This is a genomic window from Pedobacter hiemivivus, from assembly GCF_005144565.1.
GTDB lineage: Bacteria > Bacteroidota > Bacteroidia > Sphingobacteriales > Sphingobacteriaceae > Pedobacter > Pedobacter hiemivivus.
Window position 1 is genome coordinate 57672 of sequence record NZ_SWDX01000005.1, and the last position, 230686, is coordinate 288357.

167 protein-coding genes, 6 tRNA genes and 1 riboswitch (2 of these 174 only partly in view) are annotated in these 230686 nt (G+C 39.5%); of the genes, 76 read left to right on the plus strand and 97 right to left on the minus strand.

Annotation, left to right across the window (positions count from 1 at the left end):
* From gcvP to FBD94_RS13515, 3 genes are all read left to right on the plus strand, one after another.
* Positions 1–2609, plus strand: partial view of an aminomethyl-transferring glycine dehydrogenase gene (gcvP, locus tag FBD94_RS13505; protein WP_136880565.1) — the 3' portion only. Its footprint begins 268 nt before the window's first position; 2609 of the gene's 2877 nt are visible here — the last part of the coding sequence; its start codon lies beyond the left edge, outside the window; its stop codon occupies positions 2607–2609.
* A 74-nt stretch (positions 2610–2683) separates the two neighbouring features.
* Positions 2684–3277: a YceI family protein gene (locus tag FBD94_RS13510; protein WP_131611407.1), complete on the plus strand. Its 594-nt coding sequence runs from the start codon at positions 2684–2686 to the stop codon at positions 3275–3277.
* 142 nt (positions 3278–3419) lie between these two features.
* Complete coding sequence (locus FBD94_RS13515; protein WP_131611409.1) at positions 3420–3815, plus strand: response regulator; 396 nt, start codon at positions 3420–3422, stop codon at positions 3813–3815.
* 6 nt (positions 3816–3821) lie between these two features.
* Here FBD94_RS13515 and FBD94_RS13520 read toward each other — a convergent pair whose 3' ends face one another.
* Positions 3822–4586, minus strand: coding sequence for an MBL fold metallo-hydrolase (locus FBD94_RS13520; RefSeq protein ID WP_131611411.1), 765 nt, complete (start codon positions 4584–4586; stop codon positions 3822–3824).
* Between the two features lie 142 nt (positions 4587–4728).
* On the opposite strand from FBD94_RS13520, the gene recJ reads away from it, so the two are divergent.
* From recJ to FBD94_RS13540, 4 genes are all read left to right on the plus strand, one after another.
* Positions 4729–6435, plus strand: coding sequence for a single-stranded-DNA-specific exonuclease RecJ (gene recJ / locus FBD94_RS13525; protein WP_136880566.1), 1707 nt, complete (start codon positions 4729–4731; stop codon positions 6433–6435).
* 9 nt (positions 6436–6444) lie between these two features.
* Complete coding sequence (gene lptB, locus FBD94_RS13530) at positions 6445–7179, plus strand: LPS export ABC transporter ATP-binding protein (protein WP_136880567.1); 735 nt, start codon at positions 6445–6447, stop codon at positions 7177–7179.
* Between the two features lie 21 nt (positions 7180–7200).
* Positions 7201–8709 (plus strand): GH3 auxin-responsive promoter family protein, encoded by a 1509-nt coding sequence (locus tag FBD94_RS13535; protein ID WP_131611418.1) that lies wholly within the window; start codon positions 7201–7203, stop codon positions 8707–8709.
* Between the two features lie 88 nt (positions 8710–8797).
* Positions 8798–9226 carry a CBS domain-containing protein gene (locus FBD94_RS13540; protein WP_136880568.1) on the plus strand — a complete coding sequence of 143 codons (429 nt, stop codon included), beginning with the start codon at positions 8798–8800 and terminating at the stop codon, positions 9224–9226.
* A 155-nt stretch (positions 9227–9381) separates the two neighbouring features.
* On the opposite strand, the gene FBD94_RS13545 is transcribed toward FBD94_RS13540, so the two are convergent.
* Complete coding sequence (locus tag FBD94_RS13545; RefSeq protein WP_136880569.1) at positions 9382–11427, minus strand: M13 family metallopeptidase; 2046 nt, start codon at positions 11425–11427, stop codon at positions 9382–9384.
* 48 nt (positions 11428–11475) lie between these two features.
* The gene (locus FBD94_RS13550) at positions 11476–11934 is read right to left on the minus strand and encodes a GyrI-like domain-containing protein (RefSeq protein ID WP_131611424.1); all 459 of its coding nucleotides are present in this window, start codon (positions 11932–11934) and stop codon (positions 11476–11478) included.
* A 120-nt stretch (positions 11935–12054) separates the two neighbouring features.
* Between FBD94_RS13550 and FBD94_RS13555 the strand changes: the two genes are divergently transcribed.
* The 5 genes from FBD94_RS13555 to FBD94_RS13575 all read left to right on the plus strand — a co-directional run bounded on the left by FBD94_RS13555 (position 12055) and on the right by FBD94_RS13575 (position 18112).
* Complete coding sequence (locus FBD94_RS13555) at positions 12055–12663, plus strand: RNA polymerase sigma factor (protein ID WP_131611426.1); 609 nt, start codon at positions 12055–12057, stop codon at positions 12661–12663.
* A gap of 69 nt (positions 12664–12732) precedes the next feature.
* A complete protein-coding gene (locus FBD94_RS13560) occupies positions 12733–13722 on the plus strand; it encodes a FecR family protein (protein WP_131611428.1) in 990 nt (329 codons plus the stop codon).
* 42 nt (positions 13723–13764) lie between these two features.
* Positions 13765–16410, plus strand: coding sequence for a TonB-dependent receptor (locus FBD94_RS13565; RefSeq protein ID WP_136880570.1), 2646 nt, complete (start codon positions 13765–13767; stop codon positions 16408–16410).
* A gap of 3 nt (positions 16411–16413) precedes the next feature.
* Positions 16414–17211: a DUF4249 family protein gene (locus tag FBD94_RS13570; protein WP_131611432.1), complete on the plus strand. Its 798-nt coding sequence runs from the start codon at positions 16414–16416 to the stop codon at positions 17209–17211.
* 10 nt (positions 17212–17221) lie between these two features.
* Positions 17222–18112 (plus strand): sterol desaturase family protein, encoded by an 891-nt coding sequence (locus tag FBD94_RS13575; RefSeq protein WP_136880571.1) that lies wholly within the window; start codon positions 17222–17224, stop codon positions 18110–18112.
* On the opposite strand, the gene FBD94_RS13580 is transcribed toward FBD94_RS13575, so the two are convergent.
* The 6 genes from FBD94_RS13580 to FBD94_RS13605 form a co-directional block, all read right to left on the minus strand.
* Complete coding sequence (locus FBD94_RS13580; protein ID WP_131611436.1) at positions 18109–19122, minus strand: zinc-binding dehydrogenase; 1014 nt, start codon at positions 19120–19122, stop codon at positions 18109–18111. The two genes, FBD94_RS13575 and FBD94_RS13580, sit on opposite strands and share 4 nt — an antisense overlap.
* Before the next feature lie 18 nt (positions 19123–19140).
* Complete coding sequence (locus FBD94_RS13585) at positions 19141–20037, minus strand: pirin family protein (RefSeq protein ID WP_136880572.1); 897 nt, start codon at positions 20035–20037, stop codon at positions 19141–19143.
* Positions 20038–20079: 42 nt separating this feature from the next.
* A complete protein-coding gene (locus tag FBD94_RS13590) occupies positions 20080–21438 on the minus strand; it encodes a hypothetical protein (protein ID WP_136880573.1) in 1359 nt (452 codons plus the stop codon).
* The gene (locus FBD94_RS13595; RefSeq protein ID WP_136880574.1) at positions 21419–23272 is read right to left on the minus strand and encodes a hypothetical protein; all 1854 of its coding nucleotides are present in this window, start codon (positions 23270–23272) and stop codon (positions 21419–21421) included. The genes FBD94_RS13590 and FBD94_RS13595 overlap by 20 nt, the downstream gene beginning before the upstream one ends.
* A 25-nt stretch (positions 23273–23297) precedes the next feature.
* A complete protein-coding gene (locus FBD94_RS13600) occupies positions 23298–23972 on the minus strand; it encodes a hypothetical protein (protein WP_225874810.1) in 675 nt (224 codons plus the stop codon).
* A 71-nt stretch (positions 23973–24043) separates the two neighbouring features.
* On the minus strand, positions 24044–24940 hold the full coding sequence (locus FBD94_RS13605) for a DUF3078 domain-containing protein (protein ID WP_136880575.1): 897 nt from the start codon (positions 24938–24940) through the stop codon (positions 24044–24046).
* Positions 24941–25277: 337 nt separating this feature from the next.
* On the opposite strand from FBD94_RS13605, the gene FBD94_RS26595 reads away from it, so the two are divergent.
* Together FBD94_RS26595 and FBD94_RS13610 are read left to right on the plus strand one after the other, a co-directional pair.
* Positions 25278–25622 carry a lycopene cyclase domain-containing protein gene (locus tag FBD94_RS26595; protein WP_394347791.1) on the plus strand — a complete coding sequence of 115 codons (345 nt, stop codon included), beginning with the start codon at positions 25278–25280 and terminating at the stop codon, positions 25620–25622.
* A complete protein-coding gene (locus FBD94_RS13610) occupies positions 25615–25854 on the plus strand; it encodes a cytochrome b5 domain-containing protein (protein WP_131611448.1) in 240 nt (79 codons plus the stop codon). The genes FBD94_RS26595 and FBD94_RS13610 overlap by 8 nt, the downstream gene beginning before the upstream one ends.
* A gap of 61 nt (positions 25855–25915) precedes the next feature.
* On the opposite strand, the gene FBD94_RS13615 is transcribed toward FBD94_RS13610, so the two are convergent.
* Positions 25916–26836, minus strand: a complete 921-nt coding sequence (locus tag FBD94_RS13615) for a PfkB family carbohydrate kinase (protein ID WP_136880576.1) — start codon at positions 26834–26836, stop codon at positions 25916–25918.
* Positions 26837–26977: 141 nt separating this feature from the next.
* On the opposite strand from FBD94_RS13615, the gene FBD94_RS13620 reads away from it, so the two are divergent.
* A tRNA-Asn gene (locus FBD94_RS13620) sits at positions 26978–27054 on the plus strand.
* A 505-nt stretch (positions 27055–27559) separates the two neighbouring features.
* On the opposite strand, the gene FBD94_RS13625 is transcribed toward FBD94_RS13620, so the two are convergent.
* The gene (locus FBD94_RS13625; RefSeq protein WP_136880577.1) at positions 27560–28084 is read right to left on the minus strand and encodes a sigma-70 family RNA polymerase sigma factor; all 525 of its coding nucleotides are present in this window, start codon (positions 28082–28084) and stop codon (positions 27560–27562) included.
* 134 nt (positions 28085–28218) lie between these two features.
* Here FBD94_RS13625 and FBD94_RS13630 point away from each other — a divergent pair, with 134 nt between their 5' ends.
* The 4 genes from FBD94_RS13630 (at position 28219) to FBD94_RS13645 (ending at position 30108) form a co-directional block, all read left to right on the plus strand.
* Positions 28219–28743 (plus strand): CHRD domain-containing protein, encoded by a 525-nt coding sequence (locus FBD94_RS13630; RefSeq protein WP_169472304.1) that lies wholly within the window; start codon positions 28219–28221, stop codon positions 28741–28743.
* A 219-nt stretch (positions 28744–28962) separates the two neighbouring features.
* A tRNA-Asn gene (locus tag FBD94_RS13635) sits at positions 28963–29039 on the plus strand.
* 190 nt (positions 29040–29229) lie between these two features.
* The gene (locus FBD94_RS13640) at positions 29230–29469 is read left to right on the plus strand and encodes a hypothetical protein (protein ID WP_136880579.1); all 240 of its coding nucleotides are present in this window, start codon (positions 29230–29232) and stop codon (positions 29467–29469) included.
* A gap of 3 nt (positions 29470–29472) precedes the next feature.
* Positions 29473–30108, plus strand: a complete 636-nt coding sequence (locus FBD94_RS13645) for a zeta toxin family protein (RefSeq protein ID WP_136880580.1) — start codon at positions 29473–29475, stop codon at positions 30106–30108.
* Positions 30109–30587: 479 nt separating this feature from the next.
* On the opposite strand, the gene FBD94_RS26450 is transcribed toward FBD94_RS13645, so the two are convergent.
* Both FBD94_RS26450 and FBD94_RS13655 read right to left on the minus strand, forming a co-directional pair.
* Positions 30588–30875, minus strand: coding sequence for a transposase (locus FBD94_RS26450; protein WP_262710991.1), 288 nt, complete (start codon positions 30873–30875; stop codon positions 30588–30590).
* Positions 30872–32071, minus strand: coding sequence for a transposase (locus tag FBD94_RS13655; protein ID WP_136880582.1), 1200 nt, complete (start codon positions 32069–32071; stop codon positions 30872–30874). Before FBD94_RS13655 ends, FBD94_RS26450 begins: the two co-directional genes overlap by 4 nt.
* Positions 32072–32306: 235 nt before the next feature.
* On the opposite strand from FBD94_RS13655, the gene FBD94_RS13660 reads away from it, so the two are divergent.
* From FBD94_RS13660 to FBD94_RS13680, 5 genes are all read left to right on the plus strand, one after another.
* Positions 32307–32582, plus strand: coding sequence for a hypothetical protein (locus FBD94_RS13660; protein WP_136880583.1), 276 nt, complete (start codon positions 32307–32309; stop codon positions 32580–32582).
* 162 nt (positions 32583–32744) lie between these two features.
* The gene (locus tag FBD94_RS13665; protein ID WP_136880584.1) at positions 32745–33362 is read left to right on the plus strand and encodes a sigma-70 family RNA polymerase sigma factor; all 618 of its coding nucleotides are present in this window, start codon (positions 32745–32747) and stop codon (positions 33360–33362) included.
* A 59-nt stretch (positions 33363–33421) separates the two neighbouring features.
* Complete coding sequence (locus FBD94_RS13670; protein WP_136880585.1) at positions 33422–34381, plus strand: FecR family protein; 960 nt, start codon at positions 33422–33424, stop codon at positions 34379–34381.
* Positions 34382–34602: 221 nt separating this feature from the next.
* Positions 34603–37815: a TonB-dependent receptor gene (locus tag FBD94_RS13675; protein ID WP_169472306.1), complete on the plus strand. Its 3213-nt coding sequence runs from the start codon at positions 34603–34605 to the stop codon at positions 37813–37815.
* A 9-nt stretch (positions 37816–37824) separates the two neighbouring features.
* The gene (locus FBD94_RS13680) at positions 37825–38910 is read left to right on the plus strand and encodes a hypothetical protein (RefSeq protein WP_136880587.1); all 1086 of its coding nucleotides are present in this window, start codon (positions 37825–37827) and stop codon (positions 38908–38910) included.
* A gap of 73 nt (positions 38911–38983) precedes the next feature.
* On the opposite strand, the gene FBD94_RS13685 is transcribed toward FBD94_RS13680, so the two are convergent.
* From FBD94_RS13685 to murB, 8 genes are all read right to left on the minus strand, one after another.
* Entirely contained in the window at positions 38984–39316 is a 333-nt protein-coding gene (locus tag FBD94_RS13685) for a DMT family transporter (RefSeq protein WP_136880588.1), read from the minus strand.
* Between the two features lie 100 nt (positions 39317–39416).
* Positions 39417–41339, minus strand: a complete 1923-nt coding sequence (locus FBD94_RS13690) for an LTA synthase family protein (protein WP_136880589.1) — start codon at positions 41337–41339, stop codon at positions 39417–39419.
* A 9-nt stretch (positions 41340–41348) separates the two neighbouring features.
* Positions 41349–42125 carry a phosphatase PAP2 family protein gene (locus FBD94_RS13695; RefSeq protein ID WP_235884464.1) on the minus strand — a complete coding sequence of 259 codons (777 nt, stop codon included), beginning with the start codon at positions 42123–42125 and terminating at the stop codon, positions 41349–41351.
* A gap of 57 nt (positions 42126–42182) precedes the next feature.
* Positions 42183–44585, minus strand: a complete 2403-nt coding sequence (locus FBD94_RS13700; protein ID WP_136880590.1) for an outer membrane beta-barrel family protein — start codon at positions 44583–44585, stop codon at positions 42183–42185.
* 72 nt (positions 44586–44657) lie between these two features.
* A complete protein-coding gene (locus FBD94_RS13705; RefSeq protein WP_136880591.1) occupies positions 44658–45938 on the minus strand; it encodes a sensor histidine kinase in 1281 nt (426 codons plus the stop codon).
* A complete protein-coding gene (locus FBD94_RS13710; protein WP_136880592.1) occupies positions 45935–46609 on the minus strand; it encodes a response regulator transcription factor in 675 nt (224 codons plus the stop codon). Before FBD94_RS13710 ends, FBD94_RS13705 begins: the two co-directional genes overlap by 4 nt.
* A gap of 102 nt (positions 46610–46711) precedes the next feature.
* Positions 46712–47242 (minus strand): RNA polymerase sigma factor, encoded by a 531-nt coding sequence (locus tag FBD94_RS13715; RefSeq protein WP_131612936.1) that lies wholly within the window; start codon positions 47240–47242, stop codon positions 46712–46714.
* 170 nt (positions 47243–47412) lie between these two features.
* The gene (gene murB / locus FBD94_RS13720) at positions 47413–48429 is read right to left on the minus strand and encodes a UDP-N-acetylmuramate dehydrogenase (RefSeq protein WP_136880593.1); all 1017 of its coding nucleotides are present in this window, start codon (positions 48427–48429) and stop codon (positions 47413–47415) included.
* 153 nt (positions 48430–48582) lie between these two features.
* Between murB and FBD94_RS13725 the strand changes: the two genes are divergently transcribed.
* The 5 genes from FBD94_RS13725 to FBD94_RS13745 all read left to right on the plus strand — a co-directional run bounded on the left by FBD94_RS13725 (position 48583) and on the right by FBD94_RS13745 (position 55531).
* The gene (locus FBD94_RS13725) at positions 48583–49194 is read left to right on the plus strand and encodes a TetR/AcrR family transcriptional regulator (protein WP_131612938.1); all 612 of its coding nucleotides are present in this window, start codon (positions 48583–48585) and stop codon (positions 49192–49194) included.
* Positions 49195–49308: 114 nt separating this feature from the next.
* Entirely contained in the window at positions 49309–49920 is a 612-nt protein-coding gene (locus FBD94_RS13730; protein ID WP_131612939.1) for a TetR/AcrR family transcriptional regulator, read from the plus strand.
* A gap of 7 nt (positions 49921–49927) precedes the next feature.
* Entirely contained in the window at positions 49928–51268 is a 1341-nt protein-coding gene (locus FBD94_RS13735; RefSeq protein WP_136880594.1) for a TolC family protein, read from the plus strand.
* Entirely contained in the window at positions 51268–52332 is a 1065-nt protein-coding gene (locus tag FBD94_RS13740) for an efflux RND transporter periplasmic adaptor subunit (protein WP_136880595.1), read from the plus strand. The genes FBD94_RS13735 and FBD94_RS13740 overlap by 1 nt, the downstream gene beginning before the upstream one ends.
* Positions 52333–52339: 7 nt before the next feature.
* Positions 52340–55531: an efflux RND transporter permease subunit gene (locus FBD94_RS13745; RefSeq protein WP_131612942.1), complete on the plus strand. Its 3192-nt coding sequence runs from the start codon at positions 52340–52342 to the stop codon at positions 55529–55531.
* A 182-nt stretch (positions 55532–55713) separates the two neighbouring features.
* Here FBD94_RS13745 and FBD94_RS13750 read toward each other — a convergent pair whose 3' ends face one another.
* The 6 genes from FBD94_RS13750 to FBD94_RS13775 form a co-directional block, all read right to left on the minus strand.
* On the minus strand, positions 55714–57192 hold the full coding sequence (locus FBD94_RS13750; RefSeq protein WP_136880596.1) for an alpha-L-fucosidase: 1479 nt from the start codon (positions 57190–57192) through the stop codon (positions 55714–55716).
* 62 nt (positions 57193–57254) lie between these two features.
* Entirely contained in the window at positions 57255–58415 is a 1161-nt protein-coding gene (locus FBD94_RS13755; protein WP_136880597.1) for a glycoside hydrolase family 76 protein, read from the minus strand.
* Between the two features lie 55 nt (positions 58416–58470).
* On the minus strand, positions 58471–59586 hold the full coding sequence (locus FBD94_RS13760) for a SusE domain-containing protein (RefSeq protein ID WP_136880598.1): 1116 nt from the start codon (positions 59584–59586) through the stop codon (positions 58471–58473).
* 19 nt (positions 59587–59605) lie between these two features.
* On the minus strand, positions 59606–61240 hold the full coding sequence (locus FBD94_RS13765; protein WP_136880599.1) for a RagB/SusD family nutrient uptake outer membrane protein: 1635 nt from the start codon (positions 61238–61240) through the stop codon (positions 59606–59608).
* Positions 61241–61263: 23 nt separating this feature from the next.
* The gene (locus FBD94_RS13770; protein WP_136880600.1) at positions 61264–64596 is read right to left on the minus strand and encodes a TonB-dependent receptor; all 3333 of its coding nucleotides are present in this window, start codon (positions 64594–64596) and stop codon (positions 61264–61266) included.
* A gap of 197 nt (positions 64597–64793) precedes the next feature.
* Positions 64794–65924, minus strand: a complete 1131-nt coding sequence (locus FBD94_RS13775) for a FecR family protein (RefSeq protein WP_169472307.1) — start codon at positions 65922–65924, stop codon at positions 64794–64796.
* A 132-nt stretch (positions 65925–66056) separates the two neighbouring features.
* Between FBD94_RS13775 and FBD94_RS13780 the strand changes: the two genes are divergently transcribed.
* Positions 66057–66635, plus strand: a complete 579-nt coding sequence (locus FBD94_RS13780) for an RNA polymerase sigma factor (RefSeq protein WP_136880602.1) — start codon at positions 66057–66059, stop codon at positions 66633–66635.
* Positions 66636–66795: 160 nt separating this feature from the next.
* Here FBD94_RS13780 and lpdA read toward each other — a convergent pair whose 3' ends face one another.
* On the minus strand, positions 66796–68199 hold the full coding sequence (gene lpdA, locus FBD94_RS13785) for a dihydrolipoyl dehydrogenase (protein WP_136880603.1): 1404 nt from the start codon (positions 68197–68199) through the stop codon (positions 66796–66798).
* Between the two features lie 99 nt (positions 68200–68298).
* On the opposite strand from lpdA, the gene FBD94_RS13790 reads away from it, so the two are divergent.
* Together FBD94_RS13790 and FBD94_RS13795 are read left to right on the plus strand one after the other, a co-directional pair.
* On the plus strand, positions 68299–70176 hold the full coding sequence (locus FBD94_RS13790; RefSeq protein WP_136880604.1) for a CocE/NonD family hydrolase: 1878 nt from the start codon (positions 68299–68301) through the stop codon (positions 70174–70176).
* 6 nt (positions 70177–70182) lie between these two features.
* A complete protein-coding gene (locus tag FBD94_RS13795) occupies positions 70183–71841 on the plus strand; it encodes a M1 family metallopeptidase (RefSeq protein ID WP_136880605.1) in 1659 nt (552 codons plus the stop codon).
* Here the strand turns inward: FBD94_RS13795 and FBD94_RS13800 are convergent.
* From FBD94_RS13800 to FBD94_RS13825, 6 genes are all read right to left on the minus strand, one after another.
* Positions 71838–72539: a DUF2490 domain-containing protein gene (locus FBD94_RS13800; RefSeq protein WP_136880606.1), complete on the minus strand. Its 702-nt coding sequence runs from the start codon at positions 72537–72539 to the stop codon at positions 71838–71840. The genes FBD94_RS13795 and FBD94_RS13800 overlap by 4 nt on opposite strands.
* Positions 72540–72677: 138 nt before the next feature.
* Positions 72678–73568 (minus strand): hypothetical protein, encoded by an 891-nt coding sequence (locus tag FBD94_RS13805; RefSeq protein WP_136880607.1) that lies wholly within the window; start codon positions 73566–73568, stop codon positions 72678–72680.
* A 115-nt stretch (positions 73569–73683) separates the two neighbouring features.
* Positions 73684–74907, minus strand: coding sequence for a 2-oxoglutarate dehydrogenase complex dihydrolipoyllysine-residue succinyltransferase (gene odhB, locus FBD94_RS13810; protein ID WP_136880608.1), 1224 nt, complete (start codon positions 74905–74907; stop codon positions 73684–73686).
* Positions 74908–74928: 21 nt separating this feature from the next.
* Positions 74929–77724: a 2-oxoglutarate dehydrogenase E1 component gene (locus tag FBD94_RS13815; protein ID WP_136880609.1), complete on the minus strand. Its 2796-nt coding sequence runs from the start codon at positions 77722–77724 to the stop codon at positions 74929–74931.
* Between the two features lie 65 nt (positions 77725–77789).
* Positions 77790–78668 carry a MerR family transcriptional regulator gene (locus FBD94_RS13820; RefSeq protein WP_225874861.1) on the minus strand — a complete coding sequence of 293 codons (879 nt, stop codon included), beginning with the start codon at positions 78666–78668 and terminating at the stop codon, positions 77790–77792.
* 85 nt (positions 78669–78753) lie between these two features.
* The gene (locus tag FBD94_RS13825; RefSeq protein ID WP_136880611.1) at positions 78754–80046 is read right to left on the minus strand and encodes a DASH family cryptochrome; all 1293 of its coding nucleotides are present in this window, start codon (positions 80044–80046) and stop codon (positions 78754–78756) included.
* Between the two features lie 255 nt (positions 80047–80301).
* Here FBD94_RS13825 and FBD94_RS13830 point away from each other — a divergent pair, with 255 nt between their 5' ends.
* Together FBD94_RS13830 and FBD94_RS13835 are read left to right on the plus strand one after the other, a co-directional pair.
* Positions 80302–81210, plus strand: coding sequence for a TIGR01777 family oxidoreductase (locus FBD94_RS13830; RefSeq protein ID WP_131612864.1), 909 nt, complete (start codon positions 80302–80304; stop codon positions 81208–81210).
* Positions 81211–81218: 8 nt separating this feature from the next.
* Positions 81219–82523, plus strand: a complete 1305-nt coding sequence (locus tag FBD94_RS13835; RefSeq protein WP_136880612.1) for a cryptochrome/photolyase family protein — start codon at positions 81219–81221, stop codon at positions 82521–82523.
* Positions 82524–82527: 4 nt separating this feature from the next.
* Here FBD94_RS13835 and FBD94_RS13840 read toward each other — a convergent pair whose 3' ends face one another.
* The 15 genes from FBD94_RS13840 to FBD94_RS13910 all read right to left on the minus strand — a co-directional run bounded on the left by FBD94_RS13840 (position 82528) and on the right by FBD94_RS13910 (position 103406).
* Positions 82528–83427 (minus strand): FKBP-type peptidyl-prolyl cis-trans isomerase, encoded by a 900-nt coding sequence (locus FBD94_RS13840; RefSeq protein ID WP_136880613.1) that lies wholly within the window; start codon positions 83425–83427, stop codon positions 82528–82530.
* Complete coding sequence (locus FBD94_RS13845) at positions 83424–83918, minus strand: FKBP-type peptidyl-prolyl cis-trans isomerase (protein WP_136880614.1); 495 nt, start codon at positions 83916–83918, stop codon at positions 83424–83426. Before FBD94_RS13845 ends, FBD94_RS13840 begins: the two co-directional genes overlap by 4 nt.
* 147 nt (positions 83919–84065) lie before the next feature.
* Positions 84066–85856 carry an acyl-CoA dehydrogenase family protein gene (locus FBD94_RS13850; protein WP_136880615.1) on the minus strand — a complete coding sequence of 597 codons (1791 nt, stop codon included), beginning with the start codon at positions 85854–85856 and terminating at the stop codon, positions 84066–84068.
* Between the two features lie 11 nt (positions 85857–85867).
* Positions 85868–87046, minus strand: coding sequence for an acetyl-CoA C-acyltransferase (locus tag FBD94_RS13855; protein WP_136880616.1), 1179 nt, complete (start codon positions 87044–87046; stop codon positions 85868–85870).
* Between the two features lie 23 nt (positions 87047–87069).
* Positions 87070–89430 (minus strand): 3-hydroxyacyl-CoA dehydrogenase/enoyl-CoA hydratase family protein, encoded by a 2361-nt coding sequence (locus FBD94_RS13860; RefSeq protein ID WP_205945891.1) that lies wholly within the window; start codon positions 89428–89430, stop codon positions 87070–87072.
* A complete protein-coding gene (locus FBD94_RS13865; protein WP_136880618.1) occupies positions 89411–89869 on the minus strand; it encodes a MarR family winged helix-turn-helix transcriptional regulator in 459 nt (152 codons plus the stop codon). Before FBD94_RS13865 ends, FBD94_RS13860 begins: the two co-directional genes overlap by 20 nt.
* A 150-nt stretch (positions 89870–90019) precedes the next feature.
* Complete coding sequence (pdeM, locus tag FBD94_RS13870) at positions 90020–90658, minus strand: ligase-associated DNA damage response endonuclease PdeM (RefSeq protein ID WP_136880619.1); 639 nt, start codon at positions 90656–90658, stop codon at positions 90020–90022.
* Positions 90648–93197: a ligase-associated DNA damage response DEXH box helicase gene (locus tag FBD94_RS13875; RefSeq protein ID WP_136880620.1), complete on the minus strand. Its 2550-nt coding sequence runs from the start codon at positions 93195–93197 to the stop codon at positions 90648–90650. The genes pdeM and FBD94_RS13875 overlap by 11 nt, the downstream gene beginning before the upstream one ends.
* Before the next feature lie 35 nt (positions 93198–93232).
* Entirely contained in the window at positions 93233–94837 is a 1605-nt protein-coding gene (locus FBD94_RS13880) for an ATP-dependent DNA ligase (protein ID WP_136880621.1), read from the minus strand.
* Complete coding sequence (locus FBD94_RS13885) at positions 94838–95842, minus strand: ligase-associated DNA damage response exonuclease (protein ID WP_235884465.1); 1005 nt, start codon at positions 95840–95842, stop codon at positions 94838–94840.
* A 159-nt stretch (positions 95843–96001) separates the two neighbouring features.
* Positions 96002–97327, minus strand: coding sequence for a DUF6089 family protein (locus FBD94_RS13890; protein ID WP_136880623.1), 1326 nt, complete (start codon positions 97325–97327; stop codon positions 96002–96004).
* 128 nt (positions 97328–97455) lie between these two features.
* A complete protein-coding gene (gene ggt / locus FBD94_RS13895; RefSeq protein WP_136880624.1) occupies positions 97456–99171 on the minus strand; it encodes a gamma-glutamyltransferase in 1716 nt (571 codons plus the stop codon).
* The gene (locus FBD94_RS13900; protein ID WP_136880625.1) at positions 99149–100921 is read right to left on the minus strand and encodes an AMP-dependent synthetase/ligase; all 1773 of its coding nucleotides are present in this window, start codon (positions 100919–100921) and stop codon (positions 99149–99151) included. Before FBD94_RS13900 ends, ggt begins: the two co-directional genes overlap by 23 nt.
* Positions 100922–101574: 653 nt before the next feature.
* Complete coding sequence (locus tag FBD94_RS13905; protein WP_235884467.1) at positions 101575–102357, minus strand: copper homeostasis protein CutC; 783 nt, start codon at positions 102355–102357, stop codon at positions 101575–101577.
* A 17-nt stretch (positions 102358–102374) separates the two neighbouring features.
* A complete protein-coding gene (locus tag FBD94_RS13910) occupies positions 102375–103406 on the minus strand; it encodes a N(4)-(beta-N-acetylglucosaminyl)-L-asparaginase (RefSeq protein WP_136880626.1) in 1032 nt (343 codons plus the stop codon).
* 149 nt (positions 103407–103555) lie between these two features.
* Here FBD94_RS13910 and FBD94_RS13915 point away from each other — a divergent pair, with 149 nt between their 5' ends.
* Complete coding sequence (locus tag FBD94_RS13915; RefSeq protein ID WP_131611075.1) at positions 103556–104032, plus strand: hypothetical protein; 477 nt, start codon at positions 103556–103558, stop codon at positions 104030–104032.
* Positions 104033–104118: 86 nt separating this feature from the next.
* Here FBD94_RS13915 and FBD94_RS13920 read toward each other — a convergent pair whose 3' ends face one another.
* Entirely contained in the window at positions 104119–104493 is a 375-nt protein-coding gene (locus FBD94_RS13920; RefSeq protein ID WP_131611076.1) for a hypothetical protein, read from the minus strand.
* Between the two features lie 470 nt (positions 104494–104963).
* Positions 104964–106751: a M61 family metallopeptidase gene (locus FBD94_RS13925; protein WP_235884469.1), complete on the minus strand. Its 1788-nt coding sequence runs from the start codon at positions 106749–106751 to the stop codon at positions 104964–104966.
* 309 nt (positions 106752–107060) lie between these two features.
* Here FBD94_RS13925 and FBD94_RS13930 point away from each other — a divergent pair, with 309 nt between their 5' ends.
* The 4 genes from FBD94_RS13930 to FBD94_RS13945 are packed head-to-tail and all read left to right on the plus strand — an operon-like array spanning position 107061 to position 113459.
* The gene (locus FBD94_RS13930; RefSeq protein WP_131611077.1) at positions 107061–108158 is read left to right on the plus strand and encodes an efflux RND transporter periplasmic adaptor subunit; all 1098 of its coding nucleotides are present in this window, start codon (positions 107061–107063) and stop codon (positions 108156–108158) included.
* On the plus strand, positions 108155–111259 hold the full coding sequence (locus FBD94_RS13935; RefSeq protein WP_136880627.1) for an efflux RND transporter permease subunit: 3105 nt from the start codon (positions 108155–108157) through the stop codon (positions 111257–111259). The genes FBD94_RS13930 and FBD94_RS13935 overlap by 4 nt, the downstream gene beginning before the upstream one ends.
* Positions 111246–112586 carry a TolC family protein gene (locus FBD94_RS13940; RefSeq protein WP_235884471.1) on the plus strand — a complete coding sequence of 447 codons (1341 nt, stop codon included), beginning with the start codon at positions 111246–111248 and terminating at the stop codon, positions 112584–112586. Before FBD94_RS13935 ends, FBD94_RS13940 begins: the two co-directional genes overlap by 14 nt.
* Positions 112587–112604: 18 nt before the next feature.
* On the plus strand, positions 112605–113459 hold the full coding sequence (locus FBD94_RS13945) for an N-acetylglucosamine kinase (RefSeq protein ID WP_136880628.1): 855 nt from the start codon (positions 112605–112607) through the stop codon (positions 113457–113459).
* Here FBD94_RS13945 and FBD94_RS13950 read toward each other — a convergent pair.
* The 4 genes from FBD94_RS13950 to FBD94_RS13965 all read right to left on the minus strand — a co-directional run bounded on the left by FBD94_RS13950 (position 113449) and on the right by FBD94_RS13965 (position 117872).
* A complete protein-coding gene (locus tag FBD94_RS13950; protein WP_131611080.1) occupies positions 113449–113628 on the minus strand; it encodes a PID-CTERM protein-sorting domain-containing protein in 180 nt (59 codons plus the stop codon). The two genes, FBD94_RS13945 and FBD94_RS13950, sit on opposite strands and share 11 nt — an antisense overlap.
* A gap of 5 nt (positions 113629–113633) precedes the next feature.
* Positions 113634–116783 carry a LamG-like jellyroll fold domain-containing protein gene (locus FBD94_RS13955; RefSeq protein WP_136880629.1) on the minus strand — a complete coding sequence of 1050 codons (3150 nt, stop codon included), beginning with the start codon at positions 116781–116783 and terminating at the stop codon, positions 113634–113636.
* Positions 116784–116977: 194 nt separating this feature from the next.
* Positions 116978–117496: a GAF domain-containing protein gene (locus FBD94_RS13960; protein ID WP_225874794.1), complete on the minus strand. Its 519-nt coding sequence runs from the start codon at positions 117494–117496 to the stop codon at positions 116978–116980.
* Between the two features lie 187 nt (positions 117497–117683).
* Positions 117684–117872, minus strand: coding sequence for a hypothetical protein (locus FBD94_RS13965; protein WP_136880630.1), 189 nt, complete (start codon positions 117870–117872; stop codon positions 117684–117686).
* A gap of 92 nt (positions 117873–117964) precedes the next feature.
* On the opposite strand from FBD94_RS13965, the gene FBD94_RS13970 reads away from it, so the two are divergent.
* Complete coding sequence (locus FBD94_RS13970) at positions 117965–118975, plus strand: PorP/SprF family type IX secretion system membrane protein (protein ID WP_136880631.1); 1011 nt, start codon at positions 117965–117967, stop codon at positions 118973–118975.
* 22 nt (positions 118976–118997) lie between these two features.
* Here FBD94_RS13970 and FBD94_RS13975 read toward each other — a convergent pair whose 3' ends face one another.
* From FBD94_RS13975 to FBD94_RS13990, 4 genes are all read right to left on the minus strand, one after another.
* Entirely contained in the window at positions 118998–122594 is a 3597-nt protein-coding gene (locus FBD94_RS13975; RefSeq protein WP_136880632.1) for a T9SS type B sorting domain-containing protein, read from the minus strand.
* 146 nt (positions 122595–122740) lie between these two features.
* The gene (locus FBD94_RS13980) at positions 122741–124735 is read right to left on the minus strand and encodes an OmpA family protein (RefSeq protein ID WP_235884472.1); all 1995 of its coding nucleotides are present in this window, start codon (positions 124733–124735) and stop codon (positions 122741–122743) included.
* Between the two features lie 40 nt (positions 124736–124775).
* Positions 124776–125771, minus strand: coding sequence for a PorP/SprF family type IX secretion system membrane protein (locus FBD94_RS13985; protein ID WP_235884474.1), 996 nt, complete (start codon positions 125769–125771; stop codon positions 124776–124778).
* Positions 125772–125806: 35 nt separating this feature from the next.
* Positions 125807–135196 carry an Ig-like domain-containing protein gene (locus FBD94_RS13990; RefSeq protein ID WP_136880635.1) on the minus strand — a complete coding sequence of 3130 codons (9390 nt, stop codon included), beginning with the start codon at positions 135194–135196 and terminating at the stop codon, positions 125807–125809.
* A gap of 303 nt (positions 135197–135499) precedes the next feature.
* Here FBD94_RS13990 and FBD94_RS13995 point away from each other — a divergent pair, with 303 nt between their 5' ends.
* The gene (locus FBD94_RS13995) at positions 135500–138046 is read left to right on the plus strand and encodes an NACHT domain-containing protein (protein ID WP_205945885.1); all 2547 of its coding nucleotides are present in this window, start codon (positions 135500–135502) and stop codon (positions 138044–138046) included.
* Positions 138047–138139: 93 nt separating this feature from the next.
* On the opposite strand, the gene FBD94_RS14000 is transcribed toward FBD94_RS13995, so the two are convergent.
* The 3 genes from FBD94_RS14000 to FBD94_RS14010 form a co-directional block, all read right to left on the minus strand.
* Positions 138140–139735 (minus strand): S8 family peptidase, encoded by a 1596-nt coding sequence (locus FBD94_RS14000; RefSeq protein WP_136880636.1) that lies wholly within the window; start codon positions 139733–139735, stop codon positions 138140–138142.
* Positions 139736–139874: 139 nt separating this feature from the next.
* Positions 139875–140312: an RrF2 family transcriptional regulator gene (locus FBD94_RS14005; RefSeq protein WP_090782695.1), complete on the minus strand. Its 438-nt coding sequence runs from the start codon at positions 140310–140312 to the stop codon at positions 139875–139877.
* A gap of 52 nt (positions 140313–140364) precedes the next feature.
* Entirely contained in the window at positions 140365–140781 is a 417-nt protein-coding gene (locus FBD94_RS14010; protein WP_131611090.1) for a hypothetical protein, read from the minus strand.
* Between the two features lie 531 nt (positions 140782–141312).
* On the opposite strand from FBD94_RS14010, the gene FBD94_RS14015 reads away from it, so the two are divergent.
* Positions 141313–141624: a hypothetical protein gene (locus tag FBD94_RS14015; protein ID WP_131611091.1), complete on the plus strand. Its 312-nt coding sequence runs from the start codon at positions 141313–141315 to the stop codon at positions 141622–141624.
* 95 nt (positions 141625–141719) lie between these two features.
* Positions 141720–143048 (plus strand): sigma-54-dependent transcriptional regulator, encoded by a 1329-nt coding sequence (locus tag FBD94_RS14020; protein WP_136880637.1) that lies wholly within the window; start codon positions 141720–141722, stop codon positions 143046–143048.
* Between the two features lie 3 nt (positions 143049–143051).
* Here FBD94_RS14020 and FBD94_RS14025 read toward each other — a convergent pair whose 3' ends face one another.
* Positions 143052–145553 carry a hybrid sensor histidine kinase/response regulator gene (locus FBD94_RS14025; protein WP_136880638.1) on the minus strand — a complete coding sequence of 834 codons (2502 nt, stop codon included), beginning with the start codon at positions 145551–145553 and terminating at the stop codon, positions 143052–143054.
* Between the two features lie 51 nt (positions 145554–145604).
* Entirely contained in the window at positions 145605–146738 is a 1134-nt protein-coding gene (locus FBD94_RS14030) for a patatin-like phospholipase family protein (RefSeq protein WP_225874797.1), read from the minus strand.
* Between the two features lie 48 nt (positions 146739–146786).
* On the opposite strand from FBD94_RS14030, the gene FBD94_RS14035 reads away from it, so the two are divergent.
* Positions 146787–149780, plus strand: coding sequence for a glycosyl hydrolase family 28-related protein (locus tag FBD94_RS14035; protein ID WP_136880639.1), 2994 nt, complete (start codon positions 146787–146789; stop codon positions 149778–149780).
* On the opposite strand, the gene FBD94_RS14040 is transcribed toward FBD94_RS14035, so the two are convergent.
* Positions 149760–150653 carry a LysR substrate-binding domain-containing protein gene (locus FBD94_RS14040; RefSeq protein ID WP_136880640.1) on the minus strand — a complete coding sequence of 298 codons (894 nt, stop codon included), beginning with the start codon at positions 150651–150653 and terminating at the stop codon, positions 149760–149762. The two genes, FBD94_RS14035 and FBD94_RS14040, sit on opposite strands and share 21 nt — an antisense overlap.
* Before the next feature lie 114 nt (positions 150654–150767).
* On the opposite strand from FBD94_RS14040, the gene FBD94_RS14045 reads away from it, so the two are divergent.
* The gene (locus tag FBD94_RS14045; protein ID WP_136880641.1) at positions 150768–151994 is read left to right on the plus strand and encodes an MFS transporter; all 1227 of its coding nucleotides are present in this window, start codon (positions 150768–150770) and stop codon (positions 151992–151994) included.
* 81 nt (positions 151995–152075) lie between these two features.
* Here the strand turns inward: FBD94_RS14045 and FBD94_RS14050 are convergent, their stop codons facing one another.
* The 11 genes from FBD94_RS14050 to FBD94_RS14100 all read right to left on the minus strand — a co-directional run bounded on the left by FBD94_RS14050 (position 152076) and on the right by FBD94_RS14100 (position 172177).
* Positions 152076–154331, minus strand: a complete 2256-nt coding sequence (locus FBD94_RS14050) for a T9SS type B sorting domain-containing protein (RefSeq protein WP_169472308.1) — start codon at positions 154329–154331, stop codon at positions 152076–152078.
* A 133-nt stretch (positions 154332–154464) separates the two neighbouring features.
* Positions 154465–154950 carry a hypothetical protein gene (locus FBD94_RS14055; RefSeq protein WP_131611098.1) on the minus strand — a complete coding sequence of 162 codons (486 nt, stop codon included), beginning with the start codon at positions 154948–154950 and terminating at the stop codon, positions 154465–154467.
* Positions 154951–155527: 577 nt separating this feature from the next.
* Positions 155528–156604, minus strand: a complete 1077-nt coding sequence (locus FBD94_RS14060) for a TlpA disulfide reductase family protein (RefSeq protein ID WP_136880643.1) — start codon at positions 156602–156604, stop codon at positions 155528–155530.
* A 3-nt stretch (positions 156605–156607) separates the two neighbouring features.
* A complete protein-coding gene (locus FBD94_RS14065) occupies positions 156608–158044 on the minus strand; it encodes a RagB/SusD family nutrient uptake outer membrane protein (protein ID WP_136880644.1) in 1437 nt (478 codons plus the stop codon).
* A gap of 60 nt (positions 158045–158104) precedes the next feature.
* Positions 158105–161560 (minus strand): TonB-dependent receptor, encoded by a 3456-nt coding sequence (locus tag FBD94_RS14070; RefSeq protein ID WP_235884477.1) that lies wholly within the window; start codon positions 161558–161560, stop codon positions 158105–158107.
* Positions 161561–161890: 330 nt separating this feature from the next.
* On the minus strand, positions 161891–163117 hold the full coding sequence (locus tag FBD94_RS14075) for a FecR family protein (protein ID WP_136880645.1): 1227 nt from the start codon (positions 163115–163117) through the stop codon (positions 161891–161893).
* 99 nt (positions 163118–163216) lie between these two features.
* On the minus strand, positions 163217–163816 hold the full coding sequence (locus tag FBD94_RS14080; protein WP_136880646.1) for an RNA polymerase sigma factor: 600 nt from the start codon (positions 163814–163816) through the stop codon (positions 163217–163219).
* A gap of 87 nt (positions 163817–163903) precedes the next feature.
* Complete coding sequence (locus FBD94_RS14085) at positions 163904–164626, minus strand: aspartyl/asparaginyl beta-hydroxylase domain-containing protein (protein ID WP_136880647.1); 723 nt, start codon at positions 164624–164626, stop codon at positions 163904–163906.
* A gap of 144 nt (positions 164627–164770) precedes the next feature.
* On the minus strand, positions 164771–170557 hold the full coding sequence (locus FBD94_RS14090) for an MBG domain-containing protein (protein ID WP_169472309.1): 5787 nt from the start codon (positions 170555–170557) through the stop codon (positions 164771–164773).
* A gap of 86 nt (positions 170558–170643) precedes the next feature.
* Positions 170644–171201 carry a phage tail protein gene (locus tag FBD94_RS14095; RefSeq protein WP_136880649.1) on the minus strand — a complete coding sequence of 186 codons (558 nt, stop codon included), beginning with the start codon at positions 171199–171201 and terminating at the stop codon, positions 170644–170646.
* 37 nt (positions 171202–171238) lie between these two features.
* A complete protein-coding gene (locus FBD94_RS14100; protein ID WP_136880650.1) occupies positions 171239–172177 on the minus strand; it encodes a methionyl-tRNA formyltransferase in 939 nt (312 codons plus the stop codon).
* 127 nt (positions 172178–172304) lie between these two features.
* On the opposite strand from FBD94_RS14100, the gene FBD94_RS14105 reads away from it, so the two are divergent.
* Positions 172305–173249: a bifunctional UDP-sugar hydrolase/5'-nucleotidase gene (locus FBD94_RS14105; RefSeq protein WP_136880651.1), complete on the plus strand. Its 945-nt coding sequence runs from the start codon at positions 172305–172307 to the stop codon at positions 173247–173249.
* Here the strand turns inward: FBD94_RS14105 and cysC are convergent.
* The 7 genes from cysC to FBD94_RS14140 form a co-directional block, all read right to left on the minus strand.
* On the minus strand, positions 173233–173769 hold the full coding sequence (gene cysC / locus FBD94_RS14110; RefSeq protein WP_136880652.1) for an adenylyl-sulfate kinase: 537 nt from the start codon (positions 173767–173769) through the stop codon (positions 173233–173235). The two genes, FBD94_RS14105 and cysC, sit on opposite strands and share 17 nt — an antisense overlap.
* Positions 173770–174723: a phytanoyl-CoA dioxygenase family protein gene (locus FBD94_RS14115; RefSeq protein WP_136880653.1), complete on the minus strand. Its 954-nt coding sequence runs from the start codon at positions 174721–174723 to the stop codon at positions 173770–173772.
* Between the two features lie 29 nt (positions 174724–174752).
* On the minus strand, positions 174753–175703 hold the full coding sequence (locus FBD94_RS14120) for a hypothetical protein (RefSeq protein ID WP_136880654.1): 951 nt from the start codon (positions 175701–175703) through the stop codon (positions 174753–174755).
* 201 nt (positions 175704–175904) lie between these two features.
* Positions 175905–175976 (minus strand) — tRNA-Glu (locus FBD94_RS14125).
* A gap of 41 nt (positions 175977–176017) precedes the next feature.
* Positions 176018–176093, minus strand: a tRNA-Met gene (locus tag FBD94_RS14130).
* Between the two features lie 73 nt (positions 176094–176166).
* Positions 176167–176238, minus strand: a tRNA-Glu gene (locus FBD94_RS14135).
* Between the two features lie 40 nt (positions 176239–176278).
* Positions 176279–176354, minus strand: a tRNA-Met gene (locus FBD94_RS14140).
* A gap of 111 nt (positions 176355–176465) precedes the next feature.
* On the opposite strand from FBD94_RS14140, the gene era reads away from it, so the two are divergent.
* Together era and der are read left to right on the plus strand one after the other, a co-directional pair.
* Positions 176466–177353 carry a GTPase Era gene (gene era / locus FBD94_RS14145; protein ID WP_131611111.1) on the plus strand — a complete coding sequence of 296 codons (888 nt, stop codon included), beginning with the start codon at positions 176466–176468 and terminating at the stop codon, positions 177351–177353.
* A gap of 84 nt (positions 177354–177437) precedes the next feature.
* Positions 177438–178739 (plus strand): ribosome biogenesis GTPase Der, encoded by a 1302-nt coding sequence (gene der / locus FBD94_RS14150; protein ID WP_136880655.1) that lies wholly within the window; start codon positions 177438–177440, stop codon positions 178737–178739.
* An 8-nt stretch (positions 178740–178747) separates the two neighbouring features.
* On the opposite strand, the gene FBD94_RS14155 is transcribed toward der, so the two are convergent.
* Positions 178748–180328, minus strand: a complete 1581-nt coding sequence (locus tag FBD94_RS14155) for a S41 family peptidase (protein ID WP_136880656.1) — start codon at positions 180326–180328, stop codon at positions 178748–178750.
* 263 nt (positions 180329–180591) lie between these two features.
* Here FBD94_RS14155 and murQ point away from each other — a divergent pair, with 263 nt between their 5' ends.
* From murQ to FBD94_RS14190, 7 genes are all read left to right on the plus strand, one after another.
* Positions 180592–181410, plus strand: a complete 819-nt coding sequence (gene murQ / locus FBD94_RS14160; protein ID WP_136880657.1) for an N-acetylmuramic acid 6-phosphate etherase — start codon at positions 180592–180594, stop codon at positions 181408–181410.
* A 14-nt stretch (positions 181411–181424) separates the two neighbouring features.
* Positions 181425–181997: a hypothetical protein gene (locus tag FBD94_RS14165; protein WP_136880658.1), complete on the plus strand. Its 573-nt coding sequence runs from the start codon at positions 181425–181427 to the stop codon at positions 181995–181997.
* Between the two features lie 48 nt (positions 181998–182045).
* Positions 182046–182798, plus strand: a complete 753-nt coding sequence (locus FBD94_RS14170; RefSeq protein ID WP_136880659.1) for a Bax inhibitor-1/YccA family protein — start codon at positions 182046–182048, stop codon at positions 182796–182798.
* 185 nt (positions 182799–182983) lie between these two features.
* A complete protein-coding gene (locus FBD94_RS14175; RefSeq protein ID WP_136880660.1) occupies positions 182984–183643 on the plus strand; it encodes a hypothetical protein in 660 nt (219 codons plus the stop codon).
* A 118-nt stretch (positions 183644–183761) separates the two neighbouring features.
* Positions 183762–183871: riboswitch (SAM riboswitch) on the plus strand.
* A 117-nt stretch (positions 183872–183988) separates the two neighbouring features.
* Positions 183989–187648, plus strand: a complete 3660-nt coding sequence (gene metH / locus FBD94_RS14180; RefSeq protein WP_136880661.1) for a methionine synthase — start codon at positions 183989–183991, stop codon at positions 187646–187648.
* An 81-nt stretch (positions 187649–187729) separates the two neighbouring features.
* Positions 187730–188686: a methylenetetrahydrofolate reductase [NAD(P)H] gene (metF, locus tag FBD94_RS14185; protein ID WP_136880662.1), complete on the plus strand. Its 957-nt coding sequence runs from the start codon at positions 187730–187732 to the stop codon at positions 188684–188686.
* Between the two features lie 144 nt (positions 188687–188830).
* A complete protein-coding gene (locus FBD94_RS14190; RefSeq protein ID WP_131611120.1) occupies positions 188831–189265 on the plus strand; it encodes an META domain-containing protein in 435 nt (144 codons plus the stop codon).
* On the opposite strand, the gene thrC is transcribed toward FBD94_RS14190, so the two are convergent.
* Genes thrC through thrA form a run of 3 tightly spaced genes read right to left on the minus strand, consistent with a single transcriptional unit; the run spans position 189252 to position 193968 of the window.
* Positions 189252–190562 (minus strand): threonine synthase, encoded by a 1311-nt coding sequence (gene thrC, locus FBD94_RS14195; RefSeq protein WP_136880663.1) that lies wholly within the window; start codon positions 190560–190562, stop codon positions 189252–189254. The two genes, FBD94_RS14190 and thrC, sit on opposite strands and share 14 nt — an antisense overlap.
* A 16-nt stretch (positions 190563–190578) precedes the next feature.
* Positions 190579–191514 carry a homoserine kinase gene (locus FBD94_RS14200; RefSeq protein WP_131611122.1) on the minus strand — a complete coding sequence of 312 codons (936 nt, stop codon included), beginning with the start codon at positions 191512–191514 and terminating at the stop codon, positions 190579–190581.
* A gap of 6 nt (positions 191515–191520) precedes the next feature.
* A complete protein-coding gene (gene thrA, locus FBD94_RS14205) occupies positions 191521–193968 on the minus strand; it encodes a bifunctional aspartate kinase/homoserine dehydrogenase I (protein ID WP_136880664.1) in 2448 nt (815 codons plus the stop codon).
* A gap of 293 nt (positions 193969–194261) precedes the next feature.
* Between thrA and rsgA the strand changes: the two genes are divergently transcribed.
* The 3 genes from rsgA to FBD94_RS14220 are packed head-to-tail and all read left to right on the plus strand — an operon-like array spanning position 194262 to position 195966.
* Positions 194262–195182 carry a ribosome small subunit-dependent GTPase A gene (rsgA, locus tag FBD94_RS14210; protein ID WP_136880665.1) on the plus strand — a complete coding sequence of 307 codons (921 nt, stop codon included), beginning with the start codon at positions 194262–194264 and terminating at the stop codon, positions 195180–195182.
* Positions 195183–195185: 3 nt separating this feature from the next.
* The gene (dtd, locus tag FBD94_RS14215; RefSeq protein WP_131611125.1) at positions 195186–195638 is read left to right on the plus strand and encodes a D-aminoacyl-tRNA deacylase; all 453 of its coding nucleotides are present in this window, start codon (positions 195186–195188) and stop codon (positions 195636–195638) included.
* A 1-nt stretch (position 195639) separates the two neighbouring features.
* Complete coding sequence (locus FBD94_RS14220; RefSeq protein ID WP_131611126.1) at positions 195640–195966, plus strand: nucleotide pyrophosphohydrolase; 327 nt, start codon at positions 195640–195642, stop codon at positions 195964–195966.
* Positions 195967–196027: 61 nt separating this feature from the next.
* Here the strand turns inward: FBD94_RS14220 and FBD94_RS14225 are convergent, their stop codons facing one another.
* The 4 genes from FBD94_RS14225 to rsmA form a co-directional block, all read right to left on the minus strand.
* Positions 196028–196420, minus strand: a complete 393-nt coding sequence (locus tag FBD94_RS14225; protein WP_131608283.1) for an HIT family protein — start codon at positions 196418–196420, stop codon at positions 196028–196030.
* Positions 196421–196430: 10 nt separating this feature from the next.
* A complete protein-coding gene (gene greA / locus FBD94_RS14230; RefSeq protein WP_090785267.1) occupies positions 196431–196904 on the minus strand; it encodes a transcription elongation factor GreA in 474 nt (157 codons plus the stop codon).
* Between the two features lie 158 nt (positions 196905–197062).
* Positions 197063–197986 (minus strand): 2-hydroxyacid dehydrogenase, encoded by a 924-nt coding sequence (locus FBD94_RS14235; RefSeq protein ID WP_131608282.1) that lies wholly within the window; start codon positions 197984–197986, stop codon positions 197063–197065.
* A 37-nt stretch (positions 197987–198023) separates the two neighbouring features.
* Entirely contained in the window at positions 198024–198806 is a 783-nt protein-coding gene (gene rsmA / locus FBD94_RS14240; protein WP_131608281.1) for a 16S rRNA (adenine(1518)-N(6)/adenine(1519)-N(6))-dimethyltransferase RsmA, read from the minus strand.
* Positions 198807–198905: 99 nt separating this feature from the next.
* Between rsmA and pdxA the strand changes: the two genes are divergently transcribed.
* From pdxA to FBD94_RS14290, 10 genes are all read left to right on the plus strand, one after another.
* Positions 198906–199985, plus strand: coding sequence for a 4-hydroxythreonine-4-phosphate dehydrogenase PdxA (gene pdxA / locus FBD94_RS14245; protein ID WP_131608280.1), 1080 nt, complete (start codon positions 198906–198908; stop codon positions 199983–199985).
* Between the two features lie 59 nt (positions 199986–200044).
* Positions 200045–200578 carry a YceD family protein gene (locus tag FBD94_RS14250; protein WP_136880666.1) on the plus strand — a complete coding sequence of 178 codons (534 nt, stop codon included), beginning with the start codon at positions 200045–200047 and terminating at the stop codon, positions 200576–200578.
* 21 nt (positions 200579–200599) lie between these two features.
* Positions 200600–200791, plus strand: coding sequence for a 50S ribosomal protein L32 (gene rpmF / locus FBD94_RS14255; RefSeq protein ID WP_084288924.1), 192 nt, complete (start codon positions 200600–200602; stop codon positions 200789–200791).
* 99 nt (positions 200792–200890) lie between these two features.
* Positions 200891–201829 carry a phosphate acyltransferase PlsX gene (gene plsX, locus FBD94_RS14260; protein ID WP_131608278.1) on the plus strand — a complete coding sequence of 313 codons (939 nt, stop codon included), beginning with the start codon at positions 200891–200893 and terminating at the stop codon, positions 201827–201829.
* A 12-nt stretch (positions 201830–201841) separates the two neighbouring features.
* Complete coding sequence (locus FBD94_RS14265; RefSeq protein ID WP_131608277.1) at positions 201842–202831, plus strand: beta-ketoacyl-ACP synthase III; 990 nt, start codon at positions 201842–201844, stop codon at positions 202829–202831.
* Positions 202832–202903: 72 nt separating this feature from the next.
* The gene (gene accB, locus FBD94_RS14270; RefSeq protein WP_136880667.1) at positions 202904–203371 is read left to right on the plus strand and encodes an acetyl-CoA carboxylase biotin carboxyl carrier protein; all 468 of its coding nucleotides are present in this window, start codon (positions 202904–202906) and stop codon (positions 203369–203371) included.
* A gap of 21 nt (positions 203372–203392) precedes the next feature.
* On the plus strand, positions 203393–204733 hold the full coding sequence (accC, locus tag FBD94_RS14275) for an acetyl-CoA carboxylase biotin carboxylase subunit (RefSeq protein WP_131608275.1): 1341 nt from the start codon (positions 203393–203395) through the stop codon (positions 204731–204733).
* Between the two features lie 82 nt (positions 204734–204815).
* A complete protein-coding gene (tatC, locus tag FBD94_RS14280; RefSeq protein ID WP_136880668.1) occupies positions 204816–205709 on the plus strand; it encodes a twin-arginine translocase subunit TatC in 894 nt (297 codons plus the stop codon).
* Positions 205710–205744: 35 nt separating this feature from the next.
* Complete coding sequence (gene rpiB, locus FBD94_RS14285; protein ID WP_136880669.1) at positions 205745–206185, plus strand: ribose 5-phosphate isomerase B; 441 nt, start codon at positions 205745–205747, stop codon at positions 206183–206185.
* Positions 206186–206197: 12 nt separating this feature from the next.
* Complete coding sequence (locus FBD94_RS14290) at positions 206198–207784, plus strand: M28 family peptidase (protein WP_136880670.1); 1587 nt, start codon at positions 206198–206200, stop codon at positions 207782–207784.
* 45 nt (positions 207785–207829) lie between these two features.
* Here the strand turns inward: FBD94_RS14290 and FBD94_RS14295 are convergent, their stop codons facing one another.
* From FBD94_RS14295 to FBD94_RS14315, 5 genes are all read right to left on the minus strand, one after another.
* Positions 207830–209488 carry a hypothetical protein gene (locus tag FBD94_RS14295; RefSeq protein ID WP_136880671.1) on the minus strand — a complete coding sequence of 553 codons (1659 nt, stop codon included), beginning with the start codon at positions 209486–209488 and terminating at the stop codon, positions 207830–207832.
* Between the two features lie 163 nt (positions 209489–209651).
* Positions 209652–210737 carry a hypothetical protein gene (locus FBD94_RS14300; RefSeq protein WP_136880672.1) on the minus strand — a complete coding sequence of 362 codons (1086 nt, stop codon included), beginning with the start codon at positions 210735–210737 and terminating at the stop codon, positions 209652–209654.
* Positions 210738–210739: 2 nt separating this feature from the next.
* A complete protein-coding gene (locus FBD94_RS14305) occupies positions 210740–211303 on the minus strand; it encodes a fasciclin domain-containing protein (RefSeq protein WP_165503561.1) in 564 nt (187 codons plus the stop codon).
* A 218-nt stretch (positions 211304–211521) separates the two neighbouring features.
* On the minus strand, positions 211522–213096 hold the full coding sequence (locus FBD94_RS14310; RefSeq protein ID WP_136880673.1) for a RagB/SusD family nutrient uptake outer membrane protein: 1575 nt from the start codon (positions 213094–213096) through the stop codon (positions 211522–211524).
* Positions 213097–213105: 9 nt separating this feature from the next.
* Positions 213106–216237, minus strand: coding sequence for a SusC/RagA family TonB-linked outer membrane protein (locus FBD94_RS14315; protein ID WP_136880674.1), 3132 nt, complete (start codon positions 216235–216237; stop codon positions 213106–213108).
* 412 nt (positions 216238–216649) lie between these two features.
* Here FBD94_RS14315 and FBD94_RS14320 point away from each other — a divergent pair, with 412 nt between their 5' ends.
* From FBD94_RS14320 to FBD94_RS14355, 8 genes are all read left to right on the plus strand, one after another.
* Positions 216650–217198, plus strand: a complete 549-nt coding sequence (locus FBD94_RS14320) for an RNA polymerase sigma-70 factor (protein WP_169472310.1) — start codon at positions 216650–216652, stop codon at positions 217196–217198.
* Positions 217199–217267: 69 nt separating this feature from the next.
* Positions 217268–218440 (plus strand): FecR family protein, encoded by a 1173-nt coding sequence (locus FBD94_RS14325; RefSeq protein ID WP_136880676.1) that lies wholly within the window; start codon positions 217268–217270, stop codon positions 218438–218440.
* Positions 218441–218677: 237 nt separating this feature from the next.
* Positions 218678–221881 (plus strand): SusC/RagA family TonB-linked outer membrane protein, encoded by a 3204-nt coding sequence (locus FBD94_RS14330; protein ID WP_169472311.1) that lies wholly within the window; start codon positions 218678–218680, stop codon positions 221879–221881.
* A gap of 11 nt (positions 221882–221892) precedes the next feature.
* Positions 221893–223332, plus strand: coding sequence for a RagB/SusD family nutrient uptake outer membrane protein (locus FBD94_RS14335; protein WP_131608263.1), 1440 nt, complete (start codon positions 221893–221895; stop codon positions 223330–223332).
* A gap of 8 nt (positions 223333–223340) precedes the next feature.
* Positions 223341–223808 (plus strand): hypothetical protein, encoded by a 468-nt coding sequence (locus tag FBD94_RS14340; protein ID WP_131608262.1) that lies wholly within the window; start codon positions 223341–223343, stop codon positions 223806–223808.
* Between the two features lie 11 nt (positions 223809–223819).
* Positions 223820–226639, plus strand: a complete 2820-nt coding sequence (locus tag FBD94_RS14345; RefSeq protein WP_131608261.1) for a M16 family metallopeptidase — start codon at positions 223820–223822, stop codon at positions 226637–226639.
* 5 nt (positions 226640–226644) lie between these two features.
* A complete protein-coding gene (locus FBD94_RS14350) occupies positions 226645–228399 on the plus strand; it encodes a hypothetical protein (protein ID WP_131608260.1) in 1755 nt (584 codons plus the stop codon).
* Positions 228400–228459: 60 nt separating this feature from the next.
* The gene (locus FBD94_RS14355) at positions 228460–230022 is read left to right on the plus strand and encodes a calcineurin-like phosphoesterase C-terminal domain-containing protein (RefSeq protein WP_136880678.1); all 1563 of its coding nucleotides are present in this window, start codon (positions 228460–228462) and stop codon (positions 230020–230022) included.
* Between the two features lie 54 nt (positions 230023–230076).
* On the opposite strand, the gene FBD94_RS14360 is transcribed toward FBD94_RS14355, so the two are convergent.
* Positions 230077–230686, minus strand: the end of a protein-coding gene (locus FBD94_RS14360) for a DEAD/DEAH box helicase (RefSeq protein WP_235884480.1). Its footprint extends 2771 nt past the window's final position; the window shows 610 of its 3381 coding nt (coding positions 2772–3381); its start codon lies off the right edge, out of view; its stop codon occupies positions 230077–230079.

Consider the following 230686-nt stretch of genomic DNA (forward strand, 5'->3'; position numbering starts at 1 on the left):
TCACTCCAGGTGTCATTTTGCGTAATGTAATGGAAAATCCAGGATGGTATACACAGTATACGCCATACCAGGCTGAGATTGCACAAGGCCGTTTACAGGCCTTGTTAAACTTCCAGACTACGGTGATTGACCTTACCGGAATGGAAATTGCAAACGCATCTCTTTTAGATGAAGGTACTGCTGCTGCTGAAGCTATGTTTATGCAATACAGTCTGCGTAAAAATCAAGGGGCTACAAAATTCTTTGTTTCTGAATTGTTGTTCCCTCAAACTATAGATATTCTAAAAACCCGTGCTAATCCTTATGGCATCGAGTTGGTAATCGGTGATCACCAATCATTTGAACTTAGCGATGAGTTCTTTGGTGCCATCATCCAATATCCTGCTGGTAATGGTGAGGTATTTGATTATACCGGCTTTGCACAAAAAGCACATGATAAAAACGTTAAAGTTACTGTTGTAGCTGATCTATTAAGTCTTACTTTGTTAACTCCTCCGGGAGAATGGGGTGCTGATGTTGTAGTGGGTACTTCACAACGTTTTGGTGTACCGATGGGCTTTGGTGGTCCACATGCAGCCTTCTTTGCGACTAAAGACGAGTACAAACGTTCTATCCCAGGCCGTATTATTGGTGTAACGATAGATAGCAACAACAATTACGCTTTGCGTATGGCTTTACAAACTAGAGAGCAGCATATCCGCAGAGATAAAGCAACCTCTAACATTTGTACTGCACAAGCTTTATTAGCCATTATGGCTGGTTTTTATGCTGTTTACCACGGACCTAAAGGCTTAAAACTAATTGCTGAGCGTACACATGGACTGGCTGTTACCCTAGCTAAATCACTAGAAAAATTAGGTTATAAACAACTTAACAAAGCATATTTCGATACAATCCAATTAGATCTGGGTGATCTTGCTGGCTCTATCCACAGCGAATGCTTAAACAATGAAATCAACCTGCATTACAATGGCAGTATTGTTACCATTGCTTTGGATGAAACTACTTCGGCTGAAGACATTCAATTGTTAACCAAAATATTTGCAAAAGTAAAAGGCGTTGCTGCTGATACAGTAGAAATGGATGATCAAAACGTGGAGACCGTAATTCCTGCGGCCTTACAACGTACATCTGATTACTTAACGCACCCAATATTCAACACGCATCGTTCAGAACATGAAATGTTGCGTTACATCAAATCTTTAGAAGCTAAAGATCTTTCACTTTGCCATTCCATGATTGCTTTGGGTTCATGTACCATGAAACTAAATGCAACTACAGAAATGATCCCAGTTACCTGGCCAGAGTTTGGTAAAATACACCCGTTTGCACCAGCAGACCAGGTTTTAGGTTATTATACGGTCTTTAATGAATTGGATAAATGGTTAAGCGAAATTACCGGTTTTGCCGCAATGAGTTTACAACCAAATTCAGGAGCACAAGGTGAATATGCAGGTTTAATGGTGATCAGAGCTTACCACAATGATCGTGGTGATGCACACCGTAACATTGCCTTAATTCCTTCATCGGCGCATGGTACTAATCCAGCTTCTGCTGCTATGGCAGGAATGAAGATTATCATTGTTAAATCATTAGAAAACGGAAACATTGATGTTGCTGATTTAAAAGCTAAAGCTGAAGAACATGCAGCAAACCTTTCTTGTTTAATGGTAACTTACCCTTCTACACATGGTGTATTTGAGGAAAGCATTATAGACATCTGTAACATCATCCATCAGAATGGTGGACAGGTTTATATGGATGGTGCAAACATGAACGCTCAGGTTGGCTTAACTAGCCCAGGTAACATTGGCGCTGATGTTTGTCACTTAAACTTACATAAAACATTCTGTATCCCTCACGGTGGTGGCGGTCCAGGTATGGGGCCAATTGGTGTAGCAAAACACCTTGTTCCTTATTTACCAGGACATGCTGTGGTAAACATTGACAATGGAAAATCTATTCATGCTGTATCCTCTGCACCATGGGGTTCAGCGTCTATCTTAATCATTTCTCATGCTTATATTGCTATGATGGGTGCAGATGGCTTAGCCAATGCTACCAGATATGCCATATTAAATGCGAACTATATGAAAGCGCGTTTAGAGCAACATTACCCAGTATTATATTCTGGAGCTAATGGACGTTGTGCGCACGAAATGATCCTGGATTGCAGGGGCTTTAAAAACTACGGAATTGAAGTGGTTGACATTGCTAAACGCTTAATGGATTATGGTTTCCATGCGCCAACTGTATCTTTCCCTGTGGCTGGAACCTTAATGATTGAGCCAACAGAGAGCGAGCCTAAGCATGAGCTTGATCGTTTCTGTGATGCTTTAATTGCCATCAGAAAAGAAATTTCATCGGTTGAGCAAGGTGACCTGGACAAAGTAGACAATCCTTTAAAAAATGCACCACATACAGCAGCTGTAGTTACAGGGGATGAGTGGAACCATGATTATAGCAGACAAACAGCAGCATTTCCGTTGCCTTATGTAGCAGCTTACAAATTCTGGCCATCTGTGGGTAGAGTTAACGATTCATTTGGAGACAGATCTCTGGTTTGTGCATGTCCGCCAATTGAAAGCTATATGGAAGAACAAGTATAATTAGTTTTTCATCGGCTAAACCTTTTGATATATTTACTTTCTAACTATATCAAAAGGTTTAAAAACGTAAAACAATGAAAATAAAACTCAGCTCGGTAGCATTACTTGTATTAGTAATCATTTCATCGGCTTTTATAGCCCCTGTATTAAAACCTGTTACTTATAAAGTTGATGTAGAGAAATCTTCACTAACCTGGACAGGTAAAAAATTAACTGGCAGTCATAATGGAACAATCGATCTTCTGTCAGGAAGCCTTCAATTTGACGGAAAAAAACTAGCAGGCGGAAATTTCGTGATCAATATGACTACCATAAAAGATGCTGATAAAAGTGCCAATCTGGAAAAACACTTAAAAGCCGATGATTTTTTTGGTGTAGATAAATTCCCTACCACTACTTTTGTGATTAAAAAAATTACTGCAGGAACTGGAAATATTGTAAACGTAACCGGAGATTTAACAATTAAAGATGTTACAAATTCAATTACTTTCCCTGCTCTTATCGCCTGGAATGCTGATGGTTCAGTAAGCGCTACTGCGGATAAGATTACGATTGACCGTACAAAATATGGCATTAAATTTAGGTCTAAAGGTATGTTTCCTGATATAGGTGACAAAATGATCTATGATGATTTTGATCTTTCCATAAAACTAATAGCCACGAAATAAGTTCTCTAGCGAAATAAAAAAGCCATTATTAGTAATGGCTTTTTTTTATGATAAAATAAATGTTTGCTACATAAACAATTTACATACATATTTCATAACTTTATAGGAACACCAACTTTGTGGCAAGGGGCCAATCAACTTTATGATGGATAATAAAATTAACCTTCTCGTTATTGATGACGATGACATTAACATCTTTATCATCAAAAAGATAGTTGAAAAGACGGGCTATAATGTCAATATGGTAGCCAAAGCAAATGGCCTCTTAGCTATTGAACATTTAAAAGCTACATTTGGTCATACCGACTTTCCGCAACTTATTCTTATTGACATTAACATGCCGGTATTGAATGGTTGGGAGTTTCTGGATGCCTATGAAGCCCTAAACGTGACCAAAAAAGTAGATATGTATATGCTTTCTTCTTCGGTATACGAGAATGATATAGAGAAAGCAAAAACCTATGCAAAGGTGAAAGGGTTTATTTCTAAACCCTTATCTATAGAAAGATTAATTGAACTTTTTAAGTTACTGGCTTAGCCCAGACTACGAAATCTTAAACTGTCCGTCTGTTAGGCTAACATAACCTGTGGCTCTGCTTTTTCCGTGATAAAACAGGCAATTCCAGTTTTCGGCAGCAGCCCTTATTCCAAACTCTTCCCTTAATTCCATCGCTTTCCGTCCGTCAAAGTCGTACTTAGCGATAAATTTCCTTAACAGTTCTTCAGGTTCAGGCAATACATCCCCACCAAAAAACACCTTATCAACTCCATCATCCAGTAAGTAAACCTGATGAAAAGGAGTATGAGCTCCAGTCAATTCGTAACTAATCTCATCCGTTAACTGTCCAGAACCTTCGATAAAAGTAAGCTGCGCATTACGTTGAAGAAATTCGAATATCTCTGTCTTGTAAGAGGAAGACTTATTGGTAAAGGCGCTCTCCCATTCGCCACGTTGAATAACATAATTTGCATGCGGAAAGCTCAACTCTATCTTACCTCCAAGGTGATGAATCATGCCTCCAGAATGGTCAAAATGTAAATGAGACATCAGTACCATGTCCACGTCTTCGGGATCAAACCCCGCTTTTTTAATGTTCTCATGCAAAATCAATTGTCCCTTATCATTACTATACCCAAGCCCGGTATCAAATAGGATCAATGAATTATTTAATTTTACCAGAAAGGGCTGCACATGAATAAACAAAGATGCGGGACGACTTTTAGGATCATCTGTCTCCGGATTAAAAGGGACAAATTTCTTATCCGCAGCAACAGAATAAGAACCTTCATATAAAGTGAAAACTTGCAATGGCGTAGTTATTTTAAGCAGAAATTAAATGATATATTTACGAATCATTGCAAAGATATGGAACCTGCATGAACTTCCTGTTCACAAATGACAACTATACGGTCATGCAAAATTCATAACGATTGATAAACAAACAAATACAATGAAGAAAAGATGGGTGCAGGCTATCCAAGGAAATCCTGAAACAACAGACTTGCTTGCACAAAAATTAAATATAGATAAGAGCTTAGCACAAATTTTGGTACAAAGAGGCATCTCATCCTTCGATGATGCCCGCGAATACTTCAGACCTGAGCTAGCCAAACTGCACGATCCTTTTTTAATGAAGGATATGGACAAGGCTATTGAGCGGATAGATACCGCGCTAAGCAAAGACGAGAAAATACTGATTTATGGTGATTATGATGTTGATGGAACAACTTCTGTAGCCCTGGCATTTAGTTTTTTTAACCAGTTTACAGATCGCATCGCTTATTACATCCCCGACCGACATAAAGAAGGCTATGGAATTTCTACTACAGGTATAGATTACGCAAAGACCGAAGGGTTTAGTTTAATTATTGCTCTTGACTGTGGGATAAAATCGACAGATAAAATCGCTTATGCAAATACCTTAGGTATAGATTTTATCATTTGCGACCACCATTTACCTGGTGATGAACTACCTGAAGCTATAGCCATTCTGGACCCTAAGCGTAAAGATTGCCCCTACCCTTTTAAAGAACTAGCCGGTTGCGGTATTGGCTTTAAATTGGCACAGGCTTATTGCATCACACATCAATTACCAGCAACGCAATACGAAAGATATATTGACCTGGTGATGGTGAGTATTGCCGCTGATATTGTTCCTGTAGAAGACGAAAACCGGATATTGGCCTACCATGGATTGATTAAGCTAAATACAGCCCCATGTATGGGCTTAAAGGCATTGATGGACATATCAGGCAAGAACAAGGATTATACACTTACTGATGTGGTGTTTACCCTTGCTCCCCGCATCAACGCTGCCGGAAGAATGGACCATGCAAATCAAGCCGTTAAAATGTTGTTGTGTACCGAAGACAATCTGGCCCTAGAGCAAAGCTTACTTATCAATTTACAAAATACAGATCGTAAAACATCAGATCAGAGCATTACTGCCGAAGCTTTGGCTTTAATTGGCGAGTGTGAGATCCTGGTGGGTAAAAAAACAACTGTTGTATATCACGAAAGCTGGAATAAAGGAGTAATTGGGATCGTTGCTTCGAGACTGACAGAAACCTATTATCGCCCTACTGTTGTGCTCACAAAATCAAATGGCTTATTAACCGGCTCTGCCCGTTCTGTAGCAGGATTTGATTTATATGAGGCCTTATTGGGCTGTGTGGATCTGCTGGTGCAATTTGGGGGGCATAAATTTGCCGCTGGCTTAACCATGAAACCAGAGCATATTGAAACTTTTGCAGATCGCTTTGAAGAGATTGTAAAAGCTACAATTACGGATGACCTGCTTTGTCCTGAAATAAAGATTGACAATGAAATTCGGCTTTCGCAAATAGATGGAAAGTTTCAGCGTATTATTGCGCAAATGGCCCCATTTGGCCCGCATAATCCGGCGCCTATATTTGTGACAAATGACGTAACTTTTGTAGGACGCCCATTTGTGGTAGGCACAAAACATTTAAAATTAACCATAAAACAACAAAATTCCCCTATTTTTGAATGTATCGGATTTGGGATGGCAGAAGAATTTGAACCTTTGCTACAACCAAACCAACCATTTTCCGTTTGTTATACAATTGAAGAGAATGTTTGGAAGGACCAAAAACGCTTACAGTTAAATATTAAAGGAATAAAAATCAATAATTAATATATATAAATGATATTAAGAGCTGAGCATCTAATAAAAAAATATAAGCAGCGTACCGTTGTTAACGACGTTTCGTTTAGTGTGAGCCAGGGAGAAATTGTTGGTCTGCTCGGACCAAATGGAGCAGGGAAAACAACATCATTTTATATGATTGTTGGCTTGATTAAGCCTAATGAAGGCACAATTTTTTTAGATGACGAAGACATTACCAGCGACCCAATGTACCGCAGGGCGCAAAAAGGAATTGGTTATTTGGCTCAGGAAGCCTCCGTATTCAGGAAATTATCTGTAGAAGATAACATCATGGCCATTTTAGAGATGACCCAATTGAATAAGGAAGAACGTCATGAGCGACTAGAAGAGCTAATCAGTGAGTTTAGCTTACATAAGGTGCGTAAAAATAGAGGCGATCTACTTTCGGGCGGAGAAAGAAGGAGAACAGAAATCGCAAGGGCACTTGCTGCAAACCCCAACTTTATCCTCTTAGATGAGCCTTTTGCCGGTGTCGATCCCATTGCAGTTGAGGAGATCCAGACGATTGTAGCTAAACTCAAACAAAAAAATATAGGAATATTGATTACAGACCATAATGTTCAGGAAACTTTGTCTATTACCGATAGGGCTTACTTACTTTTTGAAGGTAAAATCCTCGAATCAGGCACGCCAGAGGTCCTTGCTGCCAATGAAATGGTAAGAAGGGTGTACCTGGGTTCTAATTTCGTGCTTCGTAAAAAAAACCTTTAATCCTTATTCAAAATCCAACGCATGGCAATTGTAAATTCAATTTTCACCTGGTATATGAAAAAGCGAGTTCATCAGATCGAGCTTTTTATGAAGTACCCACATGATGTACAGGAAGAATGGTTTCATAAACTGATTTCCAGTGCGGAGTATACTGAATGGGGGTTAAAATACGATTACCAATCAATCCTTAGCCCGCAGCAATTTAAAGAAAGAGTACCCATACAAAACTATGATACCCTAAAGCCTTACATTGAACGTATGCTTAAGGGGGAACAAAATATTCTCTGGCCTTCGGAGATTAAATGGTTTGCCAAATCATCAGGCACAACCAGCGACAGAAGTAAATTTATCCCAGTATCTGAAGAATCTTTGCAGGAATGCCATTTTAAAGGCGGAAAGGACATGTTATCCATCTTTTGCAACAACAGGCCCCACAACCAGATTCTTACAGGAAAAGGCTTGGTATTGGGTGGAAGTCACCAGATTAATCAGCTGAATGAAGATTCTTTTTACGGTGATCTTTCAGCTGTACTCATCAAAAATCTGCCGGTATGGGCCGAATACTACCGCACGCCAAACATTTCTATTGCCCTGATGGACAATTATGAAGAAAAGATGGAAAAGATGGCAGAGGCAACGATAAAAGAGAATGTAACCAATATTGCCGGAGTACCTACCTGGACCATCGTTCTAGCCAAAAAAGTTTTAGAAATAACTGGCAAAAAACATTTATTGGAAGTATGGCCAAATCTTGAACTTTACATACATGGTGCCGTTAACTTTAAACCTTACAGAGAACAATTTAAAGAACTGATTCCATGTAATGACATGTATTACCTGGAAACGTATAATGCCTCGGAAGGCTTTTTTGGCATACAGGACGAAGTAAATTCTGATGAAATGCTATTGATGCTGGATTATGGAATTTATTACGAATTCTTGCCTTTAGAGCAACTTGAGGACGAGCATCCTCGGACACTATCACTTGCTGAAGTGGAGTTGAATAAGAATTATGCGATCATCATTTCTACCAATGGTGGCTTATGGCGCTACATGATTGGAGATACTGTACAGTTTACCAACCTTTCTCCTTACCGCATTAAAATTACCGGTCGAACCAAGCATTTTATCAATGCTTTTGGAGAAGAGGTTATTATTGACAATGCAGAGCAAGCCATTTGCAAAGCTTGTACCGAAACAAATGCGGTTTTTAAAGATTATACCGCCTGCCCGATCTATTTTAAAGGAGAAGAAGTAGGCGGCCACGAATGGATCATAGAATTTGACCAACAGCCAAATGATTTTGAAAAGTTTGTAGATGTGCTGGATCAAACGCTAAGGGACGTGAATTCTGACTACGATGCAAAGCGATTTAAAGATCTTGCGCTGCGCAGACCCAAAGTCCATAATGCACCTGCAAATACATTTTACAACTGGCTAAAATCGAAAGGAAAGCTAGGTGGGCAACATAAAGTACCGCGATTGGCCAACGACAGAAAGTATGTAGACGATATCTTATCGATACTTTAGCCAAACTACTATTTTTATTGTTTTTATAAGTGATGTTGTGATTCTGTATTTTTTTAGTTAAATTTAATTAGCTAAATATGAATCTCTTATGAAGACTGTAAAACAACTACTCAACACCAAATCGGTTCAAATCTTCTCAATAACCGAACAATCTTCTGTGTTAGACGCCCTGAAGGTAATGATGGAAAAGAACATTAGTTCCCTACTTGTGATGGACGAAGGAAGTCTAAAAGGTATTTTTACGGAAAGAGATTATGCCCGAAAGATTATCCTACATGGTAAATCTTCTGCCGAAACTTCTGTACAAGAAGTCATGACAGCAAACCCAATTACCGTATTACCTTCAGATACCATTGAGTTTTGTATGGGTATCATGACTGATAAACACATCAGGCATTTACCAGTAATGGAGAACGATCAACTACATGGAATGGTATCTATCGGAGATTTGGTGAAATTCATTATTGAAGACCAGAAACAAACCATTTCCCAGTTGGAAAGCTATATCACCAGTTAAATAGTTACATCAGTAATCACAACCATACAATATACGATTCGTCATACCGGCGAAGGCCGGTACCTCTCAAGCGCTAATCTTTTCTCTTGAGAGATACCGGCCTTCGCCGGCATGACGACCGTTTCAACAAACGATCGTATTACTAGATGATCATATTACCAGATTTTAACCCTTTTATCAGGGGCAAGATATAATGAATCCGTAGGTTTCACATTAAATGCAGTATAAAATTCAGGTATATTCCTTACTACACCATTCACTCTAAATTTAGCAGGCGAATGCGGATCGGTACCAACCTGATTTCTCAAGTTCTCCTCAGTAGATTTATTCAACCAGGCCTGTCCCCAGCCAATAAACACTCTTTGTATGCCAGTAAACCCATCCATAACCGGAGCTGGTTTACCATTCAAACTCGCGTTATAAGCTCTTAATGCAATGCTTAAACCACCAAGGTCACCAATGTTTTCGCCTAGTGTAAACGCTCCATTTACGCTCAAATCAGGAAAAACTTTAAAGCCATTGTATTGGGCCACCAATGCGCTGGTTCTTTTCTTAAACTCTTCAGTGTCTTTCTTAGTCCACCAATTGCGCATCACACCATCACCATCAAAAGTACTACCCTGATCATCAAAACCATGGCCAACCTCATGTCCAATTACCGCACCAATACCGCCATAATTTACAGCATCATCAGCATTCATATCAAAGAATGGTGGTTGTAAAATTGCCGCTGGGAATACAATTTCATTCATTGGCGGATTATAATATGCATTTACCGTCTGCGGAGTCATGCCCCACTCAGATCGATCAACAGGTTTACCCAATTTATTGATGGTTCTGTTGTATTCAAATTCGGTTGCACGTAACTGATTTCCATAAAGATCACCCTTAACCACTTTCAAAGTGCTGTAATCTCTCCATTTATCAGGATAACCGATTTTAGGCGTAAACTTACTAATCTTCACCAAAGCCTGCTTTTTAGTCTCCGGACTCATCCAGTCAAGCTCTTTAATGCTAGATTCATAAGCTTTTAAAAGATTCTCCACCAATTTCAACATGCGCTCTTTAGCTACCGGTGGGAAATGTTTCTCTACATATAACTTACCCACCATTTCGCCAAGATTGTCATTTACCACATCTACCGCTCTGCGCCATTGTGGCTTCATTTCTTTAACCCCTTTAAGCGTTGTCGCATAAAAGTTAAAGTTCTCTTTATCCAATGCCGTATTTAAGGAAGTCGCAGCGCCATGAATCACGCCCCATTTCAAATAGGTTTTCCAGGTGTCAATTGGCGTGTTTTTCAAAATTGCAGTCAGGTCTTTAGTGTAAGCCACCTGCGTTACCACTAAGCTATCTACACCTTTAATACCACCATCAGCAAGCAAAGTATTCCAATCGAAATCAGCAAGTAGCTTATTCAGATCCTTAACCGCATACTTGTTGTATAAAGCTGCCATATCTCTGGTATCTTCCTTTTTCATATGCTTAGCAGCAAGTAAGGTTTCCAAAGCCATGATTTCTTTTGCTTTCTTAGCAGCATCAGGTATTCCAGCAATCTTCAACATATTTTCGATATGCAAAACATACTTGTCGCGGATCTCCTTTGATTTTGCATCAGTAAGCAAGTAATAATCCCTGTCAGGCAAGCCTAAACCACCCTGCCAGCTATACAACATATATTTTTTGGGATCTTTGAAATCTTCCATCACCCCAAGACCAAAAGGAATTTTAAAGCCAATCTTATTCGCATAAGCAAAATAAGCGGCAAGATCTTTATTGGATGTAAGCGCATCAATTTTCTTGAATTCTGGAGCTAAAGGTGCCAAACCAATCGAATCGCGCACTTTCATATTCATATAGGAATCAAAAAAGTCACCGATCTTCTGTTCTTCCGAACCATCTTTCGAGTTACTTTTTGCAGCTGTTTCAATAATAGCTTTTACATCATCCTGTGTTTTATCCGCTAAAATAGCCATTGCTCCAAAAGACGCCTTATCCGAAGGAATTTTAGTGCTTTTCATCCAGGTGCCATTAACATATTCTGTAAAGTTATTGCCTGGCACCGCAGTGGTATCCATGTTTTTAAGGATAATCCCAGACTGAAGTTCGCCCGTTTTAACGTCGGAATTACTGCAGGCAGCCAGGAATAAGATTGTTCCAGCGAGTGCCGGAATCCCTATTGATCTGTTTATTTTTACCATAAGTTATGAGTTAGTATATTCAAACTTAGTAAAAATTTAAAGCTCTGATTACTTAACTGCCAGATAAATATCAACTTCTGCATCTTCCGGATTTCGGGAACGCTCTCCGTACACCTCAAAATCAGCCGTATACGCTCTTGGAATCTCAGCATTCCAGATTTCCAGCCATGCATCGAATACTGCACCTTGCAATAAATTCCCTTTAGCAGTACATTTCATATATGGTCCTTCTTCAATTAACAACCCTGAAAAGCCTTCGGGGATATGATCCAGGTTTTCGACCTTGTAACCAATCAACGTAGTATAGGGTTGTGTATAATCACCCTCATAGGCAGTGTACACGCTGTAAATATCGTCACCTATCCTTCCAGGTATTTTTGCAGAAATATCAGTTGCCCAAAACCTTGCCCACAATTCAGGGATATCTTTTGCTGCATGCCCTTCAGCATTGCTAGTTCGTACTGTAATTCCTATAACAGGAAATGATCTGAGTGTTTGCTTTTCCATTTTTCGATGATTTATGGAGCAAATATAGATTGGGCTGTGACAACCCTATGTCAGTCATCTATTACGCTCTCATTTTTTTGTATAGAAAAATTTATTTAACATTGAGCGTAATAGAGCTCCATGTTTACAGACCAATCAGATATTCCTGAAAATCATACGCTGCTGACTAAGCTCAGAAATGGCGATGAATTGGCATTTGCACAAATCTACAACCAGTACAGGAGCAAAATGTACCTTTATGCCTACAATCTGTGTAAATCGTCTGAAACTGCAGAAGAGATTGTTCAGGAAGTTTTTATCAGGTTATGGCAAAAGAAAGAACAGATCAATACCGATTTAAACTTTAGTGCCTACCTCAAAAAAATCACCCTAAATCACGTCCTCAATCATCTTAAAAAGGTAGCGCGCGAAAAAAGTCTGCAAGATGAAATATTCCATTACATTGAAACCATCCGTAATACGACAGAAGACAATCTACTGGAAAAAGAACTGCTAAAAACCTACGATGAAGCCATCGAGAACCTGCCTCCTCAAAAAAAAATCATCTACCAGATGAGCCGTAATGAAGAGATGAGTCATGATGAAATCGCTGAAAAATTGAACATTTCAAAAAATACGGTAAAAAACCATATGGTAGAAGCCACAAAATTCATCCGCAGTTATGTAAATAAACATGGAAGCATTGTTTGCTTTATCATTGCTTCATCAAATTATTTTCGCCCGCACTAGTCCCCTCCCCTTTTTCAATTGTATTGTAATAAACGAGCTTCGTAAAAGGGCTCGCTAAATTATTAAACCGTGGAAGAAAAAGAGCAATTAAAATACTTATACAGCCTATACCTGAACAACCAGTGTAACGCTACAGAGCTTAAACAATTCTTTGACTTGCTAAATAAAAGCAATACAGATCTGGAACTACTGGCTTTAATGTCCAACACCTGGGATCAAACGAATGCTTTGCCGGAAGAAGGTTTAATTCCTCCATTCCTAAAAACAGAAGCTCAACAAGTAAAATTACACCCTACCAGGAAGCCCTACCTTGGTTTACAAAAATGGATTGGTGTTGCAGCATTGCTCCTACTATTTACAGGCGCATATTTTTACCGGTCAGCTATTACCCAAATATTTAACACGGCCCCAAAATATCAGTTAGCCGCAGCTTCAAACCAACGTAAACAATTACAACTCGCCGATGGCACCAAAGTATGGCTTAGCCCAAACAGTAAATTAAGCTATCCTGATAAATTTGAAGGAGCCGAAAGATTGGTATCACTTGATGGTGAAGCTTTCTTTGAAGTAAGCCATGACACCAAACATCCATTCATCATAAAAAGTGGAGAGGTAAGTACAACTGTACTGGGTACCAGTTTTAATGTTAGCGCATACGCTCGACAACATACTATCGATGTAACACTGGTTACAGGAAGAGTAGCTGTAGCCCTAAATACCGAAAACAATACCCAGCGAGATACAATAACGGCCAATCAAAGAATTACCGTTGATAAGATGACATCAAAAATCACAAAGCTGAACTATCCTGATGCCTCAACCTTCCTGAGCAAGCGATTAGGCTTATATGAATACAAAGGAGCAACACTTGAGGAAGTTGGCAGCGACTTAGAAAACCAGTACAACATAAAAATTCAATTGGATCAGGAACTGTCTTCGAAAGCATTCTATGGTAACCTGAACATGACTAGTCCATTAAATGAAACCCTAAATAAATTATGTATAGTGATGGAAGCGAAATGGAAAAAAGAAGGAGAACGCTATACAATCATAAAATAAACGCCTTTAAAAGGCCATAATCTTTAAACACACAAAATCTATATGAAACGAAATGGACAAGTCAGATTTCTGACATGCATTGCCATAGTATTGCTGCTATTATTGATCGTACAAACCCATGCATGGGCACAAGACCCGCTTGCAAAACGCATTACAATTACCCTTAAAAACGAGCCCCTAAAAACAGCGTTGGATAAGATCACCAACATAAGCGGGATTAAATTCACGTACAATGAACAGGTGGCCAGCAGCAATGTAAAACTTAGCGTAAGTGCTAAAGACAGCCCTCTTTCCACAGTGCTAAATGATGCATTTACCGGACAGCCACTACAGTTTAGCCCTCTAGGCGCAGAAATATTTATACGTTTTGACCCCGCTAAAGAAAAAAAGCCGGAGGCCGAACCGGCGGCGAATCCGGCGGCAAGTCAAGGAAAAAGAACTTTAAGTGGTACTATTAAATATGCCAGTACAGGCGAAACGATTATAGCTGCAACCTTGCGTGTAGCAGGAACCAACTATGCGACTTCAAGCAATGAATATGGTTTTTATTCTATTACCTTACCTGTGGGCACTCATAGCATCAGTGTAAATGCTGTTGGAACAAAAAGCTATAAGACTACAATAGACTTAAACAAAAACACCAGTTTAAACATTGCGCTGCATGATGATTTAAATGAGCTTGAAACCGTAACCATTACCGGAAACAATGATCGAAGGCGCGTAGACAATCCTCAAATGGGAATGGAACGACTAAGCATCAGCGAGACTAAAAACGTACCAGTGTTACTTGGAGAACGCGATTTGATAAAAACATTGCAGCTTTTGCCAGGTGTTAAAACTTCGGGCGAAGGCAGCGGTGGCTTCTTTGTACGTGGTGGCAGCGCCGATCAGAATATGATCCTTTTAGACGAAGCGCCAGTATACAACGCTTCACACCTACTTGGCTTTTTCTCCACCTTTAATTCCGATGCCATAAAAAACGTAACGCTTTATAAGAGCGGGATGCCCGCGCAATACGGCGGTGGCTTATCCTCAGTCCTGGATGTTAAAATGAACGACGGAAATAACCAGAAGTTCGGCGTAAGTGGTGGTGTAGGACTTATCGCCGCAAGAATCAACGTAGAAGGACCCATACAAAAAGAAAAATCTTCTTTCTTGATTTCGGCACGCAGAACTTATGCCGACTTGTTTCTGAAGCTTTCCAGCGATTCAAATGTCAAAAATTCAGAGCTGTATTTCTATGATGTCAATTTAAAAGCCAATTACATTTTAGGAGACAAAGACAGGTTATTTATATCTGGCTATTTTGGCAAAGATGTATTAGGAGCAGACAATGTAGCGGGTATAAATTGGGGCAATGCCACTGCTACCCTACGCTGGAACCACGTTTTTAGCAGCAAACTATTTTCAAATACCTCAGCTATATTCAGCAATTACAATTATAAAATCAAATCTATTGATGATGAAAGCTCATTAAGCCTTTTCTCACAAATTAGAGACTGGAATTTTAAGCAAGATATGCAGTGGTACGCCAATGATAAAAACACACTTAGCTTTGGCCTAAATTCAATATACCATACCATTAAACCAGGCGAAGTTCAGGCAACCGGAAATTCAGGTCTATTATCACAAGAACTTCAAAACCGATATTCACTTGAGAATGCCGTTTACGCCAGCAACACCTGGAAGGCCAGTAACACTTTAAGCTTCACCTATGGATTACGCGTTTCTGCCTTCAGTATCCTTGGCAAAGGTGACTACTATACGTTTGACCCGGAAGGTAATGTAACTGGAACCACCAGCTATGAAAGCGGCGAAATTGTTAAAACATACGTAAACCTTGAACCAAGAATAGCTGCAGCTATACAGCTAAACAACTCTACTTCCATAAAAGCATCTTATGTTAGAAATGCACAAAACCTGCATTTAATTTCCAACTCAAATTCATCTTCTCCTACAGACAGATGGGTGGCCAGCACCAATGTCATTAAACCAGAATTGAGCGATCAGGTATCACTTGGTTATTATAAAAACCTGGGTAATGACAATTATGAGCTAACCGTTGAAACCTATTACAAAACGCTGCAAAACCAGATCGACTATAGAAACGGGGCTAATATCTACACCAATCAACCTATCGAAACCCAATTGCTTTATGGAAAAGGAAGGGCTTATGGTGCAGAGTTTCTATTGAAAAAGAAAAATGGAAAACTAACCGGCTGGATTGCTTATACCATCTCTAAAACAGAAAGAAAAATTGATGGCATCAACAGCAATAATTGGTACAATGCCCGTCAAGATCGGACGCATGACATTTCATTGGTAACTATGTATCAACTGAGTAAAAAATGGTCCTTATCTGCAAACTGGGTATTCTCCACCGGAAATGCAGTTACCTTTCCAAATGGCAAATACAAATTGCTTGGACATAGCTACTTCTACTTTTCAGATCGCAATGCCGACCGGATGCCAAGCTATCACCGCCTGGATTTGGGCGCAACACGACTACTAAAACAAACCAAAAAATACTCTTCTGAACTTAGCTTTAGCCTTTACAATGCTTATGGCAGAGAAAATGCATATCGCATTACTTTCAGAGACAAAGAAACAGATCCAAACAGAACGGAAGCAGTCAGAACAACCCTATTTAGATTCGTTCCTTCAATTTCGTATAATTTTAAATTCTAGAATATGAAAACAATACTTCGCTTTATACTTTTATTAATGGTTTCCGTTCAATGGTCTTGCGAAAAGGCTATAGACTTAAAATTCAAAAACAACGAACTTAAATATGTAATCGAGGGCATCATTACGAACGAGCCCGGCACCTGTAAAGTATACATCAGTGAGACCAAAGCGTTTGGCGATGACAACGTTTTTAATGGAATTAGTGGCGCTAGTGTTAAAATTGAAACCAAAGGCAATACAATTGTGTTAACAGAAGCAGGAAAGGGTATTTACGAGACTGCAGCAATTAATGGCACACCTGGCGAAACCTATAACTTAACGGTTAATATTAACGGCGAGTTATTTAAAGCCAGCAGCACCATGCCACAGGTGGTTCCTTTTATGGATTTCACCCTTAAACCAAAAGATTTCGATACAACTAGAGTTACGCCTATGGTAAAATTCAAAGATCCTTTGGAAACTAAAAACTACTACTGGTTTCAACAGCTTGTTAACGACAAGATCCAAAAACACTATGAGGTAATGAATGATGAGTTCACCCCCGGACAAGAGGTTAACGATTATCTTGTTTTTGAAAACGACACAAAAAACAAGGCCTTAAACTTTAAAAAGGGAGATAAGCTAACCGCAATAATGCATTGTGTTGATCCAGCTGTATATACTTATCTATTTAGCTTGTTTGGTGCAAATGGATCAGACAATGGCGCAGCACCAAGCAATCCTTTAACCAATATAAGTGGTGGTGCACTTGGCTTTTTTAGTGCGCATACCGTACAAGAAAAAACATTAATCATACCATAATGCAATAAAGATGACTGAGCTAGATCGAAATATAACCGTAGTTACTTTATTCGGCTTTGTTACTTTACTCAGTTTAATTGAAATGTATTTTAGTTACGCTCATGATAGTAAACGCTATCATGGGCGTGATACCTTAACCAATGTGTACCTCATGTTTGCGGCGTTTATTGTCAATCTAGCTACAAAGGCAGGTACATTTATGCTATTGGACTATGTATACCGACATCATCGGTTATTCCAAATCACCAACGTCTACCTTTACTGGATTGTATTAATCCTTGTTCAGGATTTCCTGTATTGGGTTTTACATTATACAGGCCACTATGTAAGGTTCTTTTGGGCCATGCATGTTACGCATCATTCATCTCAATATTTTAACCTAACCACAGGTTTTAGATCTACCGTTTTTGAGCCTTTGTACCGGGCATTTTTCTATCTTCCTTTAGCGTTAATGGGCTTTAATGCGCTCGACATCCTGTTTGCTTACCTCGTTACCCAAATTTATGGCAACCTGGTGCATACCCAAACCATTGGTAAGCTTCATCCCCTATTTGAGTACATTTTCGTAAGCCCATCCCACCACCGTGTGCATCATGCGAGTAACCTGCGCTACCTGGATAAAAACATGGGCATGATCCTCATCATCTGGGATCGCCTTTTTGGCACCTTTCAAAAAGAGCTTGATGAAGAAAAAATAGTTTATGGATTAACCAAGCAGCCTGAAGATACCGGTGCAATAAACATCATTTTCCACGAATTTAGCGCTTTAATGGCTGATGTAAAAAAAGCGCCAAGACTCCTGGATAAGATCAGGTATTTCCTTTATCCTCCCGGATGGAGTCATGACGGCAGTACGCACACAGCAAGAGTACAACAACGCCAATTGCTAAAGCAAGGCTAAACCTTATTCGCCATCACAATTTTACCGAACTGAGCACCTGAAGCTAAATATTCAGCAGCTTCCTGTGCATGGGCTAGTGATGGGAAAACTTTATCAATCACTGGTTTAATATTGTGTTTTTCCGAATAAGACAGCATATCGGCAAACTCTTGATTACTACCAAGTGTGGTTCCCAAGATAGACAGGTTTTTCCAGTAAATATGTGCCGGAACTATACTTTCGATAGGCCCATCCGTACCACCCCAAAACACCAATCTACCTCCTGGCTTTAATACTTCTATCAGTTTGGCAAATCCTTTACCCGAAGCACTGTCTAAAACTACATCAAAACCATTTGTCAGTGCATTTGCCTGTGCGGCCCAATCTTCTGCCTTATAATTAAAACCGGCCTTTGCGCCCATTTCAATTGCTCTTTCCAACTTGCGTTCCGTGCCCGAAGTCACATAAACCTCAGCACCCGCAGCAAGTGCATACTGTAGGGCCAATAAGGCAGTACCGGCCCCTATCCCTGTTATCAGCACCTTCTCCCCCGCCTTCACTCTTCCTTTGGTAAATACGGCCCGATAAGTCGTAAGCCCTGCCAATGGCAAAGCAGCAGCTTCCTCATCGGTTAAATACAAAGGTTTAGGTCTGATGTATTTCTGATCAACCGCTATATATTCAGCAAAGGTCCCCTGATCAGGGCAACCCATTATTTTAAAATCTGGCCCAAACGCATCAGGGTTATCACCCCAATTGCGCCCGGGGTTAATCACGACTTCTCTCCCCATCCACATTGGATCAGCATTCTCAGCAACTTTTACCACTTTACCATAACCATCAGATCCAATGGCCAATCCGCCCTCAGGCAACGGAGCCACAGCATAAATCCCTTTTTGTACTCTGATGTCTCGTTGATTAAAAGAAGAAAACTCAAGCTTAATTAAAACTTCCTGACCAGTAGGAACTGGTGTTGATACTTCTTTTACAATATATGGTTGGTTATTCCCTTCTAGATATGCTGCTTTCATTTTTTAAAAGTACAAATATTACAAACGTGGTTTTACATTTTTACTTTGCAAAGGCAGCGGCACAAATTCCGTTTCGCCTGGCACCTGTGGAAACGATTGCTCCAACCACATGGCTTTCGCTTTCTCAATCGTTTCTTCCGAAGAGGCTACGAAGTTCCAATAAATGATTCTAGATTCGGCAAAAGGTTCACCTCCAAAAATATAGATCGTTGAGTTTTCCTGCATATCAAACTCGCAAAGCTTACTGTCTTTCGCCACCAAAATTTGTTTAGGCCCAAAGGTATTGCCCTCACTCTCTATAGCTCCCTCCAAAATGTATAAAGCACTTTCGCCAAACAGCTCCTTACCTATTTTAAGAGTTTGCCTACTCGTACTTTTCACTTCTATAAAATAAAGCGGACTGTAAACTGGCACCTCAGATTTCCTTCCAAAAGCCTCGCCTGCAATCAGTTTAAAATGGACACCACCCTCGGTCCACTCCGGAAGCCCTTTCTCTTCCACATGAAAGAACTCCGGCTCCATCCCCTCTAACTCCTTAGGTAAAGCAACCCAGATCTGCAGGCCATGCATCATTTTATCAGAATTACGAAGATATGTTGGAGTTCTTTCTGAGTGTACAATCCCCTTGCCCGCAGTCATCCAATTCACTTGCCCAGGCTTTATTTCTATTTCATTGCCGATACTGTCGCGATGCATAATGCTTCCTTCAAAAAGGTAGGTTAGCGTGGATAAACCGATATGCGGGTGTGGTGGAACATCCAAATTTTCGGTATCACTCAGACATATCGGCCCCATATGATCAATAAAAGCAAAAGGCCCAACCATACGTTTATCCTTAAAAGGCAAAAGACGGCCTACCATAAAGCTTCCTATACTTGCCGGGCGTTCTTCAATAATCAGATTGATGTTTGACATAAAAAATGATCTAAACCCTAATATACCACAAATGCCAGAATTTTAACGCAATTGTCCCAATGCATTTACATCTTTTCTTTTGAAATACAAGTCAATTTCGAAGTGATTTCTTCCAGTATCCTCCTTGTTTTCAAGACGTTCATCGGCTTCAGGTTTGGCATTAACAACCAGTCTCTTCAACTGTTTGATATATCTTTCAAAAAGGGGGAATTGTCTCTGCGATTTCAATTGATCAAAATCAGCATACAGATAAAAAAAATAAGGTGTGCTTTCCGTTAATTTCGATGTAACCGCATGCTGATCAGTACTCAATACCATCTCTGCTCGGTTATGTATAGTATAAAGGTTATACAAAGGAAACAACTCCTTATTAACACGACTATTACTAATGATGTTTGCCTTGCTCAGATAGTTCAATAATTCTGTAGCATTACCTGCAACAACACTGTTTATACCCGGCACTTTTACAATGCGGGGAGTAATGGTTTCTTCCTTCTCAAAATCATCGTTATACTCATAAGTGATTACGGTATCTGCCTGACTTACCGGCTTTCCCATTTCCACATCAAAATATCCATTATAATACTTCAATAAGCTATCAGGATATATTTCATAATCTTTAACCTTAATTGCCCTAAAGCTTTTATTCAAGGATGGCTTAGCATTCAGCCAGATTTTTACGATGGCATCTTTATCAAAAACACGGTGGCTAAAACGCTTTCCTTTCACTGCAAAATCTTTAAAATTAAAGTCGCCCTCCATATGAAGTTGTCCATCTTTAAAATCACCTACCCCAGTATATTCTTCAAAAACATAAGCTAAATGTGATTTTAGTGCTTTCAGCTTTGCGATCTTTTCGTCTTTATCAGACAACAGATTTTTCTTGTTTAACAAATCTGCAATGACATCATTTACATTTTCAGCATTAAACGAATACCCTACCGCAAACGTATCCCCATTAAAGGCAATAGTAAGTCGACCGTCCGCCGACCTTCCAGTTACATACTGCCCCATATGTTTCAACGTGGTTATACCCAGCTTTTGTTTGATAAACGACCTCAGTAATAGCGTGTCTCCTACCGGCATAGCACAAAAGTAAGTTTGGGTAGACTTGGATTTAACGGTATAAATAAAAATCTGCGCAGGTATGCTTAAGCCACTTTCAATTGAACTCCCCTTTTTACTTCGATAATAAGATAGATTGCTCAGGTAGTCCTTAGCAAGACTATAGTATAGCTGATCTGCATCAACCTTAACTATAAATTCCGCATCTGCATGTATAGTGTCCTTATAGGCATAATATTTCCTTAGCGACAGATAACCATAAACAGTCAGCAGTAGCAAAACTACCGCTGACAGAATTGTTGCTATAAGCTTAAACCTATTTCTTTGCGTCTTCAATAATTGATAAAAGATATTTTAAAGCATTTGGTTGATTAGCGGGAATATCCATACTCATTTGTCCGGACAACACATTCCCTTTTGCTGGGTTCGAATTCAGATAAATATCGCCCAATGAATTTAACACACGGTTAGTCTTTTCTAGCTTCTCAGCACCACCCAATTCTTCAGAAGGGATCTTTCCAGAAAGCTTTTTAGCACTAAAATATGCCGCATAATTGCTATTCAATAACATTTTCTTCTGCTTGGCAGAAATCTTTGCGACAGACCTGTTCGAAGCAATGTCATCCATTTCCATTTTATTGGTACCTAAGAAAACAATATTGTCTTTGATAGTAAAGTAAAGTGCCAAAGGACTTTTAGGGATGCTCAATTCATAATATCCTGATCCTCTTTTCACCAGCTCTTTTTTCACACCATAAGCAATCAATTTATCCATCAATCGTGTATCTTCAGAAGAGAACATCATTAAAAAATCTGGCAAAGTCTCCTTTTTAGTCTTCATCACTTCTTTACTCTCAAAGTTCTCCTCGTTGTACTCATACGACTTATAGCTTACTTCCTTTTGTGAAAGACCATTAAAAACAAACAGTGCATCGCCTTTAAATACCTTTCCGATTGCTTCTTCATCCAATAAAAGAGAGAATAGATCGGCAGCCATACCTATTTCATCAGCATATACGGAGCCATAAATTTTCGACATCAACCTCGGGTATTCTTCAAGATATGCTTTAGTATCCACGGCATAGCCCAAATAGCCAATCATACGGTCTTCATTCACGTACTTCAAAAAGCGCTTGTTTAGTTTTCTTTTGTGTACCCTTTTAAAAACAGCGGCAATGTCATCACTAAAAGTCATGCTACTGGTAATACGAATGGATTTGTCTTCGAGGTAAAGCTTTACGTTTCCACTGCCATAGCCACTTAAAAAACTAAAGCCTTTTAAATAACTTGTAGGCACATAAGTATCGAAAAGCTTATCCACACCCGAAACCCAGATAGTAGCTTCAGCCTTAGCATCTACATTTTTTACAAAATCGATATTGTTTAATATGGATGTTTTATTGGTACCAGCAAAAAAATCATCCATCATGCGCTGTGTCCAACTCGCAACAATTGATTTCTTTTGGTCTTCATTTTTAAAAAAAGGATCAGATGAATATGCTTCTGCAGTATCAACCACAACTGAGTCTGCCGGACCTATTTCCACAGTTGCCGGCTCCGAATAATCAACAGCGATAGTGTCAGCTGCTAAACTATCAACTGCGGCTGCTGCACTATCAATTGCGACAGTATCAGCTATTGGATATGGGTTAGTTAATCCAAAACGTTCCATCACTTCAGGCTTCGAAAAGTATTCTTTTTTACCTCTGGCTATTACAAACAGAAACATTTCGCCATTCCAGCGCGCTACTTCGGTTGAATCGCTATTATAATAATACCTCACATTACCTTTTAAACTAATCTTTTGATCAGCTTGTGCATACAGCTTCTCTACTTGAGCTGCATCTTTAACAGGAGCCAGGAAACAATTATAAGTTACACTATCGTTGCTCTGGTTATAATAATAAAATGGGGAAGCAAGGTTAAAACCAAGATCCATAAATGTAGTAAAAGGCTTATCTGATTTTTTAGCGTGTTTTGCCAATAATTCTTTTCCAAGAAACGAATTGTTAAATTCAGTTAAAGACATTAAGTCCGTTAAGTTTTTACCTTGGATGGTTGCTACGGCAAGCGCATTAGCAGGGATTTTATGCACAAGATCCTGTGCATTAGATGTAAACGTAAGACTGATTAAAAGTAATGCTGTTAAGCATCTGTAAAAAGAATTCATAGTTAGGGTAAATTAAATAGAAACGTTATTTTGCTATTGTGATGCGGTTAGATATATCGGTTTTTCCGTTTATTAAGCCGAGAACACCGGTATTAAACATAACCGCTTTTTTTGATTTTGATATTTTTGCCAAAGGATTTGTACATAATACTACGGGCTGTTCAAACCTATAAATACTTACATAAGTAGCATCTTTAAATACTTTTTTAACTTCAGGCTTTAACTTATTGTACTCTGCCACAGCTTCTTTGGTATGCTGATAACTGCGTTGAAAAACCTGGCTTTTAGGATTGTAGGTATAAGAAGAGTTGTTGAGCCCTTTGATCTTTAATTTTTTGAGCACATTTTGATTTACATGATCAATATTCGTGATATCTTTAAATGCAAAAGATACACTCACAATATAATTTTCAAAATCTACTTTCTTTTGAACATTGCTTATTCCGGGGGATTTCTTTAAATAAGCCACAACCTCATCCAATTCTTTTTGAATCGTTTGTTTTGAGGGCACTTTATATCCCTGGACGCTATCCATCAGCATAACCGAGGCTACTTTTGTCTTGCTGGCACTAAGGTTTAGCGTCAGATTAACCGTGCCGGAACCTGCAGAAGTGAGATTAATTTCTTCAATAATCTGAAAACAAGAAGAAAAACAGAGTAAAATGAAAACGGAAAGCAGGTATTTATACTTCAAAAGCATTATTTGATGTTTTTATAGGTAGAAGCAAAGATATCATTTTACCCCGTACAAAATAAACACCTGCCTTGCTCTTAGAATTTATAGGTTAAACCTGCGCCGAAGATCTGTTTTACCTGCAAGTCTTTATGCCAATCCTCTTTAACGCCGTTTACTATTTTCGTAATCCTAGTATTGTCATCATAAATCAGCTGTAACCCAGCATTTACAGTAACAAATTTATTTACCTTCATAAACAGGTTGGCAGTATAATCAGTATAAATATTTTGTGGCTTATCCAGATAGTTGGAATATAGTTTTAGTATATTCTCAAAACTAATGTTTTCCATCAGATTCACTTTATAGTAAGCATCCAATGATGCACCAAACTCAAAACGGATATTCTTTCCTGGATCAACACCAAAAGCAGGTGCTGTTGCATTCAGATCATCATCAAATACCATTACGATCCTTGAAGCTACAGGCGAAAAATTGACCCTAAAATTATCCGATCTTTTATAGGCGATACCGGGTCCAAATGTTAGATAAGCTGGAGCGAAAGCATTGGATATTTTGGTTCTTGTATCACCGTCATAAGTATAACCCTTCGTAAACTGCGTTTGAAAATTTGCATAAAAAGTGTATAACCAATATTGAGCAGCTTTATAACCAAGTAAACTATTTAAGATAATCCTATCATCATTTTTACGCATTCCGATACCATCCTGTTTACTAAGCCCATAACCTACAATCGCTTTATTATCCCAACTCCACTTGTCCTTTTTGTAATTGAAATCATAATTAAGAACCAGGTTGACGGCAATGGAATTTACACCACCCGCCGACCAGTTAGAGAAAGAGCTCTGGTTGACCAGAAATGTATTCTCACCATGAATAGTCCAGTTTTTAGTAGTATCAATTTTTGGTACATCCTGACTGTAAGCGAATAAACAAAAAGTTACAAGGAAAAGTGATAGTAGCGCTTTTTTCATACTGCTGAGATTAGATAGTTGTTAAACGATGTCAAAATCATACTTTTGAGATTGAATTTATCATTAATACATGAATAATAGTTATACGAAAACAATTTTATTATCAATTTGTTTAACAGGCCTCCTATTTTCCTTATTTGCAATGCTGTTCAGCGCATTGGGCATCCTATCTTTTAATGCCAACCTTTTAACCGGAGTAGTTATAGCTGGCTTACCTATTCAAATTATCCTTCTTTCCTTTGTTATTCCTGCCTTTGGATTATTCACCTACCGTTTTTTAAACACCAGGTTTCCAAACAATAATCTCGAAAAGTTTAGTCTCTCAGTTAGCAACTTAATGCTGGGTATATGTATTGCCTTTTTGTTTTTTGGCTACCTAAAATTATACACTGCAACTACCTTTATTGTTGTCTTAGCACTGTTACTTTACATAGAATATAAAAATAAACTGAGATTTATGTACCGCTTTTACAGAACCTATTTGGTTTTGTTAATTCCGTTTTATCTAGGCTGTATGGTCATTAAAAAACAATCCCTTCTTATATTTAATGAAAATGCATCCTTAAAATTATACCTCGCTTACCTACCAATCGAGGCTTATTTCTACTTTCTGGGAATGCTTTTGATGGCAGTGTACTTATTTGAGCTTTTTAAAAGCAAAATGGTCAAAGTTGATGGATAATTTACAGCTGTACACCAAACAACAGCTGGCTCTGCGCAATGGGCAAGACAAGCCACAAATATGGGTGGCTTACAAAGGTTTGATCTACGACGTTACAGAAAGTCGGCTGTGGCGCAATGGCAAGCATTACGAACATTGGGCCGGACAGGATTTAACTGAGGAATTATCAGATGCCCCACATACGGAAACCGTATTTGAAAAATTTACCGTAATCGGCAAACTGAATGTATAAAAAATGGCTATTCATTATCTGAATAGCCATTTTAGAAAGATCTATGATCAGATCATTGTTATTATGCTTCGATCGTAAAAGAGCTTAAGCTCACAAACTCCTGCACACGTGCAGCAACTTCTTCATCCGTAAGGTTCACAATTTTCTCAATTCCAAACTTCTCTACACAGAAAGAAGCCAAAGCTGAACCAAAAATAATAGCATTCTTCATGTTATTGAAGTTAACCGTACCCACTTTAGCCATATAGCCAATAAAACCGCCAGCAAAAGTATCACCTGCACCTGTTGGATCAAAAACCTCCGCTAAAGGAAGTGCCGGAGCCGAGAAGATTTTATCTTCATGGAATAGCAAAGCACCGTGTTCGCCTTTTTTAATGATCAAATACTCTGGTCCCATCGTCAGGATTTTCTTGGCAGCTTTCACTAAAGAGTATTCTCCAGATAGCTGACGCGCTTCGGCATCATTAATAGTCAATACATCTACCATTTTAATCGTTTCCAACAAATCTGGCATCATAATGTCCATCCAGAAGTTCATTGTATCCAAAACAATCAGCTTAGGCTTATTTTCAAGACGATTGATTACTGTTTGTTGTACAATTGGAGTTAGATTACCTAGCATCAAAAACTCACAGTCTTGATAGCTCTCTGGAATAATTGGATCAAAATCAGCCAATACATTTAGTTCAGTAACTAAAGTATCTCTGCTGTTCATGTCATTGTGGTATTTACCTGACCAAAAGAATGATTTCTCACCTTCTTTGATTTGCAATCCTTCAGTATCAATCCCATGTTCAGTAAAGGTATCGATGTCCTTTTTTTCAAAGTCATCACCCACAACTCCTACAATTTTAACTTTATTATAGAAGTAAGAAGCAGCTAAACTAGCGTATGTTGCAGCTCCACCTACTATTTTATCCGTTTTTCCGAAGGGAGTTTCTATAGCATCGAAGGCTACAGTTCCTATGATTATCAGGCTCATATAAATTAATTGAATATTATTTTAAAATTTTTCACTGCAAATATTGCATAAATAAATTAAAACCCCTAATATTGCATTCCCAAAACGAACAAACGTTTAGCCTCTTTACGAGATCGAAAACGTCGTTTTGGCGACCAGCACTCCTTCTTAGCTCAGCTGGTTAGAGCATCTGACTGTTAATCAGAGGGTCGCTGGTTCGAGCCCAGCAGAGGGAGCCAAATTACAAAGCCTTTCAGTGAAAACTGAGAGGCTTTTTTGGTTTTAAGCAAATTTCACATCCTGATTGCATCACGGACGATCAAATAGGGATCAAGCGGAATCAAATAGTAATGTTTTTTTAGTATTTTTATTCCTAAATGTAACGCCTTAACTAATGTATCTTCGATTTACGACTCAATTTATTAATCCTTACGGCGAGTTGGAAACCGGCATATTTATGGTTTTAAAGTATTTGAGAGATGATCATCCACTTACGACCAATGATGACAGTCGTAAGCTAAAAATTTTAACAGCATGGTTTGACCGAAATCTTGAAAAACCAACTAGATTTTCCAACGGGACAAGCAAGTATAATGCTAATACATCTTTATCCTGGTTCAAAGATTCAGCTAAAGAGCACATTAAATACATTCAACATTTTATTGAAATAGCGGAAAAGTATGATGTTTTAATAGAAAGAATTACTAGTAAAAATCCTGGGTATATAATTTTCGAGGATGAATATCAAGTTTCTGCGGTACCGTTTAAAACTCCAATACTCAAGGCCTCCCCTGTTTCCTTCACGGATAAATTTTCGATCTCCCGTAATACAAATACCAAACGATACTGCTCAGGCAATCTGCTTATAGCGTCTTCCAGTTGTAAACCCAACTCCTTAGAGACCAGGATATTTTCGGGAGTTTGCATATCAGTCCTACTACCTGAATAACTTTCAGCGCTTTCTATGTCAAAACGCCGATTTCTTTTCTTTTGTAACAAGCATTCGTTAATCATAATTCGGGTAAGCCAAGTACCCAATAAAGATTTTTGTTCAAACTCATTCAAATGCTCATAGGCTTTAAGATAGGTGTTCTGCATCATATCTTCCACATCAACATCGCGATGAAGAATAGACATTCCAATCCTGTAAAGACGCCGATTATACCCTCGCATCACATATTCAAAAAGCCTCTTTTGTCCACTAACGATAAGACTAATCAGCTCTATCTCCGAAAACTGTTGGGACCGAAGTCCTTTAAATGTGTCCATTGATGGTTTTGGAATGAAAAAAGATTGCAATTCTTAGATGAAAGGAAGTAACCGATTTTTAATAGACTAATCTAACTTATAGAGAATGTTAAGCTGGATAGCAACAGTAAATGAATTACAAAAACACCTACATTATGAAAAAGTTTTTTTTAAACCCAAAGGGATGGCAACAATTACTATTCATAGTAGCGATTAGTGCCCTAGCTCTAGGAGCTTGTAAAAAATACAAATCGAAACCAGTTGTCGTAAATCCAATTCGAACAGCAAATGTTGTAATGAATGGGGCATCTGAAGTTCCTGCTGTAACCACGGCAGGAAGTGGAACAGCGGCACTTTCTTACGATCCCGCGACGAAAATGATCACTTATCAAATCAACTGGTTGTTAGACAATCCACAATCAACCACAACCAACATGCACTTTCATGGAGCTGAGAATGGAAGCGCAACGATCAGTTCACCAGTAGTTATTCCCATTACTGGATTTGCTACCGGCAACACTGGCAGCTTAAGTGGAACCACACGGGCTCTTACAGATGTAGAAGCCGCCCAACTATTATCAGGCAAATGGTATATTAATGTTCACAGCGCGGCCTTTCCTGCCGGAGAAATAAGAGGTAACATAGCCTTTAATAGTCCGAGCACAGGTAATCCGTACTAACCAAAAAAGCCTCTTCGTAGAAAAACGAGAGGCTTTTTTGCTATTAATCCAACAGAAGAACACCTGATTTTCAAACAAATAGAAAAGCAGAAAAGAAATACTGAGTTTTTTTACATTTATTAGTGTCCCTTTCATCAAAAATCCTTAATATTGCAGTCCCAAAACAAACATACGTTTTTGTCCTTAAAAGACATCAAACAACGTTTTGGCAACCAGCACTCCTTCTTAGCTCAGCTGGTTAGAGCATCTGACTGTTAATCAGAGGGTCGCTGGTTCGAGCCCAGCAGAGGGAGCCAAATTACAAAGCCTTTCAGTGAAAACTGAGAGGCTTTTTTGGTTCAACACACTAAATTTATCATACCAAAAGAAGTGTTTCAAACTTCATTTTTACTCTAAATAGAGTATTTACAGTATAGTCTTGCTATATTTGAGTATTCAAAATTAAATATACTTGAATAAAGGTATCTGATCAATAAAATTAGCATTATGGGAGCTTCTTCAGTTGTTGACCGTCTTTTAAAAAACATGGGGAACATGCATGAGTTAGGACGTCAAAGGGCGTTTGAATTAGGTAATCCATTTTATGCTCAGTTTGCTGAAGATGGTGGTTATTGGCGTAAAGAATTACCAAGCGGCGAAAAATTCCTAGTCTCTCTTGAAGTTATTACTGATGAGAACGATATGCCTGTGGAGGTTAGAGATACAATTGTTAAAAAATTGGACTAACATATGCCAGAGCTAGTCTTTGTCGCAGGTTGCAATGCCGCTGGTAAATCTACATTTATTAGAACCCGGTTAAACGAGCTTGAAAGCTTTGAAATTTTGATGACAGATGTTTATAAGGCCAGAACCAAGGACTTAGCTAAACAAGCCATTGATAATGGTAAGGACATCCTAATTGAGACGGTGTTTAATGATGCATCTTTTAAAGATTTAGCAGATTATGCTAAGAAAGCCGGTTACCAAACTTCATTAGTCGTTTTATTTTTAGATAGCTTACAACAATCCATTACTCGGGTCGCCTTACGTGGCATGCAGCAGAGTGGGATAACCATTTCAGGAAGTAATATTAAAATCAACTTCTACGAAAGTTTTAAAAATATCGCCAACTTCTTTTTTTACTTTGACCGCTCCGATTTTGTTTATACTGGTGAAGGCGAGGTAAACCAATTGATTATGAGTTTTCATAATAATGAACTCATTAACTACCATTCTAGTAATTTAACCTACCCTCAAAATTTTGCTAAATACGGTTTCAATAATGAAAGACTCGATCCAGATACTTATGGTATTGTTATTGAAAACAAAGATTTCACAAGAGACCAATCGAATAACGACAGGCCTTCTGCTAAGTTTAACCTATAAAACTATTAAACACATTCCTCGATAAGAACTGCGACCAGCCCTAGGCCTTCCTGCGAGACAAGTCCTCACATGATTCACACATTAGACACACTTCCTTCACGAAAAGGTACCTGTTTGTGGGTTTGGTGTGAAGGAAGTGTGAACAAGGTGTGGAGAAACCTACTATTTGGCTATAAACGTGATGGACTAGTTCATTAGAATAGAACCTGCCAAAACATCTAAATTAATCACAATATTTCCTATAAAATAAATTATAAATAATTTTACAGAAAATATCGTGTCTTAAAATTATTCTAATAATCTTGCAATAGATTTAATTCAAAACCCATTACAGTGAGAAGCCTAGGGGTACGGTATTTAGAGCTCGCTATAGTTACTGTTGCACAACATTAATTCCGTGATAGATAATATAGGCTCCAAAGTACAGGATATTTCATTTCATAATGGTTATTCGGCCTTTTTACTTTTCAGATTAAAAGTTAGCTCCAAAACACGCCATTAATGCGTAATATGTCCTTCATAAAGGTATTCAAATCATGCCAGTAGCTATTGACATTATATTCGTGGACTTTTATCGCCACTGCTGCATTTTTTTTAAGTTTTACAGCATTTGCTTTTACAAGCTTTTTTATATTGTATGCCACAGCAGCCATAATCATACATTTATTTGCGAGTTTTATTCCTTTGGTATTTACCTTGCTCATCGCGTTGAAATTCACAAGTGAACCTATCACCGGCTCCACTGTGCTTGATCTTAAGTGCTTCATTTTTTTTGCTTTTCTGGTTTGCATCCGTAGATGCATCTGATTGAATAGCTCCTTGGAAATGGAATCTTCCATGGTTTTGTATCCAGCTGGATTGCGCATCTTTCTTTTAATGGGCATTCCCTGCAGTCTTTAACGCTTGTTTTGTAGAGCTTATAAGTATTGCCTGAATCAGTTCTAAACTTCTTAAAGGGAAGATATTTGCCCTGGGAACAGATATAACGGTCATTTTTATTATCATAAGTAAACCCCTCCCGTTGGGCTATGTATCCGGGGGCATTCGGTATATACCCTACAACCTCAATATTCTCTAATGCCTGCAAGGCAGTTGCACTGCTATATCCTCCATCGGCAAGAACTTCTTTTATCTCCAGAGAATTATCTTTTAGGTTTTCTATGGTGTTTATCAATACTTCTTTCAGGCATTGACTATCCGCTTTGTCCGCACGAAATGCTTGTATATGAGTGATCACGTGGTTTTCTGTATCAACACAGACCTGGCCAAGATAGTTTAGCTTAGTAGCTTTGCCCGGCTTTACTGACATCCGGGAATCAGGATCAGTAGGACCTACATGGGTTTTGTTGGTACCTTTGGTAAGTTTCTTTTTTGGCTTTTTACCATCAGGCGGCAACTCTTTAAAAGCGGGAGCCGGATCAATAATTTCTTCCTTTATATTGGTGTTTAGCTCTTTAGTATAAGCGGAAGCATCCTGCAGAATTTCTCTTTTAACCAGAGCTTCCATAGAGGCATTCGCCTTGACAAATACACTATCCACCGCCTGTCTTTTGCCTGATACAAGACCCTTATCTACACACTGCGTTAATATCTGTTTGAAAATTGAAATAAATTGCTCTTCCCCGTAAAGCTGACGGGTACGACTAAGGGTAGAATGCCAGGGAAGTTCCTCATCTAAATCATACCCAATAAAGTAAAGAATATCCATTCGCATACGTGAGGTAGCGATGATGCGACGGTCGCTATTCAGGTTTTCCAAATAACCTACCAGCATCAACTTCATAAAAACTACAGGATCGATGCTCTTCTGACCTTCTTTGCCATAATATTTGGCTGTAGACTGATATAAATAACTAAAGTCTAATAATCCCTTAAGCTGTCTGTAAAAATTATCCTGTGGAACATAATCCGAAAGTTGAAATCGGATAAACAGTTTTTCCTGATAGTCTTTTTTGCCTTGCATGTTATGAAAATAACAATTAATATATTCATTTACAATTATTTATGAAAATAATTAGGAATGATTTTCGCAATCAAAACGTAGTAGTTAGACATCATTGAATTTTGGTTGGAAGACTATGAGTTGTGCAACAGTAACTATAGTTCACCTTCGTTTTATACGATAAAACCAACCAGCTATAGTTTGCTATAAATCTCCTACTGAGACTCATTTTTTAAAACTTAAAAAAAATGAGCATATGTATCCAAACGAACTATTTCTACACAAGAAACCAACAGGAACCCCGGCCGAGCTTCAGGAGTTCGCTAAAACTGTATTAAAATATTTTTTTGAGACTTATCCGCTTGATGAAAGTCTTGAAATGCTTTGGCGAATGATTCAACAAAGCTTCTATACCAAGAGATTTGTATTAACTGATGCCGAACGGGGTAATCTGATCGCTTATTACGAGAATCTACATGCCGTAATTTTGGCCGCTAGTATCGTTAATGAGGAATTAAAAAAACCAGCTTAATCACGTTTAATTGCTGCAAACAGGTTCGTTGATTTTATAAATCAACGAACCTGTTTATCCTTGCTAATCGGCACCCTCTTCCCGGTTATGTTTTCACTCCATTCCTTAACATATTCTTAATATTCATTGGAATATCTTTGGCACGGTAAATTAGAATAATGCATGGAACATATAGGGGAACAGGATCTTTTGCAATTGATCAGGAATTCTGACTATACTGCATTTGAAGAACTGCACCGCCGTTATTACAAATCCTTATTTGCTTTGGCTGCAAAAAAGATCGGAGATCAGGATGAGGCCTACGATCTGTTGCAGGATATGTTTATTGAACTATGGGACAAACGTGCCACATTTTCAATCAGTAATCCTTTAACTAACTATCTTAAAAATCGATTATGGTTTAAGCTTTCTGGATACTTCAGGGCCAAAGGTTTTCGGGAAAAGCATTTTAAAAACTTTGCAGACTTTCTTCAACAGCAGCTGGACACCTCCCCCTATCTTGATGAAATGGAAATTAGGGAAATGGACTTGCAGTACGAGGCCGTGATGGAAGTGATCAACCATACGATAGCAGAAATGCCTGATAAAATGCGGGAAGTTTTTATCATGAGCCGAAGTAATGAATATTCCATTGCTGAAATAGCAGAAAAACTTCATATTTCTCCAAAGACTGTCAAAAACCAGATCAACAGCGCACTCAATCGCATTAGACAAGCAACATCCGCCCCTTCTATTTCAGCTTTTGAATTACTTGTCTTAATATGGTTAACAATTAGATAACAAAAAGTTAACCATTAATTTCTGGGCCTTTCCCTTCCATTCTGCTTATTACTTATAGAATGCAGAACGAAAGAAAACATTTAGAAGAGCTTTTTCGGAAATACCAGATGGGACTGGTAACCGAAGAGGAGAAAACATTGATAGCGCGCTGGCTCATCCAACTGGATGCCATTGGGCAGCTTACTGCTGATCAGTTAGCAGTAAGGCAAGCGCTTTCGCAGGGTGACTTAAAAGAACATTTTTTCCCCATAGAAACAGCAAAACCTATTCGTTTCCCGATTTGGATAAGGTCGGTAGCCGCAAGCCTGTTGATTTTATCAACGATAACCGGGATTTTTTATTTCAACAATAAAAGCCACTATTGGGCTCCCCCCACAGCCCTTCGGGAAATGATGACCGGAACCACCGAAGTAAAGATTATCACTTTGGGCGATGGCACCAAGATCACCCTTAACAGGAAGAGTAGATTAAAATACCCTGTTTCTTTTAGTGGGAAGACAAGAGAAGTATTTCTTAGTGGGGAAGCATTTTTCGAGGTTACCCATAATCCTAAAAGCCCATTTAAAGTGCATACTGATAAATTGGATATACAGGTACTGGGAACATCTTTTAATATTCAAGCCTCCGGAGGGGATAAAGAGTTATCTGTATCTGTGGCTTCTGGAAAAGTAGGTGTAACCCCAACAAAAGCAAAAATCAAGACCTATATGCTGGTAACTGGCGACCAGCTTTCCTATAACCGCTCCACAGAAAAATTTAGTCAATCACGTGTAGATGTTGCCAATATCAAAGCATGGCAAACGGGCAAATTCATCTTCAGAAACGAGACTCTGGAAAACATTGCCCATCAACTAAAGCGGTACTATAAAGTCACCATCCTATTTAAAAACAAGTCACTATTGGCAAAACAGATCAGCCTGAAAGTAAAAAACCAGAGCATCGACACTGTAATGAAGGCACTAAGCATATCTGCAGAGTTCCGGTATAGAATTGAGGGGAACAAAGTAGTGATATGGTAGCAATTCACCCAACAACAGAAATAAATGTCAATCAATAAAAGAAAACTATATGTAAAAATTCAGGACAGTATTATTATCAGATAAACAATAAAAGAGCGAAAGTGGTGGTACACTTCCGCTCGGAATAAGTTTTCTGATCCATCATTTTTCAGGACAATAAACCATTAAAAAAACTTATGTACAATTCTACAAAAATAAATGTAATTAAATCGCTGTGCGCTATGACAAGATTCGCTTTTCTGGTAACGACAGTCTCCATAACGCTAACAGGTATGTTAATGGGGGCCGATGTGAAATCCCAGAATCTTAACGAGACTAAAGTGACACTTACGGCAAAAAGAACTATACTCGCTGAGGTATTAAACAAAATTGAACAACAATCTGAATTTTCCTTTTCTTTTTCTAAAAAGGTCGGAGCAATAGCACTAGAATCATTTCAGGCCGAAAATAAATCCTTGGCTAATGTTTTAAAGGAACTTACAGCGGGCAGGCACTTAAAATTCACTCAACTTGGGGATTTAATAGCCCTTAGTGAACTACCTGTTCCTCCCAAGCCTGGCCGTATTTCGGGGAAGATTTCAGATCAGGAGGGAGAATCCCTACCCGGTGCATCCGTTAAGGTAGTAGAAACCGGCAACACCGCCCAGGCGGGCGCAGATGGCGGTTATATCATTGATCTCCAACCTGGCACATACACCCTTGTGTTTAGCTACATATCTTTCCAAACCCAACGAGTTACCGGTGTATTGGTAACCGGAAGTAAAAACACTCCGCTGAATGTATCCTTAAAAATGGATTCAAAAGGTTTAAAGGAAGTAGTTGTTAGTTCTGATTATAAAAAGGCATCAGTTGCAGGACTTTTAGCAAAACAAAAAAATGCTGCTGAGATCAGCAACGGCATCAGTGCAGAACAGATCTCGCGAAGTCCAGACAAGAACATTGGAGAAAGTTTAAAACGCATTAGTGGAGTAAGCTCAGTTGATAACAAGTTTGTACTAGTGCGCGGAATCGGTGAACGTTACAATTCCGCTATGCTGGATGGAACGGTGTTACCCAGCACCGAAGCCCAAACACGTAATTTTTCTTTCGATATGATCCCGTCCAACCTGGTAGACAATGTGGTGGTCAGTAAAACCATAACACCGGATATGAACGCAAGTTTTGGAGGTGGACTGATTCAGGTGAACACAAAAGATATCCCCAGTGAAAACTTCATGAGCTTTACAGCCGGAGTGTCATACAACGACCAAAGTACTGGGAAGGATTTTTTAAGCCATAAGCGCGGACGATATGATTACTGGGGATTTGATGATGGCGGACGAAACTCGCCATCCAATCTTGTGGTTACTGACAAGGAAGTTGAACCCAATAGATCAATGCCTGAAGCAGAATATCAGCAGAAACTTGTCGACCAAAGCCGCCGGTTTACCAATGATAACTTTACCGTTTATAAATACAAGACCGCACCATCGCAAAACTACCAGTTCACTATAGGACGATTGTTGAAGTTGGATACCCTGAACAAGAATAGATTTGGTTTTACTGGATCGCTAAGTTATCGAAATACACAAAACATCAATGAAATCGAGCGTCAAAATCGAAGTGACTGGAATCTTAATACTGAAAATTCGGGGAAAGCTTATGGTTTTAATACAACCATAGGCGTTTTACTGAACGCGGGACTACAACTTGGCAAGAACCGCATCACGCTCCGCAATGTTTTTACGCACATGTACGATAATGTTTTGATACGGAACATCGGTTACGACAATGTAATTGGTGGCGATTTCATTCCATTAAATACACCAAACCGTATTCAAGAGGCTGACGACCCGACTTTTACCGATCTATTGCAAAATAAGCTAAGCGGCCAACATCAATTGGGCAGGGCAAAGTTAGAGTGGGAATTGGCAAAGACCTTTATCGAACGTAAGGAAAAGGATCTTACTATTGCGAACAGTGGCCCGCAACTGGTTAATGGGGCATATCAATATTTCTATATACCGGGCAATTTTAACCAGCCACAAATCAGTGATAATCTTTCAAGGCACACCTATAAAAACGATGAGCATCATTACTCATGGACAGCATCTGTAAGTGTACCTTTTAAAGTAGCAGGCTTTAGTAGTACTGCAAAAACAGGCTATTTTGGCAACAACAAAAAAGCAGGTTTCAATTGGCAGATTGCAGCATTAGGACGTAGCCTTACTACAGCTCCCGCGGTTACCTACCTACCAGTCTCGGATATGCAGAAACCTGAAAATTTAGGGATAACGGGCTTAAATTATGCCACCAACTCCTACTGGCTCGATAGCTTTGAGGGAAAGAGTAAAACACATGCATTATATGCGATGTTAGACCATCGGTTTTTTGAACAACTACGTCTTATTTGGGGAGCAAGGGCCGATTATTACAAATATACAGATATTAAAAACCCAAAAAGTATTCGTGGCGCATCCGAGTATATCCCTAAAAAGGATAAGTCATGGCAGTTGCTTCCTTCTGCCAATTTAACCTATAGCCCTACCGCTCAAGTAAATATTCGTGCAGCCTATTCCAGCAGCATTGTGCGCCCGGAAATGATGGAAAACAGCCAGTTTTTAAAATACAGTCCGTATTTAGGGGCACAATTTGGCAACTTCGGCCTGTACAGCACGCGTATCGATAGTTATGACTTCAAAACAGAATGGTTTCCAGGACTTGGCGAAATCATCTCAGTTGGGGCTTTCTATAAAGAATTTGATAAACCGGCAGAGCTAACCGCAAATATTTTTAGCGGAAATTTGCAATACTATATTACAAACGCTGATCGAGCAAAAGTCTATGGCCTCGAATTAGAATTGCGCAAAAACTTCGGTTTTATTGTTGGTAATGAGCTCCTCAAAAATCTGACGGCTTATGGAAACCTCACCCTACAAAAATCGGAGGTAGTTGGTACATTCAGAGTAACCAATCCCGATAAAACTCCAGGCGCCCCCTCAACGATAGAGTTGACGAACAAGAAAAAACGACCAATGTATGGCCAATCGCCCTACCTGATCAATGCTGGTCTACAATACAATGGAAAACATTTTGGCCTTAATTTTCTATACAATAAATCAGGACTTAAAACATACATCGTAAGTGCTGATCCCGGTCTCATCGAATATGAAAGACCACGCGAACAGATTGACTTACAGCTTAGCTATAAATTATTAAAGAACCGATGCGAGATAAAGTTCAACGCAGGCAACCTACTCAATACCGCGTCTTCATTTTACATCAATCAGGCAAGTTATGAACGTAATCCAGATTATGATGTCGCATCCAGGGACCTAAGTTCAGCCTTCAGATTGAAACCTGGTTTTACCGATAAATATGAAGATGGTGACCTCCTGAAATTTGTTCAACGATTTGGACGCACTTACAGTACTGTGATTACCTACAATTTTTAAAATAGAAATATGAAAACACAACTCATACCTTTCAGGCTCTTAAGTTTATGCTTACTTTTTCTGCTTTCCTGCAGTAAAAAAGAAATGTTAAATGAAAATACCTCCCACATTGTAAGGCTTACCCTCCAGGGCAACTCTTCTGACTCACTAGAATATATTATTGATAACAAAGTGTTGGCAACTGTTGGCGGCGGTTTTAATACCCGAACAATCGTGGGTTTTAATGATGAGCAGAAGGAACTTCAAATCAGGAATAAAAACTCTGGTGCAATCGTTCAGACTAAAGCCATTGCTGTTGCTCCGTTTGATCAAACCATAATTTTATATTATGACGGTACTCAGGCTTACGACAAAGTGATAAATCTATTGATCAAGGGCTACGCAGTATCGGGTGAACTGGAATTTTTGGTTGGCGGAAAGATAATACATACTGGAACCGCTCGTATCGAAAAAGAGAATGTGCAGGTGCTGATGAAAGAGAACTCAAGTAGAGAGATTGAAATTCGCAAAAAAGGGGAAACAACCATACTGTTCTCAAAGACAATTCCTAGCACGCCCGACAGACAGACATTGAACTTTTTCTTTGATGGAACAAGTATTGTTGATAATGTAGTGCTGAGGCCACCTGCAAACCCGGCCAACATGTTGATTTCGGCAAAATTCCAAAGCCTTTATGGAACACTAGGCTATTATCTCGGAGCTGATATTGACCTTATATTTTACGAGCGGAACACTGTAACTGGGATAACGACAAAAATAACGCCCGAGATCAGATTTACACTACCTGCCAATGGCAATTTTAACGAGATTGAACTGCCACCATTACCTCATAATTCAGATGTTGTTTACGGTTGTGATATTGTTGAAAAGGGGACCAATAATTTACCATATACTGCGGCGGCAACAGTTCCGCCTTTCATCTCAGCAGCATTACCCTACCAGCCAAATGTTGGCCGATATGGTAACCCCATTATTTTTGAAGCTGGAAAGTCAAAGTTATTGGTGATCGGAGATGGTAAATTTACTAAAACATCAATACCCAGGTCTACCAGTTTAGGCATTACGGTAACTGACTTATCACAATATTTTAAATAGCATACATTAAACATCCAATACAAATCCTTTCAGTTTTTACTGGAAGGATCTGTTGGTGTATTTTAGGAAAAAACTAATGAGCACTGGACTTTGAAAACACGTTAATTACAACTACACCAATCACTATAAGAGAAATGCCAATCAAGGCTGCCGTATCTAACTTTTGTTTATAAATGACGAGTCCCATAATGGATACCAGCACAATACCTACCCCCGACCAAATCGCATATGCAATTCCTAAACTTAATTTATTAAGCGTGATGCTTAGGAAGTAAAATGCCAGGGAATAACCAACAACGACGAGTACCGACGGCCAAAGCTTAGTAAACTGTTCCGAAGCCTTTAATGCAGTCGTAGCAATGATTTCGCATATGATCGCCATTAATAGAAATAAATAATTTTTCATAGCAGTTTTTTATAAAGATGCTAAAACAATATGAATGCAAAAAGCCGAAGGGGCTGCATGACAATCATGCAGCCCCTTCGGCTTTTCATTCTTAAATCACCTATTTGCTATTATACAAGTGATTTCTATACATATAAGAAGCCACCTGATAATTCGAGATCGCTTCATCAATCAATGCATTATCCGGTTCTGTTTGCGTAGAGTTACCTGTCACAAAATCAGGGATAAACGTCTTCGTCTTTCGGTTCGGATCAAGAATCACCAACTTATTATTTTTTAAATAACCCAAACTTTGGTAAGTACTGATAAATGCGCGTTCCTGACCAGGCTTCATTTTAAATACATCCTGCCCAAAGAATTTACTGGTATAGTCCATATTTAAAAGTCCTAACAAAGTTGGTGGAATATCTATTTGTGCTGTTAACTTATCAAAGTTTCCAGGTGCAATATTTCCCGGCGAATAAATGATCATCGGAATATGGTATTTATTTACTGGAAGTTCAACCTCACCAGCACTCGATGCACAATGGTCCGCAACGATAATAAATATGGTGTTTTTAAACCATGGCTTTACTGAAGCTTCCTTGATAAATCTGCCAATTGCATAATCTGTATACTTTACAGCACCTTCCCTACCAGTATGTGAAGGAATATCAATACGTCCTTCCGGATAAGTATACGGACGGTGGTTCGAAACCGTCATTACGTGTGCAAAGAAGTTCTTCTTATTGTTATAATCCTCATCTCCCAGACGTAAAGAAAGCGTAAAGAGATCTTCGTCTGCAACACCCCAGATGTTCGAATAATGAATTTCTGAATCCTTTAATGCACTACGGTCCGTAACATCGTACCCGTTTGCGGAGAAGAAAGCATTCATATTATCGAAATAACCATAGCCACCATAAACATACCTACTGTGGTAACCTTTTGATTTTAATATGCTACCTAGAGAAAAAAGTCCCTTGTTATCAGGCCGCTTTACGATAGATTGTCCAGGTGTTGGCGGAATAGAAAGTGCCAAGGCCTCAAGTCCTCTTACAGTACGCGTACCAGAAGCATAAAGGTTAGTAAATAAAAGCCCCTGTTTAGCCAAAGAATCCAGCTGCGGAGTGATGTGCTGCGTGTTTCCAAAGTGTGTCATAAAATCAGCACTTAAGCTCTCTACACTAATCAGTACCACATTCATTCTTTTCTCCTCACCTGGATTATTAACCTGTCTAAGTGTAAACTTATCAGCAGCATTCGTACTGTCAGAATTCAACTGTTTTCTGATCAACGCCTCAGCTTTATCAATTGGCAATGTTTTATAGAAAGTATCATAATCAAGCTCATTATTCCAAAAGGCATTACCAAAATCGTACATCCCATTACCAGCGAGCTCACTTACATACTGATTAGGGCTAAAGTATTTCCATTTATGATTAAACAAAGCGTAAACAGCAACAGGAATACAAAGCAAAACCAATGCGATCAGAGTTCTCTTTTTAAATCTATATGGCTGTTCGTTCTGTAGCCAGATATACTTTCTGAACAAGAAAAGTATACCTACAGATATCAGTAGCAAGCATACCAATATGGTATTTACAGGATAGGATTGTCTAATATTGCCAATCACCTCGGTGGTATACACCAGATAATCAACCGCTATAAAGTTGTATCGCACAGAGAACTCTTCCCAAAAGAACCATTCTGATACGCCGTTGAATAGCAAAGTGCCAATAACGACCAGAAAGTAGATGGACAACAGGACTTTGTTAACTTTAGTTCTGTACCATTTATCAGGCATCAACCAGACATAAAGTACTAGTGGAATAACCGCAAATGAGGCCGCTGCCAAATCATATAATAATCCGATCAGAAAAATACCTAATAAATTCAGGATTGACCAATCGACATATTGTTTTGAATTGATGAGCAAGACCACCCGGGTAATGAGTGATACAGAACACAATAGTAATGTAGCCAATAAAACAGGGCTAAATCTGTGTTGAAGGAGAGCTTGGAGTTTGTTTTTAGATGTCATCTTTACAGCTTATAGCTTACTAATTAATGTTAATCCGGTATGGCCATCCTGATGAAAAGGAACCATTACGGTTTGGTTTGATTTATGGTGGAACAATTTGTTTTTTATGAGTGGATAAACCCAGTAAGAAATTTTTGTAGAGAGGATGCCATAGCCAGCGCCTGCAACTACATCACTAAGCCAATGGGCACTATTGTACAAACGCAATGTAGCAGTGGTTAGCGCCACAGAATACCCCATCACACTATACCATGGCGATTGATCTTTATACTCCTGGTGCATAAACTCTGCAGCCATAAAGGCCGTAGCAGTATGTCCGGATGGAAAAGATTGATCATTTAGGCCGTTAGGGCGCATCCTATGGGTCATATTTTTGGTAATGGTGGTAGAAGCTCCCATTATGGCACTAGATAAAAGCAACATAGCTGTTCTATCTACAAATTTGTGTTTACTTTTTACACCTGCCAGATCCAGGGCGTACACAGCCGCTATAGGAACATAACGCAGGTAGTCATCGGCATGGAAACCAAATCCAGGATGATCTTCTCTCAATTCGAAATTGGTATCGTCATCCAGCTTTTTTAATGGCTTTATATAAGGTGCACTGAATCCGTAGGCAATAAAAAAGGCAGGAACGATAAGCACTTTGGGCCTGATCGGTCTGTACTCGACCTCGCTATAAGCCACCTTTTCAGGCAACGAATCTATCGTTTGCCCTTGAACTTTAACAGCGCAAAACAAGACCATCGAAATTACAACAACCCTTAACTGATACTTTATATTCATTTTACATTTGGTACTAGCAAAACTAAATGAAAGTTTTGTGTAAACACTTAAATTAATTTAAAACTTATAACTGTAACCTAATCTGAACACCTGAGTTTCATAATAATCAGTACTGTTTAAACGAAAACCATTACCAATTATATCTTTTTTAACCTGCAAGGTATTTAAAATGTCTGTTCCATTAAAAAACAACTCGCCTTTACCATGCTGTATTTGTTTTTTCACCCCCAAATCCAGTGAAAACCTAGCCCCTATTTTCCCTTGTGGGATAAGATCAGGAGCGAGATAAATGGCTGACAACTGTAATTCTGCCTTTTTAGGCAGTTTAAACATCGTATTTAGTTTTGAATTCCAGGAAGTAATGCTTTCCTTATCCATACTGTATATAGTTGGGATAGGGTATCTATTCTCAACCGTAAAGGCATCAATTGTATTTCTATACAAAGCTCCACTTAAATTAATGGAAACCCAGGGCCTTAACTCTTGTTGCAAAGTAAGCTCGCCACCTGCATTATGACTATTACCAGCATTCTGAAAAATATTATAGATAAGCGGGCTGCCTGGTACAGTCGTCGCTATACGCGCAATGGTTGCGTTTATTCTTTTACCGTATAAAGCAGAATAAAGACTGCCCTTTTCCCAGCTTACTTTATGCCCCAACTCTAAACTTTTAGTAAACTGCGGGCGCAAAGTAGGGTTACCAACCTTGATCACTACTGACTCATCGTACTTCGGAAAAACCCTTATATCGACTTCATTTGGCCTATCTACCCGCTCATTGTAATAAATAGAAAGCTTGTTAGCGCCATTTAGCTTGTACCCCAAACGGATGTTTGGAAAAAGTCGAAAATAATCATACCCATCGCTTTTATAGGTATTGTGATTTGGGTTTACATCATAATTCACCTTCACATATTCCAGCCTCAAGCCAGCCTCTACCTCAAAGACATTACTCTCAAAAACATAATTACTATATACCGCAGGTATGATTTCTTTATAGTCGGCCCATCCACCAGCATTAACATCCAGCGGAGAATTCAAGCCCGGAAAAAACTGCATATTGGTAGGAATGCTCCGGTTTCTTAACTTAAATCCGCTTTCAATCCGACCATGTTTAAGCGGTTTGATATAATCCAAATTCAGATCCGCCACATGCTCGTCAGACAGTAACTTAAAAGAGTCTTGACCTGTAAAAGTGGGCATTATATCGGTAAAAAAGTATTTCTCATCTTCGCGATGAAAAGTATAGTTAAAGGCTGCATTTAACAGGTGCCCGGGTTGCTTAAATTTATGTTGATACAGCAAGGCACCAGTAGCCGTATATTTCACCTCATCTTCCAAAAACTGCCATAAACGTCTTCTTTCAGTCAGATCTACATTAAAATAAGGGATGTCGCCATCATCTAAAATTTTCTCCCGATTCAAATAAGCTGAGAAAGTAAAAGTATTATTGTCATCTGGGTTCCAGTCTACCCCAGTTTTAACAGTAGAAAAAGTAGTTGTTCTATTTCTTTTTACCTGCTGCTTAATGATCGTACCATCATCATATAACCGCTCTGCAAATTCATTACGATTTAGCGTTTGTGTATACAACCAATCGGCCTGAAGAAAGGTATTCAGTTTATTTTTGCGGTAATTAAGTGAGAGTGAAGGATTAATTTTAGGAGTAGCCTGGTATTGAGGTCTTATTCCAGGCAAATTCTCTTTACGCAGCCACAATGCTCCCAAGCCTGTAGTTATTCCTATCTTCCCGTTTAATCCCTCCTGCCTGTTCTTTTTATAAATAATATTAATGATACCTGCATTACCATTTGCATCATAGCGTGCTGATGGGTTATTGATCACTTCAATCCGCTCAATAGCCGAAGCTGGAATATTATCTAAGCCGGTTTGACTGCCAAAACCTGTAATTGCGTTTTGCTTCCCATCAATCAGCACTGCGATTTTATCATTCCCGCGAAGCTGAACTTTGCCATCCTGAACGGTTACACCCGGAAGATTTTGCATCGCCTGCAAAACTGATCCACCAGCCTGACTGATATTATTAGCAAGCGTAAAAATCTGTTTATCCATTTTATCAGACACGACCTCTTGCAGTTTACCAGCAATTACAACCTGCTCCAACAGCTTCGCATCCTCTTTCAGATTAATTGTTCCGAGATCCAGAAATGCGCTCATTACACCAATTGTTGTTGGATGCTTATAAGTTTTATAACCTACAACAGAAACCTCAAGTATATAAGTGCCGTTTTTTACTCCAGACAAAGTATATCGTCCTTCGTCATTGGTAATCGTACCAGAGATAAAACTACTATCAGCTTGTTTTTTAAGCGCTACATTAACATAAGGAATCGCGGCACTTTTACCATCTTTCACCAGCCCAGAGATCGTAATTAAAGGTGTTTGTGCTTTTAAGAAGGTGGTAAACAGCAAGGCTGCAAATAAAAGGACCTTAGACATAACAGTTATTTTCTTGTTCGGATTTCATTTTATCCAACAATAATAACAACCGATTTAGAATTAATTCTGAACCTAAAAGGACAACACAAAAACATGAACTCCATTTTCGAAGTTATAGCTGACATTCCATTGATAACGACTGCAGATCTCCCTAACAATAGCAAGCCCTAACCCCGTCCCAGGGCTGTTTGCATCAGCTGAGCTAAAGCGTTTAAAAAGCTTTTCAGAATTTAAGGACGCCTCTCCGGAATTAGATATGGTTAAGCTATCCTGCTCCAAACGAATATTGATCTCTCCGTTTTTAACAGTATGTCTCACCGCATTCATTAATATATTGGTCAGCATAATTTCTACCAGCACCCTATTACCTTTCATAGTTATATCTGGGGCAATTTGCTCCTGTAACTTTAAATTCTTAGTAGCTAGAAAATCCGATAGCTGTGCAATCTGCTCTTCCAATTGCAGGGATATATTGATACTTTCTTGATCTGCATATTGCTGGTTTTCTATCTTAGCCAGTAGCAACAGGTTCTTATTTATTCGAGATACTCTTGTTAAAGCCTTATGGGTTTCATCAATAATTGCAGACTGTTGAGCAGAAAGTGATTGACTTTGTAATAACAGATCTAATTTCGATTGAATCACAGCCAGAGGAGTTTGTAATTCGTGAGATGCATTTTCAGTAAACTCCCTTTGCTGCCTGTAAACATTAATGCTACCATCCATCAACCTGCTTACACTACTGTTCATCTCTTCAAACTCAATTACATCTGTTTTGTCAAACTCGGGCTTTTTCAAGCTACTTAAGTCAAAGGATTTTATTTTTTGAAGGCTCTCGTAAAATGATCGCCATAATTGAGTCGAAATCTTTTTGTTTAACCGAATAAAGCCAATCAGTAAAATAATAAAAAACAATGCTGTAACAGCAGTAATAGCTAAAATGGTTTCATAGCTCTCTTCCAAATTAGTCTCGATAGTAACGCTATAAAACTTACCATTCAATTCAAAATAGGTTACCCGACCTTCATACCGGTCAAGCCCCTTGCTTGGGATATAGGTATTTTTTCGATATTCATTATAGGTACTGTCTGGTCGCAAAGCATCCACCTCACGCAGCTTTGTTTCGGGCTGTATCCGATTCCAAAGTGCAATGCTTTTTTCCATCTCCCCATCTTTAAACTTGATTGAACGAAAATTTTGCTTTGTAGCCTCACTTTTAATGCGATTGTGCTCACCCACCTCACGAACCCATATAAAATCAATAATGATGAAATAAACAGGAATACTGCACAACAGCACTATAAATGAGTAAAGTGTAAAAATCCGTAAAGGTTTATTTAGTAAGTTTTTCATAGTTCCCATTTATAACCGCTACCATAAATGGTTTTTAAATAGTTAGCACAACCGGCCTCTGTAAGTTTCTTTTTGAGGTTTTTAATATGCGCATAGATAAAATCATGGTTATCCAACATATCTGCCAGCTCACCCGAAAGATGCTCTGCAATTGCGCTTTTAGATACCACTTTATTTTTGTTGGCGATAAAATAAAGCAACAAGTCCAGCTCTTTTTTTGTAAGCGGAATAAGCTCCTGATGTACTTTTACGGATTTACCGAGCAAATCAATTTGTAACTCATTTAGTTGTATTACGTTTGTATTGGCAAAACTCCGTCTTCTGATTACGGAGTAGATTCTGGCGGCGAGCTCAGGTAAATGAAATGGCTTAGCCAGATAATCATCCGCACCAATATGCAAACCTTGTATTTTATCATCCAATGAATTCTTTGCAGAGATGATAATTACCCCATCCTGCTTATTTAAGCTTTTAAGTCTTTCCAGAATCTGCATGCCATTTCCGCCGGGCAGCATGATATCCAACAGAATACAATCATATTCATAAACCTCAACCTTTTCAAGCGCTTCCTGATAAGTAGCGGCAAATTCACACAGATAATGCTCTCCTGATAAATAATCAGCTATACTTTGTGCCAGTTCGCGTTCATCTTCAATAATCAGGACTTTCATTACGTAAATCTACATTTGTAATCTGAATATTTTCTGAATTCGAAAACTTATCCCACAAAAAAAGGCACCATAAGGTGCCTCGTTATGGGGTTGTAAAACCAATTAAATCACTTCGGTACCCAGTATATCTTTTGAATAGGTTTTTAAATATTTTTTAAGGATCTGACGGGCAACATGGATTCTTGTTTTAACTGTACCTATAGGAATTTCTAGCATTTCTGCTATTTCATGATATTTATAGCCTTCAAAATATTTTACAAATGGAATGTAATATTCAGGCTGTAATGTGGCTAAGGCTTTGTGGATATCGCCGATAATAAACTTACTTTCGCTTGTATTTTTTGTTGCGCTGTAATGCAAATTGGCTGAAGAAATATCATCAGATTTTGTAATTAATGCATTTGTTTTTACCAAACGCCTATAATTATTAATAAACGTATTCTTCATAATTGTAAACAGCCAACCCTTCAAATTCGTTCCTTCTTTAAACTTTCCGTAGTAGGTAACCGCCTTAAGCATGGTGTCTTGCACAAGGTCATTCGCATCTTCAAGGTCTTTAGTAAAATTTAGGGCAAAGGACTGTAATGATCCCGAATGGTCGTGCAGCTGTACGTTGAACTCATTTTTTGTCATAGTGTTTTAGTTTTTAAGGTTAATAAAACAAACAAAACAATTATTGAGTGAGTGGCGCTCAAAATTTGTTTAATAATACATACTAATCCCTATACAAGATATGTACCAAAAAAACAGATTCAATGTTAAGAAATAAATTAAGGGGGTTAACAACACCAAACAGGTAGATATTACAGAATATTTACTTCCCGCTCGAGCATTACACCAAATTTTATATAGACTGTATTTATGATTTCTTCTGAAAAACTATACACTTCAGCTCCGGTTGCATCGCCATGATTAACGAGTACTAGTGCCTGGTTTTTCCATGTGCCGGTATGACCAACCACCTTACCTTTAAAACCGCATTGCTCTATAAGCCAGCCTGCTGCCAATTTAATTTTATCATTTGGAGCTGGATAATGAACCATATCCGGGAATTTTGCAAACACCTTTTCAAAGGCTAAACGGTCTATTACAGGGTTTTTAAAAAAGCTTCCTGCATTACCGATTGTTGAAGGATCAGGTAATTTGCTTACCCTTATATCTGCCACAACCTGCGATATATCTGCGATGGTTGGATTGGTTATATTTCGATTTACAAGCTCGGTTTGTATAGCACCGTACTTGGTGTTGATCTGCGCCTCGGTACTCAATTTAAAAGTAACTCCTGTAATGATGTATCGGCCTTTCAGTTCGTTTTTAAACACGCTATCCCGGTAACCAAATTTACATTCCTCAAAATTAAATGTGCGTTCTTCAGCGGTAGTAATTTCGTAAGCTGTACAAGCATAAAAAACATCCTTAAGCTCTACACCATATGCACCTATATTTTGTATTGGCGAAGCACCCACAGTACCCGGAATGAGGCTTAAATTTTCGACACCTGCAAAACCACTACCTACACAATAATTTACAAAATCATTCCATACCACACCAGCACCTGCGGTCACCAACACCTCATTACCCTCAACTATAGCAGTAATACCCGGTATGCTCATCTTTATCACCAATCCATTAAAATCTTTCGTAAATAAGAGATTACTTCCCCCACCCAAAACCAACAACTGCTGTTCTTTAACAATCGGTAGTAACAGCAGATCCTTTAAATAAGATTCACTAAAGACCTCTGCAAAAAAACTAGAGCTAACGGCTACGCCAAATGTGTTATAGGATTTTAAGGATATATTTTCTTGTATAAGTGACATAGATATATAGATATAAGATATACAGCGCAAATGTAATTGTTAGCAGTTGTAATAAACATGTTAAAAGCAATATTTAAAAATTATGCCTATTTTTCGGCTAAATATTAAAGCTTTTTAAAAGAACTTATATCAAAGGAGAATTGTAGTATTTATATGGAAAATCAGGATAGAAAAAGAGGTATAATTATCGAAGCTGCGTTAAAACGGTTTGCACATTATGGGTTATCAAAAACCACAATGACCGAGATAGCAAAGGATGTATCTTTCTCTAAAGCACTGCTTTACTATTATTTCCCGGATAAGCTAAGCTTATATGTGAGCGCGATAGAACACCTGATGCAGATCATCAGCAGAGACTTGGTTAAATCCATTGACAAGACCAGTAGTTCAACCGAAGGAATATTCAAATTATTACAAAAAAGACAATCTTTTATTCAGAAATACTACAATTTACTGGAATCAACACAAATTATTGGCAACGAATTACCAGATGATCTCTATGAAAAATTCAGTAAAGCAAGAGCTTTTGAGACCATAATCATCGGATCACTATTTACTCGCGGTATTTCACACGGAGAATTCGAAATAGAAAATCCGAAGCTCGCGACCGAGATATTTATTGACGCTTTGTCGGGCATACACTTCAACATTATGTCCAAAGACAAGAATATCTTCCCTGGAAAAGAACAGTTTAAGCAAATATTTTTGAAAGAAAGAGTGTTTGCCGAGATCTTCCTACAAGGCTTAAGGCCACATTCCACCTAACAATAGTCATAATATTGTAAGTTTATGCCGCTTTTGGGCCTAAAATTCCATATGTAAAATTATGGCCGTATTTTTGACTCTTGATATAAAAAAGTCAGAAAGTAAAAAAGTAGAATGGTAGAGACAGATAAAAAAAGAGAAACAATTATTGAGGGTGCAATAAAACGTTTCATTCATTACGGAATCAGTAAAACCACAATGAATGAAATTGCAGAAGACCTATCGGTATCCAAACCCTCTTTATATTATTATTTTCCTGATAAAAGCAGTCTGGTATTAGGAGTAATAGAGAAAATATTTAACGATTATTTTGCGCATCTAGACCCTGGAAAAGCAACAGAAATTTCATTGGAACAGTGCATGGCTAACTATGTAGAAATAAGACATCGCTTTTTCCAAAAGTACTATATGTTGCATTTATCAAGTGGCAGCCCTGATTCATCGTTAAACTCTGATGAGCTTAAAAAGCACTTCATGACCATGCATGCTAAAAACATACAGCTTCATGCGGATCTATTTCAAGTAGCCATAGACAAAAATGAAATTGCGCCAACAGACGCATACAAAACTGCAGAACTATATCTTGATTCTCTAGCCGGAATTACTTCATTGTGTATCCTGCATGGCAATAAAGAACTGTTCCCAAGTAAAAAAGAAATGAAAAATATATTGGAAAGGCAATTGAGCTTATCTAGCATATTTATTAAAGGATTAAAAAATCAATAAACTATATATGAATACAATAATTAAACAGATAAAAATAATTCCGGTGTTGTTGCTGGGCTTGTTATTATCTAATACAGTGAGCGCTCAGCAATCATTAACATTGAAAGAAGCCTTAAATTACGCGGTACAGAATAGTGTAAAAGTTCGTAAAGCAAAACTTGACATCGATGGTGGTAAATATAAAACCGAAGAAGTAAGAGCTCAGGCTTTACCACAAATCACAGGTACTGCCGGCTTAACCTACAACCCTATTATTGGTCAATTGGTAGCTAATATCGGCGGAACTACGCAATCATTTAAAATGGGCCAAAATTGGAATTCTTCTGCCGGGGTCCAGCTTTCGCAACAGCTATTCAATCAACAGGTTTTCACAGGCTTACAAGCCGCAAGATCTAGTGAAGAATATTACAGTCTTACTTCTCAATTAACAGAGGAGCAGATTATTGAATTGGTAGCTAACAACTATTACCAGGTATTGGTAAACAGAGAACAACTGAGTGTGTTAGACAACAACATTAAAAATGTAAGCGCTACTGAAAAAATCTCAGCTGATCAATATAAAAATGGTTTAGCTAAAAAAATTGATTTAGACCGTATCAGAGTGAAGCTGACTAATTTATTAACACAGCGTGAGCAAACTTCAAATTCAATTTTACAATTTGAAAATCAGTTAAAGTTTGCCATGGGGATGCCGGTAAATACTCAAATTACTTTGCCAAAAACAGAACTTACAGAAGTAACTAAATTGCCTCAGTTCACTGACTCTCTTGCTTTGGATAACAGAACAGAAATCAAAATTTTGAACAGCCAGGACAAACTGCTATCGTTGCAACGTAAAGCCTATGTAGCTGAGTATTATCCAAGCTTAGCGTTAACAGGAAACTATACCTATTCGAGCCAGAACGGTGGATTTGATTTCTTAAGTTCTAGCAATACTGCTATCGGTTATGGTGCATCAGCTGTTGGCCTGACTTTAAAAGTGCCCATCTTTAATGGTTTCTTAACCCGTTCAAAAATTCGCCAGGCCGATGTGGATATCAAAAAGGCAAATGAAGATAGAAGAGAATCAAAAAACTCCTTGAATATGGCTTACGACAATGCCAAAATTCAACTGCGCAACAGTTTAAATACGATTACTTTACAAAAACGTAATGCTGAACTGGCTGATGAAATCTATAGAAGCACGGAAAACAATTACAAAAACGGTTTGGCTACTTTAACCGATCTACTGGATACGGAAACAGCATTAACAGAAGCTCAAAACAGTTACACCCAGGCACTTTTAAACTATAAAATTGCCGAAATACAATTAATCAAATCAAACGGAAATATAAAATCGCTATTATAATGAAAAGAGGAATTATTACAGCCTTAGTAATCATACTTGCTCTAGCAGGAATTGGTATGGTATTAACCAATAATAAAAAGAAAAACGAAGCAAAAACAGCTATCGTGGCTCAAGGTGGGGGTGCTGTGAGTGTACGTACTGCTGTTATCAAAAGAGAACCAATTGACCTTGATTTTGCTGTAAACGGAGTATTTGCACCCAACCAGGAATTAAACTTCCTGTCAGAAAATGCAGGTCGTGTAACCAAAATCTACGTAAGTGAAGGCGACAGAGTGACCAAAGGTCAGATTATAGCCCGTATCGATGCAGAGATCATAAATACAGATAAAGAAACCGCTGAAGCTAATCTTCAAAATGCAATCAGAGATGAAGCTAGATACAGCAGTTCATTTAAAACTGGTGGTGTTACACAACAACAATTAGATCAAGCTAAACTTACTGTCGAAAATGCACGCTTAAAATTACAAAGTGCTTCCAGAAAAGTAAGTGATGCAAATGTAAAATCTCCAATCAATGGTATCATCAATAAAAAATACATTGAAGTTGGTGCCTTTGTAAATACACAAGGAACGCAGATGTTTGAAATCGTTGATGTATCGAAGTTAAAACTAAAAGTAAACGTTAACGAAAACCAGGTAGCTAGCATTAAAATTGGCGATCAGGCACAAATCAAATCTAATGTTTTCCCTACAGAGAACTTTGCTGGTAAAGTAAGTTTCATCGCCGCAAAAGCTGATAACTCATTAAACTTCCCTGTTGAACTTGTTGTAGAAAACAACAAAAAACAGGATATCAAAGCTGGTATGTACGGAACTGCCATATTCAAGTTCCCTAAACAAGCTCCTGCCTTAACTATCCCTCGTGGATCATTTGTAGGTAGTGTAAGCAGCAACCAGGTATTTGTATTGGAGAACGGAAACACCGCTAAAACCCGCAAAGTAGTTGCTGGAAGAATTTTAGGTGAAAACGTAGAGATCCTTGAAGGATTAAATGAAGGAGAAACCGTAATTACTAGCGGTCAAATCAACTTAGTAGACGGCACCGCTGTTGCCCCTGTAAAATAAGATTAAGATGAAGATAACAGAAATTTCTATAAAGCGTCCCAGCTTGGTTATTGTGGTTTTCTCCGCATTAACACTATTGGGACTATTGAGCTACTTTTCTTTGAGTTATGAGCTTTTGCCTAAATTCTCAAACAACGTAGTATCAATATCAACAATTTATCCGGGAGCATCTCCTAGTGAGGTAGAAAATACGGTAACCAAGAAAATCGAGGATGCCGTATCTTCCATGGAGAACGTAAAGAAACTAAATGCTGTTTCTTATGAAAGTTTATCGGTCGTAACCATTACTTTAACAGCCCAGGCGGATATCGATTTATCATTAAATGATGCCCAGCGTAAAGTAAATGCGATACTTGCTGACTTACCTACTGATGTAAAACCGCCTTCGTTAAACAAATTCTCACTGGATGACTTACCGGTGATTACCATGTCGGCATCTGCAAAGATGGACGATGCAGCCTTCTACGATTTGATGGATAAGCGTATATCACCTATCCTATCCAGGGTAAGTGGTGTAGCTCAGGTAAACTTAGTAGGTGGACAAGAACGTGAGATTGAAGTTGGTTTAAATGCGGATAAGATTCAGGGTTACGGATTATCTGTTCCTCAAATTCAACAAGCTATTTTAAGCTCCAACCTCGATTTCCCTACAGGAAGTGTGAAAACTGCTGATGAGGATATTTTGATCCGTTTATCAGGTAAGTACAAGAGTGTAGATGAGTTGAGAAACCTGGTTGTTGCAACTAGTAAAACGGGTGCTCAAATCCGTTTAAAGGATGTAGCTGATGTTCAGGATTCACAGAAAGAAGTAGAGAAGATTGCGCGTATCGACAGAACCGGTGCTATTGCCGTGCAGATCATTAAACAAACTGATGCCAATGCGGTAGAGGTAAGTAAGCAAATGCACAAAACGATTGAAACTTTGCAAAAGGATTATGCGACAAACAACCTGCAAATCAAAATTGTAAACGACAGCTCGATATTCACATTAGAATCAGCAGACGCGGTAATTCACGATTTAATTCTTGCGATTATCCTCGTAGCGTTTGTAATGCTTTTCTTCTTGCATAGTTTACGTAACGCTGCAATTGTAATGGTTGCTATTCCAGCTTCATTAATTGCCACCTTTATCGGAATTAGCTTGTTAGGCTATACGCTAAATCTGATGTCGTTACTGGGCTTATCACTCGTGGTAGGCATCCTTGTGGATGATGCGATTGTGGTACTGGAGAACATCTACAGACACATGGAGATGGGTAAAAACAAGGTGCGTGCAGCTTACGATGCAACCAGCGAAATTGGTTTTACCGTTGTATCCATCACTTTAGTAATTGTGGTTGTGTTCTTCCCAATTACAGTAAGTACAGGTTTGGTATCCAACATCCTTCGTCAGTTCTGTGTGGTGGTAATCATCGCGACATTGCTCTCGCTTGTGGCTTCATTTACCATCGTTCCATTGCTATCATCAAGATTTGGTAAACTGGAAAAAATAGAAGGTAAAAACGCTTTCGGACGTTTCATTTTATGGTTCGAGAAACAGTTACATACTTTCACTGTATGGATTACAGGTATCCTGGAGTGGACTTTAAAGCACAAAGCAATTACACTTATCGGTGTATTCATGTTGCTATTAAGTTCTTGCGGATTAACCATTGGTGGTTTTATCGGTTCAGAGTTTTTCCCTAAGAGTGATAAAGGAGAATTCCTTGTTCAGATAGAATTACCGAAAGATGCTTCTATTGAGAAAACCAATCAGGTTACTCAAAAAGCAGAGGCTTTCTTGCAAGGTAAAAAAGAGATCGTACAAATGATCACGACAGTGGGTCAGGCAAGTGGTGACTTTGGTGGTACGCAGGCTACTGCCTACAAATCAGAGATCAATGTTAAATTGGTAGATCGTAAAGATCGTGCGGACGAATCAAGTATATATGCTACTAAAATCAGTCGTGAGCTTGCTCATTACTTAGTAGGCGCAAAAGTAAAAACAGTTCCAATCAGTATTTTGGGTATTGCAGAAAATGCACCTATCCAACTGGTAGTAATGGGCCCTGATTTAGAAAGTGCCTTAAAATATGCCGAAGGTGCGAAAAAAGTACTTGCTGGTATTAAAGGTTCTGCCGAATTAAAATTATCTGTAGAGAAAGGTAGTCCGGAAATTAACGTTCAGGTAGATCGTGATAAGATGGCAGCTTTAGGCTTAACCTTACAAACGGTAGGTACAACCATGCAAACTGCATTTAGCGGTAACACCGATGGTAAATACCGTCAAGGTGAGTACGAGTACGACATCAATATCCGTTACCAGGCATTTAACCGAAAAAACATTGACGATGTTAGAAACCTGATCTTTATCAACGCTAATGGTCAACAGGTTAAATTATCGCAGTTTGCGGAGATTAAAGAAGGTTCAGGTCCAAGTCAGCTAGAAAGACGTGATAAGAGTACATCAGTAACCGTACAAGCACAGTCTATCGGTAGACCAACAGGTACCATCGTATCTGAATTCCAGACAAAACTGGAAGAGCTGGAGAAAAGTGGTGAACTGAAAAAACCTACAGGTGTATCTTATGTTTGGGGTGGTGATCAAGAAAACCAGAGTGAAGGTTTCGGTACTTTAGGTATTGCTTTATTGGCCTCTATAATATTGGTATACCTGATCATGGTTGCGCTCTATGATAGTTTTGTTTATCCACTGGTAGTAATGTTCTCGATCCCGTTATCGGTTATCGGAGCGCTATTGGCACTTGCCTTAGCAAACCAGTCACTAGGTATCTTTACCATCTTAGGTTTGATCATGTTGATTGGTCTAGTGGCCAAGAATGCGATCATCCTGGTCGATTTCACCAATCAGATGAAAGCAGAAGGAAAAACTACTCATGAAGCGTTAGTTCTTGCTAACCATGCCCGTTTACGTCCGATCCTGATGACAACCATCGCCATGGTTATTGGTATGTTGCCAATTGCATTAGCGAGTGGTGCCGGTGCAGAATGGAAAAATGGTTTGGCCTGGGTAATTGTTGGTGGTCTAACCAGTTCATTATTCTTAACCCTTATCGTGGTTCCGGTAATGTATCAGGTATTTGATAACATCCTAAATTACTTTGGATTCAACAAAAAAGGTAAAACCATTGATGAATTATTGGAAGAACCTTATACACATAAAGAAGTGAAAGAGTATGAAATGGACCATGTTCATTAATAGCTTAAGCTGATCGTAAAAAAGGCCGAAACATAAGTTTCGGCCTTTTTTGTGATTACTATTTTTTGTTTTACGGTCGTCATCCTGAATTCATTTCAGGACCTCGCACCTGCAAAATTTTCTTTCTCTTGAGGGATCCTGAAATGAATTCAGGATGACGATGCGCATTAACAGTACAGCCCTTAATTTTTATTGATGTTACTAATATGAACGGTATATGCAGGTTGTTCAGCAAGTTCGTTCAAATAGAATGCTGGTAAATCTAACTCTAGTCCCGCAGCAACTTTACGCCATTTAATAGTTTTGTTTGATCCTAGTAATTTAACCTTCGCATTACCTTGCGCATTAACACCTTTTAATAAAAATTTACCCACCGGTAATTTTGGAAGGATGGCGTAAAGGTTATTACCCTTACTTGTAAAAAAAGCTTCCTTAACGGCATAACCAGGATCTGGATCTACAGTTTGTTTAAGGATATAACTTCCCCCTTCGCTCCCTTCCTTTTTAGGCTGCCAATCTGTTTTTCCGGCCGACCACTGGAAAGTATTTTTCCATTTGCGAGTACCATAGATGGCTTCGCCATTAACTTTCATCCAGGCACCTATCTGCAACAAACGCTCCTGCATAATAGCTGGAATTTTACCATTGGCATCAGGTCCTATATCCAATAAAAGATTACCCCCACTACTTACAATATTAACCAACATTAAAATTAAAGTCTGCGCAGAATTATAGTCCTGCAAGTCCTCGTTTTTATTAAAGCCAAAAGAAAAGCCCATGCCTCGGCATTCCTCCCAGGGTTTATCGGCGGCAAAGTCAGCAGCATATTCGGTGGTGTAGTAACCTCCGTGTTTCTTCCTGGTATCTTTTCCCCATCTGTCGTTTACAATAACCTGATCTTTAACTGGCGACTCGTTATAAAGCCATGCCAGCAGTTCTTCAGATTTCCAGTCCTTATCAGACATTTCCCACTCACCATCAGCCCATAAAAGATCTGGCTTATACTTTGTTACCAGATCTTTCACCTGAGGGAAGAGGTGTTCGTCAACAAATCTTTTTTTATCGCTTTGCCAAAGCGGGTTATACCATTCGAATAAAGAATAATAGAATCCCATTTTCATATCAGTCTTACGAACTGCATCAGCCAGCGCAGCTACAAGATCTTGTTTCGGCCCTGTTTCCACACTGTTCCATGGTCTGGAGTATGCTTTAGAAGCCTCTTTATTTGGCCATAATGAAAATCCGTCATGATGTTTGGAAGTAAGCACAACGTACTTAGCACCAGCAGCCTCCATTAATTTTGCCCAATCGTCTGGTTTGTAATCTTCAGCTTTAAACAGATCACCAAAATTGTAATAGGAATAATCTTTACCATAAACCTTATTGTGGTGTTCATTCACGGCCTTATCCTTTTGGTTGAGCCAGTATTGATACCATTCAGAATACATTCCTTTAGGTGCCCAGGCAGGCACAGAGTAAGGCCCCCAATGGATAAAAATGCCAAACTTAGCGTCTTCAAACCATCCTGGAAGCGGCCTTTTGTCCAACGAAGCCCAGTTGGCCTCGTATTTTGCAGACTGTCCAAAAGCATTAAATGAAGTATTGAATAAGGTAAAAATAAGAATTAAGGTTCCTATTGATAAAAATGGTGATCTGTTCATGTACTTTAAGCTGTAGCGCTATTTGTGTGTGTTGATAGTGCGATTGATGTTTTTATAATTTACTAATCGAGATAACCCTCTTTTTTAAGCACCGCTAATGATTCCATGAGCATAGCACCGCTTAACTGAGCACGCAAGCCAGCCTTTCCCCCTATTGGTGCTTCCCACCAATGGTATCCGAATAGGATTACTGGACTTTTAGCTGTCCCTTTGGTCCATAAAATCTGCGCACTATTTTTTAGAAAATTAACATACCTTTTCCTAGTCGTTTCCGGCAAATCCTTGTTTCTAATCAACTCCGTTAAATAACGGACAAAAATTCCTTTAAATAAATTTACATCATGATCCTCTTGTTCAGCCCAATCGCTCAACGACTTATTAGTTGTATTTACCAGTGTGCTTGTAGTCCAGTCGGCAGTTTTGATGGCATCGTTCAGGTACACTTTATTCCCAGTGATCTTATAAAACTCTAAAGCAGCCCCCATATAAGTTCCTGCATTATAAGTCCAGTCCCCTTTACTATCTTCTACTTTTTCAAATACCCTTCCGGATTGCTGCACAACACGATTTTCCTTCATCCAGTTGTAGATCATAGAAAGCCATTCTAAATTATTATGTCCATTGATCACTTCTGATTCGCCATATCTCTGCCAACGACGGGCAGCTATAATTGCAGCAGGACCGTTTGAAGGAATACCCTTACTCTTGCCATTTACTGTATTTTCATGATTCCAGGGAATACCTCCGCCATCAAAATCATTCCAACCAACAGTAATCCATTTCCACAAATCCTTTGCAGACGTTTCATAACGGGCATCACCGGTTGCCTCAAATGCCCGCAGATGCGCCATTCCATGCCAACCCATATCATCATAATAGTTATTATAGAAACCTCCGCCATTTTTAGCTTTCACACCTTCATAGAAATCATAAATACGTTGTTTATATAAATTGTCTTTTGTTCTTTGATAGGCATCAACCAACACATCCAATCCATGAGCCTCAGGCCAGTAATCGTACTGACCTATAGCTCCTAGATTGTCGTTATTGAAGTGATGTTTAGTAGAATTCCAGTAAATACTCGCAAAATTGATACTGCTGCTATCGGCTGCAGTAGTCCAGTTAACAGCATTTTTGGTACTCCTATCTATATATTCATCATTTATTTTCCCACAAGCGATAAATACTAGCGCTACACAGGATGCTAACAATATTCTTTTCATTTGCATATTTTTACAATTCGAAACTTAATTACCATTGATTGTATTATTTTGTTACCTATAATTTCTCAATCAGATGAGTATAACTTGCTAGTTCTGAACCAAAATCTACAGTTATATTGAATGACACATCTGTTTTATTAGGGAACTTAAATGAATAATCCCATTGATTTTTGTCGGTTGGATTAAAAACTAAATAATAAAACGGACTTGGTTTTAAGTCAGCTGGTGCTTGATTATCTTTGTTTGCAGAACCTACTTTTTGCTCCGAGCCTCCAATAGTTATCCAGAAGAAATACCTATCATCACCATTATATACAGGCTTAACAGCATTTGCTTTCCATTTCCCTTTACTCTGATAAGTTAACGCAACTCTTTGTTGAGGGGAACACATAAAGAAGTCTAGTTTAGTGACTTCCTTGAAAGTGATGGATCCGGCAGTAAAATCTAAACTGATTTTATAAACACCATCCTTAGCTACTGTTGCCCCATTTCCATTTTCCTTGAAAGTAGCATTTCCTGCATCCACAGAGAAAGTTCTGGATACATTTGTTTTTGAATCTATAAACTTATACGTTTTACCTACCTGTAGCTTAGTATAAATTTCAAACTCATAACCACCGTCAAGTCCTTTTACAGTTAATGCCTTGCTTAAATCAGTACCAGCCTCAGTTCCCTCACCTGTTAAATACAGGGAAACAGGAGGGTCTATGCCACTTAATCTGGTAACGTTGATTTTACGGGTTTGTTTAGACATTGTTTTTGTTAAACCCCTTGAAGCTACCACAGTCCATTTAAGAATACCTTCTTCAGCGGATGCAATTCCGGCTAATCCACCAATCTTATTTAATACTTTATGGGTGATACTTGCTCCTGTACTAATTCCTTTATTGTCGGCCGCAACCACATATATCGGTTTAGAGAAATCCCCATTTTCTTTATCAAACAAAACATCATAATAAACTACTCCATTATCCTGAGCTATAGACTTTTCCCATTCAAAATACACAGTTGCACTGGTAGGTTGCAGTACTAAATTTCTACCATCATCTGGCGAATAAAGTGTAGTAACCTCTGTTACGATAACTTCCTTAAAATCTTTATCTTTTTTACAACCGGTAAAAGCCAATAATGCAATTAAATAACAGGCTGTTGATAATATATATTTTTTCATTGTTCTTCTTTGTTAATGGTTAATATCCTGGGTTCTGTGATAAATTTGGATTTAGCAAACGTTCCTTTCTCGGTACGGCCCACAAATAATCACGATTTCTACTAAAGCTTCCTGCCGGAAGTTTGATGTAATCATAAGTTCCACTGCTTTTATCAAATTTCGCCCCGCGTGGCTGTTGGGTCAGTACCGTTTCAGCTGTTTTCCAACGACGAATGTCAAATACTCGCAAACCTTCTAAAGCCAGCTCACAACGACGTTCGTTACGGATCACTTCACGTAACACGTTCGGATCGTTGCTTGGAAGATCTAATGCATCACCCGTATTATCAAATCCAGTTCTTTGTCTCAACTTTTTTATAGTTTGATCCCAAACTGTGCTGTTCATTTGACCTAGTTCATTTTTAGCTTCAGCATACATCAATAGCACATCAGCAAAGCGAATCAAAGGCAGATTTAAATTCGAATCCCATCCACCTCCAGTATATGATGATGGTGTTGGATCGCAAAATTTACGATAATAATAACCGGTTGCAGTTTGAGTAGAACCAGGACCTGTATACTTATCAGACTTTCTGCCGTCTGTTGGTGCAGGGCCATCAGGATGAATAACAATGTCATAAATAACGCCGGATCTATTCGTCCATTTAGAACCATCATAGGCTATCGTTGCACCCATTCGGGGATCACGACCTGCATAAGCAGGATCACTTGCAGTCCATTTCTTGCCATTTTTCATTAAATAGCTATCTACCAATCCTTGTGTTGGGCCGGCCAAATTAAGGCGAGCATTAGTAGACATTGGTGCAAAATCAACCAGATTTCCCCATGTTCTTAATTCAGGAACATATTGCATGCTCAAGATAATTTCACTATTGTATTCGTTTTTCGCCCAAAACAGCTCTTCATAATTTGAGAATAAACTGTATGTACCATAAGTAGAACTGTTGATTAGCTTATCGGTATATTCAGCTACTTTAGTCCAGTTGTTTTCATATAAATATGCCCGTGCATTCAGTGCCATCGCTGCGCCTCTGGTTATTCTTCCATTATCAGCGGCAGCATATTCTTCCCGGCTTGGTAATATGGCTGCTACTTCATCCAACTCTTTATGTACCCATTCTAAAATTTGTGTTTGAGGTTTGCGGGCGATTGTTTTAGCCTGTTCTGGCGTAATGTCCGCAATAAAATGTGGCACATCGCCATACCATGTAGTTAGTTCAAGATAAAGAGAGGCCCGAATAAAGCGTATTTCAGCTTTTCTTCTATCTCTAAGTAACTGACTCATTGAGGTTATTCTATCTACATTTGCCAAAAAAGTATGACAAGTTTTTATTCCACCATAAGTAGCTCCCCATTCGCTTTCAAAACGTCCATTGGAGGCGTCTGCCAAGCCCGTAGCGATCAGCTTTTCGTTAGACGTTCCATATCCGTTATAAACATTATCGCTCAATATCTCATTTGCCATAAAATAATCGCTACTAAACATTTGTCGGTAAGCCATACTCAAAACGGAATTGGCCTTATCTTCCGATGTCCAGTAAGTTTCATCAGTAAACTTATTAGTTGGTGTAACGTCCAGCTTAACACAGCCAGTAACCAACAAGCCTGCCACCATTAAAACCAGATGGCTATATATTATAATTTTCCTTTTCATGATTCCCTTATATATATTGTCCATTAAAACTCAACATTAAAGCCGCCTCCTATGTATTTCAACAATGGGTAGTTACGCGCGCTGTTTGCTCCACTTGCATTCATGCTTCCACCAAACTCAGTAGATTCCGGATCGATGAAAGAATTTTTACTGAAAGTGAGCAAGTTTTGTCCATTAACAAAAACGCGCAGCTTACTCATGCCAATCTTTGTAGTTAGAGTTTTAGGCAGGGTGTAACCAATTTGAATGTTTTTTAAGCGTAAATAAGCAGCATTAAAAATATTGAAATCAGAGCCTTTGCCATAATTGTTAACGGTAGAAGAGTTACTTTGTGGAGTAAGTCTTGGCCATTTCGCATCTGGATTTGCAGGCGTCCAATAATCCAGCTGATGCTCAAACATTACAGTTGAGTATCCACTATGGAATGGCTCAATAGTTTCACCTCTTAAGGCCATATCACGTTTACCTACTCCTTGCAACAACATACTCAAATCAAACCCTTTCCATTGAACATCGTAAGTAAAACCAAAAGTTAAACGTGGAAATGCATGTCCCAATACGTAGCGATCATTGTCATCAATAGTGCCATCACCATTGCGGTCTTTGTATTTCACATCTCCCGGCTGAGGAAGTATTCCAATAGGAAGTGCTGAGTTTTTAATTTCATCCTCGTTTTGAAATAAACCATCCGTCTTATAGCCGTAATAGCTATATAGTGGTAAGCCTACACGAATGATGCGCTCAATTTCATCAGATTTGTCAATTTGCTCAAATCCTTCAAACTTAGTAACCTTATTCCATGAATCTCCAATATTTAACCCAAATGAATGGCGAAATCCACTATGGCTCAGATTGTAATTAACACTAAATTCCCATCCCTGGTTAGCCATTTCGCCCAAATTGGCTTTAGGCACAGCTCCACCCAATGTAAGTGGGGTTTGAGGAGTTAACAGTATATCTTTTGTTTTCTTGTGGAAATAATCAAAAGTAGCGGTAAGGCTACCGCTAAGGAAGGTTGCATCTGCACCAATATTAAATGACGATGTAGTTTCCCATTTTAACTGTGGATTACCAAAAGTATAACCTGTTCCTGGTACAGCTTCATTGTTAAAACCATATTGATTTGGGTAGATGTCGTAGGTTGTGAATGTCTGATAGTCATCAATGTTTTGATTTCCAAGTGTTCCATAGGATCCACGAATTTTCAAATCACCGATTTTATTTTTCCAGAAATCAAAGAATCTCTCTTCTGTAATGCGCCATCCTAATGACACTGAAGGGAAAAATCCCCAACGGTTTTCTTTAGCAAATTTAGAGGACCCATCGTAACGGAAACTTCCCTCAGCATAATACTTATCAGCGAAGGAATATCCTATTCTACCAAAGTAAGAATAGATACTTCTTTCAGTAGTTCCCCCAACAGTATTATAGCTAGTTGGATCAATAATAGTGCCCTCAATAGGAATACCCAATACCGGATCTACAAATTGCATTTTAATTTCCTGGCGACGCTGTCTGTAAGACTCATTAGAAAATCCTGCTAAAAAAGTCACATTATGTAGCTTTCCAAATGTTTTATTGTAGTCTAACATTACTTGGGTATTCAAGAGAGTAGCTTTACCACTATAATCTTCAATACTATATTTTTTTGAATCGCCTACATTAATTGGTGAATCATTTTCACTTGAAGACAAACCGTATATTGGCCAATAGAACCTTCTGATTAATCGTGTCTCAGGGCGAAGGTCAAACCCTACTAATCCTTTCGCTTTTAACCCATCGATAATTTGAAATTCTCCATTTAAACTACCCTGAAAATGATCGTTGTTGCTATTGGTATATCCCCCATGCTCCAATGATGCCAATGGATTTCCTCCTGTAAGCACATCATTGTTATAGTATCTGCCGTCGGCACCTTTTAAGATATAATTATTATATACCGGCAAACGTGAAGCATCAGCAATCAGGAACCCGGTATCACCCTGATAGGCTTTACCTTCACTTCTATCGTACCATAATATTGTAGTAAGTTTAAGCTTCCCAATATCAGTAGTTAGGTTAGAGCGGAAGTTATATCGTTTTAATCCATAATCAGGGCCTTTGAAGTTACTCTCTTGATGGTAATAGCCTGCAGATATCATGTAGGTAGTGTTTGTAGACCCACCTTGTACACTCAGGTTATAATTCTGCTGCATTCCATTTTTCAAAATACCTTTAAAAAAATATTCGCTATCGCCTGTTGCAAGCTGATCAATATCTTGCGAAGAGTAGATTGGTGCCTGGCCTACATTTAGGAAAGAATCATTGCGCAATAATGCATTCTGGTATCCTTTTAATGGTTTAATTAATACTTCAGGGTTTTGAGACCCTAGAATAGCGCCAAACTTAACTACCGGTTTCGCTCCCAATTTCCCTTGTTTTGTAGTGATTAAAATAACCCCATTTGCCGACCGAGATCCGTAAATTGCAGAGCTACCTGCATCCTTTAATATCGAAACACTTTCAACATCGTTAGGATTCAGGTTGTTCATGTTACTAATGTCATCACTGATTACACCATCAATGACCAATAACGGAGAGTTATTACCAAACGTGCTAATACCTCTTAAATTGATATTCATCGAATTATTATTGGGGTTCATGCTGCGTTGCTGAATCACAAGACTTGGTGATGATCCCTGAAGGGCCTGGGTAAGGTTACCCACTGGACGGTCTTCAATCTGACTGGCCTTAACCTGGTCTACTGCTCCGGTAATACTCGAACGTTTTTGAGTACCATAACCAACCACCACAACCTGGTCAAGATCCCGCATATCAACACTCATGCTGATATCCAGAATAGTTTTGCCATTCACTTTAATTTCCTGGACAGCATAGCCCATATAACTAAACACCAACGTGCCATCTTTTGGCACTTTAATGGCGTAGCTACCATCAGGAGTAGTCATCACACCAGTTGCAGCACCCTTTAACTTCACCGTAACACCTGGTAATGGCAGCTTCTTTTCGTCTACAACTTTCCCTGTTACAGTAATCAGTTCCTGGGCAACAATAGGCTGCTCTGGCTTTCTTTTAACAATAACATTATTTTTATTGATCAAGAATGTCAAGGGCTGATTATTGAATATAATCTGGAGTGCTTTTTCTAAAGGTAAATCCTTAAACGATGCATGAACTGGGTTCGCTTCATTCATCATTTTAGTATTGTACAAAAAGTTGTAGCCGGTTTGTTTCTTAATATCCTTTAAAATAGTGCTTAATTGAGCATTTTTCTCGTTAACACTTACATTCTGAGCATAACCAGATGCATATAGACTGGTTAACGACATGATCATTAGAACAATAGTTAGCTTCATAGCTAGCAATAATTTTGGTAAAATACAGGGTCGGATCCTGTACCTAAACAGAAAGTAAAAATTCATACATTTGAATATTTGGGTTAAATCGATAATTAGATAGCGGTATCTTTTTTGAATAGGGTTTAGCTCGGAAATACTCCGGAAGCGCGTCGCAAGCGCTTTCGGTTTTTACCGTCAAACCTCCTTTAGTAGAACTAAGGCATAACGACAATCCTCCTTCCTTCAACTTTGAAATGAATGGTACCGGTTAGCTCAAGCATTTTTAATACCTCAGATATATCCTCATCTTTAGAGATATAACCGGCAAAAACCTTATCAGCAAGGTTTCCTTTGTAACTAACATCTACATCATACCATCTTGCAATTTTCCGCATAATGGTTTCAATATTCTCATCCGTAAACATAAAACTGCCATTCTTCCAGGCAACAAATTCGGCAGTGTTTACCTTTTTAATGTCAATAGAAGCATCTGATTTTTTTAAGATGGCCTGCTCACCGGGTTTAAGCATTTGCACTTGTCTGCTATTGGATAGCGCTACTGAGCCTTCCAACAAAGTGGTATGTATGTCCTGCTCATCATCATAAGCCATCACATTAAAATGCGTACCCAACACTTTAACTGTCATGCCTTTCACATCCACTTTAAACGGCATACGTGCATTTTTTGCCACCTCAAAATAGGCTTCTCCTTTTAATTGAACACGTCGTTCCAACCCAGAAAAATAAGTTGGGAAGCTTAATGATGATGAAGCATTTAGCCACACCTTTGTTCCATCCGGCAATACAACCTGGTATTGTCCGCCACGTGGTGTACTAATCGTGTTAAATAAGCTTGTACCTTTAGCAGTACCAGGCCTGGCAATATTATTATACACCAGCAGCCCCTTACTTTTATTGGAGATTGTTGCTCCACCATCTGTAATCGGATCAACAGTACCATCGTTATTTAAAGTAACCTTAGCACCATCAGAAAGCGTAAGTAGAGCTTTATTCCCACCAGCAGTAATCCGATGTGCCAATTGTTGTGAAACATCCGATTTTTGCTGAACTACGGAATAATACAGTCCCAAAGAACAAATCAAAAGTACTGCAGCAGCAATAGACCAACGTTTGTAATCAAGACGTTTTACAATTGGGTTGATCTCATTTTGCAGACTTTTGTGCAGTACTGCTCTTACTTTGGCTTCGTCACCCATACGCTCATCCCAGGGAAGATCAATGATATCGAAATCATCCTGATAATCTCTCAGCAACTTTTCTTCTTCGGGGCTGGTTTGACCAGCTAAATGCTTCTCAAAAAGCAATACGTATTCATGTTTGTTCATGAACATAGGTTTAGGGTTTATAATTGGTTATAGATAGAGAGCCTGTTTTAGAACAGCACACACATACAAAATGAAAATAAATTAATAGTTCTTTTAAAACTGATTATTAATCCTAGATTTATTTCACCAAATATGCACGTACAAAAATTCACCGATGCCGAATTATGGGACGCAATCAAAAATAATGAGCTAAAAGCTTTTAACATTCTTTTTGATCGCTATTGGTCTGCTATATACAAAACCGCTTACAATTACAATAAAGACCCTGAGGTATGTACCGAAATTACCCACGACATATTCTTGAATATTTGGAACAAAAGACAAAGCCTGGAGATCCATGCTATAAAAGCCTATTTAATCAGTTCCGCGCGCTACCATGTATATAAAAGAGAGAGACGGGTTAGAGCCATTGACCTTAAATATGTAGGAAACTACATTGGTGTACAGGAAAACACTACACAAAACACTGCCGAAGAACACTTTAATTACAACGAACTTAAAACAAAGATTAATTCTTATCTGGAAGAGTTGCCACATCGATCCAAAGAAATTTTTCTCCTCAGCAGAGAAGAACACCTATCCAATGAGGAGATCGCAGACAGGCTGTGTATCTCTAAAAGGACTGTAGAAAACCAGATCACCAATGCATTAAAACACCTTAGAATATCTTTAAAACATTTTGGAATTGTAATGATCCTTTTTAAGCTTTAACTGTTCATCGTCATCCTGAATTTATTTCAGGACCTCGGAAGAGAAAGAAAACTTTGCAGGTGCGAGGTCCTGAAATAAATTCAGGATGACGATGAGCAAAAAAAAGAAGCCGTATCAAAAAATGATACGGCTTCTTTTCTATCTATAGAAACAGGAAATACTAAATATGTATTGCTCTGTTTTCAGTAGCAGCCATAGCTGCTTCTTTCAATGCTTCAGTATAAGTTGGGTGCGCATGGCAAATTCTTGCAATGTCTTCAGCCGATGCACGGAATTCCATAGCAACAACTGCTTCTGCGATCATATCTGCAGCACGTGGACCAATCATGTGTACACCTAAAATTTCGTCAGTCTTAGCATCAGCCAATACTTTTACAAAACCATCAGTATCCATACTTGCTTTAGCACGTCCACTCGCTTTGAAAGGGAATGAACCAGCTTTGTATTGAACACCTTGCTCTTTCAATTGCTCTTCCGTATAACCTACAGAAGCAACCTCTGGCCAGGTATAAACTACACCAGGAATCAAGTTGTAATTGATATGCGGTTTTTGACCAGCAATTCGCTCTGCAACATATACACCTTCATCTTCCGCTTTATGCGCAAGCATTGCACCTTTAACCACATCACCAATAGCATATACGCCCGGAACAGTAGTTTCAAGATGATCATTTACAGGAATCTTGTTTCCTCTTTCTTCAGTTTTGATGCCGATATGCTCTAAGCCCAATCCTTCAGTATAAGCTGTGCGACCAACTGCAACGATGCAATAATCAGCTTCAAAGCTAACCTCTTCACCTTTAGCATTAGTTGCAGTAACCGTTACTTTTTTACCTTTAGTAGTTGCACCAGTTACTTTATGCCCCATGAAAAACTCCATACCCAGAGATTTTTTCAATACACGTTGCAGTTCTTTACCCAAACCTGCATCCATTGTACCAATGATAGAGGGCATAAACTCAATCACAGAAACCTTAGTTCCTAAACGAGCATAAACAGAACCCAACTCTAAGCCAATTACCCCACCACCAATAACAATCATTTGTTTTGGAACTTCAGTAATATTTAAAGCTTCAGTAGAAGTAATGATGCGTTTTTTATCAATTGGTAAAAAAGGCAATGCTGTAGGTTTTGATCCCGAAGCAATGATTACATTTTTAGCAGTAATCATCTCAGACTTACCGTCTTTAGTAATTTTGATGGTGTTTTTATCTACAAATGAACCAACACCTTCAAATGAATCAATTTTATTTTTTTTAAACAAGTATTGAATACCTGCAGTATTTTGAGCTACCACATCGTCTTTACGAGCGATCATTTGTGGCATATCAACCTTTAAATCTTTTAGGTTGATTCCATGAGTCTGAAAAGTATGGGCTGCATTGTGAAAATGTTCTGAAGAGTCTAACAAGGCTTTTGATGGAATACAACCTACATTTAAACAGGTACCACCAAAAGTTTTATATTTTTCTATAACTGCCGTTTTTAAGCCTAATTGGGCGCATCTGATTGCTCCAACATAACCGCCCGGGCCCGAGCCAATTACAACTACATCGTATTGCATATTAAGGATTTTTTTTTGCGTAAAGTTAAGAAACCTAATGTGAATATCAGTCAATTATTAACCAATTCCATATATTTATGACTTAAAAAACCCTCATTTATGGTCCCCGTTAAATCCTTCTGGCTTGCCATCCTGCTGCTTTTTGCAACTCCTTCCCTATTTGCACAACAAACAGATTCGGCCTATGTCCGCCAAAACTATACAAAAATAGAACGACGCATCACAATGCGAGACGGCATTAAGCTCTTTACGTCCATTTATATCCCAAAAGATCAAAGTAAAAAATACCCGATCTTGCTCAACCGGACACCTTATACCGTTTCCCCTTATGGTGAACAGAATTACAAAACAAGCTTAGGTAATTTCCCTGCCGAAATGCGCGAAGGATTCATTTTTGTGTATCAGGATGTAAGAGGCAAATGGATGAGCGAAGGTAATTTTGATGACATCAGACCACAAATAGCGAATAAAAAAAGTAAAAAAGACATCGACGAAAGTTCTGACACCTACGACACGATCGACTGGCTGGTCAAAAACATTAAAGACAACAATGGTAAGGTTGGCATATATGGAATATCGTATCCAGGCTTTTACAGCACCACGTCCTTACCAGGTGCACACCCTGCATTAAAAGCAGTTTCGCCACAAGCCCCGGTTACGGACTGGTTCATTGGCGACGATTTCCATCACAATGGCACGCTATTCTTAGCTGATGCCTTTAGCTTTATGAGTACTTTTGGCGTACCTAGACCAACACCCATCACCCCGGATAAAGGCCCCAAAGGTTTTAAATTCCCAATTCAAGACAACTACCGTTTTTACCTGGAAGCAGGATCCGTTAAAAATCTAAAAGAGAAATATTTCGCGGATAGCATCAGATTTTGGAACAACTTATTTGCCCATCCAAACCTCGACACCTTTTGGAGAGCAAGAAACATCCAGCAACACCTTACCCATGTAAAACCTGCCGTAATGGTGGTTGGCGGTTTCTTCGATGCTGAAGATGCTTATGGAACTTTTGCGACTTACAAATCCATTGAAAAACAAAACCCTGGGGCCAATAATATCCTTGTAGCAGGGCCATGGTTTCATGGAGGCTGGGTACGTGGCAATGGCAGCAGCTTTGGCGACATCAATTTTGGTCAGCCAACCAGCACCTATTATCAGGAGAACTTTGAACTCCCTTTCTTTAAGTATCATTTGAAAGGGGAAGGCAGCTTTAATCCTGCCGAAGCGAACATCTTTATAACTGGTCGCAATGAATGGAAAAAATTTAGTACTTGGCCACCTCAAGAAACAGAAAATAGAACGCTTTACTTCCAACCCAATGGAAAACTGAGCTTCGATAAAGTACAGCGGACGGACAGCTGGGATGAGTATGTGAGCGACCCTAATAGTCCTGTCCCTTATCAGGACGGAGTGCAGGCCAGAAGAACACGCGAATACATGATCGATGACCAACGTTTTGCAGCCCGCAGACCTGATGTAAAAGTATACCAAACCGATATTTTAACGGAAGATATTACACTTACTGGCCCCGTTTTAGCCAACCTTATCGTTTCTACTATGGGCACAGATGCCGACTATGTGGTTAAGCTGATCGATGTATATCCAGAAGATAGTCCAGATCCATCACCCAATCCACGCAACATCATTATGGGTGGTTACCAGATGCTGGTCCGTGGCGAAATCATGCGTGGTAAATACCGCAACAGCTTTGAAAAACCAGAACCATTTATCCCAGGCATGGTCACCAAAGTAAATTATGCACTTCCAGATGTAGCCCATACCTTTAAAAAAGGTCATCGTATGATGGTGCAGGTTCAAAATTCATGGTTCCCACTAGCTGACAGAAACCCACAAAAATTTATGGACATCTATCAGGCAGATCCATCAGATTTTCAAAAAGCAACCCATCGCATATTTCATGATGTAAACAATGCCTCTGCACTTACCCTAACCGTGTTAAAACCATAAGCTTTAATGAAGATATTATTATACAGCCTTATGGCATTATTGCTATGTGTAACCCCTACGAGTGCACAACTGATGCAGGGAAAAAATCAATTCTCTAAAGCCGACACCTTGCGTGGTACACTAACACCACTACGTAGTTGTTATGATATCAATTACTATCACCTCGATGTTAAAATAGATATACCTAACAAATTCATCAGTGGCAGCAACGAATTTAAGTTTACCGCCACACAAAACTTCAGAAAGCTACAGTTCGACCTTTTTGCCAATTTAAAAGTAGATAAGATTCTTTATCTCGGAAAAGAACTTCCTTTTAAACGTGAATTTAATGCGGTGTATGTTACCTTTCCAAACGATGTTATAAAAGGGGCTAAAGAAAGCTTCACCGTACATTACTCTGGGAACCCGGTAATTGCCAAAAACCCACCATGGGATGGTGGATTTATTTTCAGCAAAGACAAATCAGGCAATCCCTGGGTATCTGTCGCCTGTCAGGGTTTTGGAGCGAGCTCCTGGTGGCCTACTAAAGATCACCAAAGTGATGAAGTAGACAGCATGTTGATCAGCATTAGCGTACCAAAAGACTTACAGGAAATCTCGAATGGCAGATTGCGCAACACTGTAGAAAAGCCCGATGGATATAGGCAATACAACTGGTTTGTAGCTAATCCCATCAACAATTACAATGTAACCACCTATATAGGCAAATATTCACATTGGACAGATCAATATGCCGGTGAAAAAGGGAAACTATCCTTAGACTTCTGGTCATTAAAAGAAGACAGTACGCTTGCCCGTCCACATTGGGATGCAGATGTGAAACCTATGCTCAAATCCTTTGAATATTGGTTTGGCCCCTACCCTTTCTATGAAGATGGATATAAGCTTGTACAAGCCCCACACCTCGGGATGGAGCATCAAAGTGCAGTAGCGTATGGCAATAACTTTAAAATGGGCTACATGGGCAGCGACCTATCTGGCTCTGGCTGGGGTTTAAAGTTCGATTTCATTACTATCCACGAAAGTGGGCACGAATGGTTCGGCAATAACATCACCACAAAAGACATTGCCGATATATGGGTCCACGAAGCTTTCACTAATTACTCCGAAGCTCTATTTACCGAATCAGCATCTGGAAAAGATGCCGCATCAGCTTATGTAGTTGGGATCAGAAAAAATGTTAAAAATGACATCCCAATCATTGGCAAATACGGAGTCAACCAGGAAGGTTCAGGAGATATGTATTACAAGGGAGCAAACCTTGTGCATATCATCAGGCAATTGATCAATAACGATGAAAAATTTAGAGAAATACTAAGGGGATTAAATAAAACCTTTTATCATAGCACAGTAAGCACCAAACAGGTGGAAGACTACATTGCTACCCAAAGTGGATTAAAGTTAAACAAGGTTTTTGACCAATACCTGCGCCATACCCAGATTCCTGTACTCGAATATCAAATCAATGATGGTGTACTTAAGTACCGATGGATAGCCGATGTAAAGGACTTCGATATGCCGGTAAAAGTAACGCTAAAACCGGGTAGCTTCAGTTTTATTACACCATCTACTCATTGGAAAACTACCGCTATCGATAAGGCAATCAGTAACGAATCCTTTAAAACAGATCCGAATTTCTACATCAACAAAAAACTAGCCAACTAAAACCTGGTATAAATAGCCAATTGAATTGCGTTATTGGTCGTATTCCTTGTACGACCATCAATAAATTGGTTTAGATAGCCTGCTTCTACATCAAATCGTTTGCTAAATCGGTAACCTACGGCAGCGTATGCTCTGTTTTGATCAAATAGCTTACCGTTTAGCTTCTCATTGTTTTGAACATTGAAAAACAATTCATTTTGTAAGGCCACAAATGGTCCTTCAACAAATGGCACTTTAGGATCAGAAAATGGAAGGACAAACCTCACAAAATACCTTAGCCTTTGTGAAAAAACATCGCCTCCGGCAGTTTCCGCAAAACGCTGCTCCAACCTAAAACGATGTTGCGCATAAATCGGTTTAATCTTATGGGTATAAATATATTGCTCCCAGATGCGGTGCTCCGTCAATGTATTATTGGCCAAGCCATCACCTTTTAAATAAGTATTTGCCAACAGATATCCAACAGTCGCATTGCTATTCTTATTGATATAGTAAGTTGCACCAGGTCTAAATAGAAAATTCTGAACGCCATCCCAGTTATCAGCAGACCTTAGCTGAACATCAAGGTGCAAGCCCCATTTATCATTAAGCTTGGTGCTGTTCAAAAACAGAAACCAGCCAGAGTTTTGGCTTACATGCTGAGAAAAACCACTCAGTACAAAAAGAGAAAGTAAAAAGGTAAAAGTGAAATGTTTCATATGTTTAGTGTCGGATCAAAATGCTAAAATATAAAACAAAAATAAAAGGTGCTGTATCATTTTCCATGATACAGCACCTTTTATGCCGTCGTCATCCTGAATTTATGATACAGCCCTTTTATTTCAGCAGATGCAATACTAGAACTGAAAACCTAGTACTGTATAATTCTGAATGTATTGAATTTTCTGACTTGCGCCATCAACATCATTTCTTCCAGTTGTACGGATCTTACTGAGGTCAATATGACCAACCTTTGTACTATTCTGTAGGTAAAGACCTTTAGTGATGTACAACTTGAAACCAAGCTTAGCAGAAATACCATAACCGGCAATATTCCAGTAGTTGTTCTCTCCAACCTGAAAAAAACGAACATCTGTTCTTGGCACAACTAAACCAGCCCCGATTCCGGTCTCCATAGTTAATGAAGTACGTTGAGAAGGTGCTACCCAGATATCATCATATCTTTCCAGCTCCACACTAGCATAGTTTAAACCATCAGTATGCTCAAATTTTAACATTTCAGGTCCTACTGTTAGCGATTCCCCATTATATACACCAGCATAGCCACCAGTGGGAATACCAGGATTAGAAACCATAGGATCTATATGTCCATCAATCTTCACCGTTTGCGGAATATCCATCACGTATTTCATGTGGTCCCAGCCCAGAGATATACTATAATTATCCTTGATAAAATAACCAAAATGAAAATTAAACTGCGGTATGCTGATCCTTTTTGGATCCAGATATGCCCAGCTCAATTTAGTTTGCCTATCGTGTGCTACCACATCCCTAAGTGTAAAATCATAACCCGGTCCCTTAAAATTAATATCACTTTTGTTATACCAGGAATGGTTATATCCCCACATCGCAAAGAAATCCCCTTTTCTTGAGAAGTTTCTTTTTCGCTCATTACCGAAGATACTCTTGCCAATTTTTGGCCCTTGTGTAGAAGTCGTATTATTTATTTGTGCGCTTAATTTTTTTGAAAAAATTAATAAAAAAAGAAAGAAATAATATTTTTTCACGTAGAAAATAATTGAATCGCAATCAACCCACCGGGTTTGCTTAATAAAAAAATAGAAATGCGTAAATCAAAAAAAGACCCGCAATTGATACGGGCCTTTTATTTATAATCGTAGACTAAACGCCTAATAACAATCTTGCAGGATCTTCAAGTAGTTGTTTAACCCTTACCAGGAAGCCTACTGACTCTCTACCATCGATGATTCTGTGGTCGTAAGATAACGCCAAATACATCATCGGACGAACAACAACCTCGCCTTTTTCAGCAATCGGACGCTCAATGATATTGTGCATTCCTAAAATAGCCGATTGAGGCGCATTGATGATTGGAGTAGACATCATTGATCCAAAAACACCACCATTGGTGATGGTAAATGTACCACCTGTCATTTCCTCTAACGTCAATTTGCTATCACGTGCTTTTGTAGCCAGTTCAACTACTGTTTTCTCAATTTGAGCAAGGCTCATGCTTTCTGCATTTCTGATAATCGGAACTACCAAACCTTTAGGTGCAGAAACAGCGATAGAGATATCAGCAAATTCGTTGTAAACAACAGACTCACCATCAATACGAGCATTTACTGCAGGGAAATCTTTCAACGCCTCACATACTGCTTTAGTAAAGAAGCTCATGAATCCCAAGCCTACACCAAATTTCTCTTTAAACTGATCTTTATATTTTCCACGCAAATCCATGATTGGCTTCATGTTCACCTCATTAAATGTGGTTAACATTGCTGTTTCATTTTTAACAGTAACCAAACGTTTTGCTACTGTTTTGCGCAATGGCGACATTTTTTCTCTGCGTTCGTTTCTTGAACCCGCAACAGGAGCAGCAACTGCAGCTTTAGGTGCTTCAGCTTTAGCAGCTGGTGCAGACTTCTGCGCATTCAATGCGTCCTCTTTGGTAATTCTACCATCAACACCGGTTCCTTTAACCGAACCAGTATCAACACCTTTCTCAGCCAAAATTTTGCCCGCCGAAGGCGATGGAGTACCAGTTGCATAGCTTTCGCCTGATCTTTCTGCTACCGGAGCAGCAGCTTTATCAGCCGCAGCAGCTGGTTTTTCAGCAGCAGGAGCAGCCGCCGCTTTTGGTGCAGCGCCACCATCTTCAATTTTACAAACTACAGCACCAATCGCTAAAGTATCACCTTCAGCTGCTACTGTTCTTAAAGTTCCGGCTTGCTCTGCAGTTAATTCAAATGTTGCTTTATCAGACTCTAATTCTGCTATCACCTCATCCATTTCCACTACATCGCCATCATTTTTCACCCAACGGGATAAAACAACTTCGGTTATCGACTCGCCTACTGGCGGAACTTTTATTTCTATACTCATAACAGTTGTATTATTTTTCTTCTAATCTACATTAAATACTTTACTCACAGACTTCTTAGCTATTTTTTCATCCGTTTCAGAAACAGTCATCTCAAAAGCCTTAGCCAAAATGTATGCTTGCTGATCTGCATGTTGTTTTGCATAACCAGTAGCTGTACTGCTGCTTTCTTTTCTCGAGATTACTTCGATATCATTGAAAGATGTTTTTCTAAGTCTACGCAACAAATATGGCCATGCACCCATGTTCTCAGGCTCTTCCTGTACCCATAGTGCTTCTTTAGCATTTTTATATTTGCTATATACAGTTTCCATTTGTTCTAATGGCGTAGGATACAATTGTTCAACGCGAACAATAGCTACATCCTTAATCTGCTCTTTTTGCTGTTTCTCTAATAATTCGTAATAAATCTTACCGCTACAGAACAATACTCTTGTAACGTCAGCAGCTTTTAAATTAGGATCCGCAATTACTTCCTGGAATTTACCATCTGTAAAATCTACCAAAGGCGAAACACACATCGGATGGCGTAATAAACTCTTAGGCGTAAACACCACCAAAGGTTTTCTAAAATCACGTTTAAACTGTCTACGTAAAGCATGGAAGAAGTTTGCAGGAGTAGTACAGTTAGTTACCTGCATGTTGTAATCTGCACAAAGCTCCATAAAACGCTCAATCCTTGCAGAAGAGTGCTCAGGACCTTGTCCTTCATAACCATGAGGTAATAACATCACCAATCCGTTTTCACGTTGCCATTTTGTTTCCGCACTGGCGATATATTGATCCACAACAATTTGTGCACCGTTAAAGAAGTCACCAAATTGAGCTTCCCAAATCGTTAAGGCATTAGGGTTGGCCATAGCATAACCATATTCAAAACCTAAAACACCGTACTCAGACAAATGTGAATTGTAAATATCAAACTGAGCCTGTTGGTCAGAGACATTTGACAATGGTGTATATTCTTCTTCCGAATCTTCTAAAGTCAATACCGCATGACGGTGAGAGAAAGTACCACGCTTAACATCCTGTCCACTTAAACGTACTCTTTTGCCTTCTGCAAGTAAAGTACCATAAGCCAGTTGCTCACCCATAGCCCAATCAAATACATGAGTGGTATTGGCCATTTTACTACGCTCATCAAAAAGTTTCTCAATTTTCTTGAAGAACTTTTTATCACTAGGTAACGAACTTATTCTTTTAGCAATCTCCAATAAGGTAGATTTCTTTACAGCAGTACTTGGCGAGCTTTCAAAATCTTTAGGTGTAGCGATACGCATATCAGACCACGCACCACCAAACTTCACATCCTGATAAGTAGAGGTAATTGATTTCGCCTCATTTAAACGCTCCTGCAAAAATCCACGGAATGATTTTTCCATTTCTTTGGCAACACTCGCTTCAATTGACCCCTCTTTTACCAATTGTTCGATATAAATATCTCTTGAATTGGCATGTTGCTCTATCGCTTTATAAAGCAATGGTTGCGTAAATTTAGGCTCATCAGATTCGTTGTGCCCAAACCTGCGATAACATAAAATATCAATGAATACATCGTTTTTATATTTCTGACGATATTCCATAGCCAGATTAATCGCATAAACCAAAGCCTCCACATCATCCCCATTTACATGGAACACGGGCGACAAAGTAACTTTTGCAATATCCGTACAGTAAGTACTGGTACGCGCATCTTTAAAGTTTGTGGTAAAACCAATCTGGTTGTTAATGATCAGGTGAATCGTACCACCTGTTTTATAACCATCCAAACCAGCCATTTGAATCACTTCATAAACGATGCCTTGTCCAGCAACTGAAGCATCACCATGGATTAAAATAGGTGCAATACGGGCATCATCCCCACCATATTTAAAATCAATTTTAGACCTGGTCATTCCTTCAACAACTCCATTCACTGTTTCCAGGTGAGATGGGTTCGGGCAAAGACTCAAGTGAACACTCTTACCATCATTTGTGGTTACATCTGTTGAGTAGCCAAGGTGGTATTTAACGTCACCTCCAAATGGAGAATCCGCGCTATAAGCCTTACCTTCAAACTCAGCAAAAATATCTTTATATGATTTCTGCATGATATTGGCTAGAACGTTCAAACGTCCCCTGTGCGCCATACCAATTACAAATTCTTCAATTCCAACCGCAGCACCTTTTTCAATTACTGAATCTAGCGCCGGGATCAATGCTTCGGCACCTTCCAATGAGAATCTTTTCTGACCAAGAAATTTGGTACCTAAGAAATTCTCAAAACAAACCGCCTCATTCAACTTCGTCAGCATTCTTTTCTTTTCATCAATCGAGAAACTTGGCGTGTTGCGCACACTTTCCATTTTATGCTCGATCCATGAAAGAACTTCAGGCGTACGTACATATTTATACTCTGCACCTATAGAACGGCAATAGGTTTGCTTTAAGAAAGCAACAATGTCACTTAATTTCGCAGCACCAATACCCAATTCAACACTTGCATTAAAAACGATATCTAAATCAGATTTAGCTAAACCAAAATTTTCAATATCCAATGTCGGTAAATGCTGACGCCTTTCTCTTACAGGGTTAGTATGCGTAAACAAATGACCACGCTGGCGGTAACCATTGATCATGTTTAACACATTAATTTCCTTTAAAAAGTGCTCTGGAGCTTCAGAACTAACAGAAGTACCCGAAGAATCTCTTCCAAAGTCAAAACCTTCAAAAAATTTCTGCCAGCCAAATTCAACCGAATTTGCATCTTCTTTATAAGATTGATATAAGGACTCTATGTATTCGGCGTTTGCGCCGCTGAGATAAGATAAATTATCCATTATTTTTAAGTATGCTATAAGTGATGCAAAATTAGGATTTTACCTTATAAAACAGGCAATTTTCTTTATAATTCTTTAAGAAAATCAACCACATCACAAACATTCTTTAAAGGGGTCAACCGATCCTTTGGGAGAATTTCAAATTCCGAGATTAGGCTGCCAGCAACAAGTAGAGGTACATCAACATGATCGGCCACTTTCTCTACAACTTTATTGATATCTTTTCCAAGATGTAAAGATGTCAATACAATAAAGGCATAATCCGGCTCATAAGAATTAATCGCTTTTTTTAGATCAACATAAGGAACTTCGGCGCCCAAATAAAGTGCATCATGTCCATATGTCTTTAACAAATACCGGATAAAGAGTAAACCCGTTTCCCGCATCTCCCTTTCAGGCAAAAAAAGCAAGAACCTTTTAGGATTGGCCACTTTAGGTTTTTCAACCCGATCAATCTCTACCACAATCCGATCTCTAACCAGATTAGATGCAAAATATCCTTGCGAAGGATCTATACTACCGGTCTGCCACAACAACCCAACGCGCTTCGCAAAAGGAAACAAAACCACATCCATAGTTTTGATTAAGCCCATTTCCTGAATACAACCCGTTAAGATTTCTGAAAATGCAAACTCATCATAGTTTATCATTGCACTTGAAAGAGTCAACAACTGAACCGTTTCATTGTCCCAGTTTGTTTTCAGCTCACGAACCAATTCAAATATTTGCTGCTGACTCAGTTTAGCGATCTTGCTAATTTTATAGCCGTTCTCGTTCAATGCGACTATATTGAGCAACATCTTTAAATCCTCTCCATCGTAATATCTGATATTGGTTGATGTCCGTTTTGGGGGCACAAGATTGTACCGTACTTCCCACACTCTTATTGTGTGGGCTTTTATACCAATAAAATTTTCTATATCACTGATTGAATACTTTCTCACGTCAAATAAAACAACAAATTTTGAACACACTCGTCTAAAACACAAATATGTTAAAATTATTGACGTTAAAGAAAACTTTTATCAGTTAAGCAAAAGATGGGCTATCGGAAATAGCTATATCAAGAATTTTAATTTGCTTGCTTAGATCGAATCCATTTTTGGACTTGGTATCCTTATCTACACCAGCCACGCTTGCCCAATTCCCCCAATTACTGGCAGGAGCATAATCGATTAGCTTTTCTTCAAAATACGCAGCGCCACAAGTCCAGTGGACACCTAACACATGAATAAGAAACGTAGCCACCAACAATCTACCCGGATGTGGAATAAACCCCGTATCATTCAAATCCTTCATGTACTTGTCAACAATTGGGTTTCCAGTATGACCAATTTTCCAATTTTCCAAAGCAGGATCTATTGATGCAGTCGCGTCAATGATATCAGTCTCAAGCCCCTTTTCCTGAAAAAAAGCAATGCCATGTTTTTTAAACATAAACCTGAAATAATCACGCCATAACAAACCCAATAACATCTGGTTAAAGTTACCATTGCTTCCAAACTCACGTTCAGCATCTTTAACCTGCCAATATACCTTTCGTGGCGACAAGCAGCCTAAAGTTAGCCACACCGATAAGTGGGAAGAAAAACCTGGTTTATCAACGGTAGATTTACCATTTGTTTTCAGATAGATATCAGCGCCTTCCGCCAACAACGATTTTAAATGTTCCAGACCGGCATCTTCACCTCCAATAGCATATGCTGCTCCGAAATTGCCACCGTTTTCAGCAAAACCTAACTCAATTAAGGATGGTAACTCCCCCCAGTTCTCATTTTCAACAAACGTGATCTCTTCTGGAGACAAGAAGCATGATTTTACAATTGCATCCCTTTCCGTTTTCTTTTTAAACTGTGCAAAAACATCAGGAATGTCCTTTATTGGAAAAGGAAGATCTTCTTTATTATATAAGGTATGTCCTATAAAATGTTTAAGGTTAATCTTAAGTTCCCACAAAAGATCTTCAACATCATCAGAAATTAAAGTCTCTTCTGGTCCAACTTCACGGTGATGGTACACCTCTGCAATATCAAATTGCGTAACCAAGTCTTTTATATGATCCTCCGGTCTGCCATGAATCAATAAAATATCACCTCCCATTTTACGGAACGTATTTCTTAAAGACAATACACTTTCCACTAAGAACCGCGCTCTATAAGCACCCGTCTTGACAGTACCAAACCTGGTCTTTTCGAAGTAACGTGGATCAAAGAAATAAACGGGTAAAATACTGTCAGATTTAGCGATTGCCTCAACCAACATTTCATTGTCGTGTAAGCGGAGATCGTTTCTAAACCAAACTAATATTTTCTTATTCCTCATTAATTTCAAGACTAAACCTATACTATATATTTCAAAAATATGCCATTTTTTATCCTAAAACTAATATTACCGCAATCTTTACATAAGCAGAACAAAATATTTACTAAAAAAAGATAATTTAACAAACCAAATCACAGATCATTTAGTTATATAATTACCAATAAGTTTAAGTATCAAATAAACAATACCCAAATAAGGCGCTAATTGTTTTAATTTCCTGATACTGTATTCATCGAACCTAAAAACCCTCTGCAAATGAACAAGCGAATTTTGATAACCGGAGCAACGGGAATGATAGGTAAAAAACTAATCAATGCCTTACAAGAATCTGGACACACCGTGTCTGTTCTCAGCAGAAAACTAAGAGACATTCCAGGGGTAAAAGTATTTCTGTGGGATGTTTACAGTGGCCACATTGATGCAGATTGCATGACTGGCATAAATACAGTCATCCATTTGGCCGGCGAGAATATTGCACAACAGCGCTGGACAGCCAAACGCAAACAACAAATCATTGATAGCAGGGTATTATCCACCCAACTGCTTTACAAAACCATAAAAGAGAGCAATGCTGATGTAGGCACTTTTATCTCTGCCTCTGCCGCTGGCTATTACGGCGATTGCGGGGATGAAATCCTTACCGAAGAGAGTCCGGCAGGTTATGGGTTTATGGCCCAATGTTGTAAGCAATGGGAAGATGCGGTAGACAAGGGTAAATATCTGGGGCTAAGAATCGTAAAATTCAGAACCGGCGTTATATTGGCAAAAGGAGAAGGAGCACTAGCATCCCTTGAAAAGCCAATTAAATTCTTCCTTGGTGCACCTTTAGGCACGGGCAAGCAATGGATCCCCTGGATTCACCTCGATGACATCATATCGATGTATAAAAACGCCGTAGAAAGCCCATTAATGGCTGGCGCATACAATGCCTGCGCACCATTCCCAGTAACCAACGACACGCTAACCAAAGCCATCGCCAGCAAATTAACCCGACCGGTATGGCCTTTTCATGTACCTGAAAAAGTACTCAAATTGGTCCTCGGAGAAATGAGTGAAGTTGTATTCATCAGCTCCAATACTTCTGCCCAAAAACTATTATCAGCCGATTTTAAATTTAAGTACACCCAACTTATCGATGCCTTATCGGATATTTACGGCAGATAAATGACTTCATGAAGAAAGAAATAAGCATCTGTTGGTTACGTAGGGATTTAAGAATAGCAGACAACGCAGCATTATATCACGCTTTAAAGGGGAATTACCCTGTTTTACTACTGTTTGTATTCGACATAAACATACTTTCAAAATTACCAAATAAGGACGATGCGCGGATAACCTTTATTTACGACACACTTCAGCAACTCCAATCAGAATTGAGCCAATTTAATTCCTCCATACTGATAAAACACGGAACGCCAGAACAAGCATGGAATAAAATCCTAGATACCTACACCGTTAAAGAAGTTTACTGCAATCACGATTACGAACCTTATGCTAGCAAAAGGGACAATGCAATTGCAGAATACCTGACTGCAAAAAGCATCCAATTTAAAACGTTTAAGGATCAGGTAATATTCGAAAAGAATGAGATCTGCAAAGCAGACGGAAAGCCTTATACCGTATTTACCCCATACTTCCGTCAATGGCGACAAAAACTACAGCCCTTTTACAGTAAAGCATATCCGGTAGAAAAATACATCCAGCACCTACTTCCTATACAAATAGAAAACACCCCATCTCTCCAACAATTAGGCTTTACGCGTGCTCAACAAACATTTCCAACCAAAGATTTTGAAACAAAGCTACAGGCTTATGAAGACCATAGAGATTACCCAGCCCAAGATGCAACCACACATATTGGCCTACATCTCCGTTTTGGAACCATAAGCATACGCAAAGCGGCACAACAAGCGTTAATGCAGGGCACAGAAAAATGGTTATCCGAATTGGCCTGGCGAGATTTCTACATGATGATCCTCTGGCACTTCCCACATACTGTTCAACAATCCTTCAAACCAGCATACGACAATATACAGTGGATCAATAATGAAGTCGATTTTGATCACTGGTGCAAAGGCAATACCGGATATCCTCTAGTCGATGCAGGAATGCGTCAACTTAATAAAACAGGATATATGCACAATCGGGTAAGAATGGTAGTGGCTAGTTTTTTAACCAAACATCTTTTGATAGATTGGCGTTGGGGCGAGGCCTATTTTGCAGAAAAACTATTGGATTATGATCAAGCCAGCAATATTGGTGGCTGGCAATGGGCTTGTGGATGCGGAAACGATGCCGCACCTTACTTTAGGGTGTTTAATCCCGAACTACAAACTAAAAAATTCGACCCCAACAACGAGTACATTAACTACTGGGTACCCGAGCTAAAACAACAAAAGCATGTCAAACCTATCGTTGAACATGCTTTTGCAAGAGAAAGGGTATTAAAAGTATTTAAAACCGCTTTAGCTATATAATACTTTATGGAGCCGTAATACTTACCACTTCAATATCGAAATCAAGACAAGAGTTTGCAGGAATAGTAGTATTTCCAATCCCATCAGTTTGAGCAGATTTACCATAAGCTAAATCAGAAGGAATCAACAATCTAATCTTTCCGCCTACTTTTATATTGCCTGGGATGCCCAATGTCCAACCTTGAATTACCTCATCAAGGTTAAACTCAACACCATCAGCAGAAGAATCAAACACAGTTCCATTCAGTAATCGCCCAGTATATTTTGCCTTTATTTTCGATGTAGGTAAGATGTCTGCGCCCGTACCCACACTTGAAACAATATATTGAATCCTACTAGGCGGTTTCACTGTTACCAAACTATTGGCAGTAACAAATTTATTGATTAGAAAATTATCTACTTGGTACTGGTGATCAAGCTTAGGCAAAGACAACTCAATTATAATGATCTCATTCGATTCCACCCCTAAAGCAGTATTTCCATTTTTCCCAAATGCCATGCTCGAAGGTATAATAATTCTTGCAGTACCGCCTTTTTTTAGTTTAGCTAAGGTAAGCCTAACGCCTGCGATGGTCTTAAAGCTAAACCTGTCTGTATAACCTAAAAATGTTCCAGGAATTTGGTAATCACCGTTTTTAATTATCGAAACGCCATTTGCGCGTTTAAAATCATAAGTATAATATACAGAGTCTGTATTGGCAACAGCAGCACCATCACCTGGGGTAATGATCTGATAATAATAGCCCAATGTATCTTTAACCCCAACAAGGTTATTTTTAGCAATGTAATCCTCAATTGCACGCGTATCTATAACTTCAATAGATTCGTACTCCTTATTACATGAATTGAATAGAACTAAACAGCCTAACAAGGCAAAGGCATATAATGATAACTTTTTAATCATTTGGGGTTTTTATTTATAGAAACTATTGATAAAGTAATATCTAATATTGAATTCGGTGGAATATTAGGTGATGTTACGACTCTTTGCTGATAACCCAAAGCAGATGGAATAACCATTCGGATTGAACCGCCTACTTTTATTAAGCTCACGCCAGTTTTCCAGCCCTCTATATAACCAGGAAGCATGAACTTAAACGTACTATCCAGGCTTTTGGCCAATGGCAAGGAGTCTCTTAAAATTTTTAAAGTATAATTGCCATAAACGGTATCTGTGTTTAGAACTTCAGTTCCGGTCCCCGGTCTGATGATGTTATAATACAAACCTGAGTTATGTTTGGTAAGCGTAGTAACATTACTATCAGCCATATATTTGACAATCATTTCGTCGTCAATTGCCAGCTCTCCTGCTTGATCATAAGGCACTTCCTTTTTGCAGGCAACAAAAGCTACCGCTAACAAAAAAAGCCCCAACAAGACACTGGTTTTTAACATAATTCACAAAAATAGTCTTTTATTACCGATGGCACAATTTTTAACCAATTTTAACAATTATCGGTATCACAAAAAAAGCCCGCAATCAGATTACGGGCCTTCCAGTTTTAATTATGAATCGTTTCTTTGATAATCGTTTCTTTATTTTTAATAACAATACTTATTAGCAGCGATCAATTGCTGTGCCACTTTTTGACGTACATCTTTAACATTAAAAGCCTCCATTTTAGTGAACCGTCTCAGTCCCACCATCATCATTCGCTGCTCATCACCCTCCGCAAAAGCCCATAAAGCCTCTTTACCTGCTTTCTGAACCGCATCAACGGCTTCAACAAAATAAATACGCATCATGTTCAGCTGACCTTCGCAAGCCGCCTCTCCGCGTAAACTTACCAGTTTCTCCGTCCGCAACATCGCCGATTCAGCCACATATACATAACTTGCCATATCCGCAATATTCATCAATATCTCCTGTTCTTTAGACAAGCTCATCATCAACTTCTGTACCGCAGCACCAGCAACCATTAATGTCGCTTTTTTTAGATTCTTAATGATCTTCTTCTCAGCAGCAAAAAGTGTATCGTCTTCTTCTCCAAAATCAGGGATCGACATCAGTTCAGCAGCAACAGCAGTAGCAGGTGTCATCAAATCCAACTCCCCTTTCATCGCTCTTTTCAACATCATATCCACAGTCAACAATCTATTGATCTCGTTTGTACCTTCAAATATCCGGTTGATCCTTGCATCACGATATGCCCGATCCATTGGTGCCTCGGCAGAAAAGCCCATTCCACCATAAATCTGTACACCTTCATCCACCACATAATCCAAAACCTCAGAACCCCAAACCTTCAATATCGCACATTCGACAGCAAACTGTTCGGTAGATTTCAACTTCGCTTTACCCGCATCCATACCGCCAGCAACCAAGGTTTCATAAGCATCGTCAATATTCTGACCTGCACGATAATTTGCAGATTCAACAGCATAAACTTTAGTTGCCATTTCGGCTAATTTATACCTGATCGCTCCATACTTAGAAATCTGACGATCAAACTGAATCCGCTCATTTGAGTAATTCACAGCCGTATCAATCACCGCTTTTGAAGCGCCAATTGCTGCAGCAGCCAATTTAATCCTGCCAATATTTAAAATGTTAACCGCAATCTTAAATCCATTCTGACGGTCAGAAAGCATGTTCTCAACCGGCACCGGACAATCGTTAAAAAACACCTGTCTGGTTGATGAACCTTTAATTCCCATTTTATGCTCTTCCGGATTCATGGTAATGCCACCAAACTCACGCTCCACAATAAAAGCAGTTAAATTCGCATCATCATCAATCTTTGCGAACACAATAAAAATATCAGCAAAGCCACCATTGGTGATCCACATTTTCTGACCATTGATCAAATAATGTTTCCCATCTGCAGACAACTTAGCTTTGGTTTTACCCGAATTGGCATCCGAACCCGAATTAGGTTCAGTCAAGCAATAAGCTGCTTTCCACTCACCCGTTCCCAGCTTAGGAATATATTTATTTTTCTGTTCATCCGTTCCGTAATACAGAATAGGCAAAGTACCAATTCCAGTATGTGCCGATAGTGCTACAGCAAAAGAATGCCCGGCACCAACCACATCAGCAACCAGCATAGAAGTATTAAAGTCTTTCCCAAAGCCACCGTATGCCTCAGGTATCGAAACCCCTAAAATACCCAACTCACCTGCTTTATCCATCAAAGAAGGCATCAATCCTTCTTCCTGTGCATCGATACGATCAAGATTAGGAAACACTTCCGCCGCCAAAAAATCACGGCAGGTCTGTGCAATCATCTTTTGCTCTTCATCAAATTCTTCAGGAATAAATACATCCTGATAAGTGGTTTCTGTGATCAAAAACTCGCCACCTTTAATTGTTTTCTTGTCTGTAGCTTCCATGTTTTATAATATTAAAGCATTTCAAAAATACCGGCTGCACCTTGTCCTGTACCTACGCACATGGTCACCATCCCGTATTTCTGTTTCCTTCTTTTTAATTCATTAAATATTTGTACTGATAACTTTGCACCGGTACATCCCAGTGGATGACCTAAAGCAATAGCGCCCCCGTTTACATTTAAAATATCGGTATTGACGTTTAGCTCCCTTACAATGGCCAGCGATTGAGAAGCAAAGGCCTCATTTAGCTCAATCAAGTCCATCTGATCAAGCGTCATCCCCGCCTGTTTCAACGCTTTAGGAATCGCATATATTGGTCCAATTCCCATAATACGCGGCGGCACCCCTGCAATTCCATAACTCACTAAACGTGCAATAGGATCAACACCTAGTTCTTTCATTTTCTTTTCAGACACCACCAATACAAAGGCAGCGCCATCAGAAGTCTGCGAAGAATTACCAGCGGTAACACAACCATCCGCAGCAAAAACAGGTTTCAATTTGGCCAATTTCTCTACCGAAGTATCTGCGCGTGGTCCCTCATCAGTATCCACTACATAACTGCGGGTTTTCTTTTTCATATCCGCATCCAGGTAGTTTTCATTCACTGTAATCGGCAATACCCCATCTTTTAAATGGCCATTTTTAATAGCCTCTACAGCTTTTTGATGCGACTGATAAGAAAATAAGTCCTGATCTTCCCTGTTCACATTATACTCCTTTGCTACTGCTTCAGCAGTCAAGCCCATTCCCCAGTACCAATCCGGGTTTGTTTTTGCTACATCCGCATTCGGCACAATCTTCCATCCGCCAAAAGGCATACCCGACATCACCTCAACACCACCCGCGATGATACAATCGGCCATCCCACTTTTAATCTTGGCAACCGCAGTAGCAATTGTTTCCAGTCCTGATGCACAATACCTGTTTACGGTAACACCCGGCACTTTATCTGTATCCAATCCCATTAACGAGATCATACGGGCAATATTCAATCCCTGCTCAGCCTCAGGCGTCGCATTCCCAACAATTACATCATCAATTTGTTCCTTATCCAGATTAGGTACCGAAGCTACCAGTGCTCTGATTACTTCTGCAGCCAAATCATCAGCTCTTGTAAAACGAAATACACCACGAGGGGCCTTGCCAACTGCGGTACGATATCCTGCTATAATATATGCTTCTTGCATGTCTTATCTTTTTATTAAGCTAATTAGTTTCTTAATGGTTTACCCTTAGTTACAATACTCTGTATCCGCTCTAAAGTCTTCCGCTCCCCGCAAAGTGACAAGAAAACTTCTCTTTCCAGATCCAGCAAATACTGCTCTGTTACTTCTGTTGGCGATGAAAGATCACCCCCGCACATTACCCAACCCAACTTCTCAGAAATCTTCTTATCATGTTCAGAAATGTAATGACCCGAATACATCGTATTGGCACCAGCATAAACAATACCTAAGCCCTGTTTACCTAAAACCTTAATGTCTTTGCGCCTTACCGGTTGCGTATATCCGGCATCAGCCAACTCAATCGCCTTAGCCTTCGCATCGGCAATCAGCCTGCTCCGGTTCATGCTAATTGAATATTTATCTTTTTGCAGATAACCCAATTCAAAAGCTTCCACAGCAGAAGTCGAAACTTTAGCCATACCAATCGTCAGGAAACGATCTTTCAATGCATTTTGTACAATTTGATCATCCCGATATTCATCAGATGCACGCAGGGCGAATTCCTTTGTTCCGCCACCACCAGGGATTACCCCTACACCAAACTCCACCAATCCCATATAAGTTTCAGCATTCAACTGCACATGATCGGCATGTAAGCTAAACTCACAACCACCGCCCAATGTTAAATTATGTGGAGCTACAACCACCGGAATAGACGAATATCTGATCCGCATAGAGGTATTCTGGAACATCCTAATCGCCAGGTTCAACTCTTCCCATTCCTGCTCAACCGCCATCATAAAGATCATTCCCACATTGGCACCTGCCGAGAAATTTGCCCCGTCATTGCCAATCACTACCCCTCTATAATCTTTTTCCGCCATATCAATGGCTTTATTGATGGCTTGTAAAGTATCACCGCCAATGGTATTCATCTTAGAGTGGAACTCCACATTAAGGATACCATCACCTAAGTCAATAATAGAAGCTCCAGCGTTTTTCCAGATCACCTTATTGGCCCTTAAGTTGTCCAGAATAATAAATTCTTCGGCACCAGGCACCGCTTTATAGCTTTTAGAAGGAATATCATAATACTTCCTAACTCCATCCTCTACTTTGTAAAACGAGGTATTTCCGGCAGCAAGCATTTCATGAACCCATGGTGCAGCCTCATGTCCATATTTCTTCATACCTTCGATAGCCTCAGCAACACCAACCGCATCCCAAACCTCAAACGGACCTAAGTCCCATCCAAAACCAGCACGCATGGCATCGTCGATTCTATACAACTCATCAGAGATTTCTGGAATCCGGTCTGACACATATTCGAACAAACCAAAGAAAGAAGCCCTAAATAACTCTCCAGCTTTATCTTTTCCAGCCGCAAACACTTTCATTCTATCACGCACATTTTCAATCGGCTTAGTCAAATCCAGCGTAGTAGATTTAACTTTTACCTGCGGACGGTATTCCAGCGTTTTTAAATCCAAGGCCAATATTTCCGTTTTGCCTTCGGCAGATTTTGTTTTTTTATAGAAACCTTGTCCAGTTTTATCCCCCAACCATTTGTTGGCTTCCATCTTTTCTACATAAGCAGGAAGCTTAAACAAGTCATGCGCCTTATCATCCGGACAATTGTCATACAATCCTTTCGACACCTTAATCATGGTATCCAAGCCTACTACATCCGTAGTACGGAAAGTTGCCGATTTAGGTCTACCTAAAGCAGGCCCTGTAAATTTATCCACCTCTTCCAACGTCAGCTCCATTTTCTCTACCAAATGCAGCAAAGCCATAATGGAATATACCCCAACCCTATTGGCAATAAATGCAGGTGTATCTTTACATAAAACCGTTGTTTTACCTAAAAATTTATCGCCATAATGCATTAAAAAATCAACCAGTTCTGGTTTAGTATGCGGTGTTGGTATAATTTCTAGCAACCTCAAATAACGTGGCGGATTAAAAAAGTGTGTTCCACAGAAATTTGCTTTAAAATCTTCAGAACGTCCTTCGGCCATCAAATGAATTGGAATACCCGAAGTATTTGAAGTCACCAATGTTCCTGGCTTGCGGAACTGCTCCACCTGCTCAAAAACTTTTTTCTTGATGTCCAGGTTTTCAACAACCACCTCAATGATCCAATCGTAACTGGCAATTTTAGACATATCATCTTCAAAATTCCCAGTTACAATCTTATTCAGAACTTTTTTAGAATATACCGGAGAAGGATTGGTTTTTACCGCATTTTGTAAAGCAGTATTTACAATGCTATTTTTATCGCCTTCTTTCGCGGCAATATCCAGCAAAAGTACTTCTACCCCAATGTTTGCAAAGTGACAGGCAATACGGGAACCCATAATACCAGAGCCCAGTACCGCTACTCTATTTATTTTTTTGTTCATCATCTTCTACCGGAATTTTATATGCCAATGTAAGTTTGTTCAATTTCTGTAAGGTTACTAAAAGGTTACTCTTCTCAGCTACAGTTAGGTTTTTAGCCAGGTATTCATTAAAATCAATCACTACACCTTTAGCCATTGTTCGCTTTTCGTAACCATAGTCGGTTAGGAAAACTTTTACCGAACGCTTATCGCCAGCCGAAGTTTCTCTGTATATTAACCCCAATTCCTCCATATTGTTTAGCATTCTCGACAAGCTGGTAGCCTTTACACCCAGCAAGCCCGCAAGCTGAGAAACCGCAGTTCCTTCTTTATCAATATTGATGAGCACATAGCCGATGGCTTGTGTAATACCAAAACCCGAGGCAATCTGATTGTATGCATTAGATACATTCTGCCAAACCACTTTTAAAAAATAATCAATTGTTTCCTGCTGTTTCATTAAATACTATGCTTGCATAACAAAGCTATAGAATTAAAATCTATAATGCAAATACAATTATTTAAGATTTTTCGAGAAACTCAAAGTTTTAAAAAAACAACTTTAAACCTCATCATGACAGTTAGATCTATGGTAATTTTGCAAGATATTTTAAAGCACTTTAATTACTTTATGGAGCGCAAGGGCGTAAAATCGATCGCCTTCTTGTTGTTTTAATATTTTTAATCCAGTAAAAACACTAAAGGCAGGTAAAATTGCACAATGCTGTCCAAAATAGAAGCATGGAAACTTTAACTGTTGTCTTGCCTTTCCATACAATACGATACCAGGATGAATGTGACCGCAAATATTGTAATATTCATCCCTTTCTACGGGTTGGTCGTGTATAAACCGGAAAGGTGCAAAAAGTAATTCTTTAGGATGTACTTCTATATTTAAGGCCTCGTAATCTTCGTTTTTCAAGGCATCATGATTACCTTTAATCAGCACTACTTTTAAATGGGCATAATGTCTTCTCCAATCCTCAAAAGCATTTGCATCACTATTGAGATTATTATGAAACATGTCGCCTGTTACCAGCAAGGTCTCAGGTTCAAATTCTTTCATCAAAGAAGTTAAACGATGAAGATCGGTTAGTCCTACGGTATCAGGTACCTGAATGCCCGATCTTCTAAAATGTGCAGATTTTCCAATATGCAGGTCGCTAATGATGAGCATTTTTTTTGCCAGCCAAAAGATTGCCCTTTCCTTGCTGAGTATAAATTGTTCTCCTTTACAATCAATGGTCATTTTTCCTTCGATTATTTTTCTTTTTTGTCCCTGCTATTTTTTCTGATTCTGCGGTCATTCTTTCAATACGCTGACTTAACTCTTCAGAACTCATATTATCCCTTAAGCTGTCTACCTTAATCGGGAAACATAAAGGAGTATAACGATCTGTTTTAATAATAATTATTTTGCTATCCTGAATACGTCTCAAGGCAGCCGCAAGCCGTGGCTCCTCAATCTGCTGATAAAACGCTTCATCATAAGCTTGCCGCAACAACAAATTGTGTTTATCATAATCACTAAAAACATTGAAAAATAAACCTGCAGAAGATTGTAGATGTTTGTTCGCGATATATTTACCTGGATAACCCTGGAATACGAGTCCTGAAATGCAGGCTATATCTCTAAATTTTCGCCTTGCCATTTCTGTTGCATTAATACTCGCAACAATATCTTCGCTTAGGTTCACAGGACTAAAGAGTGTTTTTACATCAGCTTCATCCAGGGGTATAGGCTGCTCACTTAATAGCTCAAAACCATAGTCGTTCATGGCGATAGAGAAGGTAATGGGCTTAATCCGCCCTAATCTGTAGGCAATTAATGCAGCCATAATTTCATGTACCTGTCGACCTTCAAAGGGATAGGCAAAAAAATGATAGCCATCCCTTGTATTAATTAATTCAATGAGAAACTCATTACTTTTAGGTACATGAGAAACCTTCGCCTGGCCTTCAAACAAGGGCAAAATAAAATCCAGTTCCTCTTCACCATGAACCTCGTTTAATGTTTCATTATATTTTTTCCTGAGTATACTACCCAGATTAGCAGTTAGAGATATGCGACCGCCCATCCAACTTGGACTGATGGCTTGTTTCAGTTTACTTTTTCGAACCAGCACCATCATTTCTTTTACCATTATAAATTCCAATACTCTGCCGGCTAGTGTAAAACTACTTCCCGGCTTCATTCTTGAGATAAAAGATTCCTCAATCATACCAACATAACCGCCAGTCAAGTATTTGACTTTTAGCATTGCATCACTCACTATAGTTCCAATATGGAGCCGATGACGCATTGCAATCTGCCGGCTTTTCACTCTCCAAATACCATCCTCGTCTTTATTTACTTTTTTGAACTCATTGTAAGCCGTTAAACTATCCCCCCCAGTACTGATAAATTGCATGATCCATTTCCATTCCTGTGGTAATAATTCTCTAAATGCGTGCGTTTGTTTGATTTCAAAAAATATCTTTTCCTCATCAAAACCGTCACCTACAGCCAAGGTAACAAGATATTGAATTAAGGTATCAAAAGACATTACTACAGGTTCCCTACTTTCGATATCCTGGGTTCTTGCGGCTTCTTTAATCGCTGCAGCTTCAACCAGTTCAAGTGCGTGAGTAGGCAGAAAGTATATTCTAGAAGTTTCATAAGGAGAGTGACCACTTCTACCTGCGCGTTGTAAAAAACGGGCCACACCTTTTGGCGAACCGATTTGTATAACGGTGTCTACAGGCTTAAAATCAACCCCCAGATCTAACGATGAAGTGCAGACTACAGCTTTCAATACCCCCGTATGAATGGCCTCTTCAATCCAGTTTCTCAATTCATAGTCAATTGATCCGTGGTGAATAGCAATTAGCCCCGCCAGATCCTCATCCTGAGCCAATAAGGTTTGATACCATAATTCGGCCTGGCCCCGAGTATTGGTAAATATGAGTGTCGTTTTACTCTTATGAATGATTGGTAAAAGCTTATGCGCCAGTTTGTGGCCCAAATGTCCGGCCCAAGGCAACATATCAATATGATCGGGAAAAATAGAACGAATCTCTATTTTCTTTTCAATATCAGATTTAATGATAGTTTTTAAAATATCACCGTAAGGCACCAACACATCCATCGCCTGTTCCATATTACCTATTGTTGCAGATATACCCCATATTCTAAGTAAGCGCTCAGGGTGTTGGTCTATAAGCAGTCCCCTGATTCTTGATATGGCGAGCTCCGTCATTACCCCTCGTTTGCTGCCAAGCAATTCATGCCATTCATCAGCAACAATACATTGAAGCTGTTCAAAATAGTTGAAGGTACTTTTTTGAGCAAGTAAAAGATGGATGCTTTCGGGAGTAATGATGAGTACCTCCGGCATTTGTTTTTTTTGCTTCAGTTTTTCGTTTTGGGGAGTATCACCATTCCTAACACCTATATGCCAGTCTAGTTCAAGCTGTTCACAAACTTCAGACATTGCACGGGCAAGATCTTTGGCAAGAGAACGCAATGGGGTAATCCAGATTAATTTTAAACCTGATTTCTTTTGCTTCCCTTTTTTTTGTACAACCGCTGTGCTCGCCCGAGCAGGTAGATCAGTATTTAATTCGTCAATTATTACCGCCAGAAAAATAGAAAACGTTTTGCCAAAGCCTGTGGGGGCATTTATAAGGCCGGAATATCCTTCGGCGTAATATTGCCAGGCATCTGTCTGAAATTTAAATGGTTTCTTCTTATCCTGTTTCAGCCATTTAATAACTTGCTTATATCCCTTGCTTTTTTCCAGCTGCATGTTCGTAAAATATGAGAATTTTTAGGTTTAAACCATTATACCGGAGGTAGTAAAGTAGCTTGTAACAGCTGCCGTAAATCAGCTAATGTATTAATCTCATCTGCATTTTTATCTTTTCTCCATCTTGCGATCCTTGGGAATCTCAATGCCAAACCAGCTTTATGTCGCTTGCTTTCTGCTATCCCCTCAAAGGCGATTTCAAATACCAGTTCAGGTTTAACGGTTCTTACCGGACCAAATTTTTCAATGGCATTTTTTAGGACAAAGGCATTTACTTCTTTAATTTCTTTATCTGTTAATCCCGAATAAGCCTTAGCTATAGTGATCAGTTGGTCTCCATCCCTTACTGCAAAAGTATAATCGGTATAAAAATTTGCCCTTCTGCCGCTACCTTTTTGAGCATAGATCATTACTGTATCGACAGTATAGGGGTTGATTTTCCATTTCCACCAGTCGCCTCTTTTTCTTCCGGAATGATATAATGAATCTAGCTTTTTTAGCATGATGCCCTCACTATTGAGGTCTCTGGACCGCTCTCTTAGTTTAGCCAGTTCATCCCATTGGTTAAATGAAACTATTGGAGACAACATGACAACCTGATTAATTTTCAAATTTAAAATAACTGTCTCCAACGATTGTCTACGAATACTTAAGGGCTCTTCACGCATATCACGCCCTTTATATTCCAACAGGTCGTAGGTATAAAAGCCTATTGGGGCATCATTTAACTGATTTTTATGAATGGTTTTTCTGTTCAATCGTTGCTGCAAAATGCTAAATGCCTGCACTTTTCCATCTTTTACAGACAGTATTTCCCCATCCAGTACAGTGCCATCTTCTAATTCCTGTAATAAAAAATGGAGTTCAGGAAATTGTTCGGTAACCAGTTCTTCACCTCTCGACCAGATAAATAACTCTCCGTTACGTTTCACGATCTGACCTCTGATTCCGTCCCACTTCCATTCGGCTTGCCATTCCTGAGTTTCTCCAAGTGATGAAGGTGCTACTTCCAACGCATAGGCGAGGCAAAAGGGATATGGCCAGGAATTATCGGTATTTACATGTGTGCCCTTTATTAAGTCTCCGAATTTAATTTCCGAAGGAAGCCATTTGCCCATAATACTGTGCATAATTTTGCTACTTTCAGTATCACTTTGTTTGGCAAGCGCATTTACCAGTATTTTATTGGATACCCCAATTCTGAAATTACCTGAAATCAGCTTATTGAAAATAAAACGCTCTGAGGTTTCTAGGCTGTCCCATGCTTTTGTAATGAATTGCTTTTTAAAAGCTTCGTCCTTATCATTTAGTAAAGCGAGATCATCAACCCATTCATGCAACTTACGGTTGCTGATTGATGATGCAGGTGGCAATATAAGTGCGATGGTCTCACTGAGGTCGCCCACATTGTGATAACATTCAGCAAAAAGCCACTCTGGCACATTAGACAACTCTATGGCCCATTGTTTAATTAAGGTTGTGCTTACCGGACGTTTGGGACGCTTTCCTGTAAACATCGCAATTACATAAGGCTTATCCATATCGTCCGCCTCATTAAAATAATCAACAAGGGCCAACATTTTATCGTTGGTTTTATTGCTCATCTCGAGCTGCTGTATCAATTGGCTAAACCGTTTCATCTAATCTTTATTGAGCTCTATATTCTCTTCTTCTTCCTCGTCTCCATATTGTGTTTTTACTTCCTCGGCTTCAATCCCAATTTCATTTAAATATTTACTGAAAATTGCACTATAGCCATGTGTCACAAAAACCTTTTCAGCTTCTGTAGCTTTAATTGCCGACAATAAGCCTGGCCAGTCGGCATGGTCACTTAGCGCAAATCCTGCATCTGCACTCTGCCATCTCCTACCCGCTCTAACCTGCATCCATCCAGAACAAATACCTGTTGCTGCATGAGTTAAACTCTTAACCCATTTGCCTTCGGCCATCACAGGAGGAACAATTACAATTCCCTTTTGTAGAATTTCCTTACTGGTTTCGGCAGTAATTGGAATGGCATATGGTAGGATTACGCCTGCTTTCGAAAAAACATCGTTTAAGTTAGCTATTGAGCTATGGACATATATATCTCCATAACCAGCCAGGCCTGCCATCAACCGCTGTGCTTTTCCCAAACTATAAGCCACAAGAACAGTAGTTTGATTTTTATCGCGGTTACTGGAAATCCAGTTTCTGATTTGATTGAAAATATCTTCTTGCGGTTGCCATTTATATATAGGGAGACCAAATGTGCTTTCAGATACAAAAGTATGGCATTTTACAGGTTCAAAAGCGGTACTGACGCCATCGTATTCAACTTTGTAATCGCCAGATATCACACAAATTTCTCCTTTGTATTCCAGTCGGATCTGGGCGGATCCTATAACGTGTCCGGCAGGGTAAAGACTTAATTTAACCCCATTGATATTAATTTCTTTACGATAAGGCAGGGTTTGAATATTCAGCTCTCCTAATCTATGTTGCAGGATTGGTTTAGTCAATTCATGACAAAGGTAGGCCTTGTTCCCCCATTTAACATGATCGGCATGGCCATGGGTGGTAACGGCTAAATTAACCGGACGCCATGGATCGATATAGAAATCGCCTTGCTTACAGTAAATACCTTTATTTGTAAATGTGATCAATGCTATACATTTGGTTATTTATAAACCAAAATAATAAACTTATGTTTTTCTAAATGCCGAAAACCTTTGAACACTGGTGCAAAGTAAAGGACCGCTCAAAGCAAAAAATGGCCTCCTAAATAAATAGGAAGGCCATTGAAAGTTGAATACCGCTTTAGACTAGAACAAAGTAAATTCTACCCTTCTATTTTTCTGACGACCAGCAGCGGTTTTATTACTTGCTATAGGTTGTTCCAGACCATAACCTGTAGCTTCAATTCTGGAAGGATTAGCACCTTTAGCTACTAAATATCCTTTAACAGCCTCGGCTCTATCTTTAGATAACCTTTTATTTAAAGCTGCTGAACCCGTATTATCTGTATGTCCTGCTAATTTTAAGCTAAAGTTTTTCTCCACCAAAAGTGCAGCAACACGATCTAATGTTGCATGTGATTTAGCACGGATAGTCGATTTACCCAAATCAAATTCCAAGTTTTTAATTGCATCAGCAACTACCTTACGATCGGCCTCTGTGATGATAACTTTTTCCTGAACCACCGGAACAGGTACTTTCAGTGGACAACCAGAACCGTCTACAACAATTCCTGCAGGTGTACCTGGGCATTTATCAAATTTATCTGAAACACCATCACCGTCACTATCAGTCGACAAGGCTCCTACTTCAGCTTTCAACCTTGCATTTTCAGCTTTTTGGGCATCCAAATCACCTTTCAGTGCATCAGCGGTTTGCTTAGCCTTTAATGCTTCATCATAAGTTAAAGCTACGGGGTTATGCCATGCCAATTGTTTTCCTTGACCTAAAGAAAATTCTAAACCTGCATATGCGTAATTGTATTTATCATTACTGCCACGATAAGTACCATCAAGGTTATCGCCATCCACAAAGTTTACAGTCCAACCTAAATCAAGGTTAACTTTTTCGGCCACCTTAAACTTAGCGCCCAATCCTACTGGAATAATCAATTCGCTAATGGTCTTACCACCTGCGTAATCTGCTAAACCACCACCGTTGGTAGAAGTTTTCACTTTATAACCGGCTAAACCAGCACCACCTGAAGCATATAACTGCACCGCACTGTTGTTATTAAACATGCTAATGTTAAACAAGTTTACAACTGCATTTAAGCTACCTGAATATTCAAGACTAGTTTCAAAACCGCTAATCGGACCAGTAATCGCGACACCACTATCAAACGGTTCCGAATTGTCTCCTTTTAATTTACCTCTAACCCCGTCTAAACGTAGCGAGAAATATGGAGTAAGTTGTTTTTTAATGTACAAACCATAACCTAAATCACTTTTCCAGTTAGAAAAGTCATTTTTACCTCCTAGCGGAGAAATTGGTGACAACACACCTGCATTTACACCGATAGACCAAGTAGAAAGCTGACTTGCCTCACTCACTTTGTCCTGTGCCTGAACAGCACCACCAAACAATAATGCTGAGAAAGCGAAGGGCAAGCATCTAAATAAATTTTGTTTCATAATAGGAGGGTTAAATAATTAGTAGATTCTTTAATTCTGGAAATAACAATTCAATTGTCAGGCCAAGTTATAAAATCACCAATACAACCCCAATACTCCCCATTCGCTGTGTATAATTCTATACAGCTCTACCAACCCATTGCCTTATCGTCACCACGTTTATCTGCTCCACCCTGATAATAGCCCCATTTGGTTTTCAATATTGCGTCCACCCTTCCAATACTTCCACGCTCCAAAATGGGATAGCCTTTATTGACCAATTTCTGGGTCGTCATACTATCTAAGGCCCCTTTCTCCACATAAAGCGTATCTGGTAACCATTGGTGATGAAACTTTTTCGCATTCACCGCGCTCTGCATACTTTTATTAAATTCAATCACATTAACGATCGTCTGAAAAACTGACGTAATGATGGTAGAACCACCCGGAGTACCTACAATCATGAATAACTTCCCGTCCTTTTCCACTATAGTTGGCGTCATAGAGCTCAACATGCGCTTACCCGGTGCAATTGCATTTGCCTCACCGCCCACTAAACCATACATATTTGGCGATCCTGGCTTTACCGAGAAATCGTCCATTTCATTGTTCAACAAAAAGCCTCCACCCTTTACCACGACAGAAGACCCGTAGGATCCATTTAAAGTGGTGGTTACAGAAACCGCATTTCCATCCCTATCTACAATAGAGAAATGCGTAGTTTCCTCATGCTCTGCTCCCTTTAATACCCCAGCCTTAATTTCCGAACTTGACGTAGCATGAGCCCAATTAAAGTTGGCCATTCTACTTTTGATGTAAGCATCATTTAAAAGTTGCACTTGTGGAACCTTGTAAAAATCAGGATCTCCTAAATACTCAGCCCTATCGGCATACACTCTACGCTCGGCCTCAACCATAAGTTGTACCGTCGAATCCGAATTTAGCCCCCAGCGTTTCAAAGGATAAGGCTCTACAGATTTTAACAATTGAATTAAAGCAATACCACCACTTGACGGTGGTGGCATAGTCACAATACGATATTCTTTATAGTTGCCAACAATAGGCTTACGCCATATGGCTTTATAGTTTTTTAAATCCTCGGCACTAATGATCCCCCCACCACGCCTCATTTCGGCCAGTAAGCTATCAGCCACTGGTCCTTCATAAAAACCGGCCTGTCCTTTATCTCTTATCTTTTCTAAAGTTGCCGCTAATTCTGGCTGCAGCAAAACATCATCCTCCAACCAGTCGGTCTCCTTAACCAGTGCTGTACCTTGAGGATTATTTTTTACAAACCTTTCCTTACGCCTATTAAATTCGCCTGCCTGCTGTTCGCTCACCTTAAACCCATTTCTGGCTAGTGCAATGGCTGGTTCAATCAAATCGGCCCATTTCAACTTTCCATATTTCTCATGTGCAGCGACCATTCCGGCAACTGATCCTGGTATACCAGATGCCAAATGTCCCTCCAGACTTTTATCTACAATAGGGTTGCCGACCGAATCCAAATACATATCTCGGGAAGCTATTGCAGGCGCTGTTTCACGGAAATCAAGTGAATTCATTTCCCCTGATGCTCCACGATAAACCATAAAGCCACCTCCACCTATATTTCCGGCATTGGGATATACAACTGCCAAAGCAAACTGTACCGCAACTGCTGCATCAATAGCATTGCCACCTTTTTTTAAAATATTTAATCCGACCCGAGAGGCCAATTCATTGGCGGAAACTACCATACCATTCCGGTATTCGTTGCTGTTATCCTGACCAAGCTGACCACCTACACAGCCAGAAAAAGCTACAGTTATGAATAATGCAGTAGCTACTGCGAAAAAATGATTAACCTTTATAATCTTCAGCATCTATATAGATTTTATCTATCAGGACTGCATTCTTCTCTAGAATCACTTTTCTTTTCAAGCTCAATTTTGGCGTCAACTCTCCACCGTCAATGCTCCATTGCTTAGGCAACAAAGCAAAGCGTTTTACCTGCTCCCACTTCCCGAAATCTTTGCCGGTCAGCTCAACGATCTGGTTAAACTTCTCTAAAACCTGAGCATTTTTAGCCATTTCCTCATCAGTACTGTAATTGATCCCTTTTTTTGCAGCCCAGGCTTTCAGCGCTACAAAATTAGGCACAATCAGCGCCGCCGGGAATTTACGGTTCTCGCCCAACACCATTACCTGTTCTACCAGAACAGTTTCTTTAAATTTATTTTCTATAGTCTGCGGGGCTACGTATTTACCCCCCGCAGTTTTAAATATTTCTTTTTTACGGTCTGTAATTTTGAGGAAGCGTCCCCCTACGATCTCGCCGATATCACCCGTATGGAACCAGCCATCACTATCTATCGTTTCGACGGTCAGATCGTCGCGCATATAGTAACCTTTCATAATAGAGTGGCCTCTTGCTAAAACCTCACCATCTGCAGCAATTTTAATCTCCATACCTTTAATAACCGGCCCAACTGTACCGAACATGGTGTTATCAAAATGGTTAACGGTGATTACAGGTGATGTCTCGGTTAAACCATAGCCTTCAAAAACGGGCATTCGCGCTGCCCAAAAAATACGGCAAAGGCGAGGATTTAAAGCAGCCCCACCAGAAACGATCACCACAATGTTTCCACCCAGGGCCTCTTGCCATTTTTTAAAGACCAGCTTACGGGCAATCCCCAGCTTAAAATTATAGAACCAGCTGTTCTTAATTTCATATTTTTCGGCAAGTGCTACCGACCAGAAAAAGATACCTCTTTTAATTCCTGTAAGCGCTTTACCCTTTTCCATAATTTTCTCATACACCTTTTCCAGTAGTCGTGGAACGGTAGAGAAAGAATTAGGTTTTACAAATTGTATATCGGCAACAATAGTCTCCATGCTCTCCGCATAGTAAACACCTACACCAGAATACATGTACAGGTACACGACCATGCGCTCAAAAATATGCGACAGCGGCAAAAAGCTCAATCCCTTTTCCACCCCCGGGGGTAAAAGTACCGCCGAATTTTCAAAGTTCTGGACCAGATTATTGTGCGTTAGCATCACTCCTTTCGGTGTTCCTGTTGTTCCTGATGTATAAATCAAGGTTAAAATATCTTCCGGTTTTACATCGTCTCTATAAGCACCTAAATGTAACTCTGTTAATTCTTCTCCAGCTTTTAGCAACACTGTCCAATGGTCTGCCCCTGCTATTTCATCAAGCGTGTAAATCGTAACCGGAGTCTTTAACACTCCATTTACAGCTTGCAATTTTTTAAAGATGGCTTCATCAGCAGCAAAAACTACGGTAACTTCAGCGTTTTCGAGAATAAACTTAATATCGTGTTCTGCTAGCGTGGGATATAAGGGGACCTGGTAGGCCCCAATTTGACTGATTGCAAAATCGGTAATGTTCCATTCTGGCCTATTGTGCGACATCACAGCCACACGAGATGCTTTACCAATGCCAATGCTGATCAAGCCTTTACTCAACAGATCAACGGTCTCGCAAAACTTTTCAGTGCTATATTTTACCCATACACCCTTTATTTTACCGCTAATAAATTCTTCTTTAGGAAAGTTCTCTAAGTTGTATTGGAGTAAATCAAATACTCTTGTTACCATTGCAGCCATATATGATCAGCTTTAATTAAAGATTTGGTTAAATGATTATACATCGATTAATTCATCTGCATAACCCTTGCTTCTCAAACTTAACTAAAAATAATTAATATTTAGTGTGCATTCCTGGCCTGAGTTTACAATAAAAATGAATTATCAGGCACCCTTCTGAAGTTTGACAGGCATCACTATGAATAGGGGTTAAGTTGGGAATGAGTAGCGGATAAGTAGGGGGTTGCTTTACCCCTGCGTTACCCTTCCTTTACCGTTGCTATACCCTTGCGTTACCCCTAGGGTATAGCAACCCTATCCCAACGGTAACGTAAGGGTATGGTAAAGCGCTACTCATTCCCAACTTAAACGCTACTTATCCCCCATTTATAGTATTGCGTGTCTTATCCGCTACTCATAATAATCATTATACACATATGCCTTGCAACATGCTGAATGAAAAAGCCCTTGGATGAAAATCCAAGGGCTAAAAACTTATACAATAAATGGTTTTAATTACTGTTTTACAATTGTAACTTCAGTTCTTCTATTTAACTGATGCTCTTTTTTGCGATAACTCTTGATTGTAGGCATCATCACCTCTACTGTCGGAGTTTTGCACAGAAATATAAATAATGACGAAATTAAATGTAAAATGTTTTAAGAGATCTTAACTACATGGGGTTATTTGCCCAATATATCAATTCCTTTATGAGCTCAATATCGGATAGCTGATAGTCTAAATCCTTGCGACTCCCTTCGCTCATGTGAGAATTTTTATACATCATCTCAGTTGGCACCGTACTCATTGCCGAAGCATGAAATTCTATCATTTTAGTGGCCTTTACCAAGCGCACTACATTTTCAATCGATACGCCACCACCAGGCATAATGATAATTCTATCATTAGCTGCTATAACCAGGTCTTCGATATCAAATACGCCCTCATCTACTCTCGGATGGCCGCCAGAAGTGAGTATTCTGGTGCAACCCAATTTTATAATGGTTTCCATTGCTTCAAACAAATCCCTGGTCCTATCAAAAGCCCTATGGAAGGTGACCTCCATATCGCCTGCTAATGCAATCAGCTCAGCACAACGTTCCTCATCCACAGTTCCATCAGCTTTCAAGATACCAAGCACGACACCCTCACATTTCAATTGCTTACATATTTTAATGTCCTCCTTCATCAGTTCGAACTCCAGGTCGGTATATAAAAAGTCACCCCCTCTAGGCCTGATGATTGCGAAAACGTCGATATCCAACATTTTCTTCGCCATTGCAATCTGCGCATAACTAGGCGTTGTACCACCTTCATGTAAATTGTCACAAAGCTCAACTCTTATTGCACCGCCTTCTTGCGCTACCAAAGCAGAACGCAATGAATTGGCACAAACTTCCATATCAACCCAAGGTGCTCCGTCTGAATTAAACTTAGGTTCTTTAACTTTAACCATACTTATTGTTTTATGTATTAATAATAACTTTTTCCGTCTATCAGCAGGTCACTTTTTTGAGCGGTACAAACTGCATAGCTAAACCCTTTTTGAATCGCATAAGCTCCATACTCCCCTTTTTTATTGAGTGCCAAAAAGCCTACTTGTATCTTTTTGGCAATGTCTGGCTTCTTTTTAATGATACGCATCACGGCTTCTTTACAGGCATCTTCTGGTGAGTAGCCCTGGCGCATCAGCTCGACTACCAAGAAACTGCCTACATTGCGGATCACCTCTTCGCCCACCCCAGTAGAAGTTGCTCCACCAATTTCATTGTCTACATAGAGTCCGGCTCCAATAATCGGACTGTCACCAACTCTCCCATGCAATTTATAGGCCATTCCACTGGTGGTACATGCACCGGATAAATTCCCTTTAGCATCTATGGCCAACATCCCAATGGTATCGTGATTATACTGATTCCCAGGTAATTTCCGCGGTGCGGCTTTATCATATAGCTTGTTCTCAATATTCATAATGGGTTCATATTTCGCCGTCTTCAGCCACTCCCGCCAAGCTTTCTCACTTTCTTTGGTCAATAAATTCTCCTTTTTAAACCCGTTTTCCAGCGCAAATTGTAAAGCACCATCACCCACCAACATCACATGGGGCGTCTTCTCCATCACCAGCCTGGCTACAGAGATTGGATGCATGATGTGTTCTAACCCCGCTACAGATCCACAATTACCCAATTCGTCCATAATGCATGCATCAAGCGTCACATGTCCATCCCTATCCGGCAAACCACCATAGCCTACAGACTGGTTCTTAGGGTCAGCCTCAGGCACATGTACTCCTTTCTCTACCGCATCCAAGGCCCGACCTCCTGCCGATAACACCTTCCATGCAGCTTGGTTAGCTGCAATACCAAAATCCCAGGTAGAAATAACAATGGGCCGTACCTGCTCCTGCCCCAGGCCTGTAGTAAAATCTCTCGATAATGAACTAAACGAGGAGAGCATGGGAATTCCGAACGCGGAGAGTTTAATAAATTTACGTCTGTTATGCATGTATAGAAAATATGGTTACCCCTAATATAATCCATTTGTTTAACATCTTGCTTCAGAATTAAAGTTTACCTAAATATTTACTAACTTCGGCACAATAGTTGCTAACCCTGATCGAATCAAATTAATAACAAAATACACAAACAACAATTATGAAAAAATTAATTTTTACTTTCCTTGCCGTTGCTGCACTTTTTACATTGAACGTAACTACAGCTTCAGCTCAGAGCTATAATAACGCGATCGGTGGTCGTTTTGGTTCTGCTAATGGAGTAAGTTTTAAAACTGCCCTAAATAAAGGTGCTATGTTAGAATTAATCGGAAACTTTAGAAGCAATAGCGGTGCTTCTTATGCTAACCTAACTGGTTTATACGAAGTTTACAAACCAATCAGCAATGCTCCAGGATTAAACTGGTACTATGGTGGTGGTGCTACTATCGGTTCTTACAAAGTAAAACATGGCGATGGTGACTTCTACCTATCTGCAAACGGTGTTTTAGGTTTAGATTATAAATTTAAAGATGCGCCTATCAACTTATCTTTGGATTGGGTTCCTGCTTTACAATTAACTCCAGACACTGGATTTTGGGGTGGTGATATAGGATTAGGCGTTCGTTTCGCTTTCTAAGCAACCTTAAAATAATACCAGAAAAGGCGGCAGGTTTTAAAACCTACCGCCTTTTTTGATTAAAAAAATCTAGAAAATCTAAAATACTACCTTGTACAATCAGCTGTCCAAGTTGCTCCGCCTTTAACAACAAGCATTTTTAACGTGCTTGCATCAATGGTAATACCGGTTAAACCACTTCCAACACTTACATAAGTATTGTCTCCTTGTTTTTCAAACTTCACACCTGTAATATCAGGAATGTTATTGCCGAAAAAGAAATTGTAAGTCTCACCAACTTTACTTACGGTAACCTTTCCATCTGAGCTGGTAATGGTGCTTTCGTCTTTATCATAAGAAATAGAACCTTTATAAGTACCTACAAAGAAATCCTTTGTTGCAGGATCTGTATCTTTTTTGCAAGACATCATAACCGTTGTTACAATTAGGAATACGCCAAGAATTTTTACTATGTTTTTCATGATATAATGATTTGATGTAACAGGATAATTACAATACCTATGCCAAGTAGAAAAGCTCAAATTCGACAAACCGCCCCCAATCCCCTTTAAACGCTCCTTTAAAAAAGGCCGGTATTCAAATATTCATTTTTAAAAGGACGTCCTTAATCACCTGTGTTCATGCGCTTACCAGGCTTTTACACTAATATCGCTGCTAGCGTTAATGACCATAAATGCAAAAAAAGCAAAATACTTTTCAAACAGCCTTTACAACTGTAATTATTGCCCTTCTGGCGCTACACTTTACCCTTGAAAGTGCATAGACTAATGGCATGGCGAATTCAGGATGACGAACGTACAAAAAAGCCTGAATCATGATATATGATTCAGGCCCTTGTTTTAAGCTCCTACTAAGGTAAAAAATTACCTTCTCAGAAAGAGCCTAGCGTTCTTCGCTTCTTCAGCGAAGCAATGCAGCTCTTGAAGAACGGTTATTTTTTAAACCAAGCCTGTCTTACTTTATTTTGCAATTCGCTCGCATTCTCATCTACTGCCCCTACCAACTTTATACCTGGATAATTCTTAAGCGTAACATTAAAATCTCTAATCTTCCCATCTCTTGCTACTTTAATCACTACCACATCACCTACTTTTTTACCGCTAATGGCTGGCATACGCTCCACTGCAGATTCTATTGGTGTACCATCAATGCTAATCAACTCATCGTTTACACTTAAGCCATCAACCCATGCAGAAGTATTGCGCATGATCGATGTAATAAACATCCTTCCTTCAGTTTTTTTAGAAGTAACGCCTAGGTAAGGACTGCTTTTACCTTCCAATTCATTTGTTACTTTTATACCTGCATAACCAAAGTATTTAGCATACTCTGGCAAAGTGGTACCATTCACATATTTTGCCCAGAAATCAGTAAAATCCTGTCCACTGATCTTTTCTACCATCGCCTTAAATTCAGCATCGGTATACCCTCTTTTCTGCGCTTTATTTTGCAGGTACATGGCTTTCATTACATCATCCAGGCTTTTAGTTCCTTTGGTAGCCTGTGCAATTGCAATGTCCATTAATATACCAACGACTTCACCTTTGGCGTAGTAAGAAACGGTAGTATTGTTAGAGTTTTCATTAGGTCTGTAAAGTTTGATCCATGCATCATAGCTGGCTTCAGCTACAGATTGTACCTGTGCACCTGGAATATTAGACACATTGCTCACTGCGGTAACCAGTTGGTCTACAAATTCCTTTTCGGTGATAAAGCCTGCTCGTAGCATCAATTTATTCTCGTAATAAGCGGTAAATCCTTCGGCTACCCATAAATTGGTGGTATAGTTTTCATTGTCATAATCAAATGGACCTAAGGCTACCGGGCGCATTCTTTTTACGTTCCACAGGTGATAATATTCGTGAGCAACAAGCTCTAGGAATCCCTTATAACCTTCTTTGGTACTATAACCGTTGCGACTCGCACCTAACACCGTAGAGTTTAAGTGCTCTAAACCTCCACTACCTGTAGAGAAATTGTGCACAATAAAGGTATAGTGCTTATTTGGATTTTCGCCATAAATTGCGGTGCCTTGCTCTACGATTTTAGCCATATCAACCTTTAGCTTTTCTTTATCGTAGTTGCCACCACCAAACATAGCCACCTCATGCTTTACACCAGAAGCCATAAAATCAAAAACATCCTGATTACCTACTTCAATAGGGCTATCAAACAGGATATCAAAATCGCTAGCAGTATAAGTAAATTCCTTTCCGGCAACAGGTTCTAATCCTGTTGATACTTTAGTCCAGCCTTTGTAAGGAATAATTTTTACTGTGCTAGCATGTTTCAACAATCCATCAGGATACATGAATACACCTGTGCTTGACAAAAATGCATGGGTATCATCGATAAAAGAAGTACGCACAGAAACCTCGAAAGCATATACTCTATATTTAATTTTAACCGTATTTGCTTTTGCAGCATATACACGCCAGGTATTTTTTCTTACTTTTTCATGTTTTAATGCTTTACCTGCTGCAGTAGCTTTAAAGCCTTCTACACTTTTAGAAAACTCACGTACCAGATAAGAACCCGGTGCCCATACAGGCATTTTTACGTCTATATAATCTTTCGCTAAACCAGAGATGGTCATTTCTACTTCGGCATAGTGCGCCTGTGGTTCAATAAAACTTACTTCGAATCCTATTTTTACTTGTGATTTGGCCGTCATACCTACTGATAGTAATATTACTATTGCTAATAATGATTTTTTCATTGATCTTTTTCTTTTAACGTTGTGGAGCCGACATAAGGTTTAGGTCAACTATTTGCTAAATTGTGCCAAACTTAGATAAAACTGCGCAAAAAGGCTATTGTAGTGCTGAATTTATTTCAAAAGTACCCCTACCTGTAACACACTTAATACAAGCTACTATGGTCATTTTAAATATTTTTGTGCGTTAGCCTTTCAAAAGCGTTAAGAACATTGAGCACCTAAAGAGCGTCATCCTTAATGTACTCAAATACCCAAGTATAAAATGCAATCGCCGGAACTCGAATGCAGGTAAAACAAGAACCACAACAAATGAAAGTAAAGTACATTATTTACACCCTACTTATTGTCGGGGCAGCCTATTTGATTTATTACAGAATCGCGGCGAATAAAAAAATCGCAGCAGAGGGAGCAAGCATGGGCAAAGGCGGAGGAGGCAAAGGTGGCCCTTCTAAGGGTTTACATGTAGACGGAATTGTAGTTGCCGCAGGCGACTTTACCAACGATCTGGAAATTACCGGAACGCTGGAAGCCAATGAGTCTGTTGAACTACGCAGTGAGGTATCCGGATTGGTAACCAGTATTAATTTTAAAGAAGGCGCCAATGTAAGTAAAGGCAGTTTACTGGTTAAGATTAACGATAGAGATATACAGGCGCAATTGCAGCAAGCGCTGACTAAACAACAATTATCTGCCACTAATGAAAACCGTTCCAGACAACTGTTAGAAAAAGGGGCCATTAGTCAGGAAGAATATGATACGTCATTAGCCGATCTGCAATCCCTAAAAGCACAAACCCAACTGATTCGCGCACAACTCGCAAAAACTGCCATCTATGCTCCTTTTAGTGGTAAAATTGGTTTGCGCTCTATTTCTGTGGGTGGTTACATCACACCGACAACACTCATCGCCACCTTATCGAGTGTTAACCCATTAAAAGTTAGCTTCTCTGTCCCGGAGAAATATAACGGGCAGATCAAACTGAACTCGGAAATATCCTTTACTACGGATGGATTTAATAAAACATTTACCGGTAAGGTTTTCGCCATAGAACCAGGCATCAATACACAAACCCGCACTTTACAAATAAAAGCGCTGGTGCCTAATCCTAATGACGAACTGCGCCCTGGCTCTTTTGCAAAAATAAAACTGGCCTTGAGCACTGTAAAAGATGCTTTGTTGATTCCAAACCAAGCGATAATCCCTGTGCTAAAAGGGAAAACCGTTTTCATTACTAAAGACGGCAAAGCGGAACAAGTAGCCGTAGAAGCTGGAACACGTACTGCAGATCACATTGTGATCACATCGGGTTTAAATGTTGGTGACACTGTATTAACAACCGGAGCAATGGCCTTAAAACCGGGTGCACCAGTTAAAGTTACGGTAATAGATCACAAATCGAAGATATGAGTATTTCAACCACCAGTATAAAAAGGCCAGTACTGGCCATTGTAATGAACCTGGCGATCCTCTTGTTTGGGGTAATCGGGTACAATTTTCTGGGTGTAAGGGAATACCCCAACATCGATCCTACAGTAATTAACGTACGGACATCCTACCCAGGTGCCAATTCGGACATTATTGAATCCCAAATTACTGAACCACTCGAAAAATCAATCAATGGTATCGACGGGATCAGGAACATCTCCTCATCAAGTAACCAGGGAAGTAGTAACATCACGATTGAGTTTAACCTGAATAAAAACATCGATGATGCGGCCAATGATGTGCGCGATAAAGTATCTGAAGCCGCCAGAAGGTTACCTAAAGATATTGACGGTAACCCCGTTGTAAGTAAGGCTGATGCTAGCTCAGACGCCGTAATTACCATGACCATACAAAGTGATAAACGCAATGTAATGGAGCTGAGTGATTATGCAGAAAATGTAATTGCCGACAGACTACAAACCATTACCGGTGTAAGTAGCATACAAATCATGGGGCAAAGAAAGTATGCCATGCGTATCCGCATTTCGCCGGATAAACTCGCAGCCTATGGCTTAACAACGCAGGATATTGTAGCAGCACTGGATAAAGAAAATGTGGAGTTGCCTTCTGGAAAAATAACAGGAGCCAATACGGAACTGATCGTAAAAACATTAGGAAAATTAGCTACTGCAGATGAGTTCAATAACCTGATCCTGAAAAATGACACCGACAATGTGGTGCGTTTAAAAGATGTTGGTTTCGCTGAATTAGGTTCTGAAAACGAAGAAACGGTGCTGAGAGAGTCGGGCAAGCCAATGGTTGCTGTGGGCCTTATCCCCCAACCTGGGGCCAATTACCTAGACATTTCTAAGGAATTTGACAAGCGTTTTGCGCAATTAGAAAAAGATGTTCCATCAGATATTAAACTCAACATCTCTTTAGATACGACCAAATTTATCAAAGCATCGGTAACAGAGGTTGCAGAGACTATTATCCTGTCTTTAGTGCTGGTAATCCTGATCATTTATTTATTTTTCAGGGATTGGGCCATCGCCATCAGACCGCTTATTGATATCCCGGTATCACTGGTGTTTACCTTTTTTATCATGTACATTTTTGGATTCTCCATCAATGTGCTTTCGTTATTGGCCATTGTACTGGCAACCGGACTCGTAGTTGATGATGGTATTGTGGTTACAGAAAATATCTTTAAAAAAGTTGAAGAGGGTTATTCGCCTTTCGAGGCTGCCATTAAAGGCTCAAATGAGATCTTTTTTGCCGTAATCTCCATTTCCATTACCCTTGCTGCTGTGTTTTTACCCGTAATATTCTTGCAGGGCTTTGTAGGCCGACTGTTTAGGGAATTTGGGGTGGTAATTGGGGCCGCAGTTTTAATATCGGCCTTTGTATCGCTTACTTTAACACCGATGTTGAATGCCTACCTGATGAAAAAAACAGGGCATAAAAAATCCAGATTCTATGAAATGACGGAGCCCTATTTTGTAAAACTGAATGAGGGCTACGCAGAGAAACTAAATAAGTTTCTGGACAGAAAGTGGCTAGCCATTCCGATTATCGGAGTATGCGTTGGTCTGATTGTATTGTTCTGGAAGATATTACCTAAGGAAACCGCTCCTTATGATGACCGCAGCGCAATTAATATGAACCTGACTACGCCAGAGGGTTCTTCATTTGCCTATACGGATAGGTTTATGATGAAAGTAAACCAGATGGTTAACGACTCGGTACCTGAAAAGCAAGTAAATATTACGATTACTTCTCCAGGTTTTGGCGGTTCGGGTTCTACCAATAGTGGTTTCGTAAGGATGGGCTTATCGGATCCCTCAGAAAGAAAAAGATCTCAGGCAGAGATTGCGGCTGACCTGACAAAAATTACCCGCAGATATTCGGAAGGAAAAGTGGTAGTTACCCAACAACCTACCATCTCGGTGGGGCGTCGTGGTGGATTACCTGTGAATTACATCATTCAGGCACAGAACTTTGAAAAGCTACGCGAAAAGGTGCCTTTGTTTATGGATGAAGTGGCGAAAGATCCAACTTTCACAACTTCTGATGTAAATCTAAAGTTCAACAAGCCTGAAATTGACTTGACTATTGATAGAGATAAAGCCAAAAACCTTGGCGTTTCGGTTGCAGATATTGGTACAGCCTTACAACTGGGGCTAAGCGGTCAGCGTTTCTCTTATTTCTTTATGAATGGAAAACAATACCAGGTAATTGGACAATTTGAAGTAGGCGACCGTAAGGACCCTCTAGATTTAAGCTCGGTATATGTACGCAACATCAATAATGAACTGATACAACTAGATAATTTAGTAACCGCAAAAGAAGAAAGCAGTCCGCCGCAACTTTACCGCAACAACCGACTTACTGCCGCCACCGTTTCTGCGGGTCTGGCACCAGGCAAAAGCATTGGTGAAGGTATCGCGGCAATGGACAGGATTGCCGAAAAAGTATTGGATGAAACATTTACGACCGACCTTGGTGGTGAGTCGAGGGACTTTAAGGAAAGTTCTTCAAATACGCTTTTCGCCTTTGGACTCGCCTTGCTACTGGTTTATTTGATTCTTTCCGCACAATTTGAAAGTTTTATCGATCCGATTATCATTATTTTAACAGTGCCTATGGCTGTTGCCGGAGCATTTTTATCGCTCTGGTTATTTGGTCAGAGCTGGAATATATTTAGTCAGATTGGTACGATTATGCTGATTGGTTTGGTAACCAAGAACGGTATTTTAATTGTCGAGTTTGCCAATCAGCTTAAAGAACAAGGGAAAAGTGTACATGATGCGATTAGGGAAGCTTCGGTTTCGAGGTTAAGGCCTATCCTAATGACCAGCTTAGCCATCGCCATTGGCGCCCTTCCTATTGCCATGGCATTAGGAGCCGCAGCAAAAAGCAGAATGGGAATGGGTATTGTAATTGTTGGCGGAACAACATTTGCATTGATCCTAACTTTATTTGTGATTCCTGCAATCTACTCTTACTGGTCGAAAGAGCACAAAACAAATACAGAATTAGAACAATCATTAAAAGCAGCATTGGAACATGAAAAGGCTTAATTATAAGTTAGGGAAACGCAGTACTGTTGTATTTTGTTTAATGACCGTTTTGGCAATAAGCACGCAATTGGCATCTGCACAGCAAAAGCTAAGCTTGGAAGAAGCCATCAGCGTTGCGCTAAAAAACAACTATGATATTAAACTGGTAAACAACGATATTCAGATTGCCAAAAACAACTTAAACCTAGGTAATGCCGGTATGCTTCCTCAGCTGACCGGTAGCTTTAGTGATGGTGGTAGCAAACAGGACATTACCCGTACGCAAAGCAACGGCAATCAGCAAACGCTTAATGGGGTAAGAAACACCAGTATGAACTATGGGGCTGCATTGGGATGGACGATATTTGACGGTTTACAGATGTTCACCAATTACGAGCGTCTTAAAGAATTGCAAAAGCTGGGTGAGGTGAATGCAAAGGCAACGATATTAACGACGATAAGTAATGTGATCAATGCCTATTACACGGTATTGAAAGAGCAACAACTGGTTACCGCCAGAGATAGCGCATTGGACATCTCTCAATTGCGTTTAACAATTGCCAACAACAAGTTGAGCATTGGTAGAGGTTCCAAACTAGATGTTTTGGCCGCAAAAGTAGATTACAATACAGATACATCGGCATATCTACAGGAGATTAACTTGTTAAAAACTTCAAAAACTGCCTTAAATCAGGTCATGGCCAGAGACCTTAATCTTGATTTTAAGGTTGCTGAACGTATTGATATTGATGCGGCACTGAACTTAGCCACACTGGAAGGCCAGATGGCACAGCTAAACCCTGATCTGCAAAATGCTTTCATCAATAAGAAAATAGCGGAGCTCAATTTAAAACAGGTAAAAGGACAGCGCTATCCGGTGGTGGCTGTAAATAGTGGGTATGAATTTCAAAAGAGCGCCAGTCCGACGGGCTTTAACACGCAGACGCGCTCCAATGGCTTTACCTATGGGGTTACGGCTAGCCTAAACATCTTTAATGGATTTTTACAACGTCAGAATGAGCGAAATGCCAAGATTGGAATCAACTCTTCTGAATTGAGCTTCGAAAAAACCAAACAGGATATTAATGCCCAATTGCTGTCCACTTATCAGAATTACAGCACCAACCTTGATTTACTTAAAATTGAGAAAAGCAATGTGGATATTGCAAGGCAAAATCTGGACATTACGCTAGACAAATACAGGTTGGGTAGTATATCTCCTTTAGAGCTGAGAGAGGCTCAAAAGAACTTCATCGATGCGATAACCCGCTATCTAAATGCACAATACGAAGCAAAATTAACAGAAATTAGCCTAAAAGAAATCAGCGGTACTTTAAATATTCAATAAGATTACTATTTTTAGCGAATGATTCTAGTAGCAGACAGTGGCTCGACAAAAACCGATTGGATGGGTTACAGCCCAAATGAACAAATCAGCTTTAGTACACAAGGCATAAATCCATATTTCCTGAATGCGCATGACATTTTCAAACTCTTTTCTAAAAAGAAAGAAATTGCTCATTTGGCAAGCCAGGTTAAGGAAGTTTATTTCTTTGGCGCAGGCTGTTCTTCGCCCGATAAGGTAGAGATCATATCTAACGGTCTTTCGTCTTTCTTTACCAATGCTTATGTAGCTGTAGAACATGACTTAATGGGCTCTGCCTACGCCACTTGCGGGGATAAACCAGGGCTAACCTGCATTTTAGGTACGGGCTCCAACATCTCATATTTTGATGGCAAAACTTTACATCATGGCACGCATGGCTTGGGCTATGTATTGGGTGATGAAGGATCGGGCACATGGTTTGGTCGTAAACTAATCACCTCTTATCTGTACAATCTAATGCCTGCTGAATTGAGCATCGAATTTGGACAAGAATTTCAAATTGACAAGGAAACAGTGATTACTAATGTATATCAAAAACCTAGTCCAAATACCTATTTAGCTTCTATAAGCCGTTTTATGATCAATCATAAAACACATCCTTTCATTATAAATATTTTGCACGAAGGCTTTCAGGAGTTTGTAGACAGTAATATCAAGGATTATAGCGAATATAAAAACCTGGAGACTCACTTTGTTGGTTCTATTGCCTTTTACTATCAAGATATCTTAAGAGAGGTATGTTTAAAGAATCAGGTTAAAGTAGGCAAGATTTTTCAAAAACCTATTGAAGGAATTTACAATTACATTTTGAGAAAAGAAGGCATTACAGTTTAACTTGCTTAATTTTCCTTATTCCGTATACAACTCCCGCGACCAACAACGCAGCGACTCCTCCATCCACTGGCACATCGGGATCAGTCCCAGGAAGGCCGGGATCATCTGTCTGCGTAGCTCTGGCGAAGGTAAAACTGAGCATCAGGGTTAAAAACAGTAGGTATCTCATCAGGTTTAGTTTTTTAAGATTTTAAAAGAAGTAATAGTTTTATTTCTTGTCTGGTCTATCAATTGTAAGATATAAATCCCCTTCATCAACTGACTACAGGACAGCTGTACCGGAATACCAGGCTCCAGAACAGCTAGTTCATTGCGCCATACGACCTCCCCAGAAAGGGTACGAATTAAAACCTTTAGGTTTCTCCAGGTTTGATTTACAGCCTTCAAATAAAGGAGCTCATTTATCGGATTGGGATAAAATAAAAAGGGCTTATCTGTCAGCTCATTTATCGGCTTAGTTATTTTAACCGGTTCCAGCAGTAAAGAAAAACGCTCCTTGCCGTATGATGGCCCGACTTCAGTATCTATAGAAAAATGATGCACACTTTCATCTGTAGTAATCGGATACTCCACATTCAAGTAATGATCAATTAACGTAAGCTTTTCATGGTTATTGAAAGTCGCATTAAACTTTAAAGTATAGGCTCCAGTCGTCCACCCCTTTACAAACAACTTAATCACCCTGCGCCCCGTATCCGTAGCCCGTTCATCAATTGAAAGCTTATTCCCATTTGTGGCTAAACCCGAAATGCTTAAATATCCTTCTCCTATTTTAGCCGCGTCGGCATCATTAATTTCGTTATTACCGGAAGGGTGTAGTGTTAAGATGTAATCGTCAGACAAGCCTTCCTTATTTAAGGTTATCTTCAACGTACTTTTCTCATCGTACTGCGCCAAGTTTGTTACTTTTTCAATAGACGAAATCCTTCTTGAAAAAGTAGCGGGCGCTGCCCCATATTTTGCCTGTTCTGTAAACATAAGTTCGCCACTACTATTTCCATTGCTCACCTTAACAAAGAAGCCTGTGCCGGGGGGAATGATATATTCCGGATCACCGGTTACCCGATAAGCATTATTTTTAGTATCAAATACCCATAAAAAGGGGCCAACATTTATCTTTTGTAAATTAGCCCATACCAGTGCCGAAGCATATGGATTTCCTAATAAATTATACCCATCCCCCTCCCCACCTGTATTTCTATTGTGTAGTGCCACCCGGAGTTCACCTGTAAACAATTTACCGCTATAACTGAGCGTATAGGGTTTTGGATTAGAAAATGGAGTCGTTTGTATTTGGTGTACATAGGCATTGGGCTCTGTCTTACTTCCTCTTGAAAACACATAAAATCCTCTCCCCAGAGGCACATTTGAACCCATGGTGGCAATACTTATATACTTCTGGGAAAGGCTCCCAGGTAAGGACTGATCGTGGGTATAAATAGTAGCGTTATTATTCGGAGAAAGGTCAAACCCATTATTTACGCCACCCTTTCCCGTTACAAAAATGCTTTGCTGAATGGCATTTAGGCTATACCATTTTGGTTCAGTTAATGATTGATATACCGGTGAGCTTAACAGCCACCAGTTGCGTGCAGTAGCAGGGGCTAAAAAATCACCCGCTATAAATTGTTGCACAATTACGTTTCCAATAACATTTGCGACACTGGTGTTTTGGATAGGCATTAAAGTGGCATAATTACCTGGCCCAGTCGAAAGCATCGTAAGGTTACCATTGGCGTTTAATATTCCTTTGATCAATGCAAGCTCTTTACTCACCTTAATTGTTGTTTGTAGCAAGACTGTGCCAGATGCCAGATCTATTTCTAAACGTGAAACCTTGCAACTGCCCGATCCAGAAAAAGTTTGCAAAGACTGGTCAGCACCAAATGTCAGTGTACCTATATTTTCGTTTAATAGGATTGCCCCATTATTTACCACATCATTTTTAAATACCAAACGTATCCCTTCATCTAAAGCGATTGATGATGACAAGCCAATGTGCGCCTTGCAGTTTACTTCCAAATCACCTCCTAATAAAAGTCTGGCCCCGGCTTCCAGGATAAGGCCATTTACCATTACACGATTACCAGCAGGTGTCCGCAATTCTTTTCCTGCTTTAATATTTACATTAGCATATGGTTCTGGGAGTTTCCCGTAACTCCAATTCCCTTCGTCGGCCCAATTATTTGTTCCATTTGCACCGGTAAATTCATTTACCAGAGGTATTTGTATGGGATTCATTTCTTGCGATGAAATATTGACAAAAGCTGTGGGATTAAGTTGATTCCTATACTCTGCGCCAAGCCATTCTTTCTGCCTTGCCACACGCAACATCCTCAACTCATCAATCATTCCATTAAAGTACCGATCACCTTGTTTACTCTTGCCTATACTAAGCCTACCGACGTTTTTTGTTGGAAAATTAAGTTTGGCATCCCCGCTCTTATACACTCCGTTGATATAAATCTCTTTTCGCTGACTGTTATACATTACCCCTATATAGTACCAAATATCCGGAACAAGCGCTACAGTCGACTTCCGACCTAAAAAAAGAATAAATCCTTCCGCGTCTATGGTTAGCTGAAATCCATTATCTAAAGTGTCGCTGGCAAGAATAACCTGTTCCGCCCCAATTTGATTAAGTTTCAGCCATAAAGTAACATAAACGTTTACATTGGTATCCGGTGCAGCTTGCATTGAGGTTGTTAATCCATTAAATTGTAATCCAGAACCAATCTTACCCTGATGGAAATTAGTTAAACTCATCGTTGGATCTCCGATCATATCATTGCCAGAACTTTGGTTGGCACTCCGAGTGGTTGCTGGTGCAAGATCCGGGTTTATATGCCAAACGTTTTGATAAGCGTTGCCCCAAGTGGCACGACTTTCTGCAGACAAGGGATTATGCGTTTGCATTGAACCATAATAAAGATAGAATTCATTCGCCCCTACATTGCCTATAGCAATCAATTCCTTTATTCTCAGCCAGCAAACTAGCTTTCCTTTCAAAGCATCATAAGAATCGAGTTGAAAATTAATTGGTAGACTAGACTGGTTGGCACTAGCAAATGAAATATCTAGTTCTTTGTTATTTTTCGAAAGATGGACACAACCTGTGGACTGCTTCAGGTCATGATCTTCCAATTCGATCAGCACAGGAAAATCTAGCAGATTGGCACCACCGCCAATCATAGATTTATCAATGGTGATCTTCTTCCGAAAGTTATACCCTGGCATCCAGCTCTGCCCTCGTACATTTTCATATGTTATAACCACAAGCAACAGGACAATAATCCGTTTAAACCAAAAATTTGAACAAACCATCAGATTTTAACATTTAATTACAAAATAATCAATCAGTCAACAGACTAGATTCAATATTAAATAATTACATCCATACTCAATGTAAAAAAGTGTAATTACGACGAAAACGCAGTTATTTCAAATTTTACAGAATAAAAAAAGGCCGTATCATCAATTTATGATACAGCCCCTCCTACTAGTATTTATAAAAATACTTATGCGTATATCTTTTTGGCCATTCTTTTATTCATTTCTTTCCGGACGGTTGTTGCCACCCATTCCAATTTCTCCCGATCATTGGGCAGAAACGCTCTATGCTCTTTATCAACAATGCAAACACTGCCAACATTAAAACCTTCATCTGTAGTTATAGGCACTGCTGCATAAAACTTCATCCCCATCTCACTAGCAATTAAGGCATTCGACATCAATCTGGGCGAGATCGAAAGTCCCTCAAATAGCCCCCCTTCTTCATCAATAATGGCTAATGAACAAACACTTGTTTCATTAGTAAAGTCTGATTCCTGACTACTTTGGATTTTAACTTTTGACCAAACATTATCCTGATCAACAAAATTGATCACAGCAATGTGCGTATCAAATATCGTTGCAGTTAATATCGCCAAGTCATTAAAAACGGCCTCTGATTTAGTATATATAAGATTATATCTATTTAATTTCCCTAGTCGAGATTGCTCAGCCCTTACGATGTTTTTCCTTATTTTCTTTTCCAAAATCTTCCTATCTAGTAGCATAATTTGAACAATTACTATACCTTATTCAGATAGTATGTAATACACTATGCCTAAGCTGTTTTCTGACCTAAGTGTATTATTTACATCATGAGGCATAGGGGCAAAAGTTACTCAAATTGATGCATAATACACCATTCATCCTCATCATCCGCCATATAAGAATCGCTTAATGTTCTGCTGGTTCAAAGCCGGTAAATACCCATTCGTTCTTGGCATTCTTTTCATACCATACTTTATAGCTCTTATTAGGTGGAATAGTGAAATGAAAAGAAAGCTCCTTTTCAGTAGCGTTTTTGGGAATAAAACCCGGAAGTAGGGTATCAGCGATGAGTTTTATTTGCGATTCGGGATGCATAAATTACAGCTTTAATTAAAGAATTTAGTTTAAAAGTTCATTATACACAAAATTAATCTTATAATTGGTTACTTAATTGCTATTTGATAAGAATGAAATCTATTTTTAACCTCTCGTTATTACTCCTAACGTGCTTATTCAGCTTTGGGCAGGAATATCCCAGGTCTACTCAGTATATCTTTAACAATTATTTAATTAATCCCGCAATTTCTGGAATAGACAATTATACGGACTTAAAACTCGGTCACAGGAATCAGTGGAGGGGACTAGAAGGCGCGCCTGTTACCCAATATATTTCTATTCACGCTCCAATTGGAGAAGACTTTGTAAGAGGTTCAGTAAACTCATTTTCGGGGGCCGGATACAATCCTTTAAGCCGCAGCTATGTGGATACTTATACATCAGCCGAACCTCATCATGGAGTTGGTTTTTATGCAATGACGGATAAGGCGGGACGAATCAGACAAACCAATATAAATGGAACCTACGCTTATCACTTGGGACTTAGCTATGATGTAAACCTTTCTCTTGGTATTTCTGCCGGCTTAGCCTCTACCAGCATTGATGTCGCCAGCGTACTTGTAGACAATACTTCTGACCCACTTTTATCTGCCGATTACAATAATAAAATACGACCTGATGTTGGCGGTGGAATATGGCTTTACAGCCCCCGTTTTTTTCTAGGTGCTTCGGCCAAGCAAATATTGGGTTACCGTTCTGCAACGCCAAACAAACAGACCAATTTATCGGCCTATCAAACGACTACATTTTACGGTACTGCAGGTTATAAATTTTTTGTGGATGAAGACATTGCCTTTATTCCATCAACCTTGCTAACCTATTGGTTAAGCGCCCCTATGACCATTGATGCCAACCTTAAAATTGCTTATCAGGATAAGTTCTGGATTGGTGGCAGCTATAGAAACAATGATTCCTTTTCCGCGCTTGCGGGCTTTAATATCTCTTCATTAATTAATGTCAGCTATTCTTACGATTCAACCACATCTGCATTACGATCCGTTAACAATGGTTCACATGAGATTGTATTGGGTATCTTGTTGAATAACCGTTATGATGTGAAATGCTCGACTCGTCAGTTTTAACACATTTTTGTTAGCCCTAATCTTATCTTAATAAGGTAATACTACCTCCTATTGGATTACAATCAGCTCTTAAATCTATTTTATAATAGTACGCTCCGGCGGGAAGATCTACGCCTCTAAACCGCCCATCAAATGGCTTGTTATAGGGCCCTGTTGATTCGTATACCAACTGACCACTACGTGTATAGACTTTAATATTGATGTCCTTGTAATCGGGCAAGCCGCTAATCATCCAGTAATCATTCATGCCATCACCGTTAGGCGTCATGGTATTCTTGATCTCGAGGTTGTCGTTGGTTACTTCAATGTGCAGTGGAACAAAGTCGCTAACGCAGGTTCCGTTCTTTCTACGGATCACATATTCACTTGTTTTGGCCACCTTAAAAATAAATATTCCATTCTTAGTTTCCATAACTGGAATAACGTCATCTTCAGAATGGAACATTTGATAAATACCTTCCTCGGGGGCAGTTATTGGAATCATTATTTCAGTTGCATAACATACACGTCGCTTCTGGTCAAACGTTGGTGTTTGCAATGGAATAGTTGGTGCTTCAATCTTAAAAACTCTACTGATTTGGGGATCACAAGAAGCCTGGTCTCTTACTTCAAGATGGTATTCTCCTGCGAACGCTTTAGTCAAATCCCGATCTGTACTGACGATATCTCCGTTCGCATTTTTCCATTGATATAAATATACCGCATCTGCACCCGAACCACTTAAAGGCAATCCTTCTGAAATTCGTACACCTGTTATCGTTCCACGCCCTAAGCCACAAACGTCATCTGTTGACACTCCACTCATCTTATCTACAATAATTAACGGAATCCGGTCAATCTCATAAGGCCCCAAAGGATCAGAAGTACAGCCATTGGGATCAATTATGTGTAAAGTATAATATCCTTTTGGTAGATTTTCGATCTTCTCTGCCGTCCCCGGAAAAACTTCACCTGCCTCATTCTTCCACTGATATTTACCTGTCGGCGGCTTTATATTATTGGGATAGTTCAATGTGATTGATCCATTGTCTAAATCACATTTAGCTTTGTTTATTGAAACGACCTGAGCTGGATACTGAGTTATTTGAGTTATGCCTATGATATAATTTGCAGCAACCGCTGTACAGCCGGTAATGGAGTTACTTGCATTTAAAATATAGGTTCCTGAAGCCAAACCTCCATTTATACCAGTTGTAATATTGAATGGTATACCAGGGCTACATGTTCCACTTTTCACAAGCACACCCGTAGAAGTGGTTAGTCTATAGGTATCTCCCTGAGTGATGGCAATATTATTTATCGCCCCATTATTATTACCACAAGTTGTGTTCTGCGTAGTACCTCCATTTATAATAACAGAATTGGTGATCGCAATGGTAATACCCGGATAGTTAATACGAACGGCAGGACAAGGTCCTTGATCCTTCACTTCCAACATATAAATTCCTCCAGGCATATCTACAAGATCAAGGTCATCTCCAACCTTAGCACCCTGAACATATGTACCTGTTAAAGGATCCCGATCCATTACGTACCATTTGTAGGTAAGTGTTCCGATAAAATCCGTTATCGTAATATTTTTAATTACTCCATTTGAAGCACCACAAGCGGCTTTACCAACCACTGCAGTTCCTGTATTGATAATGGGCGACGGGAGTCTTTTAATTTCCTTTACTTCTGACTCTATAGGACAACCAGCCTGATCAGTAACCACTAGCTTATATGTCCCCTCAGGCATGGTTACCGTCTTACCATAGGTTACTTGATTTGTAACCACATTGGTCCACTTGTAAGTTAAAGCCCCTTCTCCTCTGTCAACACTGGCCGAGAATGGAAAAGCAAGCTGTCCACAGCTTGGCGTAGGCCAATTCACAACAAGATTTACCAATCTTTGATCTTTTATTGGAAATTGTCTTGCAACGGCTCTACATCCGTCATCAATAACCACTTCATACTGTCCAACTGGTAAGTCACTGATTTCCTGTACAGTTCCTGGAGGTATCAATTCTGTCCGCGTTCCATTTTCTTCAATCCTATTCCATGTAAAAGTAAAGCCTTCCCGGGGTTCAGGTATTTTTATAGAACCATTTCCATGACAAGTTACCGAGGTAACGATGGCTTCACCCTCTAACAAAGCTGCTGTTGAAAACTGTGATGTGGTTCCATTTAGTATAGGAGTTGCAGTTGCCGTAACATTCCCTGCTAGGGGGCCATCATAATACCAACGACCAGTAGCATCAGTCTGAACAGTTACAAAGTACTCCCTTCCCTCACAAATACCATTACATTCCTGTGTATAGAAAAGCTCTACTTCCGTATTAGCTGTAGCTCTACCTTCTATGTGATTAGGCCTTTTAATGAGGATTTGCACGTAAGCTTGTGTATAATTTAAGGCTGGGCCTATACCAAATATCTTATTGCAATAAAAACTGTTCCTCATTATTTTAACCTGCCTCGAAGAAGTAAGTTCTACCCCATAATTGTTGTTTGCAATAATATTTCCCAAATCTGATGTCACCGTACCACCTATGGTTCCTGTTGCCGCGCCTTCAAGTCTCACACCAATACCATTACCTAATAGTTCCGTTTTCCCAATTCCTGTTCCAATATAATTACTGGTAAGGACAAAATCCGAATTCGTTATATATACGCCGGTAGTACGATTACCAGAGATGATATTTTTGCGTAGATATAGGTCTGTATTAACAGCGTTAACCTTTACACCATGAATCTCAAGTGAGGATGATAAAAGAAATAATTGTAGATCAGAAAAATCCTTTGTCCCGTTAAAATTTACCCCTATTTTATTATTAACAATAACTACACTAATACGTGAACTTGAACTATTCACTCTGTTAATGTTAACATTGGTCTGATTAGCCGCAATCACGTTTCCCTCTCCTGCATTATCGCCACCAATAGCGATAGATGTTTCATATAAGCTCGAGGAAATACCTGTTATATTTGGTATCGCTGTTATGCCATCATACAGTACTCCGATTAAATTAGACTGGATGCTAATGTTTGCTAAAGCAGGAGCAGTATAATAATTGGAGTTGTTAATTAAGATGCCATTGATCGTCCCTCCAATAATATTACCCTTTCCAGGGGCTCCGATTTTTATGTTACTGGCCCTATAATCGATTACAATACCAGACCCCTGATTTGTATTCACATTTTGAAGACTGGTAAACTTGGCAAAGTTTCGAAGAAACAGACCATAGATTTGTACATTTACGACTTGCGTATACACCGTATTATAGGTTCCAATCGTTAAACCATGAAAAGTAGAATTGGCAAACTCAGGTTCTATAATAATTTTAGCTCCGGAAACACCTAATACATCCCAAACTGGTTGAGAAGTTCCGTCAATTGTAACATTTGAAGGTATAGATGGTAGAGCTGAACGCAATCTAATCGTCCTATTGTTTTCTGTTGCAGGACCAGGTAGATTAAAATTAATGGTATAACCCGTTGTGCCCGCGGGAACATTAGACAATGCTGCTCTCAACGTGCCTGTACCTGCATCAGCAGTACTGGTTACTTCAACAGTTTGAGAAAATCCAGTTAAGAAACCGAACAGTAGAAACACCAGAATGGCACATTTAGAGTAGCGCATAATTAAAAATGAAAAGGCCAATTTACAATATAATGTAATTATAGCATAAATATTTTTAACAAATAGCCGAAAATGAGCCATATAGCAGAAACCCCATATAAACTTTGAAGCAAAATCTATACGGGGTTTCGATTGAGAATTTGTATTTATTTTTTGGTAACCTTAAATTCTGTTCTACGATTAAGCGCTCTCCCCTCCGGATTGTCCTTTCCATTCGGAAGCTCATTTGGTGCAATAGGTCTGGTTTTACCATAACCACGACTGGTCATCCTGTTCTGAGCAATCCCTTTTTCTACTAAATAATCAACACAAGATTTTGCTCTTCTTTCCGACAAATCCAAGTTATAAACCTCAGACCCTTTACTATCAGTATGTGCACTTAGCTCAATCTCAATTGTTGGATTATCAACCATAATAGTATACAGGTAATCCATCTTTTCTTTTGAATCCTCCGTCAATGTTGCCTGATTAAACTCATACAAAACATTTTTTAACACAATTGGCTTATCAATTTCAAAAGGCGTTAAGCAGAGCTCCGGACTAAACAAAGTATCTTTTAAGGCCATTTGCGCATAGCTAAAATTCAGGATCTTACTAAAGTACTTATCCTTATCTGCGGTCAATTTAAACTGGCGATTACTATTTACTCTAAAAGTATATTTCCCTAGCTCATCTGTAGTAAACTTAAATTGTTGCACCGAATCTGCCAGCGTAACTACCGCGTCCTTTAACGGCTTTAAAGTAGTACAGTCAAACAAAGTCCCCTGAATAACCAGGAAATTCTTTTTAACAACAAAAATCTCCAGGCAGCAAATCGATTCACGATCTGAACTGATCAAAGCTTCGGATTCATCATTATTGAGTGGTGTAAAATAAAGATCATCTTTTGAAGAATTAAAAGGAAATCCCATATTACGGGGCTCAGACCAGTTACTGAAATCGCCATCAGTTTCAAAGAAATCTAAGCCGCCCATGCCTACTCTCCCGTTGCTGCTAAACAACAATCTTTTATTCGCTGTATTGTAATATGGAGCTTCATCATTTTCAGGAGTATTGATTGTGCTACCCATATTTACCGCTGTACCTAATGCCCCATCGATAAGGATCTGCGCATACCATAAATCAAATTTACCCGATCCACCAGGTCTGTCTGATGAAAAGATCAAATACTTTCCATCTGTAGTGACAAAAGGCTGCATGGAATTAAAACCTCTAACATTGATCTGGCTACCCAATTCAACAGGTTCCGACCATTCCCTTGCAGCACCAGGCGTAGCATTTACCTGATATATTTTCTTGTTGCCCTGTGTGGTCCAACTCGTCACATAAGCAACACGACCGTTGGGATGAAAACTTGGTGCAGCCGACTCTCTATCTTTCCCTTCAATAGCTGTTTTTTTAACTGTTACCTCCTCTGAAAGTGGATTCCCAGAAGTCACGTACACGGCATTCAAATATGGAGTCTCTTTCCTAACAACCTTTGCATCATTACCAGTCAGCACTTCCTTCTTACCCGTTCCACCTGTCGGTCTTGATGAACTAAAATAAAGATTAGCTCCCTTTAAAGTAGGGCTATAATTTGAGCCTAAAGTGTTCGCTTTATTCTTCAATCTATCAAATCTGTACATCCTGGGATAGCGCAACTCGTAAAGTGCAAACTTGCAGGAGGCGATCTCTTGCGCGGCTTTGGTTACATAATCATCCTTAAGTGGGTACTTGGCCAAAAACGCATTAAATGCAGCAATAGCATCATTAAACTTCTGATTGGAACGCAAGGTTTCGGCATACCAAAAGCCACTTAAAATATACTTTGGATTAGTAAATTCCGTCGCCGTTGAGTACCATTTTTCTGCATCCCCAAAGTTTTTATACAACCTTAAAGCCTCAGCAAGCTGGTAAGTACAATATTCAAATTCATCCTTTTTGGGGCTTTCTTCTTTGATCTTCTCTACAAAACCAAAAGGAACTACAAAGTTAGCACTATCGATAGTAGGAGTCAGCGCCTTTCTATAATATACTGCCGCAGCATAATATTCTTTATTTTGAAAATATACATCAGCCACCCTTTTATTATTGGCTACAAATTGCGCTTGTGCTACGGAAGTAAATAAACAGAGGATCAGGAGTATTTTGGTTTTCATCGGGCTTTCATTAATGTGTAATGAATTCATATTAGTTCAACTATAATCGTGGACAAAAAAAGTTAGGGCCAAGGATTCCTTTTCTACCAGTAAATGAAACAGACAGCTCCAGTCCTCCTTTACTTCCCGTAGCCCTGTTTAAGTTCGATGTATTAAAATCATAACTCAATCCGAACACCATATTATTGAGGTGTAACCCAAAAAAAGCAATAGCAGAATCATCTACTCTATAATTAGAACCAAAAAGGAGATCAGAATCAGGATTAAGCATAAATTGTGCATATGCACCTGCAGAAATTTCGCGCGCATTACCTTGTTTCATATACAAAGCATTCGGGGTAATATCAAAAGAATCCGAGATTCTAACCCTCGCACCACCATGTGTAGCATAGCGTATAGGCATCCGAATACTATTTCCCAAAAACTTATCTATCGGCCTGGTTAAATGGCCCGCCATTGCCCCAGCAAAAACATTCACATCCTGATCTGGATTACCATCAAAATACATCACTCCAACATTTACATCCGGAACAAGGGTATTGCTTGAAGAGAAGGACTCGCTAAGACCTAAGCCAGGATCATACCCGGTTACAGGATTGTACTGGCTACCCAATGTAATTTTTGAAGGATCAAAACTCTTGTTTAAAATACCAGCCTGCAATCCAAAATTGACCATATTTAATCCTTGCCTTCCGAAGTGAATCCGGTATGCACCCGAAACCAATGCACTTAAATGATTGTAACTGATATCACCAGCATTTTGATTAAGCACCATTGCACCAAAAGCCAGGTTTTTAACCGGGGCCATATCAAAGGATGCGGCCCCGGTTAAAAATGAGTTAGAGATAGCCCCCCATTGTTGTTTAGCATTTAATGAAACTCTATATGCTCCATCAGTAACTCCGGTTAAGGCTGGGTTTAACCATAGTGGGTGAGCATAATATTGTGAAAAGTGAGGGTCAATTTGTGCGGATCCTTTTAACGCACCCAAACTTAAAAATGCTCCTATTATTAGGGTTCTAATTAGTTTCTTCATAACAATTCTATTTTTCATTATCATCGGATACATTTTTATCTCAATAGTGTTATTGTTCCTTTTTTAGTTGCTTTTGTGCCGTCATTAAAGTCAGCGTCCAGATAATACACGTATACTCCATTTGGTTGTAAAGTGCCCCTATAAGTACCGTCCCAACCATTCTGAATGGATAATGATTCGTACAAGAATTGTCCCCATTGGTTGTACACACGCAGTTTTAATTTAGCAATGGTATTTCCGTAGACATACAGGATATCATTTTTACCATCGTTATTTGGCGTAAATGTGTTCGGAATAAAGATCTCGTTGCCCAAAGGATTCTCAGCCTTTCCGGTAAAGGTGGTTGCATCGCTTAGCTGACAATCCAGTTGGCCTTTTGCCCTTACCCGTATCATCACTTGCTGGTCTGGGTTTAAGCCCGCAATCAGGTGTGAAGTTCCAGCCGGCCCCGAACTTGGAGCCGTCCATGTTAAGCCTGCATCTGTAGAAACCTCGTAGGCCGTAGCTCCAGGTACCGCAATCCAGGCAAAGTTGATACTAGTTGCTGTTGCAGCCTGTACAGATACCACCGGTGCAGCAAGCTTAGTTAATACTGTAATGGTTACCGCAGTGCGTGTACTACTTGAACAACCGCTGAGCAAATTAATACTACCTACATAGTAAGTTGTTGTTGCAGACAATGCTGGTACAGTAAAGCTATTTCCTTCTGCTAGTGATGCGCCACCAGTTTGAACGTTAAACCATGCATATTTAACTGCAGGATCGGGGTTATTAACCGTCAATACCGTCGTACTACCTGGACATACCGGACTACCAGCGCCCGAAACTGTTGCAGGAGGATTTGGAAGTGCGCCTGCATTGACAACTACTGGTGTACGCGATGAGCTTGTACAGTTTCCTGATTTAGCTTCTACATAATAAGTTGTAGTGGTAGCAGTGGCTGGCAGTGTAGTAAACGTCGTTCCAGAACCTAATATAGTAGTACTAAGCGCTGTAGCATACCAATTGTAAGTAACACCGGCTACCGCATTGGATACGGATAAAGTAGCCCCACTTCCAATACAAGTATTTACAGTGCCCAAAGGTACCGAAGGTGCCTGTGGCCTATTTGTTACGACAACGGTTATTTTAACCATACCATTAACACTACCACAATTTGACGCGTTGGTAGCCTTTAGATAGTAATCAACATTCCCATTAAGTGGATCAGTGGTATACGAAATACCGGTATGCAATAAAGTTCCATTCGACGCAGCAGTATACCATTCGTAAGTAACTCCGGCTTGCGGATTTTGAACGGTTAATATCACAGCATCACCAGAACAAGCTGTTGGACTTGCTGGACCAATGATTGGTACATTTGGCACTGGATTAACCGTTACCGTCACCATTTTGGCCGAACCAGGTACATTTTCACAAACCCCATCCCCGCTCACCGTCACGTAATACCTGCTAGTCGTAGTCAAAATAGGTGTAGTTACATTTGCCCCCCTAAAGGCTACATCGGTCAATTCGGCATCACGGTACCAGGTAAATACAGCGTTATTTACAGTACCACTGCTTACAGTAAGAGATGCCGTTTGTCCCGAGCAAATGGTTTGATCAGCTGAAATGATATCCTTAACCTCTCCATTTCGAGTTACAGTAACTGTAACTACTTTTGCTGAGGCCATATCATTGGCACAAACACCAGTTCCGCTAACCGTTACATAATATTTGGCGGTTAGGGTAAGCGCAGGCGTAGTAAAGGTCGGTCCTTCAAATGCAAGATCAGTTAGCGAAGCATCTCGATACCATTTAAATACGGGTAAAAGTACTGCGCTGCTTGCGTTAAGTATTGCTGTAGTTCCCGAGCAAATGGTTTTATCTGCAAGGGTAATATCTGAAGCTATGCCATTTCGATTTACCGTTACCGTTACTACTTTAGCATTTGCGGGATCATTCGCGCAAACATCAGTTCCACTTACGGTAACATAGTATTTGGTGGTAGCCGTTAATGCTGGTGTAGTAAATGTACTGCTTCTTACAGCCAGATCAGTGAGGGCAGCATTGCGATACCAGCTAAATACTGGATTGTTTATCGCGCTTGTAACGGTCAAAACTACCGCAGTACCTGAACAAGTAGCTCTATCGGCCGCAATAATGTCGGCTTCTGTAGCGTTGCGATTTACTGTAACCGTAACAATTTTAGCAGAAGCAGCGGTGTTTGCACAAGTACCATCACCACTTACAGTTACGTAATACTTAGTGGTTGTAGTAAGTGCATCTGTAGTAAACGAAGCTCCTACAAAAGGTACATCGGTTAATGCCTGAGTTTTGTACCATCTAAATACCGGAGTAGTTACTGTTGTACTGGCTGCATTTAAAGTAGCGGTAGAACCTGCACAGATGGCTTTATCTGCTACTACAATATCTGATGCTACCGAATTCTTATTTACCGTTACGGTAACAATTTTAGCGGATGAAGCATCATTAGCACAGGTATTTGGTCCATTTACAATGACGTAGTATTTGGTGGTTACCGTTAACGCATCGGTAGTAAAGCTAGCCCCATCAAACGGAACATCCTTTAAAGCCGGATCCTTATACCATTTAAATGTAGCACCAGTAATAGTTGGAGCAGTTGCTACTAATATTGCTGTATTACCCGAACAAATGGTTTGATCACTAACAATAATATCAGCTGCCAATGCATTAGGCCTAACAATAAGCGTAATTTTTAATCTGGCTGAGTTAGTACAGCTATTTGCATTAACGGCTTCAACAAAATAGTCATAAGTACCCACGGCTAAATTTGCTGAACTGAGGTAATCCTTATTATTTGCTACCAATTGGTTTCCGCCAACCGCAGCATCAAACCAGTTAAATGCTACCCCATTTACAGCTTGTACGCTTAAAGTAACAGGTGTATTGATACAAGTCGTTACCGGACTAAGCACATCCGCAACAGGAGTCAATGGCAAAGGCAATATGGTCACCACTACTTTTACCCTTTTGCTTTCACATCCATTTCTTGCGGCAGTAACAAAGAAATCATAAGTACCCGCAGTCAATGTTGTAGGCGTTGAGTAGGTGTTGCCATCCGCCATGAATGTAGTTCCCTGGTACCATTTATAGGTTACGTTAGGCTGAGGATTGGTGACAGACAATACTGCCGCCGATCCCTGACACGCAGCTGCAGTTGGCGCCAATACATTTGGAGCAATCATTATACGCTGCGCATAATTCACGTCTATGGAGGTAAAGGCCCCTAAAAGTCCTGAATTTAATTTTACTTCAATAGCATCAAATGGCAAGGTTGGCACAAAAGTTAACAAAGCCTGAGAACCATTACTCAAAAGTTGAAGATTGATCGATGAATTGGAAATCACGGTTGCATCACCATTACTCGTCCCATTATTATAAGATGTAAGCTCAAGTGATGGTAAAATTGCCAATGAAAGTATTTTACTTGGCGAAGTAAGCAATACCCTAACCGTATCACCTACATTAGATAAACCGTTAAAACCTAAACGTTGGTAAACAGATCCCGCTAAGCCAACTGGTATCACCAGAGATGATGCCGTTGCTGCATCCTGATCAATCGCCAATCCTGAATTGTATACATCAGTAAGCAGTACTATGCCAGTAGTTCCCTTAGTTTGTGCACTTGCACCTTCGCAAGGAACAGGTGATACAGGTCCATCAAAAGCCGTTACAGTAACCAACGCTCTTGTTGGGGCGCTACAGCCCGAAGGCGCTGTAGCTTCAACATAATAAGTTTTCGAACCCGCCACCAGTTGAGCATCTGCGATAAAAGTTGGACCGGTAAACAACGGTATCAAGCCTCCGGGAGTATCGTACCATTTAAATGTAACACCGGCAGTGCTGGATGTTGCAGTTAAAACAGCTTGCACCCCAACCCTTACTGTAACAGAAGGCGGAGTAATCACTGGTATATCTAATGACCCAACATTAATCGTCGCTGTTGCTCTGTCAGAAGCTACATTACAACTATTTACAGCTTCTACAGAATAAGTTGTTGTTGCCAAAACAGCAGGTATCGTTAACGACGTCCCATCCTGGGCAAGGTAGGTATTAGTACTATTGTACCATTTATAAGTGAGGCCAGTAATTGGATTTTTAACCTTCAAAATCACAGTATTACCAGCACAGGTATTTACAATCGGTGTTTCTAATTCTGGTGTCGCAGGTTTAGGGTTTACACTTATATTAATTAAAGTTTTGTAGCTTTCACATCCTGAAGCATTAGCCGCTGAGACATAATACTTGGTATTTACCGTAAGATTAGGTGTGTTATAAGGATTTCCTGTAAAAACAAGGGCTCCTGTTCCATCATACCATTTATAGGTAAGTCCTACTTGAGGATTAAGCACTGATAAGGCTAATGGTTGTGTTGCACAACCAGCAACATTCGCCGAGGCTACTTCTGGTGCTTTGGTAATACGTTGTGCATAGTTTAAATCAACCGTTGTGAGCGCTGTTGCCACGCCGGCATTTAAGCGGACTTCTACCTGATCAAATGGAGTGGCCGGAACAAAAGTGAGTAGGGCCTCTGTATTTCCACTTAATAATTGCATATCTACCAAATTATTGGTCAATAACAATGGATCATTATTACTTACACCATTATTATAAGTAGTCAGCGTAATTCCCCCTAAAAGTCCTAATGAAAGTAATTTACCTGGTGTCGACAATTGAACACGTACGGTATCACCTGTATGTGAAAGTCCAGTAAACGCAGCACGCTGATAAACTGAGCCTCCCAGTAAACCTACCGGCAGTACTAATGATGATCCTGTTTTAGTGTCGGCATCAACGGCAAGTTCAGGGTTAAATACCCCCGCCAATAACCCAAGACCGTCCACCCCGTTCGTTTGGGTTACAGCCCCTTCACATGGTACCGGATTCGGTAGCCCATTATTATCTACATCAATGGTAACCTGCACACGGCTAGAAGCTGCACAACCAGTTACAGTCGACGCAGCTTCAAGGTAATAGGTAGTTGTAACCATTAATGGAGCGGTTACGTATGTAGGGCCGGTGTGCAAAGGTGTAGTATTAGTTGCTGAACTGTACCAGTGAAATATAATATTGGCTTCAGGTGATGAAGCATTAAGTATCGCTGTTTGTCCCGGACTTACCGTTGTAGCCGAGGCCTGAACTTGTGGCAAAGCCGGAAGTGGGTTTACAGTAACCACTGCCATAGTACGAGTTGCACTTGAACAGCTTCCAATAGCAGCTTCGACATAATAGGTAGTTGTAGCATTTAATATACCCGCGTTAAATACTGGTCCTTCAAATACTGGTGTTCCTCCTACTTCTAAGGTGTACCATTTGTAAGTTGCTCCTACCAGGGGATTGCTAACAGACAATACGGCTGCCGACCCAGCGCATACTGCGTCTGAATTTGCCAATACCGGAGCATCAGGTGGAGTAGTTACAATAACCGTAACTGGTACCCTGTCTGTATTTGCACAACCATTTTTACTCACTTCAATATAAAAAGTAGTGTTTACTGTTAAGATTGTAGGGGTTGTAAAGGTTGCTCCTGTAGCAAGTGCAGTACCTCCAGATGATGAAGCAAACCATTTTAATGTGGTACCACCATTTGCAGTTGCATTTAAGGTAGTCGCGCTGCCGGCACAAATTGTTCTGCCAGTAGCAGAAACCGTTGGATTAGGATAAACGATCTCTGCCCCGTAAATACTTAAATTACTCAAGGCAGAAACCAAAGCCCCAAAGCGTATCTCGACACGATCATATACCCCGCCTGCGACGAAGGTCGCTTTAAATCGGTTTCCTGTTAGTAACTGAAGACTAATTTGTGTTTCATTTAAAGCATGTGCAGTACCAACCATGGTATTGCCATTAAATAAAGTAATCGTAATATTTCCTAATACGGCCACATCAGTTAGACCTACCGGTGTAGCGATATCTAAACGAACACTGTCAGTAGCCGTACCTGGAGCAGCAAATATCAATCGTTGATAACCTGATGCACCAGCACCAACCACCAAATTAATTTTAGTAAAAGTATTTGGATCTGCATCTGTTGAAGCGCCTGGATCAACCACTCCGCATAGGAGACAAATACCATCAACACCAGATTGCTGACTAGTAGCAGCATTACACTTAGCGTTTACTGGTAAATTGGTTACTGTAACTTTAACCTCGGATCTAGTTGCACTCACACAACCTAATGCACTTTCTGTTTCCACAAAATAGCTGGTGGTAGCAGCTAAAGCCGGTGTAGTATAGGTGGTTCCTGTGAAGAATGCCGCGCCCCCTGTTGCTGCTGTATACCACTTTACAATGCTACCGCCAGTTGAACTAACCAATAGCGTTGCAGTCTGCCCTGTACTGATATTCTCATTTGCAGTAATTACAGTAGCAGGGTCTGGAGCGGCATTAATCGTTACATTTACAGCTGTCCGACTGCTTACAGCAGTACCAGAAACAGCTTCTACATAAAAAGTTGTGCTGGAATTTAAAGGACCTGTAGTATAAGTTGTACCTGTAAATAACGGCGTATTTCCCGTAGGGCCATACCAGTTATAATTAACCCCCGTTTGTGGACTCGATACAGATAATGTTGCTGGAGTTCCACTACAAGTAGTTACTCCATTTACAATAGGAGCACTTACCCCCACAACGATGGTGTAATCTGTAGTTGTGCTCAGATTATTTATATCTTTTGCCGTTACAGTTACCGTAAAAGTACCACCGGATAATGGTGTTCCTTTAATTTCTCGGGTAACAGGATCAAAGTTTACGCCGGGAGGCGTACCAATTGCCGTATAAGTATATGGAGATGTACCTCCACTAACAGCAGGCAAAACCTGAGTTGGATAAACCGTACCCACCAATCCATTTGGCAAGATAGCCGATGGAAGTGTAAGTTCTCCGTTTACTTTTATCGTGTAAGTTTGATTGGCAACCGTCCCATCCGCATCAGTTACCTTCACAGTTGCAATATAGGAACCCGAAGCCGTTGGCGTTCCTGAAACCTGAAGTGTTGCGGGATTAAATGTTAAGCCCGGAGGAAAGTTGCTACCTAGATAAGTGTAAGGACCTACTCCGCCTGTAGCACCAGTAAGCGTTTGAGTCGCATAAGCAACACCCACTGTTCCGTCTGGCAATGACTTCGTCAGTAGTAACAATGGATCTTTTACCAGAATGCTATAATTAGCTATCGTTGTTTTTCCTTCCGTGTCGGCAACAGTAATCTGGATCGGGTATGTTCCCGCTTGGGAGGTCGGTGTACCTTTTATTTCGCGGGTAATCGGATCGAATGTTAATCCAGTAGGCAATACTCCAGTTGTTATACTATAGGTATAAGCACCACTTCCACCAGTAGCCGATGGGATCGTTTGAGTTGGATAGACTACATTCACTGTTCCATTCGAAAGTGGCACCGTAGCCAATACCAATGGATCTCTTACCACTATCGTATATTTTTGTATAATGGTATTTCCGTTTACATCGGTAACCGTTACAGGAATCTCATAAGTGCCTTTTACTGTAGGTGTGCCTGATATTACCCTCGTTAACGGATCAAAGTTTAACCCTGGAGGCAAAGAGCCCACAGGAGCCGCATAAGTATATGGACCTGTTCCACCAGTAGCTGCTGGAATTGTTTGTGGTGGGTAAGGTATGTCAACTGTTCCATTAGGCAATAACTTTGTATCAATAGACAAAGCAACGTTTACCGTTAAGCTAAAAGCGGCAATTGCCACGCAACCTTTACTATCTGTTGCGGTAATAGAGAATGGGAAAACACCCGAAGCTGTTGGGGTCCCCCCTATAGCGCCATTGGTAGCCAATGTTAAACCGGCTGGCAGCGGGGTACTACCTTGTGCCAAGGCATAAGTAAATGCAGGTGTTCCACCGGTAGCGGCAGTGATCTGCTTAAAGTAAGGTGTAGTTAGCGTTGCATTACTCAATACCGTGGTTACAAAATTTACCTGCGGATTTACAGTCACCACTACCGGCACCCTTACTGATTCTTCGGTACAGCCAATGGTTCTTGCAGCAACATAGTAAGTTTTACTAGCCGTTAATGCAGGAGTGGTGTAAGAACCGTCAGCATTTGGAGTCAACAAATTACCAGCTATAGGGTCATCGTACCATCGTAATTCATTTGTAGGTAATGTTGTTGCTTTTAAATTAGCAGCTGTCCCATAGCAAGCTGTAACGGCATTCGATGCGGGATCTACAAACGTTGGACGTGCCGCCGAACGTGTAACGGAGTATAATTTAAAAGTTTGCGTTAAACCAACCGCTGCGAATGAAGAAAAAGTCACTTTTACTCTATCAAATTCAACTCCCGGTGCAAAAGGAATCGGAACAGGAACTCCGGTCTTCAACAGACCTAATAAATCCAAATTCAGCGTAGTATTTAAGTTGTTCTCGTAAACCGACGTTGAGCCCTTATAAGCCGTTAGCTTAATATTGTTTGAGAGTCCCACATCCAACAACGCTTTATCGGCTTGAATTTTTACATTAAACTCGTCTGTAGTCTTAGAGAGGGTTTCAAAATAAATCACCTGACTGACCTCGGATCCTAACCCCACAACACCCAGACTTAATTGAGAGAAATTAGTTTTATCAGCATCAATGACCCTTTCCATATTAGTTACTCCGGCCTGGCCCAGCTTCAAAGCGTCTAATGTTATACCACTCCCCTCGAAAGAGGTGGCAAAGCCCTGTGCACATGGATCAGTACCCTCACCATGAAAAGCATAATAAACATCTGTATAACTGCTGGCACCAAGCCCCAAAATAGCTTTGGTAAAATCTTTTACATAAACGCGATCATAAGGCATTTGAGGCGTAATGGCAATATAGAAATAGCCATTAACATCTTTAATAATTTTGACATTATCTGTAGCAAATGGGTTAGAACTATTTGCAGAAATCACATTATTACCACTCCCCGTTCCCATTCTGGCCCCAGCTTGAAAATACCGGTCTCCAAGTACAACTGTTCCAACCACATCAGCTAGTAAATTACCCAAACTACCTCCTAGCAACGAATTTAAGAGATCAGGATTATTTACATTGATTCGAATATAAGCCGTTTTGCCTGCAGCAACGGTAGTTGGAAACTTTAGTTCCAACTCTCCTTGATAAGCACCAATATCAAGGGCTACGCCAGCAGTGGAGTTTACCCTTGCAAAACTAGTTTCACTATTATTTTTCGCATTGTCAGGATTAGTTACAGTAACCGCATTAAAGCATGGTCCAAGCCCCAGAAAACCACAACCCACTACCGACGATTGTGCATTAGGGCTGGCCACCACATTATCCGCATAAATCCTAGTCTGGCTATACGATTTAGAAGTTATGAGCGTTATACTAAGAAAACTAACGAAGAAGAGATACTTTTTCAGCAGGTTAAATAAGGTAGAGGTCCTTTTCATAGGAGAGTGATTGAGATGAATTATGTTTACTGTGTACAATTGTAGATATACGTCCCCTTTTTGCCTCTATTCGTCTTGTTCATTTAAAGCAGGGTGAAGGCTTCATTGCGTTCATTTTGTTCATTATATGAATAAACAGCTCCATCTTTCGTCAAAAAAACATCACTAAAGCCCTGTTGGATAGGTTTTTGAAGTATTCATTTTTTTTATTCTTCTTTTTTCCGAAAATAAAAGCCTGTTCATTATTCTTATTATTGCGTTATATTCGTTTTGTTATATTTTTAACGCTCACTTATAAAGTGTATGGATGAAACATCTATCTTAAATGAACTTAAAGGTTTAATTCTAATCAAAACAGGAATTAGGACAGCGACACCTGCTGATTGCAAAAGGATATCGATTGAAATCAGTAGAGCATTGAATAAGCATGTCAGCGAAACAACCATTAAACGGTTATTTGGATTTGCTGCCGTCAAACACAACTTCTCAAAATTCACTATAGCTACGCTAACTGAATATGTTAGCGGAGAAATTTTAGACAGCTGGCCAATTGCGATTAGTCTTCAGCCCGGTGCTCCCCCTGCAACCTGGGGAGACATTAGATACAGGGTATCCAAAGTCAGCGATTTCACACTCAAAGGAATCAAAAATCGTGTGGGTATGCCCTATGAATTGACCATCAGTAGAAAATTTGCCGAACATGATTTTGAAGAGTTTCTTAAAAGTAGCTATAGCTTCACTGCATTCGTTTCACAACCAGGCTACGGAAAAACAATCTTAATGTGCCATCTGGCAGAAAAATTCTTCCATAACCCCAATACTGCTTTCTACGATTCCTCGATATTGTTTTTGCAGGCATATAACTTCTTTAATGCTGAAAATCCTAATCTAAATTTTGAGGATCAACTAAAAACCTTACTCAATATTCCCAAAAAAGAAAGTCTGATTAACTTCATTCAGGAGAACTACAAGAATACAAAGAGTAAGTTTGTTATTTTTATAGATGGTTTTTCAGAACTTACCCTTAAAAAGGATTTAAAGAAACAACTTTTTGATAGCCTCATCAATTTCATCTGTGCAATAGAAGACATTGAATGCATTAAATTGGTGATGAGCATGCGCTCTACTTATTGGATTCGCTTTTACGAATTGATCAGACATTCAGCTTATTTAAAATCGAAATGGTTTGCGGGTAACTACTTTAATGTAAGTGAGATTTCTAACGTTCCACCATTAACGGAAAAAGAAGTAGATCTGATTGTTGCTAAAATTGATGGCAAGGCGGTAACGGAAATCAACCCAAAACTCAAGGCCCAACTAAAATTACCATTCCATATCCAGCTGTATTATCAGTTAAAACAAGAAGACCCTTGTTTCAATTATTCTACAAACATCACCTTCCACGAACTGATTTCCAGGTTTATCCAAGAAAACATATACCGTTCCAACTATTATACAGAGAAAATCCTTTTCCTAAAAAAGGTAATTCAACTCACCGATTTTGGCAAAAATGGGGCGAGTGTCCCGAAAGACAATCTGATTGCAGAATTATCAGCATTCAAGAACGCCTACATGGAACTCCTTTCCGATGGTATCTTGATAGAAGAAAAACAATATGAGGATTATCATCCGCGAGAATTTGTTCGTTTCATTCACGCGCATACATTTGAATATTTCCTGTTCATTGAGATTCTGGAAAAATTCAATTTACGAGTAGAGGAAGATTTTTTCCAATACATCCAGAATGAACATCAAAATAACAGCGCCCGCTTCCAACTGTTGCAATGGGCTATTCGCTTCATCATTAGAATAGGCGACTTAAAATCGCTCAGATATGTGTTTGATTTGCCACTAAACCATCTCGAACACAATTATTTAATCCTTTTTATTGCAGAAAACTTAAAGTACAGATCTAAATATAGCGCTGACACAAATCACCTCATTAAGGAACACAAGCTGCACGATAAAATTGTTGAGCAGCTGATCAACTTTGATTTTATAGACACAAGCTTCAAAGAAGCACTGGAAGTATTGGTTGAGATTTCGGATGCTGAGGAGCATACTTTAGTCTATCAATCGCTCCTTGCTGTTATGGATATACTGAGTCTGGATGAAGCCAGAATCAATGCGAGAATGGAAAAAATACAAGACCTGGGGCCATCAGACTGGGTGGTAGACCCTTTTGAAGTTATCCAACTCGTTCATGCAAAAATTACCAACAAGAACATTAGCAATAGCCAGCTTTCGGTTCAGATAGAAAACTTATCGTATCCATTTTTAAAGGACAGCAAAGCCCTCAATACCCAGCAGGGGATTGTTTACCTAATGGCGCTAGTACTCAATTTATTTTATGGGTCGGATCAAGGGGCAATTAAAATGATAAATACCATCATCAAATTACACCCGAAAGAATTTACCCGGAGATCTGCATTTACCATCTTTATCATGAATATGCTTGCCATATCGCGGTCGCGAATAACCCCTGGCAAGAAAACAGAACAATTGATCAGAATTCTTGGCGTTGTTCATGAAAACAAACACCGTTATAAAGTCACACAATATTCAGCAGCCATTTTAAAAATGGCACAAGCACATCAACTTAGAAATAGAGGCGAATATCTGCTAGCCCGCGATTATTGTGAGGGCTGTATAGATCTCTTTAAAACCCATCATTTAAATTACAACTGTATAGAAATGTACAATTTGCTAATCGCTATCTTTTCAGATTTAAACAGTATAGATAGAATTAATGAATGTAAATATGAACGACTTACGTTCATAGATGAGAACAAATTTTCCCGCAAAATTCTCCCCCTACCCAGAGAACACACCGACTTCAATCACCATTAAATAAGAAAGCCACTGATATTGCTATCAATGGCTTTCTTATTCGTTCGTGCGAGATCCTGAAATACATTCAGAATGACGACTGCAAAACAATGCTTATTTCTTGTACTCAGCAGCTAATTTCAATGCATCATACGCATTTACAATACCACCAGTAACACATAGATCTGCAAAAGGAATAGTCTTCGTATCTGTTTCTGTTTTAACTTCTACAGACTGACCAACTTTAACTACTGATTTCATAATAATATCTTTTACCTGTACAGCAGTTAATTTAGGATAGTAAGAGCGAATCAATCCAGCTAAGCCTGCAACTACAGGAGAAGCCATACTTGTACCACTTAATTTTTCATATTTCGATCCAGGTACAGATGAGTTAATGTCTACACCAGGTGCAAAAACATCAACTTTCGTTTTACCATAGTTAGAAAAATTAGCTTTTATCTTACCATCATTTGTCCAGCTCGATGCGCCAACAGTAATCCATGAGCTAGCTTTACCACCGCCGATATAATCCGGATTCGGGAAGTTATTCTCTACCTCAAGATCTTTATTGTCATTACCTGCAGCATGAACAAGCAATACATCTTTAGCTACTGCATATTTAACCGCCTCATCAACGATTGCTTTATCCCATGAAAATCCTTTACCAAAACTCATGTTGATTACTTTAGCACCATTATCAGCAGCATAACGGATCGCGTTTGCAACATCTTTATCGCGCTCATCACCATTTGGCGTACACCTAACCCCCATAATAACCACATTATCGGCCACACCTTTGATACCTAAATCATTGTTGCGTACAGCGCCAATAATACCAGCAACATGAGATCCATGTCTGGCATCTGGTCCAGCTATATCATTGTTACCATAAAAACGTTCTTTGCTGTTATTAGGATCATCACCAACAATACCACGTGGATCATAATCAACATTCAGGTTATACTCAACCTGGTTTTTATAGTGGTCGTAACCCGGTACGATCTGAGTCTTATAAAAATCATCAAAACTGCTGTTTTTTAATTGAGCAAGCATGATACGTTGAATATTAGTTTCCATATCATTTTCAGGTTTAAAAGCCTGAAAATCTTCACGTGTAGGATTTTCTTTACCGATTTTCTTTACTACTGCATCAATTGCATTTTTGATTCCTCCAAAGCGCTCATATCCAGTTTTAGCCTCAGCTAACTCCTGATCCAATTCCGCTTTATTTTTTTGATAAGCTTCAAAAGCAGGTAGTTCGTTTGCTTTTACTGAAGTAGCATCTGCATTGGCAAATTTAGCATTGTCTCTTCTCACCAAACGCGTCAACTCTAAGGTCTCATAATTAACAGAACCTTTTGATGAGCCTATAAAGTTCCAGCCATGGATATCATCGATGTAACCATTTTTGTCATCATCCTTGCCATTGCCAGCTTTTTCTTTTTTATTTACCCAAACAATAGGCTTTAAATCTTCATGTACGGCTTCTACTCCACCATCAAGAACTGCAACTATAACTGGTACTGATTTTTTACCTTTTAATAATTCATTATAAGCCTTTTCTGTGCTTATACCGAATGTAGAATCTGCTTTTAAATCTAGGTTCTGCCAGTTAGGTTTCTGAGCAAATGACATAAAAGGCATCGCTGCCAATAAAACCACTCCCATTCCACTACTACAGAAAAAATTCTTGTTAATCTTATTCATAGTTTTCAAAATTTTGACAAAGTTAACTAAATTTAGGACCTACGCGGTAACGTATTATAAGTCAATCTCACCTGAAAACAAAAAACCAGGACGAGTCCTGGTTTTAAAAATCATATGGATTCTTGGTTAACAAACCTATTTAGCTCACGATCGTATCGTCAGTTTCTCTGGCAATCACATCAGCAATGCTTGTTTGGGCAAGTACTTTTAAGGTAGCATCCCTTACATCAATAAATGTTTTTCTGATGCCACAAGTCACCTCATCATGACATTCATCACACTTACGGTAAAACTTTAAACTGGCACAAGGAACCATTGCTATTGGTCCATCAGTAATACGAAGTATATCTGCCAGATAAATATCTTTTGGATCTTTATTCAAGCTATATCCACCCCCTGCACCCTTCTTACTATATAAATAACCAGCATTACGCATATCAAGTAGAATTTGCTCCAGAAATTTCCGGGGTATCATCTCTTGTTCTGCCAACCGCACTATTTGCATAGGAGGGTTCTCCCTATTCTTGCCAAGAGCAACCAGTGCCTTTATTGCATATTTCGTTTTCTTAGACAGCATAACAGCAAAGCTAAGAAAAGATTTATGTATTTGTATAGATTTTCATTTCCGGCTATAAAGACGTTAATTCTTCTATAGTGAGCCCAGTAGTCCTGGAGATAATACTTAAAGAAACATTTTCGGCTTTTAATTTAATCGCCAGTTTTCTACGTTCCTCATCACGCCCCCTTCCGATTCCTATTTTAATACCGTCTTCAAGCCCCATCGTAAGCCCTTCCACACGGCCCTTTATAATCCCTCTATCGATGCCCTCACCAAGTCCTATTTCAATCCCCCTTTCAATCGCTTCCTCCCTCATAACGTCCATGACGCTATGGTCTTCCCCTCGCATTTTTAACTTTTCCCGAAATTCGCTCATCTCCTTTGGGCTTAAATTGCCAACTTCTGCAACCCGTACTTTTACAATAAATCTTTCAACCTTGTCAAAATCTGCCTTGTTGAATCTTTTTCCTGCTGTTTCTTCGCTCATGTTTTTCCTAATTTGTTTAAGCAAACCTCGTTAGATAATTAATGGTAAACCTTTAGTGATCTGAAATTTGGTTGAAAGCGCGGCATAAACCCATTAATACCAAATAAAACATTGTGGAGTATCAAAATATGGCCTTCTTTCAAAATTAAAATAGTATCGTAAAAAGCCGAAAGGCAATTGGGAATCCTTCGGGAACCCTTGCTCAGGGCTAGGGCAGGATAAGGAGTACCATTGGCCTATCGTAGGCAGCTCGTAGGACTAATGGTCCAATGAAAGCCCTTCGACATCCCTTTAAGGATGCTTTTAAGGTAAACGCGTGCCCGAAGCCCTACCGAAGGGTTTGCAACATCTTCTAAACATCATCCCTGGTTCAGTCCGCAACACATTGGGGAGGAACTCCACAACTTCGAACGCACAAAAACAAACCAATAAACTGAATATCAGTTATTTAAAAATAAAATCTAATTGTGGCATCATTCTGTACCTTACCTTATCGTAATTAATTAGAACACAATTTTAAATTTTATAATTATGAAAAAGATCATTTTATCAGCAGCGTTCCTGGCATTTGCAGGATTAGCTACAGTACAAGCAAGCGAAATCAAAGTTCCAGTTGTAATTAGCGCACAACAAGACAGTACTACAAAAACTCCGGTTGAATTGAAAGATCTTCCTGATGCCGTGAAAGCTACATTAAGTTCAGACAAATATAAAGAATGGATTCCAACAGCAGCATTCCTTGTTACAAAAGCAGACAAATCAGAGCATTATCTGATTGATGTTAAAAAAGGAGAAGAAACCGCCTCTTTAAAAATTGGTAAAGACGGCGTTGTTATAGAATAAGCACCTATATCCCTTAATTTATATAATATATTACCTCACAAAAGCCGGATTTCATCCGGCTTTTGTATTTTTGCTATTATCACAAGCGAATACCTATGGCAAAAATACTGATCATTGAAGACGATTCTACCTTCTCTCAAGTCTTAGAGGGCTTTCTTACAAAGCACGGCCATGAACCACATGTTGTAAACGATGTAAAAAAAGCCTTTAAAATTACTGATCAGCAAAATTTCGACCTCTTATTAATTGATTATCGTTTACCAGACGGTACCGGACTAGACGTTCTTTCTCATGTATTGGAGAAAGGTTCTGCTCAGCCAGCAATCATCATGACCAGTTTTAACGATGTTAGAACAGCCGTAAAATCTATACAGCTCGGTGCCTTTGATTACATCACCAAGCCGGTTAACCCAGATGAGCTACTCATGCTCATAAAAAATGCATTGGGCAAAAAAGAAACTGCTAAATCAAGCAAATCAGTTGAACATACAGACGCTATAAAAGGCAAAAGCACAATTGCTGACAAACTTTACGAACACATTAATCTGGTAGCTCCTACGGATATGTCGGTGATTATACAAGGCGAAAGTGGTACAGGTAAAGAATATGCTGCACGTGCTTTACATACACAGAGTAAACGTGCCAACAAACCATTTGTGGCTATCGACTGTGGGGCGCTATCGAAAGATTTAGCGGCCAGCGAATTGTTTGGCCATGCAAAAGGGTCTTTCACAGGTGCTTTAACTGATAAAAAAGGTCAATTTGAAGCTGCTGACGGGGGGACTCTTTTTTTAGATGAAGTTGGAAATTTAAGTTATGAGGTTCAGGTTAAAATGCTTCGGGCGCTTCAGGAAAGGACCATACAGCCCCTAGGCAGCACCAAATCTATTAAAGTTGATGTAAGAATTATTACGGCAACCAATGATGATCTGAAAATGAGTGTAGCTAATGGTTCATTCAGAGAAGATCTTTACCACCGACTGAATGAATTTAAAATACAATTACCGGCATTGAGAAATAGAGGAAAGGATATAGAACTTTTCATCAATCACTTTATAAAACTATCTAATCAGGAGTTAAACAGGGATGTCAAAAACATTTCGGCTGAAGCCAAAACACTTTTACTTCAGTACGATTGGCCGGGAAATTTGCGGGAGCTTAAAAACGTAGTTAAGCGAATGGTTTTACTAACACCAACAGATACAGCAGAAGTTGAGGCCCTGCCAGAAGATATGATCATTTCCATTAATCAAGCACCAAAGTCTAGTGGTACAGATTTAAAAGCAATTAATGAAGTAAATGAAAAGGCAATGATTATGGAAACGCTAATTAAGGTTAAATACAATAAATCTAAAGCTGCAAAACTGCTCAATATAGACAGGAAAACGCTATACAGTAAAATGGAGCGTTATGATATAGAGTAAATGCTATGCTGAGGCCTTAACCTGTATCAACAGCTGATTTAACTGCTGCAACAAGCTTTCTATTTCGTGCTTTTTAAGCGGGTCTAAATCCTCATCCGCTCTAAGTTCCATTTCCATCAATCTAAATGCTGTAGCGAGCTTTTTTGCCCCTATCTGTGCGATTCTTCCAGCCAATCGATGGGTAAGCAATCGCAACCGCGGCTGATCAGCTTTATTCATCGCGTCCCGTATTTCATCGCTATCGTTCAAACTGTCTTCCGAAAACCTGAAGAGTATCTTTTTTAACTGCTCTTCATCATCGAAAGTCATTTTCTTTAACGAAGTTAAATCCAGGTCAACGGATTCTATTTCTGTTTCCGCCCATTCTTCATCTACATCTTCAGTTATAGCCTGGTTATAAAACACCGATAAAAGCTCCGCTTCTTTAAACGGCTTCATCACCAAGCCGTCAAATCCATTATTTAAGAGCAAATCGCGCTCATCAGGCAATACCTGTGCGGTAATGGCATAGATCTTCACCGCATTGCCTACCTTTTCTCTTAACCTTCTGCAAAGTGTAATGCCATCCATTTCGGGCATGCGCATATCCATCAGCACATACTTAACCTTGTTATCCCAGGCTGCATTTAGCAATTGTGTGGGTGAGTTAAAGAACCGGGCGTCGATGCCATGATTTTGAAAAATGACGGCGCATAGATCAAGAATCAACTGGTCATCATCTATTACCCAAACTTTCCCCTTATAAGCCAGAGGCTCAACAAGCGCGCTTTCATATTCGGGTTCGCTGGCTATCTTAAGTGTGAGGTAAACCGTAAAAACACTGCCCTCTCCTTTCTTACTTTTCACATATACCCGGCCACCTTGTTGTTCAATCAATGATTTGATGATGGTTAAACCCAATCCAGCGCCGGATATATTTAATTCCTCATCAGGCAAAGTATTGACCTGTTCAAACTCATTAAATATCAGCTTACTTTCTTCCTCGGTTAATCCAACTCCGGTGTCTTTTACCATAAAGGTAAAATGAAGAAGCTCGCCCTGCCTTTTAAAAAATGCTGAAAGCGTGACCTCACCCTTCACCGTAAATTTTATGGCATTTCCCAAAAGATTATACAAAATCTGCTTCAACCTAAAAGGATCTCCATTTACGTATTTTATACCAGAAAGCTCAAATTCAGTAATCAGTTGGAGTGATTTGAGTTCGGCTTGGGTCCGCATCACCGAAACCACCTCATGAAGTAATTGTTCAATATCAAATGCTTTTTCTGAGAAGGTGAATTTGCCCGAAATGATGCGGTTATAATCCAAAACCTCATTTACAATCTGCAATAGGTGTTCTGAAGAGTGATAAATAGCATCAATATCTTTCCGCTGTGGCCGTTCTTGCTTCCGGATGATCTCGGAATAGCCAATAATGGATTGTAAGGGTGTTCGGATTTCGTGACTCATATTGGAGAGAAACCGTTGTTTGGCTCTTCCATGATATTCCGCTTCGTCTTTTGCCAATTCCAGTTCAGCCCTATACTTATTGCTTTTTGTAATATCTGTTAAAATGAAATAGAGCAACAATACGGTTAAAAAGAAAAAGACAAGCATAATGATGCTAATGGTACTGATGCCTGTATTTACCACATTTTTTGCCTGAATCCCGTTTAATTCAATTTGTGCAACCACCTCACTTTCTACCTTTCTTAATACATCAAGCATCTGGCTAACGAGCAAAGTATTTGCATCGGTTAAGAGCGCTTCCATGCTTAAGAAACTCTCGTTTTTAATCCGCTGCTCTTTCTCTATGATCTTTAAGGATTGCTCCAGATTTTTAGTCATTCGGGCCTCGGCAGACAAAGCAATGGTATCTCTTTTTACCTTTTCTTCGTTTACGATCTTAACCCCATTATCCTCATCATTGGTCTTTTTCCTGCCAAATATTTTACCAAAAAAGCTTTTAGGGCGCTCTTCTGTTGGGTATATCGTTGTTGTGGATGTTTTCTGTTCTGTAGCTACAATGGTACTATCAGTCTGTTCTGAACTTTTTGCTGCCAGCGCACTTAGGCTTTTAACCTGTTCGGAGAAGGATTTATTATTAACCAGTCGCTCCCTTACTTTAAGGTAATTTATAAATTGCTTATCTCTTTCCCTTAAAAGTCTTTTGATGGTTAAAATTCGGGTTAGCTGGGTAGAGTCATTCGCATACAATCCGGCTAAGGTATCTAACACCAATCGCAATTGCCCAGACTCCTTAAACAGTTGGTTATAATTACCGGGATCGTTAAAAGCTTGCTTTTTTTGCAGTTGATCAAGCGCGCCTATTTTTCGTGAAATGGCACTCACTACCCTTAACCGCTCACTTGGCGCAGTGATGTTCTCCACAGTAGTCAGCATTTCTTTAAAAGCCACTTTGCTTACCGCCCATGCCATAAACATGGCAAAACAAGCTAAGAGCAATGCAATTATGATTTTTCCTTTTATGGCTTTGAAGAAACGGCTTTGGGTTTTATTGCTCATCCTGATTGTTAACGATAAAACAGGAGCAAAAAGTGTGCTATAATTGGATACTTACAGAGAGCCCAATGATCTTACGGCCTTTAAAAAATCCCATGGTTTTTTGTTTGAAGTATCTTTTGCTTCGGCGATCAGCATTTTTGCAAGCTGAGTGATCCGGGCTTCATTTTCACTAACGGTCCTATCACCCAGTGCGATTAACCTTTCAATATTTGCAGGACTTGCGGCATCCAGTCCCTCCTTAATACTTTCCAAACTGTCCGGCTCTATACGAATGTAGTTTTCTGAGTGCCCAATAGAATTGAACAGCTGTTTCAGGAAGAAATCACTGGTTTCGGCTACGCCACTCATCATAATGTCTAGTATTGCAGGCACAATAGCCATCGCACTACTTTTCTTAAAATGGTCATAATCATAAGATCTTCTAGAACGACCGGTACCTAGTGAGACTAAAGAAATATCATTGATCCGGGTTTGGTTAAAAGCCCTGGTTACTTCAATCAGGCCACTTAAAGCAGGGTTTGTAGCAAACACACCACCATCAAGTAATGGGTAACGCACATTGGCCAGTGAGTGGATCTCTGCTACACTAAAATAAGTGGGTGCAGCTGAGGTAGCGCGACAAACATCTCTTAAGTAAAAATCACGGATATTGCCTCTTGAGATTGCGTTCTGTTGTCTAAAAAAATGGGTTTTCCTAAGTTCAATATTATAGGCACTGATGATGCATGGTTTGATGAGCTGGCTCAGTTTTTTCTCGCCAAAATAGTTCTTCAGTACACCTTCGAAAATCATACTATTGTAACGTTCGCCGGCAAGCCCAAGTTTAGCCCGGATGCGTTTAAAGAAACTCATTTTAAAGATTTCATTCCCATGCTCCAGGTATAGATCTAACGCTGCTCTGGCAGAAAACCGGGGTCTTGTCGGATTCTCCTCTGCAGGGCATAGCAACAGGCAGGTCAATATACCACCAGTACTGGTGCCTGCAAAAAAGTCAAAATAATCGACGATAGCAGCATCTGGATTTTTACTCTCTAGTTTCAGCCTTTCTTCAAGCGCAACCAAAACCATTCCCGGAATAATTCCTCTTATTCCCCCACCATCAATAGAAAGGATTTTCTTCATAATAAAACTAAGGCTTGCAGGTAAATATAGGTTTTCTGCCAGAATAGTTGAATACTTAGTCATATTAATTTAATACAGAATACCGATTTTTAACAACCATTTCAATTCACCATGAACAAACTAAAATCATTACCCCTGATTCTTTTGATCTGTATCACGATACCTGCTTTGGCGGTTAAAATCAAAAAGTATAAGTCTGACACTGAAATAGAGATCAGCAAATCAGCCACTCATATTGCGCAAATAACAAATGATCGCGTTGTAATTATTGCAGGGAGCACTTATTTATTTACAGTAGATACGCCAGAAGATAAGGGCTTAGTCTCCACAAAAATGAGTGTGAAGCAAATCCTGATGCAACTGAAGTCGAAAGATGGATCTTTTCAAAAGTACAAGGTTACGGATAAGGATGGTACGACAAAAGAAGATGGAGAGCTGATAAACGGCGACCTTCTTGTGGTTACTGCTGAAGATGGAAAAGCGAAAAGGAGCTATCAAATCGTAGTAAAACCGATGGCTGTAGCAGGACACCTTTACTTACAAACCGAGCAGGCTACTGTAAATACAAGTAATGATTTAACCCTTTATTTTAGTGCAGGCCAAAGAACGCCTAATGCTACTGTCCAACTCTTTTTACCTGCGGGTATTGAGGTTACGCTAAACAATACAACTGTTAATGTAATTGGACGTGGAACGGTTAAGTTAAAGGATTTGGCCAGACAATCTATCGGTCGTGTTGGTAGTGCTTATTCTTATTCGAAAGTTGGTACTGTAGCCATTAGCAAAGCTGCTGAGGGGGGCTCAATCCTTACCTTTAGCAACCTGGATTTGAGACCAGAAAATGGACCAGATCTAAAGCTTACCATTGAAAACGTAAAATTAAATAAGGCAGGACAATATTCATTTAGTGGATCATATACAACTGCCAAGCCAGAGGTTTTAACCAGTCCAGCTACTGGTGCTGCCTGCGCAACATTGACGGTAACCAATCCGGTTTCTAGCTTTGAAAGAATCGTTAACACAGATATTCAGTATAAAGAAACACCTAATAACTATACTACTGTTGGTTTTAAATGGGGCATCAATGTCAACATCAAAAATGTGGCTATACTGCAATCTTTGGACAATGGTAAAAGCTGGACCGCATCTTCGGCTGTAATTGATGCTAAAAAAGCTACAGCTAGAGTATCGGGTTTATTGCCTAAAAAATTATATGCTTTTAAACTTAATGTTAACGATGGTCCAAATAAGGGTCTATCTAATACACTTAAGTTTTATTCAGGTAAAATGGATGTTAAAAGTTTTGGGGTAAAGGGTGATGGCAACGCAGATGATACCCAGGGTATCAATGACGCTATTGACGCTGCAAATAAAATGGGCGGTGGTACGATTTTGTTTAGTGCAGGGAATTATAATGTGAGGACGGTTCATTTGAAAAGCAATGTTTATTTATTTGTGGATAAAGAGGCGACCATTAGCGCCATTAAAGGGGCAGATGCACCTGAATCTACCTGGTTTAGTGATAGAAAATACCGTTCTGGGCTTTCACCTACTGACCCGGGACCTTATGCTGATCCAGAGAATTACATGACGAAGCAGGATGTTGGTCATCATTATTTTAGGAATACCATGTTTTTTGGGGAGCGACTAGATAATGTGAAGATTATTGGCAATGGTTTGATCACAGGTAATGGAAACTTGGTTAATAGCGATAAAGTGATGAGCAATGCACCGGATAATCGCGCGGATAAGATGTTTACGCTGAAGTTATGTACCAATCTTGAAATTGGTGGCATTTCACGTTCCGAAGACCTTTGGTATGATCCTAAAAAAGATGAACCCTATTACATTGGGAAAGATGGTTTGAAAATAGTTGATGTGAGCAATATGTTAAGGATTGACCGTGCCGGGCACTTTGTTTTACTGGCTACAGGTACGGATAACATCAATGTGCACAATACTTATTTTGGTAAAGCAAACCAGGGGAATGCGCGTGATATTTATGATTTTATGGGCTGCAACAATGTTACTGCTACCAATATTTACTCGAAAGTAAGTTCTGATGACCTCATAAAACCGGGTTCTGATTGCGCATTAGGCTTTACACGTCCGGCAAGGAATTACAAAGTCCGCAATATTATTGGGGATACAAATTGTAACTTATTTCAAATCGGTTCTGAGACAGCGGATGACATTAAGGACATTTGTGTGGACAACATCTATGTGCTTGGAGCCAATAAGGCAGGATTCTCTATTTCGACCAATGATGGCGCGCACATCAGTGACATTCACCTAAATTGTGGCCATACCGGAAAGCTACACTCCCGCTCTCAAATGTACAGAACGAGAGCCCCTTTCTTTATCTCCATATCTAACCGCGCCCGCATTCTTGGGGCCACTGTAGGCCGGTATGCTTTTACCGAAAATGGGATAAAACATGATGAATTGCTGGTTAAGAATGTAAACATAGGTAAGGTGGAGAATATTATACTGAATGGAATAGATATTTTTGAGGTGTACGGTGGAAGTTCTTACGGCGGTAAAAATGGTCGCTGGAAGGCTTATGACGGCACTCAAGACAAGGCTACTCCAATCATTGCGGGTTACAAGTTACCGGATACTGAAACGGTTACAGGGGGGCTTAATTTTAAGCTGCCAAACGAATTGCATACTGGATACATTAAAAACATTGTATTTAATGATGTGCATGTGCTGGTTAAAGGTGGAAATCCGCCTGCAGATACCACAAACCTAGCCCCTGAATTGGGTGTTGGCCAATATAATGTGGGAAATCTAAAAACTCAACCTTCTTATGGGATATGGGCACGTCATGTCAATGGTCTTACTGTAAAAAACAGCTCATTCAATTATGAACAGCGCGACAGTAGGTATGCGATTTTCCTGGATGATGTGATTGGTGCAAAATTAGCTGATTTAAAAATGGTCAGCGCTAATGACAATCCGGTTGTCATTAAACTTAGAAACTCATCAGACGTTATTGCCGACAACATTATTTACTTTAAGGACCAATGGGACAAATCGCCGACTAAACTACCAGCCATTAAGCAATTAGGGCTGAGTTCATCAGGTTTTTCCAAGTTGTAATGTCTCAATCAACTCCTGTATAAAGAGGGTTGCCGATTTCTTTCTGTACCCTCCTTTTTGCCATAAAATAAAGGCTTGTTTATAATATTCCTTTCCCGAGATTGGAATGGCAATCAGGTTTTCCCAGGTAATGAGCGCCTTTTCGTTGAGGATGGTGGCCCAACTTCCATCGTCCACCAATGATAGCAAAGAATGGATGTTGTTCATCTCAATTTTTATAAGGGGAGAAAGACGTGCTTTATGGAATAGTTCGTCCAATAAATCCCTGGAGCTAAAACCTTGACTCGGCAAGATCAGCTCCACTTTAGCGAGGTTGGTCAAAGAGATCTTTTTCAGATCGGCAAGTGGATGGTGCTTTGATACCACCATCATAATCCTCGATGAAAAAAGATGCTCCATTTCCAGATTGGCATCATCACTATCTGTCTGTTCGTGAAAAGCAAGGAGCACATCCAATTCGGCTTGTTTCAGCTTATGCTCCAACTCTGCCGCAGTACCATATTCCACTACTATTTTAATACCCGGGTATTTGGCAGAAAAGGGCGCCAAAGCAGGTAGCAAAACGGAACTAAATGCCGAGGTAACCCCTATCCTTAGCTCGCCAATAACCAGGTTATTTAACTCGACAATTGCCTGTTTAGACTTCTTTACATCCAACACAATTTGTCTGGCATGATTCAGGAATACCCCACCAGCCTCAGTTAAATGCACATGCTTCCCTATCCGATCAAACAACATCATCCCCAGTTCCTCTTCCAATTGTTTGATCTGTTGAGAAAGGGTCGACTGTGTCACAAAACATGCCGCAGCTGCTTCCGTAAAGTGTAGCATTTCAGCCGCTTTAATAAAATAGTTGATTTGTCTTATTTCCATTGTCGCTATTACAATCGATCGTTAAAACTAATCAATATCATTAAAACAATCAATTTTACCACTTTAAATCTTATCCCGAAATTTGTAGGACAATAACATTATTTAAAACACTCCATGTTCAGATCATTAAAGTACCGCAATTTCAAACTCTTCTTTTACGGACAATCCATTTCCCTTATAGGAACCTGGATGCAGAAGACGGCGGTAAGCTGGCTGGTGTACAGACTAACAGATTCGGCCATGTTATTAGGCTTGGTTGCCTTTGTTAGCCTTATTCCTTCTTTAATTCTCTCTCCTTACGCAGGGAGTTTAATCGATAGAAATAACAAATACAAAATCCTGCTCATTACTCAAGTGATTTCTATGATGCAGGCCGGCGCATTGGCTGCGATCATCTATTTTCAATTTTACAACATCCCAATTATTATAGGTTTAAGTCTCCTTCAAGGTATCATTAATGCTTTTGATGTGACTTGTCGCCAATCCCTTATGGTTGAAATGGTGGAAGATAAAACTGACTTACCTAATGCCATCGCACTCAACTCTACCATGGCAAATCTGGCCAGAATTGTAGGCCCTGCTATTGCTGGTGTTATCTTAAGCACTTTTGGCGAAGACTTTTGTTTTGTAGGTAATTTTGTGAGTTATATTCCAGTACTCATCTGTTTATTGATGATGAAACTGAACCTTACTGTAATTCCACACGCCCAAAAAAGCATTTGGAGAGAACTTGAAGATGGTTTTAAATATATATCCAGCGATAAAGATTTGAGCAGTATGATCGTGATGATCGGAATTAGCAGTTTGTTTGTAATCCCTTTCAATACCCTAATGCCTATTTTTGCGAAAGACTTGTTTCATGGCAATGCCGGAACTTTTAGCTGGTTCGAAAGTGCAGCGGGTTTAGGATCAGTGGTATCGGCGATGTATCTGGCCAACTTAAAATCGGCCAAACCACTCATGAAAATCACGATTATTGCCAGTGCCATATTCGGCTTAAGTCTGGTATTCATGTCGTATTCGAGCATACTACCAATTGCATTGATATTTATGGCACTAAGTGGTGTGGGTATGATGGCTCAAACCTCTGCAATCAACACTTACATTCAAACACATGCAATACCGGAAATGAGAGGGAGAGCAATTAGTTATTATGTAATGGCGTACCAGGGAATGATTCCGATTGGCAGTTTATTGATTGGCTGGGCAGCACATGCTTTTGGTCCTAGATTGGCGGTTTGTATAGCCGGCCTCATCGGACTATTGGCTACAGGTTTATTCTTTCTTTATCAAACAAAGCGTGCTGGTAAACCGATTACAGGATTGCTATTCAAATCGTAATCTAATCGTTGTTCAGAAGTAGGGCTCTTCTGATTTTTTCAGTTGCATTTATTGATTCTTTTCTTCAAGGATGCTCCGCTTTCAACGCAAAATCGTTATTGATCCCGACATCTTTCTCTTTCCGTTTTCCAGCGCAATTAGATAATAATAAGTTCCGATTGGCACCGCTTTGCCATTGGTTGTTCCGTCCCAGGGGTCGACGTAGCCAATAGACTGGTAAACAATTGAACCCTGACGGTTAAATACCTTAACAGTACAGCCCTCGGATGCATTTAACGCATTTATAATCCATTTATCATTAATATTATCGCCATTCGGACTAAAAGCATTGGGCACCTTGATGACACAGTCAGCCCCATTAAGGATGCTGACGCTTATTGAATTAGAATTCACTACAGGATTAAGAATACACGCACCTCCTGCAACCATAACGCAATAAACAACAGCTCCGTTTTTTAAAGTTGCAACAGCAAAAACCGAACTATTTGTTGCGGTTAACACTCCGTTTACATACCATGAATAGTTAGGCGAGTGTACATTATCAGAAGGTATTGCAGTAAATGTTACGGGAGTACCAGGGCACATAGGCCCACTTACAGATGAAACGATGCTGACAGCAATGGAAGTATAGGGTGTAGTATCTAAGGATGCCGGTCCTGACATAGGCGATGAAACCGGTATGCAGGCGTCATTATTTGTCACCACACATGTAATGATATCACCAGTCTTTAAGTCACTGCTAATGAACTTCGAACTATTTATACCCGCATTCTGTCCGTTAACCTGCCATTGATAAGTGGGATTAAGACCCGCATCGATAGTAATAGCTTCATAAGTTAACTCCATGCCTTCACAGGATGAAAAATAAGTAGGCGTGATCTTAACAGATGGGATTAAAAGCGGATCAACTGTTAATATCTGGTCTGCAAAACTAGCCCCATTACTGACCGTTATAGTGGAGGTGCCCGGCCCAACAATATGAATTTCACCGTTAACAACTATAGCCACAAGAGGATTACTACTGGTATAGGTCACAGGAACATTACTTACCGCTCCAGGATCAAAATCATCACTACAAACTGTTTTTACAGGAAAAGGAGCCAAACTAACTGGGGAAGGCCTAAGCACCTCAATGTTTACATCTGCACTACTGTTGCCGTAAATATTAAAAGCTGTAATCTTATAATCGGTTGCAACTGCCGGTACGGTTGGGGTACCACTAATGATACCTGTACTTGGATCAAAATTCAACCCCGAAGGTAATACCTTATCAATAACATAGCCCGTTAATGTAATTTTCCTAATCAGGTCATTTATATAGTCTGCAACATAAAGATTGTCATTTTGATCAAATACCAGTCCTAAGGGACCGTAAAAACTTGCCGCTGTCCCAATTCCGTTCAAATTACCGGTACTACCACTTCCGGCAAGTGTTGTAACCACCCCCGTTGGGGATATTTTTCTTATCACATTATTTCTGTAATCTGAAACATATAAATTCCCAGCAACATCTGCATCGAGACTTGTCGGATAATTAAAACTTGCAGCCGCTCCAGTACCATTCAAATAACCGGCGGCACCACTACCTGCAAATGTACTCACCAGGCCTCCCACCGATATTTTTCTGATCTTATTATTCTTACTATCCGCTACATATATGTTTCCCAGTGCATCAACTGCTACACCATCAGGATTATAAAAGCTGGCAGAAATTGCCGGGCCATCATTTGAGGCTGCCGAACCACTCCCTGCAATTGTGGTAACAAGTCCCAGTGGTGTAACTCTTCTAATCTTATTGTTGGATTGATCAGCAACGTATAAATTTCCCGCAGCATCTGTTGTCATACCTCCAGGACCATAAAAACTTGCAGCTGTCCCCATTCCATCAACGGAGCCAGAACCACCATTACCCGCGAAAACAGTCTTAACACCTGCAGGGCTTATTTTATAAATCCTACTTTCATCGAAACTAGAAATAAATATGTTTCCCAAATTATCTACCGTCAATCCCGATGGTGTATTTACATTACCAATGGTAGTCACAATAGCTGCAGGTGTAATCTTTCTGATGGCCCCACTTCCAAAATCTGAAACATACACATTTCCTAAAGCATCAGTTCCTATTCCTGAAGGATTATCAAAACCTGCACCGGCACCTACACCATCAAAAGAAACCGGAGCGTAACCGCCGGCAAACCTGCTTACCATATTATAGCTATTGGCAGGCACTGCCCCTCCAGTATTAACAGGTAGCAAAGGAATGATGCTACTACCAACAGTATATGTTTTAGGGCTGGCGTAGGTAATAGCCGGAGCCTGTGCAAGTGATTTTTGCAATGGAAAAAACATCAAAACAACAAACAAGGCCCTAAGAGCACTTTTAATGGTTTTATGATACACAGTTGTTTTAATGAGGGCTTAAGTTTAACGTTAATCCCTGCAAAATAAAGATTTCAATTCAGATTAAAAATTATTCCTTACACTCTACAGCTGCAAATGTAAATCTGCCTTTATCAAAGCTAATTGGCTTTCCTTTTACAAAGTAAGATCTACCTACACTTGTTTCTATCTGGCCAACACCTAAGATGAGTTTACCATCTTTCTTTAAAAAAGCCAATGGATTTTTATAAACGGTTTTATTTGCTGTCCCAATCTTGAAGGTATAATCAACAAACAAGGTATCTCCTTTATATGCACCTACAAACGAACCATCATTCTTCCCTTTTGCTTTATAATTAATAATAAGATCTCCTGTTATCTTATCATTGACTCCAGGTCTAATTGTCATTCTCGCAGTATCTGTTTCATCGATGGCCATATAACATTCTTTAGGAGCCAGGCCTTTTGCTACAGCACTTAAACTATCCTTCAATTCCTTATTTTTCTGAGCATCCTGATTGCAGCTAAACAATAATGGCAGGGCCAAAAAAGACAAATAAAGGGCTGATTTTTTCATAATAACATTAAATAAAAATGAACAATTAACGAGTTGGTTTAATGTTAAATAAAAAAAACAGGTGTATTGTTTTGAATAATTTCAAACAATACGCCTGTTTTATCTTGTCAGCTTATTATTTATTTTTCTAATAGCTGAATCGCTTATTTCCTTCCAATAAGCGTAAAGACTAAATACGAGTTCCCTACACCTTTTCTACGGGTTCTTTACGGCTTTAGCCGTAGAGGGGCCGTTTAGAACCCGTATGGGTATCGGTAGCAAATCAGGTTATTTAAATAACTCCGCTAGTTTCTGATCATTCTCCTTTTCTTCTTCCGAATACAAGCGGCATCGTCCCGTTGTAGGATTGCCCCCAATTTATCATCACTAACCGAACTGTAAGAAATCATTTTTCGATTTACGCTGGAATATTATGAAACTAAAATCCAATGTTAAATAAATAATCTCGGATTATCATTCCAATAGTCAATTTACGCTTTTTCCAGAACAAAATAAAAAAGCCGCTAATCATTACAATTAACGGCTTCAACATGCATATGTAACCTTAAGGAAATAATTACTACACTGTTTTTAAAATTTAAACTCCACCTAAATACTTACCAAGTGCTTTAACCAATGTTTCTCCTCTCAAACCAACGGCAATGATATTGCCTTTTGGATCGATCAACAGTGTATTTGGAATGCCCTTGATACCAAAATAAGTGGCAATTTCATTTTTCCATCCCTTCAGATCGGAAACCTGAGTCCATGGCATTTTATCATCTTTAATCGCCTTTTTCCAGCGATCGGCTTTATCGTCGAGAGAGATCCCCACAACAGTGAAATTTTTGTCTTTATACTGATTGTAAACTTTTAACACATTAGGATTTTCGGCCCTGCATGGTCCGCACCAGCTTGCCCAAAAATCTACCAGCACATATTTACCTTTAAAGTTTGCAAATTGAACCGGCTTGCCCTCTGGATCATTCTGTGTAAAACTTAACATAGTTGCGCCTATGGCACTTCTTTTCAACACGGTTAATCTTTCTGCGATTTGCTTGCCAATCATGCTAATCTGGGCAGATGGGGCTAATTTTTCGTACGCATAAATTGCATCCTCATAGTTCCCTACAATTACTTTATCAGAAACGAGGCTGAGGCTAACTGCACTTTTAGGATGTTCAATAATGTATTGATTATTCCGCTGCTTGCGCTGCTTTCCCAAATCCTCAATTTTTGCCTCTAATACAGCTTGCTCTTCATCACTTACTTTCCCCCACTTGTCGTATAAAGAAGATCGCTGATTGTTCAAACCCAGCAATGTCTGATCATGAGCTTTGTATTCGTCCTGAGTTTTAGAACCCGTTACTTTAAGTTCCTCGATGGTTTTCCCACCTGTAATTTTAATGTTTCCACTTTCTACAAAGAACTGGTAGTAATCGTCAAGTAGCACTACACTTACTTTTTGTGCCTCAGGCATCTTTACAACCCACCTAAATTGACCATCTTTTACTTTCACTGTATCGGTAACAGACTTGCCGTCTTTAAAATAGTAAAAGACAATTTTGCTTTCTTTCAGACCAGAAATATTGCCTAAAACAATGGCTGTCTGCGCATATGCGCCAATACTAGCGCACAGCAGCAGCGACATTATAAATTTTAATTTCTTTATCATGATTTAGTTCTTAATATAACCTGGATTTTGATCACCAAATAAAGGATTATATAAAAATGCGTCCTTTGGTATTGGCAATATATACAGTTGTTCACTTATAATGGTCGGTTTCAATTGCTTCACCGTAGCAAAAGGCAATCTAAGCAGTGCCATCCATTCCATTCCGTCTTCTGCAATCAGACTTTTCACGGTCTCCTTATAAATCTCCATCAACAGATCCGAAGGTGTATTTGCACCTTCGACTGCATTGTAAGGAATGGAATTTACAACATTGGTAATTCCAGCCTTCTCCTGCACCTCGTGAATTACAGTCTTGGCTGTCGCTAAACTCCCTCCCGAACGAACAATAGCTTCGGCTTTTAACAAATAAACTTCCGTTAAACGTAATGCGTAATCGGTTTCCGAAACCAAGGTAGGAACCCCGCCTACAAACATGTACTTAGTAAGGAAATAACTTACAGAAGTAGTCCCTCTTTTAGGTCCTATTACCCAGGCCTGACGGGGATCATTATCATAAAGCACTTTCAACATTGGTGTTGCAACATACAAACTCGAATGCCCAGGCCAATATTGCCAGCTTTTGGCATTGTAGTCCAACTCTTGTCCAGCCTGTGGTTTAAGTCCCAGAATGACTTCAGAACTATTTAATCCATTTTTCTGAAAAATATCCCTGGCATTAGATTCCAAAGTAAAGGGCCCTTCGTCGATAATTTCATCTGCCAACCCAATCAGTGTGGTATAGTCTGCCGCCTTACCACGGCTCATTAAAACACGCGCTTTTAAGGCCATTGCCGCCCATTTAGTTGCATAAACGCCCGACTTTTCTTCCGGACCATTTGCAATGGCATCATCCAGATCCGCCAAAATAAAATCATAACTATCTTTAACCGTACTTCGTGGTTTAGCTATATTACTAATCGTAGATAGTTCATCTCTAAGCAATACTCCATATCGACTATCCGCTTTATACCATTCGCCGTAAAATGTTAATATCTTAAAATGTCCATAAGCTCTTAAAAAGCGGGCTTCAGCAATGATTTCCTTTTTCCGTGTGCCTGTAAATTTATTGTCCGGCAATTTATTTACCCCAGTTGCCACTCCATTTACGGCATTAATTAACTTATAAGATTCCTCCCAGTAGTAGCTCTGAATACTGGTATTTTTATTGCTCCATTCCGCTCCGAAAGCACCATAGCCATAACCCATATAACCCGCTAATTCGGCAGGTGCCACTTGGTGCGCCTGCCACCTCGTTTTAGCCATAACTGCGTTCGCAAAATAGTAATAGGCCCCATTCAGCGCAGTTTGAGCAGTCCCCTGATCAAGTATCGTATTGGCATCAACTTTATCATTTTTGGGTAAAGCACCCAGTTCTTTTTCGCAGGCACAAAAGGTTGTAAGGACCATGCCCAGCACTAAATATTTATATATATATTTCATGATCTTCTATTTTTCATTATTTCCCATTTCTTTTTATTCACATTTACTAATGCTTCGCAGTTAAAATCCAAAACGAAGTCCTAAGCTAAACTGCCTTACCGTAGGATAACTACCGGTATCACTGTAACCACCAATTAAACTATACGGATCATTACTTACCTCTGGATCAGCCCCCGGATAATTTGTAATTGTAAAAAGGTTTGTAGCAGAAACATAGACAGAAGCACTGGTCAGTTTTAACTTATCCATCAAGACTTTTGGAAATTGGTAATTTAGAGTAACCGACTTTAACTTAATAAAAGAAGCATCATAAACATTATTGCTTGCCGATTCTGCTGTAGTCAAATCTGACTCCCCTAAAATTAGTCTGGGCCTATTTGAGTTAGGATTCTCTGGTGTCCATCTTTCTAGAATTCTAACCCCTTTATTCGTCCGTAAAAGTGTGTTCTGATTTTGTATATCTGCGAGATAAAAAATATCACCTCCATAAGAAAAGGTAGCCAAAGCAATAAGAGTAAAATTTCTGTAGGTAAAGCTGTTGGTATATCCTCCGTAATATTTAGGCTCTGCATGTCCAATAATTTCTTGTTTATTAAAAAGATAGCTTCCACTTCTAATCGGATCCAATACATATCTCGCGTCGCCAACACCTATATAGGGTGTTAAATTCTTGTAATTAGGATATTTACTTTTGAAATCATCAACTTCCTGTTGCGTTCTATACAAGCCTTCAAAAACATTCCCATAAAGTAAACCCAACGGCTCCCCTACTTTTAGCACGGTATTGCCATACCTATATACTTTTGGGTTGGATGGATCAGCGAAATCATTTGAGAGGGCAAGCACTTTAGACCTATTCCCTGAAATGTTAAAAGTACCAGACCACTGTACATTTTTGTTGCGGATAAATTCTGCCCTTAATGTAACTTCAAGTCCTCGATTTCTGATGTCCGCGATATTTGCCGTTACCCCCGAAAAACCTGAAGTTCTATCTACGGTTGTAGGAAACAAGACACCCGTTGTTGATTTTTCATAGTAACCAATCCCACCGCTTAAGCGTGAATTAAAGAACTGAAAATCTATGCCTGCGTCTTTCTGTAATGTTGATTCCCATTTGAGCCCTTCATTGCCCAATTGCGATGGCACTAACCCATTTAGCCCATTGTAAGATATCGGCGAATAGAGTGTATAAAAAAGATTATCGGCAATATTTTGAGTGCCGGTATAACCTGCACTTGCTCTTAATTTAATCTCATCAATCCATTTTACGTCCTTTAAAAAGTTTTCCTGTGAAATACGCCAGCCTACACCACCCGATGGGAAATAGCCAACCCTATTTTTCTTAGGAAATTTAGAAGAAGCATCAGAACGCCCGGTGAAGGTAAATAAATATTTTTCGAACAAGCTATAATTGGCACGTAGGTAAAAACTGAGCAAAGAATTTTGACCAGAAACACCTGTAGAAGGCAATGTTAAGGCCGCTGAAGAAAGGTTGTTTAAATATTCATCATCAGGAAAACCCTGACCACTTGCCGAAAAAGAATTGCTTTTGGTAATTTGCCATGAAGTACCAGCCAATAAACTTAACCTATTATTTTCATTAAATTGCTTATTCCAGGTAATCGTATTTTCATAAAAGATATCAGTATGCTGCGATTGCGCCTGCGTAGCGATACCGTTATTAGAACTTCCAGGAAAATTGCCGTCATTTTTATTACTGATCAAAACTGTACTTGGCACATAATTGTTCTGACGATAGTTGTTATAGTTCGCTGAAACTGTACTTCTGAATTTCAAATCTTTCAGAATATCATATTCCAAGGCCAATGATCCGATTAAAGAAAGGGTATTTCCCCGGTTAATCCCTTTAAGCAGCAATAATGGATTCTGAAATCCTTCAAAATCCATCGTCCCATTATCGGAAGCCGTTATAATCCTTGGACTTCCATCTGCATTATATGGGTTAATTGTTGGCGGGGCAAAAAGTGCCTGCGTATACACCCCGTTTGAGATGTTATTGGTCGTTACGCCATAATCCAAATTGGTATTAATACGAAGCCTACTAGTTATCTCATTGTCGAGATTTATTTTACCGGCAATCTTACTGAAATCTGTTCCTAAAACTACCCCATTGTTTTTATTATAGGATAAGGAAGTATAATAACGCGAACCAGCGCCACCGCCTCTTACAGAAATATCAGCATTTGTATTTACACCATTACGGAGCACAAGATCGAGCCAATCGGTATTGGCCGTTCCCATAAAATCTGGATTTGTTAAAATATCTGTGGCAATAGGATCTGGCGGATAGGTAATCGGATCATTTAAACCTGCTTTGACATCATTTAGGTTTTTAGCAGCTTCTTTAATAATCATGATGTATTGATCTCTATTTAAAAGCTTTTCTTTGATTGGGTTACTTACACCTGTGTAATAATTGGCTTCAAAAACCGGCTTTTGATTCAGTTTACCTTTTTTTGTATTAATAATTACTACACCATTGGCTGCTTTTGATCCATAGATCGCTGTAGCAGAAGCATCTTTTAAAATATCAATGCTTTCAATATCATTGATATTTAAGCCCCCAAGGCTATTTAATCCCCTGGCAAAAGAGCCAGAAACCGTGTTAGCCGGATTATCACCGGCATAACCGCCGCCAAAATTCTCAACAGGACTAATAATCTCTGCCGCGCTCTTCAAGTATCTATTTTGAACTTGCATCTGCACCCCGTCGATAATGTATAACGGGTCATTCCCCCCCAATAAAGAGGTTCCACCCCTAATTCTGATCTTAGCGGCTCCGCCAGGTGATCCATCAGCTTGTACAACTTGTACACCGGCTGTTTTACCAGTTAAAGCCTGATCGATAGTAGCAAAGGGGACATTTTTAAATTCTGATGCATCTACTGAAGCTACTGAACCTGTCAGGTCTTTTCTACGAACGCTACCATATCCAACTACCACCATTTCATTTAACTTGTTGGTTTCGACTTCCAAGGTCACCTGCATATTTCCTTTTGCGGGTAACTCACGGGTCACATAACCTACACAAGAAAATACAAGAATAACTCCTTCATTGGACACATTTAACGAAAATTCACCGTTCTGGCCAGTAACTGTACTTTTTTTACTCCCCTTTATACTTACATTAACAGATGCAAGGCTGTTGTTTTGAGCATTGGTGACATGCCCTTTAATATCTATAGCATTAAAGGCAGCCAAAATCCGATCTACATAAGAGGGCTTTTTTCGTGTAATTACAAGGGTCTTCTCATGGACCTCATAGGTTAAGGACTGACTTTTAAAAATCTCATCAAGCGCCGCCGTTAATTGAACATTCTTTAAATTCACATTCACAACTTTGGCCTGATCCAGCAAATCGCTGCCATAAAGTACAGCCAGACCACTTTGAAGTTTAATATTCTTCATCACCTGCTCTAGTGTTGTATTTTTTGCCGATAAAGTGATGGTTTGGGCAAAACCAGCTGCCCCCACTTGCAATAAGCAACTGGTCATAAGAACTATGATCAATTTAACTCGCATAAACAGTTTTTTCGATAATTTTGGTGGAAGCCACAGACGTGACATACCTAGGTAAAAAGCATTTAAATTCATACTTTTGTTTAGTTTGGGTTAAGATGATAAGTTGATAACTAATTGTTTTTTCGGTAATTCCGGAAGGGTTGACTCAAATTATTGGCCGTAAAGTGCTTCGAACCACTTTACGGTTTTTCATTGTTATGCTACAAAAGCAGCACAATTATCCCCCTTTACTGCTTAATTTATCTTTCGTAAGGTTCTCTCATGTTCGTTGGTTTAGTTGGTTAATTTTTTCTTTAAAAGGAGCTATCTCTTCACGATAACCTTATTGCCATCAATCTCAAAATTCACTTCCTCTGTATTTTCGAGCATTTTTAAAAGCTTAGAAATATTTTCAAATCTGGATACGCTTCCGGTTAATTTAACGCCATTAAAATTGTCCTTATAAACTATCTGTACGTTATACCACCTGGCTACCTTACGCATAATGCTGCTAATCTCTTCCCTGTCAAACGTAAATTCACCATTCTTCCATGATATCGATGCTTGTGCATCCAGATCTCTCACTTCTATTTGATTAGCACCCGTTAAAATCGCTTGCTGATTAGGTTTTAAGAAATTTGATGCTTTAGATTTAAGATTGGTGACCTTTACTGCCCCCTCAAGTAGCGTAGTCCTTATGCTACTTTCATCTGCGTAACTGTTGATATTAAAATGCGTACCTAATACTTCCACTTCCTGCCCTACACTTTGTACTACAAATGGATGGACCTTATCTTTAGCCACCTCAAAATAGGCTTCCCCATTAAGTTGAATCTCTCTCCTCTTGCGCGTATTAAAAGATACCGGGTAGGTAATTGATGATGCCGCATTGAGCCAAACAGCAGTACCATCAGGAAAACGCAGCTGATAGGTTTGACCGTTTTCAGTAGAAAGCGTATTTGTCTCGCCCATTTCTCCGCCTTTGGCAGCTCGGCCTTTTGCGAAAGGCATTTCTTTTATTTCGTAGCTAATTTGTCCTTCTGCATCTTTTGTAATGCTTACACCAGCATCTTTAGCCAATTCACCTTGCATAACATCAGAGAGTATAATCTTGCGGCCGTTGGCTAAGGTCAGTGTAGCTGATTTTTTGCCTGGAGCAATGTCATTACTGTACGCGATGGCATTTAATAAGCCATTATTTTGTCGGGCAATATAGAAGAACCCAGCTCCAACTACCAAAAGAATTGCTGCAGCGGCAGCTACACCTGGCCACAAGCGAGTAAAATAAGTCGTTTTATAAACAGCAACTTTTGGCCTTGAGTTAAACACGGCTTCTACTATTCTTTTATCAGCTCCCGGCAAGTACCAATCACTTATTTGGTCTTCCTGCAGATCAATAAGCTTATCCTCATCATAAGTATCCCCCATCAACTGCTGTAACTGCGCATCGTGTTCGCCACTATTCACCTGAGCAAAGAATTCTTCACGTTCAGATGCAGTCGCCTTCCTTTTGGCAAACTGATCAAATAAATAGCTAAACCTTTCCTCCATTTTCTATAATTAAATCGGGCTAATTACCCCCTTTAATTAGATAGAGTGTTAGCAAGGCCAAAAAGTAGTAAGGAGAATTTAAAAAAATTACAAAAAATATTATCTCAATATTAAAGGAGTGGTTAATACCAAAATTAAACCTGCATTTAGCCGCTTAGAAGCGACATCCTTGTGAATAAACTGTACAGCAAGTTGAATGTGTTTTTTTACTGTAACTACAGTAATTCCGAGATGTGCGGCAATCTCCTCATATTTTAAACGATCGTAACGGCTCATGGTATATACTTTTTGCTGCTGTGCTGGCAGCCTGGCCACCGCAGCAATGATCATAGCCCGATATTCTTCTGTCGGATTATCGAGCAAATCAATTTCGCCTTCTACACTGAGATACTTTTCAAAATCTGTTCTAAAAACTTTTTCTGCCGCTATTTTTTTCATCGCTGCAAAAGTTTCATTCCTGCAAATGGCAAACATATATGCACCAAAACTATCGATGTGCTTTAACGTTTCCCGTCTCAACCAGATTTTAACAAAAGCATCCTGTACAATTTCCTCTGTGATTTCCTGAGAATCTGTCATTTTAAACACGAATCTTCCCAAAGGTTTATAATACCAATAAAACAATTCGGTAAAAGAGCGCTCATTTCCCTCCGCCGCTTCAAGCAGCAAATTTGTTTCATTGATATGAGCTTTAGCCATTAATTGATTCTCTTGTACGTTTAAATGTATTCCATACAGATAGCAATAATAAAGATTTTTAATGGATCTATACAACGGTGATTAAAATCAACGCTTTTCTTTTATTGGATTCATGGAATTTTGGAGTTGTTCAATGATAGAAAGTGCAGCACTTGTATTCATCCGGCGTAGCTCTGCAATCATCAGTTCCTGGTCCCTTAAAGACATCTTCTTTTCGGCTTTTTGAAACGAGCTTTCTGGTGCGAGTGCAAAGAATATCTCGTCCGTCCATTCGTTCCTTTTTCCATCTATGACAAGATGAATTCTATCCGTTGTCCCATTATTAGTCACAGCATGTTCTTCGTTGGCATTGATGTACCAACAGCTTCCTTCATTCATAATAACCCGTTCTCCAGCTAATACAAAATTGACATTAGGGTTGGTTACAATCGGAATATGTAAGCGGAATTCACCATTCTCGTAGCCCAAAGCATTATCCCTATGTGGTTTAATTACTGCTCCGGCATCCAGGCGCATCAATCTCACTGCGAACTTTTCAAATTTAAAAGCGTCGAGAACTTTCGGTATGTAGAGACATACATCCATGATTTCTGTAGCCTTTAAAATAGAATTGCTATCCATCGAGGCATAAATCGATGCGGATGTTCCGTCTTTTGAGAATAAAGCCAGACTTCTCCAGGCCCCGTCGTAATCTGCTTTATTATAATGAGCAACCCAGGCACTATCCTGAATACGTTGCATATCTGCCTGCAATAATGAAACCTTAAATTCAAAGGGTAGTTTCAGCTGTTTAATTGGTTCTTTGTCCATTAGGATAATAATTAACTCATACTGATCAATCTATTCTATTACTTACGCAGGTTTACTATAGTACTGATTGCCGTTATGCCAATCAGTACTATAGTTCTTGATTTGAATTTCATCTGTTTTTTTTAATCTTAAATATTACCAGATTTAATTCGACTTTGTAATGGTAATATAGCCTTTTATTGCGCGCTTGTCGGTACCAAAGTTTATGAGATAGTAATAAGTACCTTCTGCCAACGGTAAGCCATTCAGTGTACCATCCCAGCTGTTGTCATACCCTTTTTTACTGTATATCAAACGACCGCTTCGGTCAAAGATTTTCACCTCATTGTTCGGATAAAAATCGATATTTTCAATCAACCACTTATCATTATAACCGTCACCATTTGGAGACAGGATATTGATCGCTTTTACTTTCTCGTAATCTTCCAACACGGTTAATGTAAAGGTTTTGCTTTCCGAACAGCCACTCGCATTGGTCACAGTTACCGTATAGGTAGTGGTTTCTCTTGGTCTTACCTCAATTGTCGCCGAATTCAGTGCGCCATTAATGCTGCTGTTGGCTGCCCAGGCATAGCTGGTTCCTCCGGTTGCGGTTAGTAACACCCGCTCTCCTTTACTGATCTGTATGCCTTTATCACTGTTGATAGAAATTACAGGTAAAGCATTTACGGTGATGGTAAATGTTCTGCTGTAGGTATCCACGCCACCATTGGCTGTACCGCCATTGTCTTTCACCGTTACCGTTACAGTGGCTGTTCCGGCTATGGCTCCAGCTTTAATCCGGTAGTTAACCGTTGCAGTAGCTCCGCTGCCGGTAACTCCTAAGCCTTCAAACAGGTTAGGATTATTGCTGCTCACCGTTAAAGCTGTAGTTTGTGCCGTTTCAGGACCAGCACTGATGCCAGTTAAAGCTACTGTTTGTCCTGTTGTAGTAAAACAGATGGTCTGGTTGCTGATTGCTGCCAATGTCGGGATTTCATTCACATCACTTAAAGCAATGTTCAGCACTTTATCCAGACTCAAACCATATTGTGTGGTGCTTCTCACCAGCACACTGTAACTGGCTTTGGTCTCAAAATTAAGTACCGATGCCGTATTGATCTTATTTCCTGCAATGGCAAACAATGCATTATCAGTATCACCTGTACCTGCAACCAGCGTATAAGTGAAGGTGGCAGAAGGGTCATCCGAAGTACTGCTCAAAGTACCGGCATTGGTACCCGCCACACTATTTTCATAAAGGGTCACACCTGCAAGGGTGATGCTGGTAGGCGCACCTGGTTTTACTTTCAGGTTACCAGCCACATAGCTGATGGTATAGTTCACTGCTGCTGCTCCGCTAACCGTGATCGGATAATCTCCAATCGGACTATTTGTAACCGCAGACGTCGTGAAAGTTGGCTGAGTAGTTAACACAGCACTAGTTTCCCCGTTTGCAAGTCCAGTGTAACTCGCTGTTAACACCGGATTTGCGGTACCTGCGAATTTCTCCTTAGGATCAGCAGTAATGGTCAGGGCTTTTCTAACAACAGTTAAGGCACCATTCACATAAGTGATGTTATAATTACTTAAATCTGCACCTGTTGCTGCCGAGGCCACAATCGGATAAGTTGAACCCGCCACTGTAGCTGTTCCTGCGGCTCCAGTACTGTTCAAAGTTACCGAAGCAACCGTATTGCCATTGATCAATCCCACCGATGTAAATTCTGAACCGGCAAAAGTAACGGCATCACCATAAGTTTTGGTTCTTGCCGAAGCAGTAATAGTTAGTATTTTTTGGGTAACCGTTAATGTACCGTTCGGATTACTAACTGCGTAATTGCTCAGCTTGCTACCAGGATCTACTAAAGTAGCCACAATTGGGTAAGTACTACTGGTAGTAGCTGCTGCTACTGCACCTGTACTGTTCCTGGTTAAAGTGATGTTATCTCCATTGACAATACCGCTGATACTTCCTACAAAGTCAGCATTGGTCAGTACATCACCATATGCTTTAGAACGGTCAGTGTTGACAATTGCCAATGCTTTCTGGTTAACCGTCAAAGCACCGTCTAAATATGTAATGGCATAGTTGTTTAAGCCCGTACCCGTCGCTGCTGAAGCTACAATCGGATAAGTTGAACCCGCCACTGTAGCTGTTCCTGCCGCTCCAGTACTGTTCAACGTTACCGAAGCAACCGTATTGCCATTGATCAATCCCACCGGTGTAAATTCTGTACCGGCAAAAGCAACCACATCACCATAAGTTTTCGTTCTTGCATTAGCTGTAATGGTCAGTGCTTTTTGCGTTACTGTTAAGGTACCATTCGGATTGCTGACTGCATAATTGCTTAATTTACTATCCGGATCGGCCAGGGTAGCTATAATAGGATAAGTACTTCCACTAGTCGCTGCTGCCACTGCACCTGTACTACTCCGGGTTAAGGTAATGTTATCACCATTCTGGATACCGGTAATACTTCCTGTAAAATCGGTATTTGTCAACACATCCCCGTACGCCTTCGAACGATCCACGTTAACAACCACTAAAGCTTTCTGGCTAACTGTTAAGGCACCATTTACATAGGCGATGGCATAGTTATCCAGACCGGTACCGATTGGCGCCGAAGCTATAATCGGATAAGTTGAACCGGCTACTGTAGCTGTTGCTGCAGCGCCTGTACTGGTCAAAGTTACTGAAGTAACGGTATTGCCGTTGATCAATCCTATTGGGGTAAATTCTGTACCAGCAAAAGTAACCGCATCACCATAGCTTTTGCTTCTTGCAGCCGCCGTAATGGTTAGTATTTTTTGTGTAACAGTTAATGTACCATCCGGATTGCTAACCGTATAATTGCTTAATTTATTCCCCGGATCCGCTAAAGTAGCTACAATCGGATATGTAGTTGCAGTAGTTGCAGTCGCCGCTGCTCCTGTACTGCTTCTGGTTAAGGTAATGTTGTCACCGTTTACAATACCTATGATATTTCCTGTAAAATCAGCATTGGTCAACACATCACCATATACTTTGGAACGACCGGTGTTAACAATGGTCAATATTTTTGTATCCGCGGTTAAAGTCTGTACAACAGGCGTTGCTGGATTAAAACTTCCGCTACCTGTCTGTGTTGCGGTAATCACTGTATTTCCGGCTTTCAATATCGTTGCCATATTCCCTGCAATACTCACTACTGAAGGATCAGTAGCCGTATATGTCACAGTTAAACCTGCTGAAGAAGTGGCATTGCCCAAAGCAAAAGCCGCATCGCCGTAAGTCCTGGTGCCAATCGCATTAAAAGTAATCGTTTGGTTTGCTTTTGGAACTGCGCTAACATCAGCGCTTGCTGTCCCAATATTACCTGCCTGATCAATGGCCAGAATCTTGTAATAATAAGTAGTACCATTGATCAAACCAGTGTTGGTATAAGTTGTGGTTCCGGCAGTGATCTCCGTAAGTGTAATTGTCGGATTAGCGCTTGTTCCGGATAAAATCCTGTATTTCGCCAGGTCGGTATCTGTATTGGCTGTCCAGTTCAATACCACCTGTGTATCGCCTGATGTTGCAGCTAAACCAACAGGAATTGCTGGGGCCTGGCTATCAAAAGTAAGAGTCGGTGTGGTTCCTGCACCACCATTGTTTCCTGCAACATCGGTATAAGTACTTGCTGCAACAGTAATGCTGGCAGTTCCGTTATTGGTCGCCAGGGCCGGGGTAAAGGTTGCCGTACGGGTTAAACCTGTACCCGAAATCGCAGCTAAAGTACCGCCAGTAACCTCCACATCCCCTGCTGTTCCGTTCCAGGTAAATGTTATACCCGGGTCTTCAGTAAAGGTAAAAGTGATTGTTGCAGTTTCGCCTGCTTTCAAGGTCGCAACATTACTAGTAATGGACATTGTTGGCGAAGTTGTATCAATGGTAACGGCTAAGCCTGTTGAAGCTCCCCCCACATTACCTGCCCCATCTGTAGCTTTTGCAGTAAGGGTATGTGAGTTGGCTAAAAGTGTCGAACTGGTTATTGACCAGTTACCACCAGTAGCTACAGCTGTACCGAGTACAGTTGTACCGTCAGTATCATATAAAGTTACCGTAGCACCAGTCTCGGCTGTGCCTGTAATAACAGGTGTAGTAACATTGGTTATTTTATCTGTTGGAGAAGTACCACTATCACTAGCTGTTGCCAATACTGGAGTGGATGGTGCTGCCGGAGCCTGGGTGTCAAAAGTAAGTGTTGGGGTTGTTCCTGCGCCTCCGTTGTTTCCTGCGATGTCGGTATAGGCCGCTGCTGCAACAGTAATACTGGCCGTTCCGTTATTTGTGCTTGCTGTTGGGGTAAAAGTTGCCGTTCGGGTTAAACCTGTACCAGAAATGGCTCCTAAAGTACCACCGGTAACCACCACGTCACCTGTTGTTCCATTCCAGGTAAAGCTGGTAGATGGATCTTCAGAAAAAGTAAAAGTGATGGTGGCGGTTTCACCGACTTTCAATTGCTGTACATTACTGGTAATTGCCAAGGTAGGTGAAGTGGTGTCAATGGTGATACTCAGCGGACTCGAAAGTACCCCCACATTTCCTGCTGCATCTGTCGCTCTCGCTCTTATGTCATGTACAGCGGCTGTTAACGCCGGCAAAGTAATTGACCAGTTCCCTCCGGTAGCCGTTCCTGTATTCAGTACAGTTGTACCGTCAGTATCATATAAAGTAACTGTAGCACCTGCTTCTGCTGTCCCTGTGATCACAGGTGTAGTTACATTGGTTATATTGTCTGTGTTGGAAGTGCCATTGTCGCTGGCTGTTGCCAATACTAGGGCTAATGGTGCATTTGGTGCCAAGTTATCTATAACAATAGCTTTATTCGCGCCCAATGATCCTGCAGTCCCCGGTGCAACTAAAGTAAGTACCGCATTATTTCCTGTACCATCTTTCATAGTTCCGCCGTTTAAAGCCAAAGAAGTTATATCGGCATAATCGAGGTCGGCACTATTCTGACCAGCGCCCACATTATAAGTAAAAGTAAGTGTATTGGTGGTGCTGCCTGATGCATAATTTGCAGTAGCGCTACTGTTTAGGGCAAGGGTAGGCGTCCCTGTCACATTAACCTCAGTGGAAAAAGTAATCTGTATAGACACCGTAGCGCCTACTTTATAAGAGCCATTGGCAGTTGAAGCGGTTACGTTTGTAACTGCAGGCGGAAGTTGAAAAATAGGTTGAGTACCTGGGAAACCTCCTGTAGGATCGCCAGGAGTCAACACAACGGGTGTGGTCTCATTGTGTGACCAGTTGGTTATCCCAGCTAGATCGGCCAATAGCTGATCCTTAGTACCTATAATATCACCAGTATAAATAATAAAATCCCCGTGAAGTGTACTCCCTGTAAATGCTGTAGAAAAATTCCCCGCTGCTAAAAGAGGGGGAAGATAAGAGGACGTAGCCGTTACTGCGCCTGCACTTTGCCATGATCCTGAAGTAGTTGCCTGCCCATCAGGGTTATTAGTAGACCAATTGGAAAAGGCATAAATGAAGGATGGACTAGCCACCGAACCCGTATAGATAAACCAATTATCCCCACCATTTGCAGTAACCAAATTTGACCATCCTGTAACGATGGTTGTACCATAGGCATCCAAACCAGGTGCAGTTGGTGAGCCACCAGGAAGAATGGTAGTATTAATTACTGTTCCTGCAGGAATTATAGCGTTAGTAGTCCAGGTAATCAAACCTTCTGCCGAAGTATTGGACACGTCAAAAGCAGAAGGTCCCCAGCCCCTATCCGTGATATAAATCACCTGTCCCGATGGGATTGCAGCAAGTGTAACAATAGCCAGTTCAGCTGTTGTGGAAGTACTGGCATTATAACCAATGATGGCAATATCGCCAGCGGCAATTTGCGCCATACTTTTAAAGCCAAACAAGAACAAAAAGCAGAACAGGAACAGTTTAGTAATATTTTTCATAGCATTATCTTTAGATAAAAAGCGCATTCACAGGTACGACTTATTACGAGCAGGTGAATACCTACTCGTAATAACCCTATTTTAAATTAATTCCTTGATGGAAAAATGCCTTCCATACAAATGATGTAAGTCAGTGCAAGCACAGGTTGCAAAATAGAAATTGGTTGATTACCCCCAACTGCAGTAACAGTTGTTGTAACAGATGTTGGTGCAAGCGCAACATTAGGAGCACCAGTAGCATACATTTTAACATTATCCGTATTAATATCTTTAGCCGGTCCTATGGAAGTCGTAGCAGAAGGAATCACTGCAGATGTCCCCGTATTGTTGACATTTAAAGTAGAAGCGGCAGGATGGGTATGTAAAGGCATGTTAGTGGTCAAAATTGATATACTTTCAGTACCTGTCACCTCTCCTAATGTATAATTTGACAGCCCTGGCCCTTGACCCCAGCCAACCGCTACTCTACCACGTAGATCCGGCAACGCAAAGGTTGTTTGCCCATTCCCACCGTACGTGGTACCAAGAATTGAAAAAAGTGCTGTGTTTTGGGCAATACCAATAATCTGTCCATTACACAACTGCCAACCTCTTGGCGCAAAATTTCCTCCGAAAAGCTTTACAACACCTATAAATTCTTCCATAACTATTTTTTTTATTATTTAATTTGTATATTTTTTTCTAATTTAAACTCACAAATCTATCTCCTCGTTTTAATCCCATTGCACACCATTTTTTTCCGCTAAAAATGCCGTTCTCAGTTTCCACAATATTGAATAGCAACAGTTGCTTATCCGCAGTAAGGACCATTGGTCCGTGATGTGGGTCAATATGAAAAACTGTTCCGGGAACCACAGTACCAGGCTCAAACTTTCCATCTACCCCAGAAACTTCCAAAATTCGAACTGGCTGTTCGTTCAAATAGCTAACAGCACCGTTATACCTGGGATTTGCAGCATTCACCAAATTTTCAATCTCTACTGCCGACTGTTGTTCCCAGTTAATTGTGAGATCATCAACTTGCGGACGCTTAAAATAACTAGTCTGAATCTCAGATTCTGCTGCAATATATTTTTCCGCTAAAATGTTCTGAAATATTTCATCAAGGTTCTGCGACAACAGTAATGTCAATCGGACAGCTGCAAGTCCATAATTCTCTCCTGGCATCAAAACCATTGCTTTCCTGAAAACCAATGGGCCCTCATCAAGTATATCAGTCATTTTGTGTATGCTCAGGCCAATCTCCTTTAGACCATTTTTTAATTGCCAGAATACAGGATCAGGACCTTTGTAGGCTGGCAGCATACTATAATGCACATTAAATACACCTTTCTCCGGAATATTTAGGATACTTTCAGGAATTTTAAAAGGAAAAGTCATGACTAGCGCAGCATTGCAACCAGTCGCCAAAATCCAGGAATTTACTTCCCGACCTTTTTTTAGATCAGCAGCACTTACTTTCAATAAAGGAATTTGCTGTGCTTCCGCATATTCAACTGTACTTAATAAATCATTATTAGAAGTATCAGGAATGATAATTCCAACAACTTGAATATGATCTAATATACCTGTCACTGTTTTAACAAACAGAGAGCTGTTAGCGAATATGAGAATCTTCATTAATTAAGACGATAGATAGATGATTATGACATAAACGTAGAGAAAAAAAAATAAACATCCACAATAAAAAAAAAATTATTTCGTTCGATGTTTTTTTATAACTTTCGTTTTTATAAAAATTATTCCCATGGTATCAAAACGAAGGTCATTTTTAAAAAACTCATCAATTCTTGCGGGCTCCATATTATTGGGTAGCTCAGTGGATAGCATAGCCGCTTTCAGCAAGGAATTAAATGGAACTTTAGCTAGCAATGCCCTTTCCATTTTACATACTTCCGGTTTATCAGGTTCTCTTAATCCTGTTGCCGGACCTTTTGGAGGATTAAAAAAGGTAAATCAACTTTTCATTAGACGCGATACCAGCCATTTAATACTCGATTCAGGGAACTTTCTTCAGGAGGGGGGCCAAACAGAGGATCATTTCGAAGTGATCAGGTTGATGAATAAAATGGGATACCGGGCAACAACGATTGGCAAAAATGAGCTCTCTATGGGCCAGGAACAACTCGCTGCAATTTTACCTTCTCTAAATTTCGAACTGGTTAACTGCAATTATAATTTTAGTCATACAACATTATCTTCACGCATAAAACCATATATAATACTGAATTCCGGAAAAGTTAAAATTGGAATTACTGGGGTTGGTAATTGCGCTCCTATTACCGGTGTTCAAATAAGTGAACCTTTTCAGGCAGTAAATCAAATCGCCAAAAAACTAAAAAGAGATTTAAAATGCGATTTTGTTATTTGTCTAACACAGTTTAGCAAAAATACAAAAACATACAATGATAAGAAATTAGCTGAAGCCTCCGAATACGTCGATTTAATCATTGGTGGAGAGAGGAACAAAGTTACAAAGAATGCCTACGTGGCAAAAAATCAGAAGAAGTATGATGTACTCGTTAGCCAGGCGGGTTCAGAAGGAAAAACCGTTGGTGAATTAACCTACGAGTTTAATCAGTTTAATACCATTATAGGCTTAAAACACAAATATAGCATTTCAGGCATGTCCCAATATGCTAGCTTCAAGCAAAAACATGAGGTATTTCAACTGCTTACTGCGGTTGTCTGATACGCTGTTTTAAGAAAAATGTTAGCTGATCAAGACACACTTTCGTGGAAGATCTGGTTGTTTCTATGACGAGTGCAGGCTTATCAGGGACATCAAAAGTATCATTTACCCCAGTAAGGTTGTAAATTTTTTCCAGATGTTTATCCGGCAGCATTGCTTTGTAGTAAAGTCCTTTTGTATCTCTTTTTATTAGTGTTTCAAGCTCGCACTTTATCCATACCACTTCTGCCTGATGAGTTAAACGGATATGGTTGCGTCCTATTTCAAAAGGATTGATTATGGAAAGGATCAGCACATCATATTGCGACCTTAGTTTTTCCGCCTCTGCTGCAATCCGTCTTACGTTTTCAAGTCGGTCAGCTTTACTAAAACCAAGATCTTTGCACAAAGTCTGCCGATAATGATCCCCATCCAGAACCATTACCTTTAGCCCCTCCTTTTCAAATTGATGGAATACGGCATTTGCCAGGGTAGTTTTTCCAGATCCCGAAAGACCGCAAAACTGAACAATTACACCCATCTAGATTTTTGTAAAACTAATATATTGAACAAATCTTGGCAGGTCCGATTGATTTTTGCCCGCTGCATGAGGAATCGTATTCTGCCAAAGGATTAGATCCCCCTTTTCACCAGGAACAGGCACCGATCGCTCTGTTATCCGCATATACTCATGTGCCCTATCTAAAGAAGAAAAATCCCTTATCCAGTCCTTAAACTTATTGTTAAAGCCAGGAACCAAATGCAATGGCCCTCTTTCAATAGGAACATCATCCAAATAAACCAAGGCTTGAATGTGCGGTGTAACAGGATGGGACAAATCCAGATCCCAATGTAAATTGCCATGCCTAAATGCCCAGCCCTGCGTTTCGGGTGGGTTATAACCTAACTTTTCCGTGTTCGGAATAATTTTAGTGCTTTTATAAAGAGCTGCAAATATATCAAAGATGTGTGGGTCTTGCCTAATGACCTCCATCTCTTCGTTCTGATATAGCTGAAGCATAATCCCCTGCCAATCCGGATGGGGAACATACCAGGTTTCAGGAAATTCGAGATGAAGGTTCAAATACCTGCAAATCTTGTGCTTCACTGCATCACAGTGTGCTCCGTCAACAACTTTAGGTATCCTTAAATAGCCATTTTCTTCCCAAAATTTAACTTGTTCTGCACTCAGCACATTAGAAGGCAAAATTTCAGTTGTTTCAGAGCCCCTCTCAAGGTTTTGCCATTTTTTAAATTGCTCATCCGCACGATTTACAAAATCCTGTCCCTTCAACTGAGTAACCCAATCTATAAAATGTTCAAAATCCCTGCATTCGGAATATAGAAAAAAGTAAGTTTCAAATTTCCCAAGTCCGTAAATACCCAACCATATTGTCTCGATATGGTCAAAATCTGAATCCGCTAAATTCCGAACCCCTGATTTCCGGATCTGATGTGTCTCGTATAACAGTTTGCTAAAGTTGCAGTTTATCATTTTACTATGCTTAACTCTAATTAATTGTACTAATAATTTTTAAATTGAATGTATGCCTCCATACAATGATGATAATAATGACGAATCTCAGCCGTCTTATCCTTTTTAAAAAGTTCCTGGCCTGCTTTACTATGATAATTCAGACGGTTATAAATTCGTTCAGGATTATGAATTGAAATACCTGCAAATGCTGAAAATTCTGTCAGCATTTTAAATACTCCATCTCCATAATCGGTAAAAGCATTTTTTGGATGACCCAACCGTTGTATATACTGCATTTGCAGAAAAAAATGCTCCAAAACATCAGCAGTATAGCTGTTGAAATCACCTCCATATTCTTTTGAAGCATCAATTTTGAGCAAATCTTTGTTGACCATCCCAGGCACGGCATGTATACCCCGTCGCTTTTCGTGCGAGGCAAGAACCTCATCGGGCCTACGGGACAAGAAAAAAAATGGTGTATCAGGAAACCAGCTTCTTAACAATTCATAAAAGTGAATGTGCCAGCTATCTAATTTAATGATATAGCCCGTTTCTTTCGAATTTCTGTGCTGCCCCATTAAATTTAACGCTGCCTTAAACCAGGCCTCTTTTTTTTCAGTTGGCAAGTTATCGTCTTTTTCTGAAGCCCTCAAGATCTCGTCTAGCAAAGGAGCCTCCGCAATGACAATATTTTCATCCATTTCGCAAAAAGCCTGTGTAACTAAAGTAGAACCACATCTCGATACGTGAAAAATAAAGGCATTTGGTTTTAAATGTGGGATATTTTCAGCTACCTCTTTCATAAAATCCGGAGAACTGAAGCTCTTAAGCATTGTTTTTTGCGCCCTCCTACTTCTGCACTTCATGATTGTTTCATCAAAAAAGGGCTCGACAATTTTGCTATCCTGCAAATCCATCCAGGTTACTTTCCAGCCCTCAAGTTCATCATATAGGAATTGATATGGAATCCAGTTTTTTAAAGGGTGATCTTTATTCATAGGATGATAAATTCATACTTTTCAGACTGCTGGATTTTTTCATCATATTTAAAATTGAATCTTATTTGTACCAAAGGTGTTTTGCTAATTAACCAAAGATAAAAAAAAACGTTATTGTAGCTAGTCTCCCATTCAAAATGCCCTTAAATGAATAAAAGTTGGCTTCCAGCATATTGCCTTAAACCAACTTTTATTTTTATGTAGCCCGCAGGGGAATCGAACCCCTATTTCCAGAATGAAAATCTGGCGTCCTAACCGGTAGACGAGCGGGCCATTTAGTAAAGCGACTCACATTGCTGCTTATGCCTTACTTTTGGTAGCGGGGACCAGACTCGAACTGATGACCTTCGGGTTATGAGCCCGACGAGCTACCAACTGCTCCACCCCGCACTATATGTTTACAAAACTTCGTTTGTAAATGCTTTTGCCTCTTAAAACCGTTTAACTCGGCAATTGGCTTCCGTAGCCCGTAGGGGAATCGAACCCCTGTTTCCAGAATGAAAATCTGGCGTCCTCACCCCTAGACGAACGGGCCATTTAAGATTGCCTCAGCTTTATTAAAGCTGCGAACCTTTTGGTAGCGGGGACCAGACTCGAACTGATGACCTTCGGGTTATGAGCCCGACGAGCTACCAACTGCTCCACCCCGCACTATATACAATTTCTTTAGTTTTTGTTAAATCCTTAACTCTTCCTCCGAATTGGAATGCAAAGATATAATTCGTTCCTTTGCAATGCAAATTTATTTTAAAAAATATTTTCATGTCGCATAAAGCAGGTTTTGTAAGTATAATAGGTAAGCCCAATGTGGGCAAATCAACCCTAATGAATGCCCTAGTGGGCGAAAAGCTCTCTATCATTACTCCAAAAGCACAGACTACCCGTCACCGCATTTTAGGAATCGTGAATGAAGAAAGCTACCAAATTGTTTTTTCGGACACGCCCGGCATCATAAAACCGCTGTATGGTTTGCAAGATTCTATGATGAGTTCGGTAAAAGGAGCATTGACTGATGCCGATTTAATTCTTTTTGTAACCGACATCAATGAGCAGCATGATGAAAATGATGTGCTTGAAAAAATCATCAATACCGAAATCCCATTGGTAGTGCTTTTGAATAAAATTGATAATTCTACACAGGAACAAGTAGATGAGAAATTCGCTTACTGGCAGGAAAAGTTAAACCCTAAACATATATATGCGATCTCGGCCCTGCATAAGTATAACCTCGAAGGTATTTTGCCGATGATATTGGACTATATCCCCGAGCATCCAGCTTATTATGATAAGGAAGAATTAACCGACCGTAGCCAGCGCTTCTTCGTTTCGGAAATTATAAGAGAGAAAATATTCTTCAATTATAAAAAAGAAATCCCATACAGTACTGAGGTTATCGTTACCGCCTTTAAAGAAGAACAAAGTAAAAATGGACCAATGGTGCGCATTACCGCCGAGATTGTAGTTGAACGCGATTCGCAAAAAAACATTCTGATCGGGACAGGTGGTACAATGCTTAAAAAAGTAGGTATGGAGGCCCGTAAAGACATCGAGAAATTCTTGGATCAGAAAGTTTTCCTGGAAACTTTTGTAAAGGTAATCCCAGATTGGCGCAGTAAAAAGAACTACCTCAAAAGCTTCGGTTACGACTAAGATTTCTTAACAAAAAACTAAAATCAGTCATATCCACAGGATTGTGTATCTTTGTGGCTTTTAAAATATTCGTATAAAACACCCATGGCAAACATTATTGCAATTGTCGGAAGACCTAACGTAGGCAAATCTACCCTTTTTAACCGCTTAACTGAGAGTCGTAAAGCTATTGTTGATGATTTCAGCGGGGTAACGCGCGATCGTCATTATGGATCAGCAGAGTGGACAGATAAACAATTTACAGTGATCGATACTGGCGGTTATGTAGCCAATTCGGAAGATGTATTTGAAGCTGCCATCCGCGAGCAAGTAGTTATTGCCATAGAAGAAGCCACTGTGCTTTTGTTTATGGTTGATGTAACTACAGGCATTACCGATCTGGATGATGAGATTGCTCAATTGCTGAGACGCAGTAAAAAACCAGTATACATTGTTGTAAATAAGGTAGACAATACCCAGTTACAAAATGAGGCTGCTGTATTTTACAGCTTTGGTCTTGGAGAGATCCATCCCATATCGTCTATGACTGGATCAGGAACTGGAGATTTATTAGACGAGGTGATCAAACACTTCGAAGATCTCCCTGAGGAAGAAAATGCATTACCTAAGCTGACTATTGTAGGAAGACCAAATGTTGGTAAATCCTCTTTAATCAACGCACTAATTGGTAAAGAAAGAAATATTGTAACCCCTATTGCAGGTACTACAAGGGATTCGATCCATATCCACTACAATCAATTCGGTCACGAGTTTATGTTTATTGATACTGCCGGTTTGCGTAAAAAAACCAAAGTAAAAGAAAACATAGAATTTTACTCCGTAATGCGTACAATTAAGGCGCTCGAAGAAGCCGATGTAGTGATATTAATGATTGATGCTACGGAAGGTTTGGAATCGCAGGACGTGAACATTTTCCACCTGGCAGAGAAAAACAAGAAAGGTATCGTTATCTTAGTTAACAAGTGGGATTTAGTAGAGAAGAACAGCAAAACAGTAAATGTTTTTGAAGATCAGATCCGCCAAAAACTACAACCGTTTACTGATATCCCTATCATCTTCACTTCGGTTGTCAACAAACAACGTATATTCCAGGCTATTGAAGCCGCTCTTGAGGTATTTAAGAACAGAGGCAAGAAGATCCCTACATCAAAATTAAATGATGTGATGTTGCCAATCATTGAAAAATACCCACCTCCTGCATTGAAAGGAAAATACATTAAAATCAAATACATCACTCAGATCAATGGTACATCTCCGATGTTCGCCTTCTTCTGTAACCTCCCTCAATACATTAAAGAACCGTATAAACGTTTCATTGAGAATAAGCTACGTGAGAACTTTGATTTTAGCGGAGTGCCAATTCAAATCTATTTCAGACAGAAATAAAAAGAGTTTTACTGCAAGCTGGTAACAGCTTGCTTAACCATAGGATCACTTAGGTTTAATGCCTTATAATAACCGGCATCACCTAAGTGATACTTGTATAAAAGCAGTTTGATTTCATTACAAATGAGTGCTTTTGAAGCGCTCAACTGCTTTTGATCTATCACCACATCCCTATTCTGGATATACTTTACTAAATCTCTATAGTCAACATCACTGATGGAGAATGCAGACATATTTTGATCTAAGTAACTCGCATTATACCTATTGGCCAAGACATCATACACAAAGTCAAACAATATCTTTTTAGAAATTAGCTTACTGTAAAACCTATTGTACCCCATGGTATCTAACTTTACATAAATATCAGGCTGAATCCCCCCTCTGGTAAGGCTTTTATTCTTTACCGTATCTTTTGCACTATATATATTATCAGTAGTCAGCTCACCATCGTTAAAACGGTCGTCAATTTCATTCTTATAGGCCGTATAACCCTTTTTATACGATTTCTGGATACTTCTACCCAAAGGCGTGTAATAACGCGCTATGGTCAGGTTTAAAGCAGAGCCGTCACCAAAAGGAAATTGTTCCTGCACTAGCCCTTTACCAAAAGACCGGCGACCGATGATCACCCCTCTACCCCAGTCCTGTACCGCACCCGCAAGAATCTCGCTCGCAGAAGCTGAGTTTTCATTAATCAGGACAGCTAGCTTACCTTGTTCAAACTCTCCCCCACCCGAAGTGGTATAGTCTGTACGAGGCTCATGCTTTCCTTCTGTATATACAATCAACTTGTTCTCTTGCAAAATTTGGTTGGCCAAACCAGTAGCAGCACTCAGGTAACCACCTCCGTTATCTCGCAAGTCAAGAATCAGCTTTTTCATACCTTTTGACTTCAGTGTTTTTATGGCTTCTATAAAATCTTTGTCTGTATCTGCTCCGAACTTACTGATCCTGATATACGCCGTTTCTGGGTTTAACAGGTAGGCAGCATCGATACTACTCACTTTCACACGACTACGGTTAACAAAAAAAACCACCTGCTGCGTATCTTTAGGATGAACGATAGTCAACTTCACGGCAGTGCCCTTTTTACCCCTGATCCGTCCAATCATCTGTTCCCTTGGCAAGGCTTTACCACTCACCATAACCGTATCTATTTTCAGGATTTTATCCCCTTGCTTAATCCCTGCATTAAAAGCCGGGCCATCTTTTACCACATTGGTGACCAACAAAGTATCGTTCAGAATATAATATTCAATACCGATCCCCTCAAAATTTCCCTCTAACGCTTCGGTCAATTCATTAGCCTCAACTGCAGGAAGGTACATACTATGTGGATCCAGTTGATGCAGCAGGCTATCGATAGGTAAGTGATTTAATGAGTCGGCGTTAACTTCATCAACATAGTTTTTATTGATGATATGAATGATTTCATCTACTTTTTCAGTATTGTTATTGGCAAACGTTACTGGCTTTTGAAACTGATACCCTTGATCCTTCAAAAATTTATAGCCCAAAAACATTCCTACGATTAACGTAGTCGAATAAGTAAGGGCGATTAAGACATTAAAATGGGTATTCTTTTTCATAGATAAACGCTGCGTAAAGTTATAAAATTACCCAGTCAAATAATAAATTAAACTATGTTCATTTGCAATTGTTTAGCTTTTTGATGGAATTATTACAGAAGGTTCAGAATTAGGTATAAATTATATGGTTTTTGCGCTTAAATTTCTTGTTTAACAAGAAAATAACGAATTTTATAAATCTATCCTTTCAATACAATTACGAGTAAAAAAGAATGGATGGCTGAGTATAGCCATAAAACGAGATAAAAATACATAGAGAAAATATGATAAGAGTAACCGAGCAAGAGTCAAAGTACCACGATATCGACCAAATGTCGGTACTTGAAATTCTGAAAGGCATTAACGAAGAAGATAAACTTGTTCCACAGGCTGTAGAAAAAGCGATCCCGCAAATAGAGAAATTAGCAACCGCAGTAGCAGAGCGAATGGCTGATGGGGGTAGATTATTTTACATTGGAGCAGGTACAAGCGGCCGTTTAGGTGTGGTTGATGCATCAGAATGTCCACCAACATTTGGCGTTCCTTTTGACTGGGTAGTTGGCATTATTGCTGGTGGCGATACCGCGATTAGAAAAGCTGTTGAAAACGCAGAGGATGATGTTGATCAGGCATGGATAGACCTTCAAGAGTACAACATCAATGCTAAAGATTCATTAATAGGACTGGCAGCTTCGGGCACGACACCTTATGTCGTATCAGGCTTAAACACGGCTCGTAGCAAAGGAATCCTTACCGGATGTATCGTATGTAATGAAGGTGGCCCTATCGCTGCCGAAAGCGATTTCCCAGTAGAAGTGGTGGTTGGCCCCGAGTTTTTAACCGGATCAACCCGTATGAAATCTGGCACAGCACAAAAGCTGGTTTTAAATATGCTGAGTACCACGGTAATGATCAGATTGGGCCGGGTAAAAGGCAATAAAATGGTGGATATGCAGTTAACCAACCATAAACTGGTTGACAGGGGTACGCAAATGGTAATGGACGAACTACACATCGATTACGACCATGCCGCAGAGTTACTATTGCGTTACGGAAGCGTTCGCAAAGCTGTCGAAGCCAGTAGAGCAAATGATAACAAATAACTGCAAACAAGCATATGCACGAAATAGAACCTTATTATCTTTGGAGGGATGATTATATAGCAGCAGAGGATGAGCGTTCGCCCTTTTACAACACAGAGTATTCGGAGTTTTATTTTGACAAGCAGCTATACAACTACCTCATTCATCCACAATGGGATGATTTTGGGTCGGGTACTTTATACCTGAAAGTATTGTATGTGGACTATGATAGAAACTTCGCGATCATTGAGTTTATGGGCGAGTGGAACGATGCTATTGGCAATGACATTATGCTTTTAAAACGTGAAATTCTGGAACTGATGATGGATGAAGGCATCAACAAATTCATCCTTATTGGCGAAAACGTGTTGAACTACCATGCTTCTGATGAAGACAGCTATTATGAAGAGTGGTTTCAGGAAGTCGAAGATGGTTGGATTACCGGGATTAACTTCCAGGAACACGTCATCAATGAGTTCAAAAGCAATAACATTGACTACTACATTAACTTTGGTGGACAGCTTGACGATTTGGCATGGCGCACCTTAAAACCACTTCAATTCTTTAAAAAAGTTGAAGAAACCCTGACAAAAAGGCTTGGGGCATAGCTTTTGTATGATAGAAACAATTAGTACCTTTAAATAAATTAAAAACAAATGGATAACAAAAATAATTACGACTGGTCACAACAATCTGTTTTTGTAGAAAAGACAACGGCTGGAGTGGCTAAGAAATTCTTTGCTAATGTGTTCTTATGGATGTTTGTAGCATTAAGCTTATCAAGCTTTGCGGCTTACTATATGTCGAGCACACCTGAAATGATGACTTACCTGATCAATCAGGAAACTGGTAAAATGGGTATGTTAGGTTGGGTAGCAATGCTTTCACCACTTGGGTTGGTTTTATTGATGAGCGCCGGCCTTAACCGTCTTTCTTTTGGGGCATTAGTAGGCGTTTTCATCCTTTATTCTGTATTAACGGGGGTAAGCTTAAGCTTTATTCTACTAGCATACACCTCCGGTTCGGTATTGAGCTGCTTTATTGGTGCTGCCGGTATCTTCGGTATCATGGCCGTAATGGGCTATACTACCAATGTGGATTTAAGTAAATTTGGCCCAATCTTAATGATCGGTGTAGTAGGCCTAGTGATTGCCAGTGTGGTAAATATGTTCATTCAAAGTGCAAACTTTAGCTTGTTCATGGCCTTTATCGGTATCGCTATCTTTACGGCCTTAACTGCTTACGACGTTCAAAAACTGAAAAGAATAGGTGCTGGTTTAGAAGAAAGTGGTGCACAGATGCAAGATGCTGATACTAAAAAATTGGCTATCATGGGTGCTTTATCACTTTATCTTGACTTCTTAAACATCTTCATTTACTTGCTAAGAATATTCGGAGACAGAAGATAATACTTCTTTATATAACAACGAAGCCCCCTGACCTAAAATCAGGGGGCTTCGTTGTTATCATCTTTTTATGTGTTCCTCCTGCGCTATCTAGCTAAATAATTACACTAGCGAATACTGCACAATATAAAAAACGATTACATTAGCACCGGCAGTGTTAGGTACTGCCACAAAACACACCTACACAAATGAATTACAAAAAACTACTTATCCTAAGCTTAATGCTATGCATTGGCCTGGCAGGCAAAGCCCAAGAATTTCTTAGCGCCAAATTCACAATCGAAGATTATAAAAAGGGAGTCCAAGAAGTTGAACTAACTTATAACACTTTCATTATCGGCATTAGCCCTAAAGGAGAAATTGCCTTTATTGAACCTTTAAAAAGAAGCAGACCAAACCAATGGGATGACTTTGAGGATAATCCTGTACGTGGCTTAAAAAACCTAGGAAATTTAAAAGTTACCTACTATGATAATTTTGATAAAATTAAGGCTGGAAAGATCAAATCAATAGATGGAATCGCATTTGACTATTACGGCACGTTTGATATGCATGACCCAAAAGGCAGCTTAAAATCTATTGGAAAAATGGCCATCAATTACAATAACGTATTTGATATGCGTGAACCTAAGGGCACGTTTAAATCAATTGGCGACATCTCTATCAAGTACAACAATGTATTTGACAGGGGCGAGATCCAAGAAAGCCTGAAATCAATCGGTCCTGTTCAAATTACATGGTATAAGGAGGATGAAGAAAAGCACGGAAAAATAAGATCTATCAGAGGAAATACGCAGGCATTGTACGTTACCAAAGCTAAGTACCACAACAACAATAATCTTAAATAAACTACTGAAATACAGAATATAATTCTATTTCCAACAACAAACAGAAGGATTCATACAATTTTATATGCTTTACCCTCTGTTTTTTTGGAAATGATTTTTCTTTGTTGCACCTTTGTAAGGCTTATAGAGAAAGACGGAGGGATTAGACCCTGCGAAGTCTTGGCAACCTGTGCTTACAAGGTGCTAAATTCTACTGGAACCGAACCATTGATTCCGGAAAGATAAGTTGAATTCGTACAACACCTGAATTCCGAATAAGCTTTGTATGTAATGAGTTCGGCACTTGTTTAGGCTTTCGCCTCTATCAAAAATAGCTTATTACCTGCTCATATGATTTTTTGTTAAATGAACATTAGAGAAGAATTAGAAAAACGGATCCTAATTATTGATGGTGCGATGGGCACTATGATACAGCGATACGTTTTGACTGAAGAAGATTTTAGAGGCGAGCGCTTCAAAAATCACCCATGTGATGTAAAAGGGAACAACGACTTACTAAACTTAACCCGTCCCGACATCATTAAAGCGATACATACCGAATACCTAAAGGCCGGTACTGATATCATTGAGACCAACACTTTTAGCACACAGCGTATTTCACTGGCTGATTACCAGATGGAAGAACTGGATTATGAGATGAGCTTTGAAGGCGCTAAAATTGCTAAAGAAGCGGCAAATGAATTTATGGCGGCCAACCCCGACCGTAAATGTTTTGTTGCCGGGGCTGTAGGGCCAACCAACAGAACCTTGTCTATCTCTCCAGATGTAAATGATCCTGGTTTTAGGGCCATTACCTTCGATGAGCTGGTTGATGCTTATGATCAGCAGGTTCGCGGATTGGTTGATGGAGGCGCGGATCTACTGTTAATTGAAACCATTTTTGATACTTTAAATGCCAAAGCTGCCATATCTTCTATTAAAAAGTATGAGACAGAAATTGGCCGTAAAATAGAGATCATGATCTCAGGCACCATTACCGACGCCTCGGGAAGGACTTTAAGCGGACAAACCGCTGAAGCATTCCTAAATTCGGTGATCCACGCAAACCCATTAAGCATCGGGTTTAACTGTGCATTGGGGGCTAAAGACATGAGACCGCACATTGAAGAACTTTCGGCAAAAGCCCCTTGTTACGTTTCGGCTTATCCAAACGCAGGGTTGCCAAACGAGTTTGGTGCCTACGATGAAATGCCGCACGAAACGGCTCATCTGGTAGGAGATTTTATCCAGCATGGCTTTGTGAACATAGTTGGCGGCTGCTGTGGTACTACTCCAGATCATATCGGATGTATTGCTGCGAAAGCAAAAAATGTAGCCCCTCGTAAAATCCCACATATTAAACCTTATATGCGTTTAAGTGGATTGGAGCCGGTTACCATTACACCTGAAAGCATTTTCGTAAACATTGGTGAGCGTACCAACATTACCGGATCGCCAAAATTCTCTAAACTAATTCTGGGTGGAGATTTTGAAGCGGCCTTAACCGTTGCCCGTCAACAGGTTGAAGGTGGAGCACAGGTAATAGATGTGAACATGGATGAGGGGATGATCGATTCGGAAGCTTCGATGACGAAATTCCTGAACCTGATTGCTTCTGAACCTGATATTTCTAAACTACCAATCATGGTCGATTCTTCGAAATGGACTGTAATTGAGGCTGGATTAAAATGCTTGCAGGGAAAAGGAATTGTAAACTCGATCTCGCTTAAAGAAGGAGAAGAGAAATTTAAAGAGAGTGCCCGCAAAATTATGACTTACGGTGCTGCCGTAGTAGTAATGGCTTTTGATGAGCAGGGACAGGCTGATAATTTTGAAAGAAGAAAAGAGATCTGTAAAAGGTCATACGATATTTTAGTAGATGAAATCGGCTTTCCACCGCAAGACATTATTTTTGATCCAAACATCCTAACGGTTGCGACCGGTCTGGAGGAACACAATAACTATGCGGTAGATTTTATAAATGCGACCCGCTGGATTAAGGAAAATCTGCCTTACGCAAAAGTAAGCGGTGGGGTATCTAATATTTCCTTCTCTTTTAGAGGGAATAACACAGTTAGAGAGGCGATGCACTCTGCATTTTTATACCATGCCATCCAGGCTGGGCTGGATATGGGAATTGTCAATGCCGGAATGCTAGAGGTTTATCAGGAGATTCCACCTGAGCTGCTTGTACTGGTTGAAGATGTTTTGTTGAACCGTAGGGATGATGCGACAGAAAGATTGGTTGAATTTGCAGATACCATCAAATCTAAAGGAAAAGAGATTGTAAGAGATGAGGAATGGCGTAAAAATCCAGTTGAAGAAAGACTTTCTCATGCTTTAGTTAAAGGGATCATTGAATATCTGGATGATGATGTGGAAGAAGCCCGCCAGAAATACGCAAGGCCAATTCAGGTAATCGAAGGTCCATTGATGGATGGGATGAACATTGTAGGTGACCTTTTTGGTGCCGGAAAAATGTTTTTACCACAGGTTGTAAAATCTGCCCGTGTAATGAAAAAAGCAGTGGCTTATTTACTACCTTTTATTGAACAGGAGAAATTAGACAATCCTGATCAGGACCAGAACTCATCTGCAGGCCGGATCTTAATGGCCACCGTAAAAGGTGATGTACATGACATCGGAAAAAATATTGTAGGCGTTGTTTTAGCTTGTAACAACTTCGAAATCGTAGATATGGGCGTAATGGTACCTGCGCAGGATATCATTAAAAAAGCCAAAGAAATTAATGCTGATATTATTGGTTTAAGTGGCTTGATCACCCCTTCGTTGGATGAGATGGTTCATTTTGCCAAAGAAATGGAACGTGAAGGTTTTACCATTCCATTGATGATTGGTGGCGCGACAACTTCCCGGATCCATGCAGCCGTAAAGGTGGCACCAAACTATTCTGGTCCGGCGATACATGTTTTAGATGCTTCGAGAAGTGTAACTGTTGCTAGCACATTGATGAACAAAGACACCAGAGACGAATATATCTCTGGTATCAGGGCTGAGTATGATAAAGCACGTGAAGCACATTTAAACAAGCGATCTGACAAACGTTTTAAAACCATTGAAGAAGCACGTAAGGATAACTTTAAAATAGATCCGGCACTAGTGGCCCCTGCTCCTAAATTTACAGGAACCCAGGTATTTGAAAATTATCCTTTAGAAGAACTGGTACCATACATTGACTGGACACCATTTTTCCAAACCTGGGAACTTCGCGGAAGCTACCCAAGGATACTGGAAGATAAAGTTGTAGGTGATGAGGCCAAGAAATTATTTGCTGATGCACAGGCCTTGTTAAAAAGGATTGTTGATGAGAAATTGTTAACTGCAAAAGCAGTAATTGGTTTCTGGCCAGCAAATGCTGTGGGTGATGATATTGTATTGGATGTTGATGGTAAAGAGGTGGTGATCCATACTTTACGCCAGCAGGCAGAAAAAACCGCCGATCAGCCTTACTATGCGCTTTCGGATTTTGTAGCCCAAAAAGAGATAGGTGTACCTGATTATTTTGGCGGCTTTGCCTTAACAACCGGCATTGGTTGTGATGAGCTGGTTGCTGAATTTGAAGCTGCTTATGATGATTACAACAGCATTATGGCTAAAGCATTGGCCGATAGGCTGGCAGAAGCATTTGCGGAAAGAATGCATGAACTAGTAAGAAAGGATTATTGGGGATATGCTAAGGATGAGACCTTAGATAACGAGGCGCTGATAAAAGAAGAATATTCCGGTATTCGTCCGGCACCAGGTTACCCAGCTTGTCCGGAACATACCGAAAAAGGTACTTTGTTTGAACTATTGGATGCTGAGGCTAAAATTGGTCTTCGTTTAACGGAAAGCTATGCCATGTACCCTACTGCAGCAGTAAGCGGGTTTTATTTTGCTCACCCACAATCGAGATATTTTGGATTGGGTAAAATTACGAAAGACCAGGTTGAAGATTATGCAGTAAGGAAAAACATGCCACTTGAAGAAGTTGAAAGATGGCTGAGTCCTAACCTGGCGTATTAAGAACAACCTGTTTTTATCGTCATGCTGAATTTATTTCAGCATGACGAACAACAAAAATACTAGACATAACCAAGGAAACTAATGAAAATTATAGATCATATAAATAATGCCAAGGGTAAAACCTTATTCTCATTTGAATTATTACCGCCTATTAAAGGACAAAGCATCAAAGGAATATTTGACGCGATAGATCCTTTAATGGAATTTAACCCTCCTTTTATTGATGTAACCTATCTACGCGAAGACTATATTTATAAACAACATGCAAATGGTTTATTGGAAAAAGTGGCTTACCGCAAACGTCCAAGTACAGTAGCAACCTGTGCTGCCATTATGAATAAGTATAAAGTTGATGCTGTGCCTCATTTAATTTGTGGCGGTTTTACCAAAGATGAAACAGAAAATGCTTTGATCGACCTTCAGTTTTTGGGTATCGACAATGTATTGGTATTAAGAGGTGATGCGCGTAAAAGTGACAATGCCTTTATTCCTACACCTAACGGTCATGCTTACGCTTCGGAACTGCTCCAACATGTGGCAGATATGAACAAAGGTAAGTACCTGCATGATGATATGGAAAGTGCAGAAAAAACAGATTTCTGTATCGGTGTGGCTGGCTACCCTGAAAAGCATTTTGAATCGCCTAACCTGGACACAGATTTTAAATGGCTGAAGCACAAAGTAGACGCTGGTGCCGATTTTATTGTAACCCAGATGTTCTTCGACAATAATAAATATCAGGAATTTGTTGATAAATGCAGGGCTAATGGCATTAATGTACCTATCATTCCGGGATTAAAACCAATTACCAGCAGTAAACAGTTGATCAGTTTACCTAAAATATTTCACCTTGACATTCCTTTGGAATTGAGTGAAGCTGTACAAGCTTGCAAATCAGAAAAAGAGGTAAAAGAAGTGGGTATTGAGTGGATGATTAACCAATGTAATGAACTTAAGGCAATGGGCGCACCGGTATTGCATTTCTACACAATGGGGAATCCTGAGCCTACAAAAAGAATTGCTCGCGCAGTCTTTTAAATTATATCCAAAAACAGTGTATACTATTATCCTGAGTTTCTGAACCAACTCAGGATGATAGCTTCGCTAGAGCCCATAAAAAAGCCTTTTCCTGTTTTTTGGAATACTCTTTGTATATTCACATAACGTAAAACTTATTTTTATATGAAAAGGCTGATGCTATTTACAGTTGTGATTGCGAGTTCTCTAGTGTCCTGCACGACTATGAAGTCCGGAACTATAGGCAATGGTGGATTATCTCAATTGGGTGGCACCTGGGAGCTTAATTACATATCAGGACCAAGAATAGCGTTCAATGGGCTGTACCCAGGTAAAAAGCCCATCATTAAGTTTGATATTGCCGAGAAAAGATTTAGCGGCAACACCAGTTGTAATTCTTTCTCTGGACAACTGATCGCAGACGATGCTACAATTAATTTCACAAAACCCTTTATGATGACAAAAATGGCCTGTCCCGGTGAGGGAGAGACCACTTTTGTAGAAATGCTTAAAAAAGCAAGTAATTATACGATAACCAGCGATAGTACCCTGAATTTTATGATGGGTGATATTGCCATTATGCGTTTTAGTAAGAAGTAATTAGGTAATTTTTAAAAGATTCAAACGCAGTATCCATAGCTGTAGCATGTTTTTGCTTTGCGGCCAGACTTTTTACTTGTTCAGGAATCTCAATCTTAGCTTTCATCTCTTCAGGAAAAACATCCGGAAACTTACATGCATGTGCGGTAGATAGGAAAACGCCTGCAAAATCTTTATCGCCTGTTTCTTTTCTGTATTCCTGTAAAGCCTTCCAGGCAATTGCCGTGTGTGGACATGCGACATAATCGAAATCATTGTAAATGGTCTTCATTCCTTTCAACGTTTCTTCATCCGTATAACGATAACTTTTCAATACTTGCTGTAAGGCTGATTTATCATTTTGAAACATATCCATGATTCTTACCCAGTTACTTGGCGCACCTACGTCCATTGCATTGGCGTAAGTTTGTACCGATGGACGGGTTTCATATATACCTGTCTCCAGAAAACGTGGAACGGTATCGTTTACATTCGTTGCCGCTATAAACTGCTTTACAGGCAAGCCCATTTTATAGGCCAATAAACCGGCAGCAATATTCCCAAAATTTCCACTTGGCACCACAAATACAACATCTTTTTTACCTTGCTTTTTCAATTGAGCGTAGGCATTGAAGTAATAAAATGTTTGCGGGATCAACCTGGAAATGTTAATGGAATTTGCTGAAGTCAAACGGAACTTACTATTGAGTTCATCATCAGCAAAAGCTTGCTTTACGAGGGCCTGACAATCGTCAAAAGTACCATTTACTTCAACAGCATGGATATTCTGACCATTGGTACAAAGCTGTAATTCTTGTATATCGCTCACCTTTCCTTTAGGGTAAAGGATGGTTACGCGGGTATTTGGCACACCTAAAAAACCTAGTGCTACGGCACCACCAGTATCCCCGGAAGTAGCCACCAATACATCAAGCGTTTTCTCGTTATCTTTTAAAAAATAAGCCATGATCCGGCTCATAAATCTTGCGCCAAAATCTTTAAAGGCCAATGAAGGGCCATGAAAAAGCTCCAAAACATATTCATTGTCAGCCAGCTTTACTACTGGAGCATCAAAATTAATGGCATCATCAATGATATTTTTAAGGTCTTTGGCTGGTATAGCATCTTGCAATAAAGTTGAAGCCACTTTAAAGGCAATTTCAGGTAAACTGAATTGATCGATTGTATCGATAAATTCCTGATCCAATTGCGGAATATGCACCGGCATGTACAGACCCTTGTCTGCCGGCATGCTGTTGAATACCGCGGTAGGAAAATCAACACTTAGGTTATGGTTGTTGGTACTGTATAATTTCATTTTGTGTTAGCTTCTATTAGTCTAAAATAACGGGGCCTTTTTTATTTACTTCAGAAACAAAGGCCAGGCTATTAATGGCAATGTTCTTTAAATGATGCTGTAACTTTTGAGTAATCCGATTCGCTGTTTCTGCATCTTTTGTAAGCGCAAACACAGATGGTCCTGAACCAGAAATACCAAAACCGATAGCTCCACTTTCCATAGCCAAGGCCCTAAGTATTTCGAAATCAGGGATCAAAATAGAACGGGTTGGCTCTACCAATATATCAGTCATGCTACGCCCAATCAGATCGTAATCATTCATAAACAATCCGCTTACCAATCCGGCAACATTACCCCATTGCGTTACTGCATCTTTTAAGTATACCTTTGAACGGATCATCTGACGGGCATCTTTAGTAGGCACATCTACCTCAGGATATACAATTGCAGCATGCAGATCCTGTGGGAAAGGCAGACTAATGATATCCAACGGGCTGTAACTTCTGATCAACACAAAACCACCCAATAAGGCCGGAGCCACATTATCGGCATGTCCGTATCCACAAGCCAGCTCCTCCCCTTTCATTGCAAAAGGAACAAGCTCTCTATTCGTCAACTGATTATCAAACAAAGTATTGATGGCAAAAAGACCCGCGACTGTACTAGCGGAGCTTGAACCCAACCCACTACCTATCGGCATTTTTTTATGTAGCTCTATCTCGATACCTGCATCTGGTCTACCAATATGTTCCAGATATTGCTTTGCAATGGCACTCACTGTATTCTTGTCAGGATTTAGAGGCAACCGGCCTTCATCACCGGTAATTTTTAAAAGAGACACTCCCGGTTTATCCGTCAAACGCATGATCACCTCATCACCTGGCTCGTTTACCGCAAAGCCAAGAACATCAAATCCACATACTACATTGGCCACAGTGGCCGGGGCAAAAACTTTTACTGATTTTCTCATAACCTATTATCTTTTACCCACGTTTATAATATCTGCAAATACACCAGCCGCTGTTACTTCAGCACCTGCACCTGGGCCTTTAACTACCAATGGGCGTTCTTTATATCGATCGGTAATGAAAGAAATGATGTTATCACTGCCCGAAAGCATATAGAAAGGATGTGAATCATCAACCATTTGAAGGGTGATAGAAACTTTACCATCTTCCAGTTTACCAATATATCTTAATACTTTATTGCTTTTTGCAGCTTCCTGCTTTAAGTTTTCAAAATGCGCGGCATTCTTTTCCATTTCTTGATAGAAATCCGCTACGCTATTGGCGGCCAGACAAGCGGCCGGAAGCATACTTTCTATGGCAACATCCTTCTCTTCCAATGCATATCCTGCATCGCGGGCAAGGATTAGCATTTTGCGCATGAAGTCTTTACCGTTCAAATCATCTCTAGGATCAGGCTCTGTATAGCCCAAATCCTGAGCCTCCTTTACCACCTCATGAAATAACCTGTCGCCTTTAAAATTATTAAAGATGTAAGATATCGTACCCGATAAGATGGCTTCGATACTGGCAATCCTATCGCCACTAAGCATTAAATCTTTTAGTGTACGAATAATCGGCAGACCAGCTCCTACGTTAGTCTCGTAATAAAACTCTACCCCATGCTTTCTGGCAGCTTCTTTAAAAGCTACATATTGATCATACTCGGCCGAATTCCCGATCTTATTGCAGGTAACCACTGAGATGCTGGATTGCAACACATCCAGATAAAACTGAATGGGGTTATGACTAGCTGTATTGTCTACAAATACACAATTGGCTAAGTTCATGTTTTTCATCTGTTTGATAAATTCGCCCAAATCAGCTTTGTCCCCCTGCTCTTCCAACACGTTTTCCCAGGTAGTCAAATCTATACCATCGGGATTCAAATACATTTTGCGGGTATTGCTAACACCCATCACTTTTACCTGAAGATCATTGTTCTTCGCCAGGAAAGGCATCTGGTTTTGTAATTGCTGGAACAAGGTTTTTCCGATATTACCGGTACCCAGACAAAATATATTCAGTGTTTTTTTAAGGTCTGAGTAAAAGGCATCATGAACAGCATTTACTGCTTTAGAAAGATCTGCTCTTGATAGAATTACGGAGATATTGTACTCTGAAGAGCCCTGTGCAATGGCTCTTATGTTTACGCCATTTCGGCCAAGGGCACTAAATAATCTTCCTGAAATCCCAGGTGTACGTTTCATGTTTTCGCCTACAATAGCCAAAATTGAAAGTCCGTTTTCTACTTCAGGATACTCTAATTTACGGGCCTGAAGCTCCAATTCAAATTCCTTATTAATCAGCGCTAATGCTTTTAAGGCATCTGTCGGTTTAACTGCAAAAGTAATGCTATGCTCTGATGAGGATTGTGTAATCAGCACGACATTTACCTGCTCTCTGGATAAAAGAGAAAACAACCTTCCGCTAAACCCAGCTTTGCCCACCATACCACTTCCTGAAAGGTTTAGTATGCTGATTTCATCAATAGAAGAAATTCCTTTTATAGGCAGACTAGAAGCTTGTGCGCCATGTTTGATATAAGTACCAGGAAAATCTACGTTGAAAGTATTTTTAATTACAATTGGTATTTTCTTTAAAAACGCTGGAGTCATGGTTGGCGGATAAATCACCTTAGCTCCGAAATAAGAAAGCTCCATCGCTTCAATATAACTTAACTCGGGTAATGAAAACGCTTTTTTAACAATCCTCGGGTCGGCGGTAAGCATCCCGTCGACATCTGTCCAGATTTGAATTTCTTCAGCATTTAATGCAGCACCCCAGATAGCAGCAGTATAATCGCTACCACCACGACCTAATGTAGTGATGCGTCCGTCCTCATTACTGGAAATAAAACCGGTAACAAAAAGCAATTTATCTTTATTGGACTCATAGAAATCTCTGATCAGCGTTTCGGTAAGCTGCGTATTAACTTTTGCTTGTCCGAAATTGCTATCTGTTTTGATGAGCTCGGCACCATCTACATAAACTGAATTGGCAAAATACTGACGGGCGATATGACTAACCATCACATTCGAGCAACGCTCGCCATAGCTCAAAATCAGATCTTTGGTTTGCAGGCTCAACTCGCGAAGGGTATATACCGATTGCAGGATGTCTTCCAATTCGTTGAAATAGATCTTTAGTTTAGTCAACACTGGATTTTGTGCCCCTGCAGGCAGCAATGCACGGATCACTTCGAAATGTTTGGTTTCTATCTCCTTAAGTTGATCGGCATAATCCGCTCCACTTCTGGCATTTTCTGCCATCAGCAATAGGGTGTTGGTTACGCCCCCCATTGCAGAAAGAACAACAATAGGGTTTTCAACTCCCGTCTCCTTCTTGAGTATATCCATCAGCGCGCTAATGCTTTGCGCTGAACCGACAGAAGTACCTCCAAATTTTAAAATATTCATAGTTGTTGGTTAAAAAAAAAGCGCCTTCCCGTATTAGAGGAAGGCGCTTTTTTGTGGTTGTTATATTTTCATTTTCAGCCCACTAGCTTACCTTCCTCCGTCCTATGCCGGTGGTTGTGGTAATCGTAGTAATGGTTGAATTGTTATACATTGTATTTCTTACACTATCTTGTAACTGGCAGTAAAGTAAAGTTATATTTTTCTAATTAGCAAATGTTTATAAAAATAAATTATTAGTAGGTCGATTTAGTAGGAATTATAAATTCCTACATTTTCTTACCTTTACGCATTATATGCAAGGATTAGTAATAAAATCAACAGGAAGCTGGTATCAGGTGCACGCCGAAAATGGACTTGATTATGACTGCCGGATAAAAGGCAAGTTTAGGATTCAGGGTATCCAAACCACCAATCCTATTGCTGTAGGTGATCAGGTGGAGTTTGAACTGGAACCTAATTCAGACAACGGTGTGATTAACAAGCTGTACGACAGACGGAATTATATCATTCGTAAATCTATCAACTTATCTAAGCAAGCTCAAATCATTGCGGCAAACCTTGATCAGGCTTTTTTGGTGGTTACACTAGCATCTCCCCGTACCTCATTGGGATTTATAGACCGCTTTTTAGCTACGGCTGAAGCATATGACATTCCTGCGGTACTCATTTTTAACAAACTTGATCTTTTTAATGAAGACGGTTTGACGATTTTAGAAGAATATAAGGCCATTTATGAGCATATTGGCTATCCATGCTATACAGTTTCGGCACTTGAAGGCACCAATATTCCATTGATTGAAAGTTTATTAAAAGATAAAACGACCTTGTTTTCTGGTCATTCGGGTGTAGGAAAATCTAGCTTAATCAATGCTTTATTACCTGGCCGAAGTATCAAAACTGGTGAAATATCTGAAGCGAGTGATAAGGGACAACACACCACTACTTTTGCGGAAATGCACACCTTACCATTCGGTGGCTATCTGATAGATACTCCAGGGATACGTGAACTGGGCATATATGACATTAAGCCAGAAGAGCTAGGGCCTTATTTCAGGGAAATGAGAGCCTTGATGAACAAATGTCGTTTCAACAACTGTCGCCATGTAAATGAACCTGGCTGTGCCGTTGTTAAAGCGGTAGAAGATGGTGAAATAGAATTGAGCAGATATGAGAGCTACCTGAGCATCTTCCATGGGAATGAAACCAGAGCGTAAATTATGAGGGCAGTTATACAAAGGGTTACAACTGCAAGTTGTATTGTAGCGGGGAACACTACTGGTGCTATCGATCTTGGCTTTTTAGTTTTGCTTGGCATTGAAGATGCAGATACACAGGAGGATTTGGAATGGCTTGCCGGAAAAATAGTGAATATGAGGGTATTCGGAGATGAAGAAGACCTGATGAATAAGGCTTTGGCTGATGTTGATGGGAATATTTTACTGATCAGCCAGTTCACCCTTTTCGCATCTACTAAAAAAGGTAATAGGCCCGGTTTTACACGAGCCGCCCGCCCAGAAAAAGCAATTCCTCTTTATGAAGCCATGATTAAGCAGCTATCCTTACTATTGAACAAAGAAATACAAACCGGGATATTTGGTGCGGATATGAAGATCAGCCTGGTAAATGATGGCCCGGTAACGATTACTATCGATACAAAAAATAAAGAATAATATGACCATAGCAGAGGCACAGGAAACGGTAGACCAATGGATCAAAACAACCGGCATCCGTTATTTTAATGAACTGACCAATACAGCAATTTTGATGGAAGAGGTTGGTGAAGTGGCACGAATCATGTCGCGTAAATATGGCGAACAATCTTTCAAAAAAAGCGATGAGGCCGTAGATCTGGGCGATGAGATGGCCGATGTTTTATTTGTATTGATCTGTCTGGCCAATCAGACTGGAATCGACCTGACTGCGGCAATGGAAAAAAATCTGATTAAAAAGAGCATCAGAGATGCCGACAGACATAAAAACAACGACAAGTTGAAATAGGATGTAAAAAAAACGGAGTCAAAATAATTGACTCCGTTTTTTTATGCTTAGTAGGTAAAAACTACAATGCTGCTTTGATTTTTGCAGCTGCCTCTGCCAGTTCTTCCTGACTTGGCTTTAATTTCTCCTTACTGAAATTCATATCATTAACGTAATTCATCGGAATTAAATGAATGTGCACATGTGGCACTTCCAATCCGATAACCGCAACGCCAACCTTTTTACATGGGAAAGCCTCTTTTAATCCTGTAGCTACTATTTTAGCAAACAAGGTTAATCCGAAATAACTTTCTTCATCCATATCAAAAATGTAATCAATCTCCTTTTTAGGGATAACCAATACATGTCCCATCACCAATGGATTCACATCCAAAAAGGCCAGGAACTCGGTGGTTTCAGCAACGATATGTGCTGGAATTTCACCACTTACAATTTTTGAAAAGATGCTTGCCATATTTTTAATTTTATCTGCTGATCTCTAATATTTCGAATTCCATTTTACCTGCAGGCACTTCAATTTCGGTGGTATCGCCTACAGATTTGCCCAATAAACCTTTTGCAATTGGTGATTTCACAGAGATTTTTCCTGTTTTAAGGTCTGCTTCTGATTCTGCAACCAACTGATAAGACATTGTTGCACCGTTTTTAACGTTCTTTATCTTTACGATAGAAAGTGCAAGCACTTTAGAAGTATCCAGTTTAGACTCATCAATCAACCTTGCAGTTGAAAGTGTGCCCTGCAACTTGGATATTTTGGCTTCATGTAATCCTTGTGCTTCCTTTGCTGCATCGTACTCGGCATTCTCAGAAAGATCGCCTTTATCTCTTGCTTCAGCAATTGCTTTTGATATCAATTGCCTCCCGGTAGTTTTTAAATACTGTAACTCTTCTTTGAGTTTATCTAAACCATCTTGGGTATAATACGTTACCTCTGTCATAGCTCGTTTATTTATTGTAAATCCTCTAAAAAACAAACAAGACTACATCGGCTTTTAAGCCTACATAGTCTTGCTTCAATTAAAACGAAGATAACAGGGTAATCGCATAAAAACAAATTTTTAAGCTTAAATGATGCAGGAATGATCAAATAAATCCGCTAAAAAGCATCTAGCTTTTCTGCTAAGACTTCAGAGATCTTGCGATAGGACTCAAATGTCCAGCCCCCAACATGAGGTGTTAAGATCACCTTACCGGATGACTTAAGGTCCTTAAACCAATCTTGAGTAGCTAATACTGGAAACTTCTCTACTTCAAGCACATCCAATCCAGCACCAATTATTTTGTTGTTTTTAATGGCCGACAAAACGGCTTTAGTATTCACTACTTCTCCCCTGGCCGTATTGATAAAAAATATAGGTTTACGGAAATGAAGCAGGTATTCGTCATCAACCAGCTGCCTGGTTTCAGTAGTAAGCGGAATATGAAGGCTCAGCACATCGCATTGTTTCACAATCTCTTCCATACTTACTTCTTTAGCATAAGCATCGGTAAAACCTGTTTTATATTTATCGTAAGCAATTACATTCACGTCAAATCCTGAAAGCTTTTTAGCAAAGCTTTTACCCATAAAGCCGTAGCCAATAATGCCTACTGTACGCCCTTTTAACTCATAGCCACGATTTCCTTCTCTGTCCCAGATGCCATTACGTACCTCTGTGTCCGCGTTTCTGAAATTATTCATCAAGCTCAACAGCAACCCCGTGGCATGTTCGCCTACGGCATCCATATTCCCTTCAGGGGCATTTAGCAACGCTATATTTCTTTGCTTTGCAAAAGCCACATCAATATTATCCAGTCCAGCTCCTGCTCTTGCAATGAACTTAAGATTTGGCGCAGCTGCCATTAATTCCTGATCTATCTTGAATTTCGTACGAACAGCAATACCAACATAATCCGCAATTGTAGCTAATGTTTGCGCCCTAGTAATTAAAGGCTCATCATGAACCTCATATCCCATTGCAGTTGCACGTTCTTTAAATGCAGGATGCAGATCATCAACTATTAATATTTTTCCTTTCATGCGTGGTATAGCTTGCGTTATGGGGGGATGACTTTTATTATTTTGTAAGTTCCGACAAGTGCGAGGTTAGTTCAATGAAATCAGCCACACTTAATTGTTCTGCCCGTTTATCAAAAAATGGATGCGTATCCATCTTATCTTTAGGAATCACTCCCGAAAGTGAGTTTCTTAAGGTTTTTCTCCTTTGATTGAAACCAGCCTTTACCGTACGCCAAAACAGTTTCTCATCACAAGGAAGCGTTTCTACATTGTTTCTGCTCAGTCTGATTACACCTGAATTTACTTTTGGCGGTGGGTTAAATGTTCCGGGCTTAACACTAAATAAGTATTCTATATCGTAGTAAGCTTGAATCAGCACACTTAGTATTCCATAATCTTTTGTGCCCGATTTTGAAGCGCAGCGCTCTGCCACCTCCTTTTGGAACATACCGACCATTTCGACCACATTGTCCCTGTTTTCAAGAATTTTAAACAGAATTTGTGAAGATATATTGTAAGGAAAGTTACCAATAATGGCATATTTCTCTTTAAATATTTCTGAAAGATTAAGCTTTAAAAAATCTCCATTGATGAGTCTACTGCCCAATTGCGGATATTTTTGATTTAAAAAATGATAGGATTCTACATCAATATCTATCAAGTGAGTTTCGATATCTGTACGCTCCAGCAACAAATCAGATAAGATGCCCATTCCAGGTCCAACTTCAAGTACCTGTTTGTATTTATCAGTATGAACAAGCCCGTTTACAATTTTTGCCGCGATATTTTTATCCGTTAAAAAATGTTGCCCTAAATGTTTTTTTGCCTTCACCAAACTCATATATTCTCCCTTAAAAGCTACAAAATAACTAAAGTTTTACCAGTATCGGGCTAACATTAAGGTGAAAATCTGTAATTTGCACCAAATTTCTATTCAGGCATGAGCAATAAAATTAAAATTGGGATAAGCATTGGTGATATAAACGGGATTGGATTAGAAGTAATCTTAAAGACCTTATCGAACAATAGCATTCTCGACTACTGCACTCCAATAGTTTACGGACATACGAAAGTTGCTTCTTATCATAGAAAAGCATTAGGATTAACAGATTTTGCATTTAATGTGATCAACGACCCTGCTTCGGCCAATCCGAAAAAGGCAAATCTGATCAATTGCTGGGAAGAAGACGTAAAAATAGATTTAGGTGTTTCTAACGAGATTGGTGGAAAATATGCACTATTATCCCTTCAAAAAGCTACTGATGCGTTGATAAAGGGAGAAATTGATGCATTGGTTACTGCACCGATTAACAAACACAACATCCAATCGGAAAATTTTAAGTTCCCTGGACATACAGAATACTTACAGGAACAAAGCAACAGTGCTGATGTATTGATGTTCATGGTCAGTGAAGATATTCGTGTTGGGGTAGTAACAGGGCACATCCCTGTCAAAGATATTGCGCACAGCATCACCAAAGAGAAGATTGTTAAAAAACTGGTGATGATGAACGAGAGTCTTAAAAAAGATTTCTGGATCGAAAAACCGAAGATTGCGGTATTGGGATTAAATCCACACGCCGGTGATAATGGTCTATTAGGTAAAGAGGAAGAGGAGATTATCATTCCTGCTATTCAAGAAGCCTTTGATAAGGGGATAATTTGTTTTGGCCCCTACCCTGCGGATGGTTTCTTTGGAAATGACAGCCACAAGCAGTTTGATGCTGTATTGGCGATGTACCATGACCAGGGCTTGATTCCTTTTAAAACCATTGCTTTTGGCACGGGCGTAAACTTCTCTGCCGGTTTAAAAATAGTACGTACTTCCCCGGATCATGGTACCGGATACGATATTGCTGGAAAAAACCTTGCAGATCCTTCTTCATTTATTGAAGCCATCTTTGCAGCCACACATATCGTGAAGAACAGGAGAGAACAGGAGGCTTTATTAAGCAATCAATTAAGAACCGGAGGGAAAGTAATTGAAACTGCCGCAGATATGAAAGATGACGCGAATTAAAAAAGATTTGCAACCAATGAAAATAATCTCTACATTTGCGGGCTAAAATTTTGTTACAATTGAAACCATTAAAACAATTTTCAATCCCATTTACAGGCTTAAAAATTGGCAAGCATCAGTTTGATTTTGAGGTTGATAACAGCTTTTTTGAAGCTTTTGAATACTCTTTAGTAAAAAAAGGAAACTTAAAAGCAGAAGTTGAGCTTGACAAACAGGAGACCATGCTATTGCTACAGATCCGAATAAAAGGAACGATAGTATTAGATTGTGATAAATGTTTAGCTGAGTTTGAGGCACCAATAGATGTACAGGAAAGGCAGATTGTAAAATTTGCTGAAGATGAATTAGAAAGTGATGACCTGGAGATTATCGTTTTGAGTAAAAAAGAAAGTGAGCTTGATATCTCGGATCTGATTTACCAATTCATCACGGTATCGGTACCTTATATTAAGGTCTGTGAAGAGAACGGTGAGGGTCAAAAATGCGACCAGGAGATGATTGCGAAACTGGAAAGTTTTGCAGTAGGATCACAAGAAGAAGAACAACAACAAAGTGATGACCCAAGGTGGGCAGCATTAAAGAAATTAAAATAATAATATTTAAATAAATCAACAATGGCACATCCAAAACGCAAGATTTCTAAGAGTAGAAGAGATAAGAGAAGAACTCACTACAAAGCAGAAGCTCCTTCTTTAGCTACTTGTCAGACAACAGGTGCGATACACATTCCTCACCGCGCTTACAACGTTGATGGTAACTTGTACTACAACGGTAAATTGGTTATTGAAAACACCTCAATAGGTTAATTTTCTTGAAAAATAGTTTGTGTTTTAACTGCACTAAAGTTTAACTTAGTGCCTTTAAAAAAGGGCAATTTTGCCTAGTACACAAACTGATTTTTTACTATGAGAATAGGTCTCGATATAATGGGCGGAGACTATGCTCCTAAAGCTAATGTTTTAGGAGCAATAGCGGCTCATCCCTTGTTATCTTCGGATGAGCAAATAGTGCTTATTGGAGATACCCAGCAAATTAAGCCCATCCTAACTGAAAACGGTTTTAATCCGGATCACTTTGAGTATATTCATACCGAAGAGGTGATTGGTATGGGCGAACATCCCACTAAGGCTATTGTTCAAAAGCCAAATTCCAGTATATCTATTGGTTTCAATTTACTTAAAGAAGGTAAACTTGACTCATTTGCGAGTGCAGGTAATTCGGGTGCAATGCTTGTTGGCGCTGTTTTTAGCGTAAAAACAATTCCCGGTATTATCAGACCATGTCTCACTACTTTTCTTCCTAAACTTAGCGGCGGAGTTGGGTTAATGCTTGATGTTGGCGCTAATGCTGACTGTAAGCCTGACACCTTACTTCAATTCGGTATCTTAGGAAGTTTGTACGCTGAATATGTAATGCAAATTGAGAACCCAAAAGTTGCCTTGATGAATATTGGTGAGGAAGATGAAAAAGGTGATATGTTAAGCCTTGCTACTTTCCCTTTAATGAAGGATACCAATCTCTTCAATTTTGTGGGTAATGTAGAAGGAAGGGATTTGTTTAATGATAAAGCCGATGTAATTGTTTGCGACGGCTTTACGGGCAATGTAATGCTTAAGCTTGCTGAGTCTTTTTATGTACTAACTAAAAAAAGAGGGTTAAAAGATGAATTCTTTGACCGCTTTAATTATGAAAACTATGGAGGCAGCCCTGTTTTAGGTGTAAATGCTCCTGTAGTAATTGGCCATGGCATTTCGAGTCCGCTGGCTGTTAAAAACATGATCCTGCAATCCAGGGACATGATTACAACCGGCTTGGTTGGAAAAATACAAGCCGCATTTAAATAATTATTAAATAAAATGAGTAAAATTCACGCTGCGATTACAGCTGTTCATGGTTATGTACCCGATTACGTAATGACCAATAAAGAGCTTGAATCAATTGTAGACACTACCGACGAATGGATTACATCCAGAACAGGTATCAAAGAGCGAAGAATATTAAAAGGTGAAGGTTTAGGTACATCTGACATGGCAGTTCATGCTGTGAATGGATTGCTTGAAAAACGTGGGATCAGTGCTGAGGAAATCGAACTGATCATTTTCTGTACCACAACTCCAGACATGCCTTTTCCGGCATCGGCTAACATTTTAGCAGATAAAATTGGTGCAAAAAATGCTTGGGGTTACGATCTTCAGGCAGCATGTTCAGGCTTCATTTTCGGCTTATCTACAGGTGCACAATTCATCGAATCCGGTAAACATAAAAAAGTTCTGGTTGTTGGTGGCGATAAAATGTCGTCAATCATCAATTATCAGGATCGCACAACTTGCATCATTTTTGGTGATGGTTGCGGCGCTGTTCTCCTTGAACCAAATGAAGAAGGTTTAGGTGTAATGGATTCTATCCTAAGAAGCGACGGTTCAGGAAAACAATATTTACATCAAAAAGCTGGTGGTTCTGCAAGACCGGCAACACATGAAACCATAGATAACAACGAACATGTCGTTTATCAGGAAGGGCAAGCTGTATTCAAGTTTGCGGTAACCAATATGGCAGATGTTGCTGCTGAGATTATGGATCGCAATCAGCTGAGTTCTGACGAGGTAACCTGGTTAGTACCGCATCAGGCAAACAAACGTATCATTGATGCTACTGCATCAAGAATGGGTGTTGGTGCTGAGAAAGTAATGATCAATATACAACGTTATGGCAATACGACCAATGGTACAATACCGTTATGTTTGTGGGAATGGGAAAGTCAACTTAAAAAAGGCGACAATGTAATATTGGCTGCTTTTGGAGGAGGTTTTACCTGGGGTTCCGTTTATTTAAAATGGGCCTACTAATTTTATAAAATAAATAATCTTAACTTAGATAGTTCTAAAGACGTACTATTTTTTCTAAATAACACCTAAAAAATGGATATTAAACAAATTCAGGAACTTATTAAATTTGTTTCTCGTTCGGGCGTAAACGAAGTTGCTATTGAGCAGGAAGACTTCAAAATCACAATCAAGACCAATCAAGCTCCTACTTTTGTTCAGGCAACTGTACCAGCTCAGATTGCTCCTGTTGCTCCAATTGCTGCCCCGGTAGCTGCCCCAGCAGAAACTAAAGCATCGGCACCTGTTGAAGATACTTCAAAGTACATCACCATTAAGTCACCAATGATCGGTACATTCTATCGTTCTGCGAGCCCTGACAAACCTTTTTTCGTAAATGTTGGCGATGAGATTTCTACAGGTAAAGTGATCTGCATTATTGAAGCTATGAAACTTTTCAATGAAATTGAAAGTGAAGTTTCAGGTAGAATCGTTAAAGTACTTGTTGATAATGCATCACCAGTAGAATACGACCAACCTTTATTTTTAGTAGAGCCAATTTAATCCCTGAAAAGGAAAGAAAATATGTTTAAAAAAATACTAATTGCCAATAGGGGCGAAATTGCTTTACGCATTATTCGCACCTGTAAGGAAATGGGCATCAAAACCGTAGCTGTTTACTCTACTGCTGATAGAGAGAGTTTACACGTACGCTTTGCAGATGAAGCCGTTTGCATTGGCCCACCACCAAGTAAAGATTCTTACCTAAGTATTCCAAATATCATATCTGCTGCTGAATTGACTAATGCAGATGCGATACACCCGGGTTACGGATTCTTATCTGAAAATGCTAAATTTTCATCGGTTTGCCGTGATTACGGAATTAAATTTATTGGGGCTACTCCAGAGCAAATCAACTCTATGGGCGATAAAGCATCGGCTAAAGAGACCATGAAAAAAGCTGGTGTACCTACTATTCCAGGCTCTTTAGGCTTGGTTGATAATGTAAAAGAAGGCATTGTAATAGCCAACGAAATAGGCTACCCTGTGATCCTAAAGGCTACTGCAGGTGGTGGTGGTCGTGGAATGCGTGTAGTTTGGAAAGATGAAGAATTTGAAAGTGCCTGGGATAGTGCCAGACAAGAATCTGGTGCGGCTTTTGGCAATGATGGTCTTTATTTAGAAAAATACATTGAAGATCCACGTCATATTGAAATCCAGATTATTGGTGACCAATATGGTAAGGCTTGTCACTTATCTGAACGCGATTGTTCTATTCAGCGCAGGCATCAAAAATTGGTTGAGGAAGCTCCTTCACCATTTATGACTCCTGAGTTACGTGATAGAATGGGTGAGGCTGCAATTAAGGGAGCTATTGCTGTACAATATGAGGGCGCGGGTACCGTAGAATTTTTGGTAGACAAACACCGCAATTTCTATTTTATGGAAATGAATACTCGTATTCAGGTAGAGCATCCGGTAACGGAAGAAGTAATTAACTACGATTTAATTAAAGAGCAGATTAAAGTTGCTTCCGGTGTTCCAATTTCAGGTAAAAACTATTTACCGGATATGCACGCCATCGAATGCCGCATAAATGCTGAAGATCCATTTAATAACTTCAGACCATCACCGGGTAAAATAACGAACTTCCACTCTCCTGGAGGTCATGGTGTAAGGGTTGATACGCATGTTTATGCAGGATATCAAATCCCTTCAAATTATGACTCTATGATTGCTAAGCTGATCTGTGTTGCACAAACACGTGAAGAGGCCATCAGTACAATGGAGCGTGCTTTAAGTGAATTTGTGATCGAAGGTGTAAAAACTACGATACCATTCCACTTAAAATTGATGAAAGACCCTAACTTTAGAGCTGGTAATTTTACGACTAAATTTATGGAGACTTTCGAGTTTTCGGAATAAAGACAAAAACTATTTGCTAGATTTAAAACGTAAATACCATTCTATATAAAAGAATGGTATTTTTGTTTTACAAATAACTTACATGAGTGATAATAAAAAACGTGACCTGATCGGGGCCATAAAAGAAAAAGGAAAAGCGTTAGAGGCAGAAATGTCTTTTTTTGACCATATAGATGTATTAAGAAAGCATTTATTACGTTCGTTACTCGTAATTGTCATACTTACCATTGGGGCTTTCTGGTTCTCAGACTTTATTTTTAACGATCTGATTATGGGGCCCAAAAACCCCGATTTCTGGACTTACAGAATGATGTGCAAAATGGCGGCGGCTTGGCCAAATCTAATTGGCTCTGACTTTTGTATTACGCACATCGACGCAAAGATCATCAATACAGAAATGGCAGGACAATTTACCCTTCAAATTAATGCCTGCGTAATGGTCGGCATCATATTGGGTATCCCCTATATATTGTTTGAATTGTGGTTATTCATTAAACCGGCACTTCATGCAAATGAGCGTAAATCAGCAAGTAATTTTGTCGTATTCGCTTCGACACTCTTCTTCATTGGAATTCTATTTGGCTATTACATTGTGTGTCCACTGTCTGTTAATTTCTTAACTAATTTCACCGTAAGTCCTGATATACAGAATACATTTACCATCACATCATACCTTTCTTCTGTATCCACATTAACCATTGGTTCGGGTATCATTTTCCAATTACCAGTAGTCATTTACATTCTATCTAAATTTGGAATCATGACGCCTGCATTTATGCGTTCGACCAGACGATATGCAGCAGTTATCATTCTTATCGTAGCTGCCGTGGTAACTCCAACAGCTGATGTGATCACTATGATGGTAGTTGCCTTCCCGCTCTTTATCCTTTATGAAGTAAGTATCTTTATCTCAGCAAACATAGAGCGTAAAAGAAATAAAGAACAGTATGGTGTAGCCAAAGTAAATAAACATTAAAACGCCTTATTTTATAATCAATATAAACTTAAAAGATGTCAACAGATAAGAAATTTAAAATTGCAATAGGTTCAGATCATGCTGGTTTTGAATACAAAGAACTCCTTAGGTCATTTTTAAATGATTACGAGGTGAAAGATTTTGGTACATACGCAGCTGATTCTGTTGATTATCCTGACTTTGCCCATCCCGTTGCCGATGCTGTAGAAAGCGGAGACTATACATTTGGGGTATTGGTATGTGGTAGTGCTAATGGGGTGGCTATAACGGCTAACAAGCATCAACAAATCCGTGCAGCAATTTGCTGGCAAAAAGAAATTGCAGAACTCGCAAGATTGCATAACAATGCGAACATCATATGTATCCCTGCAAGATTTGTTTCTGAAGAAGTCGCAAAAGAAATGGTAACTGCCTTTTTGAATACTGCTTTTGAAGGTGGTAGACATGCGACCAGAGTCAATAAAATGTCCTGCTAAAGCACATAACTCATGAGAAGACAATTTTTATATACCAGTCTTATTCTGCTAATCGGCTATACAGCGGTTGCCCAGAATAAAGAAGCTATTAAGTTTAGTCAAACCATAAATAAAGACAATTCACGCAAGCACCTTTCTGTTTTAGCCTCTGATGAATATGAAGGCAGAGAAACGGGCAAAAAAGGTGGTTGGATGGCTGCTGACTATATCAAGGCGCACTTTAAAAACCTAGGCTTAAAAGGACCAGTAAAGGGAGATTATTTTCAGCCAATAGACATGGTAAATTATGGGCTTTCGCAAGTATTGACTATAGAAGGCCAGCCTGTTGAACCCCTGAAAGATTTCTATGTTTTACCGCCAATGGTATCTGATAAAGGATTTGCTTTTAATACGTCTAGCGTACAATTTGCAGGATATGGATTAAACAAAGAAGGATACAACGACTATGCAGGTTTAAATGTTCAAGGAAAAACTGTGATGATTTTCAGAACAGGAGATCCTGCATCAGCCAACAAAAGCAATGGTGGAAACATCAATAATAAAATCAAGTATTTATCTGATAACCAAGCACAGGCCGTACTAGTGATAGACCCCACGATTGATGCCATGCCAGATAATTTAAAAAGCTATTTGCAAGCTGAGCAATTGGTGATGAAAACAAAAGAAAATCTTGACCGCATGAGCAGTGCTCAAGGTATTCCGGTTATCTATATTGGAACTGCAGTAGCCAATCAATTACTAAAATCAGCTAAAACCACAATTGAAGCAGTAAAGAAGCAGATTGCTGAAAGCGGCAAACCTGCATCTCAGGAATTGAAAATTGCGGTTAGTGCAAGTGCAAAAAAGACAGAGACAAAAGTGAGAGCCGAAAACGTACTTGGCTTCCTGGAAGGATCTGACCCTAAGTTAAAAAATGAGGTATTGGTAATTACCGCTCATTACGACCATATTGGTATCACACCAAATGCCAAAGGCGACGATAAGATTAACAATGGAGCTGATGATGATGGCTCGGGTACTACTGGAGTCTTAATGATCGCTGAAGCCTTTGTCAAAGCTAAAAAAGCTGGAAAAGGTCCTAAACGAAGTATCTTATTTATGACGGTAACAGGTGAAGAAAAAGGATTGCTTGGATCGGAATGGTATTCGGAATATCCAATCTTCCCACTTAAAAATACCATTACAAATTTAAACATTGATATGATCGGCCGTGGCGATGCGGCTCATGCTTCAGATAACAACTTTGTTTACATCATCGGTTCTGATATGTTAAGCAGTGATCTGGACAGGATAGGTAAAAAAGCCAATAAGGATTATGTAAAAATGAACCTTGACGAAAAATACAACAACCGTACTGATCCTAATCGTTTTTACTATCGCTCTGACCATTACAACTTTGCAAAACATGGTATACCGGTAATCTTCTATTTTAATGGAGTACATGATGATTATCACCAACCAGGTGATGAGATCAGTAAAATCGACTTCCCAATGTTAGCCAAAAGAGCCAAACTGGTTTACTTTACCGCATGGGAACTGGCAAATGGAGCCAAACGCCCTGTAGTGGATAAAAACGAAGATGGTACCAAAAAGAATTAAAGTTAAAATATGTAGACGGGCTGTGCAAAAAACACAGCCCGTTTTTTATTGCACATTCAATTTCCCTTCGCCTGCCCAGGTACGCAACAATTCATATATCGCTCCGTTTCGCTGTCCGGCACTTGTTATATTGTTAACAGCTGTAGCACCCAACCGATCTTTTAACTGTGCAATATAAAGACTTCTAGGCAACGTATTCGTTCCCCAGCTCTCCCAATAGCCTGCGCCATTTTTTTTCAAACCCACGCATCCTATACCCCAATTCTGGGCACCTTTAGGACTTTCTACCTTAATGTCGTAATTAGACGACTTACAATTCCAGAACATGGTTTGTGCACCTGCCCAGCCGTGTCCAGAGCCCATTGCTTTGCGGTTCTGAACAATAATCTGTCCACCATATATATTATCAAACAACACTCCGGTAGCCCAACGGTGATGGGGCCCTATATCGGCCTTTGTATTGGTAGAATAGCTATCCAGAAAAACATTAGGCCCAGGTACTGTTGAACCTGTTACATAATCGTGCCTGCCACCATTTGTATAACAACGTTGAAAAAGATTGAATGAAGATCCACCTTCCAGATTGAAAGAGTATTTCCTGCTGCCTGTGGTTTGCGACTTTGGATCGACCATCGCACATTCTTCTATCGTATTATAAACCGACATCGTGCTTACCGATACGCAGGCATACCCAAAGTATTGTGCGGTAACTTGCTTTACCCAACAATTTTCTGTCCGGTTCAGTTCTATTCCATTCCATGCATGCAGCTCATCATCGTCATTTAAATAATAAGAAACGAGCCTGATGTTCTCTACACCAGAATTGCTGATCCTACCGGAAATATTAGTTTTAAAGATAAATCCCCCACCATATTTGGTTTGCATGGGATCTACAACCGGCGCATTCAAAGTAACGGTGTTCCCATTTATGGCTACAATTTTACGCTCAAAATTAATGTCATAACCGCTCGGAATCCAACCATATTGTCCCATATCCAGCTCATCAATCCATAACTGATTTGGCACTCGATAAACGGAAATAGGATCACCAACTGTAAAACCAGCAGTCGATTCAACAGTAAAACTCATTGCGCCCGTAGGTACATAGGAGGTAGTGATTTTCGTTCTTGTCCCCCCTACTTCTGGCATTCCAGATCCTGAACCATTTATTTCAATCAGGTTATGCTGCACTTTCTGTGTAGCTTTAATAATGGTGCCCGAAACACCTTGGCCAGCACCGCGTAAGACCACCCCGCTCTTATCGATAACCAATTTTCCTTCTACCTCATAAGTTCCTGCCTGCAACAATACAGTACCTCTAAATCCATTTCCATCCGCAGGAAGGTTTTTCACCTCATCAATGGCATTTTGGATATTAAAGCGATTATCCCCTACAACCGCAGCAATGGTTTTCTTTACCGGAACATCAGGTAGTGCAACTCCACCCCCTTTGTACCCCGCATTAGAAAAATCTGGAATTACATTGTCCTTATTAATCTCCCCCTCATTGGCAAATTTATTATAGCTCAGCTTTCCCGAAGTACCTAAATAAACTAAAGAAGCTGTGTTTTCTGGTGGGTTAGTAACCGGCGGGTTTGTTACTGGCGGATTGGTAGTTTCATCGCCTTCTAAAGATTTCTTTTTTTTACAAGAAGTAGCAATTAAAGTTAGCCCTAACAGGCAATAAATGAGATTGCGTTTCATACAAAATTTACATTTGGTTAATTCATCATGCAATAAACCAATAAGTTAACACTTATCACTACTTTAAATCAGCGAACCATTCAACTATATTGGCAGCAATTTTTTAGTATAAAAAAGCCGGAAAGCATAAAGCTTTCCGGCCACATAAACCTAAACCAAATAATTATTTAAGGATCGTCCCATCATTGTTAATGAACACACTGTTCACAAAACCTGTGGTACCTGTTTCGTTTGCGTTAGCCCTACCAGGATAAGAGACCTGGAAGCGGCTTGCAAGCGGATCTTCAAAACCTGGGAAAGTCGTTTTACAATAGGCTAACCAGTCTTTAATACCATTACTTGAAAACCATTGAACACCATCCACATAAGTTGTGAATACATTATTTGCATCAATAGCAAAAGCTATGCTCTTTTCTACGTTACTTGCAGATTTAAAGATTGTACTTTTACCTTTTATAGGGTTTATTAAAGGCAGTGGAGCTGGCAATACTGCCGTGTTAGTACTAAAGGTTGACTTTCCAGATGCCGGAGTAAATGTCTCATATCTAATCTGATAACTATCCGTAGTTGCTGGATCAACTGTTGGGTAATATTCCCATCTGATCTCTCTCAGGAAAGGATAGCTAGGATTTTCCGATGGCTGTTTAAAGAACAAAGAAACAATGATAGGCTGACCTGCTCTAAAGAAAGATTTCCAACCTAATTTTGCACGTACAGAAAGTGGGATTTTCAGTGGGGCAAGATTCAGATCTCTCCTAAAAATACCTGCTTTATTAACTGTTGCAGATGTAAGTTCGAAAATTGACTTTAAAGGGTCATTGTCAACAATCTGATTAAAGGTTATGTCTGCATTTGCCCAACCATTTCCATCAAATGTAAATCTACTCTGGAACTCATCAAAGAAATACCTTGTTACTTTTAAATTTGTTGTGCGTGAGCTACTAGCCCCACCATCACGGTTAGCTGTAGCGGTAACCGTATACTCGCCAACTGCAGCTGGCGCTATCCACAAATTCTCGAACAAATTTTGTGTACGCCAGCCATCAAATTCTCCACCGGATGTGGTCCATTTATACGAAACTGTGGTATTGTCGCCACCTTCGGTTCCCGCCCAAACTTTTACTTTTTCACCAAAATAAAATTCTTCGCCTGCTTTACTCAAGGTTAAAATTTCAACTGGTTCTTTCTTGCATGATACCGCAACTATGCAAAGTATCATGAATATGCCTGTATGATATAACTTTCTCATAATTATTTATTATTAATGATATCTCTTCTTGTTGGTGCAGTAAAATAACGATCCCATACATGCACTACTCCATTAGTCGCATGTAAATCTGGTGTACGAGGACTCCCAGTCCCTGTTCCACCAACATAATTATTAACATACAAGGCGCCTTCACGACTTGCTTGCATGAATATCCATACTTTCGCAGAGTCATTTGTAGGAGTTAAACCATAGGTATCAACCCATTTTCCAATTGAATTTAGGTGCTTATAATCATATGTACCTTTTAAAACATGATACCTAAGCCAAATCGCTATCTTCTCAACTGAGTACTGGCTCCAGTCAGAGCCTTTAACAGGTAAATTATAAGTTGGACTCGTAGGATCTTTATCTACAAACTGATTTCTAGAAAAATAACTATTGGCACTTTCAACGTCATTTGTTGCACTATTTGTGAGCAGCAAATAGGTATTACCAGTTGCTGTATACAGCGGTTTTATATCCTTATAATTAGGATCTTTATCTACGTATTCGATCGCCTCCAGCATTCCAGAAAACAAATCGGGCCGTGATTTCATAAAATCCATCACATTCATATTTATGTTACTATCGTAAAATGACTGTACATACTTTTCATTTTTTTGCAACGGTAACTTGTCACAAGCGGCAAATGCTAAACACGAAATTAAGACTGCCGGTGCGATTAATTTTTTAATAGTTTTCATCAGTATATATTTATATTTCAACTGTTGTAAAGCTTTTAATTGCTCTATATTAATATCTCTAATAGGTTAGACTGCTTCCATTACTCATCATAAGGAGCATTTTGGTCTCCTACCAATTTAGGATTAGCATTAAATGCTGCAGAATTGATTGGGAACATAATCCTTCCTAGATTTGCACCTTCATACTTAGTTGCGCCAGTTCTTGAACCTAAAATCGGGTTCATTACACTCGTCAAATAAGCATAACCATTGGTAAAATTATACATCTGTCCAATGCGACATAAGTCGAACCATCTTTTACCTTCGCCCATTAACTCATATTGGCGTTCTGTAAGAATCGTCCGCTCTATCCCTGACACGATATCTCCAGTATAGTCACTTAACAGAGCTGCAGTCATGTATCCTACGCGGTTTCTTACCCTATTTACGATATCCAGAGCTTCCTGATATTTTCCAGTGTGTGCTAAAGCTTCCGCTCTTAACAACATAATATCCGCAAAACGATAGATTGGGATCTTTACATTACACTCATTATTTAGCTGGTAAACGAAGGCTCCACCAGGTTGACCATCACCTCTTTTTGCCGCAGGATCAAATAAAGTAAATTTACCAAATGGGCCATTAAGAGAACTATAAAGCGTTGGAGTTGCGTATGTAATCATATCAAAACTGGTCGTAAAACGGCCATCAGTATGTGCTGAAGTCACCGGATCTATCCTATCAAACAACTCCTGAAATAGTTTCGGTGCCATCATGTAGTTATTTGTGTTTGAACCTGATGCAAATCTTCCACAAACACCTACACCCCCACCACGCTCAATATTATCCCAGTAAAGATTAAAGATCGTTTCTGTTGAAGTTGCTGGATCAGTAAACATGTTCTTCCAGCTTTGAGCATTGGTTACCCAGGTACATGCACTTTCGGTAATACAATTTTGTGAGGCTACTAAAGCTTCAGGATATTGTTGAAACCACATGTAAACATCTGTTTGCAAAGCATAAATAGCAGCTTTCTGGATGTTATATTTGTTGGTTTTATTAGTTCCTATACTTTTTAAGGCAAGGTCAATATCATCTAATATCCTTTTTTTAACATCAGCGATCGGTGATCTTGCATATTGAGTTGGCTGTCCATAAGTTTCAAGAGGTTCAGTTATAATAGGCACTTTACCCCATACTCTAAGACCATAGAAATACATCAATGCCCGTAATCCATAACACTGACCTAAATAGTCAGTATAAGTTGCTGTAGCTCCACCAATGTCTTGACTCATCATTTGCGGATAATACTTTATCCCGTAATTACACAATGAAATAGTCACATAAAGGTTTGTCCAGTTGGTTGCACCGGCAATATCCGGATCACTTGCCGATAAGGCATTATTTAAAAACTTGGTTTGCGCATTTCCTGTACCTGCACCTCTAACATTGTCCGAACGAACTTCTCCCCAGTCAAACCAGTTTGTATTTATTGTAGTCTGCACGGAATTGTATATTCCCGCCATCCAGGCATCAGCATCCGACTTATCTTTCCAGAAGCTACCAGGAGTAATTGTTGAAACAGGATCATTCTGCAAAAACTTTTTACATCTTGTAGCCGTCAGCAGGATCAATAATCCTCCAAATAATAATATTGTGAATCTAATCTTTTTCATGATCTTCTATTAAAATGTTATACCAAGTCCTAAACCCATCTCTCTTCTTCTTGGATACTGTCCATTATCCAGTCCCGGTTTAAGCACACTGTTTTGTTTTACTTCCGGATCAAACCCTGTATACTGTGTCCAAGTCAACAAATTATTACCATAAACATACAAGTTGAAGTTTTGGATATGGAATCGTTCAATAAGTTTTTTAGGTAACTGATAACCAAGGCGCACATTCTGTAAACGGATAAATGAACCATCCTCTAGATAGTAATCATTGGTTTTACGCACGTTATCAGCTGCTTTATCTCCACCGATATATGAATCTGTAATTTGTCCAGGATATTTATACATATTCAAGATATAATAAGGCTCCGGTGTAGTATTTGAAATTGCAAAAGAAGCTGTATTTCTTCTGTTATCATTATAAATACTATTGCCAAAATTTCCGTAAAGAGAAACAGCAAGAGAGAAGTTTTTATACGTAAAGTTGTTGGTCCAACCTAAACTCCATCTTGGTTGTCCATAACCTGTTACGATCTTATCTTCATTCCCAATGTTACCGTTTAAATTGCCACTTCCATCAGGCTGATTTTCCCAAATTACGTCTCCCCCCTTTGAAATGTTACCATTGGTAGTCAACTGCTTAGGAGTTCCACTATATGGTGTACCATTAGGATAGGTATAACCCGTTAAAATTGCCTGCATGTTCTTTCCTATGATGATGTTGCCTTGTCCATCCTTTTGAAATTGTGGAATCAACCTTGTTTTATAATCATCAGTATAAGCATTTGATTGATCATATTGATAAATGCCCAGATATTTGTAACCAAAGAAATTGCCGGCTTCTTTACCTTGTGCAACGATCCAGTTGTCATCAACATAATCACCACCTGGTAGGCTAAGGATTTTATTCCTTACCATCGACCAGTTGATGGATGTTTGCCAGGTAAAATCCTTAGTTTGAATTGGATACCCTGAAACCATCAATTCAACACCTTTATTTTGAAGAGATCCCGCATTGATCACTGCTTTATTAGGGAAACCTACCTCTAATGGAAGCGGAGCTTCATACAACAAATCTTTAGTTTTTTTAACATAATAATCTCCTACAAAACTTAATTTCCCATCAAAGAAGGTTAAATCTAAACCGAAGTTTGATTGCGTCGTCTCTTCCCATTTCAAGCCACTGTTGCCCAATCTGGTATTCGTACGGACACCACTTACGCCATTGTAATAGTAAGTACCAAAGATAAACTGCTGAACGGCATCAAAATCACCAATTTCCTGATTACCTGTGATACCCCAGCTAGCTCTAACTTTAGCATCTGTTAATACCTTTTTAGACCATTTCATGAAATTCTCATCACTGAACCTCCATCCAACAGATGCCGCAGGGAAATAACCCCATTTATTTTCCTGACCAAATACAGAAGAACCATCTCTTCTTAAAGTCGCATTCAATAAATAACGACCTTTATAATCGTATCCTACTCTGGTAAAGAAACCCGCCAATGCGGAACCGCCTTCTTTTGAATAAATATCACTTAAGTTCAACTCACCCGCAGCATTTAAAGTATGTACATTTTCGCTTACAAAACGCTTACCTTCAATATTGATCTCTTCCAGCGAGTTCTTTTCCAAGTTCATACCCAATAGTGCGCTCACATTGTGGTCTTTTGCAATAGTTTTTTTATAGGTTAATACCGCATTTCCTTGTGCTCTTATTGGAAGTTTAGTCTCATCCTGTCCAGAGCTAGCTGGATTAGTACCAGTTTCCAACAATTTTGAGTTGAATGTGGTGTGCCTTAAAAGTTGAATATCCGCAGATGCATCTGCGTGGAAATTTAAGTCCTTAGTGAAGGAATAATCAAAACCTTGAAAAATAACCGCTCTGTAGGTCGTGGTTAGATTTTCACGTAGATATGCCTCTGCAATAGGGTTTTTCCTTCCACCATTGTCATAGATATACTCCCCGCTGGGTAGAAATAGGGTTTGTTGCGGGCCACGTTGCAGCGCCTGCTGGATTACCTTCCCTTCATTAATATTGTTTTTGTTTTGGTAACTAAAACTAAGCTGTGTTGATAACCTCACCTTTTTAGATGGCTGATATTTTATATTGGTACGCATGGTTGCCCGTTTATTAAAACTGGCCAATATAATACCCTCCTCATCCAGATATTGTAAGCTGTTAAAGTAATTTAACTTTTGATTTCCACCACTCATCGAAAAATCAAATTGGTTACGTACAGCTGTTTGAGTAATCAACGATTGATAGTCATTATCTGCATTTTTATTAAAAGCTGTAGAATCATTCGGATGTGGATCAAGACTGATCTTACTTCTTTGATCAAACATTTGTCTTAACAAGCGGTTTGATTGAGGAATATGACGCGACAAGCTGCTGTAACTTCTCAAATAATCAACATTGATTCTTGGTTTACCATCCTCTCCTTGTTTAGTTGTAATCAAAATAACACCATTTGCGGAACGAGAGCCATAAATAGCTCCGGAAGCAGCATCCTTAAGAATCTCGATAGACAATACATCTTTCGGATTAATTGACATGATATTCTTCATTGGTACCCCATCCACTACATATAGTGGCTTAACCCCATTATCAGATAGTGTCGACATTCCACGAATGGTAATATCGCTTTCATCACCCGGAGCGCCAGAACCAGTCATTACCCTTACACCCGGAGCCGCACCCTGAATCGCATCAAAAATGGAGATCGGTTGCTTTTCTTCAATCGCTTTTGCCGTAATCGAGCTAATTGCTCCCGTTACATCTCTTTTCTTTTGCGTTCCATAGCCTACTACAATTACTTCATCTAAGTCAGATAAAGAAGGAATCAATTTTGGGTTGATTGAACGCCTAGCGCCAACAACCTCCTCTTTTGTATCAAAACCAATATAGGTAAATACCAATATGGATCCAGCGTTGGGTACAGTAATTGAATATTTACCCTCGCCATTTGTTTGTGCTGCTGTTTTTGTACCCTTCACCTGCACACTTGCTCCAGGAATCCCATCGCCCTTATCGTCGGTCACAGTCCCTGAAACCTTGATTGTCTGAGCATATAGCGAAGCTGTTGTAAACAGAATCGCAAACACGCTCATTACTATTTTTAGTATAGTTTTTTTCATATTTATTCTTTAAAATAAAGCTGTGTCTATTTAAAATAAAATTTTGGAGAAGTTCATCTCGCCGTATAATCGTATAAATTATACTTCCTCATCATAATTGTTACCTTAATAACAACTTTTTCAAACGAGGGCATCTATCAAAAATGCGCCTAGTGGGGATTTAAACTTAGATTTGTCATAATTGCATGGTTAGTTTAATAAATATTATTTTGGTTTATGCAATTGAAGAAAAATAAGGTGAAGATTGCTTAATCAAATTAGCCTACTTATGTCTCATTTTGGCATACCAAACCAAATAACCGCTATGCTTGCCAATCTTTAATATCGTCCCCTCCTTATTTATGCGGGAATGGTCATTTTTAAATTCGCTTCATAAACCCTATTTTTAGCAATTCATTCATCATCAATAGAATTGAGGGAACAAACACCACATACGGCATATTCATTCGAAGAATTGTTCAAGGACAATTATGCCAAATTATGTCATTTTGCGATTCAATTTTTAAAAGATGATGACGCTGCCAAAGACATTGTTCAGGAAGTTTTTGTAACCTACTGGAATATGGATGAAAGACCTGTGCATAATGCTTCGTCTGTAAATGCGTTTTTATATGCCTCAGTGCGAAATGCATGTCTGAATAAATTACGCAGACAAAAACTGGAGCATGGCTTTTTAAACGAACAGGACTCAGAGCCGTCGGAAGATGCGGTAGCCCTAAACTCAATGATCAGGTCAGAAGTCCTGGCAGAATTGCATAAGGTAATCACTACTTTACCAGACAATTGCCAGAAAATATTCCGTATGGGATACCTAGAAGGATTAAAAAATCCACAAATTGCGACCGAGCTAGGCCTTAGCATCAATACCGTTAAAACTCAGAAAAAACGTGGCCTACAGTTACTAAAAATGCGTTTAAATCCAGATTTGTTTGCTATTATTTCAGTGTTTCTGCTGAAATAATCAAATTATTTAAAAATAATTCAGCTTTCTTTCACCCACTTTCATTTTTCAGGTTTCTTATAGGTATCTATGGAAACGCAGCACAATTTTAAACACACGTCTGAACTTATTATTAAGTTTCTGAAAAACGAGCTATCTGACAAGGAGAAGGCAGAATTTGAACTATGGCTCAAGGCTTCACCTGAAAACACTGCGCTTGTTGAATACTTCCGAAATACCGAGCATGTGCAGCAGGAAGTCAATTATTTAGATGCAGTAGATGTCAATAAAGGCTGGGAAGAGGTTTCTAAACAAATTGTTCATACACCATTAAAAAGATTGGCATGGACTAAAATAATCCGATACAGCGCCGCAGCAATATTGATTATTAGCGTTGGCATAGGGGTTTATATTTATAGCGCACAACTTAAATCGAAGGAGATTAATGAAATAGCCGGAGTTCAAGATATTATGCCGGGGAGTAAAAAAGCAGTGCTGGAGCTAGCAGACGGATCGGTCATTGACCTTAGCGATACAAATCTCGGATTAGCCGCTAAAGATGATAATGTAGCAATAGGTGTTAAAAATGGCGTTCTAGCCTTTAGCGCTAAAAGAAAAACAAGCAATAGCGATGGCTATAATATCTTGAGAACACCAAAAGCCGGAGAATATAAAATGATATTGTCAGATGGTACTCAGGTATGGTTAAATGCGGCATCTTCTTTACGTTTCCCAACTAATTTTAACAAGCATGAACGACGAGTGGAGCTTACTGGTGAAGCTTACTTTGAAGTTGCACACAATAAGGCACTCCCATTTATTGTAAGCTTCAACAAAACTGAGGTAGAAGTATTGGGGACTCATTTCAATATCAGCTCGTACCAGACATATAGTAAAACTACGCTAATTGAAGGGGCCATTAAGGTTTCTGAAGGCACAAGCCAACGCCTGATAAAACCAGGGCAACAAGCATTTACCTATGATGGACATCTAACGGTTCGAGCAGTAGACACCTACAAATCAATCGCTTGGAAAGAGGGTGTATTTTACTTTAAAGAAGACCGGATCAAGGATATTCTGGATCAGGTTTCCAGATGGTATGATGTAGACATTGTCTATAATGGGGAACCAAACCGAAAAAGATATAGTGGCACTATACGGAGACAAGCAACTTTAAGTCAGGTATTGGAAATGCTAAAAACGGTTAGCGATACAGAATATAGTCTAAAAGGCAAAACCGTAACCGTAAATATTAATAAATAAAAACTAAAACCTAAACCACATGAAATAAACTTTTACTAACCCAAAAAACTTAAGAACAGACATAAAAAATCCGGGAACACGCCAATGTTCCCGGACAAATCGTGTGGCCGTACTTATTTGATCGCTATCTAATTCAACCAATTTTTCAAAACCAACACATACAAAAATATGAAACAAATCCTTCTCGGCAAGTGTGCGAGAAAATGTAGGTCATTTAATAGAAAACTACTATTAGTTATGAGGTTAACTATTTTCTTATTAACGATTGGCTGCCTGGCTGCACAAGCTTCAGGTTATGCCCAAAAAGTAAACCTATCAGTGCGTAATGCAGGTATAGAAAGCGTGTGCGTAGATATTAAAAAACAAACAGGCTTCTTTTTTCTATATGATGCTGCTGTACTAAAAAAATCAGGGAAGGTTAGCCTGGAACTAAAAAATGTAGATCTGAGAGATGCGCTACAGCAATTAACATCAGGGAAAGCGCTTGATTATAAAATCATAGACAAAACAGTAATTATTTCTGAAACGAAGACAAGCATAAATGCTAACCAGGAAGAAATCATTGTCAAAGGAACTGTAAAATCAAAGGAAGGTCCCGGCCAGTCTGAAACGATGCTTCCAGGTGTGGTGGTTACCGTAAAAGGCACAAAGAAAGCTGTGGCTACAAATGGAAATGGGGCTTATTCTATTCAGGCGCCTGCCAATGGTACATTGATATTCTCGATGATAGGTTATGGAACTAAAGAAGTAGCCATCAATGGGAACAAGACAATTGATGTAATAATGATGGAAACTGCCAGCGATCTTAATGAAGTTATCGTTACAGCTTACGGTACATCTGAGAGAAAAGAAAACCAAATTGGTAGCGCTTTCGTGGTAACGAGCAAAGATTTGGAAAGAAAACCACTAGATAGAATTGATGCCTTACTGGAAGGCCTTGTTCCAGGCCTGCAATATGGGATTCAAGATGGGGCTGACAATACGAGTAGCGGCAGACCTAGGTTTCAAACAAGAATACGAGGCGAAGCATCTTTTGGTGCATCTAACGAGCCACTATGGGTTTTAGATGGAATCCCTTTAAATACAGGAAATCAAACCAACATGATTCTTGGTGTAAATACAAGTATTAGTCCATTAACCTATTTAAACCCAAGCGACATTGAATCAGTAGTGGTATTAAAAGATGCTACGGCAACTTCCATTTATGGAGCAGACGGATCAAATGGAGTAGTATTAATTACCACCAAAAAAGGTAAATCTGGTGAAAAAAAATTAAGCTATAGCTTTAGAACCGGACTGAACCTCATCAATAATAAACGCTTTCACGTACTTAATGCCGATGATTATAGGGAACTCTATATTGAATCATATAAGAACAACCCGGCCTTAGACCAATCTAAATTACCAGATTTAGGCACGACCAACACCGATTGGTATGACGAATTTTTCCGGACAGGAGTAAACACTTCGCATAATCTTTCCTTCTCTGGAGGTTATAAAAACACCAAGTATTATATTTCTGGTGGTTACTATAATGAAAAACAGATTATGATCAAAAATCAAGTCGAAAGGCTTTCCGCCAGGATTAACTTAGATCAAAAAATCAATAACTCCATTGATCTATTTTTTAGAGTAGGTGTTTCCAGGAATATTAATGACATCTTTAATCCAGGCAGTAGTTATTACATAAACAGACCGATAGACAGCCCATATCTACCCGATGGATCTTTCGTAGCCGCATTTTACAATAAACTCCGTGAAGCAAACTATGACGATAACACACAGAAAGCAAATGTGGTCAACGGAAATATTGGTGGTACTTTTAAAATTTTATCTGGACTTAGCTTTACAAGTACCAACGGAATAGACTATAGCAAGATCAAAGAGAATATTTATGGCTCTATGTTTTCTAATAGCAATAAGGACGAAGGTAAAGCAACATTTGCAAGAAGCAGGTCTTTTAACTGGAACAGCCAGCAACGCCTTAATTTCGATAAAACCATTAACCAGCATGATTTCTCAGCACTACTTGGTGCCGAAGCAAGAAGTGACGATAGGGCATCAAACTCTCTAACCGGATTTGGCTTTGAAAACGATGATATTCGGGATCCAAATTATGCAACTAGAATCACCCCAACTTTTTCAGGTGAACAGAAAACAGGCATTTCTTATTACGGACAGCTCAGATACACTTTATCCAAAAAATACAGTTTACTGGGTAGTTTCCGTAGAGATGGCAATTCGGATTTTGGCGTTGACGTGAAATGGGCAACCTTCAATTCGGTAGGTGCCTCATGGACTATCAGCAACGAAGAATTCTGGAAAATCAAACAATTTGATTTTGCCAAAATCAAATTAAGCTATGGTACCAATGGTAATTCACGAATGGGTTCGTACAAAGCAAAAGGAATTTATAACTTAAATGTAATCGGCAGTAGTTACAACGATATAGATGGCGCAGTAATGGCCAGTGGAGAAAACCCAGTATTATCCTGGGAGACTACCTATATCTTAAATGGAGGAATTAGTATAGGTCTATTTAAAAGAGTATCCCTAGACTTGGACATATACAGAAAAACAACTAAAGGACTGCTGGATGAAGTTGATGTTACCCGTACTACCGGTTTTACAAGCATTGACCAAAATATCGGATCGGTGAGAAACAGTGGAATTGAAATGAATTTAATTACCCAAAATATCCAGAATAAAGACTTTCAGTGGACAACAAATTTTAACATTGCACGAAATACAAACAAAATACTAAAGCTATACAACAACAATACTAAGGTATTGGACAAAACGATCAGAGAAGTTGGAAAAGATGCCAATACCTTTTACTTGGTACGTTGGGCAGGTGTAGATCCTCGAGATGGTGGCCCGCTTTGGTATGATGACCGTGGCAATATCACCAAAGCATTTGATTTAGCCAACCGCGTTACAGTGGGTTCATCAACACCCGATTTTTTTGGCGGTATGACCAATACTTTTCAATATAAATCTATTACTTTATCGGCTTTATTGGTTTACAATGTTGGTGGCTATTCTTTCAGCACACTACAACGTGATTCTGAATCCGATGGGCGTAACCTTGCCGACAACAATCAGTCTACCAACCTATTGGATCGCTGGAGAGAGCCTGGAGACTTAAGCAATATACCTAAAAGCGCATTAGGTATCAATGAAAACAACGCGCGGAACTCTACTCGTTTCCTGCATAAAAAAACCATCTTACGCTTAAGCAACATTAGTATGAACTACACTTTACCTAAGCAGTTCATCAAACATATTCATCTGAATGGTGCAAATGTTTACCTGCAAGCAGATAATGTTGGTTCTTGGACGCCATACACCAGCAAATCGGATCGTAACGATTACAAAAACTCATTCACCCCATATCCACAGCCACTTGTACTTTCATTTGGTTTAAATGTTAGTTTATAAAAGAAAATGTGATGAAAAAAATTAGCTATACTTTAACCCTGCTTACCCTTGTGTCTATCACATTGACTTCCTGCAAAAAGTTCTTAGAAAGAGAACCCTTTGGAAAAACAGGAAAAAACACCCTGTTTGAAACCGTAAATGGTGCTAAACTAGCCATTAATGGATCATACAATGTAATGCTTAACTATTATAAAAATGAATTCGGCATGTATGCCGATGTGGCCTCCGATAACCTCATCCGTGGAACCAGCTCTACGGTTATGTTGCCACAGTTTAACTTTCAGAGTATAATCGGTGACGATGCTTTTGCCGTTGGACATATCTGGTTGAACATCTACGAAGCAATAAACAATGTAAACAACGTTTTAAATGCTATTCCTGAACTAAAAACAAAATTCCCGGATCAAACAAAAACACTCGATTCCCTTACCGCTCAAGGGCTGGTTATGAGGGCATTGTGTCATTTCGACTTGAGCAGGATTTATGCACAACCTTACAATTATACCGCAGATGCCTCACATTTGGGCATACCAGTCTTAACTAAAACGCCTAGTCCAGGTGAACTAGTTCCCAGAAAAGCGATGAAGCAAACATACGATCAGATTCTTTTAGACCTGAATAATGCTTTACCGTTGTTGCAGCAATATGCAAATCACACCACCCCATCCACCATTAGCTATCAAGCTGCCTTGGCTTTGCTTTCTCGCGTATATCTATATCAGGGAGACTGGGAAAAAAGTGTAGCCAATGCGACTCTGGTCATTAATGACAATCGTAACCACCTTGCTGTTGCAGCTGATTACAAATATGTATTTCTTGTGGGTGGTAATAAACCTGAAAGTATTTTCGAGTTAACCAATTCCGGACTTTCAGCTTCCTCAACAAACATCTATACTGTATTTTCTGACACTACCAACGCCTCCTATCTCATTTCCGCAAAAGCAAAATTCTTATTTGATGATGATGACATCCGATTAACGAACATGTTTCTTACCCCTAAAAATGGAAACAATAAGGGAAGATTAATCACCACCAAATATGCAGATGGAAGAGTAAGCGCCTTAAAACCACCACTTATACAGATTATCCGCTTATCAGAGCTTTACTTAAATCGTGCTGAAGCCAATTGGAACTTAAAAAAATACCCCGAAGCAGCAGAAGATTTGCGTATCATTTCACAAAGGGCTCACCCAACTAAAACTATCACCATCAACTATGGCTCAGCTGCAGATCTATATAAACAAATCGCTGATGAAAGGAACCGCGAACTCTGCTTTGAAGGTCATCGTTTATTTGATATTGTTAGACGCAAAGAACCCCTAATACGAGGTTCAGATTGTAATGCCACAGTATGTAGCCTTACTTACCCTAACGATAAATTTATTTTACCGATACCGGGTAAAGAGGCAGAAGCAAACAAAGCAATTATTCAAAATCCGGGCTTTAACTAATTAAGAAAATGAAACAAATAATAACATATTTATTAGCCTCTGTCACCCTACCGGTATTATTCCTTATGGCTTCATGTTCTAAAGAGAATGTGCCCTATGACACCCCATTTGTTCATATCAATTTTGAAAACAAAAGTTTAATTGAAGTACTGAGTAACCGCAAGGATACGGTAGATTATATGGTTTACCTCAGCTCGGAACTATTATTTGAACCTGTTGATGTTCAATATGAAATTAAACTTGGCGATGGGCTTCAAGAGGGACGTGACTTTGTGCTCTTAAACAAAAGCACAAACCTTAATTTCCCACAAGGAATATTTGAACGCTCTGTTCGTATTGCATGGAAGGATGTTCCAGTAGACCCCGCAAAGGACAACCGTCTCACCATAAATTTAATCAGTAACAGTAAAAATTTCATCCTTGGTCTTCCGGGGCCTGATCAACTACAAAAACAATTGATTATCACCAAAAAATAAGGAGGAGACGGATGAGGAACAAAATAAATTTTATAGTATTAACGCTGGCGGCGTTGGGAATTTTAAATTCCAACATTTACGCCCAGCAATTACAGCAAGATCCTAACCTCGTAAAAGGGAAACTTAAAAACGGTTTTACCTATTACATTTACAAGAGCGACAAAACGAAGGGAAACTCAGTATTAAGGTTGTTTTTAAACGCAGGTTCTTTACAGGAAGAACCTGATCAGTTGGGTTTAGCCCACTTTATTGAACACATGGCTTTTAACGGAACTAAGCATTATTCAAAAAATGATGTGATTGAGTTTCTGGAATCCAAAGGTGTAAAATTTGGTGCAGACCTAAATGCGCACACCAGTTTTGATGAAACAGTTTATAAGATCAGCATCAATACCAAGGATGAGAAAAACCTGGAGAAATCTATAGACATTATGGCGGACTGGGCATTTGGAGTAACTTTCGACAGCCATGAAATAGATAAGGAACGAGGTGTGGTAATTGAAGAATGGCGCAGCAAGCAAGGGGCAGCGAACCGTTTAAGAGAGCAGTACTTGCCCGTACTATTTAATAAATCAAGATATGCCGAACGCTTACCTATTGGTAAAGTAGATATACTGAAAAGCTTTAAGCGCCAGACTATCGTTGATTTTTATGAGAAATGGTACCGTCCGGATCTAATGTCGATTGCCATTGTAACCGATATTGATCCTAAAAAAGTAGAGGAGTATATTAAAACCGAATTTAACCAGTATAAGGCTAAAAGCAAATCTCCAAGGCTTTATTACGAATTGCCTGCACACCGAGATACCTTGTTTTCTATTCTTACAGATAAAGAAGCCAATGCAATAGAACTAAGTGTCTTCAATAAGATCAAATCATTTAACTCCATTAAAACCGAGCAGGATTACAAAGATCAATTGATCAGGACATTTTTTAATGCTTTGGCCAAAAGTCGGTTTAGCAGAGTATCCCAATTGCAAAATGACTTTAAAGAGGGCAGCTTCTCGGTTAGCAATATTGTATTAAAGAACGGCATCGTCTCGGGTGGAGCATCCTTATACCATGATAAGGTTAAGGAAGGAATTGCCCAATACTTAACCGAAGCCCAACGGATATGCCGTTACGGTTTGACCAACGATGAGGTTAACAAATATAGAGACGAATACATTGCTGCAATTAAACGCTCAGTAGCTGCAGAAGATAAAACTGCTGGCGAGACCTATATGAACGAGATTCATGATGTCTTTTACAATGGAAGTACCATGCTGGCAAAAGAAGAGCGCAACAGACTTGCTTTAAAATATGCCCCACAGATTGATTCACTTACTTTATTGAATTTCTTAAGATCGGTAAACAAAGCCGGCAATACAGTAGTCTTACTTACAGCTCCAGAAAAGGATAAGGCAAATTTACCTAGCCAAACGGCTTTAAAGGCTATGTTTGCTAAAGCTGCCACTGAGCAGGTTGCTTCATGGACAGATCAGATTACTGTTCCCGCTAAATTGCTTGCACAAGAACCCGTAACAGGAAAAGTAGTTAAAGAAGAACTGCTTTCGGCTATTGGTGTCACCAAATGGACTTTGGCCAATGGCACCATTGTTTACCTGAAACCAACTGCAGAGCGAAAAAACTATATTTCCTTATCCGGTTTTAGGAAAGGTGGCATTTATGCACTTGACTCTTCACAGTATGTAACGGCACAATTTGTTAAACCGGTAACCGGTTTAAGTGGCGCTGGTGATTTTAGTCGCCGTGCCTTGACTCAGTTTCTTACCGGAAACTCAGCCTCCGCTACATTGGTTCTTTCCAGTTCAAGGGAAGGTGTAGTGAGCAGTGCCGACTGGAAAGATGCTAAAACTATGTTTCAGTTGATATACCTGAAATGGATGTACCCAAATGCCGATCCAATCACTTTTGAACAAGCAAAGCGTCAATCGTTGGAGCAGCTTGAAAATAACAAACTATCACCAAATTACACTTACACCAAAGCCATTAGCGAATTATTAAAAGGTGATGATGATTATGCATCAGAGATGTCCGCAGAAAGGCTAAGCAAGGAAGCGCACTTAAAAAACGTTATTCCTATTTTTAAAAGCCGTTTTGGTTCTGCTAAGGACTTTCAGTTTGTAATTGTTGGGGGCTTTAACCTGGACAGTATTAAACCTTTAATAGAACAATACATTGGAGGGTTACCTGCCGGGGATTACAACAATAAGTTCGAGTATAAAGGCCCTGTTGGCGGCAGTTCTGCAAAAGATATATTGATCTATGCAGGTGCCGCTCCAAAAAGCACAGTAAACCTTTTCCACCAAAGCAATAAGGTAAATTATGATTATCCAGATATTTTGGTACAAACGATGTTACAAGAAGTTTTAAAAGTAAAGTTACGTTTAAACCTTCGCGAGAAAAACTCAGGTGTATATGGAGTAGGTGTATCTATTTCTTCAACTAGCGTGCCCAATCCTTTAATCCGTGCAAGAATTTCTTTCAGTTGCGCTCCTGAATCAACAGATTTTCTGATTAAACAGGCACAAATTGAAGTTAAAAAGGTTGCCGATAATCCAGCTTATTTTGCCAGTGACCTAACTAACATCAAGGTACAGCAAATCGACGGATACAAGAAACAAGCAGATAAAAATCTCTTTTGGAGTTCGGCCCTAAGAAATCAGTTTTATTTCGGTTTTAAGGACTACAGCTATTTCAATGATTTCGAAAATATGATCAATAAAATCACTCCGGCAATGGTTGCTGATTATGCTAAAAAGTATCTAATAGATACCCCTGGGATTAAAGCCGTACTGTTGCCTGAAAATTTTAAGACACTAAACTAATTGTTATGAAGACTATTAAAAATATCACAACCCTATTCCTGCTTATTGTAGTTGGCCTTAATAGCGGTTGTAAAAAAGATCCTGTTATGTATGGCAAAGGAATCGAATCTTTTAAATTCATTGTTAAAGGTGCATCAAATACGGAAACGGAATACCCAGGTGTAATCTCAGGTGACGAAATTATAGTAGCACTGCCAACTGAAATTGATGTTACGAATCTGAAAGCCAGCTTTACGATAGATAACCCACGTACAATTGTACAGGTTGACGCTAAAGTCCAGGAATCAGGTATTTCTGAACAGGATTTTAGTCAACCTATATCGTATAAAGTAAAAGCTGAAGACAAAAGCACAAGAAGTTATTCAGTTCGGATAGAGAAGAAAATTGCCCTTCAATCTTTCGGATTCTTTAAGGCTGATAACCCAGGTGTCCTTGAAGAGGATTATCAGGCTGTAATCAGAGGCTTAACCATTGACATTTCCGTTCATGAAACCATTGATTTAACAAAATTGGTAGCAAGGTTTCAAACTACAACTGGATCTACCTTAAAAGTAGGCCCCATAAACCAGGAAAGCAAAGTAACATCCAATAATTTCGGGAATCCTGTGGTATATAGCTTTACTGATGCAGGCCTACCAGCCCCACTAAATTTTAATGTGCAACTTTCATTTATAGGTCCAAAATGGTGGATAATCGGTGAGAAAAGCATTGTTCCTTTCAAAACAAACGGAATTAAACTGGCAATACACCCTTTCAGCAAAATGCCGTATGTAACCTATTACAAGGGACCAAGCGATGATGCCGGCGTAACTGTTCCAGACTCATTAAGAAGGGTTGGTGTCATCAGTTATAACGGAACAGGATGGGAAAATCTGGGCAAAGTGACAGGAATTTCTCCCGGTAAAGCTGATGAACCAGTCATAGATTTTGGTGAAGAGGGCACCCCATACTTAGGATACAAAGACTATTTCAATTCTGACGAGAGAGCTACCGTAAAAAAATATGTAAATGATACATGGATAAATGTGGGAACAGAAAGATTTACACCAATGAAAGCTGACAAATACTCATTTGCAATTGGTGAAAACAATCAACCTATCATTGCACTATCTATTCAGACTACCCCAGGATTCACAAGGAGGTCCTTGTATGTGTCCAATTATACAAACGGAATATGGGGCAACGTAACTCCTGCTACCGCCAATCCTTTGTTAATAGCTTGTAGGATATTTAGAGGATTAAACGGGAAAACATACCTAGCTATCCTCGATAGAAGCTCCAACGTAAGCATGTTCAAGCTCGTGGGCAACACCTGGCAGCCCGTTGGCCCCGTAGGATTCAGGGCTTCCGATGGACTACCTGGTTACACCTCAGTAATAGGAGCAGTGGCCACAGATGGCACAGCCTATATTGGTTTTCAAACTGTATCCTCCAGTCAGCGTTTAAACAGGATTATGAAATTCAACGGTACAAACTGGGTAGAAATAGGATCAGCCGGAAGCAGTCAGGATCAGGATGAAAAATACGCACTCGCTATAGCTCCAGATGGTAAATTATATTTCGCTTATGCCAATACAACGGGACTTTACATGAGGACTTTAAACACCATCACCAATAACTGGAATACACCAAGAATTGTCATTTCCGGAAAGGTTAATGCATTCGACATGAAGGTGGCATCAGATGGCATCCCTTACCTTGCCTTAAGCGCTAACAGTGACGGTAGAATATCCGTTTATAAATACACAAATACGAAATAATATCTCTGCTTTTCATGGGTGCCTAAAAAACACCCATGAATACTTTTAAATCCTATTTAAATGAGAAAATTTAGTTTCTTCATTCTTATACTTACATCCTTCTCCCTACACGCCCAAACCACAGCCTCTGGCTACGTATTTAACGACACAAACGGAAATGGCAAAAGAGATCAAACAGAAAAAGGTATCCCTAACGTCTCGGTAACCAACGGACAGGAAGTTGTCCGCAGCAATAGCAAAGGTTTTTACCAATTACCTATTGGCAACGACAACATCATTAGCGTAATTAAACCTACCGGTTATCAGGTGCCATTAAACGCAGATAACCTACCTCAATATTATTACATCCACAAACCACAAGGCTCACCAATTTTAAAATACAAAGGAGTGCCACCTACAGGCCCTCTGCCAAAATCTATTGATTTTGCCCTAAAACCATCAACAGAAAAAGACAACTATACTGCACTTATTTTTGGCGACCCACAAGTATATAACCAGGAGCAGGTAGATTACTTTGTACGCGATGTAATTACCGAAGTGGAAGGCATTAAAGATGTCTCCTTTGGTATCAGCATGGGCGACGAAGTAGGCGATAAGCTTGATCTGTTTCCGGCTTATACTGCCGCGGTAAAACGCGTAGGGATCCCATGGTACAACATGATGGGTAACCACGACCTAGATGCTGATGCAACTACTGATTCTTTATCTGATGAATCTTTTGAGGCTCATTTTGGTCCCACCACCTATGCTTTCAATTATGGAAAAGTACATTTCATTGTACTCGATGATGTATTATATCCAGACCCACGCGACGGACGTGGCTATTACGGCGGTTTAAGAGAAGATCAACTGAAATTTGTAGAAAATGATTTGAAGCATGTCCCTAAAGACTACCTGATTGTAATGACGATGCATATTCCCATGAGTGAGCCTGAATTTCTTTTCAGTTCGTCCACCAGAAAAAGATTATTCAATGCCATTAAAGATTTCCCAAATACACTTTCCATTTCCGCACATACCCATATGCAGCGTCAGGATTTCTATGTGAAAGGTACAGAATGGCTTCAGGATAAACCCCACCATCATTTTAATATCGGAACAGCTTCGGGAGATTTTTATTCCGGCCTTAGCGACAAAAACGGCACACCCATTTCTACCATGCGTGATGGAACGCCTAAAGGCTACGGCTTTATTCATTTTAAAGGAAACCAATATGTAATCGATTATAAAGTCGCAGGTAAAGATGCTGCAGAGCAAATGAGAATCACAGCACCTGAAAAACTAAAACGGAATAGTGATACGCTAGCCTATGTCTATGTGAATTTTTACACGGGTGCTAAAAATGACAAAGTACAATACCGTATAGATGGCAACCAATGGAAAAACCTGGAACAAAGCATGGAATTTGATCCATTCTATCTTGCAGAAGTGGCGACATGGAAAAGCATATCCGATAAAAAACTGAAAGCAAGAAGACCATCTAACCCTGCAAAAAGCACGCACTTGTGGAAAGGTCAAATTGCAACCAACTTATCAGCTGGCGAACATACTATAGAAGTAAAAGCTACCGATATGTTTAACCGCCCCTTTACACAAAAACGCAGTTTTGTGATTACAGAATAATTATCAGAACTTAATAAGGCGAGGGTATAAACAAGTACTTATACCCTCGCTTTATTAAAACAATCCCAGCAAATCCTTTTTCGATAGCGTCTTATAGATAGATGTTTCCGTTTTGATCAGGTCATCTACCAAATCCTTCTTGGTGTTTTGCAGCTTCAAGATCTTATCTTCAATGGTATCCGGACAAATTAACCGTACAGCAACCACATTCTTTTCCTGCCCTATTCGGTAAGTACGATCAATAGCTTGATTTTCTACTGCAGGATTCCACCATGGATCTACAATGTAAACATAATCGGCCTTAGTCAAGTTTAACCCTACCCCACCAGCTTTTAAGCTAATCAGAAATACGCGGACCTCAGGATTATCCTGAAATGAAGCCACTGCTCCTGCTCTATTCCTGGTTTGTCCAGTCAGGTACTCATGGGCAATGCCCCGTTCATAAAGCTCCTTCCTGATCAGGTCAAGCATCCCCACAAACTGCGAGAAAACCAATATCTTATGGTTCGGCGATTTATTTTCTATCTGTTCCAGCAATGTTTCCATCTTAGAAGAAGCATTGCCATAAAACTTATCGTCTTTTAGCAATTCGGCCGAATTACAAATCTGTCGCAATCTGGTGATGCCCTGCAAAATATGCATACTGCTTTTTTGCAACTCATCC

What these genes read in the sequence shown, in the direction of transcription:
- FBD94_RS13510 (WP_131611407.1), top strand. Translation starts at nt 2,684, where the DNA reads ATGAAAATAAAACTCAGCTCGGTAGCATTACTTGTATTAGTAATCATT.
- FBD94_RS13515 (WP_131611409.1), top strand. Translation starts at nt 3,420, where the DNA reads ATGATGGATAATAAAATTAACCTTCTCGTTATTGATGACGATGACATT.
- recJ (WP_136880566.1), top strand. Translation starts at nt 4,729, where the DNA reads ATGAAGAAAAGATGGGTGCAGGCTATCCAAGGAAATCCTGAAACAACA.
- lptB (WP_136880567.1), top strand. Translation starts at nt 6,445, where the DNA reads ATGATATTAAGAGCTGAGCATCTAATAAAAAAATATAAGCAGCGTACC.
- FBD94_RS13535 (WP_131611418.1), top strand. Translation starts at nt 7,201, where the DNA reads ATGGCAATTGTAAATTCAATTTTCACCTGGTATATGAAAAAGCGAGTT.
- FBD94_RS13540 (WP_136880568.1), top strand. Translation starts at nt 8,798, where the DNA reads ATGAAGACTGTAAAACAACTACTCAACACCAAATCGGTTCAAATCTTC.
- FBD94_RS13545 (WP_136880569.1), bottom strand. Translation starts at nt 11,427, where the DNA reads ATGGTAAAAATAAACAGATCAATAGGGATTCCGGCACTCGCTGGAACA.
- FBD94_RS13550 (WP_131611424.1), bottom strand. Translation starts at nt 11,934, where the DNA reads ATGGAAAAGCAAACACTCAGATCATTTCCTGTTATAGGAATTACAGTA.
- FBD94_RS13555 (WP_131611426.1), top strand. Translation starts at nt 12,055, where the DNA reads ATGTTTACAGACCAATCAGATATTCCTGAAAATCATACGCTGCTGACT.
- FBD94_RS13565 (WP_136880570.1), top strand. Translation starts at nt 13,765, where the DNA reads ATGAAACGAAATGGACAAGTCAGATTTCTGACATGCATTGCCATAGTA.
- FBD94_RS13570 (WP_131611432.1), top strand. Translation starts at nt 16,414, where the DNA reads ATGAAAACAATACTTCGCTTTATACTTTTATTAATGGTTTCCGTTCAA.
- FBD94_RS13575 (WP_136880571.1), top strand. Translation starts at nt 17,222, where the DNA reads ATGACTGAGCTAGATCGAAATATAACCGTAGTTACTTTATTCGGCTTT.
- FBD94_RS13580 (WP_131611436.1), bottom strand. Translation starts at nt 19,122, where the DNA reads ATGAAAGCAGCATATCTAGAAGGGAATAACCAACCATATATTGTAAAA.
- FBD94_RS13585 (WP_136880572.1), bottom strand. Translation starts at nt 20,037, where the DNA reads ATGTCAAACATCAATCTGATTATTGAAGAACGCCCGGCAAGTATAGGA.
- FBD94_RS13595 (WP_136880574.1), bottom strand. Translation starts at nt 23,272, where the DNA reads ATGAATTCTTTTTACAGATGCTTAACAGCATTACTTTTAATCAGTCTT.
- FBD94_RS13600 (WP_225874810.1), bottom strand. Translation starts at nt 23,972, where the DNA reads ATGCTTTTGAAGTATAAATACCTGCTTTCCGTTTTCATTTTACTCTGT.
- FBD94_RS13605 (WP_136880575.1), bottom strand. Translation starts at nt 24,940, where the DNA reads ATGAAAAAAGCGCTACTATCACTTTTCCTTGTAACTTTTTGTTTATTC.
- FBD94_RS26595 (WP_394347791.1), top strand. Translation starts at nt 25,278, where the DNA reads ATGCTGGGTATATGTATTGCCTTTTTGTTTTTTGGCTACCTAAAATTA.
- FBD94_RS13610 (WP_131611448.1), top strand. Translation starts at nt 25,615, where the DNA reads ATGGATAATTTACAGCTGTACACCAAACAACAGCTGGCTCTGCGCAAT.
- FBD94_RS13615 (WP_136880576.1), bottom strand. Translation starts at nt 26,836, where the DNA reads ATGAGCCTGATAATCATAGGAACTGTAGCCTTCGATGCTATAGAAACT.
- FBD94_RS13625 (WP_136880577.1), bottom strand. Translation starts at nt 28,084, where the DNA reads ATGGACACATTTAAAGGACTTCGGTCCCAACAGTTTTCGGAGATAGAG.
- FBD94_RS13630 (WP_169472304.1), top strand. Translation starts at nt 28,219, where the DNA reads ATGAAAAAGTTTTTTTTAAACCCAAAGGGATGGCAACAATTACTATTC.
- FBD94_RS13640 (WP_136880579.1), top strand. Translation starts at nt 29,230, where the DNA reads ATGGGAGCTTCTTCAGTTGTTGACCGTCTTTTAAAAAACATGGGGAAC.
- FBD94_RS13645 (WP_136880580.1), top strand. Translation starts at nt 29,473, where the DNA reads ATGCCAGAGCTAGTCTTTGTCGCAGGTTGCAATGCCGCTGGTAAATCT.
- FBD94_RS26450 (WP_262710991.1), bottom strand. Translation starts at nt 30,875, where the DNA reads ATGAAGCACTTAAGATCAAGCACAGTGGAGCCGGTGATAGGTTCACTT.
- FBD94_RS13655 (WP_136880582.1), bottom strand. Translation starts at nt 32,071, where the DNA reads ATGCAAGGCAAAAAAGACTATCAGGAAAAACTGTTTATCCGATTTCAA.
- FBD94_RS13660 (WP_136880583.1), top strand. Translation starts at nt 32,307, where the DNA reads ATGTATCCAAACGAACTATTTCTACACAAGAAACCAACAGGAACCCCG.
- FBD94_RS13665 (WP_136880584.1), top strand. Translation starts at nt 32,745, where the DNA reads ATGGAACATATAGGGGAACAGGATCTTTTGCAATTGATCAGGAATTCT.
- FBD94_RS13670 (WP_136880585.1), top strand. Translation starts at nt 33,422, where the DNA reads ATGCAGAACGAAAGAAAACATTTAGAAGAGCTTTTTCGGAAATACCAG.
- FBD94_RS13675 (WP_169472306.1), top strand. Translation starts at nt 34,603, where the DNA reads ATGACAAGATTCGCTTTTCTGGTAACGACAGTCTCCATAACGCTAACA.
- FBD94_RS13680 (WP_136880587.1), top strand. Translation starts at nt 37,825, where the DNA reads ATGAAAACACAACTCATACCTTTCAGGCTCTTAAGTTTATGCTTACTT.
- FBD94_RS13685 (WP_136880588.1), bottom strand. Translation starts at nt 39,316, where the DNA reads ATGAAAAATTATTTATTTCTATTAATGGCGATCATATGCGAAATCATT.
- FBD94_RS13690 (WP_136880589.1), bottom strand. Translation starts at nt 41,339, where the DNA reads ATGACATCTAAAAACAAACTCCAAGCTCTCCTTCAACACAGATTTAGC.
- FBD94_RS13695 (WP_235884464.1), bottom strand. Translation starts at nt 42,125, where the DNA reads ATGAATATAAAGTATCAGTTAAGGGTTGTTGTAATTTCGATGGTCTTG.
- FBD94_RS13700 (WP_136880590.1), bottom strand. Translation starts at nt 44,585, where the DNA reads ATGTCTAAGGTCCTTTTATTTGCAGCCTTGCTGTTTACCACCTTCTTA.
- FBD94_RS13705 (WP_136880591.1), bottom strand. Translation starts at nt 45,938, where the DNA reads ATGAAAAACTTACTAAATAAACCTTTACGGATTTTTACACTTTACTCA.
- FBD94_RS13710 (WP_136880592.1), bottom strand. Translation starts at nt 46,609, where the DNA reads ATGAAAGTCCTGATTATTGAAGATGAACGCGAACTGGCACAAAGTATA.
- FBD94_RS13715 (WP_131612936.1), bottom strand. Translation starts at nt 47,242, where the DNA reads ATGACAAAAAATGAGTTCAACGTACAGCTGCACGACCATTCGGGATCA.
- murB (WP_136880593.1), bottom strand. Translation starts at nt 48,429, where the DNA reads ATGTCACTTATACAAGAAAATATATCCTTAAAATCCTATAACACATTT.
- FBD94_RS13725 (WP_131612938.1), top strand. Translation starts at nt 48,583, where the DNA reads ATGGAAAATCAGGATAGAAAAAGAGGTATAATTATCGAAGCTGCGTTA.
- FBD94_RS13730 (WP_131612939.1), top strand. Translation starts at nt 49,309, where the DNA reads ATGGTAGAGACAGATAAAAAAAGAGAAACAATTATTGAGGGTGCAATA.
- FBD94_RS13735 (WP_136880594.1), top strand. Translation starts at nt 49,928, where the DNA reads ATGAATACAATAATTAAACAGATAAAAATAATTCCGGTGTTGTTGCTG.
- FBD94_RS13740 (WP_136880595.1), top strand. Translation starts at nt 51,268, where the DNA reads ATGAAAAGAGGAATTATTACAGCCTTAGTAATCATACTTGCTCTAGCA.
- FBD94_RS13745 (WP_131612942.1), top strand. Translation starts at nt 52,340, where the DNA reads ATGAAGATAACAGAAATTTCTATAAAGCGTCCCAGCTTGGTTATTGTG.
- FBD94_RS13750 (WP_136880596.1), bottom strand. Translation starts at nt 57,192, where the DNA reads ATGAACAGATCACCATTTTTATCAATAGGAACCTTAATTCTTATTTTT.
- FBD94_RS13755 (WP_136880597.1), bottom strand. Translation starts at nt 58,415, where the DNA reads ATGAAAAGAATATTGTTAGCATCCTGTGTAGCGCTAGTATTTATCGCT.
- FBD94_RS13760 (WP_136880598.1), bottom strand. Translation starts at nt 59,586, where the DNA reads ATGAAAAAATATATATTATCAACAGCCTGTTATTTAATTGCATTATTG.
- FBD94_RS13765 (WP_136880599.1), bottom strand. Translation starts at nt 61,240, where the DNA reads ATGAAAAGGAAAATTATAATATATAGCCATCTGGTTTTAATGGTGGCA.
- FBD94_RS13770 (WP_136880600.1), bottom strand. Translation starts at nt 64,596, where the DNA reads ATGAAGCTAACTATTGTTCTAATGATCATGTCGTTAACCAGTCTATAT.
- FBD94_RS13775 (WP_169472307.1), bottom strand. Translation starts at nt 65,924, where the DNA reads ATGAACAAACATGAATACGTATTGCTTTTTGAGAAGCATTTAGCTGGT.
- FBD94_RS13780 (WP_136880602.1), top strand. Translation starts at nt 66,057, where the DNA reads ATGCACGTACAAAAATTCACCGATGCCGAATTATGGGACGCAATCAAA.
- lpdA (WP_136880603.1), bottom strand. Translation starts at nt 68,199, where the DNA reads ATGCAATACGATGTAGTTGTAATTGGCTCGGGCCCGGGCGGTTATGTT.
- FBD94_RS13790 (WP_136880604.1), top strand. Translation starts at nt 68,299, where the DNA reads ATGGTCCCCGTTAAATCCTTCTGGCTTGCCATCCTGCTGCTTTTTGCA.
- FBD94_RS13795 (WP_136880605.1), top strand. Translation starts at nt 70,183, where the DNA reads ATGAAGATATTATTATACAGCCTTATGGCATTATTGCTATGTGTAACC.
- FBD94_RS13800 (WP_136880606.1), bottom strand. Translation starts at nt 72,539, where the DNA reads ATGAAACATTTCACTTTTACCTTTTTACTTTCTCTTTTTGTACTGAGT.
- odhB (WP_136880608.1), bottom strand. Translation starts at nt 74,907, where the DNA reads ATGAGTATAGAAATAAAAGTTCCGCCAGTAGGCGAGTCGATAACCGAA.
- FBD94_RS13815 (WP_136880609.1), bottom strand. Translation starts at nt 77,724, where the DNA reads ATGGATAATTTATCTTATCTCAGCGGCGCAAACGCCGAATACATAGAG.
- FBD94_RS13825 (WP_136880611.1), bottom strand. Translation starts at nt 80,046, where the DNA reads ATGAGGAATAAGAAAATATTAGTTTGGTTTAGAAACGATCTCCGCTTA.
- FBD94_RS13830 (WP_131612864.1), top strand. Translation starts at nt 80,302, where the DNA reads ATGAACAAGCGAATTTTGATAACCGGAGCAACGGGAATGATAGGTAAA.
- FBD94_RS13835 (WP_136880612.1), top strand. Translation starts at nt 81,219, where the DNA reads ATGAAGAAAGAAATAAGCATCTGTTGGTTACGTAGGGATTTAAGAATA.
- FBD94_RS13840 (WP_136880613.1), bottom strand. Translation starts at nt 83,427, where the DNA reads ATGATTAAAAAGTTATCATTATATGCCTTTGCCTTGTTAGGCTGTTTA.
- FBD94_RS13845 (WP_136880614.1), bottom strand. Translation starts at nt 83,918, where the DNA reads ATGTTAAAAACCAGTGTCTTGTTGGGGCTTTTTTTGTTAGCGGTAGCT.
- FBD94_RS13850 (WP_136880615.1), bottom strand. Translation starts at nt 85,856, where the DNA reads ATGGAAGCTACAGACAAGAAAACAATTAAAGGTGGCGAGTTTTTGATC.
- FBD94_RS13855 (WP_136880616.1), bottom strand. Translation starts at nt 87,046, where the DNA reads ATGCAAGAAGCATATATTATAGCAGGATATCGTACCGCAGTTGGCAAG.
- FBD94_RS13860 (WP_205945891.1), bottom strand. Translation starts at nt 89,430, where the DNA reads ATGAACAAAAAAATAAATAGAGTAGCGGTACTGGGCTCTGGTATTATG.
- FBD94_RS13865 (WP_136880618.1), bottom strand. Translation starts at nt 89,869, where the DNA reads ATGAAACAGCAGGAAACAATTGATTATTTTTTAAAAGTGGTTTGGCAG.
- pdeM (WP_136880619.1), bottom strand. Translation starts at nt 90,658, where the DNA reads ATGACCATTGATTGTAAAGGAGAACAATTTATACTCAGCAAGGAAAGG.
- FBD94_RS13875 (WP_136880620.1), bottom strand. Translation starts at nt 93,197, where the DNA reads ATGCAGCTGGAAAAAAGCAAGGGATATAAGCAAGTTATTAAATGGCTG.
- FBD94_RS13880 (WP_136880621.1), bottom strand. Translation starts at nt 94,837, where the DNA reads ATGAAACGGTTTAGCCAATTGATACAGCAGCTCGAGATGAGCAATAAA.
- FBD94_RS13890 (WP_136880623.1), bottom strand. Translation starts at nt 97,327, where the DNA reads ATGAAACAAAATTTATTTAGATGCTTGCCCTTCGCTTTCTCAGCATTA.
- ggt (WP_136880624.1), bottom strand. Translation starts at nt 99,171, where the DNA reads ATGCTGAAGATTATAAAGGTTAATCATTTTTTCGCAGTAGCTACTGCA.
- FBD94_RS13900 (WP_136880625.1), bottom strand. Translation starts at nt 100,921, where the DNA reads ATGGCTGCAATGGTAACAAGAGTATTTGATTTACTCCAATACAACTTA.
- FBD94_RS13905 (WP_235884467.1), bottom strand. Translation starts at nt 102,357, where the DNA reads ATGGTTAAAGTTAAAGAACCTAAGTTTAATTCAGACGGAGCACCTTGG.
- FBD94_RS13910 (WP_136880626.1), bottom strand. Translation starts at nt 103,406, where the DNA reads ATGCATAACAGACGTAAATTTATTAAACTCTCCGCGTTCGGAATTCCC.
- FBD94_RS13915 (WP_131611075.1), top strand. Translation starts at nt 103,556, where the DNA reads ATGAAAAAATTAATTTTTACTTTCCTTGCCGTTGCTGCACTTTTTACA.
- FBD94_RS13920 (WP_131611076.1), bottom strand. Translation starts at nt 104,493, where the DNA reads ATGAAAAACATAGTAAAAATTCTTGGCGTATTCCTAATTGTAACAACG.
- FBD94_RS13925 (WP_235884469.1), bottom strand. Translation starts at nt 106,751, where the DNA reads ATGAAAAAATCATTATTAGCAATAGTAATATTACTATCAGTAGGTATG.
- FBD94_RS13930 (WP_131611077.1), top strand. Translation starts at nt 107,061, where the DNA reads ATGAAAGTAAAGTACATTATTTACACCCTACTTATTGTCGGGGCAGCC.
- FBD94_RS13935 (WP_136880627.1), top strand. Translation starts at nt 108,155, where the DNA reads ATGAGTATTTCAACCACCAGTATAAAAAGGCCAGTACTGGCCATTGTA.
- FBD94_RS13940 (WP_235884471.1), top strand. Translation starts at nt 111,246, where the DNA reads ATGAAAAGGCTTAATTATAAGTTAGGGAAACGCAGTACTGTTGTATTT.
- FBD94_RS13945 (WP_136880628.1), top strand. Translation starts at nt 112,605, where the DNA reads ATGATTCTAGTAGCAGACAGTGGCTCGACAAAAACCGATTGGATGGGT.
- FBD94_RS13950 (WP_131611080.1), bottom strand. Translation starts at nt 113,628, where the DNA reads ATGAGATACCTACTGTTTTTAACCCTGATGCTCAGTTTTACCTTCGCC.
- FBD94_RS13955 (WP_136880629.1), bottom strand. Translation starts at nt 116,783, where the DNA reads ATGGTTTGTTCAAATTTTTGGTTTAAACGGATTATTGTCCTGTTGCTT.
- FBD94_RS13965 (WP_136880630.1), bottom strand. Translation starts at nt 117,872, where the DNA reads ATGCATCCCGAATCGCAAATAAAACTCATCGCTGATACCCTACTTCCG.
- FBD94_RS13970 (WP_136880631.1), top strand. Translation starts at nt 117,965, where the DNA reads ATGAAATCTATTTTTAACCTCTCGTTATTACTCCTAACGTGCTTATTC.
- FBD94_RS13975 (WP_136880632.1), bottom strand. Translation starts at nt 122,594, where the DNA reads ATGCGCTACTCTAAATGTGCCATTCTGGTGTTTCTACTGTTCGGTTTC.
- FBD94_RS13980 (WP_235884472.1), bottom strand. Translation starts at nt 124,735, where the DNA reads ATGAAAACCAAAATACTCCTGATCCTCTGTTTATTTACTTCCGTAGCA.
- FBD94_RS13985 (WP_235884474.1), bottom strand. Translation starts at nt 125,771, where the DNA reads ATGAAGAAACTAATTAGAACCCTAATAATAGGAGCATTTTTAAGTTTG.
- FBD94_RS13990 (WP_136880635.1), bottom strand. Translation starts at nt 135,196, where the DNA reads ATGAAAAGGACCTCTACCTTATTTAACCTGCTGAAAAAGTATCTCTTC.
- FBD94_RS13995 (WP_205945885.1), top strand. Translation starts at nt 135,500, where the DNA reads ATGGATGAAACATCTATCTTAAATGAACTTAAAGGTTTAATTCTAATC.
- FBD94_RS14000 (WP_136880636.1), bottom strand. Translation starts at nt 139,735, where the DNA reads ATGAATAAGATTAACAAGAATTTTTTCTGTAGTAGTGGAATGGGAGTG.
- FBD94_RS14005 (WP_090782695.1), bottom strand. Translation starts at nt 140,312, where the DNA reads ATGCTGTCTAAGAAAACGAAATATGCAATAAAGGCACTGGTTGCTCTT.
- FBD94_RS14010 (WP_131611090.1), bottom strand. Translation starts at nt 140,781, where the DNA reads ATGAGCGAAGAAACAGCAGGAAAAAGATTCAACAAGGCAGATTTTGAC.
- FBD94_RS14015 (WP_131611091.1), top strand. Translation starts at nt 141,313, where the DNA reads ATGAAAAAGATCATTTTATCAGCAGCGTTCCTGGCATTTGCAGGATTA.
- FBD94_RS14020 (WP_136880637.1), top strand. Translation starts at nt 141,720, where the DNA reads ATGGCAAAAATACTGATCATTGAAGACGATTCTACCTTCTCTCAAGTC.
- FBD94_RS14025 (WP_136880638.1), bottom strand. Translation starts at nt 145,553, where the DNA reads ATGAGCAATAAAACCCAAAGCCGTTTCTTCAAAGCCATAAAAGGAAAA.
- FBD94_RS14030 (WP_225874797.1), bottom strand. Translation starts at nt 146,738, where the DNA reads ATGACTAAGTATTCAACTATTCTGGCAGAAAACCTATATTTACCTGCA.
- FBD94_RS14035 (WP_136880639.1), top strand. Translation starts at nt 146,787, where the DNA reads ATGAACAAACTAAAATCATTACCCCTGATTCTTTTGATCTGTATCACG.
- FBD94_RS14040 (WP_136880640.1), bottom strand. Translation starts at nt 150,653, where the DNA reads ATGGAAATAAGACAAATCAACTATTTTATTAAAGCGGCTGAAATGCTA.
- FBD94_RS14045 (WP_136880641.1), top strand. Translation starts at nt 150,768, where the DNA reads ATGTTCAGATCATTAAAGTACCGCAATTTCAAACTCTTCTTTTACGGA.
- FBD94_RS14055 (WP_131611098.1), bottom strand. Translation starts at nt 154,950, where the DNA reads ATGAAAAAATCAGCCCTTTATTTGTCTTTTTTGGCCCTGCCATTATTG.
- FBD94_RS14060 (WP_136880643.1), bottom strand. Translation starts at nt 156,604, where the DNA reads ATGATAAAGAAATTAAAATTTATAATGTCGCTGCTGCTGTGCGCTAGT.
- FBD94_RS14065 (WP_136880644.1), bottom strand. Translation starts at nt 158,044, where the DNA reads ATGAAATATATATATAAATATTTAGTGCTGGGCATGGTCCTTACAACC.
- FBD94_RS14070 (WP_235884477.1), bottom strand. Translation starts at nt 161,560, where the DNA reads ATGACCAGTTGCTTATTGCAAGTGGGGGCAGCTGGTTTTGCCCAAACC.
- FBD94_RS14075 (WP_136880645.1), bottom strand. Translation starts at nt 163,117, where the DNA reads ATGGAGGAAAGGTTTAGCTATTTATTTGATCAGTTTGCCAAAAGGAAG.
- FBD94_RS14080 (WP_136880646.1), bottom strand. Translation starts at nt 163,816, where the DNA reads ATGGCTAAAGCTCATATCAATGAAACAAATTTGCTGCTTGAAGCGGCG.
- FBD94_RS14085 (WP_136880647.1), bottom strand. Translation starts at nt 164,626, where the DNA reads ATGGACAAAGAACCAATTAAACAGCTGAAACTACCCTTTGAATTTAAG.
- FBD94_RS14090 (WP_169472309.1), bottom strand. Translation starts at nt 170,557, where the DNA reads ATGAAAAATATTACTAAACTGTTCCTGTTCTGCTTTTTGTTCTTGTTT.
- FBD94_RS14095 (WP_136880649.1), bottom strand. Translation starts at nt 171,201, where the DNA reads ATGGAAGAATTTATAGGTGTTGTAAAGCTTTTCGGAGGAAATTTTGCG.
- FBD94_RS14100 (WP_136880650.1), bottom strand. Translation starts at nt 172,177, where the DNA reads ATGAAGATTCTCATATTCGCTAACAGCTCTCTGTTTGTTAAAACAGTG.
- FBD94_RS14105 (WP_136880651.1), top strand. Translation starts at nt 172,305, where the DNA reads ATGGTATCAAAACGAAGGTCATTTTTAAAAAACTCATCAATTCTTGCG.
- cysC (WP_136880652.1), bottom strand. Translation starts at nt 173,769, where the DNA reads ATGGGTGTAATTGTTCAGTTTTGCGGTCTTTCGGGATCTGGAAAAACT.
- FBD94_RS14115 (WP_136880653.1), bottom strand. Translation starts at nt 174,723, where the DNA reads ATGATAAACTGCAACTTTAGCAAACTGTTATACGAGACACATCAGATC.
- FBD94_RS14120 (WP_136880654.1), bottom strand. Translation starts at nt 175,703, where the DNA reads ATGAATAAAGATCACCCTTTAAAAAACTGGATTCCATATCAATTCCTA.
- era (WP_131611111.1), top strand. Translation starts at nt 176,466, where the DNA reads ATGTCGCATAAAGCAGGTTTTGTAAGTATAATAGGTAAGCCCAATGTG.
- der (WP_136880655.1), top strand. Translation starts at nt 177,438, where the DNA reads ATGGCAAACATTATTGCAATTGTCGGAAGACCTAACGTAGGCAAATCT.
- FBD94_RS14155 (WP_136880656.1), bottom strand. Translation starts at nt 180,328, where the DNA reads ATGAAAAAGAATACCCATTTTAATGTCTTAATCGCCCTTACTTATTCG.
- murQ (WP_136880657.1), top strand. Translation starts at nt 180,592, where the DNA reads ATGATAAGAGTAACCGAGCAAGAGTCAAAGTACCACGATATCGACCAA.
- FBD94_RS14165 (WP_136880658.1), top strand. Translation starts at nt 181,425, where the DNA reads ATGCACGAAATAGAACCTTATTATCTTTGGAGGGATGATTATATAGCA.
- FBD94_RS14170 (WP_136880659.1), top strand. Translation starts at nt 182,046, where the DNA reads ATGGATAACAAAAATAATTACGACTGGTCACAACAATCTGTTTTTGTA.
- FBD94_RS14175 (WP_136880660.1), top strand. Translation starts at nt 182,984, where the DNA reads ATGAATTACAAAAAACTACTTATCCTAAGCTTAATGCTATGCATTGGC.
- metH (WP_136880661.1), top strand. Translation starts at nt 183,989, where the DNA reads ATGAACATTAGAGAAGAATTAGAAAAACGGATCCTAATTATTGATGGT.
- metF (WP_136880662.1), top strand. Translation starts at nt 187,730, where the DNA reads ATGAAAATTATAGATCATATAAATAATGCCAAGGGTAAAACCTTATTC.
- FBD94_RS14190 (WP_131611120.1), top strand. Translation starts at nt 188,831, where the DNA reads ATGAAAAGGCTGATGCTATTTACAGTTGTGATTGCGAGTTCTCTAGTG.
- thrC (WP_136880663.1), bottom strand. Translation starts at nt 190,562, where the DNA reads ATGAAATTATACAGTACCAACAACCATAACCTAAGTGTTGATTTTCCT.
- FBD94_RS14200 (WP_131611122.1), bottom strand. Translation starts at nt 191,514, where the DNA reads ATGAGAAAATCAGTAAAAGTTTTTGCCCCGGCCACTGTGGCCAATGTA.
- thrA (WP_136880664.1), bottom strand. Translation starts at nt 193,968, where the DNA reads ATGAATATTTTAAAATTTGGAGGTACTTCTGTCGGTTCAGCGCAAAGC.
- rsgA (WP_136880665.1), top strand. Translation starts at nt 194,262, where the DNA reads ATGCAAGGATTAGTAATAAAATCAACAGGAAGCTGGTATCAGGTGCAC.
- dtd (WP_131611125.1), top strand. Translation starts at nt 195,186, where the DNA reads ATGAGGGCAGTTATACAAAGGGTTACAACTGCAAGTTGTATTGTAGCG.
- FBD94_RS14220 (WP_131611126.1), top strand. Translation starts at nt 195,640, where the DNA reads ATGACCATAGCAGAGGCACAGGAAACGGTAGACCAATGGATCAAAACA.
- FBD94_RS14225 (WP_131608283.1), bottom strand. Translation starts at nt 196,420, where the DNA reads ATGGCAAGCATCTTTTCAAAAATTGTAAGTGGTGAAATTCCAGCACAT.
- greA (WP_090785267.1), bottom strand. Translation starts at nt 196,904, where the DNA reads ATGACAGAGGTAACGTATTATACCCAAGATGGTTTAGATAAACTCAAA.
- FBD94_RS14235 (WP_131608282.1), bottom strand. Translation starts at nt 197,986, where the DNA reads ATGAAAGGAAAAATATTAATAGTTGATGATCTGCATCCTGCATTTAAA.
- rsmA (WP_131608281.1), bottom strand. Translation starts at nt 198,806, where the DNA reads ATGAGTTTGGTGAAGGCAAAAAAACATTTAGGGCAACATTTTTTAACG.
- pdxA (WP_131608280.1), top strand. Translation starts at nt 198,906, where the DNA reads ATGAGCAATAAAATTAAAATTGGGATAAGCATTGGTGATATAAACGGG.
- rpmF (WP_084288924.1), top strand. Translation starts at nt 200,600, where the DNA reads ATGGCACATCCAAAACGCAAGATTTCTAAGAGTAGAAGAGATAAGAGA.
- plsX (WP_131608278.1), top strand. Translation starts at nt 200,891, where the DNA reads ATGAGAATAGGTCTCGATATAATGGGCGGAGACTATGCTCCTAAAGCT.
- FBD94_RS14265 (WP_131608277.1), top strand. Translation starts at nt 201,842, where the DNA reads ATGAGTAAAATTCACGCTGCGATTACAGCTGTTCATGGTTATGTACCC.
- accB (WP_136880667.1), top strand. Translation starts at nt 202,904, where the DNA reads ATGGATATTAAACAAATTCAGGAACTTATTAAATTTGTTTCTCGTTCG.
- accC (WP_131608275.1), top strand. Translation starts at nt 203,393, where the DNA reads ATGTTTAAAAAAATACTAATTGCCAATAGGGGCGAAATTGCTTTACGC.
- tatC (WP_136880668.1), top strand. Translation starts at nt 204,816, where the DNA reads ATGAGTGATAATAAAAAACGTGACCTGATCGGGGCCATAAAAGAAAAA.
- rpiB (WP_136880669.1), top strand. Translation starts at nt 205,745, where the DNA reads ATGTCAACAGATAAGAAATTTAAAATTGCAATAGGTTCAGATCATGCT.
- FBD94_RS14290 (WP_136880670.1), top strand. Translation starts at nt 206,198, where the DNA reads ATGAGAAGACAATTTTTATATACCAGTCTTATTCTGCTAATCGGCTAT.
- FBD94_RS14295 (WP_136880671.1), bottom strand. Translation starts at nt 209,488, where the DNA reads ATGAAACGCAATCTCATTTATTGCCTGTTAGGGCTAACTTTAATTGCT.
- FBD94_RS14300 (WP_136880672.1), bottom strand. Translation starts at nt 210,737, where the DNA reads ATGAGAAAGTTATATCATACAGGCATATTCATGATACTTTGCATAGTT.
- FBD94_RS14305 (WP_165503561.1), bottom strand. Translation starts at nt 211,303, where the DNA reads ATGGATTTTATGAAATCACGGCCCGATTTGTTTTCTGGAATGCTGGAG.
- FBD94_RS14310 (WP_136880673.1), bottom strand. Translation starts at nt 213,096, where the DNA reads ATGAAAAAGATTAGATTCACAATATTATTATTTGGAGGATTATTGATC.
- FBD94_RS14315 (WP_136880674.1), bottom strand. Translation starts at nt 216,237, where the DNA reads ATGAAAAAAACTATACTAAAAATAGTAATGAGCGTGTTTGCGATTCTG.
- FBD94_RS14325 (WP_136880676.1), top strand. Translation starts at nt 217,268, where the DNA reads ATGGAAACGCAGCACAATTTTAAACACACGTCTGAACTTATTATTAAG.
- FBD94_RS14330 (WP_169472311.1), top strand. Translation starts at nt 218,678, where the DNA reads ATGAGGTTAACTATTTTCTTATTAACGATTGGCTGCCTGGCTGCACAA.
- FBD94_RS14335 (WP_131608263.1), top strand. Translation starts at nt 221,893, where the DNA reads ATGAAAAAAATTAGCTATACTTTAACCCTGCTTACCCTTGTGTCTATC.
- FBD94_RS14340 (WP_131608262.1), top strand. Translation starts at nt 223,341, where the DNA reads ATGAAACAAATAATAACATATTTATTAGCCTCTGTCACCCTACCGGTA.
- FBD94_RS14345 (WP_131608261.1), top strand. Translation starts at nt 223,820, where the DNA reads ATGAGGAACAAAATAAATTTTATAGTATTAACGCTGGCGGCGTTGGGA.
- FBD94_RS14350 (WP_131608260.1), top strand. Translation starts at nt 226,645, where the DNA reads ATGAAGACTATTAAAAATATCACAACCCTATTCCTGCTTATTGTAGTT.
- FBD94_RS14355 (WP_136880678.1), top strand. Translation starts at nt 228,460, where the DNA reads ATGAGAAAATTTAGTTTCTTCATTCTTATACTTACATCCTTCTCCCTA.